The 230,686-nt window shown below is 66.1% G+C and carries 199 protein-coding genes, 3 tRNA genes, 1 other RNA gene, 1 pseudogene and 1 riboswitch (2 of these 205 only partly in view); of the genes and pseudogenes, 63 read left to right on the forward strand and 141 right to left on the reverse strand.

Translation table 11 applies throughout. The features are described 5' to 3' along the window. The 6 genes from infB to HUW10_RS06635 all read right to left on the reverse strand — a co-directional run. Positions 1 to 347, reverse strand: partial view of a translation initiation factor IF-2 gene (gene infB, locus HUW10_RS06610; protein ID WP_174502770.1) — the beginning only. The gene continues 2,341 nt to the left of window position 1, outside the view; 347 of the gene's 2,688 nt are visible here — the first part of the coding sequence; the start codon lies at positions 345 to 347; the stop codon falls past the left edge of the window. 55 nt (positions 348 to 402) lie between these two features. Beyond that, positions 403 to 1,164: a DUF448 domain-containing protein gene (locus tag HUW10_RS06615; protein ID WP_174502771.1), complete on the reverse strand. Its 762-nt coding sequence runs from the start codon at positions 1,162 to 1,164 to the stop codon at positions 403 to 405. Continuing rightward, positions 1,097 to 2,611 carry a transcription termination factor NusA gene (gene nusA, locus HUW10_RS06620; RefSeq protein ID WP_174502772.1) on the reverse strand — a complete coding sequence of 505 codons (1,515 nt, stop codon included), beginning with the start codon at positions 2,609 to 2,611 and terminating at the stop codon, positions 1,097 to 1,099. Before nusA ends, HUW10_RS06615 begins: the two co-directional genes overlap by 68 nt. Positions 2,612 to 2,641: 30 nt before the next feature. Next, positions 2,642 to 3,166 (reverse strand): ribosome maturation factor RimP, encoded by a 525-nt coding sequence (rimP, locus tag HUW10_RS06625; protein ID WP_174502773.1) that lies wholly within the window; start codon positions 3,164 to 3,166, stop codon positions 2,642 to 2,644. Between the two features lie 137 nt (positions 3,167 to 3,303). Further along, positions 3,304 to 3,930 (reverse strand): phospholipid-binding protein MlaC, encoded by a 627-nt coding sequence (locus HUW10_RS06630; protein WP_174502774.1) that lies wholly within the window; start codon positions 3,928 to 3,930, stop codon positions 3,304 to 3,306. Between the two features lie 37 nt (positions 3,931 to 3,967). Beyond that, entirely contained in the window at positions 3,968 to 4,777 is an 810-nt protein-coding gene (locus HUW10_RS06635; RefSeq protein WP_236656258.1) for a VacJ family lipoprotein, read from the reverse strand. A 199-nt stretch (positions 4,778 to 4,976) separates the two neighbouring features. Between HUW10_RS06635 and metF the strand changes: the two genes are divergently transcribed. From metF to HUW10_RS06650, 3 genes are read left to right on the forward strand one after another with little or no spacing between them, the layout of a single operon-like run. Next, the gene (gene metF, locus HUW10_RS06640; protein WP_174502775.1) at positions 4,977 to 5,909 is read left to right on the forward strand and encodes a methylenetetrahydrofolate reductase [NAD(P)H]; all 933 of its coding nucleotides are present in this window, start codon (positions 4,977 to 4,979) and stop codon (positions 5,907 to 5,909) included. Then, positions 5,906 to 8,092 carry an ATP-dependent helicase gene (locus tag HUW10_RS06645; protein ID WP_174502776.1) on the forward strand — a complete coding sequence of 729 codons (2,187 nt, stop codon included), beginning with the start codon at positions 5,906 to 5,908 and terminating at the stop codon, positions 8,090 to 8,092. The genes metF and HUW10_RS06645 overlap by 4 nt, the downstream gene beginning before the upstream one ends. Continuing rightward, complete coding sequence (locus HUW10_RS06650; protein ID WP_174502777.1) at positions 8,092 to 8,997, forward strand: 50S ribosomal protein L11 methyltransferase; 906 nt, start codon at positions 8,092 to 8,094, stop codon at positions 8,995 to 8,997. The genes HUW10_RS06645 and HUW10_RS06650 overlap by 1 nt, the downstream gene beginning before the upstream one ends. A gap of 120 nt (positions 8,998 to 9,117) precedes the next feature. Here HUW10_RS06650 and HUW10_RS06655 read toward each other — a convergent pair whose 3' ends face one another. Beyond that, entirely contained in the window at positions 9,118 to 9,387 is a 270-nt protein-coding gene (locus HUW10_RS06655) for a DUF1127 domain-containing protein (protein ID WP_174502778.1), read from the reverse strand. Between the two features lie 165 nt (positions 9,388 to 9,552). On the opposite strand from HUW10_RS06655, the gene HUW10_RS06660 reads away from it, so the two are divergent. Further along, on the forward strand, positions 9,553 to 11,310 hold the full coding sequence (locus tag HUW10_RS06660; RefSeq protein WP_174502779.1) for an aminopeptidase P family protein: 1,758 nt from the start codon (positions 9,553 to 9,555) through the stop codon (positions 11,308 to 11,310). A gap of 61 nt (positions 11,311 to 11,371) precedes the next feature. Here HUW10_RS06660 and ccmB read toward each other — a convergent pair whose 3' ends face one another. Both ccmB and ccmA read right to left on the reverse strand, forming a co-directional pair. Further along, positions 11,372 to 12,025, reverse strand: a complete 654-nt coding sequence (ccmB, locus tag HUW10_RS06665; RefSeq protein ID WP_174502780.1) for a heme exporter protein CcmB — start codon at positions 12,023 to 12,025, stop codon at positions 11,372 to 11,374. Then, positions 12,022 to 12,627, reverse strand: coding sequence for a heme ABC exporter ATP-binding protein CcmA (gene ccmA, locus HUW10_RS06670; RefSeq protein ID WP_174502781.1), 606 nt, complete (start codon positions 12,625 to 12,627; stop codon positions 12,022 to 12,024). The genes ccmB and ccmA overlap by 4 nt, the downstream gene beginning before the upstream one ends. Before the next feature lie 117 nt (positions 12,628 to 12,744). On the opposite strand from ccmA, the gene acnA reads away from it, so the two are divergent. Together acnA and HUW10_RS06680 are read left to right on the forward strand one after the other, a co-directional pair. Further along, entirely contained in the window at positions 12,745 to 15,432 is a 2,688-nt protein-coding gene (gene acnA, locus HUW10_RS06675) for an aconitate hydratase AcnA (RefSeq protein ID WP_174502782.1), read from the forward strand. A 103-nt stretch (positions 15,433 to 15,535) separates the two neighbouring features. Continuing rightward, the gene (locus HUW10_RS06680; RefSeq protein WP_174502783.1) at positions 15,536 to 16,237 is read left to right on the forward strand and encodes an SDR family oxidoreductase; all 702 of its coding nucleotides are present in this window, start codon (positions 15,536 to 15,538) and stop codon (positions 16,235 to 16,237) included. A gap of 100 nt (positions 16,238 to 16,337) precedes the next feature. Here the strand turns inward: HUW10_RS06680 and HUW10_RS06685 are convergent, their stop codons facing one another. The 6 genes from HUW10_RS06685 to HUW10_RS06710 form a co-directional block, all read right to left on the reverse strand. Beyond that, positions 16,338 to 17,312: an RluA family pseudouridine synthase gene (locus HUW10_RS06685; protein ID WP_174502784.1), complete on the reverse strand. Its 975-nt coding sequence runs from the start codon at positions 17,310 to 17,312 to the stop codon at positions 16,338 to 16,340. Next, the gene (locus tag HUW10_RS06690; protein ID WP_174502785.1) at positions 17,309 to 18,643 is read right to left on the reverse strand and encodes a replication-associated recombination protein A; all 1,335 of its coding nucleotides are present in this window, start codon (positions 18,641 to 18,643) and stop codon (positions 17,309 to 17,311) included. Before HUW10_RS06690 ends, HUW10_RS06685 begins: the two co-directional genes overlap by 4 nt. Positions 18,644 to 18,657: 14 nt before the next feature. Continuing rightward, complete coding sequence (locus HUW10_RS06695) at positions 18,658 to 19,482, reverse strand: DUF2272 domain-containing protein (protein WP_174502786.1); 825 nt, start codon at positions 19,480 to 19,482, stop codon at positions 18,658 to 18,660. Then, positions 19,479 to 20,582, reverse strand: a complete 1,104-nt coding sequence (mtnA, locus tag HUW10_RS06700; protein WP_174502787.1) for an S-methyl-5-thioribose-1-phosphate isomerase — start codon at positions 20,580 to 20,582, stop codon at positions 19,479 to 19,481. Before mtnA ends, HUW10_RS06695 begins: the two co-directional genes overlap by 4 nt. A gap of 216 nt (positions 20,583 to 20,798) precedes the next feature. Continuing rightward, entirely contained in the window at positions 20,799 to 21,287 is a 489-nt protein-coding gene (locus tag HUW10_RS06705) for a UPF0262 family protein (RefSeq protein WP_174502788.1), read from the reverse strand. Then, entirely contained in the window at positions 21,280 to 21,723 is a 444-nt protein-coding gene (locus HUW10_RS06710; RefSeq protein ID WP_236656259.1) for a DUF983 domain-containing protein, read from the reverse strand. Before HUW10_RS06710 ends, HUW10_RS06705 begins: the two co-directional genes overlap by 8 nt. A 47-nt stretch (positions 21,724 to 21,770) precedes the next feature. On the opposite strand from HUW10_RS06710, the gene HUW10_RS06715 reads away from it, so the two are divergent. Then, entirely contained in the window at positions 21,771 to 21,977 is a 207-nt protein-coding gene (locus HUW10_RS06715; protein ID WP_174502790.1) for a hypothetical protein, read from the forward strand. A gap of 221 nt (positions 21,978 to 22,198) precedes the next feature. Here HUW10_RS06715 and HUW10_RS06720 read toward each other — a convergent pair whose 3' ends face one another. The 9 genes from HUW10_RS06720 to HUW10_RS06760 form a co-directional block, all read right to left on the reverse strand. After that, a complete protein-coding gene (locus tag HUW10_RS06720; RefSeq protein ID WP_174502791.1) occupies positions 22,199 to 23,179 on the reverse strand; it encodes a hypothetical protein in 981 nt (326 codons plus the stop codon). A gap of 144 nt (positions 23,180 to 23,323) precedes the next feature. Further along, a complete protein-coding gene (locus HUW10_RS06725) occupies positions 23,324 to 24,151 on the reverse strand; it encodes a cell envelope integrity EipB family protein (protein ID WP_174502792.1) in 828 nt (275 codons plus the stop codon). Beyond that, on the reverse strand, positions 24,148 to 26,331 hold the full coding sequence (gene uvrB / locus HUW10_RS06730; RefSeq protein WP_236656260.1) for an excinuclease ABC subunit UvrB: 2,184 nt from the start codon (positions 26,329 to 26,331) through the stop codon (positions 24,148 to 24,150). The genes HUW10_RS06725 and uvrB overlap by 4 nt, the downstream gene beginning before the upstream one ends. A gap of 31 nt (positions 26,332 to 26,362) precedes the next feature. Further along, the gene (locus HUW10_RS06735; protein ID WP_174502793.1) at positions 26,363 to 26,833 is read right to left on the reverse strand and encodes a phasin family protein; all 471 of its coding nucleotides are present in this window, start codon (positions 26,831 to 26,833) and stop codon (positions 26,363 to 26,365) included. Positions 26,834 to 26,925: 92 nt separating this feature from the next. Further along, positions 26,926 to 27,573, reverse strand: a complete 648-nt coding sequence (locus tag HUW10_RS06740; protein WP_174502794.1) for a TetR family transcriptional regulator — start codon at positions 27,571 to 27,573, stop codon at positions 26,926 to 26,928. A 70-nt stretch (positions 27,574 to 27,643) separates the two neighbouring features. Beyond that, complete coding sequence (locus HUW10_RS06745) at positions 27,644 to 28,192, reverse strand: demethoxyubiquinone hydroxylase family protein (protein ID WP_174502795.1); 549 nt, start codon at positions 28,190 to 28,192, stop codon at positions 27,644 to 27,646. Then, complete coding sequence (locus HUW10_RS06750; protein ID WP_174502796.1) at positions 28,189 to 28,665, reverse strand: disulfide bond formation protein B; 477 nt, start codon at positions 28,663 to 28,665, stop codon at positions 28,189 to 28,191. The genes HUW10_RS06745 and HUW10_RS06750 overlap by 4 nt, the downstream gene beginning before the upstream one ends. 95 nt (positions 28,666 to 28,760) lie before the next feature. Further along, on the reverse strand, positions 28,761 to 29,234 hold the full coding sequence (locus HUW10_RS06755; RefSeq protein ID WP_174502797.1) for a peroxiredoxin: 474 nt from the start codon (positions 29,232 to 29,234) through the stop codon (positions 28,761 to 28,763). After that, entirely contained in the window at positions 29,231 to 32,140 is a 2,910-nt protein-coding gene (locus HUW10_RS06760) for a bifunctional [glutamine synthetase] adenylyltransferase/[glutamine synthetase]-adenylyl-L-tyrosine phosphorylase (RefSeq protein ID WP_174502798.1), read from the reverse strand. Before HUW10_RS06760 ends, HUW10_RS06755 begins: the two co-directional genes overlap by 4 nt. A gap of 17 nt (positions 32,141 to 32,157) precedes the next feature. Between HUW10_RS06760 and HUW10_RS06765 the strand changes: the two genes are divergently transcribed. From HUW10_RS06765 to HUW10_RS06780, 4 genes are all read left to right on the forward strand, one after another. Then, on the forward strand, positions 32,158 to 35,256 hold the full coding sequence (locus HUW10_RS06765; RefSeq protein WP_174502799.1) for an AsmA-like C-terminal region-containing protein: 3,099 nt from the start codon (positions 32,158 to 32,160) through the stop codon (positions 35,254 to 35,256). 104 nt (positions 35,257 to 35,360) lie between these two features. After that, the gene (locus tag HUW10_RS06770) at positions 35,361 to 36,110 is read left to right on the forward strand and encodes an electron transfer flavoprotein subunit beta/FixA family protein (protein WP_174502800.1); all 750 of its coding nucleotides are present in this window, start codon (positions 35,361 to 35,363) and stop codon (positions 36,108 to 36,110) included. 2 nt (positions 36,111 to 36,112) lie between these two features. After that, entirely contained in the window at positions 36,113 to 37,048 is a 936-nt protein-coding gene (locus HUW10_RS06775) for an FAD-binding protein (RefSeq protein ID WP_174502801.1), read from the forward strand. Between the two features lie 83 nt (positions 37,049 to 37,131). Then, on the forward strand, positions 37,132 to 38,007 hold the full coding sequence (locus HUW10_RS06780) for a 3-hydroxybutyryl-CoA dehydrogenase (protein WP_174502802.1): 876 nt from the start codon (positions 37,132 to 37,134) through the stop codon (positions 38,005 to 38,007). Between the two features lie 235 nt (positions 38,008 to 38,242). Here the strand turns inward: HUW10_RS06780 and HUW10_RS06785 are convergent, their stop codons facing one another. The 8 genes from HUW10_RS06785 to HUW10_RS06820 all read right to left on the reverse strand — a co-directional run bounded on the left by HUW10_RS06785 (position 38,243) and on the right by HUW10_RS06820 (position 47,358). Beyond that, complete coding sequence (locus HUW10_RS06785; RefSeq protein ID WP_236656261.1) at positions 38,243 to 39,133, reverse strand: DMT family transporter; 891 nt, start codon at positions 39,131 to 39,133, stop codon at positions 38,243 to 38,245. 45 nt (positions 39,134 to 39,178) lie between these two features. After that, positions 39,179 to 41,737, reverse strand: a complete 2,559-nt coding sequence (locus HUW10_RS06790) for a bifunctional acetyl coenzyme A synthetase (ADP forming), alpha domain/GNAT family N-acetyltransferase (protein WP_174502803.1) — start codon at positions 41,735 to 41,737, stop codon at positions 39,179 to 39,181. A 243-nt stretch (positions 41,738 to 41,980) separates the two neighbouring features. After that, positions 41,981 to 42,325, reverse strand: a complete 345-nt coding sequence (locus tag HUW10_RS06795; RefSeq protein ID WP_174502804.1) for a hypothetical protein — start codon at positions 42,323 to 42,325, stop codon at positions 41,981 to 41,983. Beyond that, complete coding sequence (locus HUW10_RS06800) at positions 42,307 to 42,804, reverse strand: hypothetical protein (protein WP_174502805.1); 498 nt, start codon at positions 42,802 to 42,804, stop codon at positions 42,307 to 42,309. Before HUW10_RS06800 ends, HUW10_RS06795 begins: the two co-directional genes overlap by 19 nt. A 5-nt stretch (positions 42,805 to 42,809) precedes the next feature. Further along, positions 42,810 to 44,702 (reverse strand): potassium transporter Kup, encoded by a 1,893-nt coding sequence (locus tag HUW10_RS06805; RefSeq protein ID WP_174502806.1) that lies wholly within the window; start codon positions 44,700 to 44,702, stop codon positions 42,810 to 42,812. After that, positions 44,699 to 45,490, reverse strand: a complete 792-nt coding sequence (locus HUW10_RS06810) for a (Fe-S)-binding protein (protein ID WP_174502807.1) — start codon at positions 45,488 to 45,490, stop codon at positions 44,699 to 44,701. Before HUW10_RS06810 ends, HUW10_RS06805 begins: the two co-directional genes overlap by 4 nt. After that, positions 45,487 to 46,686, reverse strand: coding sequence for a murein transglycosylase A (locus HUW10_RS06815; protein ID WP_174502808.1), 1,200 nt, complete (start codon positions 46,684 to 46,686; stop codon positions 45,487 to 45,489). Before HUW10_RS06815 ends, HUW10_RS06810 begins: the two co-directional genes overlap by 4 nt. Positions 46,687 to 46,689: 3 nt before the next feature. Next, on the reverse strand, positions 46,690 to 47,358 hold the full coding sequence (locus HUW10_RS06820) for a Tim44/TimA family putative adaptor protein (RefSeq protein WP_174502809.1): 669 nt from the start codon (positions 47,356 to 47,358) through the stop codon (positions 46,690 to 46,692). 131 nt (positions 47,359 to 47,489) lie between these two features. Between HUW10_RS06820 and HUW10_RS06825 the strand changes: the two genes are divergently transcribed. The 5 genes from HUW10_RS06825 (at position 47,490) to HUW10_RS06845 (ending at position 57,032) form a co-directional block, all read left to right on the forward strand. Next, complete coding sequence (locus HUW10_RS06825) at positions 47,490 to 48,044, forward strand: histidine phosphatase family protein (protein WP_174502810.1); 555 nt, start codon at positions 47,490 to 47,492, stop codon at positions 48,042 to 48,044. Between the two features lie 128 nt (positions 48,045 to 48,172). After that, positions 48,173 to 49,579: an efflux transporter outer membrane subunit gene (locus tag HUW10_RS06830; RefSeq protein ID WP_174502811.1), complete on the forward strand. Its 1,407-nt coding sequence runs from the start codon at positions 48,173 to 48,175 to the stop codon at positions 49,577 to 49,579. Between the two features lie 2 nt (positions 49,580 to 49,581). Further along, entirely contained in the window at positions 49,582 to 50,742 is a 1,161-nt protein-coding gene (locus HUW10_RS06835; protein WP_174502812.1) for an efflux RND transporter periplasmic adaptor subunit, read from the forward strand. Continuing rightward, complete coding sequence (locus HUW10_RS06840; protein WP_174502813.1) at positions 50,739 to 53,936, forward strand: efflux RND transporter permease subunit; 3,198 nt, start codon at positions 50,739 to 50,741, stop codon at positions 53,934 to 53,936. The genes HUW10_RS06835 and HUW10_RS06840 overlap by 4 nt, the downstream gene beginning before the upstream one ends. A 3-nt stretch (positions 53,937 to 53,939) precedes the next feature. Further along, the gene (locus HUW10_RS06845) at positions 53,940 to 57,032 is read left to right on the forward strand and encodes an efflux RND transporter permease subunit (protein ID WP_174502814.1); all 3,093 of its coding nucleotides are present in this window, start codon (positions 53,940 to 53,942) and stop codon (positions 57,030 to 57,032) included. 7 nt (positions 57,033 to 57,039) lie between these two features. Here HUW10_RS06845 and tsaD read toward each other — a convergent pair whose 3' ends face one another. Continuing rightward, a complete protein-coding gene (gene tsaD / locus HUW10_RS06850; protein ID WP_174502815.1) occupies positions 57,040 to 58,131 on the reverse strand; it encodes a tRNA (adenosine(37)-N6)-threonylcarbamoyltransferase complex transferase subunit TsaD in 1,092 nt (363 codons plus the stop codon). A 23-nt stretch (positions 58,132 to 58,154) separates the two neighbouring features. On the opposite strand from tsaD, the gene hemC reads away from it, so the two are divergent. From hemC to HUW10_RS06870, 4 genes are read left to right on the forward strand one after another with little or no spacing between them, the layout of a single operon-like run. Then, a complete protein-coding gene (gene hemC / locus HUW10_RS06855; protein WP_174502816.1) occupies positions 58,155 to 59,156 on the forward strand; it encodes a hydroxymethylbilane synthase in 1,002 nt (333 codons plus the stop codon). Then, on the forward strand, positions 59,149 to 59,862 hold the full coding sequence (locus tag HUW10_RS06860; RefSeq protein WP_174502817.1) for a uroporphyrinogen-III synthase: 714 nt from the start codon (positions 59,149 to 59,151) through the stop codon (positions 59,860 to 59,862). Before hemC ends, HUW10_RS06860 begins: the two co-directional genes overlap by 8 nt. Continuing rightward, positions 59,859 to 60,812, forward strand: a complete 954-nt coding sequence (locus HUW10_RS06865; protein WP_174502818.1) for a COG4223 family protein — start codon at positions 59,859 to 59,861, stop codon at positions 60,810 to 60,812. The genes HUW10_RS06860 and HUW10_RS06865 overlap by 4 nt, the downstream gene beginning before the upstream one ends. Beyond that, complete coding sequence (locus HUW10_RS06870; protein ID WP_174502819.1) at positions 60,812 to 61,996, forward strand: heme biosynthesis HemY N-terminal domain-containing protein; 1,185 nt, start codon at positions 60,812 to 60,814, stop codon at positions 61,994 to 61,996. The genes HUW10_RS06865 and HUW10_RS06870 overlap by 1 nt, the downstream gene beginning before the upstream one ends. Here the strand turns inward: HUW10_RS06870 and HUW10_RS06875 are convergent. The 3 genes from HUW10_RS06875 to HUW10_RS06885 all read right to left on the reverse strand — a co-directional run bounded on the left by HUW10_RS06875 (position 61,956) and on the right by HUW10_RS06885 (position 64,514). Then, complete coding sequence (locus tag HUW10_RS06875) at positions 61,956 to 63,116, reverse strand: acyltransferase (RefSeq protein ID WP_236656262.1); 1,161 nt, start codon at positions 63,114 to 63,116, stop codon at positions 61,956 to 61,958. The genes HUW10_RS06870 and HUW10_RS06875 overlap by 41 nt on opposite strands. An 80-nt stretch (positions 63,117 to 63,196) precedes the next feature. After that, positions 63,197 to 63,451, reverse strand: a complete 255-nt coding sequence (locus HUW10_RS06880) for a GlsB/YeaQ/YmgE family stress response membrane protein (RefSeq protein ID WP_174502821.1) — start codon at positions 63,449 to 63,451, stop codon at positions 63,197 to 63,199. A 70-nt stretch (positions 63,452 to 63,521) separates the two neighbouring features. Beyond that, positions 63,522 to 64,514: a lysylphosphatidylglycerol synthase domain-containing protein gene (locus tag HUW10_RS06885; protein ID WP_174502822.1), complete on the reverse strand. Its 993-nt coding sequence runs from the start codon at positions 64,512 to 64,514 to the stop codon at positions 63,522 to 63,524. A 225-nt stretch (positions 64,515 to 64,739) separates the two neighbouring features. Between HUW10_RS06885 and hpnA the strand changes: the two genes are divergently transcribed. The 6 genes from hpnA to HUW10_RS06915 all read left to right on the forward strand — a co-directional run bounded on the left by hpnA (position 64,740) and on the right by HUW10_RS06915 (position 71,801). Next, entirely contained in the window at positions 64,740 to 65,813 is a 1,074-nt protein-coding gene (gene hpnA / locus HUW10_RS06890; protein WP_371808620.1) for a hopanoid-associated sugar epimerase, read from the forward strand. Beyond that, positions 65,810 to 66,937 (forward strand): glycosyltransferase, encoded by a 1,128-nt coding sequence (locus HUW10_RS06895; RefSeq protein WP_174502824.1) that lies wholly within the window; start codon positions 65,810 to 65,812, stop codon positions 66,935 to 66,937. Before hpnA ends, HUW10_RS06895 begins: the two co-directional genes overlap by 4 nt. Next, on the forward strand, positions 66,934 to 67,770 hold the full coding sequence (gene hpnC, locus HUW10_RS06900; RefSeq protein WP_174502825.1) for a squalene synthase HpnC: 837 nt from the start codon (positions 66,934 to 66,936) through the stop codon (positions 67,768 to 67,770). Before HUW10_RS06895 ends, hpnC begins: the two co-directional genes overlap by 4 nt. Before the next feature lie 33 nt (positions 67,771 to 67,803). Beyond that, positions 67,804 to 68,670 (forward strand): presqualene diphosphate synthase HpnD, encoded by an 867-nt coding sequence (gene hpnD / locus HUW10_RS06905; protein WP_236656263.1) that lies wholly within the window; start codon positions 67,804 to 67,806, stop codon positions 68,668 to 68,670. Then, positions 68,667 to 69,899: a hydroxysqualene dehydroxylase HpnE gene (gene hpnE, locus HUW10_RS06910; RefSeq protein ID WP_174502827.1), complete on the forward strand. Its 1,233-nt coding sequence runs from the start codon at positions 68,667 to 68,669 to the stop codon at positions 69,897 to 69,899. Before hpnD ends, hpnE begins: the two co-directional genes overlap by 4 nt. Positions 69,900 to 70,268: 369 nt before the next feature. Further along, the gene (locus HUW10_RS06915; RefSeq protein WP_236656147.1) at positions 70,269 to 71,801 is read left to right on the forward strand and encodes a transposase; all 1,533 of its coding nucleotides are present in this window, start codon (positions 70,269 to 70,271) and stop codon (positions 71,799 to 71,801) included. Positions 71,802 to 71,946: 145 nt separating this feature from the next. Here the strand turns inward: HUW10_RS06915 and HUW10_RS06920 are convergent, their stop codons facing one another. Then, positions 71,947 to 73,143: an ROK family transcriptional regulator gene (locus tag HUW10_RS06920; protein WP_174502828.1), complete on the reverse strand. Its 1,197-nt coding sequence runs from the start codon at positions 73,141 to 73,143 to the stop codon at positions 71,947 to 71,949. A gap of 377 nt (positions 73,144 to 73,520) precedes the next feature. Here HUW10_RS06920 and HUW10_RS06925 point away from each other — a divergent pair, with 377 nt between their 5' ends. After that, a complete protein-coding gene (locus HUW10_RS06925) occupies positions 73,521 to 74,993 on the forward strand; it encodes a hypothetical protein (RefSeq protein ID WP_174502829.1) in 1,473 nt (490 codons plus the stop codon). Between the two features lie 232 nt (positions 74,994 to 75,225). On the opposite strand, the gene HUW10_RS06930 is transcribed toward HUW10_RS06925, so the two are convergent. From HUW10_RS06930 to HUW10_RS06960, 7 genes are all read right to left on the reverse strand, one after another. Then, on the reverse strand, positions 75,226 to 75,768 hold the full coding sequence (locus HUW10_RS06930) for a hypothetical protein (protein WP_174502830.1): 543 nt from the start codon (positions 75,766 to 75,768) through the stop codon (positions 75,226 to 75,228). 90 nt (positions 75,769 to 75,858) lie between these two features. Next, complete coding sequence (locus HUW10_RS06935) at positions 75,859 to 76,182, reverse strand: hypothetical protein (protein WP_174502831.1); 324 nt, start codon at positions 76,180 to 76,182, stop codon at positions 75,859 to 75,861. 74 nt (positions 76,183 to 76,256) lie between these two features. Next, entirely contained in the window at positions 76,257 to 76,997 is a 741-nt protein-coding gene (locus HUW10_RS06940) for a hypothetical protein (protein WP_174502832.1), read from the reverse strand. A 4-nt stretch (positions 76,998 to 77,001) separates the two neighbouring features. After that, on the reverse strand, positions 77,002 to 77,631 hold the full coding sequence (locus HUW10_RS06945) for a C39 family peptidase (protein ID WP_236656264.1): 630 nt from the start codon (positions 77,629 to 77,631) through the stop codon (positions 77,002 to 77,004). Positions 77,632 to 77,741: 110 nt separating this feature from the next. Further along, positions 77,742 to 78,062 (reverse strand): hypothetical protein, encoded by a 321-nt coding sequence (locus HUW10_RS06950; RefSeq protein WP_174502834.1) that lies wholly within the window; start codon positions 78,060 to 78,062, stop codon positions 77,742 to 77,744. A 66-nt stretch (positions 78,063 to 78,128) separates the two neighbouring features. Beyond that, entirely contained in the window at positions 78,129 to 79,145 is a 1,017-nt protein-coding gene (locus HUW10_RS06955; protein ID WP_174502835.1) for a hypothetical protein, read from the reverse strand. A 228-nt stretch (positions 79,146 to 79,373) separates the two neighbouring features. After that, a complete protein-coding gene (locus HUW10_RS06960; protein ID WP_236656265.1) occupies positions 79,374 to 80,474 on the reverse strand; it encodes a sigma-54-dependent Fis family transcriptional regulator in 1,101 nt (366 codons plus the stop codon). Between the two features lie 491 nt (positions 80,475 to 80,965). On the opposite strand from HUW10_RS06960, the gene HUW10_RS06965 reads away from it, so the two are divergent. Further along, positions 80,966 to 82,339 carry a hypothetical protein gene (locus HUW10_RS06965; RefSeq protein ID WP_201712589.1) on the forward strand — a complete coding sequence of 458 codons (1,374 nt, stop codon included), beginning with the start codon at positions 80,966 to 80,968 and terminating at the stop codon, positions 82,337 to 82,339. Between the two features lie 55 nt (positions 82,340 to 82,394). Here the strand turns inward: HUW10_RS06965 and HUW10_RS06970 are convergent, their stop codons facing one another. From HUW10_RS06970 to HUW10_RS06985, 4 genes are all read right to left on the reverse strand, one after another. After that, positions 82,395 to 83,204 (reverse strand): iron ABC transporter permease, encoded by an 810-nt coding sequence (locus HUW10_RS06970; protein ID WP_201712590.1) that lies wholly within the window; start codon positions 83,202 to 83,204, stop codon positions 82,395 to 82,397. Beyond that, on the reverse strand, positions 83,201 to 84,031 hold the full coding sequence (locus HUW10_RS06975) for a 2-aminoethylphosphonate ABC transporter permease subunit (RefSeq protein WP_174502836.1): 831 nt from the start codon (positions 84,029 to 84,031) through the stop codon (positions 83,201 to 83,203). Before HUW10_RS06975 ends, HUW10_RS06970 begins: the two co-directional genes overlap by 4 nt. A 22-nt stretch (positions 84,032 to 84,053) precedes the next feature. After that, positions 84,054 to 85,139, reverse strand: coding sequence for an ABC transporter ATP-binding protein (locus tag HUW10_RS06980; protein ID WP_201712591.1), 1,086 nt, complete (start codon positions 85,137 to 85,139; stop codon positions 84,054 to 84,056). Between the two features lie 63 nt (positions 85,140 to 85,202). Further along, positions 85,203 to 86,261, reverse strand: a complete 1,059-nt coding sequence (locus tag HUW10_RS06985; protein WP_174502837.1) for a 2-aminoethylphosphonate ABC transporter substrate-binding protein — start codon at positions 86,259 to 86,261, stop codon at positions 85,203 to 85,205. Positions 86,262 to 86,436: 175 nt separating this feature from the next. Between HUW10_RS06985 and HUW10_RS06990 the strand changes: the two genes are divergently transcribed. From HUW10_RS06990 to HUW10_RS07005, 4 genes are all read left to right on the forward strand, one after another. Continuing rightward, positions 86,437 to 87,648 (forward strand): glycosyltransferase family 1 protein, encoded by a 1,212-nt coding sequence (locus tag HUW10_RS06990; RefSeq protein ID WP_236656267.1) that lies wholly within the window; start codon positions 86,437 to 86,439, stop codon positions 87,646 to 87,648. Further along, positions 87,645 to 88,727, forward strand: a complete 1,083-nt coding sequence (locus HUW10_RS06995) for a hypothetical protein (RefSeq protein ID WP_201712593.1) — start codon at positions 87,645 to 87,647, stop codon at positions 88,725 to 88,727. Before HUW10_RS06990 ends, HUW10_RS06995 begins: the two co-directional genes overlap by 4 nt. A 373-nt stretch (positions 88,728 to 89,100) precedes the next feature. Further along, positions 89,101 to 90,099, forward strand: a complete 999-nt coding sequence (locus HUW10_RS07000) for a GNAT family N-acetyltransferase (RefSeq protein WP_174502838.1) — start codon at positions 89,101 to 89,103, stop codon at positions 90,097 to 90,099. Continuing rightward, positions 90,096 to 91,094: an NAD(P)-dependent oxidoreductase gene (locus HUW10_RS07005; protein ID WP_174502839.1), complete on the forward strand. Its 999-nt coding sequence runs from the start codon at positions 90,096 to 90,098 to the stop codon at positions 91,092 to 91,094. Before HUW10_RS07000 ends, HUW10_RS07005 begins: the two co-directional genes overlap by 4 nt. Here the strand turns inward: HUW10_RS07005 and HUW10_RS07010 are convergent. Continuing rightward, positions 91,040 to 91,351, reverse strand: coding sequence for a hypothetical protein (locus HUW10_RS07010; protein ID WP_174502136.1), 312 nt, complete (start codon positions 91,349 to 91,351; stop codon positions 91,040 to 91,042). The genes HUW10_RS07005 and HUW10_RS07010 overlap by 55 nt on opposite strands. On the opposite strand from HUW10_RS07010, the gene HUW10_RS07015 reads away from it, so the two are divergent. Beyond that, positions 91,244 to 92,386, forward strand: a complete 1,143-nt coding sequence (locus tag HUW10_RS07015; RefSeq protein WP_236656504.1) for a capsule biosynthesis protein — start codon at positions 91,244 to 91,246, stop codon at positions 92,384 to 92,386. The genes HUW10_RS07010 and HUW10_RS07015 overlap by 108 nt on opposite strands. A 155-nt stretch (positions 92,387 to 92,541) precedes the next feature. On the opposite strand, the gene HUW10_RS07020 is transcribed toward HUW10_RS07015, so the two are convergent. Then, the gene (locus HUW10_RS07020) at positions 92,542 to 93,861 is read right to left on the reverse strand and encodes a polysaccharide biosynthesis/export family protein (RefSeq protein WP_201712594.1); all 1,320 of its coding nucleotides are present in this window, start codon (positions 93,859 to 93,861) and stop codon (positions 92,542 to 92,544) included. A 443-nt stretch (positions 93,862 to 94,304) separates the two neighbouring features. Between HUW10_RS07020 and HUW10_RS07025 the strand changes: the two genes are divergently transcribed. The 6 genes from HUW10_RS07025 (at position 94,305) to HUW10_RS07050 (ending at position 108,786) form a co-directional block, all read left to right on the forward strand. Beyond that, the gene (locus HUW10_RS07025) at positions 94,305 to 101,747 is read left to right on the forward strand and encodes a type I polyketide synthase (protein WP_174502840.1); all 7,443 of its coding nucleotides are present in this window, start codon (positions 94,305 to 94,307) and stop codon (positions 101,745 to 101,747) included. After that, positions 101,744 to 103,057 carry an aminotransferase class I/II-fold pyridoxal phosphate-dependent enzyme gene (locus HUW10_RS07030; protein ID WP_174502841.1) on the forward strand — a complete coding sequence of 438 codons (1,314 nt, stop codon included), beginning with the start codon at positions 101,744 to 101,746 and terminating at the stop codon, positions 103,055 to 103,057. The genes HUW10_RS07025 and HUW10_RS07030 overlap by 4 nt, the downstream gene beginning before the upstream one ends. Before the next feature lie 146 nt (positions 103,058 to 103,203). Further along, positions 103,204 to 104,322 (forward strand): capsule biosynthesis protein, encoded by a 1,119-nt coding sequence (locus tag HUW10_RS07035; RefSeq protein WP_174502842.1) that lies wholly within the window; start codon positions 103,204 to 103,206, stop codon positions 104,320 to 104,322. Continuing rightward, on the forward strand, positions 104,312 to 105,103 hold the full coding sequence (locus tag HUW10_RS07040; protein ID WP_174502843.1) for an ABC transporter permease: 792 nt from the start codon (positions 104,312 to 104,314) through the stop codon (positions 105,101 to 105,103). Before HUW10_RS07035 ends, HUW10_RS07040 begins: the two co-directional genes overlap by 11 nt. An 8-nt stretch (positions 105,104 to 105,111) precedes the next feature. After that, positions 105,112 to 105,765, forward strand: a complete 654-nt coding sequence (locus tag HUW10_RS07045; RefSeq protein ID WP_174502844.1) for an ABC transporter ATP-binding protein — start codon at positions 105,112 to 105,114, stop codon at positions 105,763 to 105,765. Between the two features lie 174 nt (positions 105,766 to 105,939). Further along, positions 105,940 to 108,786, forward strand: coding sequence for a glycosyltransferase (locus tag HUW10_RS07050; protein WP_174502845.1), 2,847 nt, complete (start codon positions 105,940 to 105,942; stop codon positions 108,784 to 108,786). A 191-nt stretch (positions 108,787 to 108,977) separates the two neighbouring features. On the opposite strand, the gene HUW10_RS07055 is transcribed toward HUW10_RS07050, so the two are convergent. The 3 genes from HUW10_RS07055 to HUW10_RS07065 form a co-directional block, all read right to left on the reverse strand. Beyond that, positions 108,978 to 109,562 (reverse strand): tetratricopeptide repeat protein, encoded by a 585-nt coding sequence (locus tag HUW10_RS07055; RefSeq protein ID WP_174502846.1) that lies wholly within the window; start codon positions 109,560 to 109,562, stop codon positions 108,978 to 108,980. Between the two features lie 133 nt (positions 109,563 to 109,695). Continuing rightward, a complete protein-coding gene (locus HUW10_RS07060) occupies positions 109,696 to 111,024 on the reverse strand; it encodes a glycosyltransferase family 1 protein (RefSeq protein ID WP_236656269.1) in 1,329 nt (442 codons plus the stop codon). Positions 111,025 to 111,166: 142 nt separating this feature from the next. Further along, entirely contained in the window at positions 111,167 to 111,844 is a 678-nt protein-coding gene (locus HUW10_RS07065) for a TetR/AcrR family transcriptional regulator (RefSeq protein ID WP_174502847.1), read from the reverse strand. 193 nt (positions 111,845 to 112,037) lie between these two features. Here HUW10_RS07065 and HUW10_RS07070 point away from each other — a divergent pair, with 193 nt between their 5' ends. The 5 genes from HUW10_RS07070 (at position 112,038) to HUW10_RS07090 (ending at position 119,194) form a co-directional block, all read left to right on the forward strand. Next, entirely contained in the window at positions 112,038 to 113,561 is a 1,524-nt protein-coding gene (locus HUW10_RS07070; RefSeq protein ID WP_174502848.1) for an efflux transporter outer membrane subunit, read from the forward strand. Beyond that, on the forward strand, positions 113,558 to 114,742 hold the full coding sequence (locus HUW10_RS07075; RefSeq protein WP_174502849.1) for an efflux RND transporter periplasmic adaptor subunit: 1,185 nt from the start codon (positions 113,558 to 113,560) through the stop codon (positions 114,740 to 114,742). Before HUW10_RS07070 ends, HUW10_RS07075 begins: the two co-directional genes overlap by 4 nt. Positions 114,743 to 114,749: 7 nt before the next feature. Further along, positions 114,750 to 117,812, forward strand: a complete 3,063-nt coding sequence (locus HUW10_RS07080; protein WP_174502850.1) for an efflux RND transporter permease subunit — start codon at positions 114,750 to 114,752, stop codon at positions 117,810 to 117,812. Between the two features lie 25 nt (positions 117,813 to 117,837). After that, complete coding sequence (gene cueR / locus HUW10_RS07085; RefSeq protein ID WP_201712595.1) at positions 117,838 to 118,251, forward strand: Cu(I)-responsive transcriptional regulator; 414 nt, start codon at positions 117,838 to 117,840, stop codon at positions 118,249 to 118,251. 148 nt (positions 118,252 to 118,399) lie between these two features. Next, complete coding sequence (locus HUW10_RS07090) at positions 118,400 to 119,194, forward strand: YiiX/YebB-like N1pC/P60 family cysteine hydrolase (protein WP_174502851.1); 795 nt, start codon at positions 118,400 to 118,402, stop codon at positions 119,192 to 119,194. A gap of 142 nt (positions 119,195 to 119,336) precedes the next feature. Here the strand turns inward: HUW10_RS07090 and HUW10_RS07095 are convergent, their stop codons facing one another. Next, the gene (locus HUW10_RS07095; RefSeq protein WP_174502852.1) at positions 119,337 to 121,118 is read right to left on the reverse strand and encodes an IlvD/Edd family dehydratase; all 1,782 of its coding nucleotides are present in this window, start codon (positions 121,116 to 121,118) and stop codon (positions 119,337 to 119,339) included. A gap of 11 nt (positions 121,119 to 121,129) precedes the next feature. Then, positions 121,130 to 121,882: an SDR family oxidoreductase gene (locus HUW10_RS07100; RefSeq protein ID WP_174502853.1), complete on the reverse strand. Its 753-nt coding sequence runs from the start codon at positions 121,880 to 121,882 to the stop codon at positions 121,130 to 121,132. A gap of 127 nt (positions 121,883 to 122,009) precedes the next feature. On the opposite strand from HUW10_RS07100, the gene pncA reads away from it, so the two are divergent. Together pncA and HUW10_RS07110 are read left to right on the forward strand one after the other, a co-directional pair. Continuing rightward, positions 122,010 to 122,621 (forward strand): bifunctional nicotinamidase/pyrazinamidase, encoded by a 612-nt coding sequence (gene pncA, locus HUW10_RS07105; protein WP_174502854.1) that lies wholly within the window; start codon positions 122,010 to 122,012, stop codon positions 122,619 to 122,621. Positions 122,622 to 122,634: 13 nt separating this feature from the next. Beyond that, entirely contained in the window at positions 122,635 to 125,736 is a 3,102-nt protein-coding gene (locus HUW10_RS07110; protein WP_174502855.1) for an AsmA-like C-terminal region-containing protein, read from the forward strand. Between the two features lie 82 nt (positions 125,737 to 125,818). Here the strand turns inward: HUW10_RS07110 and HUW10_RS07115 are convergent. Beyond that, a tRNA-Tyr gene (locus HUW10_RS07115) sits at positions 125,819 to 125,904 on the reverse strand. 169 nt (positions 125,905 to 126,073) lie between these two features. Between HUW10_RS07115 and rlmB the strand changes: the two genes are divergently transcribed. Continuing rightward, positions 126,074 to 126,904, forward strand: coding sequence for a 23S rRNA (guanosine(2251)-2'-O)-methyltransferase RlmB (gene rlmB / locus HUW10_RS07120; RefSeq protein WP_174502856.1), 831 nt, complete (start codon positions 126,074 to 126,076; stop codon positions 126,902 to 126,904). Here rlmB and pqqE read toward each other — a convergent pair. From pqqE to HUW10_RS07160, 8 genes are all read right to left on the reverse strand, one after another. Beyond that, on the reverse strand, positions 126,886 to 128,001 hold the full coding sequence (pqqE, locus tag HUW10_RS07125; RefSeq protein ID WP_174502857.1) for a pyrroloquinoline quinone biosynthesis protein PqqE: 1,116 nt from the start codon (positions 127,999 to 128,001) through the stop codon (positions 126,886 to 126,888). The genes rlmB and pqqE overlap by 19 nt on opposite strands. Then, complete coding sequence (gene pqqD / locus HUW10_RS07130) at positions 127,998 to 128,273, reverse strand: pyrroloquinoline quinone biosynthesis peptide chaperone PqqD (RefSeq protein WP_174502858.1); 276 nt, start codon at positions 128,271 to 128,273, stop codon at positions 127,998 to 128,000. The genes pqqE and pqqD overlap by 4 nt, the downstream gene beginning before the upstream one ends. Next, positions 128,270 to 129,010 (reverse strand): pyrroloquinoline-quinone synthase PqqC, encoded by a 741-nt coding sequence (gene pqqC, locus HUW10_RS07135; RefSeq protein WP_174502859.1) that lies wholly within the window; start codon positions 129,008 to 129,010, stop codon positions 128,270 to 128,272. The genes pqqD and pqqC overlap by 4 nt, the downstream gene beginning before the upstream one ends. Beyond that, positions 129,007 to 129,930 (reverse strand): pyrroloquinoline quinone biosynthesis protein PqqB, encoded by a 924-nt coding sequence (gene pqqB / locus HUW10_RS07140; RefSeq protein WP_174502860.1) that lies wholly within the window; start codon positions 129,928 to 129,930, stop codon positions 129,007 to 129,009. Before pqqB ends, pqqC begins: the two co-directional genes overlap by 4 nt. Positions 129,931 to 129,988: 58 nt before the next feature. Continuing rightward, positions 129,989 to 130,066: a pyrroloquinoline quinone precursor peptide PqqA gene (gene pqqA, locus HUW10_RS18670; RefSeq protein WP_174504788.1), complete on the reverse strand. Its 78-nt coding sequence runs from the start codon at positions 130,064 to 130,066 to the stop codon at positions 129,989 to 129,991. 223 nt (positions 130,067 to 130,289) lie between these two features. Then, positions 130,290 to 131,084, reverse strand: a complete 795-nt coding sequence (locus tag HUW10_RS07150; RefSeq protein ID WP_174502861.1) for a xanthine dehydrogenase family protein subunit M — start codon at positions 131,082 to 131,084, stop codon at positions 130,290 to 130,292. Between the two features lie 12 nt (positions 131,085 to 131,096). After that, on the reverse strand, positions 131,097 to 133,502 hold the full coding sequence (locus HUW10_RS07155; protein ID WP_174502862.1) for a xanthine dehydrogenase family protein molybdopterin-binding subunit: 2,406 nt from the start codon (positions 133,500 to 133,502) through the stop codon (positions 131,097 to 131,099). A 66-nt stretch (positions 133,503 to 133,568) separates the two neighbouring features. Next, positions 133,569 to 134,066, reverse strand: a complete 498-nt coding sequence (locus HUW10_RS07160; protein ID WP_174502863.1) for a (2Fe-2S)-binding protein — start codon at positions 134,064 to 134,066, stop codon at positions 133,569 to 133,571. A 188-nt stretch (positions 134,067 to 134,254) separates the two neighbouring features. Here HUW10_RS07160 and HUW10_RS07165 point away from each other — a divergent pair, with 188 nt between their 5' ends. Genes HUW10_RS07165 through HUW10_RS07175 form a run of 3 tightly spaced genes read left to right on the forward strand, consistent with a single transcriptional unit; the run spans position 134,255 to position 137,216 of the window. Then, positions 134,255 to 134,695: a GtrA family protein gene (locus HUW10_RS07165; protein WP_174502864.1), complete on the forward strand. Its 441-nt coding sequence runs from the start codon at positions 134,255 to 134,257 to the stop codon at positions 134,693 to 134,695. A gap of 51 nt (positions 134,696 to 134,746) precedes the next feature. After that, the gene (locus tag HUW10_RS07170) at positions 134,747 to 136,231 is read left to right on the forward strand and encodes an exopolysaccharide biosynthesis polyprenyl glycosylphosphotransferase (RefSeq protein ID WP_174502865.1); all 1,485 of its coding nucleotides are present in this window, start codon (positions 134,747 to 134,749) and stop codon (positions 136,229 to 136,231) included. Then, entirely contained in the window at positions 136,221 to 137,216 is a 996-nt protein-coding gene (locus HUW10_RS07175; RefSeq protein WP_174502866.1) for a glycosyltransferase family 2 protein, read from the forward strand. The genes HUW10_RS07170 and HUW10_RS07175 overlap by 11 nt, the downstream gene beginning before the upstream one ends. Positions 137,217 to 137,220: 4 nt before the next feature. On the opposite strand, the gene HUW10_RS07180 is transcribed toward HUW10_RS07175, so the two are convergent. The 24 genes from HUW10_RS07180 to HUW10_RS07295 all read right to left on the reverse strand — a co-directional run bounded on the left by HUW10_RS07180 (position 137,221) and on the right by HUW10_RS07295 (position 168,244). After that, positions 137,221 to 139,314 (reverse strand): ComEC/Rec2 family competence protein, encoded by a 2,094-nt coding sequence (locus HUW10_RS07180; protein ID WP_236656271.1) that lies wholly within the window; start codon positions 139,312 to 139,314, stop codon positions 137,221 to 137,223. A 65-nt stretch (positions 139,315 to 139,379) separates the two neighbouring features. After that, positions 139,380 to 139,754, reverse strand: coding sequence for a hypothetical protein (locus tag HUW10_RS07185; protein ID WP_174502867.1), 375 nt, complete (start codon positions 139,752 to 139,754; stop codon positions 139,380 to 139,382). Between the two features lie 186 nt (positions 139,755 to 139,940). Further along, positions 139,941 to 141,509, reverse strand: coding sequence for a cell division protein FtsZ (gene ftsZ / locus HUW10_RS07190; protein WP_174502868.1), 1,569 nt, complete (start codon positions 141,507 to 141,509; stop codon positions 139,941 to 139,943). A gap of 64 nt (positions 141,510 to 141,573) precedes the next feature. After that, the gene (ftsA, locus tag HUW10_RS07195; RefSeq protein WP_174502869.1) at positions 141,574 to 142,881 is read right to left on the reverse strand and encodes a cell division protein FtsA; all 1,308 of its coding nucleotides are present in this window, start codon (positions 142,879 to 142,881) and stop codon (positions 141,574 to 141,576) included. 13 nt (positions 142,882 to 142,894) lie between these two features. After that, a complete protein-coding gene (locus HUW10_RS07200; RefSeq protein WP_174502870.1) occupies positions 142,895 to 143,773 on the reverse strand; it encodes a cell division protein FtsQ/DivIB in 879 nt (292 codons plus the stop codon). Beyond that, positions 143,761 to 144,666 (reverse strand): D-alanine--D-alanine ligase, encoded by a 906-nt coding sequence (locus HUW10_RS07205; RefSeq protein ID WP_174502871.1) that lies wholly within the window; start codon positions 144,664 to 144,666, stop codon positions 143,761 to 143,763. The genes HUW10_RS07200 and HUW10_RS07205 overlap by 13 nt, the downstream gene beginning before the upstream one ends. Next, positions 144,663 to 145,592 carry a UDP-N-acetylmuramate dehydrogenase gene (gene murB / locus HUW10_RS07210; RefSeq protein ID WP_174502872.1) on the reverse strand — a complete coding sequence of 310 codons (930 nt, stop codon included), beginning with the start codon at positions 145,590 to 145,592 and terminating at the stop codon, positions 144,663 to 144,665. Before murB ends, HUW10_RS07205 begins: the two co-directional genes overlap by 4 nt. After that, complete coding sequence (murC, locus tag HUW10_RS07215) at positions 145,589 to 147,064, reverse strand: UDP-N-acetylmuramate--L-alanine ligase (protein ID WP_174502873.1); 1,476 nt, start codon at positions 147,062 to 147,064, stop codon at positions 145,589 to 145,591. Before murC ends, murB begins: the two co-directional genes overlap by 4 nt. Then, the gene (gene murG / locus HUW10_RS07220) at positions 147,061 to 148,155 is read right to left on the reverse strand and encodes an undecaprenyldiphospho-muramoylpentapeptide beta-N-acetylglucosaminyltransferase (RefSeq protein ID WP_236656273.1); all 1,095 of its coding nucleotides are present in this window, start codon (positions 148,153 to 148,155) and stop codon (positions 147,061 to 147,063) included. Before murG ends, murC begins: the two co-directional genes overlap by 4 nt. An 8-nt stretch (positions 148,156 to 148,163) precedes the next feature. Next, a complete protein-coding gene (locus tag HUW10_RS07225) occupies positions 148,164 to 149,327 on the reverse strand; it encodes an FtsW/RodA/SpoVE family cell cycle protein (protein ID WP_174502875.1) in 1,164 nt (387 codons plus the stop codon). Next, entirely contained in the window at positions 149,327 to 150,712 is a 1,386-nt protein-coding gene (gene murD / locus HUW10_RS07230; RefSeq protein ID WP_174502876.1) for a UDP-N-acetylmuramoyl-L-alanine--D-glutamate ligase, read from the reverse strand. The genes HUW10_RS07225 and murD overlap by 1 nt, the downstream gene beginning before the upstream one ends. Further along, positions 150,709 to 151,797, reverse strand: coding sequence for a phospho-N-acetylmuramoyl-pentapeptide-transferase (gene mraY, locus HUW10_RS07235; protein WP_174502877.1), 1,089 nt, complete (start codon positions 151,795 to 151,797; stop codon positions 150,709 to 150,711). The genes murD and mraY overlap by 4 nt, the downstream gene beginning before the upstream one ends. Continuing rightward, the gene (gene murF, locus HUW10_RS07240; RefSeq protein ID WP_174502878.1) at positions 151,797 to 153,152 is read right to left on the reverse strand and encodes a UDP-N-acetylmuramoyl-tripeptide--D-alanyl-D-alanine ligase; all 1,356 of its coding nucleotides are present in this window, start codon (positions 153,150 to 153,152) and stop codon (positions 151,797 to 151,799) included. The genes mraY and murF overlap by 1 nt, the downstream gene beginning before the upstream one ends. Next, a complete protein-coding gene (locus HUW10_RS07245) occupies positions 153,149 to 154,594 on the reverse strand; it encodes a UDP-N-acetylmuramoyl-L-alanyl-D-glutamate--2,6-diaminopimelate ligase (protein ID WP_174502879.1) in 1,446 nt (481 codons plus the stop codon). The genes murF and HUW10_RS07245 overlap by 4 nt, the downstream gene beginning before the upstream one ends. Before the next feature lie 4 nt (positions 154,595 to 154,598). After that, positions 154,599 to 156,692, reverse strand: coding sequence for a penicillin-binding protein 2 (locus tag HUW10_RS07250; RefSeq protein ID WP_174502880.1), 2,094 nt, complete (start codon positions 156,690 to 156,692; stop codon positions 154,599 to 154,601). Further along, positions 156,689 to 157,573: a hypothetical protein gene (locus tag HUW10_RS07255; RefSeq protein ID WP_174502881.1), complete on the reverse strand. Its 885-nt coding sequence runs from the start codon at positions 157,571 to 157,573 to the stop codon at positions 156,689 to 156,691. The genes HUW10_RS07250 and HUW10_RS07255 overlap by 4 nt, the downstream gene beginning before the upstream one ends. Next, positions 157,570 to 158,511, reverse strand: coding sequence for a 16S rRNA (cytosine(1402)-N(4))-methyltransferase RsmH (rsmH, locus tag HUW10_RS07260; protein WP_174502882.1), 942 nt, complete (start codon positions 158,509 to 158,511; stop codon positions 157,570 to 157,572). The genes HUW10_RS07255 and rsmH overlap by 4 nt, the downstream gene beginning before the upstream one ends. Then, complete coding sequence (gene mraZ, locus HUW10_RS07265) at positions 158,508 to 158,966, reverse strand: division/cell wall cluster transcriptional repressor MraZ (protein ID WP_174502883.1); 459 nt, start codon at positions 158,964 to 158,966, stop codon at positions 158,508 to 158,510. The genes rsmH and mraZ overlap by 4 nt, the downstream gene beginning before the upstream one ends. 306 nt (positions 158,967 to 159,272) lie before the next feature. Further along, the gene (locus HUW10_RS07270; protein ID WP_174502884.1) at positions 159,273 to 161,015 is read right to left on the reverse strand and encodes a S49 family peptidase; all 1,743 of its coding nucleotides are present in this window, start codon (positions 161,013 to 161,015) and stop codon (positions 159,273 to 159,275) included. 83 nt (positions 161,016 to 161,098) lie between these two features. Then, a complete protein-coding gene (locus HUW10_RS07275) occupies positions 161,099 to 161,677 on the reverse strand; it encodes a lipocalin family protein (RefSeq protein ID WP_174502885.1) in 579 nt (192 codons plus the stop codon). A gap of 121 nt (positions 161,678 to 161,798) precedes the next feature. Then, complete coding sequence (gene gcvP, locus HUW10_RS07280; protein ID WP_174502886.1) at positions 161,799 to 164,681, reverse strand: aminomethyl-transferring glycine dehydrogenase; 2,883 nt, start codon at positions 164,679 to 164,681, stop codon at positions 161,799 to 161,801. 14 nt (positions 164,682 to 164,695) lie between these two features. Beyond that, complete coding sequence (gene gcvH / locus HUW10_RS07285) at positions 164,696 to 165,070, reverse strand: glycine cleavage system protein GcvH (protein WP_174502887.1); 375 nt, start codon at positions 165,068 to 165,070, stop codon at positions 164,696 to 164,698. A gap of 11 nt (positions 165,071 to 165,081) precedes the next feature. After that, a complete protein-coding gene (gcvT, locus tag HUW10_RS07290) occupies positions 165,082 to 166,182 on the reverse strand; it encodes a glycine cleavage system aminomethyltransferase GcvT (RefSeq protein ID WP_174502888.1) in 1,101 nt (366 codons plus the stop codon). A gap of 146 nt (positions 166,183 to 166,328) precedes the next feature. After that, positions 166,329 to 166,437, reverse strand: a riboswitch (glycine riboswitch). Positions 166,438 to 166,846: 409 nt separating this feature from the next. Further along, on the reverse strand, positions 166,847 to 168,244 hold the full coding sequence (locus tag HUW10_RS07295; protein ID WP_255540013.1) for an NAD(P)H-hydrate dehydratase: 1,398 nt from the start codon (positions 168,242 to 168,244) through the stop codon (positions 166,847 to 166,849). 154 nt (positions 168,245 to 168,398) lie between these two features. On the opposite strand from HUW10_RS07295, the gene HUW10_RS07300 reads away from it, so the two are divergent. Together HUW10_RS07300 and HUW10_RS07305 are read left to right on the forward strand one after the other, a co-directional pair. Further along, the gene (locus tag HUW10_RS07300; RefSeq protein WP_174502890.1) at positions 168,399 to 169,028 is read left to right on the forward strand and encodes a ParA family protein; all 630 of its coding nucleotides are present in this window, start codon (positions 168,399 to 168,401) and stop codon (positions 169,026 to 169,028) included. A gap of 11 nt (positions 169,029 to 169,039) precedes the next feature. Next, on the forward strand, positions 169,040 to 169,456 hold the full coding sequence (locus HUW10_RS07305) for a CopD family protein (protein ID WP_236656275.1): 417 nt from the start codon (positions 169,040 to 169,042) through the stop codon (positions 169,454 to 169,456). A gap of 474 nt (positions 169,457 to 169,930) precedes the next feature. On the opposite strand, the gene ssrA is transcribed toward HUW10_RS07305, so the two are convergent. Further along, positions 169,931 to 170,272, reverse strand: a transfer-messenger RNA (tmRNA) gene (ssrA, locus tag HUW10_RS07310). Positions 170,273 to 170,332: 60 nt separating this feature from the next. Between ssrA and thyX the strand changes: the two genes are divergently transcribed. From thyX to HUW10_RS07325, 3 genes are all read left to right on the forward strand, one after another. Further along, positions 170,333 to 171,265 carry an FAD-dependent thymidylate synthase gene (thyX, locus tag HUW10_RS07315; protein ID WP_174502891.1) on the forward strand — a complete coding sequence of 311 codons (933 nt, stop codon included), beginning with the start codon at positions 170,333 to 170,335 and terminating at the stop codon, positions 171,263 to 171,265. Positions 171,266 to 171,403: 138 nt separating this feature from the next. Then, positions 171,404 to 172,630 (forward strand): 5-aminolevulinate synthase, encoded by a 1,227-nt coding sequence (gene hemA, locus HUW10_RS07320; RefSeq protein WP_174502892.1) that lies wholly within the window; start codon positions 171,404 to 171,406, stop codon positions 172,628 to 172,630. 47 nt (positions 172,631 to 172,677) lie between these two features. Then, positions 172,678 to 172,752: transfer RNA gene (locus HUW10_RS07325), tRNA-Thr, on the forward strand. 1,205 nt (positions 172,753 to 173,957) lie between these two features. Here the strand turns inward: HUW10_RS07325 and HUW10_RS07330 are convergent. The 23 genes from HUW10_RS07330 to rocF form a co-directional block, all read right to left on the reverse strand. Next, the gene (locus tag HUW10_RS07330; protein ID WP_174502893.1) at positions 173,958 to 174,161 is read right to left on the reverse strand and encodes a hypothetical protein; all 204 of its coding nucleotides are present in this window, start codon (positions 174,159 to 174,161) and stop codon (positions 173,958 to 173,960) included. Beyond that, positions 174,158 to 174,589, reverse strand: a complete 432-nt coding sequence (locus tag HUW10_RS07335) for a hypothetical protein (protein WP_174502894.1) — start codon at positions 174,587 to 174,589, stop codon at positions 174,158 to 174,160. The genes HUW10_RS07330 and HUW10_RS07335 overlap by 4 nt, the downstream gene beginning before the upstream one ends. After that, entirely contained in the window at positions 174,586 to 177,150 is a 2,565-nt protein-coding gene (locus HUW10_RS07340) for a YfjI family protein (RefSeq protein ID WP_174502895.1), read from the reverse strand. The genes HUW10_RS07335 and HUW10_RS07340 overlap by 4 nt, the downstream gene beginning before the upstream one ends. Next, positions 177,150 to 177,326: a hypothetical protein gene (locus HUW10_RS07345; RefSeq protein ID WP_174502896.1), complete on the reverse strand. Its 177-nt coding sequence runs from the start codon at positions 177,324 to 177,326 to the stop codon at positions 177,150 to 177,152. The genes HUW10_RS07340 and HUW10_RS07345 overlap by 1 nt, the downstream gene beginning before the upstream one ends. Positions 177,327 to 177,464: 138 nt before the next feature. Next, entirely contained in the window at positions 177,465 to 177,722 is a 258-nt protein-coding gene (locus HUW10_RS18675; protein WP_366925313.1) for a helix-turn-helix domain-containing protein, read from the reverse strand. Between the two features lie 90 nt (positions 177,723 to 177,812). Beyond that, positions 177,813 to 179,027, reverse strand: a complete 1,215-nt coding sequence (locus HUW10_RS07355; RefSeq protein WP_174502898.1) for a site-specific integrase — start codon at positions 179,025 to 179,027, stop codon at positions 177,813 to 177,815. A gap of 267 nt (positions 179,028 to 179,294) precedes the next feature. After that, on the reverse strand, positions 179,295 to 179,726 hold the full coding sequence (locus tag HUW10_RS07360) for a CBS domain-containing protein (RefSeq protein ID WP_174502899.1): 432 nt from the start codon (positions 179,724 to 179,726) through the stop codon (positions 179,295 to 179,297). A 270-nt stretch (positions 179,727 to 179,996) separates the two neighbouring features. Then, positions 179,997 to 181,451, reverse strand: a complete 1,455-nt coding sequence (locus HUW10_RS07365) for an NADH-quinone oxidoreductase subunit N (protein WP_174502900.1) — start codon at positions 181,449 to 181,451, stop codon at positions 179,997 to 179,999. Next, complete coding sequence (gene nuoM / locus HUW10_RS07370; RefSeq protein ID WP_174502901.1) at positions 181,448 to 182,965, reverse strand: NADH-quinone oxidoreductase subunit M; 1,518 nt, start codon at positions 182,963 to 182,965, stop codon at positions 181,448 to 181,450. The genes HUW10_RS07365 and nuoM overlap by 4 nt, the downstream gene beginning before the upstream one ends. Then, positions 182,962 to 184,818, reverse strand: coding sequence for an NADH-quinone oxidoreductase subunit L (gene nuoL / locus HUW10_RS07375; protein ID WP_174502902.1), 1,857 nt, complete (start codon positions 184,816 to 184,818; stop codon positions 182,962 to 182,964). Before nuoL ends, nuoM begins: the two co-directional genes overlap by 4 nt. A gap of 4 nt (positions 184,819 to 184,822) precedes the next feature. After that, on the reverse strand, positions 184,823 to 185,131 hold the full coding sequence (gene nuoK / locus HUW10_RS07380) for an NADH-quinone oxidoreductase subunit NuoK (RefSeq protein WP_174502903.1): 309 nt from the start codon (positions 185,129 to 185,131) through the stop codon (positions 184,823 to 184,825). A 4-nt stretch (positions 185,132 to 185,135) separates the two neighbouring features. Beyond that, positions 185,136 to 185,636, reverse strand: a complete 501-nt coding sequence (nuoJ, locus tag HUW10_RS07385; protein ID WP_174502904.1) for an NADH-quinone oxidoreductase subunit J — start codon at positions 185,634 to 185,636, stop codon at positions 185,136 to 185,138. A gap of 31 nt (positions 185,637 to 185,667) precedes the next feature. Further along, complete coding sequence (gene nuoI, locus HUW10_RS07390; RefSeq protein ID WP_007423370.1) at positions 185,668 to 186,180, reverse strand: NADH-quinone oxidoreductase subunit NuoI; 513 nt, start codon at positions 186,178 to 186,180, stop codon at positions 185,668 to 185,670. A gap of 13 nt (positions 186,181 to 186,193) precedes the next feature. Further along, entirely contained in the window at positions 186,194 to 187,165 is a 972-nt protein-coding gene (gene nuoH / locus HUW10_RS07395; RefSeq protein WP_174502905.1) for an NADH-quinone oxidoreductase subunit NuoH, read from the reverse strand. Next, positions 187,162 to 189,870 carry an NADH-quinone oxidoreductase subunit NuoG gene (nuoG, locus tag HUW10_RS07400; protein ID WP_174502906.1) on the reverse strand — a complete coding sequence of 903 codons (2,709 nt, stop codon included), beginning with the start codon at positions 189,868 to 189,870 and terminating at the stop codon, positions 187,162 to 187,164. The genes nuoH and nuoG overlap by 4 nt, the downstream gene beginning before the upstream one ends. After that, entirely contained in the window at positions 189,867 to 191,171 is a 1,305-nt protein-coding gene (gene nuoF / locus HUW10_RS07405; protein WP_174504792.1) for an NADH-quinone oxidoreductase subunit NuoF, read from the reverse strand. The genes nuoG and nuoF overlap by 4 nt, the downstream gene beginning before the upstream one ends. Next, complete coding sequence (gene nuoE, locus HUW10_RS07410; protein WP_174502907.1) at positions 191,171 to 191,668, reverse strand: NADH-quinone oxidoreductase subunit NuoE; 498 nt, start codon at positions 191,666 to 191,668, stop codon at positions 191,171 to 191,173. Before nuoE ends, nuoF begins: the two co-directional genes overlap by 1 nt. Next, positions 191,655 to 193,433, reverse strand: coding sequence for an NADH-quinone oxidoreductase subunit C/D (gene nuoC / locus HUW10_RS07415; RefSeq protein WP_174502908.1), 1,779 nt, complete (start codon positions 193,431 to 193,433; stop codon positions 191,655 to 191,657). Before nuoC ends, nuoE begins: the two co-directional genes overlap by 14 nt. 10 nt (positions 193,434 to 193,443) lie before the next feature. Continuing rightward, positions 193,444 to 194,139 (reverse strand): NADH-quinone oxidoreductase subunit B, encoded by a 696-nt coding sequence (locus tag HUW10_RS07420; protein WP_201712597.1) that lies wholly within the window; start codon positions 194,137 to 194,139, stop codon positions 193,444 to 193,446. A 4-nt stretch (positions 194,140 to 194,143) separates the two neighbouring features. Further along, positions 194,144 to 194,542 carry an NADH-quinone oxidoreductase subunit A gene (locus HUW10_RS07425; RefSeq protein ID WP_174502909.1) on the reverse strand — a complete coding sequence of 133 codons (399 nt, stop codon included), beginning with the start codon at positions 194,540 to 194,542 and terminating at the stop codon, positions 194,144 to 194,146. 417 nt (positions 194,543 to 194,959) lie between these two features. Next, positions 194,960 to 195,502 carry a hypothetical protein gene (locus HUW10_RS07430; RefSeq protein ID WP_174502910.1) on the reverse strand — a complete coding sequence of 181 codons (543 nt, stop codon included), beginning with the start codon at positions 195,500 to 195,502 and terminating at the stop codon, positions 194,960 to 194,962. A gap of 299 nt (positions 195,503 to 195,801) precedes the next feature. Further along, positions 195,802 to 196,872, reverse strand: a complete 1,071-nt coding sequence (locus HUW10_RS07435) for an ornithine cyclodeaminase (protein ID WP_174502911.1) — start codon at positions 196,870 to 196,872, stop codon at positions 195,802 to 195,804. Then, positions 196,869 to 197,843: an arginase gene (rocF, locus tag HUW10_RS07440; protein WP_236656277.1), complete on the reverse strand. Its 975-nt coding sequence runs from the start codon at positions 197,841 to 197,843 to the stop codon at positions 196,869 to 196,871. Before rocF ends, HUW10_RS07435 begins: the two co-directional genes overlap by 4 nt. Before the next feature lie 112 nt (positions 197,844 to 197,955). Between rocF and HUW10_RS07445 the strand changes: the two genes are divergently transcribed. Beyond that, on the forward strand, positions 197,956 to 198,402 hold the full coding sequence (locus HUW10_RS07445) for an Lrp/AsnC family transcriptional regulator (protein ID WP_174502912.1): 447 nt from the start codon (positions 197,956 to 197,958) through the stop codon (positions 198,400 to 198,402). Positions 198,403 to 198,411: 9 nt separating this feature from the next. On the opposite strand, the pseudogene HUW10_RS07450 reads toward HUW10_RS07445, so the two are convergent. From HUW10_RS07450 to HUW10_RS07475, 6 genes and pseudogenes are all read right to left on the reverse strand, one after another. Further along, positions 198,412 to 199,166, reverse strand: a pseudogene (locus HUW10_RS07450) (IS5 family transposase). Positions 199,167 to 199,283: 117 nt separating this feature from the next. Then, the gene (locus HUW10_RS07455) at positions 199,284 to 200,348 is read right to left on the reverse strand and encodes an oxidoreductase (RefSeq protein WP_236656279.1); all 1,065 of its coding nucleotides are present in this window, start codon (positions 200,346 to 200,348) and stop codon (positions 199,284 to 199,286) included. 36 nt (positions 200,349 to 200,384) lie between these two features. Further along, complete coding sequence (locus HUW10_RS07460) at positions 200,385 to 200,978, reverse strand: nitrile hydratase subunit alpha (RefSeq protein ID WP_174502914.1); 594 nt, start codon at positions 200,976 to 200,978, stop codon at positions 200,385 to 200,387. Then, the gene (locus HUW10_RS18680; protein WP_174502915.1) at positions 200,975 to 201,259 is read right to left on the reverse strand and encodes an SH3-like domain-containing protein; all 285 of its coding nucleotides are present in this window, start codon (positions 201,257 to 201,259) and stop codon (positions 200,975 to 200,977) included. Before HUW10_RS18680 ends, HUW10_RS07460 begins: the two co-directional genes overlap by 4 nt. Then, positions 201,256 to 201,600, reverse strand: coding sequence for an SH3-like domain-containing protein (locus HUW10_RS18685; protein WP_174502916.1), 345 nt, complete (start codon positions 201,598 to 201,600; stop codon positions 201,256 to 201,258). The genes HUW10_RS18680 and HUW10_RS18685 overlap by 4 nt, the downstream gene beginning before the upstream one ends. Before the next feature lie 100 nt (positions 201,601 to 201,700). Beyond that, positions 201,701 to 201,776, reverse strand: a tRNA-Lys gene (locus HUW10_RS07475). A 185-nt stretch (positions 201,777 to 201,961) separates the two neighbouring features. Between HUW10_RS07475 and HUW10_RS07480 the strand changes: the two genes are divergently transcribed. From HUW10_RS07480 to lpxB, 4 genes are all read left to right on the forward strand, one after another. After that, positions 201,962 to 203,671, forward strand: coding sequence for a c-type cytochrome (locus tag HUW10_RS07480; RefSeq protein ID WP_236656280.1), 1,710 nt, complete (start codon positions 201,962 to 201,964; stop codon positions 203,669 to 203,671). 88 nt (positions 203,672 to 203,759) lie between these two features. Then, a complete protein-coding gene (locus HUW10_RS07485; RefSeq protein WP_174502918.1) occupies positions 203,760 to 204,281 on the forward strand; it encodes a GNAT family N-acetyltransferase in 522 nt (173 codons plus the stop codon). Continuing rightward, positions 204,278 to 205,153 carry a carbon-nitrogen hydrolase family protein gene (locus tag HUW10_RS07490; protein WP_174504795.1) on the forward strand — a complete coding sequence of 292 codons (876 nt, stop codon included), beginning with the start codon at positions 204,278 to 204,280 and terminating at the stop codon, positions 205,151 to 205,153. The genes HUW10_RS07485 and HUW10_RS07490 overlap by 4 nt, the downstream gene beginning before the upstream one ends. Then, positions 205,150 to 206,289: a lipid-A-disaccharide synthase gene (lpxB, locus tag HUW10_RS07495; protein ID WP_174502919.1), complete on the forward strand. Its 1,140-nt coding sequence runs from the start codon at positions 205,150 to 205,152 to the stop codon at positions 206,287 to 206,289. The genes HUW10_RS07490 and lpxB overlap by 4 nt, the downstream gene beginning before the upstream one ends. A 164-nt stretch (positions 206,290 to 206,453) precedes the next feature. Here lpxB and rpmG read toward each other — a convergent pair whose 3' ends face one another. From rpmG to HUW10_RS07535, 8 genes are all read right to left on the reverse strand, one after another. Next, a complete protein-coding gene (gene rpmG / locus HUW10_RS07500; protein ID WP_007424241.1) occupies positions 206,454 to 206,621 on the reverse strand; it encodes a 50S ribosomal protein L33 in 168 nt (55 codons plus the stop codon). Positions 206,622 to 206,666: 45 nt separating this feature from the next. Continuing rightward, complete coding sequence (locus HUW10_RS07505) at positions 206,667 to 208,163, reverse strand: S41 family peptidase (protein ID WP_236656281.1); 1,497 nt, start codon at positions 208,161 to 208,163, stop codon at positions 206,667 to 206,669. A gap of 104 nt (positions 208,164 to 208,267) precedes the next feature. Continuing rightward, positions 208,268 to 210,508 carry a ribonuclease R gene (rnr, locus tag HUW10_RS07510; protein ID WP_174502921.1) on the reverse strand — a complete coding sequence of 747 codons (2,241 nt, stop codon included), beginning with the start codon at positions 210,506 to 210,508 and terminating at the stop codon, positions 208,268 to 208,270. A 185-nt stretch (positions 210,509 to 210,693) separates the two neighbouring features. Next, complete coding sequence (locus tag HUW10_RS07515) at positions 210,694 to 211,545, reverse strand: YihY/virulence factor BrkB family protein (RefSeq protein ID WP_174502922.1); 852 nt, start codon at positions 211,543 to 211,545, stop codon at positions 210,694 to 210,696. Next, positions 211,545 to 212,384, reverse strand: a complete 840-nt coding sequence (locus tag HUW10_RS07520; RefSeq protein WP_174502923.1) for an alpha/beta fold hydrolase — start codon at positions 212,382 to 212,384, stop codon at positions 211,545 to 211,547. The genes HUW10_RS07515 and HUW10_RS07520 overlap by 1 nt, the downstream gene beginning before the upstream one ends. Positions 212,385 to 212,397: 13 nt before the next feature. After that, complete coding sequence (locus HUW10_RS07525) at positions 212,398 to 213,627, reverse strand: CaiB/BaiF CoA-transferase family protein (protein ID WP_174502924.1); 1,230 nt, start codon at positions 213,625 to 213,627, stop codon at positions 212,398 to 212,400. Between the two features lie 83 nt (positions 213,628 to 213,710). Further along, complete coding sequence (locus HUW10_RS07530; protein WP_174502925.1) at positions 213,711 to 213,902, reverse strand: hypothetical protein; 192 nt, start codon at positions 213,900 to 213,902, stop codon at positions 213,711 to 213,713. A 111-nt stretch (positions 213,903 to 214,013) separates the two neighbouring features. After that, positions 214,014 to 214,337 (reverse strand): TIGR02300 family protein, encoded by a 324-nt coding sequence (locus HUW10_RS07535; protein WP_174502926.1) that lies wholly within the window; start codon positions 214,335 to 214,337, stop codon positions 214,014 to 214,016. Positions 214,338 to 214,476: 139 nt separating this feature from the next. On the opposite strand from HUW10_RS07535, the gene aroA reads away from it, so the two are divergent. From aroA to parE, 3 genes are read left to right on the forward strand one after another with little or no spacing between them, the layout of a single operon-like run. Further along, positions 214,477 to 215,814, forward strand: a complete 1,338-nt coding sequence (gene aroA, locus HUW10_RS07540; protein WP_174502927.1) for a 3-phosphoshikimate 1-carboxyvinyltransferase — start codon at positions 214,477 to 214,479, stop codon at positions 215,812 to 215,814. Beyond that, positions 215,811 to 216,449 carry a (d)CMP kinase gene (gene cmk, locus HUW10_RS07545; protein ID WP_174502928.1) on the forward strand — a complete coding sequence of 213 codons (639 nt, stop codon included), beginning with the start codon at positions 215,811 to 215,813 and terminating at the stop codon, positions 216,447 to 216,449. The genes aroA and cmk overlap by 4 nt, the downstream gene beginning before the upstream one ends. 25 nt (positions 216,450 to 216,474) lie before the next feature. Continuing rightward, positions 216,475 to 218,436 (forward strand): DNA topoisomerase IV subunit B, encoded by a 1,962-nt coding sequence (gene parE, locus HUW10_RS07550; protein ID WP_174502929.1) that lies wholly within the window; start codon positions 216,475 to 216,477, stop codon positions 218,434 to 218,436. 143 nt (positions 218,437 to 218,579) lie between these two features. Here parE and HUW10_RS07555 read toward each other — a convergent pair whose 3' ends face one another. From HUW10_RS07555 to HUW10_RS07625, 15 genes are all read right to left on the reverse strand, one after another. Then, positions 218,580 to 219,137, reverse strand: a complete 558-nt coding sequence (locus HUW10_RS07555) for a carboxymuconolactone decarboxylase family protein (RefSeq protein ID WP_174502930.1) — start codon at positions 219,135 to 219,137, stop codon at positions 218,580 to 218,582. 5 nt (positions 219,138 to 219,142) lie between these two features. Further along, on the reverse strand, positions 219,143 to 220,684 hold the full coding sequence (purH, locus tag HUW10_RS07560; protein ID WP_174502931.1) for a bifunctional phosphoribosylaminoimidazolecarboxamide formyltransferase/IMP cyclohydrolase: 1,542 nt from the start codon (positions 220,682 to 220,684) through the stop codon (positions 219,143 to 219,145). A 15-nt stretch (positions 220,685 to 220,699) separates the two neighbouring features. Further along, positions 220,700 to 221,167 carry a CreA family protein gene (locus tag HUW10_RS07565; protein WP_174502932.1) on the reverse strand — a complete coding sequence of 156 codons (468 nt, stop codon included), beginning with the start codon at positions 221,165 to 221,167 and terminating at the stop codon, positions 220,700 to 220,702. 11 nt (positions 221,168 to 221,178) lie between these two features. After that, the gene (locus HUW10_RS07570; RefSeq protein ID WP_174502933.1) at positions 221,179 to 222,303 is read right to left on the reverse strand and encodes a glycosyltransferase family 4 protein; all 1,125 of its coding nucleotides are present in this window, start codon (positions 222,301 to 222,303) and stop codon (positions 221,179 to 221,181) included. Between the two features lie 8 nt (positions 222,304 to 222,311). Next, on the reverse strand, positions 222,312 to 223,310 hold the full coding sequence (galE, locus tag HUW10_RS07575; RefSeq protein WP_174502934.1) for a UDP-glucose 4-epimerase GalE: 999 nt from the start codon (positions 223,308 to 223,310) through the stop codon (positions 222,312 to 222,314). 4 nt (positions 223,311 to 223,314) lie between these two features. Further along, a complete protein-coding gene (locus tag HUW10_RS07580) occupies positions 223,315 to 224,889 on the reverse strand; it encodes a heparinase II/III family protein (RefSeq protein WP_174502935.1) in 1,575 nt (524 codons plus the stop codon). 13 nt (positions 224,890 to 224,902) lie between these two features. Continuing rightward, the gene (rpe, locus tag HUW10_RS07585) at positions 224,903 to 225,574 is read right to left on the reverse strand and encodes a ribulose-phosphate 3-epimerase (protein WP_174502936.1); all 672 of its coding nucleotides are present in this window, start codon (positions 225,572 to 225,574) and stop codon (positions 224,903 to 224,905) included. Between the two features lie 64 nt (positions 225,575 to 225,638). Beyond that, entirely contained in the window at positions 225,639 to 226,124 is a 486-nt protein-coding gene (locus HUW10_RS07590) for a helix-turn-helix domain-containing protein (RefSeq protein WP_174502937.1), read from the reverse strand. 300 nt (positions 226,125 to 226,424) lie between these two features. Further along, complete coding sequence (gene lnt, locus HUW10_RS07595) at positions 226,425 to 227,954, reverse strand: apolipoprotein N-acyltransferase (protein WP_174502938.1); 1,530 nt, start codon at positions 227,952 to 227,954, stop codon at positions 226,425 to 226,427. 12 nt (positions 227,955 to 227,966) lie between these two features. Then, entirely contained in the window at positions 227,967 to 228,665 is a 699-nt protein-coding gene (gene mtnC / locus HUW10_RS07600) for an acireductone synthase (RefSeq protein WP_174502939.1), read from the reverse strand. A 15-nt stretch (positions 228,666 to 228,680) separates the two neighbouring features. Beyond that, positions 228,681 to 229,223: an acireductone dioxygenase gene (locus HUW10_RS07605; RefSeq protein ID WP_174502940.1), complete on the reverse strand. Its 543-nt coding sequence runs from the start codon at positions 229,221 to 229,223 to the stop codon at positions 228,681 to 228,683. Beyond that, positions 229,220 to 229,852 (reverse strand): methylthioribulose 1-phosphate dehydratase, encoded by a 633-nt coding sequence (locus tag HUW10_RS07610; RefSeq protein ID WP_236656283.1) that lies wholly within the window; start codon positions 229,850 to 229,852, stop codon positions 229,220 to 229,222. Before HUW10_RS07610 ends, HUW10_RS07605 begins: the two co-directional genes overlap by 4 nt. A gap of 24 nt (positions 229,853 to 229,876) precedes the next feature. Next, positions 229,877 to 230,137, reverse strand: a complete 261-nt coding sequence (gene tatA / locus HUW10_RS18305) for a twin-arginine translocase TatA/TatE family subunit (protein ID WP_174502942.1) — start codon at positions 230,135 to 230,137, stop codon at positions 229,877 to 229,879. Positions 230,138 to 230,147: 10 nt separating this feature from the next. Further along, on the reverse strand, positions 230,148 to 230,375 hold the full coding sequence (locus HUW10_RS07620) for a twin-arginine translocase TatA/TatE family subunit (protein WP_174502943.1): 228 nt from the start codon (positions 230,373 to 230,375) through the stop codon (positions 230,148 to 230,150). Between the two features lie 255 nt (positions 230,376 to 230,630). Next, a protein-coding gene (locus HUW10_RS07625; RefSeq protein ID WP_174502944.1) for an acetate uptake transporter crosses the window boundary here: on the reverse strand, positions 230,631 to 230,686 show its final stretch. The gene runs 496 nt beyond the window's last position; the window shows 56 of its 552 coding nt (coding positions 497-552); the start codon falls outside the window, past its right edge — the gene reads right to left on this strand; it ends in the stop codon at positions 230,631 to 230,633.

Below are 230,686 nucleotides of genomic sequence, written 5' to 3' on the forward strand. Positions count from 1 at the left end.
GAGAGAATCGAGATTTTTTCCTGCTCGCGCCGCTCGGCCTCGGCCCGCGCGGCCTCGCGCTGCTGCTCGACCACGGCGCGCTGGCGCGCAGCCTGTTCCGCAGCGGTCAGTGCGCGCGGTGCCGCAGCACCGCCGCCCGAGCGCGGCTGGCCCGACGGGCGGCCCTGCTCGGCTGCGCCGGCAGCGCCCCGCTTCTTGCGCACCTCGACCTGGACGACCTTGGATCGTCCATGGCTGAAGCTCTGGCGCACGGAACCGGCATCGACCGTCCGCCCCAGCTCGCCCCGGTTTACCGGGCGCAGCGAGAGCCGCCCTTTGGTTTCGCCTTGATCCTGCTCGTCGCTCATTCAATCCGGTCCGTAATCAGTGTAGTGTCGTCGTCATCATCTTGTCGGCGGGCGGTCAGATCTGCCGTTCGCCCCGGTCGTCTTTCTCTCTGCCCGCTCCCTGCGGCGCTTGCAATCGCAAGGACGCAGGTTCGGTGTCGGTCACCCCCGCCAGGCGGACGGAGTCGGCCTCGATCTGGACGGCGAGCCGTCCTGGGCCGATGGCCACATGCACCGAGCGTTCCCGCCCGAACACCGCCCCGAGCCGCGCTGCGTTCAGCGGCCGCACAACCCTGGTTTCGCGGCGCTGGACAAGCCGTTCCTGCTCCGCGAGGCTGCCATCGGACGCCTCGACCAGCAGGGCGCACTGCCCGGAGGCAATTCTTTCCTTCGCCTTCTCGAAACCGCACACGGCCTGGCCGGCGCGGCGCGCCAGCCCGAGACGTTCGGCAATCCGCTGTTCGAGCGTGCTGGCCACGAGTTCCGCCAAGCCAGACGGTGCCACCAGACGCCGCCCCGCCGCGCGGGAGAATGCGTTGGTCTTCACCGCCCTCTCTATCACATCCCGACGCGCACTCAACCACAGCCCGCGACCGGGCAGGGTTGCAGCGGCGTCGAAAACCAGCGACTCCGGCGACACCGTCTCCGGCGCCGCGACGAATCGCAGCATTGTCTCCCGCTTCAGGCGCACGCGCGTCACGAGGCAGCGGCGCAGCGGCCCGTCCTCGGTCGCGTCGTCGTCCTCCGCAAGCCCGGCCAGTGTGTCGGGGTCAGCCAGCGTCCTGCTCTCCCTCGAACCAGTGGGCGCGCGCTGCCATGATGACCGCGTTCGCCGCATCCTCGTCCATCGCCTCGGCACCAACGATCTCGATCAGTTCGTCGGAGGCAAGATCGGCCAGATCGTCCAGCGTCTTCACCCCCTTCTCGCCGAGCGCCACCAGCATCTGTGCGGTCAGCCCCTCCATCCCGGCGAGGTCGTCGGCAACGCCGAGGGCACGGCGACGATCCTCGAGTTCGTTCGCCTTGCGCTCGAGTGCGGCCTCGGCACGGCGCTGCAATTCGGCAGCGATACCCTCGTCGAACCCTTCGATGGAGGCAAGCTCCTCGATCGGCGTCGCCGCAAGATCGTCCACCCCCTCGAAGCCCTCGGTCACCAGCAGGCCGGCGATCACGTCATCGACATCGAGCGCCTCGACGAACTGGCCGGACCGGCGGCGGAACTCTTCCTGCCGGCGCTCGCTTTCCTCAGCCTCGGTCAGGATATCGATGTCCCAGCGGGTGAGCTGGCTGGCGAGGCGGACATTCTGGCCGCGGCGGCCGATCGCGAGGCTCAGCTGGGTGTCGGGCACCACGACCTCGACCTTGCCGGCCTCCTCGTCGAGCACGACCTTGGACACTTCCGCCGGCGCGAGCGCATTGACCACGAACGTCGCCGGATTCGGGCTCCAGGGAATGATGTCGATCTTCTCGCCCTGCAGCTCGGCCACCACCGCCTGCACGCGCGAGCCGCGCATGCCGACGCAGGCGCCGACCGGATCGATCGAGGTATCGCGGCTGATCACCGCCATCTTCGCGCGCGAGCCGGGATCGCGCGAGACCGCCTTGATCTCGATAATCCCCTCGTAGATTTCCGGCACTTCCTGCGCGAACAGCTTGGCGAGGAAGCCGGGATGGGTGCGCGAGAGAAAGATCTGCGGCCCGCGCGGTTCCTCGCGCACATCATAGATGAAGGCGCGCACCCGGTCGCCATTGTGCAGGTTCTCGCGCGGGATCGTCTCGTCGCGCCGCAACAGTGCCTCCGAGCGGCCGAGATCGACCATGAGGTTACCGTATTCGGTGCGCTTGACCACGCCGGTGATGATCTCGCCGACACGATCCTTGTATTCCTCGAACTGCCGCTTGCGCTCGTATTCGCGCACGCGCTGGACGATCACCTGCTTCGCAGTCTGCGCCGCGATGCGGCCGAAATCGATCGGCGGCAGCGGATCAACCAGGAAGCCGCCCACCTCGATCTCGGGCTTGAACTTCCGCGCGATGTGGATCGGGATCTGGGTTTCCTCGTTCTCCACGGTCTCGACCGCCTCGGTCCAGCGCGAGAGGCGCACATCGCCGGTCTTGCGGTCGATCGTCGCCCTGATGTCCTTCTCGTGGCCATATTTGGCCCGGCCAGCCTTCTGGATGGCCTGTTCCATCGCCTCGAGCACTTCTTCGCGGTCGATCTGCTTTTCGCGGGCAACCGCGTCGGCGACGAGCAGAAGTTCGGGGCGGGCTATGGCGGTGTCCATGGTCATCTCGCTCTGTTCACGGATCGTGGGTCAGTTGGCAGGCGGCGGGGTTTCCGTCGCCTTGATGAGGTCTTCGGTCAGCACGAGCTTGGCGCGGCGGATATCGCCGTGCGGCAGTTCCACCGTCTCGCCGGAATCGAGCTTCACCCGCGCATGGGCGAGATCGGCGCCGAGCACCGTGCCGGTCAGCCGCTTGCGGCCGGCGGCGGTCGGCACGTCGAGATCGATGCGGGCGAGATGCCCGGCATAGCGGTTCCAGTCCTTCACCCGGGTCAGCGGCCGGTCGATCCCGGTGGAGCTGACCTCCAGCGTCCAGGCCGAACTGATCGGATCGTCGACATCGAGAACCGCCGAGACCAGATGGCTGATCCGCTCGCAATCATCGAGCGAGAGCGGGGTCTGGTCGGCGCGGTCCGCCATGATCTGCACGGTGGGCGTCTGCTTGCCCATGATCGAGACGCGCACGAGTTCGTAGCCGATCGACTCGAGCCCCGGAGCGATCAGCTCGGCGATCCGGCCCTCGAGGCCACTATGGTTGGGTCTGGTATCGTTCACGGGAAACTCTCGGCACATCCGGAAAACAAAAAAGGCGGCCGGTCAGGGCCACCTCCATAAACGCTGGAGATTTTGATTTATCCCAATATAGACCGATCGCCGCCCCCGGGCAAGGGCGGCGATCGCCCGGAGGCCGCTCAGCCCGCCGCGATGCGGCTGATCTGCTGCTTCATCGCGTCGAGCAACGCGCTGACCTGGCCGCCATGATCGTTGATCACGCTCGAATAATCCGACCGCTCGGTGATCCTGAGCGACGTGCCCTCGACCACGACATCGACGATGCGCGGCGCGCCGCCCACCGTATCGACCACCCATTGCACGTCCGCCGGCGACTCGCCCGGCCTTGTGACGGTGGTGGCGACCATCTGCCCTTCCGGCCCCGGCTTCGCCCCGTTCACCGCGAAGGTGACGCCCTTGTAGGCGCGGATCTGGTTGGTGATGTTGTAAGCCAGCGTCTGGTGGAACAGATGCAGATATTCCTGCTGCTGCGCCGGCGTTGCCACCCGCCAGTAGCGGCCGAGCACGAAGCGGCCGATCTGGTCCACCGCGACGATACGGTCCACCAGCGCGCGCAGCTTGTCCGACTTGGCCTGGGTCGAGCCCGGCCCGTTGACGATCGAGACGAGTTGGTCGCCGGACTGCTTGATGAAAGTCTGCGCCACAGCGGCGTTCGGCGCGGCAGCGAGGGCGGCGGCGGGCAGCGCGCCGAGAAACGGCAATACGGCGAATGCGCCGAGCAGAACCCGGCGAACGGAAGAAGCCATCAGGAAATCCTTTCTGCAGTGCGTCGTCTCGAATGCCCTACGGCGCGCCATAGGGGCGCGGTTTCATCGCCTCCCGCACTTTCGCCGGATACCAGGACGGCGGGGTCGCGATGTCGCGCTCGTCGATTGTCTTCAACTGTGCGGCACGATGTTGGCGATAAAGGCTCCGGAATGTGGCATAGGGATCGAGCGACGATTTCTTGATGTTGTCGATCGTGCCGATCAGGTTGGCCCGCGTGTTGACCACGCTCAGCCCGTCGGAGCCATAATTGAAGATGGTCAGGCCGGTGGAGGGCGGCGCGGCGGCGGTTGCCGAGAGAAACAGCCCGGCGGGCAGCACCGAGGCATCCCTCAGATCGGACGGGCCGGCGAAGGGCAGATAGAGATACGGCCCCTCCGGCACGCCGTAGCCGGCCAAAGTGAGGCCGAGATCGGTATAGACCCGCCGGTAGCCGAGCGCGCTCGCGGGGTCGAAGATGCCGCCGATCCCCACCGTCGAGTTGACGAGGAAGCGGACCAGCGTGGTGCCGGCGTCGCGCGGCTTGCCGGCGGCCATGAATTCGACGAGCTGCGCCGGCGCGTCCATGTTGTCCATGAAATCGCCGACATGCTGGCGGATCGCCGGGGTGGTGACGTGGCTGTAGCCCACCGCCACCGGCCGCAGCGCATAGGCATCCAGCACGTTGTCGAACCGGTAGAAGGCCTGGTTGGCCGGTTTCAGCGGATCGTTCTGCTGGCGATAGGCCTCGTAGGCCGCCTGGTTGCTCCGCGGCGGCGGTGTGGCGCAACCGGCGAGCAGAACCGGCACGGCCAGCAACGACAGCAACGATGTCTTGACGATACCCACGAGCCTCTCCTTGTCTCGGCGTCCGGAAAGGCGCCGCATCATTTCGTGGCGCCCATCCGGGGGATCTGCCCGACCGGCACGCGCGCACCATATTTTTGGTATGTAGCGTCGCGGCCGGGCGGATCAACAGCGCCCGTCGCCGCGGGCCAGCCTTGCCACCGGCGGCACTTGCTGCCACGAGACGACCGAGGAGTTTCCGATGAGTCACACCCCGCCCCGCGCCGTCCTGGAACGCTGGCTGTCAGGCCCGCGCATCGATCCGCTGCCCGCGCGCATGCCGCGCGCCCCGGCGCCGGCGATCTCGTTCGAGTTCTTCCCGCCCAAGACCGAGGCGCTGGAAACCCAGCTCTGGGCCTGCATCCGCCGGCTCGAATCGCTGGCGCCACGCTTCGTCTCGATCACCTACGGCGCCGGCGGCTCGACCCAGGAGCGCACCCACGCCACCGTCACCCGCCTGGTGCGGGAGACCACCCTTGTTCCGGCAGCGCACCTGACCTGCGTCGGCGCCTCGCGCGGCGAGGTCGATGATGTCGCCCGCCGCTACTGGGATGCCGGCGTGCGCCATATCGTCGCCTTGCGCGGCGACCCGCCGGGCGGCTCCGCCTATGCGCCGCATCCCGAGGGTTACGCCTATGCGGCCGACCTCGTCGCCGGGCTGCGCCGCGTCGCCGACTTCGAGATCTCGGTCGCCGCCTATCCCGAAACCCACACCCAGGCGGCAAGCCCGCAGGCCGATCTCGACAATCTCAAGCGCAAGCTCGATGCCGGGGCGACGCGGGCGATCAGCCAGGTCTTCTTCGAGACCGGCCATTTCCTCGACTTTCTCGACCGCGCGCTGGCCGCCGGCATCACCGCGCCAATCATCCCCGGCATCATGCCGGTCTCCAATTTCGGGCAGGCGAAGCGGATCAGCGAGATGGCCGGCACCCATGTCCCGGCCTGGATGGGCGAGATGTTCGACGGGCTCGACGACGACGCCGAAACCCGCAAGATGGTCGCCGCCAGCATCGCCGCCGAGCAGGTCCGCACGCTGCAGGCCAACGGCATCGACGAGTTCCATTTCTACACCCTCAACCGTGCCGACCTGACCTACGCGATCGCGCGCATCCTGGGCGTGAAGCCGGCCAGGTGAGCGACTATCTCGACAGGCTGAACACCGCCCAGCGCGAAGCCGTCGAGGCGGTGGACGGGCCGGTCCTGGTGCTCGCCGGTGCCGGCACCGGCAAGACCCGCGTGCTGACCACCCGCTTCGCCCATATCCTGCTCACACGCCGCGCCTTTCCGAACCAGGTGCTCGCCGTCACCTTCACCAACAAGGCGGCGCGGGAGATGCGCGAACGCGTCTCCGCCCTGCTCGGCGAGCCGGCGGAGGGGCTGTGGCTCGGCACATTCCACGCCCTCGCGGCACGGATGCTCCGCCGCCATGCCGAGCTCGTCGGCCGCACGTCGAGTTTCTCGATCCTCGATCCGGACGACCAGCTCCGCCTGCTCAAGCAGGTGATGGAAGCGCGGCGGATGGACGTGAAGCGCTTCACCCCGCAAGGGCTGATGGGCACGATCCAGCGCTGGAAGGATCGCGGCCTGCTGCCCGACCAGGTGCCGCGCGAGCTCGATATCGACTGGGGCGCGGAATCCGCGCGCGACCTCTACACCGCCTACCAGCAACGGCTGCAGGCGCTGAACGCGATGGATTTCGGCGACCTGCTGATGCTCGCGACCGACCTGCTCAAGCGCGAGCCCGAGATCCTCGCCCAGTATCACCGCCGCTTCCGCTACATCCTGGTCGACGAATACCAGGACACCAACCTCGTTCAGTATTACTGGCTGCGCCTGCTCGCCCAGGCCTCGAAGAACATCTGCTGCGTGGGTGACGACGATCAGAGCATCTATTCGTGGCGCGGCGCCGAAATCGAGAACATCCTGCGCTTCGAGCAGGATTTCCCCGGTGCGAAAATCGTCAGGCTGGAGGCGAATTACCGCTCGACGGCGCCGATCCTGCGCGCCGCCTCGGCGCTGATCGCGCATAATGAAGGCCGGCTCGGCAAGACCCTGCATGCCGGGCGGAACGATGCCGAGGGCGAGAAGGTCGAGGTTCTCGCCTTCTGGGATTCGGACGAGGAAAGCCGCGCCGTCGCCAGCCGGATCGAGGCGCTGCGCGCCGACGGCCACCGGCTTGCCGAATGCGCGGTGCTGGTCCGTGCCGGCTTCCAGACCCGCGGATTCGAGGAACGCTTCATCACCATCGGCATGCCCTATCGCATCGTCGGCGGCCTGCGCTTCTATGAGCGGGCGGAAATCCGCGACGCCATCGCCTATCTGCGGCTGCTCGCCCAGCCTGCGGACGACCTCGCCTTCGAGCGCATCGTCAACACGCCGAAACGCGGCCTGGGCGACACCGCGCTGCGCACCCTGCACGAGCGCGCCCGCGCCGATGGCGTTCCGCTCGCCGAGGCCGCAAGCCGCGTCGTCGCCGAAGGCGGGCTGCGCGGCAAGGCGCGGGACGGGCTGCGCGACCTGCTCGCCCAGTTCGCCGAATGGCGCGAGACCCTGCGGCTCGATGGCCATGTCGTCGCCCTGTCCACCCTGCTCGATGCCAGCGGCTACATCGCGATGTGGCAGGAGCAGAAAACCCCCGAAGCGGCCGGCCGGATCGAGAACCTGAAGGAGCTGGTCCGCGCCGTCGCCGAGTTCGAGACGCTCGGCGGCTTCCTCGAACACGTCGCCCTGGTGATGGACAACGACAATGAGCCGGACGACGACAAGGTCGTGCTGATGACGCTGCACGCGGCGAAGGGGCTGGAGTTCGACACCGTTTTCCTGCCCGGCTGGGAAGAGGGCGTGTTCCCCAACCAGCGCTCCCTCGACGAGGGCGGCGGCCGCGCTCTGGAGGAAGAACGCCGCCTCGCCTATGTCGGAATCACCAGGGCGAAGCAGCGCGCCATCATTTCCCACTGTGCCAACCGCCGGATCTACGCCAACTGGCAAAGCAGCGTGCCGTCCCGCTTCATCGAGGAACTGCCGGAGGATGCGATCCGCACCGGCGGCTCCGCGTCACTCGATCAGCGCAACGCGCCGCCCGTCTTCGCCACCGCGCGCCCGCTGGTCGCGGCACGGCGGGCGAGCGGCGAGCACGCGGATGCCTGGGCCGCCACCCCGCGCCCGCCCCGCCCCGACAGGATCACCGAAGGAACCCGCGTGTTTCACCAGAAATTCGGCTATGGCGTCGTGATCGACGCGGAAGACGACCGACTCGACATCCGTTTCGACAATGCCGGCGAAAAACGCGTGCTCGACCGTTTCGTGGAGCGGGCGTGATGGCACGGGGCGGCGTGGAAATGCTGGAGCGCGTCACCGTGACGGTGCCAGAGGCAGCACTCGAATCCTTCGAGGCGGCGCTTGAGGCGTGCTGCCGCAGCGTCGGCTTCTTTCTCGATGAGTCGAACGGCACCTGGATCGTCGAAGGGCTGCGCGAGCCGGGCGGCGCGGATGGCGACCTCGCCGCCGCCCTGCTGCTGGCCGAAGCGGCGAGCGGCGTCAGCCCCGCGGTCGAGCGGGCGCTGGTGCCGGCCGGCGGCTGGCTCGCACGCAGCTACGAGGGCTTCCCCGAGCAGCTGATCGGCGACCGCTTCGCCATTCGCGGCACCCATGTCACCACGCCGCATGCGGCTGGGCGCATCACCATCCTGCTCGATGCCGGCCTCGCCTTCGGCACCGGCGAACACGGCTCGACGCGCGGCTGCCTGCTGGCGCTGGAGCGCCTTGCGAAACGGCGCGCGCCCGGCCGCATCCTCGATCTCGGCACCGGCTCAGGCATTCTTGGTATCGCGGCAGCGAAAATCTGGGGAAAGCCGGTCCTCGCCACCGATATCGACCAGCGGGCGGTGCGGGTCGCGAGCGCCAACGCGGCGCTCAACGGCGTCTCGCCGCTGCTGCGGGTGATCGGCTCGGATGGCTGGTCAGCGCCGCAGCTCGCCCACCGCGCGCCGTACGATCTCGTCTTCGCCAACATCCTCGCCCGGCCGCTGGTCGCCATGGCGCACGAACTGGCGGCGCATCTCGCCCCCGGCGGCACTGCAATTCTCGCCGGCCTGCTCGGCCGCCAGGCGCGCTGGGTGATCTCGGCGCATCGCCGCCACGGCCTGGTTCTCAAGGGGCGGATCGACGATGGCGAATGGACCACGCTCATCCTCGGCAAGGGCCGCGGGGAATCTGGAGAATAGAACATGTGCCGATCAGATGGCTTGCTCTGATCGGATGATGCCCCAGAACCCCGAACAGCAAGAACCCGGGCCAAGGCTCGGCGCCTGCCCGGGTTCATGTAGCCATCACGAAGCGATGGGTCAGATCGGGCGCTTGAACGTCCCGTTCAGCACCGCGCGGATATCGGCGCGGCCGATGCCGAGATCGGTCAGTTCGCGATCGCTCAGGCTCTGCAGTTCGCGATAGGCCTCGCGCGCGGCGCGGCGCGCGGCGAACCAGGCGCCGATCCGGGCGAAGCCGTTGGCGGCAAGGCGGGCGCTGTCGACCAGTGCGGCGTCGATCGCGGCGGTATGGGCCGCCATCGTGTCGGCGGCCGGAAGGGAGCGCTTGTTCTGTGTCGTGGAAGACATGATACTTCACCGTTGTTTAAGGAGCCAAACCTCGATGCGGGCGGTCATTGTCGTGCCATCCGTCACCGTGTTTTCGCAGTGCAACATAAGCGCGGCGATTTGGTTTGGGGAGCGATACGTTGCTTTGTCAGCCATGCGTAAAATCGATGGGATATTTATTAAGATATGATGAAAACGCAGATCGGTTCCCTCCGAAACACGCTGCGCGCCGAGGGGCTCGACGGCTTCATACAACCCAGGAGCGACGAGTTCCTCGGTGAATACGTCCCCGCCTCGGCAGCAAGGCTGGCCTGGCTGACCGGCTTCACCGGCAGTGCCGGCCTCGCCATCCTGCTGGCCGACCGCGCCGCCGTCTTCTCCGATGGCCGCTACACGCTGCAACTCGCCGAGCAGACCGATCCCGCGATCTGGGAGCGGCATCACATCGTCGAAACCCCGCCCGTCGAATGGCTGCAGGCCGCCGCCCCCGGCGCGCGGATCGGCTACGATCCCTGGCTGATGACGGCGAATGCCGTCGCCGTCTATGCCGATGCCGGCTTGACCATGGTGCCGGTCACCAATCCGATCGACGCGCTCTGGGCCGACCGCCCGGCCCCGCCGGCCTCGCCGGCGCTCGCGCATCCGCCGGAACATGCCGGGGAATCGGCGGCGTCCAAGCGCGCCCGCATCGCCGAAACCATCGCGCGGGAGGGGGCGGACGCGGTCCTGCTGACCGATCCGCACGCCGTCGCCTGGCTGTTCAACCTGCGCGGCGCCGACCTGCCGCACACGCCGATCGTGCTCTGCTTCGCCCTGCTCCGGCGCGACGCTTCGGCGATCATCTTCATCGACCCGGCGCGGGTGCCGCCGACAACGCGCGCGCATCTCGGCGCCGCCGTCGAGATCATCCCCCGCGCGGCGATGGCGCAAAGCCTCGCCGCACTGCGCGGCCAGCGCGTCCGCCTCGACCCGGCGACGGCGCCCATCCGCTTCAGCCAGTTGCTCGGCGATGCCGGGGCGATCACCGTCTCCGGCGGCGATCCCTGCGTGCTGCCGCGCGCGATCAAGAACCCGGTCGAGCAGGAGGGCGCCCGCGTCGCCCACCGGCATGACGGCGTCGCACTCTGCCGCTTCCTCGCCTGGTTCGCCGCAGCGTCACCCGAGGGCGGCCAGACCGAGCGGAGTGCAGCGGCGCAGCTGCTTGCCTGCCGCAGCACCGCCCCGGGCTTTCACGGCGAGAGCTTCCCCGCCATCTCCGGCGCCGGCGAGCACGGCGCCATCATCCATTACAGCGTCACCCCCGCCTCGGACCGGCCGATCCGCCGCAACGAGATCTACCTGATCGACAGCGGCGGCCAGTATCCCGACGGCACGACGGACGTGACCCGCACGCTCTGGACCGGACCGGACGCGCCGCCGCAAAAGCTGCGCGACCACTTCACCCGCGTCCTCGCCGGCCATGTCGCCCTCGCCCGGGCGCGCTTTCCGCAGGGCACCACGGGCCCGCAGCTCGACGCCCTCGCCCGTGCGCCGCTCTGGGAGGCGGGGCTCGATTTCGACCACGGCACCGGCCACGGCGTCGGCTCCTATCTCTCGGTGCATGAGGGGCCTGTGAGCTTCCACCGGCTGGGAAAGCCCATCGCCCTCGCACCGGGCATGATCCTGTCCGACGAGCCCGGTTATTACGAACCCGGCGGCTACGGAATCCGGCTGGAAAACCTGCTGCTCGTTGTCCCCTCGCCGGTCGGGGCGGCAAAGCAATTCCTCGAATTCGAGCCGCTCACCCTCGCCCCGTTCGACCGCCGGCTGATCGATCCCGCCCTGCTCGCCCCCGACGCCCGCGCCTGGCTCGACACCTATCACGCCCGCGTGCTGGCCACGATCGGCCCCGCGCTCGACGCGGCGGCGCGCGCTTGGCTCGAAGCCGCCTGCGCGAAACTGTGATGCCGCGCCGGAGCACTTCATCCGATCAGATGATTCCATCCGGTCGGATGATGTTCCAGGCTCAGCCGACCGCGGCCCGCAGCGCCGCGCCGGCGGCCAGCGGGGCGATCGGCAGAAACAGCGCGAGCAGCCCGCCGAGCATGGCAAGCTCCGCGTAAGGCGACTGCGCCACCGCGCCCGCGGCGCCAAAGATCACCGCCGGGATCATCAGCGGCAGGGCGATCAGCGGCAGCAGCACCGTGCCGCCGCGCGCGCCGAGCGTGACCGCCGCACTCATCCCGCCCACCAGCGAGAGCAGCATCGTCCCCGGCAGCAGCGTCGCCAGCAACTGCGGCACCGCATCGCCGCCGAGCCGCAGCATGACCGCGACCGGCCCGGCGATGAGCAGCAGCGGCAGCCCGGTGGTCAGCCAGTGACCGATGATCTTGCCCATCGCCACGCCGCTCGCCGGCAGGCCGGACAGCATCAGCTGGTCGAGCGAGCCGTCCTCAAAATCGGCGGCGAACAGCCGGTTGAGCGGCAGCAGGGCGGCGAGCAGCGCGATCACCCAGACCACCCCCGGCGCGATGCCGGAGAGAACATTGGCCGAGGGCCCGATCGCGAAGGCGAACAGGCTGGCGGCGATGACAAAAAACAGCAGCGAGGCCACCGAGTCGCCGGCATGGCGAAGGGCGAGGATCAGTTCGCGGCGGATCAGCGCGAGAAAAGGTTTCATGCCGCCTGCCCCGCAAGGTCGAACGGCCGCGCGCCAGGCAGGTCGAGCGGCAGGTGCGTCGCCGCGATCACCATGCCGCCGCGGCCGAGATGCTTCGCGATATTGGCTTCGAGCCGCCGTACCGAGGCTGCGTCGAGCCCGGTGGTCGGCTCGTCGAGCAGCCAGAGCGGCGACGCCGAGAGGGCGAGACGCGACAGCGCCAGGCGCCGTCGCTGCCCCGAGGAGAGCAGCCGCGCCGGCAGGTCGGCAAACCGCTCCAGATCGACGCTGGCCAGCGCCTCCAGCACGAGCGCGCGCGGGCGCCTGCGGTCGAGGCCGAGATTTTCCGCCACACTCAGCCCCGGCTTGATCGCATCGGCATGGCCGACGAAGCACAGCCGTGTTGCGTGCAGCGGCGGATCGTCGAGAGCATCCGCCCCGTCCCAGAGCAGCTCGCCAGATGCCGGCGGGGTGAGCCCGGCCACCAGCCGGATCAGCGATGACTTCCCCGCCCCGTTCGGCCCGACCAGCACCAGCGCCTCGCCCTGGCCCACCCGGAACGATATGTCACGGAATATGAGACGTTCCCCGCGGATCGCAGCCAGGCCCCTCGCTTCCAGCATGGCTAGAGACCGGCGCTGGACATGGACGCGGGGCCCACGCCGTGATTAAAGCGGCGCGAAACCGGGTTTTGCTGCGGCGCAACGCACCGCAGTGGCGCGCGAAGAGGAGCGAACGCGATGAGCATGATCGGACGGGACAGTCTGCAAGTGGAAAAGACGCTGAGCGTCGATGGAAAGGACTACGCCTATTTCGCACTCAATGCCGCCGCTGAAAAGCTCGGCGACATTTCCCGCCTGCCGCGGACACTGAAAATCCTGCTGGAGAACGTCCTGCGCTTCGAGGACGGTTCGGCCTGCACGGTCGATGACGCGAAGGCGCTGGTCGAGTGGACCGCCCAGGCCCATTCCGACAAGGACGTGCCGTTCCGCCCGGCCCGCATCCTGATGCAGGACTTCACCGGCGTTCCGGCGGTGGTCGATCTCGCGGCGATGCGCGACGGCATCCTCCGCCTCGGCGGCAAGGCCGAGAAGGTGAACCCGCTGGTTCCGGTCGATCTCGTGATCGACCATTCGGTGATGGTCGACGTGTTCGGCCGCAAGGACGCTCTTGAAAAGAACGTCGACATCGAATTCGAGCGCAACGGCGAGCGATACGAATTCCTCCGCTGGGGCCAGGAGGCGTTCGACAATTTCCGCGTCGTCCCGCCCGGCACCGGCATCTGCCACCAGGTCAACCTCGAATATCTCGCCCAGACCGTCTGGACCTCGGCGTCCAACGGCAAGAGCTATGCCTATCCGGACACGCTGTTCGGCACCGACAGCCACACCACGATGGTCAACGGCCTCGGCGTGCTCGGCTGGGGTGTCGGCGGCATCGAGGCCGAGGCCGCCATGCTCGGCCAGCCGATCGCCATGCTGATCCCGGACGTGATCGGCTTCCGCCTCACCGGCAGCCTGCGCGAGGGCATCACCGCGACCGACCTGGTGCTGACCGTCACCCAGATGCTGCGCAAGAAGGGCGTCGTCGGCAAGTTCGTCGAATTTTTCGGCGAGGGTCTCGACCACCTGCCGCTGGCCGACCGCGCGACCATCGCCAACATGGCGCCGGAATACGGTGCGACCTGCGGCTTCTTCCCGGTCGATGGCATCACCCTCGACTACATGCGCCTCTCCGGCCGCGACGAGCACCGCATCAAGCTGGTCGAGGCCTATGCCAAGGCCCAGGGCCTGTGGCGCGAGGGTGCCGATCCGGTGTTCTCCGACACGCTGGAACTCGATCTCTCTACCGTCGAGCCCTCGCTCGCCGGGCCGAAGCGCCCGCAGGACCGGGTCGCGCTGTCGCAGGCCTCCACCGCCTTCGATGCCGAGCTGACCAAGGGCCTCGGCGTTCCTGCCGGCGATGTCGGCGCCACCGCCGAGGTGAAGGGGACGAATTTCTCGATCACCCATGGCGACGTGGTGATCGCCGCGATCACCTCCTGCACCAACACCTCCAACCCCTCGGTGCTGATCGCCGCCGGACTCGTCGCCCGCAAGGCCCGCGCCCTCGGCCTCACGCCGAAGCCCTGGGTCAAGACCTCCCTCGCGCCCGGCTCGCAGGTCGTCACCGAATATCTCAACCGCGCCGGCCTGCAGGACGATCTCGACGCGCTGGGCTTCGAGACGGTCGGGTATGGCTGCACCACCTGCATCGGCAATTCCGGCCCGCTTGATGACGCGATCGCCGATGCGATCGAGGACAACAAACTGGTCGCCGTCTCGGTGCTGTCCGGCAACCGCAATTTCGAGGGCCGCGTGCATCCGAACGTGCGGGCGAACTACCTCGCCTCGCCGCCGCTGGTCGTCGCCTATGCGCTGCTCGGCACCATGCGCAAGGACATCACCAAGGACCCGATCGGCAAGGACAAGAACGGCAACGACGTCTTCCTGAAGGACATCTGGCCGACCACCGCCGAGATCGCCGCGATGGTGCAGTCCTCGCTCACCCGCGAGATGTTCCTCGATCGCTATGGCGATGTGTTCAAGGGACCGAAGCAGTGGCAGGCGATCGCCGTCGAGGGCGAGTCGGACACCTATGGCTGGTCCGACAGCTCGACCTACGTCAAGAACCCGCCCTATTTCGAGGGCATGACGAAGGAGCCGGCGCCGGTGAAGGACATCGCGGGCGCGCGCATCCTCGCCCTGCTCGGCGACTCGATCACCACCGACCACATCTCCCCGGCAGGGTCCTTCCGCAAGACGACGCCGGCCGGCGAATACCTGCTCGAGCGCCAGATCCAGCAGAAGGACTTCAACTCCTACGGCTCGCGCCGCGGCAATCATGAAATCATGATGCGCGGCACCTTCGCCAATATCCGCATCCGCAACGAGATGCTGGACAATGTCGAGGGCGGCTACGCGAAGCACTTCCCCACGGGCGAGCAGCTGTCGATCTACGATGCGGCGATGCGCTACCGCAACGAAGGCGTGCCGCTGGTGGTCTTTGCCGGCCGCGAATACGGCACCGGCTCCTCGCGCGACTGGGCGGCGAAGGGCACCGTGCTGCTCGGCGTCAAGGCGGTCATCGCCGAGAGCTTCGAGCGTATCCATCGCTCGAACCTCGTCGGCATGGGCGTGCTGCCGCTGGTCTTCAAGGACGGCATGACCCGCAAGACGCTGGCGCTGAAGGGTGACGAGACGATCGACATCGTCGGCCTCGAAAACCTCTCGCCGCGCATGGATCTCGACATGGTGATCCGCCGCGCCAACGGCACGACCGACAAGGTCTCACTGCTCTGCCGCGTCGATACCCGCGACGAGGTGCTCTACTACCAGAACGGCGGCATCCTGCACTTCGTGCTGCGCAACATGGCGAAGGCCGCCTGAACACAGGCCGCGCCGCCCCTTGACGGGGACGGCGGCATGACGGCTTGAAGAGAGGCCGGCGCCGGATCCACGGCGCCGGCCTTTTGTCGTTCGGGGAGGAACAATGGCCAAGGAACGGGTGCTGGTCACGGGCGGGGCTGCGGGTATCGGCGCGGCGAGCGTCGCGCGCTGCCGCGAGGAGGGCTACGAGGTCGTGATGATCGACCGGATCGGCGATGGCATCGTCGCCGACCTGTCAGATCCGGCGGCGACCGAGGCCGCCCTGGCCGAGGCGCTGCGCGGCGGGCCGATCACCCGGCTGGTCAACAATGTCGGCACCGTCCGCCCCGCCCCGATCGAGGCGCAGACCGTGTCCGATCTCGACGCCGTGGTCTCGCTCAACCTGCGCTGCAGCCTGCAATGCGTGCAGGCGCTGCTGCCCGGCATGAAGGCTGCGGGATTCGGCCGCATCGTCAACATCGCCTCGCGCGCCGCCCTCGGCAAGGAAGACCGCACCGCCTATGCCGCGACCAAGGCCGGGCTGATCGGCATGGCGAAGGTCTGGGCGCTGGAACTCGGCCGCTTCGGCATCACCGCCAACGCCGTTGGCCCCGGCCCGATCCGCACCGAACTGTTCGACCGGGTAAACCCGCCGGACGATCCGCGCACCACGGCGATCATCGAGGGCATCCCGGTCCGCCGGGTCGGCACCCCGGCGGACGTGGCGCACGCAATCGCCTATCTGCTCGACCAGCGCAGCGGCTTCGTCACTGGCCAGGTGCTCTATGTCTGCGGCGGCATGACCGTCGGCGCCGCCGGAGCGTAGAGCATCATCCGATCAGATGGAGTCATCTGATCGGCTAAAGATGGTCTTTTTATCAACAAGATAGAGCACGATATCCGATCCTGATGGATCGGAAATTGCTCTAGCCCCGCCGCGCCGGGGCGGCGTGCGGAGCGGTGAAGCCGAGCGTCGCGAAGGTGGTTTTCATGTGCGCTGGCAGCTCCGCCTCGACGCTGAGCCGGCCGCCGCGCGGGTGCGGCAGGACCAGGCGGCGGGCGTGCAGATGCAGCTGGCGCGGAAACCCCTCGGCGAAGGCGAGGTGCTCGCCGTAAGGCGCATCGCCGAGGATCGGCGTGCCGATCGCGGCACAATGGGCGCGCAGCTGGTGGGTGCGGCCGGTGAGCGGATGCAGTTCGAGCCAGGAGAATTTCCGCCCGGCATGATCGAGGGTGCGGTAATCGGTGATCGCCTTCGCGGCATCCTCGTCGTCGCGGTCGGCGGGGCGGGTGCGCGCGCCCTGGGCGCCGCCGATGCGAGCGAGCGGCAAGTCGATCTGGCCTTCCATCGGGATCGGCAGGCCGACGACGATGGCCCAGTAGGTCTTTTCCATGTCGCGGCCGCGGAAGGCGGCGGCGAGGCGGTTGGCGGCGAAAGCGTTGCGGGCGAGGATGAGCACGCCGGAGGTGTCGCGGTCCAGCCGGTGGACGAGGCGGGGGCGTTCGGTGGCATCGAAGCGGAGCGCGTCGAGCATGCCGTCGAGATGTCTGGCGATGCCCTTGCCGCCCTGGGTGGCGAGGCCGGCGGGCTTGTCGATCACCAGCACGTCGGCGTCGCGGTGAAGGATGCGGGCGTTCAGCTCCTTGACGTCCCATTCATTGGCCGCGACCGTCTGGCGCGGCTTCGGCGCCGGGGTGTCGGGCACCGGCGGAATCCGCACTACCTGACCGGCGGCGAGATGGGTCGAGGCCTCGGCGCGCTTGCCATCCACCCTCACCTGCCCGGTGCGGCAGAATTTCTGGATCGCGCCCTGGGTAAGGCCGGGATGCAGGCTGCGGAGAAAGCGGTCGAGCCGCATGTCGGCCTGATCGGGCTCGACGGTGACGATGCGGACGCTCATTCGCGATCCTCCCTGAGTTTGGCCCAGTGCAGCAGGCGGCGCTTGATCTCCTGTTCCGCGCCGCGGCCGGCGGGGCGGTAGAAGGTTTCGCGGCTCATGCCGTCTGGGAAATAGGTCTGGCCAGAAAAGGCCTCTTCGCTGTCGTGGTCGTATTCGTAGCCGGCGCCGTAGCCGAGATTTTTCATGAGTTTCGTGGGGGCGTTGAGGATATGGGCGGGCGGCGTCAGGCTGCCGGTGGCCTGGGCGGCGCGGCGGGCGGCGCCGAAGGCGCGGTAGGCGGCGTTCGATTTCGGCGCCGTCGCGAGGTAGAGCACGAGCTGGGCGATGGCAAGATCGCCCTCCGGGCTGCCGAGCCGCTCATAGGCCTCCCAGGCGGCGATGGCATGGGTAAGCGCAGCGGGCTCGGCGAGGCCGATATCCTCGACGGCGAAGCGGGTGAGGCGGCGGGCGATGTAGCGCGGGTCCTCGCCGCCGGCGAGCATGCGGGCATACCAGTAGAGCGCGGCGTCGGGGTCGGAGCCACGCATCGATTTGTGCAGGGCGGAGATGAGATTGTAGTGCTCCTCGCGGTCGCGATCATAGAGGGCGGCGCGGCGGGCGATGATGGTGGCGAGGGCCGCTTCGTCGAGCGGTGCCGGCGGGTTCGCGGCGAAGATCTGCTCGGTCATGTTGAGGATGGCGCGGCCATCGCCATCCGCCATGGCGCGGAGGGCGGCGCGGGCGGCATCGGTGAGGGCGAGCTTGCGCGCCATCACGGCTTCGGCGCGGCGGAGCAGGTGTTCCAGCGCGTCGTCATCGAGGCGGCGGAGCACGAGGACCTGGCAGCGGGAGAGCAGCGCGCCGTTCAGCTCGAAGGACGGGTTTTCGGTGGTCGCGCCGACAAGAGTGATCGTTCCCTCCTCGACCACGGGCAGGAAACCGTCCTGCTGGGCGCGGTTGAAGCGGTGGATTTCATCGACGAAGAGCAGCGTACGCGCGCCGGTGCGGCGGCGGCGGGCGGCCTCCTCGAAGACGCGCTTGAGATCGGCGACGCCGGAGAACACGGCGGAGATCTGCACGAAGACGAGACCGGCGCGGTCGGCCAGCAGGCGGGCGATGGTGGTCTTGCCGACGCCGGGCGGGCCCCAGAGGATGAGCGAGGCGAGGCTGCCGCGTTCGAGCATCCGGGTGAGCGTGCCGTCCGGCCCGACAAGATGCGGCTGGCCGATCACATCGGCGAGTTCGCGCGGGCGCAGGCGTTCGGCCAGCGGCACGGCGCCGCGCGGGGCGGATGTCTGCGCGGGCGCGGCCTCGCCGAAGAGGTCGCCGTCGGGGGATGGGGAGCGGGCCATCGGGCCTCTATAGTTCAATCGCGCCGATAGAGCACGCGCAGCACGACGAACCAGTCATACCGCGGGTCGACGATCGTGCCATCGCGGTGCAGGAGAGTGCCGCGCGCGGTGAGCGGGACATGGGTGAGCGCGACCGTATCGTCGACATTGCCGCCGATGATGGAAAGTTCGGATGGCGTGGCGGCGGTGACGATGGCGCAGTGCGCCGGGAAATATCCATTGGTGGGCAGATCGGCATAGGTGATGCGGGCGGCGCTGCCGCGTCCGGCGCAGATGAGGTCGCCGGGCGCAGGCGCGTAGGTCGCGGGATTTTTGGCCCGGAGTTCGGAAGGTTTCGCGGCGTGAGGGGTGCCGTCATGGGCGGCACGCCAGGCGGCGTCGATATACCGGGCGTGGTCGGGCGCGTAGGGGAAATTCCGGCCGGCGCCGGCCATGCGCATGACATAGGATATGAAGGCGGCGGACCAGGCGTAGCGTCCGTTCACCGCGCGGGGAAAGACCCGACCCGCCGCATCGTGCTTGCCGGTCCAGCGATCTTCCTGATGGCCGGCGTTCATGCCGATCCACCAGTAAAGCCCGACTTCCTGCCAGCCGGCATCGTCGCGCTCCTGCAGCGCTGGCGGCGGCAACACCGGCTCCTCATCGGCGGGGCCGTCGATCACCGGGCTGCCCCAGTAGCGCCATTCCCCCTCGGCCACGCCAATGGCAGCGCTGCGGGAGAACGCGGCATAGGGCTTGCTGGCGAAGGGCGGCGCATGCGCATCCGGCCGCATCGCGCAGCCCGCAAGTGCTGCGAGCAGTGCGACGAGGCCGAGGGCGCGGCGCGCCGCCGTGTTCACGCCGCCGTCTGCAACGCCTGGTCGGGGAACATCGCAGCCAGCGCCGGCGCACTCGCCGCACAGATGCCGCGCTCGGTGATCAGGCCGGAGACGAGGCGCGCGGGGGTGACGTCGAAGGCGGGATTGGCGGCGGGACTGTCCTTCGGGACGATGCGGACGGTCATCATCGCACCATCGAGCGCGCGGCCGGTGATGGTGGTGACCTCGGCCGGCGCGCGTTCCTCGATCGGTATGTCGGAGAGCCCGTCCGCGATCGTCCAGTCGATCGTCGAGGAGGGCAACGCCACGTAGAACGGCACGCCATTGTCGCGCGCGGCGAGCGCCTTAAGATAAGTGCCGATCTTGTTGGCGACATCGCCGGCGCGGGTGACACGGTCGGTGCCAACGATGACCATGTCGACCTCGCCGCGCTGCATGAAATGGCCGCCGGCATTGTCGACGATCACGGTGTGCGGCACGCCGTGCTTGCCGAGTTCCCAGGCGGTGAGCGAGAAACCCTGGTTGCGCGGGCGGGTTTCATCGACGAGGACATGAACGTCGATGCCGGCATCATGCGCCATGTAGATCGGCGCGAGCGCCGTCCCCCAGTCGACCGTCGCGATCCAGCCGGCATTGCAATGGGTGAGGATGTTGACGCGGCGGCTTCCCTGCGCGCGGGCGCGGATGAGGCCGAGACCGTGCTCGCCGATGGCGCGGTTGGTCGCCACATCCTCGTCGCAGATCGCGGCGGCCTCGGCATAGGCGGCGTCGGCACGCTCGGCGGGCGGATGCGCAGCGAGGGCGCGCTGCATGCGCATGAGCGCCCAGCGGAGATTGATCGCGGTCGGCCGCGTTGCGGCGAGCATGGGAATGACCGTCGCCAGCGCTTCATCCGATGGATCGGCGCGCATGGCCAGCGCAACGCCATAGGCGGCGGTGGCGCCGATCAGCGGGGCGCCGCGCACGAGCATCGCGCTGATCGCATGCGCGACCTGCGCCGGCGCGGTCAGACGGGGAATCTCGATGGCCCAGGGCAGCCTGGTCTGGTCGATGATGCGGACCGACCAGCGGTCGGACTCGTCGACCCAGATCGAACGATAGGGCGTGCCGTCGATTTTCATCTCTCACCTCGAAACTGCGTAAGCCGATCTGGCGCGAGGCAGGGCGCCGCGTCAATCGCCGCGCGCGCATGGCGTGGTTCGGGACGATGATCCGGCGCGCTCACACTGATATTTTCGCGCGCTCACACTCGGGGCTTTCACGCGCTCACGCGCGTTGTTTCAGCGCACTTACGCTGATATCTTTTTGCGCGCTTACGCTGGTATCTTTTTGCGCGCTTACGCGCGACGATGCAGCGCGCAGATGAGGGTGAAGAGGCGGCGGGCGGTGTCGAAATCGAGCAGCACCTTGCCGTTGAGCCGGGCCATCACGAGTTCGGCGCCCTCGTTGTGCAGGCCGCGGCGGCCCATGTCGATGGCCTGGATCCGCGCCTCGCGGCCTTCGGCGACGGCGGCGGCATAGCTGTCGAGCAACATCTGGTAGTCGCGGATCATCGAGCGGAACGGACCCGGAGCGAGGACGAGGGTTTGCTGCGTTGCGTCGGATTCGTCGCGAATGTCGAAAACCAGCCGGCCATCCTGCACGGAGAGATGAAGGATGGTGGCGGCTTCGGGATGCGTGGCGAGGGCGAAACGGTTATCCGCCGCAAGATCGGCGATGGCCTGGTTGCGGTCGGCCTCCTGCATCGGCGAAAGCGCGCCGCCGATCTCTTCATCGAGCACAACGCGGCGCAGGCGGCCGCGGATGTCGGACGCGCCGTCAGCCATTGCCGGACGGCACCACCCTCGGCGCCGGGCGCAGCAGATTGACCTTGAGCATGATCGCGAGCGTGGCACCCTTGATCGGCCGCATCATCAGCAGGATCAGCGCGAGCGTCAGCGGCACGAAGATGAACAGCGAGGCAACCCAGCTCATGCCGCCATCATAGTCGGCCGTCACCATCAGCAGGATGACGATATGCAGCGCGATGACGAGGGTAAGATAGATCGGCGCATCGTCGCACGGCACGCGGCCAAGCGGAGCGGCACAGGAGGAACATTCGCGCCGCACCTTGAGATACCCATCGAAGGCGGAGACTTCGCCGCAAGCGGGGCAGCGCATCGACAGGCCACGACCGAGGGCGATGCGCCAGCCTGGCATGGCGACCTCGTGCTGTGCGCGCCCGCGCGGTGCGATCCAGGTGATATCGGTATCGTCGGCCACGCTCGGATTTCCCATGGCATTGTCTGGAATGATCTCCGGACGATGACATGATCGGCCCGAAGCGACGCGGACGCAAGCCTTTCAGCGCGGCGGCAGAGTGGGAATGCGCGGAGCGCAGGACGGATCTCATGCGGCGTTTGACAGTCAAGACGATGCGAAACCGCATCAGAGCCGCGAAAAAACGCAAAAAACAGGCGCCGCGCAAGGAAGTGCCGACGCTTTTTGTTGACACAGCATATTCATACGGCCGATAGCGGAAATTGCGTGCGCCGCGCGATTCGCGTCGCAGAACTGTCAAGAGCCGATCGGTCAAATCGAGTAACGCACGCGAAAGGGAAGGATGGACACTGGCCGCGATCACGCGAAGCCAGGCCTCGAAACGACGGGAAGACTGCCTGCACGACGATGACAACCGCGATGGCGTCACCTCGACTAACCGGACATCAACGGACCCGCTCCGCAAACTCCAGCGATGTTAGAACTTCAGAGGTGACGCGGCCCCGAGCGGGGCGATGGCGGCCTCGGTCATTGGCAACGGCAAGGCTGACCGCGTTACCCGCAACCCCGAGCGAAGGAACAACCTCGTGACCAAGCAAACCGAACCGCGCGCCAAGGCCCTCGCCATACGCGCCAGCACCAGGACCACTGCGAAAACCGCCTCGAAGACCAAGACAGCCACCGCAAAAGGCGCAACCACGAAACCGGCCGCCAAGGCAAAGCCGAAGGCAGCGCCTGCAAAGATCGCAACACCGAAGGCGATGGCCAAAAAGCCGGCGGTAACGGCGAAAGCCCCGAAGAGTGCCGCCACAAAGGCCGCGACGAAGACGATTTCGGCCGCGAAGCCGAGCGCGAAGACCACCGCCACCAAGGCCGGCGCCACCAAGGCCGGCGCCGCGAAGGGTGCGGCGACGAAGACCGCCAGCGCCAAGGCTCCCGTCATGAAATCCGCTGCGGCGAAGACCGCGGCGAAGGCGACGGGCAAGACCGCCGCAAAGACAGGCAGCAAGGCCCCGACCAAGAAGACGACGACCACAAAGGCGGCGACGAAGATCACTGCGAAGACATCGACGCAAGCCAAGGCCGGTGCGAAGACCGCCGTGAAGAGCAGCGCAAAGTCCGCGACGAAACCTGCGGCGAAGACAGCCGCAAAAGCTGCTGCCGGCAAGCCAGCCAGCACGAAAGCCGCCCCGGCAAAGGCCGCAGTTGCGAAGGCGACGGCGAAGGTGACGGCGAAGACGGCAACAAAGACTGTAGCAAAGCCTGCAGCGAAGACGGGCGCCAAGGCCGCGGCTCCGGCCAAGACGGTGAGCCGCACCGCGGCGACGACGCGGAAGACCGCAAATGGCAAGCCGACCAGCGCGGCTCGCGCCACACCGGACCGGCGCGCCGTGAAACCGGTTATCACACGGCCGTCGGCGAAAGCGGCGCGCAAGGCGGAGCCCGCTTCACCGTCCACCACCCCGGCGCCGGACACCGCCCCCGAGGGCGAGGACAGCGGCAGCTGATATACCGCTCATAAGGCGACGACTGATTACGCCCTGCCGTTACGTGTACCCGACCGGATGGAACCATCCGGTCGGGTAACGCGGACCTGCCGAAATCAGCCCTTGGCGCTCGCCCGGTCAGGCCGCCTGTGGGACGACGGGCAGGCATTCTTGAGGATGGCGAGCGAGGTCAGCTTGCCGGTCATCACGAAATTGCCGAAATCGAGCCGGACATCGCGCGAGACGCCGTTGGTGAAATAGCGCATCTGCGTGCGGAAATCCGGCTCGTCGTCCTTTTCGGTGCGGGGCCAGAAGCCGATATCCACCAGGGCCGAGGGCAGTTTCGCAAGGTCGGCGAAGCGGTCGTGCTGCGGCTGCCGGCGTTGGAGAATGGCGACGAATGTATGCTCCGCACCGCGGCTCGACGTGCCGTCGAACAGCGGCGGATCGATGCCCTGCTTGCCGGCCTCGGCGGCTTCGAGAATGGTGCGGGTATGCGCCATCGGGAACAGCGTGCCGGCAGGCAGTGTTTCGGTCCGCCCCTTCGGGACGATATAGGTCACCTTGCCATCTTTGGGGCCCATCACGGCGGTGCCCTGGTCCTCCACCTTCATCGAGGTGCCGTTGCCCTGGCGGAGCAGGAAGGTGAAGTGCCGGCCGTCCTTCGCCTCCCAGGTATCGTAGTCGCTGATGGTGCGGCTCAGCGTGCCGTCCTGGTTGCGGATCAGCAGGGTCATCTTCTGGCTGACCGTGTAGGCATCGCAGGTGTTGCGCACGTTGAATTCGAGGCGGCCGGTGGCGCCGGTGACGGAATGGCCGCGCACCTTGGACAGGGTCAGCGTGTAGCTGGCATTCTGCCCGACCAGATGGATCGGCGCGCCGGCTGACGCGACGGCGGGAAGCGCGAGCGCGGCGAGCAGGGCCGCAGCGAGGACGGGTTTCATGGGCCGCGCCTCCGGCGGCCACCGCGCCGCTTGTCGGGGTCATAGCCACCGCCGCCGGGGCCGAGCGGCTCGGGCGTGCGATTGCGTGGCCGGCGCTGCGATGCGCTCGGCGCGGGCGGCGGCGTCAGCCCGAGATCAAGCGCCTCGAGCCGCTTGATCTCGTCGCGCAGGCGCGCGGCTTCCTCGAATTCCAGATCGGCCGCGGCATTGCGCATCCGTTTCTCCAGTTCTGCCATGGTCGACTTCAGATCCTTGCCGACGAATTCGGTAGCACCGCTGTCGCGGATCGGTGCCACGGTCACGTAGTCCTGTTCATACACCGAATGCATGATCTCGCCGATCTGCTTTTTCACGCTTTGCGGCGTGACGCCGTGCGCCTCGTTCCAGGCGGTCTGCTTGGCGCGGCGGCGCTCGGTTTCGTCGATCGCGTATTTGAGGCTGCGGGTCATCGTGTCGGCATAGAGGATGACGCGGCCCTCGACATTGCGGGCGGCGCGGCCGATCGTCTGCACCAGCGAGGTGGCAGAGCGGAGGAAACCCTCCTTGTCGGCATCGAGAATGGCGACGAGCATGCATTCGGGAATGTCGAGCCCCTCGCGCAGCAGGTTGATGCCGACCAGAACGTCGTAGGCGCCGAGCCGCAGATCGCGGATGATCTCGATGCGTTCGAGCGTATCGACGTCCGAATGGAGGTAGCGAACGCGCACGCCGTTTTCGGTGAGGTATTCGGTGAGGTCCTCGGCCATGCGCTTGGTGAGCGTGGTGACCAGCACGCGGCCACCGGCCTGCGAGGTGGCGCGGCATTCGGCGAGAAGATCGTCCACCTGGTGCTCGACGGGGCGGACATCGATGACGGGATCGACAAGCCCGGTCGGGCGGATGACCTGCTCGGCGAAGACGCCGCCGGTCCGCTCCATCTCCCACGGGCCTGGGGTTGCGGAGACGAAGACGGTCTGCGGCCGGAAACTCTCCCACTCCTCGAATTTCAGGGGCCGGTTGTCGATGCAGGAGGGCAGGCGGAAGCCGAATTCGGAGAGGATCGACTTGCGCGCGAAGTCCCCCTTGAACATGCCGCCGATCTGCGGAACGGTGACGTGGCTCTCATCGACGATGAGCAGCGCGTTGTCGGGCAGGTATTCGAACAGGGTGGGCGGCGGATCGCCCGGATTGCGGCCGGAGAGATAGCGCGAGTAGTTCTCGATTCCCTTGCAGGAACCTGTGGTTTCCATCATCTCGATGTCGAAGGTGGTGCGCTGTTGCAGCCGCTCGGCCTCGAGCAGCTTGCCGGTCTCGGTGAAGTCGTGAAGGCGCTGCTGGAGTTCCACCTTGATCTTGCCGATCGCCTGGGTGAGCGTCGGGCGCGGGGTAACGTAGTGGCTGTTGGCGTAGATCGCGATGGCGGGCAGGTCAGCCACCTTCTCGCCGGTCAGCGGGTCGAATTCGGCGATGCTCTCGATCTCGTCGCCAAAGAGGGTGACGCGCCAGGCGCGGTCTTCGTACTGGCTCGGGAAAATATCGACCGTCTCGCCGCGCAGGCGGAAGGTGCCGCGCTGGAAGGCGGCGTCGTTGCGGCGGTATTGCAGTTCGACCAGCGCCTTGGCGAGGCGGTCGCGGTCGATCGAGCCGCCGACTTCGAGGCGGACGACCATCTGGCTGTAGGTCTCGACCGAGCCGATACCGTAGATGCAGGAAACGGAGGCGACGATGATGACATCGCCGCGCTCGAGCAGCGCCTGGGTGGCGGCGTGGCGCATCCGGTCGATCGCCTCGTTGATCTGCGCGTCCTTCTCTATGTAGGTATCGGTGCGCGGGACATAGGCTTCGGGCTGGTAGTAGTCGTAGTAGGAGACGAAGTATTCCACCGCGTTATCCGGGAAGAACGACTTCATCTCGGCATAGAGCTGGGCGGCGAGGGTCTTGTTGGGGGCGAGGATCAGCGCCGGGCGCTGCACCTGCTCGATCACCTTCGCCATCGTGAAGGTCTTGCCCGAGCCGGTGACGCCGAGCAGGACCTGGTCGCGCTCATCCTCCCGCACGCCGCGGACGAGTTCGGCAATCGCGCCCGGCTGGTCGCCGGCGGGCTCATAGTCGGAGACAACACGGAGCGGCTTTTGCATCGGCCGCGCCCCCTGGCGTTCGGGAATGAACGGGAGGCGGGGCGCGGCGATGGCGGTGGACATGCGGATGTGGACCGGGTTCAGCCGCGCGAGGTCAGGACTTCTTCGACTCGACGAGAGTCTTCATCTCGTCCATCGCCTCGGAGAAGCGCTTGTTCAGCGTTTCCACCGCATCGTGGCTGGAGCGCTGGATGAGATCGCCGAGATCGCGCATGTTGGCGACGGCCGTTTCATACGCGTTCTTGAGCAGTTCGGCCTGTTTCGCCGCGCGGTCCTGCGAGCCGGTGACGGAGGCGAACCCGCGCAGCTCCTCGGAGAGTTCCGTCATGGTTTTCTGCATGATCTCCATGTGTCGCCGGGCGACGGCCTGGGCACCTTCGAGGGCGACGCGGTTGGCTTCCGACAGCGCCTCGAGATTGCGGCGATAGGCGGCGAGCACGACCTCGACATCCGCCATGGCGGGAAGCTTCATCGCGCCGAATGCCTTGGTGAAGTCGAAATCCGGCAGGAAGGATGGCATCGCGCCGTGTTCGGCACCGTGCTTCGATTTGGGGGATTCGGCCATGAAACGACTCCTCTGCTGGATATGGGGCATCGATAGGGGCAGACCGCGCTGCCGCCGCAACTCTAGACCCGGCGCTGCGGAATCGCGAGGGCTTATGTGCCCTCCGCCGGGTCAGCCGAAAGGTCAGGCGCAGGGGTGAAGTGCGCATCCTCATCCGCCTCGGCGGCGAGCGGGCGGGTGCCGTTGAGCTGGAGGGCGGCCTGCTCGGCGCGGGTCAGGGCGGTATCGAGGGCGGCCATCGTGGTCGAGAGATCCTCGCTCTCGTCGCGCAGCCAGGCCCGCACCGTCCAGGCCCAGACCGCGAGCATCCCGCGCTTGCGCAGGGCGCCGCGCAGCCCGGCAGCGGAGACTCCGGCACCTTCCAGCATCCAGCCCATCGAGGCGAGATTGGCGCGGGCGAGCCAGCAGGCGAGCAGCGGATCGGTCGGGATGTGGCGCAGCAGGGCGATGACGCCCGCGCGATGCTGCTGGAGGAAATCGATGCGGCGCATGACGATGTCGAACAGCCGGTCGCGCACCGCGCCGTCCGCTGCCGCACCGTGCAGGGCGTGCATGTCGGCAAGCCGGCCGAAGCGGGCGAGGATCATCCCCGTGCAGGCGAAGCTGCGACGGGCGCGATCGAGATCGAGCCCGCCATGGCGGGCGGCGGCGGCGGCGGTCACAAGGCGCCAGCCCTGGCTCGCGCCAAGGTCGAAGGCGGCTGCGACCAGATCCTGTTCGAAACGTTCCGTGCTGCTCATGGATGCTGATGTAGGATGGTGGGGCGGCGCTGCCAACCGCCCTGCCCTGCCGGCAATGCCGTGCTGCGGATCAGATCCGCTCGCTGATCGCGATCGCGGCGCGGCAGCCGATGCGGATGGCGCCCGACAGCAGGCGGTAGAACGGCGCCTGCTCGGCCTCGTTGGCGAGGCCGATATCCCGGTGTTCCAGCTCCTCCTGGCGGAAGGTCTCGATCGTCGCGGAAAGCTCGGGCTCGGCATCGCCCAGGCGGTCGCGCTGGGCAGCGTAATGCGCGTCGATGGTTTCCTCGACGGCAACGGTGCAGGCCATCGCGGCGCGCGGGCCCATCGCCGCGGTGGCGGCGCCGAGGGCGAAGCCGGCGATGCGCCAGAGCGGCAGCAGCGCGGTCGGGCGCACCCGGCGCTCGCCAACCAGGCGGGAGAACGTGTCGAGATGGACCTGCTCCTGCGCCTTCATGTGGCGCAGCGTGTCGCCATGGCGGCCGCGGCCGAGCACGGCGAGCTGGCCGGCATATATCTGTTTGGCGCCGAATTCGCCGGCATGGTCGACCCGGATCATGCGGGCGATTTCGGCGGGCGGCGTGCGGTCGCCGGGGAGATAGTCGATGTCTTTGCTCATGCGTTGCTCCGTCTGTCACGGAAGATATGCGCACTTGCCGCGAGCGCCACCACCAGCGACCAGATCAGGTCCATCGTCGCGAAGGAGACCGGCAGGAAGGGGATGAGGAAGACGGGTGAGTCGCACGAGGCGGAGGGGCGAAGCGGCAGGTCGGCGCCGAAGGAGGGCGGCGGCGCGTTGCATTCCGGCAGCGGGCTCTTCCACCAGTGCTGCTCGGCGCCGACATGGACGAAGGCGATCGCCACGTTGACGAAGAGTGCGAGGGCGGCAAGGCCGATCAGCACCCGTGCCGGCAGGCGCGGCAGGATTGCCGCGAGAATGCCGAGGGCGGCGGCGATGCGCCAGGGCCAGCGCTCGATATAGCAGAGCGGGCACGGAATCATCCGCAGCACATCCTGGGCGAAATAGGCGGTGCCGAGGGCGGCGAAGGCGGCAAGGGCGAGAAACAGGCCATAACGCCGGTGCGATGTCATGATGCGGATATGCCGGAGGGGCTGGCGGCGCGCAATCCGGCGGGACGCAGGCCGGGCATCACGATCAGTGGCGCCGGTGGCCCCGCCGGGCTGGATCATGCCTTCTGAAGTGCGGCGGCGGCCTCCGTCACTGCCTTGGCGTGGCCGGGCACCTTGACGCCGTGCCACGCCTTCGCGATGCGGCCATCCGCCCCGACCAGGAAGGTCGAACGGTCGATCCCCATGTATTTGCGGCCATACATCGATTTCTCGACCCAGGCGCCGAAGGCCTCGACCACGGCGCCGGATTCATCCGAGGCAAGCGGAAAAGCGAGATTGTACTTGGCGGCGAATTTCTCCAGCGCCGGCATCTTGTCCTTGGAGACGCCGATGACGTCGATCCCGATGCCGCCGAGTGCCGGCAGCGCCTCCTGGAAGGCGCAGGCCTCCTTGGTGCAGCCGGGGGTGTCGGCCTTCGGATAGAAATACAGGATGAAGGGCCGGCCCTTGTAGCCGGCAAGCGAAACGGTGCGCCCGCCGGTCGCGGGCAGGGTGAAATCCGGCGCGTGGTCGCCTTCGGCAACGCTCATGCTGTGTCTCCTCGTGGATTGGTGATGCCGCGCGGATCGCCGAGATGGCGCACGAAGGACGTGCGGACGAAGGCGGCCTGCGCCTCCATCGTGGCGATGATCCCGTCGAAATCAAGCGCACCGGCGGCGGCGAGAATGGGGGCAAGGGCGGATTGCGGCGACTCCGGGCGGGGATCGGCGAGGCCGGTGATGCGGCGCATGGCCTGCACGGCGCGATACCAGCGATCGGCTGCCGCGAGCGCGCTGGCCTCTTCGGGGTCGAGCGCGCCACAGGCTTCGAGTTCAGCCAGCGCCTCGGCGGTGCGCTGGCGGAACCGCGCGGGCGCGCCGCGGAAATGGACGAGTTGCAACGCCTCGGCGATGAAGCCGAGTTCCATCATGCCACCTTCGCGGTGCTTGAGGTCGAACGGGCCGGCGGGCGGGGCGTCGCGCGCGAGGCGGGCGCGCATCGCCACCGTGTCGGCGCGGGTGGTCGCGGGCGGGATGTCGCGCGCGAGGGCGGCGCGGAACTCGGCATCGACCACCGGCGCGAAACCGCGGGTGGCGGCGAGCACGCGCGCGCGGGTCAGCGCGAGGCGTTCCCACGTCCAGGCTTCCTCGGCATGGTAGCGGCGGAAGGCGGCGCGGGAGACGGCGACCGGCCCCTTGTTGCCGGACGGGCGCAGCCGCATGTCAACCGCATAGATCGCCCCCTCGGCGCCGGGCGCGGTGATGGCGGCGACCAGCGCATGGGCGAGGCGCAGGAAATACTGGCTGGGCGGCAGCCGGGCAGCGGCGGCTTCGGGGGGATGGTCGTAGATCAGCATCAGGTCGAGATCGGAGCCGGGCTGCATCTCGCGCGCGCCGACCCGCCCGAGGGCGACGATGGCGAAGCGCCCGCCCCGCACCCGGCCGTGGCGGGCGGCGAAATCGGCCATCACCCGCGGCAGCAGCGCGACCAGCGCGGCATCGGCGAGGTCGGTGCGCCAGAGCGATGCCTGGTCGGCGCTGATCCGGCGCTCCAGCGTTGCGACCGCGAGGTGGAATTCCTCGCGCCGGACGAAGCGGCGCAGCGTGTCGAGCGCGGTTTCGAGATCGGCGGCGTCACGCAGCAGGCGGCGCAGTGCCGGGCCGGGGCGGGTAAAGCGGGCGACCGGGGCGAGCAGCGCATCGAGCGCGCCGGGATGGCTGGCGAGATGATCGGCGAGCGGCGGGGCGGCGCCGAGGACGGTCGCCAGCCGGTCGAGCAGTGCCGGGTTGTGCTGGAACAGCGAGAGCAGGCTGACGCCGGCACTCTGGCGTTCCAGCATCCGGTCGAACCGGCGGAAGGCGAGATCGGGGTCGGGCTGGCGGCCGAGGGCGCGCAGCAGCGCGGGCAGGATGGAATCGAGCAGTTCGCGGGCGCGGGCGGTACGCAGCGCCGGCAGCGTGCCGTTGCGCCAGAGACGAAGCCTGACCGCGAGATGTTGCGGATCGGCGAAGCCCAGCCCGCGCGCCTGCTCGGCGAAGGCGGCGGGGGCAGCGCCGGACTCGCCGGGATCGGGTGCTGCATCCTCGTTGCGGCCCGGATCGGCGTCGAAGAAATCGGCGAAGAGGGCGTTCACGGTCTCGCAGAGCGCATCGAGCCATGCGGCAAACCGCGCGGCGTCCGGCATGTTCATGAAGGTCGCGAAACGGGCGAGGCCGGCCTCGGTCTCGGGCAGGGTGTGGGTCTGGCGGTCATCGACCATCTGCAGCCGGTGCTCGACCTGGCGGAGCGCGCGATAGGCGGCGGCGAGGTCGCGCGCGGCGGCGCGCGGCAGGTGGCCGGCGGTGGCGAGCGCGCGCAGGGCCGGCAGCGTCGCCGGGATGCGCAGCGCCGGCTCGTGCCCGCCCCAGACCAGTTCCAGCGTCTGCACGATGAATTCGATCTCGCGGATGCCGCCGCGGCCGAGCTTGACGTCGCGCCCGGCGATGCGGCCCGGGGCGTCGCGCCGGCGCTGATCGATCCGCCGCTTCATCCCGTGGATTTCGGCGACAGCGGCAAAATCGAGATTGCGGCGCCAGATGAACGGGCGGATCTGCTCGAGGAAGGACGCGCCGAACGCGCGGTCGCCGGCGACCGGCCTTGCCTTGGAAAACGCGGCGCGCTCCCAGGTGCGGCCCTGGCTTTCATAGTAGCTGAGCGCGGCGGCGAGGCTGACCACCGGCGGGGTGGCGGCGGGGTCGGGGCGCAGGCGCAGATCGACGCGGAAGACCATGCCATCCGCATCGCGCTCGGTGAGCAGCGGAACGAGATCGCGCGCGAGACGCGCCATGGCGGATTGCGAATCGTCCCGGTAAACGGAAGATGAAGGATCGAACAGCAGCACGAGGTCGATATCGCTCGAATAGTTCAACTCGCGCGCGCCGAGCTTGCCCATGCCGAGCACGGCGAAGCGGCTTCCCCGTTCGGGATCGGCCGGATCGGGCAGGCTGATGGTGCCGCGCGCGTGCAGGTGACGCAGCAGATGGCGCAGGGCGAGGCCGATGCTGGCATCCGCGAGGTCGGACAGGGCGGCGGTGACCTGCTCGACGCTCCAGGCCCCGGACAGGTCGGCCAGCGCGATGGCCAGTGCGGCACGGCGCTTGGCCTGCCGCAGGGTGCGGCCGATCGCGGCGCGGGTGGCGAGCGGATCGGCATCGCGCAGCAGGGCCAGCGCCTCTTCCATCACCGGGCCGGCACCCTCGGCGAGCACGCGCGGCGGAATGTCGGGCTCGCGCAGGGCGAGATGGGCGAGATGCGGCGCATTGCCGCCGAGACAGTCGAGCAGGGCACGACCAGGTGCCGCATCGGCGAAGCGCCGCGCGGCGGGGCCGATGGCGACGAAATCCGCGACGAACGACGCGGCGGCGCGCGTATCGGCGGGGGGCGGAAATCCGGGAGCCGGCGCCAGGAATTCGTTCATGCGTTCCGGAGTGTTCGATGAGGCGGCGGCTGCGTCAAGCCGGGCGGGTCGCCGGGCATGTCGGCCATCACGGCGCGCGGCTGGCGGGGACGTTGGCGCTGGTCGCGCTGCTGCTGCTGGGGGTCGCGGCCTGGCGGCTGGGCCAGGGGCCGGTGGACCTGCCGCCGCTCGCCGCGCGGATCGGCGCGGCGGTGAATGCCGCCGAGCCGGGACTGACCGTCACGGTGGGGGGCGCCGGCCTGGCCTGGGAAGGATTCCGGCGCGGCGGCGCGCCGATCGACCTACGCCTTGCCGACATCGTCATCCGCAACCGCTCGGGGGCGGTCAAGGCGCGGATCTCGACGCTGCGGGTCCGGCTCGGCCTTGCGGCGCTGATCCGCGGCGCGATCGCGCCGATCAGCATCGCCGCCCACGAACCCGCCATCGTGTTCCGCCCCGCCTTGCAGAAGCCGGCCGGGCTGGCAGCGCCGCCGGTCGCGGTCGGGGCGCTGCTGACGCTGATTTCGCAATCGCCGCGGACGGGCCGTCTCGACCTCGCCGGGCTGCGGCGCATCCGCATCACCGGCGCGCATGTCGCCATCGAGGCGGCGGGCGCGCTGCCAGGCCTTGCGGCGAACGACGGCGCGCTGGTCTTCACCCGCCGCCCGGGCGGGCGGATGAGCGGCACCGCGCGGGCCGATTTCCGCAATGGCGGCACGACGATCCCGCTGGTGATGACGATCGTCGGCGAGGCCGGCAAGGGTTGGGTGACGGCGCTGCTCGGGCCGTTCGACCCGGCGCGGCTGATCCGGCGCGGCTCCCCGTTCGCAGCGGTCGATCTGCCGGTCATGGTCGCGGCCTCGTGGCCGGTCGGGCAGTTCCGGACGCCGGAACTCGATCTCGGCGTCAGCGCGGGACGCGGGAGCATCGCGGCGGGAACCGGGCAGCTGCCGCTCACCGGTCTGCAGGCCCACGCGGTGGCCACGCGGGATGCGGTCCGGCTGACGGATGCGCGGATCGGCCTTGCCGGGGCAAGCGGCGCGACCGGACCGGTGGCGCGACTGCATGGGCGGATCGCGCTGCGCGGCGCCCTGCCCACCACGCTCGATGCGGCGATCGACCGGGTCCAGGCCACGGACCTGCCCCGCGACTGGCCGCCCGGCCTGCTGGAGGATGCGCGGCGCTATGTCACCCGGCACATCACCGCCGGGGTGGCGCAGGACGGGCGGTTCCACGCCATGTTCGATCTCGCGACCGGCGCGCTCGCACCGGGGGCGGCAACCGGCAGCTTCACCGCGCGCAATGTGCGGCTCGACTGGTTCCACGGCGCGCCGCCGATGACGGGGCTGGCCGGGACGCTGCATTTCACCGCCGATGACGCGCTCGACATCGACGCGACGGCGGGCCAGCTCGGCGGCCTTGCGCTGCGCGGACACATGCGGATCACCACGCTCAGCCGGCACGACCAGACGGCGATCATCGACGCCCATGCGGCCGGCGGGCTCGCCGATGCGCTGGCCCTGCTGCACGGCCCGCCGCTCAGGCTGAAGACCGGCCGATTGCGGCTGGACCTGGCGAGCGGGCGGGTGGCGGCGCGGATCGAGGCGAAGGTGCCGCTGATCCGCCGGCTCGCCCTCTCGGACATCACGATCCGGGCAACGGCGGGGCTCACGGCGCTGCATCTGCCCCTGCCCTTCGCCGGGCTCGCGCTCGATGGCGGCAGCGCGGCACTGGAGGTCGATCCGCACCATCTGGCGCTGCATGGCAGCGGAAGCGTGGCGGCGACCGCGACGCGCTTCACCGCGTCCATGGCGCTGCCGGGCGGGCAGCTTACGCTGGTCGCGCAGGCCGACGCCACGCGGCATGCGCTGGCGCAACTCGGCCTGCCGGTTGCGGCCTGGCGGGCGGGGGCGGCGCCGCTCACCGTGACCTATCGCGACGGGGCAAGCGGCGGCGTGCTGGATATCGGCGCCGACCTGACCGGCACGACTCTTGCCGCACCCGGCTTCGGCTGGCGCAAGGCAGCGGGGCAGCCCGGCCGGGCGACGCTGCGGATCGGGCTCGGCGGCGGCGCATTCGCCGGGCTGGAATCGGCGCATGTTTCGGCACCCGGCCTGCGGTTCGACGGGGTGCGACAGGCCGGTCGCCTGGCCATCGAGGCGGCGCGGCTCGGCCCGTTGCAGGCCAGCGGCACGCTGACGCCGCCGGCAGCCCCCGGCCGCCCGTGGCGGGTTTCGCTGGCCGGCGGCACACTCGATCTGGCCGGGCTGATCGCCCGCGCCCGCGCGCAGCCGGGCACCGGTGCCGCGCCCCCTGCCCAAGCTCCGCGCCCGGCATCTCGCCCCGCATCGCCCGGCCCGGCCTGGCAGCTGCGCGCGCGATTCGCCCATCTGCGCCTGCATGCCGCACCGGCCCCGGTAGCGGGGGCGGCGGAGATTGCCGCGACGGGGAACGGCGCGCGACTCGCAGGGCTGGACGCGACGCTCGAACAGGCGCCCCAGCGACGCGCGCGGCTGAGCTATCACCGCAGCCCAGGGGGGGCGCGACTCCGGCTCGATGCGCCGGATGCCGGCGCGCTGCTCGCGGAGGCGGGCATCACGAGCGGGGTGAGGAACGGCACGCTGACATTCGATGCGACGCGGCAGGGCGGCATGATGAAAGGGCGCCTCGGCATCGGCGATTTCCGGCTGACCGAGGCGCCGGTGATCGCGAAAGTGCTGCAGGCGCTGACCATTTATGGCATGCCGGCGGCGACCTCCGGGCCGGGACTTGCCTTCACCCGGCTGGTCGCGCCGTTCACCATGGCCGGGCAGGTCGTGACGCTCGGCGGGGCGCGGGCGTGGTCGCCCTCGCTCGGGTTCACCGCCACGGGGCAAATCGATCTCGGGCGGAAGCACTACGACCTCTCCGGCACGATCGTGCCCGCCTATGCACTCAACACCCTGCCCGGTCGGATTCCGCTGATCGGCCGTCTGTTCAGCCCGGAGAAAGGCGGCGGGCTGTTCGCCGCGCGCTACACCGTGGCCGGGCCGTTCGGATCGCCGCGGGTGATGGTCAACCCGGTCTCGGCGCTGGCGCCAGGTTTCATCCGCGACCTGTTCGGCATCGGGCCGCCGGAACCGGGCCAAAAACCTTGACGCAAACGTCAGGAAGCATCCGCAAAGATTGACTTGCCGAACGACGCCCCATAGATCATCCAGCAAAGAACAGCGACGCGAAACGCCAAACCTGTGGAGTGACCATGAAGCTGCTGGTGCCTGTGAAGCGTGTGGTTGATTACAATGTGAAGGTCCGCGTGAAATCGGATGGCAGCGGGGTCGAACTCGCGGGCGTGAAGATGTCGATGAACCCGTTCGATGAAATCGCGGTCGAGGAAGCGGTGCGGCTCAAGGAAAAGGGCGTGGCAACCGAGATCGTCGCGGTGTCGATGGGCGTGAGCGCCTGCCAGGAAACGATCCGCACGGCGCTGGCGATGGGGGCGGACCGGGGCATCCTGGTCGAGACCGAGGCCGAGCTGCAACCGCTGGCGGTGGCGAAGATGCTCAAGGCGCTGGTCGCGCGCGAGCAGACCGATCTTGTGATCATGGGCAAGCAGGCGATCGACGACGACATGAACGCCACCGGCCAGATGCTCGCCGCCCTGCTCGGCTGGCCGCAGGGCACTTTCGCCAGCAAGGTCGCGATCGCCGACGGCACCGTGACGGTGACGCGCGAAGTGGATGGCGGGCTGGAGACGGTCGCGCTGAAGCTGCCGGCGGTGGTGACGGCGGATCTGCGGCTGAACGAGCCGCGCTACGCCTCGCTGCCGAACATCATGAAAGCGCGCAAGAAACCGATCGAGACGGTGAAGCCGGAAGATCTGGGCGTCGACCCGGCGCCGCGGCTGACCACGCTGAAAGTGGCCGAGCCGCCGCAGCGCAAGGCCGGGGTCAAGGTCGGCTCGGTGGCCGAGCTCGTCGAGAAACTGCGCAACGAAGCGAAGGTGATCTGATCATGGCAGAGGTTCTGGTTCTCATCGAGCACGACGGCGCACACGTGAAGCAGCCGGCGCGCAGCGCGGTTGCGGCGGCGGCGAAGCTCGGCACGGTGCATGCCCTGGTTGCCGGCGACGGCGTGGCTGGCGCAGCGAAGGAAGCCGCCGCGATCGCCGGGGTGGACAAGGTTCTGGTCGCCGACAGCAAGGCGCTGGCGCACGCCCTGGCCGAGCCGCTGGCCGACCTGATCGTGAAACTTGCCGGCAATTACACGCATGTTCTTGCCGCCTCGACCGCGACCGGCAAGAACGTGATGCCCCGCGCCGCAGCCCTGCTCGACGTGCAGCCGATCAGCGACATCGCCGGGGTAGTGGATGCCGACACCTTCGTCCGCCCGATCTATGCCGGCAACGCGATGGCGACGGTGAAATCCGCCGATGCGAAGAAGCTGATCACCGTGCGCGCGGCGAGCTTCGATCCGGCCCCGGCCGAAGGCGGGACGGCGACGATCGAGACGATCGAGGCCGGGGTGGATTCCGGTGGATCGAGCTTCGTCGGCGCCGAGCTTTCGAAGAGCGAGCGGCCGGAGCTGACGGCGGCACGGATCGTGATTTCCGGCGGCCGCGGCATGCAGAACGGCGAGAATTTCGGCAAGCTGCTCGACCCGGTCGCCGACCGGCTGGGGGCCGCGGTCGGCGCCTCGCGCGCGGCGGTCGATGCCGGGTTCGTGCCGAACGATTACCAGGTGGGGCAGACCGGCAAGATCGTGGCACCGGATCTCTACATGGCGGTCGGCATTTCCGGCGCGATCCAGCATCTCGCTGGGATGAAGGATTCCAAGGTGATCGTCGCGATCAACAAGGACGAGGACGCGCCGATCTTCCAGGTCGCCGATTACGGCCTGGTGGGCGACCTGTTCACCCTGCTGCCGGAGTTGCAGAAGGAACTCGGCTGAGCCCTGCGGGCTTGAGCGACATCAAGGCGCCGGGCGGCCGTAAAGGCTAGCCCGGCCTCTGTTTCGATCGGAAGGAAATGCAGATGGAGATCAGGACTCTCGGCGTGCTCGGCGCGGGCGCGATGGGCAACGGCATCGCGCATGTCGCCGCCCTGTCCGGGCTCGATGTCGTGCTCGTCGACACCGCGCAGGCGGTGCTGGAGAAGAGCATGGCGACCATGCGGAAGAACCTCGAGCGCCAGGTGCAGAAAGGCACGATCGACGCCGCGTCCGAGGCGGCAGCCCTCGCCCGCGTCTCGCCGATGACGACGCATGACGCCTTTGCGGCATGCGACATGGTGATCGAGGCGGTGCCGGAGCGCGAGGAGATCAAGCGCGCGGTCTATGCGCAGGTGATCCCGCATCTCGCACCGCACGCGATTCTCGCCTCCAACACCTCGTCGATCTCGATCACCAAGCTCGGCCGGGCCTCGGGGATGGCGGAGCGGTTCGTCGGCATGCATTTCTTCAACCCGGTGCCGATGATGAAGCTCGTCGAGGTGATACGCGGGCTGGAGACCTCGGATGCGACGGTTGCCGCGGTCGAGGACCTGGCGAAGCGGATGGGCAAGATCACCATCGCGGCACAGGACATGCCGGGCTTCATCGTCAACCGCATCCTGGTGCCGATGCTCAACGAGGCGGTGTTCGCGCTGCACGAGGGGATCGGCGACGTGGTGTCGATCGACAACGGCATGAAACTCGGCGCCGGGCACCCGATGGGACCGCTGACGCTGTGCGACCTCGTCGGGCTCGACGTGGCGCTGGAGGTGATGCGGGTGCTGCATGCGGGGCTGGGCGAGGACAAGTATCGCCCCTGCCCGCTGCTGGTGAACTATGTCGAGGCCGGCTGGCTCGGCCGCAAGACCGGGCGCGGCTTCTACGACTATTCGACCAACCCGCCGACGCCGACGCGTTAGAGCATCATCCGATCAGATGGAAACATCTGATCGGATAAAGATGCTCTAATAAACCAAAAGACAGAGCACGACATCCGATCCGGATGGATCGGAACGTGCTCTGAAGCATCATCCGATCAGATGGAAATATCTGATCGGATAAAGATGCTTTGACAACCAACAGGATAGAGCTGGATCGTCAACCGAAAACCCGGCGCCGCGTGGCGCCGGGTTGTTGCGTTTTGCGGAGCCCGATTCAGGATTTCCACTGGCTGAGCACGACGCTGGCGATGATCAGCACGCCGCCGAGAACCTGGGCGGAAGCGAAGATCTCGCCAAAGGCAGCACCCACAAGCCCGGCCCAGACCGGCTCCAGCGTGTAGATCAACGTGGCGCGGTTCGCGGGGATGCTGCGCTGCGCCCAGTTCTGCGCGACCAGGACGAAGGCGGTGGCGAGGCCCATGCCGGTCATCGCCGCGAAGGGAAAGGCGTGGGTCGTGATCATGATGCCGCCGCGCACCGCCTCGACGGCGAAGGAGATGACGCTGACGGTGGCAAGCTGCACAATGGCGATGCGGCGCGGATCGGCGGTGAGGGCGCTGTGGCCGATCAGCACGATTTCGAGTGCCGCCCCCAGCGCGCCGCCCAAGGTGAGCCACTGGCCGCGGTCGAAGGCGAACGACAGGCCGGTCATGCCCGAGACGAGGACGAGGCCGGCGAAGGCGAGCGCGAGGCCGGCGAGCGCGAACAGGCCGGGGCGGCGGCGGAAGATCAGGAATTCGAGCAGCGGGACCATCGGCACGTAGAGCGCGGTGAGAAAGGCGGATTCGCCGCTCGCCACGGTGCGCAACCCGTCCGCCTGCAAGCCATAGCCGAGGAAGAGGATCAGGCCGATAGTAACGCCGCTCGTGATCTCCCTCCGGGTGAAGCTCGCCGGGTGCGGGCGGGTCACCAGAACGACGGCGAGTGCGGCGACGCCGAAACGCCAGCCGACAAAGGCATAGGGGCCGATATAGGGCAGCGACAGGCGGGTAAGCAGGAACGTCCAGCCCCAGATCACGGTCACCGCAAGCAGCACGATGACCGGGGCGTTCGGACGCGACAGGAAGCTGGAGACCGGCGATGACGGGCGGGCGATATCGCTCATGATCTCTATCAACGCGATCGCCGCGCGCGCGGCAAGCCCGCCCGCTCAGGTGAGGCGCAGCCTTGCTTCCACGACATCCTCCTCGCCCGGAATATGGGCGATCGAGAAGCCGAGATGGCGGATGAAGGCGAGCATCGGGTGGTTGTCGGCCAGGACCTGGCCAACCATGTCGATCACCCCCTCGTCGCGCGCCCAGTCGATCAGGTCGCCCATCAGCACCGAGCCGAGACCGACACCCTTCGCGCCACTCTCGACGAGGATGGCGAATTCGCCCTCGGTGCCGTCGGTATCGGAGCGGACAAGGCGGGCGACGCCGACCGTCTCGGCGGTCGCGGTCTCGACCGCGATCAGGGCGAGTTCACGGCCGTAATCGACCTCGGTGAGACGCACCACCTGCTCGGGCGCGAGCTGGCGGACGGCAGAGAAGAAGCGGAAGCGGACATCCTCCGGCGCGAGGCGGGTGAACAGGCGCTGATGGGCGGCGGCGTCTTCCGGGCGGATCGGGCGGATCTGGAACACCCGCCCCTTCAGCGTCAGCGTATGGGCGAGATGGGCGGGATAGGGGGTGATCGGCAATTTCGCGCGCCGCTCGCCGGGCGCGTGCAGGGTGATCCGGACATTGGCCGCCACCACTCCCGCGCCGGTGGCGAAGAGCGGATCGATGTCGAGGCGCTCGATTTCCGGCCAGTCGACCACGAGCTGGCTGATGCGGACGAGGGTGCCGGCGACTGCGGCGCGGTCCGCCTCGTCGATGCCGCGGGCGGGACGGAGCAGCGCGTTGCCGCCGGCGCGGCGGATCAGCCCCTCGGCGAGCTTCAGGTTGAGCGGCGGGAGATCGAAAGCAAGGCGCGAGGCGTCGGTGGCATCGCCGCCGCCGGGGCCGAAGCCGATGGTGGGGCCGACAAAGGGCTGCTCGCCGACCAGGATGCGCAGTTCGCGCGCACGCGGCAGCTGGTGCTGGACGAGGAAGCGCGCGCCCTCGGGGAAATCGCCCCGGCGGCGCAGGCGGGCGGTGATCAGCGCGGCCGCGGCCGCGGCGGAGGCGGCGTCCGGCAGGTCGAGCGAGACGCTGCCCTCGGGGCGACGCTGCGCCAGATCGGGGTGGGAGACCTTTACCACCACCGGAAAGCCGAGCGACGAGGCCGCCGCCGCCACATCCTCGGCCGTGTCGACGATGCGGGTTTCGGCGGTTTCGATCCCATAGGCGCGCAGGATGGCGAAACACGCATCCTGCGGCAGGGCGGTGCGGCCGCCATTGCGGGCGAGGGACAAGGCGGCGTGGACGGCCGTGCGGTCGGGGGCGACATCGAGCACCGCGGAGGGCGGCAACTCGCGGGCGGCAGCGCGGATGGCGGCGTGGCGGAGCAGGTCGCCGAACCCTTCGACCGCGCGTTCCGGCGTGGCGAAAGCGGCCACCCCGGCCTCGGCCAGGCGGCGGCGCTGCGGGGCGGCGGTGGTCTCGCCGAGCACGGCAGCCAGCAGCGGCGCCCTGATGCTGCCGGAACAGGCGATCAGCCCGGCGATCGCGGCATCGTCCTCCGGGCCGGACGGGGCATGGATCACGAGCACGCCCCCCACCTCGGGCGCCGCGGCGAGCATGGCCGCGACATCGGCAAGGCGGGTGCCGGGCGTATCCGGCAGGGCGATCGGGCCAGAGGCAGGCGGCAGGTCGCCCAGCAGCAGGCCAAGAACCCGGCGGGTTTCGTCCGACAGCACGGCAAGCTCGATGCTGGCGGCGAGCGCCGTGTCGGCGGCAAGGCGGCAGGCGCCCTCGCTATTGCCGAGAATGGCGAGGCGCTCGCCCTGGGCGGGACGGGCGCGGGTAAGGGTTTCGGCGGCGGCGAGGAACTCGCCAAGGCTGGTGGTGAGCAGCACGCCGGCGCGGCGCAGCGCGGCCTCGAACCCGGCCAGCGCGATGCCGCTCGGATCATCGAGTCGCGCGCCGGGAACGATGGCGACGATCGGGCGCAGGCGTGCCGCCGCGCGGGCGGCCGAGAGGAACAGCCGCGGGTCGCGCAGCCCGGCGATTTCCATCAGGATCGGGCCGGTACCGGGGTCGCGCGCGAGATGATCCAGCACCCGGCCGAAGCCGATATCCGCATTGCCGCCGATGCCGACGACATGGGAAAAGCCGATGCCGTTGGGCGCCGCCCAGTCGATCACCGCGCGCGCCAGCGCCGGGGACTGGCCGAGCAGCGCGACGCGGCCGGGCGGGGGCGGCATGTGGCTGCGCAACGCGTTGAGCCGCGCGGCGGGCGCGGCGATGCCGAACGAGCGCGGGCCGATGACCCGTACCCTGGCAGCGAGCGCGATCTCGCGCAGCCCTTCGACCGCGGCATAGACCACCGCCGCGCCGCGGACGCGGCCGGCAAGGCCGGCGATGATTCCGGGAACCGCTTCCGGGGGATCGGCGATCAGGGCGAGATCGACACCGCCCTCATCCTCGCCGGGACGCACGATCCGGCCGGGAAAGCCGCCTGCCGCCAGCGCGTTGCCCAAAGCCTCGCCCAACGCCGTCCCTGCCCCCGAGAGCAGCACGGATTTCGGCGCGAACAGGGCGTCGGGATCGAAGCGGTTGACGATGGAATAGCCAAGCGGCTTCATCGCGTCTCCTTCGGCCGGCAGGGCACCCCACGCGCAATCGGCGCGTGGTTCGATGCCGGGCAGGACACTAGAGCATCACCGGATCAGATGGAACCATCTGACCGGATGATGCTCTGTTTATCAATGTAGTAGAGAACTCCATCCAATCCGGATGGATCGGAAAGTGCTCTAGACCGATCCGCCGTCCGATGAAACCGCCCGTGCGGGTAGCGCCGGGTCAGCCGATCGGGCGGCGCGGGGCACTCAGCTCGAAGGGCCGATGATTTTCGGCTCCGGCAGGGCGGCACCGCCGCCGACATAAGCCGGATTGGCGTTGCGCACGCAGCGGGCGATCATGTCACGGCGGGCGTGGACCTGGGCCAGGCGATCATAGGGCGCCGCGGCATCGGGCGTGCCCTGGAACGGGGTGGCGAACTGGTCGGTGCGGGAGAGATAGGCGTAGTTGTGTGTCCGGTCATAGGCATTTGCCTGCTGGGTGCAGGCGGCGATGTCGGCCCGCTCGGCCGGCGAGGCGGGCGGCGGCGCGCCGAAGGTGCAGGCGGCGAGCGGCAGGCTCAGCAGGGCGAGGGTCAGGATCGGGCGCGGCATGGCGGTTGTTCCTCGGATTGGCACGGCAGCAGTTGCGCGCGCAGGGCGTTCTCGTCGAGAGCCCCCGTATCGGTCAAGACGGTGCGGGCGGCCGCGCCGAGCAGCGCGCCGTCCAGCTCGGCGCTGCCCTGATCGAGCCGCACGAACCGCGCAGCCCATCCCCCCTGCGCGAGCAGGGCGACGAGGCCGAGCAGCCGCAGGCAGACGGAGATGCCATGCGCCGTCGAGAGATCGGCAATACGGTCGACCGAGGAGGCCCAGACCCTGGCGTCGCGGTCGCGCAGCACGACATCGGGGCCGCCGGCGAAGCGGAAGCCGCGGCGCGGCCCTTCGGCGCCGGCGCGAGCGGCGGAATGTGCTGCTTCCCATGCCTGTTCGAGATCGCGCTTCTGCACCCGCGGCAGCCGGGGCGGCGACAGCGGCACGAGATGCAGTTCGGTACCATCGGCAGCGACGGCGCGGGGAATGGCGGCGGCCATGCCCGTCAGATGGCGATCCGCACGCCGAGTTCCACGACGCGATCGGACGGGATCTTGAAGAATTCGGTGGCCGAGATCGCGTTGCGCAGCATGAACAGGAAGATCGCCCGGCGGATGAAGCCGAGCTTGGGCACGGTCGCGGCGACGATGGTCTCGCGGCCGAGGAAATAGCTGATCTGCATCGGGCTGAAGGGCAGGCCGCGCTCGCGCAGCAGGTCGAGCGCGCGGGGAATGTTGGGGCTTTCCATGAAGCCGAAGGAGAGCAGCACGCGATAGACCCCCTCGGAGAGTTCCTCGATCTTGGCGCGCCTCGCATCGCCCACGAAGGGCACGCCGGGGTTGCGCACGGTCACGAATACCACGGTCTCGTGCAGCACCTTGTTGTGCTTGAGGTTATGCAGCAGCGAGGAGGGTGTGTATTCGGGGTTGCCGGTCAGGAAGACCGCGACCCCGGGAACCCGGACGATGCGCGATTGCGGCAGCCGGCCAAGGAAGGAGGCGAGCGGCAGGCTGTCCTGCTGCCAGCGCTGGTACAGCAGGGCGCGGCCGCGGCGCCAGGTGGTCATGATGGTGATGAGGCTGAAGCCGATGGCGAGCGGCACCCAGCCACCATCGAACACTTTCAGCACGTTGGAGCTGAAGAAGGCGAAATCGACCAGGCCGATCGCGCCGAACACCAGCACGGTGCGGCGGAGCGGCCAGTTGAAATGCCGGCAGAAGACGAAGGCGGCGAGCGCGTTGTCGCACAGGAAAGTGCCGGTGACGGCGATGCCGTAGGCCGAGGCCAGCGCGGCGGATGAGCCGAAGCCGAGCACCAGCAGCACGACGATGACGAACAGGAAGCTGTTGACCGGCGGGACATAGATCTGCCCCTGCTCGGTCTCGTTGGTGTAGCGGATCGGCATGCGCGGCAGCAGGCCGAGCTGGATGCACTGGCGGGCGACCGAATAGGCCCCCGAGATCACGGCCTGGCTGGCGATCACGGTGGCCATCATCGCGAGGACGACCATCGGACCGCGCAGCGCATGGGGCACCATGACGAAGAACGGGTTGGTCACCGCATGCGGATCGCGGATGACGAGCGCACCCTGGCCGAAATAGTTGAGCAGCAGGCAGGGCAGGACGAAGAACAGCCAGGACACGCGGATCGGCTTCGCGCCGAAATGCCCCATGTCGGCGTAGAGGGCCTCCGCCCCCGTCACCGCGAGGACAACCGAGCCGAGTGCGATGAAGGCGAGGAAATCGTGCCTGACGATGAACTCGAAACCATAGATCGGGATCAGCGCCTGCAGCACGAAGGGATGCTGGATGATCTGGTGCAGGCCGAGCAGGCCGAGCACGCCGAACCACAGCGCCATGATCGGGCCGAAGGCGCTGCCGACTCGCGCCGTGCCGAAGCGCTGGACGACGAACAGCACCAGGATCACCGCGATGGCGACGGGCAGGACGAATTCCTTGAGCCCGGGCGAGACCACCTCCATGCCCTCGACGGCGGAAAGCACCGAGATGGCCGGGGTGATCGTGCCGTCGCCGAAGAAGAGGCCGGCACCGCAGATGCCGATGATGCCGACGATCCATTTCGTCCGGTCGGACTGGGTGACGCGCTGGGCGAGCGCCATCAGCGAGAGTGTGCCGCCCTCGCCCTCGTTGTCGGCGCGCATGATCAGCAGGACGTATTTGATGGTGACGGTGATGACCAGCGCCCAGAAGATCAGCGACAGCACGCCGAACACGTCGGGTTCGAGGGAATTTTTGGTCGAGAAATAGCTCAGGCTGGTCTGCACCGCGTAGAGCGGCGAGGTGCCGATATCGCCGTAGACGACGCCGAGCACGCCAATCAGGCCGGCGAGACGGAGCTTCTCGCCGGGCGTGCCGTGCGGAGCCGCGCTTTCGCTCAAGCGGCGCTCCCGTCCCGGCCACGACCGATCGGCGGCACCTCGCCGGTCATGCCGGCAAGCACCTCGGCGACGTGGCGCACGGCGACCGGCTTGCCCTCGCGCGTCAGGCGGCCGGCCATGTTCAGCAGGCAACCGAGATCGCCGGCAAGCAGCAGGTCCGCACCGGTGGACACGATATCGGCCGTCTTGTCCGACACCATGCGGGCCGAGATGTCGGGATGCTTGACGCAGAACGTGCCGCCGAAGCCGCAGCAGACCTCGGGCGTGTCCATCTCGACGAGTTCCAGCCCCCCGACGCGGGAGAGCAGCGCACGGGGCTGCTCCTTGACGCCGAGTTCGCGCAGCCCGGCGCAGGAATCGTGATAAGTGGCGCGCTGCGGCAGGGCGACATCGAGCCCGGCAAATCCCATCACGTCGACAAGGAAACTGGTCAGCTCGAAGGTTTTCGCGGCGATCTCGTCGGCCTTGAAGCGCAGGTCGGGGTCGGCCTCGAACAGGCCGGGCATGTGCTTGCGGAGCATGCCGGCACAGGAGCCGGAGGGGGCGACGACATAGTCGTAGCCGGCGAGCGCGGTGAGCAGGCCTTCGGCAAGGGCGCGGGCGGTTTCATGATCGCCCGAATTGTAGGCGGGCTGGCCGCAGCAGGTCTGCGCCCGCGGTACCTCGACCGTGCAGCCGGCCGCCTCGAGCAGGCGGATGGCAGCGAAGCCGACGCTCGGCCGGTAGAGATCGGCGAGACAGGTGACAAAGAGGGCGACGCGCGGGCGCGCCGCGGCGGCTTCACTCATGAGGACGCTCCCTTGGCGGATGACGATGTGGCGGCCTGCCGGGGCAGGAGGACGAAGATGCGGCCGGTTTCGGCCTCGGCGCTCGCCCGCGCCGCGGCCTTGCTGCCAAGGCCGAAGAAGATCTGCAGCGCCGAGGTGCCGTGCGCGCCGACATCGACATCCTGCGCCGTGGTCAGGCGGGCGAGCGTTTTGGTGGCGATGAAGACCGGTGCGCCGAGCGGGATCGTCTTCGCGTCGACCGCCGCCGAGCCTTCCGGTGCCAGCGGCACGTCGAGCGCGCCCGGCGTGCCGAGACCATCCGGCACGCCACGGATCCGCTTGAAGAACACGTAGTTCCTGTTGGCGTCCATCAACCCGCGCGCGGCTGTGGGATGGGCGAGCAGCCAGGCGCGGATCGAGGTGATCGAGACATCGTCAGGCTTTAGATACCCCTTCTCCACCATCAGCTTGCCGATCGGCGTGTAGACACGCCCATTGGTGCCATCGAACCCGAGATCGATCAGCGTGCCATCCGGCAGGCGCAGCCGGGCCGCGCCCTGGAGCTGGATCATGTAGGCATCGACCGGGTTCTTCACCCAGGCCACGACCTTGGCGAGGCGGCGGATCGCACCGCCCTCGATCTGGGCGCGGCTGTAATAGGGAACCATGGTGCCGTAGCGCAGCCGACCGACGATACGCCGCTTGCCCGTCGTGTCGCGGAAGGCGGAAAGATTGGCGTCCACCAGGTCGCGCGGGCGGGCATAGATCGGCACGACATAGCCGTCTTCGCGGATTTCCGAACCGGGGTAGACCGGCTCGTAATAGCCGGTGATGCGGGTGGTGCCGGAGGCGGCATAGGGCACGAGCCAGGTCTGGAAGAAGCTCTGCGCCGCTGCCGCGTCATCTGGCGGCACCGACGTCGCGGCGGCGCAGGCGTCACGCCAGTCGCCGGCCTTGCCGCCGAGCGTGTCCGCAAGGCCAGCACCGCCCAGCGCCTGGTCGACCGGCATCACCGAGATCACCTTGCAGGAGCGCTGGAACGCCGGCAGGCCGGCGACGGCTTCATTCACGCTCCAGCCCGGCAGCGCGCTGTAGGCAACGCGGGACAGGCCGGAAGCGGCGCTATCCTGCCCGCCGGGGCGCGGCAGGGCACAGCCGGCGAGCAGAAGGAGGGCGGCGAGGCACGCCGGAGCATGACGCGACAGGAGAGCGCGCATGGTTCAGCCGCTGCGCGCCGCGGCGAGCCGCCATGTCGGGTCGGCGGCGCCGAGCTGCTTCTCGAAGGTCCAGAGATCGATCATCTCGGTCATCGATTCGGTGCCGGCGATCACCTGGCCCTGGCCGTCGCGCGTGAAGTTCTGCTGGTCGGAGACGAAGCGCACGACGATGACCGCCTCGCCGCCGATGATGTCCGCCTCGTCGATCGTGGTCTCGATGACGCGGAGGATTTCGGTGTGCTGGGTTTCGCCGGCCGCGTTGCGCGCGGTGATCGCCTGCTCGAACGTGGCCAGCACGGCCGGCGTCAGCAGCGACCGCAGCACGGCGAGATTGCCGGCGGCGAAGGCAAGCACGACGCGGCGGAAGCTGCCCTCGGCCGTTTCGAGAAAGCGGACCGGATCGAAGCCCCGCTCGGCGGCGGCGATGCGGGCGAGCGCCTGGCCGACGACCGTATGCGAGGCCGGAACCGGACGCGCGGGGCGGGACGGCTCGGCAACGCCGTCGATCACCGGCGGGCCAACGGGGCGCGGCGCGCCGCCGCCGGCGTTGGGCTCGGGCATCGGCGGCCGCTCGAACCCGGTGCGGCGGCCCAGCACGCTGCGCAGGCGCAGCACGAGGAAGCCCGCGACCAGCGCGAGAAGGACGATATCGACGGGGAATCCGGTATGCATGACGACAACGACACCTGTTTATGCGGGCGAGGCCCCTCCCCTCGTGATAGGCCGAGCGCGCCGCGCCCGCAACCGCGGCGGGAGGGAGCGGCGGTTTGCCGAAGCCGCCGGCTCGGGGTATCGACACGCCCATGATCCTGCTTCGTCACGGCCAGAGCGAGTTCAATCTCCATTTCACGGCAACGCGGCAGGACCCGGGAATCGAGGATCCCGGCCTGACGGAGCAGGGGCATGCGCAGGCCGCCGCAGCCGCCGCCGCACTTGCGGCGCGGCCGCTGCGGCGGCTCATCGTCTCGCCCTACACGCGCACCTTGCAGACGGCGGCGCCGATGCTCGCGCAGCGCCGCCTCGATGTGGAGATCTCACCGGATATCCGCGAGCGGTTCCACTTCACCTGCGATATCGGCAGTCCGCCGGATCGCCTCGCCGCGCGGTTTCCGGAGCACGATTTCGCCCATCTGCCGCAGCAATGGTGGCCGGGGCGGACGGAATCCGAAGCCGCCGTGATCGAACGCGCCAACCGCTTCCGCAGCGCGATGGCGGCCCGGCCGGACTGGCGCGAGACCATCGTGGTCAGCCATTGGGCGTTCATCCTCGCACTGACCGGACAGTCACTGACCAACGGCACGTGGATCGAGTATGATCCCGCCTCGCCGCCGCCGTCGTCGCTGACCTGGCGTCCCTGACCGCGGACCGGCGCCGGAGATCTTGAAACGTGCGCTGGACATCCAGATTTCTGCTGCCGGACACACATGCATGCGCCCATGCGGGCGCGGAAAGGCGGCAGGCGCGTGACAGGACGACCGGAGGCTGCATGAGGCTCGCTAGCCTCGCCGCGGCCGCCCTGCTGCCGCTGGGTCTTGCCGGATGCGCCGTCGGCCCGGCCTTTCACCCGCCGAAAACCCCGGTTCCCGCCAGCTTCGCCGCTTCGGCTGAGGCGAAGCCGGCCTGGCCGAAACCGGGATGGTGGCGGCATTTCGGCTCGCCGGAGCTTGACCGGCTGGTGACGGCCGCAAAAGCGCATAACTTCTCGGTGATCGAGGCGATCGACCAGCTCGAGGCGGCGAACGCGCAGGCGCAGATCGCCGGCGCGCCGCTGCTGCCGGCGATCACGGCAAGCAGCAGCGGATCGTTCCAGCAGGCGCAGGCAAGCACCGCGCGCGGGCTGCGGACAGTGGATACGCGCAGCTTCACCGCCACGTTCCAGGCCTCCTACCAGCTCGATTTCTGGGGCAGAAACTACGATGCGCTGCGCGCGGCGCAGGCGAACGCGGCGGCAGCGGAATTCAATGCCGCGACGGTGGCGCTGACCGCCGAGGCCTCGGTCGCCACCGTCTATTTCCAGGTGCTGGCCGATCAGGACCAGCTCGGCATCGCCCAGCGCAATCTCAAGGCCGCCGAAGGCCTGCTCGCGCAGTTGCAGGCGGAATTGCAGGCCGGCATCGTCGATGCGCCGAGCGTGGCGCAGCAGGCAGCGCTGGTCGCCGCCGAGCGGGCGAACATTCCCAACCTCGTCTCGCAGCTGCGCCAGGAAGCGATCGGCCTCGGGATTCTCACCGGGCAGGCGCCCGAGTTCCTCCGCGTTCATGGCGGCTCGCTCGGCGCGCTGCGCGTCCCGGCGCTGGCGCCGGGGCTGCCGGCGGGGCTGCTGACGCGGCGGCCCGACATCGCGGCGGCGCAGGCCACGCTGATCGCCGCCAATGCCAATGTCCGCGGTGCCATCGCCGCGTTTTATCCGTCGATCACGCTGACCGGCTCGGGCGGCTGGCAGAGCAAGGCGCTGAACCTGCTCTTCGCCCCCGGCTCGACCCTGATTTCGGCGGCGACCTCGATCGCCCAGCCGATCTTCGAGGGCGGCGCACTGACCGGGCAGTTGCGGGTAAGCCGCGCGACCTACCGGGAAGACGTCGCGAAATACGAGCAGGCGGTGGTGCAGGCCTTCAGCGATGTCGAGACCGCGATGACCGCGCTGCGCTATGCGACCGAGCAGGAAGCGTTGCAGCGGGTTGCCGTGGCGCGTGCCCGCGCCGCGCTCGACGGGGCGAAGGCGCAGCTCAGGGCCGGCGTGGTCGATATCGGCACGGTGCTGAACGCCGAACAGACCCTGCTATCCGACGAGACGACGCTGGTGACGGGGCGGCTCACCCGGCTCGATGCCGCGGTCAATCTGTACAAGGCGATGGGCGGCGGCTGGACGGCCGGTGCCGGCAAGGATCACTGACAATGGCGAAACGGCGCGGACGGATCATTTTCGGGCTGGCGGCGCTCGCCCTTGCCGGCGCGGTGGCGTATCGGCTTGGGCACCGGGGGAAACCCCAGCACCGCTTTGCCGCGACCGCGATTCCGGTGAAGGTGGCGAAGGCGATGCGGGAGGACGTGCCCGTCTATCTCGATGCGCTCGGCACCGTCGTCGCCTATCACACGGTGACGGTGCAGCCGATGATCACCGGCCCGCTCACCCGCATCCTGTTCACCCAGGGCCAGTTCGTGAAGCGGGGCGATGTTCTCGCCGAGATCGACCCGGCGCCCTATCGCGCGGCCCTCGACCAGGCGGAGGCGAAGCTCGCGCAGGACAAGGCGAGCCTTGCCAATGCCGAGATGCAGGCGCGGCAATACGCCTCGCTGGTCAGGCAGAACTACACGTCGAAATTGCAGGCGGCGACGGCGCTGGCCACCGCCGCGGAAGATCGCGCGCTGGTCAAGCAGGACGAGGCCAGCATCGAGACCGACCGGATCAATCTCGGCTATACGCGGATCACCGCGCCGATTTCCGGCCGCACCGGCATATTGCAGGTGAACGCGGGCAATATCATCGGCCCGAATACGGCCGGCGGCATCGTGGTGATCAACACGCTGCAGCCGATTTCGGTGCAGTTCAGCCTGCCGCAGCAGGACCTGCCGCAGATCGTCGCCGCGATGAAGCGCGGCAAGGTCGACCTGCTCGCGACCGCAGAGGGCGACCCGCAGACCGCCACGCTGCTCGACCGCGGCACCCTCGCCGTGCTCGACAACACGGTGAACGCCAGCACCGGCACGCTGACGCTCAAGGGCACGTTCGCCAATCCCGATCTCACGCTCTGGCCCGGCGCTTACGTGAATGTCCGCACGCTGGTGCGGACGATCGCCGGTGCGGTGACGGTGCCGCCGGTCGCGGTGCAGCAGGGGCCCGCGGGCAGTTTCGTGTTTCTCGTGAAACAACCGGCCAAGCAAGGCGGCGCGCTCACCGTGGAGGAGCGGAAGGTGACGCTCGGCGAGCAGACGGCGAACACCGTTGTCATCACCGGCGGGCTTGCCGCCGGCGATGAGGTGGTGACCGAGGGCAATTCGCGCCTCAAGGGCGGCTCGGCGATCCATGTCGTCACGGGTTCCGCCGGCGCGCCGTGAACATCTCCGCCCCGTTCATCGCCCGGCCGGTCGCGACCTCGCTGCTCGCGATCGCATTGCTGCTGATCGGCGCGCTGGGCTATCGGGCGCTGCCGGTCTCCTCGCTGCCGCAGGTCGATTTTCCGACAATCCAGGTGGTGACCAAGCTGCCCGGCGCCTCGCCGGATACCGCCTCGAAACTGCTGACCGCACCGCTCGAACGGCAGTTCGGGCAGATTGCCGGGCTCGCGGCGATGAGCTCGATCTCGAGCCAGGGGACCAGCGCGATCACGCTGCGCTTCGACCTATCGATGCCGATGACGACGGCGGCCCAGGACGTGCAGGCCGCGATCAACGCCGCCTCCGGCACGCTGCCGCCGAACCTGCAATATCCGCCGACCTATTCGGAGGTGAATCCGGCGGATGCACCGATCCTGACGCTGGCGCTGACCTCGCGCACGCTGCCGCTCGATGCGATTGCCGATGCGGCGCAGACCCGCCTCGTGCCCAAGCTCTCGCAGGTGAAGGGGGTGGGCAAGGTGACGGTCGAGGGCGGGCTGACCAAGGCGATCCGCATCGACGTGAACCCTGCACGGCTCGCCGCCTATGGCGTGTCGCTCGAGGATGTGCGCAACGCCATCGCCAATGCCAACCAGTCCGGCGCCAAGGGGGCTCTGGACGGGCATAACCAGGCCTACACGATCGGCGCCAACGACCAGATCACCGTGCCGGCGCAGTATCGCGACCTGATCATCGCCTATCGCAAGGGCGCGCCGGTGAGGCTTTCGGCGGTGGGAACGGTGAGTGCGGGCCTCGAGAACGACCTGCAGAGCGCCAGCTATGACGGCACGCCGGCGGTGGTGCTCGATATCCAGCGCCAGCCGGGGGCGAACATCGTCAGCACGGTCGCGGATGTGCGCACGGCGCTGGCGGGGCTGCGCGCGGCGATGCCGCCGGGGATCGATGTGAAGGTCGTCGCCGACCGGACGGGGACGATCCGCGCCTCGGTGCGCGACGTGCAGATCACGCTGATCACCGCGGCGCTTCTCGTGGTGCTGGTGATCTTCCTGTTCCTGCCCAGTCCGCGCGCGGTGCTGGTGCCGGCGGTGGCGCTGCCGCTCTCGATCGTCGCGACCTTCGCGGTGATGAACGAGCTCGGTTTCCAGCTCGACAATCTCTCGCTGATGGCGCTCACCGTCGCCTCGGGCTTCGTGGTCGACGACGCGATCGTGATGATCGAGAACATCGTCCGCTTCATCGAAGAGGGCGAATCGCCGCTGCGGGCCGCCTATCTCGGCAGCGCGCAGATCGGCTTCACCATCGTCTCGCTCACCGTCTCGCTGGTCGCGGTGTTCATTCCGCTGCTGTTCATGCCCGGCGTGATCGGACGGCTGTTCTCGGAATTCGCGGTGACGCTGTCGATCGCGGTGGTGATTTCGGCGGTGGTGTCGCTCACGCTGACGCCGATGATGAGCGCGCGGCTCCTGCGCGGCGCCGAGGCCGCGCAGCCGGGGCGGATCGCGCGCGCGGCGGAGGCGGCGCTGGCGAGCGTGCGGGAGCGCTACCGCGCCGGCCTCGCCTGGAGCCTGCGGCACCAGCGGCTGATGCTCGCCACTTTCGCCGCGACGGTGGTAGCCACGGGGATCCTGTTCGCGATCATCCCCAAGGCGCTGCTGCCGCAGGAGGATACCGGCGCGATCGTCGCCGTGACGCAGGGCGCGCAGAGCATTTCGCTCGGCGCGATGAGCCGGTTGCAGGATCAGGCGATCCGCGCGATCCGCACCGACCCCGCGGTCGCCGGCGTCACCTCGCAGCTCGGCTCCGGCCTGACCAACCCGACGCCGAATACCGGCCGGCTCGGCATCACGCTCAAGCCGATCGGCCAGCGCGCAGGGATCGGCACGGTGATGGCGCGGTTGCAGGCGCGTCTCGCCGGGATTCCGGGGCTGCACGCCTACATGCAGCCGGTGCAGGACATCACCCTTTCCTCGCGCGTCTCGCCGACGCAATACCAATACACGCTCACCGATGCCGACCAGGCGGAGCTTGACGCCTGGGCGCCGAAGATCCGGGCCGCCCTCGCGGCACTGCCGCAGATCACCGACCTCGCCAGCGACCAGCAGAACCAGGGGCTGGAGACCTATATCGACGTCAACCGCACCGCCGCGGCGCGGCTCGGCATCTCGATGGCGACGATCGAGGCGACGCTCTACGACGCGTTCGGGCAGCGGCAGGTCAGCACGATCTATGCGCAGAATGCGCAGTATCGGGTGGTGCTCGGCGTCGATCCCGCCTATGCGCGCTCGCCGCAGGCGCTCGCCAGCCTCTACGTGCCGACCGGCAGTCTTTCGGCCAGCACCTCGGCAGCATCGCTCGGCCCCGGCGGGTCGGTGAGCGGCACCAGCACCACGAGCACGGGGGCTGCGGGCAGCGCCAGCACGAGTGTCGCAGGCGAGGTGCCGCTGCTGGAGGTGGCAAAGATCGACCAGCGCTACGGCCCGCTCGCGATCACCAGGGAAGACCAGTTCCCCTCGGTCACGCTCAGCTTCAACCTCGCGAAGGGCGCATCGCTCGGCGCCGCCGAGAGTGCGATTCGCGGGGCGGAGCGGACGCTCGGCGTGCCGGATACGGTGAGCGGCCAGTTTTCGGGGGCGGCGGCGGCGTTCGAAACCTCGCTCGCGCAGGAGCCGTGGCTGATTTTCGCCGCCCTCGTCGTCATCTACATCGTGCTCGGCGTGCTCTATGAAAGCACGATCCATCCGGTGACGATCCTGTCCACCCTGCCCTCGGCCGGGATCGGCGCGCTGCTCGCGCTGATGCTGTTCGGCGCGGATTTCACCCTGGTGGCGCTGGTCGGCATCGTGCTGCTGATGGGCATCGTGAAGAAGAACGGCATCATCATGGTCGATTTCGCGATCGAGGCCGAGCGCACGCGGGGGCTGAGCCCGGAAGCGGCGATCACCGAGGCGGCGATCCTGCGGTTCCGCCCGATCATGATGACGACGATGGCGGCCCTGCTCGGCGCCGTGCCGCTGGTGCTTGAGGGCGGCGCCGGCGCCGAGCTGCGCGCGCCGCTCGGCATCACCATCATCGGCGGCCTGCTGGTCAGCCAGCTGCTCACGCTGTTCACGACACCGGTGATCTATCTCGCGATGGACCGGCTGCGGCCGGCGCGGCGGGGAGAGCCGGCGGCGCAACCCGATCCGGCGGACTAGGCGGTGAACGTCTCGGCGATCTTCATCCGGCGGCCGATCGGCACCACGCTGCTCGCCCTCGGCATCCTGATCGCCGGGATCATGTCCTACCTGCGGCTGCCGGTGGCACCGGTGCCGAGCATTCCGATTCCGGCCATCGTCGTCTTCGCATCCGACCCGGGGGCGTCGCCGGCGGTGATGGCGAGCACCGTCGCCGCCCCGCTCGAACACGCGCTCGGCACGATTCCGGGACTGAACGACATCCGCTCGCAGAACTCGGTGGGGTCGACATCGGTTATCGTGCTGTTCAATCCGGGGCCGGATATCAGCGTCTATGCCCATGCGGTGCAGGCCGCGATCAACGCGGCTCTGCCCGACCTGCCCTCCTCGATGCCGCGGCGGCCCTATTACAAGGAATTCAACCCGGCCTCGCGCCCGGTGATGACGCTGGCGCTCACCTCGGAGACGATGAGCCTCGGGCAGATTTACAACGTTGCCGATACGGTGCTGGACCAGCGGCTGGCGCAGGTGCCGGGGGTGGCACAGGTCGGCATCTATGGCGGCGGGTCGCCGGCGGTGCGGATCCGGCTGCATCCGCAGGCGCTGGCCGCCGCCGGGCTGACCAGCGCCGATGTCTACAACGCGGTGCGCAGCGCCAATGCGACCGAGCCGCTCGGCGTGATCGAGGGGCCGCACCGGGCCTGGACGCTCGTGGCCAACGGGCAGATCTCGACCGCCGCGCAATATCGCGACATCGTGCTGAAATCGGCCTCCGGCGCGATTCTGCGCCTGTCCGACGTCGCCTCGGTGATCGACGGCGTCGCCAACACGCAGCTTTCGGCCACGGCCAATGGCAGGCCGGCGATCACCATCGAGATCACCAAGACCGCCGACGCCAATATCATCCGCACGGTGGAGGGGATCCGGAAATTACTGCCGGACATCCGCACCTGGCTACCGCCTTCGGTAAAGCTGTCGATCCTGAACGACCGCACGACGACGATCCGCGCCAGCGTCGCCGACATCCAGATCACGCTGCTGATCACCATCATGCTGGTGCTGGTGGTGGTAACGCTGTTCATGCGGCGGCTGACGCCGACGATCGCCGCCGGCATCACCGTGCCGCTCTCGCTCGCCGGAACCGTGGCGGCGATGTGGGCGCTCGGCTTCACGCTCGACAATTTTTCGCTGCTCGCACTGACCGTCTGCGTCGGCTTCGTGGTCGACGACGCGATCGTGATGATCGAGAACATCGTCACCCAGCACGAGCGCGGGCTCACCGGCATCGAGGCCGCGCTGCTGGGGGCGCGGCAGATCGGCTTCACCGTCGTCTCGATCACCGCCTCGCTCGTGGTCGTGTTCCTGCCGCTGACGCTGATGGGCGGCATCATCGGCGACCTGTTCTACGAATTCGCGATGACGCTCTCGATCGCGATCCTGATTTCGGGCGTCATCTCGCTGACGGTGACGCCGATGATCTGCGGGCGGTTCATGGGGCGGACGCCGAAGGCGGGGCGCGATTCAGGGCCGGCCCGCGCGATCGACCGGCTCTATCGCCGCAGTCTCGATGCGTATGCGCGCAGCCTCGACTGGGCGCTGGCGCATCGCTGGCTGATGCTCGCGAGCTTCGCCCTCACTGTCGCACTCACGGTGTTTCTCTATGTCAGGGTGCCGAAGGCGTTCATTCCCGAGCAGGATTCGGGGCTGATCATCGGCCATACGATCGCACCATCCGACGTGTCGTTCTCGCGGATGAAACGGCTGGAGGGGCGTGTCGTCACGATCATTCTCGCCAATCCGGCGGTCGAGGCGGTCAGCTCGCGCATCGGTGTGGCCAACGGATTTTCCACCGCCAACCGGGGCCACATGTTCATCCAGCTCAAGCCGCTGTCGCAGCGCGGCGCCTCGGCGCAGGTGGTGTTGCGGCAGTTGCAGGCACGGCTGGCGCGCATTCCCGGAATCTCCACCACGATGTTCGTGGGGCAGGACCTGTTTTTCGGCGGCCAGTCGAATGGCGGGGAATACAGTTTCTCGATCGTCGATCCCTCGCTCACCGGGCTTGCCGATGTCACCGCCGAGATCGAGCGGAAACTGCGCACGCTGAAGCAGATCGGCAATGTCTCGACCGACCAGGACAAGGCACAGACCGAGATCACCGTCGCGATCGACCGCAAGGCGGCGGCGCGGCTCGGCGTCTCGATCGCGGCGATCGACGGCGCCTTGCAGAACGCCTTCGCGCAACGCCAGATTTCACGGATCTACGAGGCGCAGAACCAGTATTCCGTGATCCTGAAAGTGCCCGAAGGGCTCGATCGCTCGCCCGTGGACCTGCAGCACGTCTATGTCGCCGGCACGAACGGGCCGGTGCCGCTCGCCGCCGTCGCGCATGACGTGCGGGGCACGGCACCGCTCTCCGTCACCCATCTCGACGGGCTGCCGGCCGGGACGATCAGCTTCAACGTCGCCAAGGGTGCATCGCTCGGCCAGGCGATCGCGGCGGTGAAGCAGGCGATCGCCGAACTGCCGCTGCCGGCCGCGGTGAAGATCAGCTTCGGCGGCAACGCGCGCTATTTCCTGCAATCGCTGAGCACCGAGCCGCTGCTCATTCTCGCCGCTTTGGTCGCGATCTATATCGTGCTCGGCGTGCTCTACGAGAGCCTGGTGCAGCCGCTGACAATCCTCTCGACGCTGCCCTCCGCCGGCGTCGGCGCGCTGCTGGCGCTGCTGCTCACCGGCACGCCGCTCTCGGTCATCGGCATCATCGGCATTTTCCTGCTGATGGGGATCGTCAAGAAGAACGGCATCCTGCTGGTGGATTTCGCGCTGAACGCCGAGCGTGAGCACGGCATGACGCCGGCCGAGGCGATCCGCGCCGCCTGCCTCGAGCGGTTCCGGCCGATCATGATGACGACGCTGGCCGCGGCCCTCGGCGCCCTGCCGCTGGCCTTCGCGGTCGGCACCGGCGAGCAGCTGCGCCGGCCGCTGGGCATCGCGGTGATCGGCGGGCTGATCGTCTGCCAGGCGCTGACGCTCTACACCACACCGGTGATCTATCTCGCGGTCACCGGGTTCGGCCGGCGCCGGGCGCGGCGGCTGGCGACCATGCCGGCGGAATGAGGGCCGGTCAGCCGGCGATCTGCATCTCCCGCGCCTGTTCGAGCGGCCAGCGCGGCCGGCAGCGCGCGCCGAGCGGATCGGCGCCGCCGCCGGCGCGCAGGCGCTCGATCGCCGCCCAGGCGACCATGACCGCATTGTCGGTGCAGAGGCGGAGCGGCGGCGCCGCGAGCGGCAGGCCGGCCTCGGCCGCGACGCTGCCCAGCGCGGCGCGCACTGCCTTGTTGGCGGCGACCCCGCCAGCGACGACGACCGCTGTCGCACCCGGCAGCATGGCGAGGGCATGGCGCAGCCGGTCGGCCAGGGCGGCGACCACCGCGGCCTGGAAGGCGCGGGCGAGATCGGCGGCGAAATCGTGCGGCAATTCGCCCTCCTTCTGGCGGGCGATGAGCTGGGCGACCGCGGTCTTCAGGCCGGAGAAGGAAAAATCGCAACCCGGCCGGCCCAGCATGGGGCGCGGCAGGCTGAACTGCCCGTCCCGCCCCTCGGCGGCGAGGCGTTCCAGCGCGGGGCCGCCGGGATAGGGCAGGCCGAGCAGTTTCGCCACCTTGTCGAACGCCTCGCCGGCGGCATCGTCCAGCGTGGTGCCGAGCCGGCGGTAGCGCCCCACCCCCTCGACCGCGATCAGCGCCGTGTGCCCGCCGGAGACGAGCAGCAGCAGATAGGGGAAATCCGGCCTGGTGCCGCCCGCATCCGGCAGGCGGGCGGTGAGCGCATGGGCCTCGAGATGATTGATCGCGAGGAAGGGCACGTTGGCCGCCAGGGCCATGCCGCGCGCGGTGTTGGCGCCGACGATGAGGCCGCCGATCAGGCCGGGCCCGGCGGTCGCGGCGATCGCGGCAAGGCCGGATGGCGCGGTGCCCGAAGCGGCCAGCGCGCGGCGGATCATGTCCGGCAGGAGGGCTAGATGCGCGCGCGCGGCGATTTCGGGAACCACGCCGCCAAACGGCGCGTGATCGGCGATCTGGCTGGCGACGAATTCGGCGCGGATCCGCCCCGCACCGTCTAGCACGGCGCAGGCGGTCTCGTCGCACGAGCTTTCGATCCCGAGAACGAGCGAGTCGGGGCCGAACCCGGCGAAACTTGCGGCTTTTCTTTCCATCCCGTTCCTTTTAAGCAGAGGAGATGGACCAGGAAAGCTCGTCGGGCGGCAAGGTCGCCCCCCATTCCGGCCGCCGCCTGCCCCTGCGGGTAGGCACGCGGGGATCGCCGCTCGCCGTTCGGCAGACCGACATGTTCCTCGCCGCGCTGCGCGAGATCTGCCCCGCGCTCGGATTCGCGCCGGATGCCTTCGCCCCCGAGATCATCAGCACGACCGGCGACCGGGTGACCGACCGTCCGCTCGCCGAGATCGGCGGCAAGGGATTGTTCGCCAAGGAAATCCACGAGGCGCTGCTGGACGGGCGAATCGATTTCGCAGTGCACAGCCTCAAGGACCTGGAAACCACCCTGCCCGATGGCATCATCCTCGCCTGCACGATGAAGCGCGAGGACGCCCGCGACGCGTTGATCCTCGCCGATGGATTAGGCGCGGCGAAGGTGGGCGACATCTGGGCGAGCCTGCCGAAGGGCGCGCGGGTCGGAACCTCGTCGGTACGGCGGCAGGCGCAGCTGCTGCATGCGCGGCCCGACCTGCAGATCGGCCTGCTGCGCGGCAATGTCCGCACCCGGCTCGACGCGGCGCGCAATGGCACGTTCGATGCAACGCTGCTTGCCCTCGCCGGGCTGCGGCGCCTCGGCTTCGAGGAAGAGGTGAGTGCGGCGGTCGACCCGGAGGCGATGGTGCCGGCGGCCTGCCAGGGAATCGTCGGGATCACGGTTCGCGCGGCGGATACGCGGCTCGCCGAACTGCTCGCCGCGATCGAGAACCACGAGGCGAAGGCGGTTTCCAAGGCGGAGCGGGCGCTGCTCGCCGCACTGGACGGCTCCTGCCGGACGCCGATCGGCGGATATGCGCGGCTGCTGCCGGATGGCAACCTGCATCTGACCGGACTCACCGCGCGACCGGATGGCAGTTTCCTGCTCAAGCGCAGCGAGACGGCGAACGCTGCCGACGCGGTGCGGCTGGGTGCGGAACTCGGCGCCTCGCTGCGGCGCGACAGCCCGTCCGACATCTTTCTTGACTGAGACCGGCGCAACTGGTCCGCTTACCGTATTGGTGACCCGCCCCGAACCCGGCGGCAGCGCCACCGCCGCCGCCCTGCGGGCGGCAGGTCATGTTCCGGTTCTCGCCCCCTGCCTCGAGATCGAGGCGCTGCCGGCGGCGCTGCCGCCGTTGGTGGACGCCATTGTGGTCGCGAGCGCGCAGGCGCTGCCCGGATTGCCGCCAGCCCTGCGCGCCGTGCCGCTATTCGCGGTGGGCGATGCCACCGCCGCGCGGGCGCGCGCCGCCGGGTTCATATCCGTTGCCAGCGCCGCGGGAACGGCGCAGGAACTGGCGGAGCTAGTGGGCGCGCAGCTCGACCCCGGCGCGCGGCTGTTGCTGGCCTGTGGCGCGGGGCACAGCCTGGGCCTCGCCGCCGATCTGCGCCGCCGCGGCTTCCGGGTGACTCGCCGTGTGGTTTACCGCTCGCGCCCGGCCCGAGAGCTCGACACGGCGGCGCGGGCAGCGCTCGAAGCCGGCGAGGTCGACCGGGTGATGGTATTTTCGCCCGCGAGCGCGCGCAGTTTCGCCGCCCTCGTCACCGAGGCCGGGCTCGACCGGGCGCTGGCCGGCGCGATTGGCGTGGCGATCAGCCCGGCGGCGGCAGCCCCGCTCTCCCGCCTTCCATTTCGCGAGATCCGCAGCGCGGTTTCACCCGATCAGGATCACATGTTACCCTTGTTGCCATGAGCGAGCACGACCCGAATCACACCCCGCCCGAGTTCTCCGCCACCGCCGATCCGGCGCCAGCCGCAGCGCCTGAGCCCCAGGCTGCCGAACCAGCGGCAGCACCGGATGCGGCGGCCTCGCCCCGGAACCAGCGCAAGGCCATCGGCCTTGCGGCGGTCGCGATCCTGCTGCTTGCGGGCGGCGAACTCTTCCTGCTTCGCGCCCAGCTCGGCGCGGCGGGGCAATCGGCCCGGATCGACCAGCTCTCGACGCGGATCGGCGCGCTGCGCGGCCGGGTCGCGACGCTTGAGCAGAAACTCGCAAGTGTTGCCGCAGCCGAGAACAAGCCGGCGCCCGCCACACCCGCACCGGCCCTGCCCGCCGATCTCGCGGCACGGATCGGCAAGATCGAGACGAGCATCGCGGCACTCTCGACCACCACCCTCGCCGATCATGCGGCGGTGACGCGGCTGCGCCAGCAGAGCGGCGACCTGCCGGCGCTGGTGACGAAGGCGAAGACCCTCGCGCTGCTCGCGCAGGCGAGCCTGAACCTGCAGAACGGCCTCCCGCTCGGCGAGATTCCCGGCGCGCCCGCGGCGCTTGCCATCTATGCCACGGCGAAGCCGCCGACCCTTGCCGGCCTGAAGGCGAGCTTCGCGACCTATGCCGGGGCAGCTTCCGACGCCGCTGGCGACGCGGCGCAGCAAGGCGGGTTCTGGCAACGGGCGACCGCGCGGGTGGAAAGCCTCGTGACATTGCGGCATGGCGATACGGTTCTGGTCGGCAGCCCGGCCGAGGGCGTTCTGGGCAAGGCGCGGACGGCGCTGGCGCGCGATGATCTCGGTACTGCGGTGAATGACCTCGCGAAGCTGCCGCCGAAAGCTGCGACGGCGATGAAGCCCTGGACGGACGAGGCCGCCGGCCTGCTCGCGGCACGAACGGCGCTGGCCGCGATGGCGGAGAAGGGCTGATGCTGCGCGCCTTCCGCTTCGGCCTCGTCGCGATCGTCCTGCTCGGCGTCGCTTGGTATCTCGCCAGCCTGCAGGGGCATGTCACGGTGGAGATCGGCAGCTATGCCGCCAGCGCGTCGACGCCGGTGGCGATCCTGCTGCTGGTGTTTCTGGTCGCGGTGGCGATCGTGGCGCTGGGCCTGCTACGCGGCGCGCTCGGCCTGCCCCGGCGGGTGGCGGCGAAGCGGAGCCGGGCGCGGCGTGACGCCGCCGACGCCGCCTCGCTACGCGCGCTCGCAGCCCTTGCCGCCGGCGATATCGGCGCGGCCTCCGGTCATGCGCGAACGGCGCGGCGCCACGCGCCCGATGCGCCGCTGCCGCTTTACGTGAGTGCTGAAACGGCACGGCAGAGCGGCGATGCGACGATGGCGGAGGCGCTGTTCGCCGATCTCGCCAGACATGGCGATGCCGGATTTCTCGGCTGGCGCGGCCTGCTGACCGCACGGCCGCTGCCGCAGGACGACGAGGATGGGCTCGCACTTGCCGCCGAGCGGGCGCGCAAGGCCGCCGCGTCCTATCCGAGTTCGGGCTGGCTGCGCGAACAGCGCGTGCGGATCGCGCTGGGACAGGGCCGGTTCGGCGAGGCGGCCCGGCTTGCGACCGATGCGCCGGCGCGCGCGGCGCTGGCCATCATGGCATCGCGCGAGCAAGGCGGCGAGCCGCTCGCGATCGACTGGGCGCGGGAGGCGGTGCGCGCGGCGCCGGAACTCCCGGAAGCTTATCTTGCTTTGTATCAGGCGCGGGCGAAGGCCGGGCAGACGTGGCGGGCCAAGCGGGTCTTGAAGCGCGGATGGCGCCTTGCCCCGCATCCCGATCTTGGCGAGGCGTGGCTCGCGGAGATAAGCGCGCCGCTGGAGCGAGCCGCTGCCGCGGCACGGCTGGCGGCGGTCAATCCGGGACATCCCGAGAGCGAGGCCCTGCTGGCGCGCACCGCCCGCGCAGCGAGGCTGACCGGCGAAGCCGAGCGGCACGAACGGCAGAGCGGCGGCAAGGGTGCCTGGATCTGCAAATCCTGCGAGACCGAGCACGAGGCCTGGCAGCCGACATGCCGCAAATGCGCCGCCATCGGCTCGCTCGGCTGGGTGCGGCACGGCACCGCGGCGCCTACGCCTCCCCTGCTGCCGGCACCGCAACCGGCGGGGTGACCCGTCGCCGCCGGGCCGGCGGGGAGCGCTCGATTCCGTAATGCAGTATTGCGGCGAGGAGAAGCGAGCCGATAAGCGTCGCTCCGCCCCAGAGCAGGCCGAACAGGGTGGGATGACCCGCAAGCCGGGGGCCGAGCAGGAGCGCCAGCGCCCGGCCGAGGGGTTCGTTGACCAGATAAAGCGGGTAGGAGACCAGCCCGAGCCACAGGATCGGGCGGGCACCGAGGGCGCGTGCCAGCGGCCGGAGCGGCCGCGAGGCAGGAAAGCGCTGCGCCGCGATCGCCGCCGCCCAGCCGAGCGGCGGCAGGGCTTTCGCCACCCTGCCCCAGCCCGCACCATGCGTGGCGCCGAGCGCCATGGCGACGATCAGGAGGGCTGCGAAAAAACGCCCGGCCCCCTCCCCTGCGCGCCCGCCCTGCCAGAATCGCGCGGCGGCGATGCCGAGGGCGAAATAGACGGCTTCGTTCGGCAGAAACGCCCGGCTGAAACGCCAGGGCAGCGGCACGCAGGAAGCGTAGAGTCTGGCGAGCACCGCCAGCGCAACGAAGCTGAGGGCGAGGCGCACGAGCGCGCGATCGCTGCCGTCGAACCCGCAGGCGAAGATGGCGATCGCAGCGTAGAACTGCCATTCGGTGGAGAGGCTCCAGGCCGGGCCGAGCAGGGCATAGGGCGCATCGGGCAGCGCCGCATGCGGAAGCGCGCCATGCACAAAGGCAAGATGGGCCAGCACTTCGAGACCGGGATGCGGTGGCGGACCCGCGGGCCAGATCGCCCGCGCTGGAGCATGCGGCGCGATCCAGTTCATGGCGCCGTAGGGCGAGCCGGCCGCGAGCATCAGCACCGCGGCGCCGGCCAGCACGACGAGATAGACCGGCAGCAGCCGCCGCGCCCGCGCCGCGAGGAATCGCCGCCGATCTCCGCCGAACCGCGCGAGGGATTGCACAATCACCAGCCCCGACAGGGCAAAGAACAGCTCAACCGCGGCAAGACCGTGACTGGCTAACGCTTGGGCGAGGCGCATGGCAAGCGGCGGCAATGGCAAGAACGGGATCATGTGACCCGCTGTGACATAGATCGCGAGCACGCCGCGCAGACCGTCGAGCCGGACGAGCCTGCCCATTGGCCGGTCTGAGATATGTTCGTTCCGCGCCAGCATGGCGCGGAGGATATAACAACTTCAGATTGTATTGAACAGGAAAATCACAGCCGGCGGCGGCCCAGCAGCGCGTGATAGGCGACCAGCACGATCACCGCGCCGACCACGGAGACGAACAGGCTGTAGAGAAATCCGCCGCCCGGCGCGAAACCGAGGGTGATGAAGATCTGCCCACCGACCAGCGCGCCGACGATGCCGAGCACCATGTCGAGAACCGGGCCCTTGCCGGCGTTGTCGACGATATGGCTCGCGATCCAGCCGGCGATCAGGCCGAGAATGATGAAGCCGATCAGATGCATGGGCGGGTATCCTCCTGGTGGATGCGGTTCAGGACATGGGACGGCGCGCCGTGGCGGACAAGCCCGCCGGTCAGCGCAGTTCGCCGGAGACCGGTTGCAGCCGGCGTGCTTCGATCCCCTGCCAGGCGAGCAGGACGGGCACCGCGATGACGAGGTCGCGCGCGCGCCGCAGCAGCGAGACCGAGAGCGCGATGTCCGGCGGAATGCCGAACACGGCGCCGAGCAGCGTGTAGGCCGCTTCCTGCACGCCGAGGCGGCCGGGGATGAAGAAACCGGTCGAGAGGATCGCGTGCAGCAGCGCCTCGATCACGAGGGCATCGCGGAGGGAGATGTTCTGGCCGAGGGCGCGGAAGGCGACGAAGGAGGCGATGCCAGTGCCGAACCAGCAAAGCAGGTGCATCGACGAGGCGGCGACCAGGCGGCGGCGGCGGGCATAGATTGCATCCAGCGCCGCTTGCAGCCGACCGATCCCGATGGAAGCGGCATCGGCGGACTGGCCGGCAATCCGCATCGCGAGGCCGCGGAACAGGCGGCTCATGCCCTTCTGCATCAGCAGGAAGATCGCGCCGGCGGCGAACGCGACGCCGAGCCCGATGCTCATCGGCCATACGAGGTCGCTGTGCGGCACCAGCGCGATCAGCAGGACCACGCCGATGGCGACGAACACCAGCTCGGCGAGGAATTCCAGCGTCACGTCCGCCAGGGTCGAGGCCGCCGCGTCGGCGAAGGCAACGCCGCCGAGGGCGATCGCCCGGCCGCCGATCACGAAGCCGCCGACATGCGAGAAGGGCAGGAATTCGCCGGCCGAGTCCCGCACCATCCGGCCCCAGTAGAGCAGGAGAAAGCTGCCGCCGTGGCGGCGGCGAAGCAACAGACGCCAGGCCACGGCCAGCCCGGCGATGATCACCATCTGCACCCCGAGATAGGCGGCGAAGCCCGAGAGGCTGACCCGTTCGAGCGCGTGGGCCACATCGCCCCAACCGAACCAGGCGATGGTGCCAGTGAACAGCAGCAGCCCGACCAGGCCAAAGACCGTGGGCCAGATGCCAAGGCGGCGGATCACGCGCGCGGGCTCCGCATGGAAGGCTGGGCAGATGGTGATCGCAGCACTGGTTTCTCGCACTCCCGGCGGGATAAAAATCGGCAGGTGGCGGCGGCTCGTGGACCGCCCAATCGCGCCCCCTTAGCAGATTGTTGCGGTTTGGGGTATCGTCTGTCGTTGCGAGCGGCACTTTGCTTCGGCGCGGCCGATCAAGTATGGCCTTGGTAGGCTTTCTTGATGGCAGGCATGAGCAACGATTCTTCCTTCCCTTCCGCAGCTTCTGCCCGCCCCGCCGACGACCGGCCGGTTCTGGTGACCGGCGCGACCGGCTTCGTCGGCGCGGCCGTGGCGCGGGCGCTGGCGCGACAGGGGACCCGGCTGCGGCTGCTGCATCGCGCGTCCAGCGACATGAGCAACCTCGCGGAGGTGCCAGGCGAACGAGTGGTCGGCGATCTCACCGATCCAGCGTCGCTCGCCCGGGCGGTCGAGGGCTGCGCGCACGTGTTTCACGTGGCCGCGGACTATCGTCTCTACGTACCCGATCCGGCGGCGATGCGGGCGGTGAACATCGACGGTACCATTGCCCTGTTCCGCGCGGCGCAAGCTGCCGGGGCGGGTCGCATGGTCTATACCAGCAGCGTCGCCGCACTTGGCCTGACCAAGGATGGCAGCCCGGCCGACGAGGCGACGCCGCATGCGGCGGAGGATCATGTCGGCCCCTACAAACGCTCGAAATACGAGGCCGAGCTGGCGGTGAAGCGTCTCGTCGGCGAAGGGCTGGATATCGTCATCGTCAACCCGGCCGCCCCGGTCGGGCCGGGCGACATCAAGCCGACCCCGACCGGCCGCATGGTGCTGGACGCGGCGCGGGGCCACATGCCGGCCTATGTCGAGACCGGGATGAACATCGTGCATGTGGATGACGTGGCCGAGGGCCATCTGCTCGCGCTGGCGCATGGGCGGCGCGGCGAGAGCTATATCCTCGGCGGCGAGAACCTGATGCTCTCCGAGATCGGGCGGATGATCACCCGGTTGGCCGGCAAGCCGCCGCCACGGGTGAAGCTGCCGATCGGCCCGCTGATGCCGGTCGCCGCCCTCATGGAGGCCTGGGCGCGGATCTCGGGCCACGAGCCGCTGATGACACGTGACATGCTGACCATGGCCCGCAAGCGGATGTTCTATTCTTCGGACAAGGCACAGCGGGAGCTTGGCTATCGCGCCCGCCCGGCAGAAGCGGCAATGCGCGATGCGCTGGCCGATTTCTGCCGGCGCGGTAAGCTGCCGAGCCTCGCCTTCGACCCCGCGGGAGCGGCTTCATGACCTTCGTTGCGGTGCTGGCGCTGCTGGCGTGGATCTATCTCTATCTGCTGCATGGGCAGTTCTGGCAGAGCGGGCCGGAACTCGCCCCAGCGCTTCCGGCGGCAACGGTGCCGGTGGACATCGTCGTGCCAGCGCGCGACGAGGCGGAGACCATCGCGCCGGTGGTGCGCTCGCTGCTCGCACAGGAGTATGACGGGAAATTCCGGGTGATCCTGGTGGATGACGGCAGCACCGATGGCACCGGCGACATCGCCGCGCGGGCGGCCGAGGGCGATCAGCGTTTCGTGCTGCTGCGCGGCGGCGACAAGCCGGCCGGCTGGTCGGGCAAGCTCTGGGCACTGGAGCAGGGCGTGGCGCAAGGCACGGCGCCGGTATTGCTGTTCACCGACGCCGATATCGTTCACGATCCGCGGCACCTCGCGACGTTGGTGGCCCGGCTGGCAAGGCCGGAGCGCGGCGCGCGGCTCGACTTGGTCTCCGAGATGGTGCGGCTGAACTGCGAGAGCGCGGCCGAGCGCGCGCTGGTTCCCGCCTTCGTGTATTTCTTCCAGATGCTCTACCCGTTCGCACGGGTGAACGACCCGCTCGATGGCACCGCCGCGGCGGCCGGCGGCACGGTGCTGATCCGGCGCGATGCGCTGGAGCGGGCCGGCGGCCTCACGCAGATGCGCGGCGCGCTGATCGACGACGTGACACTGGCGAGCCGGATCAAGCGCGGCGGTGCCGTGTTCCTCGGGCATTCCGGCCTCGCCCGCTCGATCCGCCCCTATCGGCGGCTTGCCGATATCCGGGCGATGATCTCGCGCACCGCCTTCACCCAGTTGCGCTATTCTGCGCTGCTGCTCGCCTTGACGCTGGTGGGGCTCGCGATCGTGTGGCTCGTACCGCCGATCGCGCTTTTCTCCGGTGACGAAGACGCTGCGCTGTGCGGGCTGATCGCCTCCCTGCTCGCGGTGCTGAGCTACCAGCCGACGCTGCGGCGCTACGGCCGCGGCTGGTACTGGGCGCTGGCGCTGCCGCTGATCGCGCTGGTCTATATGGAGGCGACGTTCGCTTCTGCCCTGCGATACTGGCGGGGCACCGGCGCGGCCTGGAAGAACCGCGATTACGGTGCCGGCGGATGAGTGAAGCCGCGAGCATCGAGCAGGCGTCGGGCAAGGACCGGGGCGATGAGAATTTTCCGGTCGGCTCCTGGCTGATCCGCGCCGGGCTGCGCCGGCATGTGCATGCCTATTACGCCTTCGCCCGCAATGCCGACGACATCGCCGATCATCCCGATCTGGCGCCGGCGGAAAAGATCGCCCGGCTCGACGCGATGGAGGCGGTGCTGGATGGCGACGATCCGGCGCGTTCCCCCTCGGCCGCGCGGCTGCGCGAGAGCCTGGCGGCGACAAAGGTCGATTCCGTCCATGCCCGCGAATTGCTGGTCGCGTTCCGGCAGGATGCAACCAAGACGCGCTATGCGAGCTGGGACGAGCTGATGCAGTATTGCCGATACTCGGCGGCACCTGTCGGCCGCTACGTGCTCGACCTGCACGGCGAGGGAAGGCAGAGCTGGCCCGCCTCCGATGCGCTGTGCGCCAGCCTGCAGGTGCTCAACCACCTTCAGGATTGCGCGAAGGATTTCAACGCTCTCGACCGTTCATACATCCCGGGCGACTGGTTGCAGGCGGTCGGGCTCGGGCCGGATGCCGTCACCGCCGCGGCGACACCGCCGGCGCTGCGCTCGGTGTTCGACGCGATGCTGCAAAGGACGGCGGAGCTGAACGCGAAGGCGGCGCATCTGCCGGGCTTCGTGATGGCGCGCGGGCTGCGGATCGAGACCGCGATCATCGTCGGCCTCGCCCGCCGGCTGCATCGCCGGCTATCGAATGAAGACCCGCTGGCCGGGCGGGTGAAGCTGCTCCGGCGCGATGCCGCGGGCGCCGTGCTCGCCGGGCTGGCCAGGCTTGTATGATATTGCTTGTGTGATGTTGCTTCTGTGATGTTGATGACGCCCGATCCCACTCTTTTCGCCGAGGATGCCGCGACCGTTGCCGCCGCCACGCGCGCCGCCGGCACCTCGTTCTATCGTGGCATGAGCGTGCTGCCGGCGCCGCGCCGCACCGCGATGTATGCGATCTACACCTTCTGCCGGGTGGTGGACGACATCGCCGACGAGGAGGCGCCGCTCGCAGCCAAGCGCGACGGGCTGGATGCCTGGCGCCGGCGGATCGACGCGCTGCCCGAGGGCGGCGATGACGCGGTCACCCGCCTGCTGCGCGATGCCTCGCTGCGCTACGCGCTGCGGCGGGAGGATTTCCACGCGATCATCGACGGGATGGAGATGGATGCCGGCGCGCCGATCATCGCACCCGACATGGCCATGCTCGATCTTTATTGCGACCGCGTGGCTTCGGCGGTGGGGCGGCTGTCGATCCGGGTGTTCGGCGAGGTTTCGGCCCAGGGCGACAGGGTCGCGCATCATCTCGGCCGGGCCCTGCAACTGACCAACATCCTGCGCGATGTCGGCGAGGATGCCGCGCGGGGGCGGATCTATCTGCCGCGCGAGGCGCTGGAGGCCGCGGGGGCGGCCGCCGATCCGGCAACGCTGCTGGCCGATCCGGGACTGAAGCGGGCGATGGCCGAGATCGCCGGGCTGGCGGAGCAGCATTTCGCCGAGGCCGAGGCCGCGATGCGCGGCTGCGATCGCCGCGCGGTGCTGCCGGCGCGCATGATGGCGGACGCCTATCGGCCGCTGCTCGGCGTGATGCGCGAGTCGGGCTTCGCCCATCCTGAGCGTCGGCCGAGCCTGCCCGCCTGGCGCAAGCTGCGCCTTGCCGCCGAGCTTATCATCCGGACCGACCGGCGACGATGAGCCGCGTCCATGTGATCGGCGCCGGCATGGCAGGACTGTCCGCCGCGACCGCCCTTGCCGCGCAGGGACGGCAGGTCGTGCTCTACGAGGCGGCGAAATGGGCGGGGGGGCGCTGCCGCTCCTATGACGACGCCGCCCTCGGCTGCCGGATCGACAACGGCAATCACCTGCTGTTGTCGGGCAACCGCAACACCATGGCCTATCTGCGCCGGATCGGCGCGGAGAACACGTTGACCGGGCCGGACCGGCCGCTGTTTCCGTTCATCGATCTCGCCTCGGGCCAGGCCTGGACGCTACGGCTGAACCACGGAAAGCTGCCCTGGTGGGTGCTGCGCCGGGACTGGCGGGTGCCGGGGACGAATCCGCTTGACTATCTCGCACTCCGCCGGCTGGAGCGTGCCGGACAAGATGATCTCGTCGTCGGAATGCTGGGCGGACTCGGCATGCTGTATGACCGGCTGCTCGAACCGCTGGCGATCGCCGCCCTCAATACCAAACCGGACATCGCCTCCGCAGCACCGCTGGCGGCCGTGGTGCGGGAGAGCCTCGCGCGCGGCGGTGCGGCGACCATGCCGCGCATGCCGGAGGTCGGGCTTTCGGAGAGCTTCGTCGATCCCGCCCTCGCCTATCTGCGCGCACGCGGTGCCGAATTGCGGTTCGGCGCGCGCATTGCCGGGCTGACGATGGCGAATGGGCGGGTGAGCGGCCTCGCCGGCCCGAATGTCGATGAGATCATCGGCGCGGAGGATGCGGTCATACTGGCGACGCCGCCCTGGGTCGCGGCCGAACTGCTGCCCGGGCTCGCGGTGCCGCAGATGCACGAGGCGATCGTCAACCTGCATTTCCGCGCTGGAATCGCTCCGGGGCCGGCCGGGTTCTACGGGCTGGTCGGCGGCACCGCTGAATGGGTGTTCGAGAAATCGGAGGTCGTGTCGGTCACGATCAGCGCGGCCAATGACCGGCTCGGGCAGGACACGGACGAACTCGCCGCCGAGGTCTGGGCCGATCTCCGGCGTGGTTTCGGGCTGCCGCGGACGATGCCGCCCTATCGGGTGGTAAAGGAAAAACGCGCGACCTTTGCCGCAACGCCGGCGCAGCTTGCCCGGCGGCCCGGCACACGCACCGCACTCGCTAACCTGAAACTCGCCGGCGACTATACCGCGACAGGCTTGCCCTCGACCATCGAAGGGGCGATCCGGTCGGGCGAGTCGGCCGCGCAAGAGAGCTGACCGCACCTTTCGGGTTTGTGGAAACCCGAAAGGTGCTGGCGGGCGCGTGCTTCGCGTTGCAATGCAGCAACATTCCGTTTCAAGCGAAAAATCAGGGATTTAGACTTATTCGATGCGTTTTATCAACGAACTCCTGGCGCACCGGGAGCTTTGCAAATCTGCAACACTGGTCGCGGGTTAGTTCGCCGCCCCGGTAATCCGGCTATTTTTGCTTGACCGTCGGTGACTTAACCGGAATGCTTGTAACCGGGGCAAAAGTCCGGGCGGGGAATGATTTTTTGCTTGCGCGGTCACGGTTGGGACTGATTCAAACTTTGGGTGACCGAGCCGTCCGACTTTGATGATCTGCCTGCGAGTGAGCTGAAGCATATGGTGCTTCAGCTTCTGGCGGAGAACGCGGAGCAGGCGCGTCAGATTGCGGCGTTGCGTGAGGAGGTCGCGCGTCTGAAGGGGCTTAAAGGCCCTCCCGACATCAAGCCGCCGAGCCGGCCGAGCGGGATGGAGCGCGCGACGTCGCCGACGCGGGCGCCGGGCGGCAAAGGTCGGGGCAAATTCACGCCCCGGATTGGCATCGAGGAGCGGGTCATCGCGGCGGATGCACCGGCGGGCTCGCGGTTCAAGGGATATGAGAGTTTTCTGGTTCAGGATCTGGTTCTGCGGGCGCGAGCGATCCGCTACCGGCGGGAGCGGTGGGTGACGCCGGCGGGCCGGACGATCGTTGCGCCGCTGCCGTCGGGGGTGGTGGGGCATTTCGGCGCGGAACTGCGACGCTTCGTGCTGATGCTGCATCACCAGGGGCAGGTGACGGTGGAGCGGCTGACGGCGCAGTTGCGGGCCTTTGGGGTGGCGATCTCCAAGCGGCAGGTGCTGCGGCTGCTGATCGAGGGACAGGAGGGTTTCCTTGCGGAGAGCCGCGACGTCCTGCGGGCGGGACTTGCGACAGCGGCTTGGGTGACGGTGGACGACACCGGCGCGCGGCATGCCGGGCGGAACGGGTTCTGCACCCATGTCGGCAATGACGATTTCGCCTGGTTCGGCACGAGGGAGAGCAAGAGCCGGCTGAACTTCCTCGACCTGCTGCGGGCCGGGCACACCGACTATGTCGTCAACGACGCGGCACTCGCCTACATGCGCGGGCGCGCGCTCGCTGGCCCGGTGATCCGCACTCTTGCCGACGCCGCGGCGAAAGAGTTCGCCGATCATGCGGCCTGGCAGGCGCATCTGGAGCGGCTTGGCATCAGCGTGCTCAAGGTCCATCCCGACCCGGTCCGGATCGCCACCGAAGGTGCGCTCTGGGGTGCCGTCCGGGACCACGGGTTCCTGAATGACACCGTCATCGTCAGCGACGACGCCGGACAGTTCGTGGTCGGCAGGCACGCGCTGTGCTGGGTCCACGCCGAACGATTGGTGCACAGGCTCGACACTTTCACCGAGCGACATCGGGCCGCGCAGGCGCATGTCCGCAATCTGATCTGGTGGTTTTACGCCGATCTCAAGGCCTACCGTGCCGATCCCACGCGACGACGCCGAAGCGAGTTGCGCGTCCGCTTCGATCGCATCTTCCGAAGACGCACCGGTTTTGCCACTCTCGACCGCCTGCTTGCACGCCTGCACGCCAACAAGGCGGAGTTGCTGACCGTGCTCGACCGCCCGGAGATCCCGCTCCACACCAACGGCTCCGAGCGCGACATCCGCCTGCACGTGACCAGGCGCAAGATCAGCGGCGGCACCCAGGCCGTCCTCGGCCGCGACTGCCGCGACGCTTTCCTCGGCCTCATGCGCACCACAACCAGGCTCGGCTTCTCGTTCTGGGACTATCTCGGCGATCGCCTCCACGTCCCCGATCAGGCCGCCGTCCCCTATCTCCCGGATCTGCTCAGGGCCCGCGCCCACCAGGCTTGAACAAAATCGCCCGGGATTCTGCCCCGGTTACGAATGCTTGACAGTAATTTGTAAGAGTCACGGCGCACAAGAATGGCGCCGGTATCGGGAGGCAACGGGAAACGGCATGCGCGCGTGCGGCATGACTGATTATCCGGGCGATCGTTCACGACGCGATCATGGGTCGCGCGCGATCGAGGCGAACCGGCGGATCATCGAGAAACTGCTGCAGCGCCAGCGCGATGCCGCCCATCGACGCCGCGGTGGCGCTCATTTCGGACACGACGATCTCGACATCGCGGTAGATCGCGGCGAGTGCGTTGGCTTCCAGGGTTTCCATCGCCGCGGGCAGCAGGAATGGCGCGAGCTGCGCGAGGCTGCCCCCGAGCACGATCCGGCGCGGGCTGATGATATTGATCAGGTTCGCAAGGCCAAGGCCGAGATGACGGCCGGCTTCGGCCATGACCGACCGCGCCACCGCATCGCCGGCCTCGCAGGCCTGGCGCGCCGCCGCGACATCGGCCGCGCGATGGCCGCGGGCGGCAAGATCGCCCAGGATCGCGCGTTCGGACACATAGGCCTCGAAGCAGCCACGCCCGCCGCAGCCGCACGGACGCCCGCCGGGAACGATTTTCATGTGGCCGATTTCACCGGCGAGCCCGTGCGGGCCGCGATAGAGCTCGCCCATCAGGTAGAGGCCGCCGCCGATGCCGGATCGGCCCATCACATAGATGAAATCGGCAATGTCGCGGCTGGCACCGAACAGATGCTCGGCAAGGGCCGCGGCCTTGACGTCGTTTTCGACGCGGACGGGGACTTTGATCCGTGCCGTGAGCGTGCCGGCCAGATCGAGGTCGCGCCAGCCGATATTCGGGGCGAACACGACACGGCCGCCGGTGGTAACCAGCGCCGGTACCGCAACGCCGACGGCGAGCAGCGTGCTGCGCGGCGCCCGCAGCGAGCGCAGGGCGGCGGTTATGCCGCCCCGCACGGCGGTGATCGCATCCTCGGGAGAGGTGCTGCCGGGCACGACGAGATCGCTGCAGGCAGCGCCGTCGATCGTCGAGATCAGGATGCGGATGGCATCGGGCTCGACGCCGATGCCGGCGAGATAGCCGGCACGGGGATCGAGGCTGAGCGCCGTGGTCGGCCGACCGGCGCGCCCGGTCGGCGCCTCGGTGTCGCGACGGACGATGCCGCCGGATTCGAGATTGCTGATGATGATGGAGATGGTCGCGGGATCGATACCCGAAATCTGCGAGAGCTTCTGCTGCGAGATGCCCGGATTCTGCCGGATCATGTGGAACAGCCGCGCCGAGTTGATGCGCCGGACCAGTGCCGAATTCACGCGCGCCCGGGTCATTCCCCCTCCCCTGGCGGCCGGATCATCGTGCCCCGCCGGGCTCGAAACCGACACCATGAATCTTTCTTGACATTGAAAACGCTCCTCTCTACTGGTTTCTTAAAGAGTAAAAATAATTCGTGCAAGCGACAGTCAGAGCGCACCGCACGGAGAACAGACAGGGACGGAACGATGCCGGTTGCGGCAATTGAACGACAGCCTCGGGTTTGCGGAGACCTGCGCGCGGCACAGCATCAGCGCGTATTCCACGCGGCATGGCCTGGCGCGGCCATCGCCACCGTCCACCCGCCGCAGATGGCGAAGCGGCGGGCCGGATCCGTGCGCACGGCGCGGATTTCGCCAGCAAAAAAATCTTTCAACATGGAGGTCCAACCATAATGCGAAACATCGGCAACCAGGCGGGCAATGCCCCGGCCCGGTCTGCGACGCGGAAGCTGCGCCACGCCGCATGCGCCGCGGGCGTGATCAGCCTTTTCGGTCTCGCACCGCTGGCGCACGCGCAAAGCCTCGGCGACGCGCTGCGGCAGACCACGTTCCAGGGCATGGTCGGCGCGATCCACTTCGACTATGGCAATAACGGTCATTCGAGCAAGAGCACGCACTCCTTCGCGATCGGCGGGCATCTGATCGCCCATACCGGCTCGTTCGACGGGTTCAGCGTCGGCCTCGGCGGGTACACCGCGCAGTCGCTCGGCCTGTACAGCAAGAACAACGCCAGCGACCGGGTGCATTATGACGGTGAACTCACCGGCTCGCATTACGGCATCCAGTCGTTTCGCCAGGCCTATCTGCAGTATCAGACGCCGAAAGTGGAAATCCGCTTCGGCCGCCAGCTGATCCAGACGCCCTATGCGAACCAGGATTACTACACGTTCAACCCGCGCGCCTTCATGGGCGTTGCCGGTGTCGTGAACGTGCTTGGCGATGGTTCCAACAAGGTCGATGCCGGGGCGCTGAGCCTCGATGGCGATCCGGCGGCGTTCAGCGTCTTCATGACGCGGATGTTCACCTATGAAAGCCGCTATTCCAGCTCCTTTGTCGCCAACAACCGCTATTCCGGCACCAAGCCGACCAACGGCTTCATCGCGATCGGCGCGCGGTATCATGGCGATGTGGGCTCGACCCAGCTGACGGCGCAGGCGTGGTATTACGACTTCTACCAGTACGCGCAGCTCGTCTATGGGCAGCTCGACCTTGTCCAGCCGCTTGCCAACGGCCAGGCCATTTTCGGCTCGGTGCAGGCGCTGACCGAAGGCAACTCGGCTGGCAATGCTTCGAGGATCATGGCGTTCACCAGCAACAGCTCGAACTCGATCAATGCCCATCTGTACGGCGCCAAGCTCGGCTATTCGTTCGGCGACGGCAGCATCGCGCTGATCGGCAACTATGCGCCGACCGAATACAACTCGTTCCATCATGGCGGCGTGCTCCACCCGTATAACGACAATACCGGCACGAGCTTCACCGACACGATGCAGAACGGCGTTCCGAATCTCGGGCCGGGCTATGCGTATGGTGTGACGACCAACTACGACTTCCTCAACAAGAAGCTGAAGGTTGGTGTTACGTATGTGCGCTACCTCGTCCGCTACGGCTATGGCGGCGATGCACAAAACTATACGAGCTATGCCGGCCCCTACAGCTTCCCGAATGCCAACTACATCCCGAACCAGCAACTCTGGGCGCTGGACGCGAATGCGTCGTACGATCTGTCCTCGATCCTCAAGGGGCTCTCGGTGGCGGAAGATACCGACGTGACCGTCGCGGAAAACCGGGCGGGCTATACGGGAACCGCGCATTACAACAACCCCTACTTCAGCAGCCGTTTCTACCTCGAATATAATTTCTGAGGTTTCCGGCGAACATGACGCGCCCGGGCCAACCGCCCGGGCGCTTTTTTTGCGCTGGATACGGTTCACGACAGAGCATGTATCGATCCCATCGGATCGGATGCCATGCTCTGTGGTATTGATCACTGCAGCAACTCTACCCGATCAGACGGAGTCATCTGATCGGATAGAGTTGCTCTTTTTATCGATATGATCGAGCACGACATCCGATCCAGAAGGATCGGAAAGTGCTCTAGAGATGCTGGCCGCGCTCCACCAGAAACTGCGCCGGCAGGACGTGCGCGTCGACAAATCGCAGTGTCATCAGACGGCCGTTCCAGTAGGGTGAAAAGCACAACGGCTGCTGCTTGCCTTTCAGGCTCCAGCACGCATCCTTTGAATTGACCGACTGGACGCCCGCCTCATCGACGACACGACCATCAGCGCCGACCAGCCGCATGGTGAGTTGGCCACTTGGCGCGACATAGATCGAGGTTCGCCCGCCATCCGCGAGCGGCCGATAGAGTGTGTTGCCCAGGGTCAGATGCAGGAAGCCGACTTTCGTCAGAGGCTGCCCGTAATTCGAATAGCCGTTCCCAAGGCCGGGACCGGATGCTGGTGCTACCGCGCTTGCGGATGTTGCGGCATGCGAGGGCGCAGGCTGCCCGCCGGTTTGCAGGCCATGGCCCGACATGCAGCCGCCCAGCGCCAGAGCAGGGATAAGCCATACGACATGGCGCAAGCCCGGCAGGCGCGGGAGACAGGAAGTGCTGAGACCACGTTCCGCTTGAAACATCTTCACTCTCATTCCGGTATCAGATCCGGCAGGTTATCGTTGAGCAGCGAACGCATTCGCTCGCACTCCCGTCGCCTCCGGCGCCGGAATTCAGTGGACAATATTCAGGCTGACATTGCCAGAAGATGCGGGATTCGGTGCGGATATCCGACCGGGCCCCACTTCGTCCCAAAGGAGGACGGCGTTGCCACCCTTCGATTGCGGCGAGAGCGACGGAGCGACCGACGGAATACCTTGCGCCGTGGCCGAGGACATCTGCTGAACCGAGAGCGGTGACAGCGGCAGGCCGATCTTCTGGATGGTGACGAGCTCGACATGATCGGCGGGCCGCCCTATCCGATCGATCCCCTGCGCCCGCGCAAGCCCGGGGGCAAGCGCGCCGAGGGCGACCGCCAGGCCGAGCAGGAGGCGCAAGAAAAGCGAATTGCCCGGTGCTCGGCAGAGTGGACTCACGTCTCTATGCATTTTTTGCATCATCGAATTCCATCTCACCGTGGCAACAGGGACTGTATCACATGGTTGGACTGGGCAGCGTTCACGAGTTGGGTCTGCATCCCGCTGATGTCGATGTTGAGCGTGCGGGTTTGCTGGATGATCTGGCCATTCACCGGGTTCTGGATCAGCGTCGACATTCCAGCGGAGCCGACCGTATTGGCAATCGTCGTATAAAGCTGCTGACCCGATACCCCACCGCCGTTGCCGCCCGCCTGCGGAACGAGGCTGGTGAAGGTCGTGCCCGTCGGCGTCGAACTCTGCGTATTGATCACGCCGGACGGGTTGGCCTTATTCCTGACATCGCTGAACGAGGAAACCGGCAGCGGGGTCTGGGACGTGGCGGAGAAACTCTGCCCGTTCAGGGCGCTGCTGACGGTGTCGGGCGCAACCTGGCGGAAGGCCGGCGAAATCTGCTGGGTCAGGTGATTGATGTCGCCTGAAAGGGTCTGCACAGCTTGGCCGTTGACCAGCGTCTGGATCGAAAAGCCGAAATCGATCCCGATGCCGCGATCATTGGGCAGCGAAAACCCGCCGCGCATGCCGGCAAGCGCCGTATCCGGCACAATGGCCATGCCGCGCGAGGGAAAAGCGGCGGCGCTGGTGGAAGCGGCAATACCCGGCGAGACCCCGCCGTGCGGACTGTCCGCGGCCGATGCCCGGCCGGGAGCGAGAGGCAGGAGACTGGCGGTACCCAGAAGCATGATCAGCATCGAGCGTGACATGACGCGCACCATTTCCCTAGAATGTATTTTGCAGCTGCCAGCCATTGGCCGGCAGTCCGAGATCGCGAAGCTGGAAGTGAGCCAGGGAGACCGGCGGCTGCGGCACAGCCTGCCAGACCGTCGGATTATTAAAGGCGAGCCTCGCCTGCGACAGATCGGAGGTGATGGCAAAGAAAATGCCACTCCACTGTTTCGCGAAGGTGGCGACCGGTTCTGCCCGCAGGCCAAGGCTGGGATCGGAGATCAGTACTTCGCCGTTGCTCACCCCGCGGACGAGAACGAAATGATGGTAGCCGTGATAGTCGATCAGAACGATCGCCGGCACCCGAATCTGGCTCAATTTCGCAAGGCTTGCCTTGAACCCGTTCGATGGAATGTGATGCCTTGCGAGATAGTTTTTCATGTCGAGCAGGGAAAAGCCGAGCCGGCGGATCTTCGCCTGGTCGCCATGCCGATACATGCTTTTGAAAACCGATTCCTCGGTGACCGGCACGTCATAGACATAAGTCAGCAATGTCGCGAGCGCCGCAGAGCCGCAGGAAAAATCGTATTTCTGATGCACCGTGCTGGTGAATTTCATGTCCTGCCAGCTGCGCACTTGCATATGTGTGCCGCTGATCGCGGTGTTGGGCAGGGCAAACTGCAAGGCATCAGCCCTGGCCTGCACGGATGCAAGGCAGGACGCCGCAATCAACGCCACGGTTCCGGCAAACCTGACAAACGTCCCTGACATCGCCGATCGCCCCCGACTGCAGCTCAGTGATTGAGCGTGATGTTCACGACCGTCGAGGTCTGGAACAGCGCGTTGTTGCCGGTATTCTGGATGACCGTGGTCAGCCCCTGATTGCCGGAAACCGAATTCGTGTTGGAAATCGTGCCGGTGGTGCCGGACGCGGTGTTACCGAAGGACGTTGCCGAAAGCTGGCTCGCCGGAATGTCCCGACCATGCGAGGCCGCCAGCGCCGAGGTGGACACCGGGGTGCCGAACAGATTGCCGCCGCCAGCTGCATATCCGGCAACCGGAAGTGCGAACACCGCCATCGAGATGATGCAAAATGCTTTGATTGTTTTTGCCATGGACGCCGCTCCTGAGGAAAATGCGTGCACACCCGCAGGGTGTGCACGCCAGGCTGACAGGCGGTATTAGCGAACCGCAGCCACCGAAACGGAGTTCTGGATCAGGCTGTTGGCGCCGGCATTCTGCGAGGCCTGGAGCACGCCCTGCGCACCGTTGAAGGAGCTGTCCATGTTCACCTTCGCCGAACCGTTCGCGAGGTTCGCGGTGTTGCAATAGACGCCGCCACCCTGCACCGCGACGGCAACCGCACCGGCCAGCGTGTTGCTGCTCGCGGCGGTCAGCTTCACCGTGCCGACAGCGGTCGAGTTCTGCATCAGGCTGTTCGCGCCGGAGTTCTGGTTGACGTTGATCACGCCATTGGCGTTGTTGAACGAACCATTATCGATCGTCGACGACGCGTTGCTGCTGTGTTCACGGGCATAATTGCCCGCAACGTAGCCGATGTTGCCCGAAGCGGCGAGCGAGCCGGCCAGCGTGCCTTCGGTGCCGTTGATCGGGCTAACCGCCGCAACAGCCGCGGAGTTCTGCAGCAGGCTGTTGTTGCCGGCATTCTGGTTCAGCTGGCCGACGCCATTGAAGCCCTGGTACGAGTTGCTGACCGTGGCGGACTGGGTCACCGTGCCGTCGTCATTGTCCCAGCCGCTGCGCGGGCCAACCTCGTCCTCGTTGCCCATCACGCCACCGTTATTGCCGGCGAGCGCAACCGCAAGGCCGCCACCAATCGTGTGGCTCCGGTTCGACGGGTTGTGAACATAAGCAAGGGCCAAGGTGTTCTGCAGCTGGCTGTTGGCACCCGCGTTCTGAGCCTGGTTCGAGACACCCTTGGTGCCCGAGTTGTAGGAATTGCTCAGATTGGCCGAGCTGGTCTGGCGGTGCATGTTGGCTTCGTTGCCGGCAACGTTGCCGGAATTGCCGGCGGCGGCCAGGGCAACATACGCATCGATGGTCATCGACTTGGTGGAATGACCACCATTCTTGCCGTTATGACCCGAGCCGCCATCGTCACCATTGCGGGCGAAAGCAATAACCGGGGTCGCTGCAATGATGGAAAGGGCCGCGCCCATCAGAAGAATTTTACGCATGACAATAATCTCCACTTCCCTAAGGGTTGGCCACGCCATTTTCTTTGACGAAGCCCTTGTTACATTCATTACAAACTGATTTTTCATTCAGCCTGTATTTTTTATCTAGCAACCATCGTGCCAAGTTTATTTGCTTTTTTATTTTATTTGTTTTCAATGATTTTTAGATTTTTTAAAGTATATTTAAACGTGAATACAATTATCTTGGCTGGAATGTTACGTATTGAGTTACGTCTTTGGTGTCGGGTCGGCGTAACAGTCATGATCGTACTGGCGGCATTCGTTACGAATGTCCTGGATTGTCTGATCGAGCTTGAACCTCTCGATCAGGCGGTAGATCGTCATTCTGGAAATGCCGAGATTCTCTGCAGCTTCGGTCAGGTTGCCGCCGCAGCGGCGGATCATGTCGACCAGCTCGCTGCGCCGCTCGGTATTTGAACGGCGTCGATCCGCACGAGGCCGCCGCACCGTGTCATTTGCCGGGCTCGGCGGCTGGATGGGCGCGGGTGCCGCGACCAGATCCGGAACGAAGCCGTCCTCCAGATCACCGACATCGATCACGTCATCGTCGCAGACCACAACCGCCCGCTGGATCGCAGCCATCAATTCGCGAATGTTGCCGGGCCAGCCGTAGGACAGGAGGCGACGCTGCGCCGCCTCGGTGAAATTCATCTCGTCCCGCCCCATTTCCGCGGCAAACTTGCGCAGGAAAAATAGCGCGAGCGTGAGGATGTCATGCCCACGCTCACGCAGCGGCGGGCTGTGGATCGTCAGCACCTTGAGGCGGAAGAAAAGATCGCTTCGGAACGTGCCCGCTTCGATCAGGCTGGCGAAATCCACATTGGTCGCCGAGACGATTCGTACATCAACCGGGATCTGATCGACCCCGCCGACCAGCTGGATCGTCTTTTCCTGAAGAACGCGCAGGAGATATCCCTGCATGTCCGCCGGCAGATGACCAACCTCGTCGAGAAACAGCGTGCCGCCCTGCGCCGCCTCGATAATGCCTTTCTTGCGGCTCACCGCGCCGGTGAACGCACCCTTTTCATAGCCGAACAGTTCCGACGCGATCAGCGTCGGCGGGATCGCGGCGCAGTTGATCACACGAAACGGACCGTGTGCCCGCGGTGAGCGATCGTGGATCGCGTGCGCGATCAGCTCCTTGCCGGTCCCTGTCTCGCCGGTGATCAGAACCGGCGCATCGCTCGACGCATATTTGCGGATCAGGTTGAATATCGTGCGAATTTGCGGGCTGTCGCCGACGATGCACCGCTCGGAGCCAGACTGGAGCACCGCGGCGATCTTGGCCTCGTCGATTTCTCTCTGCACATCGCTGCGCCCGCTCGTGCTGGAGGGAAAGGACCCACGATAGGCAGCGGCCGGAGATCTCTCAGAGTATCCCGTGCGTATCATTAAAAAGATTCTCCGGTCCCAAAATTTATGTTTAATCCTGTCCTCGTCTTAATAATTACGCGTCACTGATGACGCAACACATTTTATACGTGTGTGACAAATTAAGAGATAACTTTGAGTAGAATTCGGACGTATTTTCATATTTTTTTAGGAATATAACTTTCCCGAAACATCCGGAAAATAACACAATCGAAAGTTGTGTTACGTTGTCGTGACGCCGCAATGGTGTCGAATTTCACCATACGCGGCGCCAGGAAACACCAGCCTTCCCGCTGAAAATTAACTTAAATCAATATGTTGTTTAATTATCGAGATGGCATCAAAATTGCTTAGGGAAATTTTAGAACAGAAATCTCAATTTTTATCCGTATCTGCCGAGTGCAGATCAAGACAGGGCGAGGCAAACAATGAAACAAAAAACAAGAATTCTATTTGGGATATCGTCGGCCTTGATTTTCAGCGTGGCTGCGCACGCCGGGAATCAGTCGATCGAGAATTATATAAGTCTTGCCGCATCTCAGAATAATGCGCGCTTGATCCATAATTTCTCGAATGATGGTGGCGTCAATATCGCCGGACAGTGGCATTTCATCGCCTCTGCTGTGTCGAGCCGATCGTTCAACGAGAGCGCGGGGATTGGAACCAGCAGCCAGAATGCGGGCGCGAACAGCGTGCTGCAGAATTCGGTCTCGCTCGCGTATATTGCGTCCTGCGGGATCTGCGTCGGGCCGACGATCGGCGGGCATGGGGTGGTGATCGGCGCGGCCAGCAACATGGCGATTGCAGCCGGCAATCACGATTACCCCGGATATGGACAGGCAAACCCGGCATCCTCCGGCGGGCAGCCGGGAAATAATGGCGGTTCAGGGACCGGTACTGGTTCCAGTGGCGGAACCGGATCGGGGACCGGCACGGGAACCGGCGGCGGAACCGGGTCAGGGACCGGCACGGGCTCCAGTGGCGGGACCGGATCGGGGACCGGCACGGGAACCGGCACGGGTTCCAGCGGCGGGACCGGGTCGGGGACCGGCACGGGTTCCAGCGGCGGAACCGGGTCGGGGACCGGCACGGGAACCGGCGGCGGAACCGGGTCGGGGACCGGCACGGGTTCCAGCGGCGGAACCGGGTCGGGGACCGGCACGGGAACCGGCGGCGGAACCGGATCGGGGACCGGAACGGGTTCGAATACTCAAAGCGGAGGGACGCCGGCCAGTTACGGCCTGACCGCACAGGGCAGCGATCCCTTTGCCACCGTCAGCCAGTCGTTCAACAACGATGTCGGTATCTTCTCCATCAACCAGAACGGTGGTGCGAACAGCACGGTCCAGACAGCAACGACCGTGGCGGCGCTTCAAACCAAGGGATCGATCGGCGCCGCGACGGCCGCGGCAAGCGCACGGAATTCGGCGCATGCCCGGCGAAATACGTCCTACAGCATCGACACACCCACAACCTCGACAGTGCAGAACAGCATGGATCACTCCACCGGCGTGTTGAGCATTGCACAAAACACCGGATCGAATTCGATCGTGCAGAACGCAACGTCGGTCAGCTCCATCGACATGCAGAAGGCCAACACCCAGATGCTTGCCATGACCGCGGCGGCATCGTTCAACCAGGCATCGGTGAGCGGCAATTACGCGTCTTCGATTGACCAGACGAACGGGGTGTCGATGGACCAGTCCTTTAACGGGACTAGCGGCGTTCTGATGGCTGCACAGAATGCCGGTGCAAACTCCATCATTCAGAACAGCGTCTCCGTAGCGTCGATCCGCCCGTAAAGACGGCGCGGCAAGGGCTTTCCGGATCCGGCAGGATCCGGAAAGCAATCATGCGTCATGGCTGGAACTCACCGTGCCATGACGTACGACGATTGAGCAGCGTCAGAACGAAAAACGCGCAGGCCAACAGAGCGGCACCCAGAGCGGCGCCCGCGTAGATATCCCCGCGATCGGTCAGGGCGAAGACCTCGACCGGCGCTGTCACCCATTGCGGTGGATAGAGCATGATCGATGCGCCGAGTTCGCCCATCGAAAGGGCGAAGCCGAGCGAAAGTGCAGCAAGGATCTGCGGCAGAAGCAGCGGCAGCGTGATCGTGAGCAGAACCCGGGGCGGCGATGCGCCAAGCGAACCGGCAATCTCTTCGAGGCTGTGCGGCAGTCGATCGAGGCCCGCGCTGATCGTCGCATAGGCATAGGCCATGACCAGGACGACATGGGCAAGGATGACCAGGAGCACGGTTCCGTTGAGCAGGAACGGCTTGCGGCTGAAGGCGATCAGCATGGCAAGACCGATGGTCGAGGACGGCAGCGCGACCGGCAGGAAATAGAGCATGTCGAGCCCGCGGCGGAGGGAGGGTGGGCAGCCACGCACGACCAACGCCCCACCGCCTCCGAACAGAAGGGCAATGAACGAGGCGGCCACTCCCGTTGCGACACTGTGCAGCAGTGCCGCCCCCTGATCTCCCGCCGCCAGGGCGCGCGCGTGATGGAGCGTGAGACTGGACGGCAGCACCCCGTTCCATTGCCGGGTAAAGGCGGCCAGTAGCAGCAGGAGCAATGGCAGGCCGAAGATCAGGAAGAACAGCGTGGCCGTGGTAACAAGCGCGATTCGTCTTGTCGTCGGTTTGAATACCAGCATGCTCATGCGGCCAGCCAGGCACCGAGCCGGGTAAGAGCAAGACGGTAGAGCGCGAAGACGGCAAGCGAAATCACACTGTCGCAAACCGCGATCACGCTCGCACCCGCATAGTTGAATTGCTGCACCGCCTTGCCATAGATCAGCAACGGCAGGGTGATGACATTCTTGGCGCCCATCACCAGCATGATGCCGAATTCATTCAATGTCAGCAGCAGGCAAAGCCCGCCGCCGGCCAGCAGGGCGGGCAGCAGCGCGGGGATGACAACGCGACGGATCACGCCCGCCGGGGTTTCCCCGAGACTGCTCGCCATTTCGAGCAAGGCGGGATCGAGCGACTGGAACCCGGCAAGCACAGGGCGCAAGACAAAGGGCGTATAGAATGTCACCTCAGCCAGGACCACACCCCAGAACCCGTAGAGAAAACTCGCCGCCCGGTGCGGGTTGCCCAGCAGCGGCTCCAGCAGCGCGGTGATCAAGCCGGCGTTTCCGTAGAGAAACGTCAGCGCGAGCGCGATGAGAAAGGACGGGAACGAGAGATAGGCATCGACCACCCGGCCGACAGACGCGGCACCGTGGAACGGCGCGAGATTGAGGAGCAACGCCAGAACGAATCCGAGCAGAAGACACAGGACCGTCGAGGTCAGGGCGATCTGCAACGTGTGGCCAAGGGCGCCGGCAAAGACCGGGGAGGCGATGATCCGCGTTGCCGGCGCGAGGCTCCATCCTTGCGGCCCCCGGAAGGCGGCGATGATCATCAGCCCGAGCGGATAGAGCAACGTGATGGACAACACGCCGAGAACCGGCGCCAATCGCGCAACATGAAGCCACCTCACGCCGGACATCGCCTCCTCCGGTTCATGTATCGGCGACCAGGCAGGCCCGGTCGGGGGCGAAACCGACCGTGACATCGGCGCCGATTGCCGGCGCCTCCCGCCCGGCCGGCAGATCGATCCTGAGAAGATGCGCGCCCGCCACGGCCTGCACGCGCTGGACCGCGCCCATCCACTGCACGCCGACGATCCGCGCCGCGATGCGGTTCGAACCGGTTGCGTCGATATCGAGCGCATGCGGCCGCACACAGAGCAGAGGGCGCGCGATCGCATGTCCCGACGCGCCCATGACCGTCAGGCGTTGCCCCTCGAAACTAACCTCGGCGCTGTCATGCAGGGCGGTTTCGATCCTGATCGGCAGGAGATTCGCCTGTCCGAAAAATTCGGCGGCGTAGCGATGCTCTGGCGTTTCGTAGAGGCCGCGCAGCGTGCCGGATGCGGCAATGCGCCCGTCGCGCATCAGCGCGATCTGGTGGCCAAGCGCGATGGCCTCGCTCTGATCGTGCGTGACATAGACGATGGCCAGTTCCGGCAATCGGGCGTGGAGGCTGCGAAGTTCTTCCAGAAGCCCGGCCCGCAGCGGGGCATCGAGGGCGGAGAGCGGTTCGTCGAGCAGCAGGACCGGCGGGCGGATCGCCAGCGCGCGGGCAATTGCGACACGCTGCTGCTGGCCGCCCGAAAGTTCGCGTGGATAACGGCCGATAAAGGCGGACATGCCGACAAGACCGAGACAGTCGGCGACACGCTCGGCGATCTCCCGCTTCGGCAGGCGGCGGGCACTGAGGCCGAAACCGACATTCGCGGCGACCGTCAGATGGGGAAACAGCGCGTAGTTCTGCACGACCATGCCCAGCCCCCTCGCGTGCGGCGGCAGCGCGGTGACGTCCCGCCCGGCCAGCAGGATCCGCCCGGATGCCAGGGGAACGAACCCCGCGATCGCGCGCAGGATGGTCGATTTGCCCGAGCCCGAGGGGCCGAGCAGCACCCGGATTTCACCCGGCGCGACGGATAGCGAGACGCGATCGAGCGCGACCGCCCCGCGATACCGCACTGTGACGGTATCGAGGGCGATGGCGTCTGTCAGCGTGTTGGCGGCGTCAGCGTCGCGCACCGTCGGGTGCCATTCGATGGATCACGTGCGCGGCGGACGCCAAATGACAGATCGCCATCGGCCTCAGCTGCCGGTGACGCGATGCCAGCTTGTGATATTCGCGTCGAGCCCGCCCAGCACCCTGGTCCAGTCCGGCGACCAGACATCGACACCGTGCATGATGCCGGCAAGCGCTTCCGCCGTCTTGCCGCGCGCCGGAACATCGGTCCGCACCGGGAAGCCGCGGGCGATGTCATAGACGGAATCCTGCGCCTCGCGGCCCAGCAGGAAATCGATCAGCCTGCCAGCGGCTGCGGCATGCGGCGCATTCTTCACCAGCGCGATGTCGTAGGGGATCGGCATGGTGATGCGGCGGCCGTCATGCGCCGGGAAGAAAATGCCGAGATGGGGGTATTGCCGCATCTGGGCGAAATTCATCTGCACATCGCCATTCGCCACGAGGATCTCGCCCTTGTCGACGAGCCCGGCAAGGCGCCCGGTGGAAGCCGATGGTCCAAGGTTGTTGGCCTGGAGCTTGTGCAGATAGGCAAACCCCTGATCCGCGCCGCCCATCGCCTCGATGATCTCAAGCATCACCGCGGTACCGTCGCCGGCCTGGCCAGGGGTTGAATACTGGAGGCGATTTTTCAGGCCCGGCGCGAGCAGCGCGGCGTAGCTTGCCGGCGGCGCCTTGAGTTCGGCCGTGTTGTAGATCCAGCATGCATAGTTGTTGACCAGCGGGAACCAGAGATCGCGTGCGCTGCGGGTGGAAGCCGGAATGACAGGGAGAGACGAGGGCTTCATCGGCGCCAGCACGCCGAGAGATGCCGCCTTCTGCATGAAGGGCGGCAGGGTCACCAGCACATCGGCCTGCGGATTGGACCGTTCGGCGAGCACACGGTTGACCACCACGCCCGAGCCAGCCTCGACATACCGGACCGCGATGCCGGTCTTTTGCGTGAAGGCGGCGAAGACGGTGTCGAACCAGTTGGGTTTGCCGTCCTTGAGGCCATCGGCGGAATAGACGGTGACGACACCGCTGGCGCGGGCGGGGCGCGTGGCCGCCACGGTCGCCAGAGCGGCCGAGCCGGCCAGCGCGGTGCGGCGCGAAACGCCGGTTCGGGTCAGGGTCGGGATCGGCATCGGATACTCCGGGTTGCGATTTCACCGGGCGTAGGAGGCATCAACCGGGCAGCCCCGATCAAGCGCATCCGTGTTATCGTTTCGTGATACCCGAATGCGGCCGGCTATCGGCAGCGCAGACGGAGATACGGGCGGATTGGCGTTTGCCGCGTCGGGCATGGTAGAGGCGCGATCGATGGGACAGGCTGAAATCATGCGGCGCGGGGCGTCAGATAGCGGACAGGCCGAGTTGTTGTTCGATGTCACCCGGCTTGCCGGCCGGCTGATCGACGGCAAGCGGCCGACAGGGATAGACCGGGTCAGCCTCGCCTACTTGCGACAATTCGGGACCGGTGCGGCAGCTCTGGTCCGCCATCGGGGGCGCTGGGTGCAGATCCGCGGCCAGGCGGCGCAGCGCCTGTTCGACGCCCTGTGCGGTGAGACCGAGACGGCGGCGCGATTGGTGCGCACCCTCGTCGCAACGCATTTTGTCGCCCCGCGCCGGATCAGATCGGGATCGATTCTGTTCAACACCGGCCATAGCGGACTGGACGAGCCAAGCTATGGCGCCATGGTCAGGCGCCTGGGGCTACGGCCAATCTACTTCCTCCACGACCTGATCCCGATCACCCACCCCGAATATTGCCGGGCCGGCGAAACTGCCCGCCATGAAATCCGGCTTTCCACCATGCTCGCGACCGGGGCTGGACTGGTGGTCAACTCGGAGATGACAGCGCGCGATCTGACCCGCCATGCCGAGGAACGGGGCATGGAGTTGCCACCGCTCGTTGTCGCGCCGCTTGGAACCGAACCCCTGCCCCTGCCCGCGGCAAGGATGCGGGAGGAGGCTCCCTATTTCGTGATGCTGGGGACCATCGAGCCACGCAAGAATCATCTCGCCATGCTGCATCTGTGGCGCCGGATGCTGGAGACGAACCGCGCCGAAACGGTTCCCTCGCTCATCATCATCGGCCAGCGCGGCTGGGAGTGCGAGCAGGTGATCGACCTGCTGGAGCGCTGCGTTGTGCTGCGCGGCAAGGTCCGGGAGCTGAACGGGTGCGATGACGACACGCTGGCCGCGTGGCTCGCCGGGGCGCGGGCATTGCTGTTTCCCTCTTTCGTCGAGGGATTCGGCATGCCGCTGGCCGAAGCCCTCGCCCTTGGGGTTCCGGCGATCGCGAGCGACCTGCCGGTGTTCCGCGAGGTGGCCGGCGATATTCCGGACTATCTCGACCCGCTGGACGGTCCGGCCTGGCAACGCCGCATCCTCGATTACGCCATGCCCGGGAGCGTGGCGCGGGACGCGCAGATGACGCGGCTACGCCATTATGCAGCTCCCGGCTGGGCCGAGCATTTCCGGATCGTCGGCGATTTTCTTGCCCAACTCGATCGCGGACTTGCGGCATGAACGAGCCGCCCGGCCCCTTGCCCACGCCCATGCCCACGCCCTTGGCCATGCCCCTGGCCGATTGGCCGGAGATTGTTACCGTCCATGGCTTTCCACGATGGAAATGGCGGTATGTGCGTCGCTGCCTGCCGGGCCGGCAGCTGAGATTCGTTGGCGCCTGTGCCAGGGCGCCCGATTCAGGCGGCGTGCTGCTCTGGGGCATGACGCCGGCGCCGGCGGGGATGCGGGCGGATCTGCCGGTCGCACGCCTGGAGGATGGGTTCCTGCGGTCGGTCGGGCTTGGTGCCGAACTGACGAGGCCGCTCTCCTGGGTGATCGACCGGCACGGCCTTTATTACGATTCGTCCCGGCCATCCGGTCTCGAACTATTGCTCGAGACCTGCCCCATGTCCGAGGCGCTGCGGGCGCGGGCCGCAGCGCTGCGACACACGGTGCTTCGGGCAGGGCTGACGAAATACAATCTCGCCGGACCGCAATGGCGACGGCCCCCGGGCGGGCGGGACGTGGTTCTGGTGCCCGGGCAGGTGGAAAGCGACGCGTCCCTCGCGTTCGGCGCGCCGGGCTTGAGGTCGAATATCGGGCTCTTGCAAGCCGTGCGTGCCGCGAAGCCGGAGGCGTATCTCGTCTACAAGCCTCACCCCGACGTCGTCGCCCGCCTGCGCCGCGCCGGCGCCGAGGAGGCCCGCGCCGCCGATATCGCCGACGAGGTGATTACCGACGCCCCGATGCACAGCGTGCTGGATTCGGTGGACGAGGTTCATGTGATGACCTCCCTCGCCGGCTTCGAGGCATTGCTGCGCGGCCGGCGGGTGGTTTGCCATGGCCAGCCCTTCTATGCCGGCTGGGGGCTGACGGAAGACAGGCTGCCGATCGCGCGCCGGACGCGCCGGCTCAGCCTCGATGAACTCGTGGCCGGCGCTCTGATCCTCTATCCCGTCTATATCGGTGCCACGTCGCCGATCGCGCCGGAAGACGCACTGGCCGAACTTGCCTCCTGGAAGGCGCGCGATGCCGGGACAGCTCGGCCGTTTCAGGAGATCTATCGCATCTTGCTGCGTCTCTTCATCGGGGTGCGATAGAGCGCTTTCCGAACCTTTCGGATCGGATGTGGTGCTCTATCGTATTGGTAAGCCGAGTATCTTTATCCGATCATATGACTCCATCTGGTCGGATGATGCCAAGCCACCGCCGACGAGACAGATCTGAATCGCCGGGCGGAGCGTTCACCTCTTTATTGCGGCCGGCAAACGTGACAAAGAATTACGAGGCGGTAGTACTCATGATGGAGCGGGCGTGGCGAACCGGCGGTTAAGGGCAGAAATCTACCAACGGATCGCAGATGTTCCTGGTCAAATCTGGGATGAGCTCATTGCCGGCTCACATGAAACGTTAAGCCGCGATTTCTGGAACGTACTCGAAGCTTCAAATCTTAACGATTTTGTATATCGGTATGTGCTGTTCTTCGACGAGCAGGGGCGCGCCGCAGGGCTGAGCAGTTTTTATAACGTCACCACCGATATCGCGATCTTCGCAACCGGGGTGCTGCGCAGGCTGCTGGACGGAATACGCCGGATATTTCCGAATTTCCTGAAGCTGCGCATGCTCGAATGCGGCACGCCCATCACCATCACCAGCCCGCCTTTCGTGCGCCGCGCCGACATCGACGATGCGGACATCGTCGCCGCCCTACACGAGGTGCTGATGCGGGTGGCGCGGCAGGAAGGGCAGCTGTTCATCGTCGTCCGTGATTTCGAGCCGGAAAGCTTTGCCCTGGAAACCGATTTCCGCCGGCACGGCTATCACTGGATCGGCAGCCTGCCCAATACCTATATCGAAAATACATGGAATAGCCCGGACGCCTATCTCGGCGCGATGCGGAGCTATTTCCGCAGCAAGCTGAAAAAGCACCTGCGCCGGAACGTCGAGGCCGGCGTGACCCATCTTCTGGTCGAGGATTTCGACGAGCTTGCCACCACGCTGCATCAACAATGGATGGTGGTTCACGAAAACGCGAAGGAATTCCAGCGCGAGGTGCTGACGCCGGCTTTCTATCGCCAGTTTGCGCGCATCATGGGCTCCCGCTCGAAGGTATTGCTGTTCTATCGGCATGGCGAGCTGACCGGCCACGCCCTGCTGATGGTGGATGGCGACATGCTGCGCTGGCTCTATGTCGGCCGCGACATTGCCGCAAACGACAATCTTTATCTGTATATCGCGCAGAAAGTGGTCGAGACGGCGATCGATCTCGGCGTCCGGCGACTCGAAATGGGGCTGACCACCTACCCGATCAAGCAGGATCTCGGCGCGGAGGTCATACCGATCCGGGTTGCGGTGCGGGCGCGCTGGGGACTCATCAACCCGTTCGTCGGGCTTGGCTACAATCTGCTGAACGAAGTGCCCGCGCCCGCGCCCAGGGAGATTTTCAAGACCGCCACGGGCGCGGCGGCATGAGCATCGCCGAACCCGTTCTGGTCACCGGCGCTACCGGGTTCATCGGCGGTCATCTGGCCGCACGGCTTCGCAGCATGGGCGCGCGGCCCCGGTTGCTTGTGCGCGATCCATCCGGATTGCGGAGCGATCTTCGCGATTCGGCGGACATCATCACCGGCGACATGGCCGCCTCGGGCCGGCTCAGGCAGGCCGTGCGCGGTGCCGGGACGATCTTTCATTGCGCCGCCAACGTGAACACCTGGGATCGCTGGCCGGCCTATGCGGCGGCGAATATCGCCGGCATCAGCAACCTGCTCGACGCCATTGCCGCCGAACGGGCAACTCCGGCGCGGCTTGTGCATCTGTCATCGGTGGATGTGTATGGATTTCCCAGCGAGGCCGCGACGGAGGGGGCCCCTGCAACCGGCGGCGCCTTCCTGTATGGCCGCAGCAAAGCCGCCGGTGAGGCGGTGCTGCGCGAAAAGGCGGCGAGGCTCGGCGTGCCGACAGTGATCCTGCGGCCGACCAATGTGATCGGGCCGGGAAGCCAGTTCATCCGCCGGATCGGTGACGAACTCCGGCGCGGGCTGATGCTGACCATCGATGGCGGCAGGGCGGATTGCGGTTTTCTTTACATCCAGAACCTGATCGACTGCGTGATCTGGGCGGCGATGGCGCCCGCGACGATCGGCAGGTGCTTCAATGTCCGCGATCCGGCATCGATCGGCTGGGACCGGTTCGTGCGGGATCTCCGCGCGGGGATCGAGGGGCGCGGGATCGTCATCAACCTGCCGTTTCACCTGGCCGATGCCGCTGCCATGCTCGCCGAACTGCCATGGCGCGCCCGCCTGCTCGGTGGCGAACCCCTCCTCCACCGCCTGCTGGTGCGGATTTTCGGCCGCACCTGCGGGCACGATATTTCAGCGCTGCGAGACGCCGGCGCCCCTCTAGGAGGGGTCGGCTACGAAGAGGCGATGCGGCACTCGATCGGCTGGTACAGGGAGATAGCGGCATGACGGAGACAGGCCGCCACGTCGTTTTCCTCCAGGGCATGCCCTGCGCCTTTTTTAAGGATGTTGCCACCCGTCTGCGCGAAGCGGGGCTGCGCACGACGCGGATCAATCTCTGCACCGGCGATGCGCTGTTCTGGCGCGGTCCCGATGCGGTGAATTACCGGGGAACATACAAGAACTGGCCAGACTTCATCGCCGGCTTTTTCGAGCGCGAGAGGGTTACCGATCTCGTCCTGCTCGGCGAACAGCGATATTATCATCGCGAGGCCGTCGAGGCGGCGAAAGCGCGCAGCATTACCGTGACGGTCACCGATTTCGGCTATCTCCGGCCGGACTGGATCACCTTCGAACGCGACGGCATGAGCGGCGGGTCTCACTTTCCACGCGACCCGGCTGCAATCCGGCGCCTGGCGAAAGGCCTGCCGGAGCCGGACTGGACGGCGCAGTATGCCGATGGCGGCGTCCGCATGGCCTGCGGCGATCTTCTGCATAATTTCGCCAACGTGCTGCTGGGGTGGCTCTACCCGTTCTACCGGCGGAGCGACCGGCGGCCGCATACGCTTCTTTATACCGCTTCCTGCGCGGTTCGGCTCTACGCCAACAGGCGGTTGCGCGAGGCGGCGGAACTGTTCGTGAAAGACATCTCGACCTCGGGGGCGCGGTATTATGTTTTTCCGCTGCAACTGAATTTCGATTTCCAGATCATCGCCTATTCGGATTTCGACGGCGTCGGGGATGCAATCCGCATGGTGCTGGCATCCTTCGCCCGGCACGCGCCGGAAGACGCCCAGCTGGTTCTCAAGGAACACCCATGGGATCCGGCCCTGGTGCAATGGCAGACATTGATGAGCGAGATCGCCGCCACGCTCGGCATCTCCGGGCGCGTTCACTACCTCCGAGGTGGCAATCTCGATGATCTGATCCGCGGTGCCAGCGGGGTCGTGACCGTTAACAGCACGTCAGGCATTCGCGCGCTGCAGCTTGGCCGCCCTCTCAAGGTGCTGGGGCAGGCCGTTTTCGATATTCCCGGGATCAGTTTCCAGGGCACGCTCGATGCGTTCTGGTCGGATGGCACCATCCCGGATGCCGAATTGGTGCGTGATTTTCTGCTCGCATTGTCTCACACGGTGCAAATTCGCGGAACATTTTTTGGAAAGGCCGGCTTGACCGCAGCCGTCAACAGCGCCGCCTGGCGATTGGTGAATAATCGCGTTGGTGAACTCGAAATCGAGGGCCGTAAACTGACGCCACATGAACACCCGGCGCTCATGGTGCCGCAGCACGACGCGATTTAGAACATCATCCCGTCAGATGGCGTCATCTGAACGGACAAGGATGCTGTATTTATCAATGCTCTAGGCCAGGACCTGGGCGTTAATTCCTCTATCCACGGCTCCACCGCGCAAATGCTGCGAGGCCGCAGAACGGTCGGGCCGGATGCAAGCGGCGGCTACTTGATGATGCCTGCGCTCTGCAGGGTCTGGAACGGATAGACGATCGAGCTGACCACGTTGAGGACCTTCTGCAGATCGGCCACCGGCGCATTGCTCACATAAATCAGGTCGTCGTTATGCACGGGGAAGGTTTCGGCTGCGAAGAATGTCGCCGGATCGCGCAGATCGAACTGGAAAATCACCGGCACCTTGCCACGAACCAGCGTCTTCGGCGGCATCGGCCATTTGAGTGCGTCGGGCCTGGCAAAACGGAACAGGAACACCCCTGCCGGATTGGACCGGTTGTCGTTAAGGCCGCCAGACCTTGCAATCGCCTGGGCGAGCGAGATTCCACTCGCCTCGAAACTGACTTCGGCATTCCGGCCGGCGGCGCCGAGAATGGTGAAGCTGAGCGGCTGGTACAACGCGGTGACCACGTCGCCACCACGCAGCGGCACGTTTTCCGAAGGATCCTTGAGGATGGTCTCGAGCGGCAACACCGCAACCTTGCCGTCCCGCGAAAGCTGGATGGAGGTCTTGCTGACCGGCCTCGACACTCCTCCCGCCATCGCAAGCGCCCGCAACAGACGCACGCCGCCGGGGGTTACCGGCACTTCCATGCTGCGCCGCACGTCGCCAACAACGGTAATGTCTTGCGTGTTGTTGCTGGCGAGACGCACGATCACCTGCGGCTCATTCGCCTTGCCTGCCAGCCGTCCGGCGATCCGGGACTCGATCTGCGCAACGGTCAGCCCGGCGACATGGATCGTCCCTGCGAAGGGCACCCGGATATCGCCCGCATTGTCCACTGTCTGCGGCGGCAGCGATACGGTACCGGTTCCGCCGCCCGTGAGCCCCATCGCCGTCGCGGTCTGCGAGGTGAACAGCACGGCCGGCGGCGCTTCCCAGATGTAGATCGCCAGGACATCCCCGGCCGCAACCTCGTGATCGGCATGCACGGGGCCGGAAAACGATGCCGAGAACCGCGCCTGTCTTGCCTCCTGCCGCAGGTCGGCAGCGATCCCGTAATTCACCCTGACCAGTTCGATGCCGTGCAACGACGCGGCCGTCGGCGCCGATTCGATCGCCCCCGTGCGAGGCCCCGCGCTTGGCAGGTATCGCGAGCAACCGGCAAGCCCCAGGCTTGCCCCAATGCCGACCGCCAGGGAAAGGACGCGAAGCGATGAACCGATCATATGCCGATCATTTCCGAGCAAAGGACCGGCTGGACACGGTGATACCATCTGTTCGGCTTCGGCAAGACGACATGATCCCTTCCAACCACCATGACTGGTGCAGACGCGCCCCGGTTCTAACCGAACCTCGTTCGCGCGCAAGGGCGGCCGTCGCGAAAAGGGAAATGTGCCAGGCAAAACAACATGCGGTCGTCCCTCGCAGTTCACGGGCGATTTCAGATCGAGGCATGCTGGTCAGATATCGGTGTCTCCGACATTCCTGTTGAAATCGAGTGCCACCGGATTGAAACACGGGGACCCGGCTATTGTGCCGCCAGGCGCCGGTATGGCGGCGGCGGCCTGAGAGGGGAAGGAGGAGGGCCCTGCGTCGCCACAATGCTGACCCGCACCACAAACATGATCGTGAGATACCGTTGCCGTTTGTTTTCGGTTGTCCCATTGCTGTCTTGGCCTGATGCCAGGATATAGGCTATAGACGTAGATGTTTTCCCGTCTAAAACAAAGAAAATCGTCTCACTATAAGAGAAGTCGCGTTTTTTAAACACTTTCACGGGCGTATCACAATTGAGTTCAAGACTTCGAGAATGCGGGCCGTAGTTTCCGAGACCTCGCCGATTGCGATCGTCGGTATGTCGCTGCGCTTGCCCGGTGGAATTTGCAGCGCCGACGATCTGTGGCGCGCGCTCTGCGACGGTCGCGATCTTGTGACCGAAATCGGGGACGATCGTTGGCCGGTCGGGCTGTTGACGCACCCGAGGCGCAACGAACCGGGCCGCAGCATCACCTTCAATGCCGGGGTGATCGAGCGCATCGGCGCGTTCGATGCGCAATTTTTCGGCATTTCGCCGCGCGAAGCGGAATTGATGGACCCGCAGCAGCGGCTCCTGCTCGAACTCGCCTGGGAGGCGTTAGAGGATGCCGGCATTCCGCCCTCGCGCATGGCGGGGACCGACTGCGCGGTGTATCTCGGGATATCCGGGCTGGACCATGGCGTTCGACTGGTTGACGACCTCGCGACACTGACAGCGCACACCATGACCGGCAACACGATGAGCGTTGCCGCAAACCGCATCTCCTACGTGATGGACCTGCGCGGGCCGAGCGTTGCGGTCGATACCGCGTGTTCGTCATCGCTGGTCGCGCTGCATCATGCATGCCTTGCCCTGAGGACCGGCGAGGCCGGGACGGCGCTCGTCGGCGGTGTCAATCTTCTCCTCCATCCCTACCCTTTCATCGGTTTCACCAAAGCCTCGATGCTTTCGGCCAGCGGCCGCTGCCGTTCGTTTGCCGAGGGCGGGGATGGCTATGTCCGTGCCGAGGGCGGCGGCATGTTCGTGCTCAAGCCGTTGGCCGCGGCAGAGCGGGATGGAGACCGGATTCTCGGCGTCATCCGCGCAACCGGCGTCAATACCGATGGCGCACGCAAGACCGGCCTGACCATTCCGAGCGGAGAGGCCCAGCAGGAACTGATGAGTCGGGTGCTCGCCGAGAGCGGTCTGGCGGCTTCGGACATCGATTATCTCGAAGCCCACGGCACCGGCACGAAGGTCGGCGACCCGATCGAGGCGGCCGCAATCGGCAGGGTCTACGGGCAGAAGCGAAACGGCGCCCTGCCCATCGGCTCGGTCAAGAGCAATCTGGGCCATATGGAGGCAGCGGCCGGCGTTGCCGGCCTCGCCAAGGCGCTGCTTGTGGCAAGGCATGGCGCCGTTCCGCCCACCCTGCATGCGGAGACGCTGAACCGGGCGATCGATTTCGAGGGACTCGGGATCGACGTGGTCCGCCGGCGACAGGCGCTCCCTTCGGTCGGCTCAAGGCGGGTCGCGGTCAATTCCTTCGGCTTCGGCGGCGTGAATGGCCATGCGATCATCGAAGTGGGCGAGGACGCGCGCGTCGAGGCCACGATGCCGACAGAAGGGCAGGCCCAGCCGCTGGTCCTCTCGGCACAGGATCCAGCCGCGTTGCGGGCGCTGGCCGGACACTATGCCGAATGCCTGAAGGCGGCGCCGGATCGCGGCAGCATTGCCCATGCCGCCTGGACTCGGCGCGACTGGCTCCGCGAACGGCTGGCCATCGTCGATGTCGAGGACGAGGACCAGCGCGCCGCCCTGCTGGCCTTCTCATCCGGCGAGGACTCTCCCGGCGTGGTCCGCGCCACCGCGCTCGCCCGTCCGGCCAGGACGGCCTTCATCTATTCCGGCAACGGCGCGCAATGGACCGGGATGGGCCGCCGGCTGCTGCGCGACTGGCCGGCATTCGCCCGCGATGTTGCCGACATCGCTTCATTGGTAAGGCAGATGGGCGGACCTGACATACTGGCAGCCCTCGCCGCGGATGAGACCTCGTTGTTCGAGGATACCGCGATTGCCCAGCCTGCGCTGTTTGCCGTGCAAGTCGCGGCGACGAACCGGCTGCGCGATCTTGGCATCGCCGCCGAAGCCGCCATGGGGCACAGCGTTGGCGAGATCGCCGCGGCATGGGCTGCCGGCGCGCTGGGGATCGAGGCGGCCTGCCGCGTGATCGTCGCCCGCAGCCAGGCGCAGGCGCTGACCCGCGGCACCGGCAGGATGGCAGCCGCGGCGCTCGGTATCGCGGCGATGCGCGCCCGGCTTGCCGAACTCGGTCTTGCCGAGGAGATCGAGATCGCCGCCGAGAACAGCCCCGGCAACGTCACGGTCACCGGCAGCGTCGAATCCCTCGAAATCCTTGCCGGGGCGATGGGTGACACATTCTACCGGCTGCTCGATCTCGATTACGGGTTCCACAGCAGCCGGATGGATCCGATTCGGGACAGATTGCTGACCGATCTGGAGACGCTGAAACCGGGCGCGGCAGAGGCGGGATTCTATTCCAGCGTCACCGGTACCAAGCTCGACGCAGCGGAGCTTGGTGCGGAATACTGGTGGCGCAACGTGCGCGAACCCGTGCGCTTCGGCCCCGCCATGGCAGCACTTTGCGCCGACGGTTTTCGTATCTTCATCGAAATTGGCCCGCAGGCGATCCTGCAACGCTACATCGCGGAGTCGCTCGACGCCGCCGGCACCGAGGGAACCGCCATCGCCATAGCGCCTCGTCGGGACGACACGGCGCAAGCCCTGCGGATCGCGGCATTGCGGGCGACGCTGTCCGGCGCAACGACGAACCTGGCGGCCTATTTCCCGACGACGCCGGCCCCGCACGTCCCCCTGCCCGCCTATCCCTGGCAGCGCGAGGATTTCCGCATTTCCGCGACGACTGAGCGATTCGGCCTGTTCGACCGTATCGCCATCCACCCCCTGCTCGGCTACCGGCTACGCGATCTGCCGGCGGGCTGGGAAGTCCAGCTCGATCCGGCGACACTGCCGATGCTGGCGGATCATCGGGTGGGCGATGCGGTGGTGCTGCCCGGCGCGGCCTATCTCGAAATGGCGCTGGCCGCCGCCCGGGAATGGTATGGTGCGGGCGGGCAGATCGTCGAGGAACTCGACATCCTGGCGCCCGTCGCTTTCGATGGCGAACATGGACGCACATTGAGGCTGACCTTTTCGCCCGCGGATCTGCGTTTCCGGATCGAGGGACGGCAACGCCTTGCCGATACACCGTGGACCCTGCACGCCCAGGGACGACTTCTCGGCGCACCCACATCTCCCGCCGTGCCCGCCATTGAAGCGCCTGGACAGGGGAGTGCGACGATCGAGGGGGCTGCGCATTACGCACATGCCCGGTCGATCGGCCTTCAATATGGTCCAGCCTTCCGCGGCATCTTGGATATCGCCGTGGAGGGGCAGGTTCTGCGCGCCCGCCTCGCCTGGGCCGAGGACGCAACGGCGCAGGATGGCTTTATCCTGCATCCAGCCATCGTCGATCAATGCTTTCAGTCGGTGCTTGGCTGGCTTGCCGGCGACGAGCGCGGCGCGGCGCGGGATATGGCATTCCTGCCCGTCGGTCTTGGCCGGGTTACCGTGCAGCCCGGCGGCGGGCCGGCCGTCGAAATCCGCGCGCTTCTCCTGCGGGCCGGCCAGCGTTCCGCCGCGGCCGACTTCGAGCTGTTCGACGCCGCCGGCATTCTCGTTGCCCGCATCGAATCCGCCCGGTTCCGCGCCGCTCCGCTCGGTAACGGCGCATCGCTTCCCGGATTCTGGATCGGTAGGCCGCATCTCGCCCCCCTGCCCGGCGACACGTTTCCCCTGCCGGCGCTGCGGCCGATCGCCGAGACGCTGCTGGCCGCCGCACAAGGAGCCGAAAATCCGGAGGCAGAGCGATATTTCGCCGAGACGGCAGCACTTTTCGAAATGCTCCCGGTTGCCTTTCTGCGCGATGCGATCGCGGCCGGCGGGCCGGGCTGCATTGACGCCTGGCGTCAGGGGCAGCCGTTCCAGCGCTGGCTTTCGCATCTGGCCGAGGATGAGGGCCTGGCGGGTGAAGATAGCACCGCCGACGACATCCCCCCCACCATGTCGATCTGGGCGTCTGTCCTGGCCGACTGCCCGGTTCTGGCACCCGAGCTTCTGCGGATCGGCCGGATCGGGCAGATGCTTGCTGCCGACCCGATGATCGATCCCGCCCAGATCGCAGCAGAGATCGGACCGCCACCGGACGAGAGCCGCAGCCCGGTTCGTGCCATCGCCAACCGCAGGATTGTGGAGACGGTGGAGCGCCTGATGGCCGGTTGGCCGGAAGGACGGCCGGTGCGGATTCTTGATATCGGTTCGGCAGAGGAGACGATGCTGATCCGCTTGCGCCCGGTGCTTCCGGCGCATGACCTGAAATACGTGATCGCGCGGGCCGATGACGATCTGCGGGCACGGCTCGAACATGATCATGGCGGCGAGGACGTCCGCGTCATTGCGCTTGACGCGCTCGATTTCAGCCTGCTGCGAGATGCCGAGACGACGGCCGGCTTCGACATTGTTGTGGTTCATCATGCGCTGCATGAAGCCCCCCGCCCGGCGCATGCCCTGCGCGAACTGCGCGGGTGCCTTGCCCTCGACGGCGTGTTGATCCTGGCAGGCCGGTCTCCCGACCGTGTCAGCGATTTCTCGCACGGGATCGAGGATCGCTGGTGGCACGACGCCTCCGGCGAGATACAGGGCAGCCTCGTGCCGCCGCAGGACTGGCTTGGCACGCTGGATGACATGGGCTGGACCGAGCTTTGCCTGCTGCCCGATACGGCGGGGGCTCCTCTCGGCCTTGGCAGTTTCGTCATCCTGGCACGTCCGTCGCCACGCGGCGAAGCGCCGTCAGCTTCCCGCGATGATGCCTGCTGGATCATTCCAGACCCGGTTGCTCCGGCCTGGATACCCCTCGCCGACGCGCTTGCCGAGGCGCTGGGCGCGGCCGGGCAGGCCGTGGACAGGGACCCGCTGTTGCCACCCGGCGATCACTACGTGCTGTTCCCAGCCGAACCGGACAAGCTCCCCGACGCCGCATCGCTCGCGCAGGCGTGCGACCGGTTGCGAGAGCAGCTGCTTTCCATCGCGCGTCATGCGCCCGAGGCGCGGGTCTGGATCGTGACCAGCGGCGGCGCGCTGCACGGTGAAACCGGTCTGAACCCGCCAACGGCCGGCGGTGCCGCGATCTGGGCATTGTGCCGGACAGCTGCCAACGAGTTGCATCCCCTGCGCATCTCGCTGATCGACCTGCCGGATGCGGATGCCGGGCTGGCACCGCGCCTGTTGCGCGAGGTGCTGGAGAACCGGGATGAGCCCGAGATCGTGCTGACGCCCGGCTCCCGCCTCGCACTTCGGATGGAGCCGGTCGATCCTGCGAGCCTCGGTATTCCGCTGGCCGGCGACCATGGCTGGCGGCTGGATTTCAGCCTGCCCGGGCAGCTCCGCAACCTGCAATGGCGCCCCTCTGCCAGGCGGGAGCTGCGGCCTGGCGAAGTCGAGATCGAGGCGCGGGCGGCGGGACTGAATTTCCGCGACGTGTTGTACGCGATGGGCCTGCTCGGCGACGAAGCCCTGGAGAATGGGTTCGCCGGCGCAACCCTCGGGCTCGAAGTGGCCGGGCGGATCAGCCGGTGTGGACGGGACGTCGTCGACCTCGCGCCGGGGGATGACGTGCTCGCCTTCGCGGGCGGCAGCTTCGCCAGCCATGTGATCGTTCCTGCCCGCGCCGTGGCGCGCAAGCCCGCACGATGGACCCATGCCGAAGCGGCGACGGTGCCGACGGTGTTCTTCACGGTCTGGTATGCGCTCGCGCATCTGGCGCGTCTCGGCCGGGGCGAGCGGATCCTGATCCATGGCGCGGCGGGTGGGGTCGGGCTGGCGGCAATCCAGATTGCGCGCCATCTCGGCGCCGAGATTTTCGCGAGTGCCGGAAGTGCTGCGAAACGGGCTTTCGTGGAGTTGCTCGGGGCGGATCACGTCATCGATTCGCGCGATCCACATTTCGATCAGGCCATTCTCGACCTGACCAGTGGCGAAGGTGTGGATGTCGTCCTCAACTCGCTGGCGGGCGAGGCCATCCAGCGCAACCTGCGCGCGCTGCGGCCCTTCGGCCGGTTCATCGAACTCGGCAAGCGTGATTTTTACGAGAATACCGCGATCGGGCTGAGGCCGTTCCGTAACAATATCAGCTATTTCGGCGTCGATGCCGACCAGCTGATGAAGGTTCGGCCCGAATTGTCCACGCAGATTTTCCGCGACGTCATGCAGCTTTTCGCCGACGGGACACTGAGCCCGCTGCCGCACCGGATTTTCGCCGCGGACGAGATCGTCGAGGCGTTCCGGCACATGCAGCAGGCAAGGCAGATCGGCAAGATCGTGATCGATCTGGCGACGCCGCCGCGCGACATAAGCCCGGCCGCGCCACCGCCCCGCATGGCCCTCGATCCCGATGCGACCTATCTCGTCACCGGCGGACTGTCCGGTTTCGGCCATGCCTGCGCACTGTGGCTGGCCGAGCGCGGCGCCCGTCATATCGTGCTGCTCAGCCGCCAGGGCCCTGCTGCGCGCGACGCCGAGGAGAGGCTTGCCGCCCTGCGCGCGCGCGGCGCACATTCCATCGCGCTGGCGGCCGATGTGACCGATCGGGAGTCGCTTGCCGCCGCTTTGCGCTCGATAGCCGCGACCATGCCGCCGCTCCGCGGGATCGTTCATGCCGCGATGGTGCTCGACGATGCGTTGCTCGGCAATCTCGACGCCAGCCGGTTCGCCAGCGTTCTTGCGCCGAAACTCGACGGCGCGCGGCACCTGCACGAACTGACGCGGTCGATGCCGATCGACCTGTTCGTGCTGTTCTCGTCGGCGACCACGCTGCTGGGCAACCCCGGTCAGGCGAATTACGTCGCGGCGAACGGCGCGATCGAGGCGCTCGCTCTGCAACGCCGGCGCGAGGGTTTGGCCGCCTGCGCGGTAGCATGGGGGCCGATCGGCGATGTCGGCGTGCTGACCGACAATGCACTGGCGCGTGAGGCGCTGGAAACGCGGCTGGGCGTCGCCCCTCTCGCCGCCGCCAGCGCGCTCGCGCGGCTAGACCTGATCCTTGGCAGCCACCGGACCGGACTCGCGGTCATGGATATCGACGGCGCAGCGCTTCACCGCGCCCTGCCCGCGGCCCAGAGCCGCTTTTTCGACGAACTCCGTCGCCGTTTTGGCAAGGGAGACGCCACCGCGGACGGCGATGATTTCCGCACCCGGCTCCGCGCCCTGCCGCGGGCGGAAGCGCGGATCGAACTGGTGACGGCACTGGCCGCGGAAATCGCCGCGATTCTTCGACTGCCGCCAGACCGGATCGCCCCCACCCAGTCCGTGCTGGAACTCGGGATGGACTCGCTCATGGCGGTGGAGCTATCGCTCGCACTGGAAAAGCGCTTCGGGGTCAGCGTTCCCCCCATGCTGATCAACGAGAATCCCAGCATCGACCGCATTGCCGAACGGGTGCTTGACGGTATTGTCGGCAGCGCCGAGACCGCGGACGCGGTGACCGAACTGGTTCGGGTCATGGCAGCGAGCCATGCCGAGACCGACCAGGATATCAAGATCGACGTGCTCGCCGCACGAGTGCGCGAAGCCGCGGGCGGCGGGAAGGGATTGGCACCATGAGCGACCGCGTCCCCCTTGGCGAGGCCGCCCGCGCCCGATTGCTCGACCGGTTTCGCGGGCAGAAACGCAATGCAGGTCCCTCCGCGCCGCGCATGGACGCGGGAACCCGCGTCCCGGAGGCGTTCCGCCGCTTCGAAAGGATGCCGGCCTATGAACGGCTGCTGGTTTCGCAGACCGCGGCAAGGGAATTCGGCATCGAGAATCCGTATTTCCGCATGCACGATGCCGCCGCAGGCGCGACGACGCAAATCGGCGGGCGAGACTATATCAATTTCTCGAGCTACGATTATCTCGGGCTGAACCGCGATCCTCGGATTACCGCAGCCGCCGAGGCGGCACTCGTCCGCTACGGAACGACGGCTTCGGCAAGCCGGCTTGTGGCGGGCGAACGACCGGTTCACCGCGATCTCGAAGCAGCACTCGCCGCATTTTACGATGCCGAGGATTGCTGCGTCTTCGTCAGCGGCCACGCCACCAATGTGAGCACGATCGGCAGCCTGTTCGGGCCGAAGGATCTGATCCTCCACGATGCTCTCGCGTATAATAGCGTGATCGAGGGCGTGAAGCTTTCAGGCGCGCACCGCCGCAGCTTCCCGCACAATGACTGGGCCGCACTCGACGACGCGCTGCGCGCGGTGCGCGGAGAATTCGAGCGTGTGCTGATCGTCATCGAAGGCCATTACAGCATGGATGGCGACACGCCCGATCTGCCCCGGTTCATCGATATCAAGGAACGGCATGGCGCCTTCCTGATGGTGGACGAGGCCCATTCGCTCGGCGTGCTCGGGCCACGCGGCAAGGGCATCGCCGAAGCCTGCGGCGTTCCGTCGGGCAGTGTGGACATATGGATGGGAACGCTGTCGAAAACCCTGGTTGGCTGCGGCGGCTATGTCGCCGGCAGCCGGGTGCTGATCGAGCTGCTCAAATATACCGCGCCGGGCTTTGTCTACAGTGTCGGCCTGTCGCCGCCACTGGCCGCCGCCTCGCTTGAGGCACTCCGCATTCTCGAGACCGAGCCCGAACGGGTTTCCCGGTTGCGGGCGAATGCCCTTCTGTTTCTCGAAAGCGCGAAGGCGAAAGGCGTTCGCACCGGACACTCGGAGGGACATGCGATCATCTCCGCCATCACCAGATCGTCGCTGAAGGCGACCAGGCTCTCGAACGCGCTGTTTGCCGAGGGGGTGAATGCTCAGCCGATCATCCATCCCGCGGTGGAGGAAAAATCCGCACGCGTGCGGTTCTTCATCAGCGCCGCGCACACTGTCGAACAGATCGAGACAACCGTGAATTTGCTTGAGCGGCGCGGATAACCATGGCCTCGCGACGCTTGAGGTTGCAGCGCCCCTTCGCTATCACCGGTGGAGTGACCATGTCGACACACTCAGACACTGCTCCGCTGGAGCGCCGTGAAACAGGCGCGCACGACACTTCCACACGAAAACTGCCAGGCCAGACAATGGAATTTTTTCGCGGGATCAGCCGCAGGATCAATCGTCTTTTCCTGATCACGGTGATCCTGCCCACGCTGATCGCCTCGGCCTATTACGGTCTCATTGCGAGCAACGTCTACATCTCGGAATCCCGCTTCATCATCTACAATCCGCAGATGACACCGGGTGCCACGTCCGGCATCAGCTCGCTCCTTGCCGGTGCCGGCCTCTCGGGCAACAGCTACGGCGTTTATGCCGTGCAGGATTACCTGCTGTCGCGGAACGCGCTGGCGTCTCTGCAGACATCGCTCGATGTGAAGGCGATGTACAGCTCGCCGCAAATTGACTGGTTCAACCGCTTCGGCGGTCCGCTCTATCTCCGCAAGACATTCGAGAACCTCTACCTCTATTACAAGACGATGGTCTCGGATGGTGTGGATGCCACGTCGAACATCAGCACGATCAAGGTGCAGGCATACACACCGGGCGACGCCGAGCGTATGAATGCACAGCTCCTCAAGCTGGCGCAGCACCTGGTCGACCAGATCAATGCGCGGGCGGATGAGAATTCCGTGCGGTTCTACCAGGCCGAGGTGAACAAGAACGAGGCCAAGGTCGAGGATTCGGCCGTGGCAATGGCGACCTACCGGAACCTTCACGGCGTGTTCAACCCCGCGCCCCAGTCCGCCTTGCAGCTGCAGCTCGTTTCAAAACTGCAAGACCAGCTGATCCAGGAAGAAAGCCGGCTGGCGCAGATGCTGCTGCACACCAGCGATAACCCGCAGATTCCGGCACTCCGCAAGGCGATTGAATCGACGCGCGCGGAAATCGCGAGGCAGACAGCCAAGGTTGCCGGAGCGAGCAACTCACTGGCATCGAAATCGGTGGCCTATGAAAAACTCGCCCTGAGCATGAATTTCGCGGAAAAGGAACTCGCCGCTTCCATCGCCGAACTCGAGCAGGCCCGGATCCGCGCGCAGAAGCAGCAGCTCTTCATCGAAACCGTCGTCACACCGAACCTGCCGGACGAGGCGCTCGAACCCAAAAGGATGCGCGGCATTCTCGCGGTGTTCGTATTGGGTCTGTTTCTCTGGGGCATCTTCAGCGTGATCATCGCCGGGGTGAAAGAACATCATGACCGCTGAAACCGATCTTACCTTCGGTCAGCAACTGCGCATCCAGGGACGTGTGATCTGGGCACTGACGATGCGCGAGGTGATTACCCGATTCGGTCGCGAGGGGATCGGCGCGTTCTGGTTGCTGGCCGAACCGGCGATGTTCGTAATTGGCGTCACGTTGATTTTTTCGTTCACGGAAAGTTTTGGAACATACTCCGTGGCCGAATATATGGCTGTCAGCTATCCAACGTTACTGCTCTGGCGGAACGGAACTGGTCGGGTCATGAAATCCCTCGATGTCAATCGAGCTCTTTTGCATCATCAGCCAATACGACCAATTGATATAATTTATTCACGTATACTTCTCGAGTTTGCCGGCGCATCTGGATCATTTATCGTTCTTTTTGTTATTTTTATTCAACTTGGAATTTGCCAATGGCCGGCAAATTTATTGGCAATGACTCTTGGGTATTTTTTAGTGGTCGCCTTCTCTTTTGCGTTTGTGATGATTATGGCAGCTCTAGCCGAGCTAAGCGAAACAATAGAACGAATATCGCATATAATAACATACCTTATGCTTCCATTTACTGGCGTATTTATTCCTTTGTTTCTTGTTCCCCAACAATTTAGAGGCCTTTTATTGTATTTTCCTCTAATTGATGCCGTTGAATATTTTCATTTTGGCTATTACGGGAACAGGCTGCCAACGTTTTTTCACATCGGATACACAATTTTTTCAATCACAGGGATGATTTTGGTTTCATACGCTTTAGTCAATATTTCTGTACGAAAAGTTCAGCTAAGTTGACTGCCGTCATGCTTGAACTGGTCGATGTGTGCAAGCGCTATCCGATCAATCATGGTCGTGGTGAACGTGTGATCCTCGACCATGTCAATCTGCGGGTGGAGCGGGGCGAGAAATGGGGCATCCTGGGCCGGAATGGCGCTGGCAAGTCGACCATGATCCGAATCATCAGCGGGTCCGACCGGCCGCATAGCGGACGCGTCATCAAGGATATGTCGGTGTCATGGCCGCTTGCCTTCGGCGACGCGTTTCAGGGCAGCCTGACGGGGCGGGACAATGCGCGTTTGATCTCGCGTGTATACGGCGTCGATTTCCAGAATACACTGAACGAGGTTGAGTGCTTCGCCGAGCTCGGCTCCTATCTCAATGAGCCGGTCAAGACATATTCCTCGGGTATGCGGGCAAGGCTTGCCTTTGCCATTTCGATGGCGATTGAATTCGACTGCTTCCTGATCGACGAAGGTATGTCCGTCGGAGATCATCGCTTTGCGCGGAAATGCGATGTCGAACTCTTTGAGAAGCGTGCAGACCGGGCAATGATCATTGTGGCACACCAGACAGATCTGATACGGGAACATTGCGATCGCGCGGCGGTTCTTGAGGGTGGAAAACTGCAAATTTTCAACTCTGTAGACGACGCGATCGAAGCATATCGATCTCTGTGATGGAACATTGCCATGCAAATCACTTTGTGGTTTACCATCGCCAAAACGCGAATATTTTTGGATCGTAAAAATATCTATATTTTAGAAATTTAAATGAGTAATGTTTAAAATTCAAAGTTGATATTTTGTCTTATTTCATGTTTTCCACTCTATCGTTCCTAAGAGGTAATGAGTATGCGTATCGTCGTAGATTTACAGAGCAACCAATCCGGAAGCAGGCTTGGCGGGATTGGACGATATTCTCTGGATCTTCTGCGATCGATGATCTCTGTATCACCAGAGCACGATTATATCATCGCGTTGAACAGCCTTCATGCCTATGGCGAAAACGAGGTTCGTTCCGCACTGCGTAATCTGCTTCCGCCCTCGAATATCGTGACATTTCCCGTCCCCCCTGGTGTTGCCTGGGCCAACGGGGTTCCTGCTTTGACGCAAAGCGCGGAGATCCTTAGGGAAAGTTTTATCCAATCCCTTTCACCAGATGTCGTTCACGTAACGAGCGTTATTGAAGGGTTATACGAGGATATCGTCACGTCGATCGGGCGCATTGAAGGTGGTCCGCCCGTCGCAGCGACGTTCTATGACCTGATCCCGATGGTCGAACGGAAGCAATATTTATCGAGCCCGAAAGCGCGGGCATTCTATTTTGAAAAGATCAGACAACTCTCCCGGGCAGATGCACTGCTTGCGATTTCCCAGTTCGTCGCGGACGAGGGGAAGCGACTCCTTACCGGCTTCAATGGTATCATTACCAACATCCGCGGTGGGATTGATCCAAAATTCAAGAAACTGCCACTGACGACGAGGGCCATCCAGTTGCGCCGCCGCTTCGGACTGTCCAAGCGGTTTATCCTCTACACGGCAAGTTATGATCAGCGGAAAAACCAGAGCGGTCTCATCAAGGCATTTGCCAAGATCCCAGCAATGAAACGCCGCGATTTCCAGCTCGCCTTCGTCGGCAACGGATCGGAGACGATTTACGAGCAGCTTTGGCAGGTCGCCGCCGAACACAAACTCGACAAAAGCGATGTCGCATTCCTGGGGCGCGTCACCGACGATGAACTCCTGGACCTCTACAATTTATGCGACCTGTTTGCCTTCCCCAGCAAACTCGAAGGTCTCGGCATGCCGGTCCTCGAAGCCATGGCCTGCGGCGCCCCGGTGGTTGCATCCAACACATCCAGCCTCCCGGAAGTGGTCGGCTGGGATGACGCCTTGTTTGATCCCGATGATGCGGGAGATATCGCAAAATGCATCGAACGAGGCTTGTTCGATAGCGATTTCCGCAGAGCATCAGCAAACAATGCCATTAAACAAATTAATCTATTTAGCTGGGCAAGTACGGCAAAATCTGCACTTGCAACAATTGAAAATATCGCAAGACGAAATAAAACTTTTTTGCCGAAATTGTCCATAGATGAAACATTAAAAAAACATGTAAATACTGAAGATCTTATCGAAAAAGATTTTTCTAATGTTATAAATTCAAGCGCCCTCATTCAAGACTACACTGAATTAGCTTGGAATAAGCGGCGCTTACGTGTTGGGTGGGTAACTAGGTGGGCGATACGCTGTGGGGTTGCTACATACTCGTCATATCTTGTAAATCATATGGATAGCAAACCTACGATTTTTTCTTCATATAAAACTCTAAGTCAGAATTCAGATGGCTATAATGTAATTCCATGTTGGGATGAAGGAAAATTTGATTATCTTATCGAGTTAGAGGCGGCTATTATAGAGCAGAAAATCGACGTTATTCACTTTCAATTTAATTACAGTTTTTTTGATTTTGAATCACTTAATAAACTTGTTTATTCACTACAAAGCAAGAACATATCCGTCTTTTTTACACTGCATTCAACAATAGATCAGTCTGACGATCCGTCTCATAAATTGAGTAAACTATATCCTGCGTTGAGATTAGCAAATCGTATATTTGTTCACGGTATCGGGGATATTCATAGATTAAGCGAAATTGGTATATATGGAAATGTTACGTTAATACCTCATGGAATTCCTGAGCTAAATATAGAAGCTACTGATATAGAGCTTTCCAGAAAGAAGAATTTTGTTCTCTCAACGTATGGCTTTGTATTGCCTGGTAAAGGACTAAAAGAAATTGTTGAAGCTGTTTATATAGTTCGCAGCGAAGGACAAGATCTTACGCTTAATTTAATAAATGCTCAGTACGAAGATCCTGAGGGCGTATCTCTTTCGCTAATTTCCGAAATTAATGAATTAATTAAAAAATTTGATATAGATGATATAATTACACTGAACACTGATTTTTTGTCAGATAATGAAAGTTTGCGTCTATTATCTGAGTCGGATGTTGTCATATATCCGTATACCAGAACTGGCGAATCCGGCAGCGGTGCCGTCCGAATGGGATTTCTCTCGGGTGCTATTGTTGCGACCACACCTCTACCAATATTTGACGATGTACGGGGTACCACTTACCAGCTGCCCGGCACATCCCCTCGCGATATCGCAAATGGCATTCTTGATCTTATCGAAAAAATTAATTCGGACGATATCAGCTTAAAAGACATAAGAGGTGCTGCAAAACGAATGATAAAGTCGACAAATTATAATGTTGTTAGCAATTTTATCAATCAGAAAATAAATTTTTATTCATATCTTAATTATTTTGAAGAAGTTTTTTCGTTAGACCGAAATTCCGTTCGGCTTTCAAATGCCAAATGGCTGGATGGTTCTCTGGTTGCTGATAAAAACGGACTGGCGATGTTTGGTCCTTATGAAGATTTAGACCCTGGGATATACCGAATTATAGTCAAGGGTTCATTTGAAACCGGAGAAGGAGAAGCTTCTCTTTCTATCGTCTCCGAGTTCAATCATCTTGCTAAATTTGAACTTATTCCATTAAGCAAAGATACATTAGTTGATGTATTATTTATTCTCAATCAACCCGCAAAGTCTACAGAATTTGTAATTGAAAAGGGCGGGAAAGGTAAACTTATAATACAAGATTACATCGCGATGCGCCGGTGTACGTAGAGTGAACGAAAGTCTAAAAGGTGTTCCTTTTAAATAATAGATTAATAGAACTTTGAATCTATTGATTCGATATCTGTACAGCATTATCCGATCAAATGGCTCCATCTGATTGGATAATGCTCTAATTATCTTACATTCAATTTCTTAAAAAATAACTATTGGAAATTCTTAAGTGTGTACACTCTATGAACTTAGATTTTATTTAGTTTGATTTTCATTTTCTCTATAGATTTTGAAAATTCTGAAGTTGACGCGTGAAAATTGCCATTATTCGAGTTCTGAAACGTTACGGAACGCGGAGGTTGGAAGCCAGAAGCCTCCGGCATTTTTTTGCTGGCTTCTGCGGGCTGCGGCTTTACTGGTCCGCTATTGGCGAGCGTCGTGATTTTCAACTCGTCGCCGCTATTGGAAATCATCCTTATTTCATCGGCGGCAGCGGCGAAGTTTTTATCAAGATCCAACGCCATCTGGTAGAATTCCAGGGCGTCTCTCTGGTTCCCCATCAATTTTGCAAGATGTCCAAGCTGGAGATGCAGATCAGCGTCCGAGGGATTTAACCGCAACGCGGCGTCATATGCAGCTCTCGCTTCCTTGTATCTGCCGAGTTCCTTAAGACAGTGGCCTGACTGGACCCAAATAGCGAAGTCTTCGGGGTTTTTTGCTAGGTGAATCTTGTATGATTCAAACGCCCCTGCGTAGTCCTCGATATCGCGAAGGCGGTCGCCCTCGGCACGATATCTTCTGTTGCGGCGGTCTGACCTCTGCCATGATATCATACAATGACTATCCGTTTTTCGCTTTGATCTATAATTTTTCACTAAATTGGATAACGAGCTTTACGCTTTATCGCAAGCCGGCATGCAACTGTCTCGCCAGTTCCTCGCCCGGAAATCCAGATTTCTTGCCGTATCAGATCAGTTTCTGGTAGATTGTGACCAACTGCTTTGCATGCGCCTCGGGGGAAAACAGCGCCCCCTGGCGCAGGCCGCGCTTCGCGAGGTCATCCCGCAGCGCCTCGTCGCCATCCAGCATGGCGATGACGCGGGAGATTGCCCTGGTTTCATAGGGGTTGACCATCACACAGGCATCGCCGGCGACTTCCGGCAGCGAGGCGGCGTTCGAGGTGATCACTGGCGTGCCGAGCTGCATCGCCTCCAGCACCGGCAGGCCGAACCCTTCGTAAAGCGAGGGGAACAGCGCCGCACGCGCGCCGCTGATCAGCGTCATCAGCAGGGCGAAGGGCACGTAGTTGAGGCGAATGATGTTGTTCCGGCGGCCCGTTCCGGTCTGCAAATCTTCCAGGAGCTTGAGTTCATGCTCCGATTTCCAGGCCTGCGCGCCGACAATCACCAGCGGCGTGGGCACGCCGCTTGAAAGATATCCCTCGATCATCCGGCCGATATTCTTCTTGGGCTCGATGGAACCCCAGAACAGGTAGTATTTCCGATATTCGAGGCCGAATATGCCCTCCAGCTCGCGGGCAATGGCGTCAGCCGGCCGGTTGAGATAGATTTCGGGTACGTAAACAGACTGGTACGTGTTCGTCACCCGCGAGGGCGACACGCCAAACAGCCGGACGATATCCGCCTTCGATGATTCGGAGACGGTGACGATATGATCCGCCTGGTCGCAAATCGCCGAGACAAGCCTGAAATAGCGGCGCTTGTTGTCCAGCGTCGTGTGCGGCAGGCGCAGCGGCACGAGATCGTGCAGGGTATAGACGTTGGGCATCCCCGGCGCGCGCAGCGGCAAGGGATAGGTCCAGTGCATCAGGTCGGGCGGCGCCTCGAACCGGACCCGGCGCAGCGGCGCGGAACGGCTGAAATTCGCATGCGACACGCGGAACAGATCCGGACTGTTATGAATGGCATCGAAATAGGGCAGACGGGATGCAAAGGAGTCCGCGATCACGAGGCCGCTCATCGGCACCTGGGTGGCGGAAAAGCCGATCCGCGCACGGCCCCAGTTTAGCACGTCTTTCCAGGCCTGGCCGAGCGGGGAGATGCGCGGCTGATAGGTGTCGAAGAACGACACCTCCTTCATCGCCGGACTCATCTTGGCGGACGGCTTGTTACCGTACAGGACGCCAACCCGATAGCCGAGATCGCGAATGCAGTAGCTGAGATTGCGCGCATAGGTCGCAACACCGGTGCCGCGTTCGAGGTCGAGATTGCGGCCGTCGATCATGATTGTCTTGGCAGCGGGGGCCGCACGGTCGGCTGGGGGTGTCGCACTCACGCTTGTCTGGTTCCTCGCGATGTCGGGGCGGGCTGGATCACGAAAGGCGGATCACACACCATCGATACATTGAAGCGCCTGTTAGCACCATGCCGGGCCGGCGCCGCGCTCCCAGACCGCCCCGCGAGGGGCATTCAGCCGCTCACCCCTGCGCGAGGGTTTCGCGAACCGGCGCGGCGCCTTCGCCAACCGCGCGGGCGCCGTTGAGAAACAGGGTCACCGCGCGGGCGATGCGGGCGTCGATCTCCGCGCGGGTGCGGGTCTTGCCGATGCCGAGCAGCATTTCGATGTGGATGTTGCCGATCGCCATGCCGTAGAGCATGTGCGCGGTCTCCTCGGGGTCATCGATGGCAAGATCGCCGCGGGCGTTGCAGGCGGCGAAATAGTCGCGCAGCGCATCGCGGCAGGGTTTTGCGCCCTCGCGGTCGAGCAGGCGGGAGAGGGTTCGCCCGTGCATGTATTCGGCCATGATCAGGCGCGCGAGGGCGATGATCGACGGGCTCATGACGTGGTGCGCCCAGAGCCGGATCATGTCGTTCAGCACGTCCGCCACCGGACGACCCGCGGTTTCGATCCCGGAGACGTCGAGCGGGCGGCGGCGGCGTTCGAGAAGGGCGGTGAACAGGTCCTCCTTCGATTCGACGAGCTGGTAGAGCGTGCGCTTCGACATGCCGGCCTCGGCCGCAATGTCGTCCATGGTCGTGGCGTGATATCCTTTCCGCAGGAATATCCGCTCGGCGGTTTCAATCAGCGCATCCCGCCTCTGTCGCGCCGCATCGGCGGTATCGCGCCGGCGGCAGACCCTGGTGACAATGTTCATCGGTCGGTTCCTCGCTGCTTCCTCAATTCGCAAGAAAGCCAGCTAATTTCAATATGAAAAACTTCCGCACCGCGCATCTTGACGCAACGGCGGGAAACTCGATAGTTTCCACACGTCGATCGAGGAGGCTTTTGCGCGCTTGCTCGCGACCGAACCGGACCAGACAGGCAGCGCGCGACAGGTGTCATATATCATGAAGTCCACTGTTATTCCGATGCGTCGCCGTGCCGGGCTGGCAACGGCCCTGCTTGGCACCACGTTGCTCGCGGGCTGCGCGGTCGGGCCCGATTACCACCAGCCCGCCGCACCGAAGCTGCAAGGCTATACGACCACCCCCCTGCCCGACCGGACGGTTTCGTCCAGCGGCAAGGGTGGAGCGGCACAGGATCTGGTGGTCGGGCAAAAGATCGCCGGCGCGTGGTGGGAGCTGTTTCACTCGCCGCAGCTCGACGGGCTGATCCGCAGCGCCCTGGCCAACAATCCGAGCCTTAAATCCGCGCAGGACACCCTACTCGCCGCGCGGGACAGCACGCGGGCAGCAGAAGGCGGCTTCTTTCCTTCGGTTTCCGGCAGCTTCCAGGCGGAGCGGCTGCGCAGCGCGCTGGGCACAACGGGGGTCGGATCCACCGGCGCCAGCGCGACCTACACGCTGCGCAACGCCTCGGTGGCGGTTTCCTACGCGCCGGATGTGTTCGGCGCCACGCGCCGGCAGGTGGAAGGCCTGCGCGCCCAGGCCGAGCAGCAGCGTTTCGCGCTTGAGGCCAGCTATCTTTCGCTGACCGCGAACATCGTGACCGCCTCGGTGACCGAAGCGTCGCTGACGGCGCAGATCGCCGCGACGGAGAAGATAATCGACTCCGAGAAGCGGCTGCTCGATATTCTGAATCGGCAAGTGGCGCTCGGCGGCATTCCCGAGACGAACGCCCTCACCCAGCGGACGCAACTGGCCCAGACCGAGGCAACGCTGCCGCCCCTGCGCAAGCAGCTGGCCCAGAGCCGCGACCAGCTCGCGGCCTATGACGGCGTTGCGCCGAGCCGCTTCCACATGGCCGATTTCACCCTGGCCGACTTGACACTGCCGGATCGCCTCCCGGTGAGCCTGCCCTCGGCGCTGGTGAAGCAGCGGCCGGATATCCGGCAGGCGGCCGCAGTGCTGCACCAGGACACAGCGCTCGTCGGCGTCGCCACCGCGAACATGCTGCCGCAAATCACCCTGTCCGCCGGGCTTGGCCACGAGGCGCTGAACGGCCAGGCCCTGTTCGCGCCGCAGACGCTGATCTGGAATCTCGCCGCCGGACTCACCCAACCGCTCTTCGAGGGTGGGACGCTGTTCTACAAGCGCCGCGCCGCGGTCGCGACCATGAAGGCCGCAGCCGAGACCTATGAAAACACCGTGGTGCTCGCCTTCCAGAACGTGGCGGACACGCTGGAAGCGTTGCATTACGACGCCATTGCCCTCGCCGCCGACACCGCCGCCGAGCGGGACGCGAAGCGCAGCCTCGACCTCGTCGAAGGCCAGTTCCGCCTGGGCGGCGTGCCCTATACCACGGTGCTGACCGCGGAGCAGACCTACGAAACCGCGGTGATCAACCGCATCAAGGCCACCGCCCAGCGCTATGCCGACACGGCGGCACTGTTCCAGTCGCTCGGCGGCGGCTGGTGGCACCGGCATGACGTGAAGAAGCAAGTCGAAACCTGCTGTGGAGTATTGCCATGACGGCGCCAACCCCCGGAACCGCCAGCGAAACCCCCGCGCGCAAGGCGAAGAAACCCTCGGTCGTGCTGCGCATGATCGTGATGCTCGTGCTCGTGGCCCTGGTGCTCGGCGCCATTTTCGGCTTCGGCGCGTTCCGCGACGTGATGATCGCGAAATTCATCGCCAAGCTGAAGAACCCGCCGCAGACCGTGGCAACGATGGTGGCGAAACACACGCCGTTCCAGGACGCCGAAAACGCCACCGGCAGCCTCGTGGCGCTGCAGGGTGCGGCACTTTCGGCGCAAGTTGCCGGCATCGTCGACACGATCGATTTCCGCTCCGGCCAGAACGTGAAGAAGGGGCAGCTGCTGCTGACGCTTCGCCCCAACAACGACGCCGAGGTGCTTGCCCAGCTCGAGGCGACGGCGAAGCTCGACGACATCACCTACCGGCGCGATCTGGCGCAATATCAGGCGCGCGCGGTCAGCGCGCAGACGGTGGACACCGACCGTGCGAATCTCGCCAGCGCGCAGGCGCAGGTGCGAAGCCAGAAAGTGCTGATGCAGGAAAAGAAGATCTATGCGCCCTTCTCCGGGCGAATCGGCATTCGCGCCGTGAATGTCGGCGAATTCCTCGCCGCCGGCACGGCGATCGGAACGCTGGAGCAGCTTGACCCGATCGCGGTGGATTTCTACCTGCCGCAATCCGCGCTGCGGACAATCCATCCCGGCATGAAGGTCGGGGTCACGGTTGACGGGTTCCCCGGCATCAATTTCGCCGGCAAGGTGACGGCGCTCGACTCCGCCGTCGGCACCGCGACGCGGATGATCCAGATCCGCGCGATGCTGATCAACCCGCACGACGAATTGCGGCCGGGCATGTTCGCCCGGGTCAGCATCGATATCGGCACGCCGAAGGACCAGGTCACTCTGCCCAAGACCGCGATCGCCTATAACCCCTACGGCGACACGGTGTTTCTCGTGAAACATGACAAGCAGAGCAAGACCGGCAAATCCGCCGAGCAGGTCTTTGTCACGCTCGGGCAGACCAGGGGCGATCAGGTCGCTGTGCTCAAGGGCGTCAAGCCGGGCGAGGAGGTCGTGGTAGCGGGACAGGTGAAGCTAAAGAACGGCACGCCGGTGGCGATCAACAACAAGATCCTGCCGCAGAACCTGCCGAACCCTTCGGTGCCGAACGAATAAGCGCGCCATGAAAAATTTCACGACACTCTTCATCCGGCGGCCAGTGCTGTCGATCGTGGTCAGCGCCGCGATCCTCGTGCTCGGGCTGCGTGCGCTCGGCGGTCTTCCGGTTCTCGAATACCCGAAGACCGAGAACGCGACGATCACCATCACCACCAGCTATCCGGGCGCCGACCCGAACACGATCGCCGGTTTCGTGACGACGCCGATCGAGCATGCGATCGCGCAGGTCAACGGCATCGACTACATGACATCGCAGAGCCAGACCTCGACCAGCACGATCAAGGTCTATCTCGTCCTCAACTACAACCCGGACAAGGCGCTGACCGAGATCCAGGCGCAGATCCAGTCCGTGCTCAACCAGCTGCCCTCTGGCACGCAGCAGCCGCAGCTCAAGCTGCAGGTCGGCCAGCAGCTCGACGCGATGTATATCGGCTTCAAGAGCAAGGTGCTCTCGCCGAACCAGGTGACCGACTATCTCACCCGCGTCGTCCAGCCGCAGCTGCAATCGGTGCCCGGTGTGCAGACCGCGGAAATTCTCGGCGCGCAGAACTTCGCGATGCGGATCTGGCTCGAACCCGCGAAGCTTGCCGCCTACGGGCTGACCGCCACCACCGTCTACAACGCCCTTGCCGGCAACGACTTCATCAGCGCGCTCGGCAGCACCAAGGGCGCGATGACGCAGGACACGCTGACCGCATCGACCTCGCTGCACAGCGCCGCCGCGTTTCGCCGCCTGATCGTCAAGCAGTCGGGGAGCGCGATCGTGCGGCTCGGCGATGTCGCGCGGGTGCAGCTCGGCTCGGACAGCTACGAATCCGAAGTCGCCTTCGACGGCAAGCCAGGTGTCTATATCGGCATCCAGGTCGCCCCCTCCGCCAACCTGCTGTCGGTGATCCGCGGCGTCGAGACGCGCTTTCCGGAAATCGCAAAGCAGTTGCCGGCGGGGCTGGACGGCGCGATCGTCTACAACTCGGCAGCCTTCGTGAACGCGTCGATCCACGAAGTGGTCGCCGCACTCATCGAGGCCCTGCTGATCGTGGTGCTGGTGGTGTTCGCCTTTCTCGGCACCCCGCGCTCGGTGTTCATCCCCGTGATCGCGATCCCGCTCTCGCTGATCGGCACCTTCGCGGCGATGCTGATGCTCGGCTTCTCGATCAACCTGCTCACCCTGCTCGCCCTCGTCCTTGCGATCGGGCTGGTGGTGGACGACGCGATCATCGTCGTCGAGAACGTCAACCGCCATCTCGACAATGGCGAAACGAGGCTGCACGCGGCGATCAACGCGGCGGCCGAACTGGGCAGCCCGATCATCGCGATGACGGTCGTCCTCGCCGCGGTTTACGTGCCGATCGGGTTTCAGTCCGGCCTGACCGGCGCGCTGTTCACCGAATTCGCCTTCACCCTCGTCTCGGCGGTGACGGTATCGGCGATCATCGCGCTCACCCTCTCGCCCATGCTCTCCTCACGGCTGCTGCACCACATCCCGCGCGACGGCACCGACTGGGAGGCAAGGCTGGTCCATTTCATCGACCGCCTCTTCAACGCCGTGCACCGGCGCTACATGCGGATGCTGCGCGGCAGCCTGCGGACCCTGCCGGTCACGCTCACCTTCGGCGCCATCGTTCTCGCCAGCATCTACTTCCTGGCGGCGGGGGCGAAGAGCGAGCTTGCCCCGCAGGAAGACCAGGGGGTGGTGATCCTGTCCTCCACCTCGGCGCCGAATGCCACGCTGCAGCAGAAGCTGCTCTGGGACCAGGAGCTGAACCGGCTGATGATGTCCCACAAATCGGTCGGGCATACGTTCCAGTTCGAGACGCCGACCTTCGCGATCTCCGGCATGGTGCTGAAGCCCTGGACGGAGCGGACGACGAACTCGACCGTGCTGCAGAACGAAATCCAGAAACAGGCGGCGGAGAGCGTCGCCGGGCAGCAGATCGTCGCGTTCCAGCCGCCGCCGCTGCCTGGCTCGCAAGGCCTGCCGGTGCAGTTCGTCATCAAGACCACCGATCCGTTCGGCACGCTCAACGGGGTGGCGCAAAAAGTGCTGGGTGCCGCGCTGAAAACCGGCAAGTTCATCTTCCTGCAGAGCGACCTGAAGATCGACCAGCCGCAGGCGACGGTCGTCATCAACCGCGCCAAGGCGGCAACCCTCGGGCTCGACATGAGCCAGGTCGGCGCGGCGATGGCGCAGGCGCTCGGCGGGCTCTACGTCAATTATTTCAGCCTCGATGACCGCTCCTACAAGGTCATTCCGCAGGTGGGGCAGAAGAGCCGGCTGAACGTGTCGCAACTGCTTGACTATCCGGTGGCCAACATCAACGGCGTGCCGATCCCGCTCGGCGCGATCGCGACCATCCGCAACGATGTCATTCCCGAATCGGTCAACCACTTCCAGCAGCTCAACGCGGCAACCATCCAGGGCGTTGCGGCACCCGGCGTTTCCACCGGCGAGGCGGTGAAGGTGCTGCAGCAGATCGCAGCAAAAGACCTGCCGAGCGGCTACGATGTCGATTACGGCGGGCCGATGCGCCAGTTCATCCAGCAGCAGGGCGGGTTTCTGGCCACGTTCGGCTTCGCGGTCATCGTGATCTTCCTCGCCCTTGCCGCGCTGTTCAATTCGTTCACCGACCCGCTGATCATTCTCGTGTCGGTGCCAATGGCGATCGTCGGCGCGCTGATCTTCATCTATCTCGGCTTCGGGCTCAGCCTGAACATCTATACCGAGGTCGGGCTGGTGACGCTGATGGGTCTGATCAGCAAGCACGGCATCCTCATCGTCGAGGTCGCGAACGAGGCGCAGCTCGCCGGCATGACCAAGCGCGAGGCGATCGAGCACGCGGTCGGCATCCGGCTGCGGCCGATCCTGATGACGACCGCCGCGATGGTGCTGGGCGTCCTGCCGCTGATCATCGCCAGCGGTGCTGGTGCCGCGGCACGGTTCAACATGGGCATGGTGATCGCCGCGGGCCTGTCGATCGGCACGCTGTTCACGCTGTTTGTCCTGCCAGCGGTGTATATGGTGGTCGGTCAGAAGCATGTCACCGAAAACGAGGTCAGCCCGGGCTGACCGGGCGCGACGGGAGACAGGTTTCATGACCGGCAGGGAGATGACCATCGGCGAGGCCGCGGCGCTGAGCGGCGTTTCGGCCAAGATGATCCGCCATTACGAACGGATCGGCCTGATCGGCCCGCCCCTGCGCGGCGAGACCAACAATTATCGGTTCTATGACGAAGCGCTGGTGAACGAGCTTGGCTTCATTCACCGGGCCCGCGATCTCGGTTTCGCCATCGCCGATATCAGGGCCCTGCTCTCGCTCTGGCGCGATCGCAACCGCCCCTCGCGCGAGGTGCGCGCCATCGCGGTGGCGCACATCACCGCACTCGAAGCCAAGGTCGCCGCATTGCAGGCGATGAGCGCACAATTGCGCCACCTGGTGAACAGTTGCGAGGGGAGCGACCGACCGGATTGCCCGATCCTCGACGAATTGGCGAGCCCTGGATACTGACACCGGATACTGAATACTGACAAAAGCCGGCGCGACCTTTGCCTCCCCTCCTGACCTCGGCTTATGATCCTCACGGCAAAGCCGGCACGATACGGCCCAAGGGGGAACGACGCTTGATCCGACACGGCGCAGCAGGGTTTGACGGCGGATGAACCGCATCGCCGGCTGGATCGGCGGGCGGCTCGCGCGGTTTCTCTCCGCCCCCGCCCATCAGCACACCATCGCCCCGGCGACCGACATTGCGCTGCTCGCTTCCTGTCTCGAACCCGGAGATGTCGTCCTGGTCGAAGGACACAGCCGGTTCAGCATCGCGATCAAATATCTGACCCAGTCCACCTGGTCGCATGTAGCACTTTATGTCGGGTTGCGCCGCCGCACCGCGGCGGACCCGCCGGAGCCCTGCTTCGTCGAAGCCGATGTGGTGGAAGGCGTGCGGATGGTCGGGCTCGAAGCCTTCAGGGATTACCATCTGAGGATCTGCCGCCCTGTCGGCCTGTCGGAAAACGAGCGGCAACGGGTGATGGATTTCGCGCTTTCGCGCCTCGGCGCGCAATACGACCTGCGGAACGTGTTCGATCTGCTGCGCTACACGATCCCCACACCGCCGGTGCCGGTGCATCTGCGCCGCCGGCTGATCGCCTTCGGCGCCGGCGACCCGACACGGGCGATCTGCTCGACGCTGGTGGCGCAGGCATTCCACGCGGTTCTCTACCCGATCCTGCCGATGACCGGGCCGCATGGCTCGCACGCGCATGATTGCGACATGTGCGTGGCCGAAATCCTGCGCGTGCGGGATCACCAGCTGTTCGTGCCGCGGGATTTCGATGTCTCACCGTATTTCGAGGTGGTGAAACCCTCGCTGGCCGGCGGGCCAGCCGCGCTCGAAGCCGCGCGGCAGGCGCTGCGGGGGACGGACGGCGCCGGTCGGCACCTCTGGCGTTAGAGCACTTTCCGATCTCTTTGGATCGGATGTAGTGCTCTATCATGTTGATAATTAAAGCACTTCCCGATCCCTTTGGATCGGATGTCGTGCTCAATGCCCCCGAAGCCGCCCGGAACCGAACCCGGGCAGCTTCGGGACACGGTCAGTGATTGTCCCGCGGCACGCCGAAGCGTTCGGCGACGCGCTGGTATTGCGGCGCATTCTCCAGCACCGCGCCGGTTTCGAGCTGGCCGGTGAAGCGGCGATGGATGTCCTGCCACGGCGTCTGGTTGACCAGATCGGGCAGGGTGAGCGCTGCCCGCCGCGCGGCAAGCTCGGCCTCGTCGATCAGGATATTGGCGCTGCGATCCTTGAGATCGACACGGATGACATCGCCGGTCCTGAGCAGCGCGAGCCCGCCGCCGACCGCCGATTCCGGCGAGGCGTTCAGGATCGACGGGCTGCCCGACGTGCCGGACTGCCGACCATCGCCGATACAGGGCAGCTGGTTCACGCCCTGGCGCACCAGCGCATCCGGCGGCAGCATGTTCACCACTTCGGCCGAGCCGGGATAGCCGATCGGCCCGCTGTTGCGGATCACCAGGATGCAGTTTTCATCGATATTCAACGCGGGATCGTTGATCCGGTGGTGATAGTCCTCCGGTCCCTCGAAGACGATCGCACGGCCCTCGAACGCATTCTCATCGCCGGGGCGGCGCATGTAGCGGGCGCGGAATTCCTCGGAAATCACCGAGGTCTTCATGATCGCGCTGGAAAACAAATTGCCGCTCAGCACGGCGAAGCCCGCATGCTCGGCGAGCGGATCGTCGAAGCCGCGGATCACGTCGGCATCGCTGCTGCGCTTGCCTTCATTTTCCTCGCCTATGCTGCGGCCGCTGACGGTCAGCGCGTCGGCGTGGAACTTGCCCTGGCGGATCAGCTCGCCGATCACCGCCGGCAGCCCGCCCGCGCGATGGTAGGATTCACCGAGATACTTGCCGGCCGGCATCATGTTGACCAGCAGCGGGATCTCGTAGCCGATCCGGTCCCAATCCCTGATGTCGAGCTCGACGCCGATATGCCGCGCGATGGCGATGACGTGCGGCGGGCAGTTGGTCGAGGCGCCGATCGCCGAGGCGCAGACGATGGCGTTCTCGAATGCCTTGCGCGTCATGATCTGGGACGGCCGCAGATCCTCATGCACCATCGCGACGATGCGCTTGCCGGTTTCATAGGCGATCTGCGCGCGCTCGCGATAGGGGCCGGGAATGGCGGCGCAGCCGGGCAGCGACATGCCGAGCGCCTCGGCCATCGCGTTCATCGAAGATGCGGTGCCCATCGTGTTGCAATGGCCGACACTCGGCGCGGAACCGGCCACCATGTCGATGAACTTGTCATAGTCGAGCTGGCCGGCGGCCAGCCGCCGCCGGGCTTCCCACACGACGGTGCCGGAGCCGACCAGTTCGCCCTCGAAATGCCCGTCCAGCATCGGCCCGCCGGAGAGGACGATGGCGGGCAGGTCGACCGTCGCCGCCCCCATCAGCATGGCCGGCGTGGTCTTGTCGCAGCCGGTGGTGAGCACCACGCCATCGAGCGGATAGCCGTACAGCACCTCGACAAGCCCGAGATAGGCCAGATTGCGATCGAGCGCGGCGGTCGGCCGCTTGCCGGTTTCCTGGATCGGATGCACCGGAAACTCGATCGGCACGCCCCCGGCGGCACGGATCCCGTCCGCGACGCGCTTGGCGAGTTCGAGATGATGCCGGTTGCACGGCGAAAGGTCGCTGCCGGTCTGCGCGATGCCGATGATCGGCTTGCCGGATTGCAGTTCCTCGCGCGTCAGCCCGTAATTGAGATAGCGCTCGAGATAGAGCGCCGTCATGCCCGGATTGCCGGGATTGTCGAACCACTCGGTGGAACGGAGACGTTTCGGGGTGCTGCTCATCGCGGTTTCCTTCAGTTCGACCAGCCGCCGTCGATCACATGGGCGACGCCTGTGGTGAATCGGGATTCGTCGGACGCCAGATACAGGGCAAGAGAGGCGATCTCCTCCGGCGTGCCGAGCCGTCCCATTGGCTGGCGGGCGACGAATTCGGCCTCGATGGCCGCCTCATCGACACCGCGGGACGCGGCGAGGGCGGCGATGCGCCCGCGCAGCGAGGGGCTTTCCACGGTGCCGGGGCAGATGGCATTGCACCGCACGCCCCGCGTCACGTAATCCGCCGCGACCGATTTGGTCAGCCCCACCACGGCCGCCTTCGAGGCGCCATAGGCGAAGCGGTTGGGCACCCCCTTGATGGACCCGGCAGCGGACGCGACATTGACGATCGACCCGCCGCCGCCCGCCAGCATTGCCGGCAGGAACGCGCGGATCATGTGGAACATCGCCGTCACGTTCAGATCGAAGGAAAACGCCCAGTCGGTGTCAGGACAGTCGAGCACCGAGCCGTGCGCGACATAGCCGGCGGCGTTCACCAGGATGTCCACCCGGCCGAGGGAAGCGGCCAGCGCGCGGATCGCGGCATCGTCCTGCACGTCGAGCCGCGCGATCTCGGCGCCGGCGAGCCCGGCGAGAAGGGAAGGCTCGCGATCGGTCGCGATCACGCGCGCGCCCTCGCGGACCAGCACCTCGGCAATGGCGCGGCCGATGCCCTGCCCCGCGGCGGTCACCAGCGCGGTCTTTCCCGCAACCCGCCCGAAATGTGCCATCTTGTCGTTGCCTCCCTGCGTTGCTGCCTGCCTTGCCGACAGCAGTTTGATTATTACCGATAACGGACATCGCGGGCAACTGTCACGCCCCCTATCTCGACAGCCAGATGCCGGCTATTCTCCGCCAATGGATCACCGCACGGCCCTTGTCGTCATCGATGTCCAGGTGGATTTCTGCGCCGGCGGCGCGCTGGCCGTGCCGGATGGCGATGCGGTGGTGTCGGTGATCAATGCCCTCGCGCGGCATTACCAGACCGTGGTGATCACCCAGGACTGGCATCCGGCCAATCATGTCTCCTTCGCCAGCCAGCATCCGGGGCAGACCCCGTTCGGCACGATCCCCCTCGCCTACGGGCCGCAGGTGCTCTGGCCGGACCATTGCGTGATGGACACGCCCGGCGCGGCACTGCACCGCGACCTGCACATCCCGCATGCCGCGATGATCCAGCGCAAGGGGTCGAACCGACTCATCGATTCCTACTCCGCCTTCCTCGAAGCCGACCGCACGACGCGGACCGGGCTCGACGGGTGGCTTGCCGCGCGCGGCATCGAGCGGGTCGATCTCTGCGGTCTGGCGACCGATTACTGCGTTGCCTGGTCGGCACAGGATGCGCGGCAATTCGGGCTGGAAGCGCGGGTGATCGAGCCGGCCTGCCGGGGGATCGACCTTGATGGATCGCTGGCGGCGTCATGGCAGGCGATGGCGGCCGCCGGCGTGGCGCGGGTCGCTTCGGTCTGATACCAGCGGAGACATGGACGAAGACGGCGATTACCGGCGCAAGAGGCAGCAGACCACGCGCCGGCGGGGCATTCTGGCTGCCGCCGCGATCGGCCTGATCGCGCTGCTCGGCCTCGCCGCGGTCTTCGGCCCGATCCTGGTCTCGGGGAATTACCATCGCGGCGCGATCGAACGCCTGGCCAGCCGGGTCGTCGGCAGGCCGGTGTTCATCGAGGGTGGGATCACGCTCTCGCTGCTGCCCGATCCGCAACTGGTGGCTGAGGATGTCATCATCGGCGGCCCGCACGGCGCGCAGGCAACCGCGGCGGTCCTCAAGCTCGAACTTGCTCCGGGGCCGCTGCTGTTCGGCCGGCTTCGCGCCCACCGGCTGATCCTGCGTCGGCCGGACATCGACCTGCCATGGCCGCTGCCGGGCGGCGCCGGTGCGATCGCGCCGCCGCCATGGCTCGGCTCGCTGCACGCGACCATCGATGACGGCACGTTCCATGTCGGGCCGCTGCGGCTCGACCACGCCAACCTGTCGATCTTCACCGGCGGCCCGCGCGCGGTGATCGCCGCCGGCGGGACGATGCGGATCGGCGGCTTCGACGCCGCCATGACGCTCGATATCGATGATACCGGCAGCGCCGGGCCCGCACCGGTGACCGCGACGCTCAAGCTGCACAGCGCAGGCCATGCCGAGCTGAAATTCCACGGCACGCTCGGCCATGACAGTTTCCTCTCTGGCGCGATGGCGGCGACAGCCGACAAGACCGCGATCGCCAGCCTGCTGCCGGCCCTCAAGGAAAGCGCCGCACCGTTCGACATGACGGCAAGCCTTGCCGCGACCGGGCAGCAGGTCCGGCTCGACGACGTCGCCATGCAGTCGGGAGGGATGCAGGCGGGAGGGGACGCCGTGTTGTCCCTCGCGCCGGCACCGTTGCTGCGGGTGACCGCGCAGGCGACGGGGCTCGACCTCGATCTGGCCGCAATCCTGGTCTCCGGCATGCGGCGCCAGCTCCCGGTCGCCGCCGCGCTCGACGTCTCCGGCACGCTGTCAGGACTGCCGGTCAACGGCGCGCACGGAACGGTACTGGCCGATGATGCCTCGCTGCGGGCGGAGCAGGTTTCCGTCCCCCTGCCGGGGCAAGCGATTCTCGGATTTTCCGGTCCGATATCGCCAGCCTTGAGCGGGCATTTCACCATCGAGGCACAGGATCCCGCAGCCACGCTCGCAATCTTGCGGCATCAGCTGCCCTATCTGCCCGCATGGCCGAAAGGTGCGGGCCGCCTCGATGCCGCCGGCATGGCGAGCGTTACACACGGCGGCACCCTGGCGCTCGACGATATCGCCGGGCACGTGGCGATGGGAACAGCCAGAACCGGCTTCACCGGCGCCTTGCACCTCACCCCCGCACCCGCCGGGCAACCGACACGCATCGCCGCCCGGATCGGTCTCGACCGGCTTACCCTCGACCAGCCGATGATCAAGGATCTGCTCGCGGCGCTGTCCGATCCGGCGCCACGCTATGCCGGACCGCTGCAGATCGCCGTGGGGGCGCTGGAAAAACCGGCCGGGCAACCCAACGCGCCTTCGCAGGTGATTGCGACCGATCTCAGGATCGACGCCAGCCTGCGCGACAAGGCGGCAGGTGGCGGGCTGCATATCCGCCTCGCGACCATGCACATGGGAGGCGGGCTGCTGATCGGCCGCTTCCTGCGCAAGGCGGATGGCGCTATCGTCAGGAGCCGTCTGTTCCTGGTCGGGCCGAATGCAAGCCATGAGGCGACGGCGCTGGCGGCGGCGTTCGGCGTGCCGGCGGCATGGGACGATCAGCCGGCATTCCGGCACGATTTCTCGCTCACCATGGCGGCGGATGGCCCCGCCACGGCGCTGGCGACGCATGTCAGGCTACGCGTCGGCCTGGTACGCGCGTCGGCGCACCCCACGATCGATCTTGCCGCCGGCAGTGCCGCCGGGTCGCTCACGTTTCGTGCCCCGAACGCCGCACGGCTGATCCTCAGCCTCGGCGGCGCCGGCCTGCTCGGCGAACGCCAGGGGCTGGGCTGGCCGGGGCCCGGCTCGGCCAGTCTCAGGGCGGCGGGATATGTCACGCCAGGCGGGTTCGGCTTTTCCGATTTTGTCGCCTCGCTGGGTGCGCTCACCGTCTCCGGGCGGGTCGATGTCGATACAGCGCATGGGCCGAAGCGGATCTTCGGCCGGATAACCGCCGACACGCTGCCGGTTCCCGACACAGTCAGCCTGATGGGGCTGGCGCAAGCCGCCCTCGGCGGCAATGTGCGGATCGACATGCCGCGTCTGACCGCCGCAAGGGTCGAGCGTTACGGCGAGACGGTCGCCCGGCAGGCGGATTTCGGGATCACGCTCGATCAGGGGAAGCTGGCGCCGCATCTGGCGATCGATATCGGCAGCGCCGGATTCGCCGGCGGCAAACTCTCTGGCCGGGCCGTTCTCACCGGCGCCTCAGGCAGCACGCCGGCCACGCTCAGCCTGCGGGCGCGGCTTGCGGGCGGGAATTCGGAAGCGATTGCAGCCCTCGCGGCGCCGCAGGGGCTCGACCTGCCGCTTGCCGGCGGAACCCTCGATATCGCGGCCGATCTGATGGCGCAGGGGGATGGCCGCGCCGCCTGGTTGCGCACGCTCAGTGGGAGCGTGACGGCAAGCAGCCACGATATTACGGTGAGCGGACTGAACCTCGCGTCTGCCGGCCAGACCCTGGCCGCGGCGACGCGCGCGCCACACCCGATCGGGCTGATCGCGGCATCTCGCATGCTGCGGACGGCGCTGAGTTCGGGGACGTCGGCCTTCACGCTTCTCAACCTGACCGCGACAGTCGGCAACCGCACGATCCGGCTCGACCATGCTGCCCTCAGCGGGCCATTGGGCGAGATGACCGCGCGCGGCCATCTCGATCTTGCCCAGGATCAGGTCGACCTCGCAATTGCCGTGCATCCGGCAATTCCCGATGCGAGGGCCGTCCCAGCTCTGACCGTCACTGTCAGCGGCCTCGCCTCCCGCCCCAGGCGGCGCATCGACGTCGCCAACGGCATCGGCTGGATCCGCCATTCGCTGACCGCGGCAAGGCGCGGCGCTGCCGCACCGACAGCGCGGTGAAGAATGTCAGCCGCAGAACGAGCAGACGAAACAGCCTCGCCGGATAACTTGCCGGTGCGAAAAACGATCGATCGTGTTGGGATGGTGGAGAGGGTTGGATTCGAACCAACGTAGGCGTGCGCCAGCGGATTTACAGTCCGCCCCCTTTAGCCACTCGGGCACCTCTCCGCCGCCCGTAATCTTCGATCAGGCCTGTGTTGTCAACAGCGCACCGCGCACGCTGGAGCCGGTTTCGATCCAGCCGGATCGGATGTCATGCGCTGTCTTGTTGTTCGTCTAAGCGTCTTTATCGGATCAGATGTTTCCATCTGATCGGATGATGCTCTAGAGAGCCGCCATGGACAGACGCGACAATCAGCCACACCCGCGCGGCGGGCGGACGCACAAGCACAATCGCACATCCCCACCCCAAGGGCGCGGCCATGGTGACGTGGGGCGCGAACGGCGCCCGCAGGCGGCCGGCGGCGGCTTCTGGCTCTACGGGCTGCACCCCGTCGAGGCAGCCTTGGCGAATCCCGCGCGCCGGCTGCGGCGGCTGCTGGTGACGGAAGAGGGCGAGGCGACGCTCGCCGCACGGCTGCCGCAACCCTGGGCCATCCAGCCCGAACGGGTTGAGCGCGACCGGCTGGAGCACATGCTGGGCCGCGGGATCGTCCATCAGGGAATCGCCTTGCAGACCGACCCGCTGGTCGCCCCCACCCTGGCCGATGCCCTGAAACGTCCCGGACCCGTGCTCGTGCTCGACCAGATCACCGATCCGCGCAATGTCGGCGCCATCCTGCGCTCGGCACAGGCATTCGGCGCGGCAATGGTCATCGCGCAGGAGCGCAACGCACCGGAGGAAGGCGGCGCGCTCGCCAAGGCGGCATCCGGCGCGCTGGAGCGGATGCCGTTGCTGCGGACCGTGAATATCGCGCGGGCGCTGATCGCGCTCAAAGCCGCGGGGCTCTGGGTGATGGGGCTGGATGCCGCCGGGACATCATTCCTGTCCCGCGACGCGCTGGGCGGCAGGCGCGCGGCACTTGTCCTCGGCGCCGAGGGCGAAGGCTTGCGTCGCCTTACCCGCGAAACCTGCGACGAGCTGGTTTCGCTGCCGATGCCGGGCGGGATGGAAAGCCTGAACGTGTCGGCCGCTGCCGCCGTAGCGCTCTACGAGATCATCCGGTAGACGAAAGCCTCGCTTCCGGCCGCACTTTCCTCGACCGCGAGGTTCAGCATCCTGTCGTGATGCGGCGACAGGCTGCAGGCTGGATCGGTTGCCCCCGCATCGCCGGCAATGGCCAGCGCCTGACAGCGGCACCCGCCCCAGTCGATCTCGGCGCGCTCGCATCCCTTGCAGGGGGCAGGCATCCAGTCAGTGCCGCGATAGGCGTTGAAGGCTTCCGAATTCAGCCAGATTTCGGCAAGCGACTTGTCCTTCACCGAATCAAAGCGCAGGTGGCCGATCGTCTCCGCGGCGTGGCAGGGCAGGACCTTGCCGGAGGGGGTGACATTGAAGAAGCGCCTGGCCCAGCCGCTCATGCAGGATTTGGGGCGCGACGCGTAATAATCGGGGACGACGTAATCGATGTTCAGGACGCCTTCGAGCCGCTTGCGCGCTTCGTCGACGATGCGGGTCGCCTCGTCGAGCTGGCCGCGCGTCGGGATCAGTGCGGCGCGGTTCTTGAGCGCCCAGCCGTAATATTGCACATGCGCCACCTCGATTCGCTGGGCGCCGGCCTCGACCGCGAGATCCAGCATGGCGGGCAGCTGATGCAGGTTCTGGCGGTGCATCACCGCGTTGACCGTGAGCGCGAGGCCGGCATCGCGCACGAGCCTGGCCGCGGCGAGTTTCTTGACATGCGCGTTGCGAAGCCCGGCGACGTGATCGGCAATACCGCTCTCGGCACCCTGAAAGCTGATCTGGACATGATCGAGCCCGGCCTCGGCCAGCATGTGCATCTTCTGCTGGTCGAGCAAAACAGCGGAGGTGATCAGGTTGGTGTAGAGCCCTTCGCGATGCGCGTGCTGGACGAGCTGTGCCAGATCGTCACGCGCCATCGGCTCGCCGCCGGAAAAATGCCCTTGCAACGCGCCGAGCGCCGCGGCCTCGGTGATCACGCGCATCCATGTCGCCGTATCCATCTCGTCGCGCGCGCGATCCATGGCGAGCGGATTGGAGCAGTACGGGCATTTCAGCGGACAGCGATGGGTAAGCTCCATCATGATCGCCATCGGCGGCGCAACGGCCGCACGCGTGACCGAAGCGGGTGCGAGATCGTTCATGCCGCGATCATCCCCTTTTTCGCCAGATCGTTGAGCATCTCGATGCAATCGGCCAGCACCGCGTCGCGCGGCGCTTCGTAGCGCGCCGCCAGCAGGTCGGCGATGCCGCCGACGCTGGCCGTTCCGTCAACTGCCTCAAGGATCGCGACGGCGATCTCATCCGGCATGATGACCAGTTCGGGCGCGAGCAGGACATGGCAATTCCGCGCCGCATCGAACCGGAAGCGGACATGCCGCGGCAGGCGGGGCACGCTGGACTCGGTGAGGGTCACGACCACACGCCTTCATGGCCGAACGCGCCGGGCGGGATCAGCCCTGGGCTGACATAGGCATGGTGCAGGGCGTCGAGCTGCGCCCAGAGCACGTTGCATTTGAAGGTGAGCGCCGCGATCGCCTGCTGCTGCTGTTCGGGCGTGCGGGCATGGCGCTTGACATAGTCCAGCGCGAAATCCGCATCGCGCGGCGCCTGATCGAGGCGCGCGTTGAAATAGGCCAGGGTTTCCCTGGTGATGAAATCGTAGTTCGCGAGCATGCCCGAGACGCGTTCGGAAATGATCGTCGGCGAGAACATTTCCGTAAGCGAAGAGGCCACCGCCTCCAGCAAGGAGCGGTCGCGCACGAAATCGACATAGGCGCGCACGGCGAAGCGGGTCGCCGGCAAGGCGCGGCGCTCGCTCACCACCATGTCGCGATCAAGACCGAGCCCCTCGGCCAGCGCCAGCCAGCGGACTATGCCGCCTTCGCCCGGCGCATTGCCGTCATGATCGACAAGCCGCTGACGCCAGGCCCTGCGCAAGTCGGCATCGTCGGTGCGGGCCATCAGCGTCGCATCCTTGATCGGGATCGCCGCCTGATAACAGTAGCGGTTGAGTGCCCAGGCCTGCACCTGGCGCTTGTCCAGCTTGCCACCATGCAGGAGTTGATGAAATGGATGGCGGTTGTGGTATCGCGCGGCACCGACGGCGCGCAACGCCGATTCCAGGTCGTCGGGGCTCAGCAGCACGGTCATAGCACGATCTCCATTCCGTCATGCGCCACGGTCCAGCCGGCGCGCTCGGCTTCGGCCCGTTCGGGCGAATCGTCGAGGATCATCGGATTGCTGTTGTTGACATGCACGAACACCTTCCGCGCGACGTCGAGCCCGGCAAAGGCCGCGATCGATCCGTCCGGCCCGCTGACGCTGACATGCCCCATCCGCGCGCCGGTCTTGGGCAGGAGCCCCGCCTCGATCATCTCGTTGTCGTGCCAGAGCGTGCCATCGAACAGCACGAGGCCGGCGCCGCGCACCCGCGCCGCAACATCCGCCGAAACGCGGGCGCAGCCGGGGATGTAGAAGAACGACTTGCCCTCATCATCGGCGATGCGCAGGCCGATCGTGTCGCCCTCGGACGAGCCGAAATCCGTCCGGCTCGCATCCTCGGCATAGAGTGCGACCTTGCCCGGCACCACGAAGGCCTCGACCGTCATGCCCAGATCCCGCCCGGCACCGTCCGCAAGCCGCGTCGGCACGCCGACCGGCAGTTCCCTGCGGGGGACAAGGTTCGCATCGAGCACGCGAAAGATCTTGCTGTCCTCGATCAGGTCAAGAATCCGCCGCCCGGCATAGAGGCCGAAGCGGTGGCCTTCGCGCAGGTTGAGCAGGCCGGCGGTGAAATCGACATCGCCGCCGGTGAGAACGGCCGCGACGATCGGGCTGTCGCGCAGGCCGGAGCGCGGCTGGAGCGCAGGCGTTGCCAGGATCTGTTCGCGCAGGTCGGGCGATGCGTTGAAGATCACGTAATCGGAATTGTTGACGCTTACAGCAAGGGCCGCCTGGGTACGCGGCCGTGCCGCCGGATCACCATGTCGGGCGCGCGCGCAATTCGCGCAGGCGCAGTTCCACTGCGGGAACCCGCCTCCGGCAGCGGCACCGAGAACAATCAGTTTCATCGATTTGAGAGTTCACCGGAACCGGCGCAAAGCATCGGTTCCGGTGCCTTGGTTCAGATTAGCCGAGATCAGCGCAGGCGTAGCAGTTGATTTCGGTGCCAACAGCGATTTCGACGAGCTTCGGCTTGGTCCACATGGATTTGTCTCCTGGATCGTTGAGGTACGAATGCGTTTTCCGCTTTTGTCTCCGCGAGATGCGGAGTGACGCGACAATACGACATGTCGATAACGACGCAAGTGGGTAATCCGCGATCCCACCCGGTTGTGACAAAACGGGACAGCACTCCGGCTACAATCCCCGCATGAGAAAAGGGCGGCCCAGGGCCGCCCTTTCCCGATCAGCCTGCAGTGCAGAACGATCAGCCGCAGGAAGCGACCGCCCGGCGGGCCATCACGCCGACGAGGTGCGCGCGATAGGCCGCACTCGCATGGATGTCGCTGTTCATGTCCTCCTCGGGCGTCTTCACGTCGCGAATCGCATCGGGTGCGAAATTCGCCGAGAGCGCCTGTTCCATCGCCGCATGACGGAACACGCCGTTATTGCCGGCGCCGGTTACCGCGAGGCGGGCGCCCCCGGCGGTCTTGGCGACGAACACGCCTACCATGGCGTAGCGCGATGCCGGATTCGGGAACTTCTCGTAGGCGGCCTTTTCCGGGATCGGAAAGGAGACCTCGACGATCAGTTCATCCGGCTCCAGCGCCGTCGTGAACATGCCCTGGAAATAGTCATCCGCCGCAATTTCGCGCCTGGTCGTGCGGATCGTGGCGCCGAGGGCGAGTGCGGCGGAGGGATAGCACGCGGAAGGATCGTTATTGGCCAGAGAGCCGCCGATCGTGCCGCGGTATCGAACCTGGCGGTCGCCGATATGGCTGGCCAGATGCGCCAGCGCCGGGATCGCGTCGGCAACGACCTTCGAGGTGGCAACCTCGCGATGCGTGGTCATCGCCTTGATGACGAGCGCGTTGCCTTCGCGGCGGATGCCGGAGAGGCCGAGCCCGCCGAGATCGACCAGCGTGCTCGGCTTGGCAAGCCGCTGCTTGAGCACGGGGATGAAGGTCATGCCACCGGCAAGCGCCTTGGCCTCGGGATCGCTCCCCAGCGCCTTGACCGCATCGTCGATTGCGGCCGGTTTCTGATAATTGAAATCGTACATTGCGTCTCTCCGTTACTCGGCAGCCATCCGCGGCGACGCCGCGTTGATGATCGACCAGATCTTCAGCGGTGTCGCCGGCATGTCGATATGGGTGACCCCATAATCGCGCAGCGCATCGACGACGGCATTGATCACCGCGGGCGGGCTGCCGATCGCGCCGACCTCGCCAACCCCCTTGGCTCCAAGCGGGTTGTGGGTGCACATCGTCGATTCGGTCCCGACATGGATGTTCACCAGGTTGTCCGCGCGCGGCATCGTGTAGTCCATCAGCGATCCGGACAGGAGCTGGCCGGTCTCGTCGTAGATCGCGTGTTCGAGCAGCGCCTGGCCGATACCTTGGGCCACACCGCCGTGAACCTGGCCATGCACGATCATCGGGTTGATGACCCGGCCGATATCGTCGACCGCGGTGAAGTTCAGCATGCTGACGACACCGGTATCGGGATCGACCTCGACCTCGCAGATATGGCACCCGCCGGGGAAGGTGAAGTTCTTCGGATCGTAGAATGCCGTCTCGTCGAGGCCGGGCTCGAGTTCGTCGTGCGGGTAGTTGTGCGGCACATAGGCCGTCAGCGCGATCTCGCCGAATGCCTTCGACTTGTCGGTGCCCGCGACGGTGAACTTGCCGTCCTTGAACTCGATGTCGTCGACCGAGGCTTCCATCAGGTGGGCGGCGATCTTCTTGCCCTTGGAGATGATCTTGTCGACCGCCTTGACGATCGCCGAGCCGCCGACGGCGAGCGAACGGCTGCCGTAGGTGCCCATGCCGAACGGGATCTTGCTGGTGTCACCATGCACGATCTCGACTTGCTCGAACGGCACGCCGAGCTGGTCGGCGACGAGCTGGGCGAAGGTCGTCTCATGGCCCTGGCCGTGGCTGTGCGTGCCGGTATAGAGCGTCACCGAGCCGGTCGGATGCACCTTGACGTTGGCGACCTCGTAGAGCCCTGCCCTCGCGCCGAGCGCGCCGGCCACCGCCGACGGCGCGATGCCGCAGGCTTCGAGATAGGTCGACATGCCGATGCCGCGCAGCTTGCCGCGCTTCGCCGACTCCGCGCGCCGCGCCTCGAATCCGTTCCAGTCGGCCAGCTCCATGCAGCGCGCGAGCGTCGCCTCATGGTTGCCGCTATCGTATTGCAGCGCCACCGGCGTCTGATACGGATAGGCGTCGGCGGGGATGAAATTGCGCCGGCGGATGGCGACACGATCCATCCCCATCGTCTTCGCCGCGACATCGACGAGGCGTTCGAGCAGGAAGGTGGTCTCCGGACGGCCGGCGCCACGATAGGCGTCGACCGGGACGGTGTTGGTGAAGAGCGCCTTCACTTCCGAATAGATCGCGGGCGTCGTGTAGACGCCGGCGAGCAGCGTCGCCGAGAGATAGGTCGGCACCGACGGCGCGAAGGTCGAGAGATAGGCGCCGAGATTGGCCATCGTCTTGACCCGCAGCCCGAGGAATGCGCCGTCCTCGGCCAGCGCCAGCTCGGCATGGCTGATATGGTCGCGGCCATGAGCGTCGGTGATGAAGGATTCGCTGCGCTCGCAGGTCCATTTCACCGGCCGGTTCACCTGCGCGGCCGCCCAGGTCACCGCCGCTTCCTCGATATAGTGGAAGATCTTGGCGCCGAACCCGCCGCCGACGTCGGGTGCGACGACGCGCAGCTTGTGCTCGGGGATCTGCAGCACGAACGCGCCCATCAGCAGCCGGATCACATGCGGGTTCTGGCTGGTGGTGTAGAGCGTGTGTTCACCGGTCGACCGGTCGAAATCGCCGATCGCCGCACGCGGCTCGATCGGGTTCGGCACCAGCCGGTTGTTCACTAGGTCGATCGTCGCGACCTTGTGGGCCTTGGCGAAGGCGGCATCCACGGCGTCCTTGTCGCCGATATGCCAGTCGAAGCAGACATTGCCCTTGGCCTCGTCATGCACGAGGGCAGCACCCTCGGCCGTCGCCGCGATCATGTTGGAGACCGCCGGCAGCGGGTCGATGTTGACCACCAGCGCCTCGGCGGCGTCCTTCGCCTGGTCGACAGTCTCGGCAATCACCATCGCGATCGCATCGCCGACATACCGGACCTTGCCCTGGGCCAGCACCGGATGCGGCGGCTCGACCATCGGCGAGCCGTCCTTGCTGTGGATCTGCCAGCCGCACGGCACGCCGCCGATGCCGGCCTTGGCGATGTCGTCACCGGTGAAAATGGCGACAACACCCGGCATCGCCCGCGCGGCGGCGGTGTCGATCGACCGGATGACGCCATGGGCCACGTCCGAGCGGCGGAACACGGCATAGGTCTGGTCGGGGCGGTTGATATCGTCGGTGTAGTGACCGCGGCCTGACAGGAACCGGCGGTCTTCCACGCGCTTCGGCGAGTCGCCAATGCCGCCCTTCACGATGTGCGGCAAGGTCGTATCGTTCATGGATGATCTCCCGAAATTTTTCTTGCACCCGGACATACGGGTGCTTCACCTTTTGCAGCCCGAACCTTATTCGGCGGCCTGCGGCAGCTCGCGCCCATGCATGAGCGGCCAAGCGGCGGCGATCGCCTTGACGATGTTGTGGTAGCCCGTGCAGCGGCAGATATTGCCTTCGAGTTCCTCGCGGATCTGCTGCTCGGTCAGGCCTTCCGGATGGCTCTCGACCAGATCGATCGCGCTCATCACCATGCCCGGGGTGCAGAAGCCGCATTGCAGGCCGTGATGTTCGCGGAACATTTCCTGCATCGGATGCAGCGTGCCGTCGGCTGCCGCCAGCCCCTCGATCGTGGTGATCTCGCTGCCATTCGCCTGCACCGCGAGCATCGTGCACGACTTCACCGACTTGCCATCGATCTTGACCACACAGGCGCCGCACTGGCTGGTGTCGCACCCGACATGTGTGCCGGTCAGGTGAAGGTTTTCGCGCAGCATCTCGACGAGCAGCGTGCGGGCTTCCACCTCGGCGGTCGCCGGCTTGCCGTTCACCGTGAGTTTAACCTGGGGCATTGATTCCTCCGTTCATGATGGCGCGGGACCCTCCGCCCGGATGATCCGCTTCCTTATACCATGATGATGGGGCTCTCCGGCGTTGGTCAAGAGAACCGGACAGCTTTCTTACCGCAAGGTGCGAATTTGACAGAATTTGTCACAGGCCAGGTTGCGCACTGCCGGAAGCCTGTTAACTCTCCGGCCGCATGCCGGCCCTGCCCTCACCCATCATGCTGATCACCAGCCGCCTCCCGGCGCGTCATCGCGATGCGGCGGGCGAATTGCTGCGGTTCGGCACGGTTGGCGTCTTTGGCCTGCTCGTGGATATCGCCGCGGTCTATGCGCTCATCCCCAGCCTCGGGCTCTACGGCGCGGGCATGGCGGCCTACGTCTTTGCGGCAAGCTGCAACTGGATGTTGCACCGGATCTGGACCTTTCGCGCACGCACCCAACGCCCCGCCCACACGCAATGGTTGCGCTTCCTGCTCGTCAACATGATCGGCTTCTCGATCAACCGCGGCGCCTATTCCCTGCTCATCGCCAGCTTCGTGTTGCCGCGGCACTACCCCGTGCTGGCCGTGTGCGCAGGTTCCGTTTCCGGCTTTCTGGTTAATTTTCTGCTTTCCCGGCGTCTGGTTTTCGGTTAATTCAATACAATCTTCAGTTGTATCCCCGAAAGCCGAGGTCGTTCCGGACCGATGTCGCAGACCGCTTTCAACTCCATCGCCAAACCTGTCCGCAACGGAGCGGCAGCAAGACAGCCGCAGGCGCCCGGCCGGCACATCCATATCGGTATGCATGCCGGCCTCTTCCTGCTGCTGGTTACCGACATCGCCGCCGCCTGCCTCGGCCCGCAACTCGGCTCCCGGTTCCTGCTTTCCGCCCCCACCATGGCGCGTGGCCTGCCAAGTCAGCTCGTCTATGCTGCGCTGACCGTCATCACGCTGGCGGGCTCGGGGCTTTACGAGCCGGGGCCGGTCCGCGCCCCGCTCGATCACGCAACCTCGATCATGCGCGCGCTTGTGGCGGCGGAAACGCTCTCATTGCTGCGGATCGCGGTGCTGCGGCCGTCGCCGACAGCACCGCCGCTCGGTACATCGTTCGGCTGGGCAATTGCCGCCTTCACCCTGACCGCGACCCTTCTGTTCGCAGGCCGGATTGCCGTGGCCCGGATCTGGCAGCGTCATGGGATCGGCGTTGCCCAGGGGGCCGCGGCCCTCGTGACCACCGCGCCGTGCGACCGCGCGGTCTGCGACCAGCTCGATCGCCTCGCCGATCATCGCCTTGGATATATTTTCTGCCTGGGGCTGGCGACCTCGTCGGGTCTGCGCGCGATTGCCGATGTCGCGACGCTGGAGGGGCTGATCCGGTCCGACCAGATCGGCGATCTCATCGTCGTCATCCGCCGCGGCGACAGCGTGCAGACGCGCGGCCGGCTGGACGCGCTGCTCGCCCGCCTCGCGGACCAGCCGGTCAGGATACGTCTCGCCTTCGACGCCGCTGCCGAAATCGGCGCCGGCGACCTCGCTGCGGGCCTCGGGCTTCGCCTCGTCACGGCGCTCGACCGGCCGATCCGCCCCCTGGCTGCATCAGCGAAACGAGGGATGGACATCATTGGCGCCGCCCTCCTGAGCGTTCTGCTGTCCCCGCTCCTCGCCGCCATCGCCATTTCACTGTGCCTGTCCGGCCCGGTTCTGTTCCGGCAGCGCCGGATCGGGCTGGATGGCGTCCCATTCACCGTTTTCAAGTTCCGCACGATGCACCCGCAGGACGCCACGGGTCGCAACATCCCCGTCGTCCAGGCGCGCGCGGGCGACCGGCGGATCACGCGGCTCGGCCGCGTTCTCCGCCGCCTCTCGCTCGATGAACTGCCGCAGCTCGTCAACGTGCTGCGCGGCGACATGTCGCTGGTCGGTCCCCGGCCCCACGCGCCGCATACAAGCGGCGGGGACTTCACCTTCGAACAGGCGATCGCGTTCTACGGCGTGCGCCACCGGGTAAAGCCGGGGCTGACCGGCCTTGCACAGGTGCGGGGCCTGCGCGGCCCGGCGGAGCGGCGCGACCTCGTGACCGCGCGCGTCGCCGCCGATCTCGATTACATCGAGCGATGGTCGGTCTGGCTCGATATCGCGATCCTGTTGCGGACGGTTCCCGCCGTGCTCATTGGGCGCAATGCCGTCTGAGCCGCACCTGCTGGCGGGAACGCCGCCGCCCGGCCGCGCCTATGATGCGGATATCGTCATTCTCAGCCATCAGCGGCCGCGCGAAACCATCGCCGCCCTCCGCTCGGCCGCGTCCCAGACCGGCATGGACAGCCATGTCATCATCCTGGACCAGGCCTCGGATGCAGCCATGCGCGCGGCCCTGACAGCCGCGGCGCAGGACTATGAAAATGTTGCGGTTTATGGCGTCGCGCGGAATTTAGGCGTGCCGGGGGGCCGCAATCTCGCCGCAACGCTCGGGCGCGGCAGGACGATCATCAGTCTCGACAATGATGCCGTCTTCGCTGACCGCGACACGGCGGCGCACGCCGCGCGGCGGATCGCCGGCGCAGATCGCCTCGGGGCGATCGGGTTTCGGATACTCGCGGCCGATGGCGCCTGTCTCGACCGGACGAGCTGGGGATATCCCGCGCGCCTCGTGCGGCAGGCGGAGCGGCGTTTCACCGCCACCACCTTCGTCGGCTGCGGCCATGCCCTGTCGCGCGCCTGTTTCGAGCAGCTCGGGGGGTATGACGCGACGCTGTTCTTCGCCTGGGAGGAATATGAATTCGCGCGCCGCGCCATCGCTGCCGGCTGGAAGATCGAGCATCACGGCGACCTCGCGGTCGTCCACGCCGTGTCGCCCGAAGCGCGCATGGGCTGGAGCGCGGGGCGGTGGCGCCATTTCGTCCGCAACCGCCTGCTGATCGCGCATGACTGGGATGGCCCGGCGGGCTTCTGGCTGCGCGCCGGCGTGTATCTGGCGCGCGGCGCCATGACGTCGCGCCTTGGCCAGACGCTCGGGGCCATTGCCGAGGCGCGTGTCCTGTCGCGCACCAGGCCCCGGCAGGGCAACACCGCCGCCGCGCGGCGCTACGTTTTCCTGCATGAGACCTGCAATCGGCTGCCGTGCACCGCCCGCTTCAGAGCACGATATACGATCAAGAAACCCCATCCGATCGGATAATGCCCTATCGGCGCCGGTGCCAGCGCGGCGGCCAATCCGGCACCCAGGGCCGCGCGCCCTGCACGTCCCGATCCGTCGCGAACCGCAAGCGGGCCCCGCTGAAGCGCAGGGCGATCGCGCCATCCCGCCACACGCTGAAACGGTCGAGCACGACGCGCCCACGGCCACGACAGGCGCCGCGCAGGGGCCGCGGCGAGACGACCACGCGCGCCTCGCCGCAGCCGCCCTTCGCCGCGGCAGGACCGTCGAGATACAGCACCCGCCCGCGATCGAACCGGCATCGACCGTCGGGGCAGAGATCGGTTGCCCTCGCCACGCGGACGCGATCATGGGCGAAAACCGGGCGCCACTGCGCCAGCGTGTAGTTGTCGGCTCGTCGGGTCACGAGAATCCGCACCACCGCGCCATCCCGCACCGCGACGAGAGACGCTGTCGGCGAGACGAGCACATCCGGCGCGCGGCCTGTCATCATGCCCGCAAGGCCGATCGCGACCAGCGGCGCCCCGGCGAAGCGCGTCCGGTCCCGCAGCAGGCCCAGCAGCGCCATGCCGAAGCCCAGCAGCGCAACCGGCCAGCCCGGACTTGGCCCGATCGCGATGAGGGCGTGCGGCAACTCGCCGACAAACCGGGCAACGGCCAGAATCGCGGCGATCCCCCACCCCATCGGCGCCAGCGCCAGCGCCTCGAGATGCAGCGGCATCAGCAGCAGCGCCACCATCCCCGCGGGCAGCACGATCAGCGCGGTCAGCGGCACAGCGACCAGATTGGCGAGGATGTAGTAGGGCTGCACCTGCTGGAACTGGTAGGCGGCGAAAGGCATCGAGGCGCCGCCTGCGAGCAGCGAGGTGAAGGCCAGCGCCGCCACATGCCTCCCGAGGCGCTGGTGCCATCCATCGCCTCCGATCGTGAGCCGGCGGCCGAACGCCTCGTAGCCGGCAATCAACGCCAGCACGGCCGAGAAGCTCATCTGGAAGCTCGGACCCGGAACCGATTGCGGCTCGATCAGCATCAGCGCGAAAGCCGCCAGCGCCAGGCCACGGAGCGACAGCGCCCGGCGCCCCGCGACGATGCCGAGCAGGACAAGGCCCGCCATTGCGAGGCTTCGCTCGATCGGAACGTGAAACCCGGTCAGCGCCGCGTAGACCAGACCGCCGGCGAAGGCGACGAGCGAGGCGACCACCTTGGCCGGGACCCGCAGGAGCAACGGCTCGGACAGTCCAGCCGCGAATCGCGCCACCGCGAACAAAGCGCCCATCACGATCCCGATATGCAGGCCGGCGACGGCAAGGATGTGCGCAAGCCCGGCGGTGATGAAATCCTGCCGCTCACGGGCGGGGATCGCCGACTCGAACCCGGTCAGCAAGGTCGCCGCCACCGGCCCGGTCGTTGGCGGCATGGCGGTCAGGACACGGGCGGCGATCGTCTCCCGCAGCCGCCTCAGCGCGCCGGCCCAGCCCGGCCGCCCCGGACGGATGATCGCGATCTTGCTCACGGCAAATCCGACCGCCCCGATGCCCGAGAAGAACTGGTCCCGCGCGAACGACCACCCGCCGGGATAGGCCGGGCGCGAGGGGGCGAACAGAAAGGCGCGCACACGGACAAGGTCTCCGGCGGCAAGGCGAAGATCGTCGCCCTTGCGCAGCTTGACCCGCACCGCGCGGGCCAGGGCGGGTCCGCCATCGAGCCGCGGCGAAGCGAGTGCCACCCGGCGGCCGGTCGGGAGAATATCGATCGAGCTGACCCGCCCGGCGACGGTAACGACACCATGCGGCACGAGGATCGGCGGCGGCATCGCGATCGCCTGCCACTGTGCCCGCCCGAAGCCGATCGTCGCGAAGAGGAACAGCGCGGCGATACGTCGGAGGACCGGACGCTGCCAACAAAGGGCAAGGCCACCGCCGGCCAGCATGATCGCCACAGGCGCGATCCAGACCGGCGGTTCACTGCCAAGGTCGAAATAGAGAAGCACGCCAGCCAGCATCGCCACGGGCAGGAACAGCACGATGCGCCCCGCATAGGAGGCCGCCCGATAGCCACCGTCCGGCGTTGTGACCGCCGACGAGGGTGTCGTTCTGTCGATGGTCAGTCCGGCGTCCAAAGGATAATTCTCAACTGAAAGTTGAATTATCCTATTTCATCCAGGATCGTTGCGAAAGCGCAAAATCAGGCAAGTGCCGCAATGGCGAGGACAAGCGAGATGCCTGCGATGGCCAGCATGGCGTGGATCGCCAGCAGCAGGCCCGGAATGCGCCGCCCGCGCGAGGCGATGACGATGACGGAGAGGCCAAGGCAAAGCGCAAGCCCGAGCAGGAGTTCTGCGCCGGCACCAAACCCGCCAAGGCCCATGCGCTGCGCGAGCGGGTGGCGATCCAGCGTGACGACAAGAGCCGCAAGGCCGAGACTGCCGACGACGCCATGCAGCATCGCTTTCGCGCCCGCATCGCTGGCCGGGCGCTCGCCCCTGTCCCGCGTGGCGTCGAACGCCAACCACGCACCGATCGCGGCAGCCAGCAGCAGCAATCCGAGAGCATCCGTCATGCGCGGAAGGATGGCGCCGCGACAGCGCACGCGGCAAGTGCACAACACGGTGAGCGGAAGGATTTGGATGACAGCGCGCGCAGCCGGTTGGGGAACGCGAAGCGATGCCGGTCACGCGGCGTATCATCCGATCGGATGAACCGGCTGATCGGTTTCACCCGATCAGCCGGCCGGATAGCGATGGCGTCAGGATTGCTGACGACGGAGGAATGCCGGGATATCGATGCCGATTTCCTCGTTGTGGCTGAGCCGCACGGCCGCACGCGGCTCATGCTGTTGATGCGGGACATGGTGGGACGCGCCGTCCGGTGCCGCGCCATGCGACAGGTCGCGCGGGGCATGCTGCGGCGACGGATAGGATGCCTCCTCCCGGGCCGGCCAGGCCGGCATCGCCGCCCGCGGCGGCTCGGCCGCCGGCTGAACGGGCTGGGGCGCTGCCGCGTTGCGGAAACCATTGGTCATCCGGCTGAACAGGCTCTGCTTGCGGGGCGGCTCGGCGGCGCGGGGCGCCTCGCGGTAGGCCGCCGGTGCCGAAATCGGTGCCCGTACCGGCGCTTCCTGCTGGAATTGCTGACGCGGAGCCGCCGGGGCAGCTTCAGGCTGGGGATGCAGCGCCTGCGGCTGGACCGAAGGCTGAGGTTGAGGCTGATGCTGGAACCCGGAATTCTGCGCGGCGTGGTTCACCGGTGCCTGCACCTGCGCCGCGATGGTCGCATTCGCCTCCACCATCACGCTGTCGCCCGACACCGCGGCAAGGCGCGGCCGCTCGGCTTGCGATGGCGCCGGCGTGTCGATCCCGGTCGCGACAACCGAAATCCGGACCCGGCTGCCGAGGCTCTCGTCGAGCGCCATGCCGACCATGATGTTCGCATCCTCGTCGACTTCCTCGGCAATGCGGTTCGCCGCCTGGTCGAGTTCATGCAGCGAGAAGTCGGAACTGCCGGTGATGTTGATCAGCAGCCCGCGCGCGCCCTTCATGTTGGTGTCTTCGAGCAGCGGGTTGGAGATCGCCGCCTCCGCGGCACGGATTGCGCGATCCTCGCCCTCGGCTTCGCCGGTGCCCATCATCGCCTTGCCCATCACCGACATCACCGAGCGGATGTCGGCATAGTCGAGGTTGACGAGGCCCGGGACCACCATGAGGTCGGTAACGCCGCGCACGCCCATGTAGAGCACGTGGTCGGCCATCTCGAAGGCCTCCTTCCAACCCGTGCGCTCGTTGGCCACCTTGAAGAGGTTCTGGTTCGGAATCACGATCAGCGTATCGACGAATTGCTGCAGCTCGTTGATCCCGTCTTCAGCGGAGCGCAGGCGGCGGCGGCCCTCGAAGGCGAAGGGCTTGGTCACCACGCCGACCGTCAGGATGCCGCGCTCGCGCGCCATCCGCGCGATGACCGGTGCGGCACCCGTGCCGGTGCCGCCGCCCATGCCCGCGGTGATGAACACCATGTGCGCGCCGTCGAGATGCCGGGCGAGGTCTTCCGACGCTTCCTCGGCCGAGGCCTTGCCGATTTCCGGCCGTCCGCCCGCGCCGTTGCCCTGGGTGATATGCGGCCCGAGCTGGATGCGGCGTTCGGCGCGCGAAAGCATCAGCTGCTGCGCGTCGGTATTGGCGACGACGAATTCCACGCCCGGCAGGTTGAGGGCGATCATGTTGTTGACCGCATTGGTGCCGCCGCCGCCGACGCCGATCACCGTGATACGCGGTGTGAAATCTGTCTGTGTCGTGGTCTGTCGGATCAGGTTCAGGGTCATGTCTGCGTCTCCTGGCAGGCGGGCGTGAAACGAGGGAGGGCGGCGATGCGATGGGGGTGTGTCATCACATCCGCCGCACGAGAAAATTCATGAACCGGGCCAACCGGCCTTGCGGCGCAGCGACGTTGAAATCGATGTCGTGCATCGTCTGGCCCTCGCCGGTGGCGAAGGCGAGCAGCCCGATCATGGTGGCGAAATTCGGCACGGTGGCCGCGTCGGGCAGGCCGATGACGCCGAGCGGCTTGCCGATGCGCACCTGGCGATCGAGGATCTGTGCCGCGAGTTCGCGGGCGCCGACGAGTTGCGATGCGCCACCGGTCAGCACCACGCGCGCGCCGGCCGCACGACCGAGGCCGGAGGTCTCGATCCGGTCGCGCACCAGCTCGAAAATCTCCTCGAGCCGCGGGCGGATGATGGACACCAGCGCACTGCGCGGCACCTTGGCGATCTGGTGTTCGGCCTCTCCGACCAGCGGCACGGGCAGCAGTTCGCGCGCATCGTCCGGGCTTTCCTGGCAGGTGCCGTAGAGCGTCTTCAGCCGCTCGGCATGCGCCACTTGGGTCGACAGCAGACGGGCGACATCGTTGGTGACGTGATTGCCGCCGACCGGCAGCTGCGCCGTGTGCAGCATCTGCCCCTCGGCGAAAATCGCGATCGTCGTCGTGCCGCCGCCCATGTCGATCACGGTGGCGCCGAGTTCGCGCTCGTCCTCGACCAGCGTCGCGAGGCCGGAGGCGAACGGCGCCGAGACCATTGAGGCAATCTCGAGTTCGCAGCGTTCGAGACAGGCGGTGACGCTCTTGATCGCCGTGGTGGCGGCATCGACCACATGAAGCTGTGCGGTCAGCGTGTCGCAATAAAGGCCACGCGGATCGGCAACGCCGCCGGTCTCGTCGGTGGAGAAATTCAGCGGCAGGGCATGGATCGTGCCGCGCCCCTCGGATGCCGCGCGGGCCCGCGCCTCGCGCACCACGCGGCGGATGTCGTCCTCGGTCACGGCGCGGCCGTCGATCGGCCATTGCACGTTGAACAGCCGGCTCTCCGGCTGCCCGCATGACAGGTTCACCGTGACCGATTTCAGCCGCATGTCGGCCTGGTCCTCGGCCGCGCCGACAGCGGCGCGGATGGCTTTCTCCGCCTCTTCGAGATCGACGATTCCGCCGGACTTGACCCCCCGCCCGCGCTGCCAGCCAAAGCCGAGCGCGCGCAGCCGGCCATCGCTCTCAGCGCGGCCGATGAGGCAGGAAATCTTGGTCGAGCCGATGTCGAGCACGCCGAACGGGCCGGAGCGCGCGGGCTGGCGTCGCGCATCCTGCTGGCGAGGGTCGGCCCGTGTCGCGGTGATCGTCGCGCGGCGGGACAGATCGTTCATGTCCGTGCCTCCCTCATGATTTGTGCTTACCGGCTGCGGCCGATGGCGTTGCCGCCTCGGTCGCGAAGCCTTTGGGATAGGGGCGCACCACCAGCCGATCGGCCAGCCGCAGGTCGATCCGGCGCACCGGCCGCTCCAGCAGGCGAATCTTCCGCTCTGCCTGCATCAGCGCGGAGAGCGCACGCGCGGGATGGGAATCCGGCAGTTCCACGATCGTCTTGTCCCGCAGGATGAGGTTCCAGCGCAGCCGGTCGATCCGTTCGGCGGCAACCACCCTGGAGTCGATCGCGGGGAATCGCGCGAGCAGGTCGAGCAGATCCTGCGCATGTTTCGGCGCGCCGATGCCGACCAGCAGCCGCAAGCTCGGGTCATGTGCGCGGGCCGCGCCGGCATCGCGATCCTCCAGCACGGCCCCACCGGGGCCGACCAGGGCGAATCGTCCGTCCGGCCGCTGCCAGATCGCAAGAGCGCGGCGTTCGGTCACCTCGACCCGCAACGTGTCCGGCAGCACACGCTCGACCACCGCGGTGCGCACGAGACCGAGCGCGCCGACCCGTGCCGCCACCACAGCCGGCGAGACCGCGAAGATCGGCTGGCCCCGTTCGACAGCGATGACCCGCTCGACCACGGCGCGCGAGCCTGGCGCCACGCCCTGCAATTCGATATGGGCGACGCGGAAACCGGCGTCAGCCGCAAGGCCCGCCGCCGCTGCGCGCACCGGCCGGAACACGGCGGCCACGCCGCGCAAGCCAAGCGGCACCGCGATCAGCAGGATGGCGACCACGCCAAGCACCGCCGTCGGCCGTCCGGCCCGCCGCAAGCGGCGCAGCAGCAGCGTGCGCGGGCTCGGCCGGTCCTGCACAGTGGTCTTGCGCGCCTTCACACGCGGCATGTGGCGTTCTCCACCATCCAGGCGCACAGGGCGGGGAAGTCGATTCCGCAATGGGCCGCCTGCTCGGGCAGCAGCGAGGTCGGCGTCATGCCGGGCTGGGTGTTCACCTCCAGCAGCACGAGCCGATCCGTTTCGTCATCGTAGCGGAAATCCGAACGCGTCGCCCCGCGGCAGCCGAGCGCGCGATGCGCCGCGACCGCGACATCCTTCGCCCTTGCGCTCACCACAGGCGGAATCTGCGCCGGAATTTCGTGGCGCGAGGCGCCGGCGGCATATTTCGCCGTGTAATCGTAGAACCCCTCGGCGCGGATTTCGGTGACGGCCAGGGCGCGGTCATCGAGCACGGAAACGGTGAGTTCGCGTCCGGGAACATATTCCTCGGTCATCGCCACCGTGCCGTGGCGCCAGTCGCGCACGATGTCGGCACGGCGGTTATCGCCATCGCGCAGGATGAACACGCCGACCGAGGAGCCCTCGTTCACCGGCTTGACGACATAGGGGCGCGGCAGCGGATCGGCCGCGGCGAGCACATCGAGCGGCACGATGCGGTGCTGCGCCAGCGGCAGGCCGGCAGCGGCGAAAACCGCCTTCGCCGCCCCCTTGTCCATCGCCATCGACGACGCCCGGACGCCGGAATGGGTGTAAGGGATGCCCATGTAGTCGAGCACGCCCTGGATTGTCCCGTCCTCGCCGAACCGGCCGTGCAGCGCGTTGAACACCGCATCCGGCGCCGGCGTCAGTGCTGCGATCACCGCGCCGAGATCGGCGCCAACCTCGATCTCGAACACGTCATATCCAGCCTGGCGCAGCGCCGCCGCAACCTGCCGGCCGGAGGCGAGGCTGACCTCGCGCTCTTCCGAAATGCCGCCGAGCAGGACCGCGACGCGCTTCATGCCGCCCCCCGCCCGGGCAGGCCGATCCTGCGGATTTCCCAGATCAGTTCGACGCCGGTGCGCTCGCGCACGCGCCGGCGCACCATCTCGCCCAGGCCCTCGATGTCGGCGGCGCTCGCCTCGCCGAGATTGATGAGGAAATTGCAGTGCTTTTCCGAAACCTGCGCGCCGCCCTGCGTAAGCCCGCGGCAGCCCGCCTCGTCGATCAGCCGCCAGGCCTTGTCGCCCTCGGGGTTGCGGAAGGTCGAGCCGCCGGTCCGTGCCCGCACCGGCTGCGTCGCCTCGCGGCTCGCGCGGATCTCAGCCATCCGCGCGGCAATCGCCGTCGCCTCGCCCTGCCGCGCGTGCAGCCGTGCCCGCACGACGATTCCGCCCTCCGGCAACCGCGCGTGACGATAGGTCAGCGCGAGATCGCCAGCGGCATAGCGCGCGACCGTCCCGTCCCTCCCGATGATCTCGGCCCAGTCCAGAACATCGCGGATCTCGGTGCCATAGGCGCCAGCATTCATCGCCACGGCGCCGCCCAGCGAGCCCGGAATGCCGGAGAGGAATTCGAGTCCGGCCAGCCCCGCCGCCGCGGCGTGTTCGGCGATCGTCGCATCCAGCGCCGCCGCACCCGCCACGATGCCGTCGGGCTGGACCTCGATGTCGGCAAATCCGCGCACGAGCCGCACGACCACACCCGCGATTCCACCATCGCGCACGATCAGGTTGGAGGCGGCGCCGATCGGCAGCACCGGCACTTCCGGCGCGAGCGCGGCGAGAAAACAGCTCAGATCATCGATATCGGCGGGGCGGAACATCACCTCTGCCGGGCCGCCGACGCGGAACCACGTCACTGGGCCGAGAGGCACATCGAACCCGATGCGCCCGCGCACTTCCGGCAGCCCGGCCCGCCAGTCGGCCATGACAGGCGCGGCCATCATCGCATCCCCCCGGGCATCCCCCCGGGCGTCCCCATGGGCATCCCCCCGGCACCGCGGCGGGTGGTCTCGATCAGCGACTGCAACTGGTTGGGCAGCGCCTGCGCCCAATTGGTGATCGACCCGGCGCCGAGGCACACGACGAAATCGCCGGCGCGGGCCATCGCGTTGATCATCTCGGCTAGATGATCGGGGCTGCCGAGCGAGACGACCGATTTGTGGCCGCGCGCCCGCAGACCCTCGACCAGCGCATCCCGATCAATGCCCGGAATCGGCTCCTCGCCCGCCGGGTAGACATCGGCGACGATCACCTTGCCCGCATCGTTCATGCAGGTGCAGAAATCCTCGAACAACGTGGCAAGGCGCGAATAGCGGTGCGGCTGCACCACGGCGATCACATCCCGCGCCCCGGCCTGGCGCGCCGCCCGCAGCACCGCCGCGATCTCGACCGGGTGATGGCCGTAATCGTCGATCACGGTGATGCCGGCGACCTCGCCGGTCTTGGTGAAACGCCGCTTCACGCCACGGAAACTTGCCAGGGCCGCGCGCAGGTCCACCTCCGGCACATCCATCTCGATGCCGATCGCGATCGCGGCCAGCGCGTTCTGGACGTTGTGGTTGCCAAGCATCGGCAGGCGGATCGGCGCCAGCACGCGCTCACGCCCGGCCACGCGCTCGGAGAGGCGAACCTCGAAGGTCGCGCCATTCCGGTCGGACATGATCCGCTCGGCCCGCACATCCGCCTGTGGCGACAGGCCGTAGGTGATCAGCCGGTGATCCGACAGGTCCGGGATCATCCGCTGCACGCCGGGATGATCGATGCACAGCACGGCGAACCCGTAGAACGGGATGTTCGAGACGAACTGGCGATATCCCGCCTCCATCGCCTCCGCAGAGCCCCAATGGTCGAGATGCTCGGGATCCATGTTGGTGACGACGGCGATCACCGCCGGCAGACGAAGGAAGCTGCCATCGCTCTCATCGGCCTCGACCACCATCCAGTCGCCGCCGCCAAGCCGCGCATTGGTGCCGTAGGCGTTGATGATCCCGCCATTGATCACGGTCGGGTCGAGCCCCGCCCCTTCGAGCACGGCCGCGACCAGGCTCGTCGTCGTCGTCTTGCCATGGGTACCGCCGATCGCGACCGCCCAGCGCAGCCGCATCAGCTCGCCCAGCATCTCGGCGCGGCGCACCACCGGGATCATCCGCTTGCGCGCCGCCTGCACCTCGGGATTGTCCCGCGGCACCGCGGTCGACACCACGACGACCTGCGCGCTGCCGAGATTGGCGGCGTCATGCCCGATCGCGACCGGAATGCCCGCGGCGCGCAGGCGCGCGACATTGGCGTTTTCGGAAAGATCGGATCCCTGCACCGAATAGCCGAGATTGTGCAGCACCTCGGCGATGCCGGACATGCCGATCCCGGCAATGCCGACGAAATGGATCGTCCCGATCGACAGCGGCATGGCCCTCATCGTACGCGCTCCGCAATTGCCGAAAGAACGAGATCGGCCAGGCGCATCGCCGCCCCCTCGATCCGCGCGCCGGCCGACGCCTCGGCCATCGCCGCGAGACGTGCCGGATCATCGAGCAGGGTGCCGAGCGCCCGGGCCAGCAATTCGGGTGTCGTCGTCGCCTGGTCGAGCCGCAATGCACCGCCGCGCCGGGCCAGGACATCGGCATTGTGCCGCTGGTCGGTATTGATCGCGAGCGGAATGAAGATCGCCGGCCGCCCGATCGTTGCCACCTCGGCGACGGTGGATCCGCCGGACCGCGCGATCAGCAGATGCGCCCCCGCCATCCGCGGCGCCACATCGCTGAAAAAGGGCGCCAGCTCGTGCTTGATCCCCGCGGCATCGAGCGCGCCACGCGCGTCACCGATCGCCTCGGCCGGACACTGCATGGTCAGCATGATCCGCTGGCGCAACGCCTCGGGCAGCAGGGCGAGCGCGGCCGGCACAAGGGTGGCGAACACACGCGCGCCGAGCGAGCCGCCCAGCACCAGCAGCCGGATCGTCTCCGCGGGCGGCGCATAGGGCGATGCGGCGAGCGCCGAGATGGCGGCGCGCACCGGATTGCCGGTGATCGTCGTGCGCGCCGTTGCGGGCAGCCCCGCGGTGCCCTCGAAACTCAGCGCGATGTGATCGGCGAACCGGGCGAGAAAGCGATTGGCGCCGCCGAGAACCGCGTTCTGATCATGCAGCACGATGGCAGGGCGTCGCCGCAGCGTGGCCGCCGCGAGGATCGGGGGCACCGAGGGATAGCCGCCGAAGCCGACCACGGCGGCGGCGTCGAGCTGCGCGAGAAGGCGGCGTGCCGTGCCCGTGCCGCGCGCAAGCTGCGCCATACCGGACAGCCGGCGCCCGAGGCTTCGCCCGGCCAGTCCAGCGCCGGCCAGAACATGGCGCTCGCAGCCGTCGAAGACGGGCGACCTCAGCGCTGCAGACCGCGCATCCGTCATCAGCACGATCCGCTGGCCGCGCCGCATGAGTTCATCCGCCACCGATTCGGCCGGAACCATGTGGCCGCCAGTACCGCCGGCGGCGATCACGATCGGATGCAGCATCGCGCCCCTCATACCGCCCGATCCTGCAGCCCAAGGCCGAACAGCCCGTCCGCCGCGCGCTCGGCATGCGAGCGGCGGCGCGTCAGCGCCAGCAGGAAGCCCATCTGCAAGCCCGTCGCCAGCACCGCAGAGCCGCCATAGGACAGGAACGGCAGCGTCATTCCCTTGGTCGGGATCATCGACAGCGATGACGCCATGTTGATGAACGCCTGCAGGCCGAAACTGGTCAGCAGACCGGTCGCCGCGAGGGCTGCGAACGGATCGGTCTCGCGCAGCACCCGCACGAGGCCGCGAAGCACGATCACGGCATAGAGCGCGATGATGCCGAGGCAGAGGAACATGCCGAACTCTTCCCCGGCCACCGCGAACACGAAATCGGCGCGCGCATCCGGCAGGTAATGCTTCACCTGCCCCTCGCCGGGACCACGCCCCCAGAGGCCGCCATTGGCGAAGGCCGAAAGCGCGGTGATCGCCTGGTAGGCCTTGTCCTTCGTCGGATGCAGGAACAGCATCACCCGCTTGTGGACATGCGCGATCAGTTCGAAGGCGGCGATCCCGCCGATCCCGAAACCGGCGATCCCGAGACCGACAAAGGCGGGATTCAGCCCATCGAGGAAAAGCTGGACGAAGAAGGTCGCCAGCACGAGTGCCGTGGTCCCGACATCCGGCTGGCGCAACAGGATCAGCACGACGATGGCGTTCAGGCCGATCGCCGCGAACATGCCCGGAAATCCCGGGGTGCGGCGCCGTTCGGCGAGCAGCCAGGCCGAGGCGATGATGAGCGCCGGCTTCAGGAACTCCGACGGCTGGATGGTGAAGCCCGGCAGCGCGATCCAGCGCCGGCCACCATCGACGACGACGCCATGGACCAGGGTGAAGCCGGTGAGCACCAGAAACACCACCCCGATCGCCAGCGCCGCGAGCTTCACGTGACGCAGGTCGAGCATCGAGACGCCGACCATCAGCAGGCCGGAGGCGAGCAGATAGAGGATCTGACGAACCATCACGATCGTGTTGGGATCGTCGAGCGAAAGGCTGGTCGCCGGGGTCGCCGCGAAGGCGAGCACATAGCCCACGCCGACCAGCAGCAGCAGGGCCGTGAGCATGACGCGGTCGACACTCCACCACCACCGCCCGACGATCGAATCATCCGCGCGCGAAAGGACCGGCATTACATCGCCTCCTTCGCGCCAAGGCGCATGGCCAGTTCGGCAAAGCGTCGGCCCCGCGCCGCGTAGTCGGTGAACTGGTCGAAACTCGCCGCGGCCGGCGAGAGCAGCACCGTGCCGGTCCCAAGCCGCTGCGCCGCCGCGAAGGCGGCCGGAACCGCACGTTCGAGTGTATCGGCGTGTTCGAACGATACGCCCGCGGTGCCGAGCGTCGCCGCGAAGATGGCCGCGTCGCGACCGATCAGCACCGCGTGGGCAATACGGGAAAACCACGGAGACAACGATTCGATGCCGCCCTCCTTGCCGATTCCGCCGGCAATCCAGACCAGGCGATCATGGCAGTCGAGCGCCCTGGCGGCCGACTCGGCGTTGGTCGCCTTGCTGTCATCGATGAAGGCGACGCCTGCAACCGTGGCGACGAGACGCTGGCGATGCGGCAGGCCGGGGAAGGTCCGCATCGCCGCGCCGATGGTCTCGCGCGGCACGCCGAGGGCCAGCGCGAGGGCCGCCGCCGCCGCCGCGTTCTGCACATTATGCGTGCCGGGCAGCGCCTTTGCCGCGGAGAGATCGGCAATCACGCCGGCATGATCGACCAGCATCCGACCGCGCGCGAAAATATCCGCAGGCTGAGTGCCGGAAATCCGCACGACTCGCGCCGCGCCCCCCTCGAATCGGTCGGCCATCGCCGCCGTCGGCGCATCGTCGATTCCGAACACGGCGACATCCCCCGCTGCCTGCCCGGCGAAAAGCCGAGACTTTGCAGCTTCATATCCAGCCATATTGCCATGGCGGTCGAGGTGATCAGGGGTCAGATTCAGCATTGCTCCAGCACAGAAGCGCATGTTTTCGATTCGCTCCAACATGTAGCTGGACATTTCGAGCACATAGACGCCGTCATCGCCGAGCGGCCCGAGGGCGAGCGCGGCCGGCCCCAGATTGCCCCCTGCGGCAACCTCGAACCCCGAAGCGGCGAGGATATGCGCAAGCAGCGCCGTGGTGGTGGACTTGCCGTTGGTGCCGGTGATGCCGACGAATCGCGCGGCACTTCCCGAGCAGCGAACGGCCCGGAACAGCAATTCGGCATCGGTCAGGATCGGCACGCCGCGCGCAATGGCTGCCGCCGCCTCGGGATGCGGCGCCGGCAGGGCGTGCGGAATGCCGGGCGACAGCACGAGCCCGTCAAGATGCGACGCCTCACTCGGCCGGCCGAGCGGGATGCCCTCGGCGGCGGCAGCGTCTCGCCGCGCCTCGTGATCGTCCCACGCGATGATTTCGGCCCCCATATCCCGGAGTGCGCGCGCCGCCGGAAGGCCATTGACCCCGAGCCCCATCACCGCAAAGCGCCGGCCGGCGAACACCGGCTTCCACGTTTTCACCGCTGCACTCATCGGATTTTCAGGGTCGCAAGGCCCATCAGCGCGAGGATCATCGCGACGATCCAGAACCGGATCACAACGGTCGGCTCGGCCCAGCCCTTCTTTTCGAAATGATGATGCAGCGGCGCCATCAGGAACACGCGCCGCCCGGTTCTTTTATACCAGAATACCTGCACGATCACCGAAACGGTCTCGACGACGAAGAGCCCGCCGGTGATCGCCAGCACGATCTCGTTCTTGGTTGCCACCGCCACCGAGCCGAGGGCGCCGCCGAGCGCGAGCGAGCCGGTATCGCCCATGAATACGGCGGCGGGCGGCGCGTTGAACCAGAGAAAGCCCATGCCCGCGCCGATCAGCGCCGAGCAGAACACGGCGAGTTCACCCGTTCCGGGTACGAAATTGATTTCGAGGTAATGCGCAAAGATCCGGTTGCCGACCAGATAGGCGATCAGTGCGAACACGCCGGCGGCGATGATCGTCGGCACGATGGCGAGACCATCGAGCCCATCCGTCAGGTTAACCGCGTTCGACGCGCCCATCATCACGAACATCGCAACCAGCGGGAACAGCGGGCCGAAGGGAATCATCAGATTCTTGAACATCGGCACGGCGAGCGAATCGGCGATCGAGCCGGGCATCAGCCGGGTGATCCACACCGCAGCACCGAGCCCGAGCGCGGCCTGGACCACGAGCTTGATCCGCCCTGGCACACCCTTGGTGTTGCGCTTGGTGAGCTTGAGGAAGTCATCGGCAAAGCCGAGCGCGCCATAGCCGATGGTGATCATCAGCACCGCCCAGACATAGCCGTTGCGCGGATCGGCCCAGAGCAGCGTGGAGACGGTCAGCGCGATCAGGATCAGGAAGCCGCCCATGGTGGGCGTGCCCTTCTTCTCGATCAGATGACGTTCCGGCCCGTCGGCGCGGATCGGCTGCCCCTGCTTCTGAAGCGATTTGAGCCAGCGGATCAGCCCTGGCCCCAGCAGGAAACTCACGACCAGCGCGGTCAGGCACGCGCCGCCGGCGCGGAACGTGATGTAGCGGAACAGGTTCAGGACGTGAAACGCCGAGACATGCGGCAGAAGCAACGCGTAAAGCATCAGGATTTGTCCTCGAGTGCCGCAACCACATCACGCATCCGCGACCCGTAGCTCCCCTTCACCAGAACGACATCGCCCTCGGCGAGGGCCGAGCGCACCGCCGGCGCGAGGGCAGCGGCATCCGCCGCCCAGGCGCCCCGCTGGCGCTCCGGCAGGGCATCGAACATCACGCGCATGTGCGGCCCGCAGGCGAACACGAGATCGGCGACGCCGGCCACCGGCGCGGCAAGATCGCGATGCTCGGCATCGGCAAAGTCCCCGAGTTCGAGCATGTCGCCGAGCACGGCGATGCGCCGGCCGGGCAGAAGGGCGAGAACCTCGAGCGCCGCGCGCACCGAGTGGCCCGAGGCGTTGTAACTTTCGTCGAGCAGCGTGGCACCGGCACCGTTGACCGTGATCCGGCGTCGCGCACCGCGACCGGCCATGGGCGCAAAACCGTCGAGTGCCGCCGCCGCCTGCGCCGGGTCGAGCCCGAGCGCCGCAGCGGCCGCCAGCGCCGCCACCGCGTTCATCGCCATGTGTGTCCCCGGCGCGGCAAGGCGACAACGGACTGGCCGGCGCAGGATGTTTGCCGTCAGCGCCACGCCGTCGGCATCGTTCACGGCCTCGGTCAGCCTTGCCTCCGCGAGGTCGTCCGTACCGAAGCTGACCACGCTCACGCCATCCCCCGCCCGGCGCGCAAGGCGCGAGAGGAACGGCCCGCGCGGCAGCACCGCCGCCCCGCCCGGCATCACGCCACGCAGGAGCTCGGCCTTTTCATCGGCAATCGCCTCGATGGAGCCCATCAGCCCCAGATGCGCCGAGCCGATCGCGGTGATGACACCGACATGTGGCCGCGCGATGGCAGAGAGCGGCGCGATCTCGCCCGGATGGTTCATGCCGATTTCCACCACCGCGAAATCGGCTTCGGCCGGCAGACGCGCCAGGGTCAGTGGCACGCCGATATGGTTGTTGAACGACGCCTCCGCCGCATGGGTGGAGCCGAACGCGGCAAGGATCCGGCGCAGCATCTCCTTGGTGGTGGACTTGCCGACCGACCCGGTAACCGCAACCACCCGCGCCCGGCTGCGTGACCGGCCAACCGCGCCGAGCGCGGTGAGCGCGGCCTGCACATCCTCGACAAGCAGTGCCGGCCCGGTACCGACATCCCGCGAGACGAGCACGCATGATGCGCCCCTCGCCTCGGCATCCGGCACGAAATCATGCCCGTCGCGGACATCCGCCAGGGCGACGAACAACGCGCCCGGCGCGATCGTCCGGCTGTCGATCGAGACGCCGGTGGCATCGGCCTCGCCGCGCAGCCACGTGCCGTTGGTCGCTGCGGCGAGGTCGCGCGCGGTCCACAAAGCGCTCATGCCGCGAGATCCCGGATCACCGCGGCATCGTCGAAAGGCAGCACCACATCGCCGACGATCTGCCCGCTCTCGTGGCCCTTGCCGGCAACAGCGAGCACGTCTCCCGTCCGCAATTCGCCGAGCCCCGCGGCGATCGCGGCGCGCCGGTCGCCGATCTCGCGCGCATCGGGGCACGCGGCCAGAATTTCCGCGCGGATCGAGGCGGGGGCCTCGCTCCGCGGATTGTCGTCGGTGATGATGGCAATATCGGCGAGCCGGGCGGCCACTTCGCCCATCAGCCGCCGCTTGCCGCGATCGCGATCGCCGCCGGCACCGAACACCAGCACGAGCCGCCCCGCCGCGTGCGGGCGCAGCGCGACGAGCAGCCGCTCCAGCGCATCCGGCGTATGGGCATAATCGACATAGGCGGCTGCGCCATTCGCCAGCACTGCGGCGCGCTCCAGCCGCCCGCGCACTGGCTTGAGGCCCGGCAGCAGGCCGAGTGGATCGGACACGCCGGCGGCACGCGCCAATGCTGCGGCAAGCAGGGCGTTATCCGCCTGGAACCGGCCCGGAAGCGGCAATTCGATCTCGCGCAGCACGCCGCCTTGCGCCACCGACAGCACCTGGCCGGACGGCGTCGCGGCGATGCCGCGCAGATCGAACAGATCCCCGCCCGCACCCACCGTCGCGAAATCGAGCCGCCGCGCCTGCGCGATCTCGCGCAGGGCCGCAAGCGTTGCGGGTTCGAGATCCGCCATCGCTACCGCCGGCGCGCCGGGGGGCAGCAGATCCTTGAACAGCAACAGCTTGGCCTCGCGATACGACGCCATGTCGCCATGATAATCGAGATGGTCGCGGGTCAGGTTGCTGAACCCGCCGGCGGCAAGGCGCAGCCCGTGCAGGCGGAACTGGTCGAGCCCGTGCGAGGAGGCTTCGAGCGCTACGGTGCCGATTCCGGCCGCCTGCAGCGCGGCAAGGGTTCCGGCCAGCGTGACCGGATCGGGCGTCGTCAGGCTCGCCCCCGGCGCGAAGCCCGGGGCGATCAGCCCGAGCGTGCCGAGCGAGGCGGCTTTCCTGCCACTGGCGGCGATCATCTGGCGGGTGAAATCGACCGTCGAGGTTTTCCCGTTGGTCCCCGTCACGCCGAGAATGGTCTCCGGCAACGGCCCGGCGAGCGTCGCCGCGATCTCGGCGAGGCGGCGCCGCGGTTCGGCATCCTCGATCAGCGGGCGCGGCGGCACGCCCGGCGGCCAGCGCGTGCCCGTCGGGGCCAGCACCGCGGCGGCACCGCGGGCCACGGCCTCGGCGATGAAGTCGCGCCCATCGGATCGCGCGCCCGGCAGGGCCGCGAAGATCATGCCCTCGCGGACGGCACGGCTGTCGGCGGTGATTCCGGAAAACGCCGCCTCCGACGGCAAGGTCCAGCACGGCGCGGTGCCGTAACGTGAAAGACCGTCCATCAGTTCAGCCCCCCGCACGTGTCACCGGCAGGGCGATATTCATGATCCTGTTCCCGGGCGTGCGGGCGCCGGGCGCGGGCGCCGCCGGGGGCAGGCTCACCGTCTGCGCCGCCGGTGCCGCCAGGGGTTGCCACATCTCGGTCCGCGCGAGGGCCCGGTCATGCGCTGCGACATCGGTGTTCGCCGGCGGGGTCTGGTGCGCGAGGGAATAGGCGTATTTGCTTGCACCCGGCGGGAACAGATGCCCCGGCCCCAGCGCGAGCCGACCCGGCGGTGCCATGGGATCGAGCGGAATGGACAGGGAAGCCTGCGCCTCGGCAAGCGCCTGGCCTGACAGCGGCATGATGCCGAGCATCGGCCCGATCCGCGAAATGATCTGGGCGACGGCGGGCGCGGCGACATAACCGCCGGTGGTGAACCCATGGCAGAACGGCAGCATCTGCTTCGTCGCATGCGGCTGCAGCACGACAACGTAGACCACATAGCGAGGGTCGTTCATCGGGAACGCCGCCATGAACGAGGCGTTGTTGAGATGGCGCAGATAGCGCCCGTTCGGGCCGACGACCTGCGCCGTGCCGGTCTTGCCGCCGACGAGATAGCCCGGCACCCTTGCATAGATGCCGGTGCCATCAGGTGCTGTGACGACGTTGCGCATCATCTTGCGCATGATGAGCGAGGTCCGCGGGGTCATCACCCGCACACCTGCCGGCGGGGTTCGCTGATCGAGCAGCGTCGGCGGATACCAGACCCCGCCATTGACGACCGGCACGACCGCCGAAATCAGTTGCAGCGGCGACATCGCGATGCCGTTGCCGAAGCTCACCGTCATGGTCGTCAGCAGCTTCCATCTCGACTTCGGGTGATACATCGGCGGGGTGGCTTCCGGCAGATGGATCGGCGGGCGACGGAAGAAGCCGAGCTTGCGCAGCCAGGCGCGCTGGATTTCCGGCCCAAGGATGGTCGCGATCCGCGAGGCGCCGATATTGGACGACACGGCGAGGATATGCGGCACCGCCATCCAGATATGCGCTGGCTCGAAATCGGTCACGGTAAACCGGCCGACATGCAGCGGATGGGTCGTGTTGAACCGATCCCAGGGCTCGATCATCCCGGAATTGATCGCCATCGCCAGCGTCTGCAGCTTGAACACGCTGCCCGGCTCGTAATCGCCGGAAACGCAGCGGTTAAACCGTGCATCGGCGGGCGCCGTGCCGAGATCGTCGGCCTTGTAGTCCGGCACGCTGGCCATCGCCAGAACCCGGCCGGTCCGCACCGACATCACGATGCCGCAGGCGCCCTTGGCATCGTAATCCGACATCGCTTCCCAGATCGCCTGACGCACGATCCCCTCGGCGCCAAGATCGATCGACAGGCGAAGCGGCTTGCCCGGGTCAGCGGTCAAACGCTTGTTGAACCAGTCCTCGATGCCCGCAATCCCGCGCTGGTCCGGCGTCACGCCGCCCAGGATGTGCGCCGCGAGATTTCCCTGCGGATAGTGCCGGCGCTCGGTGTTCTCGAAATATACGCCCGGAATCCCGAGCCGGTTGACCGCCAGTTCCTGCGAAGCCGTCAGCTTGCGGTCGAGATACACGAAATCATGCGCGCGGTCGGCAAGCCGTGCTTCGAGGAATCCCGGATCGAGCCCCGGAATCACGGCAGCGATCTCGCGCGCCGCGACGCCCGGGTCCTGGACCTGCTTGGGGTTGGCATAGAGGGCCGCGGCCGGCAGCGAAACGGCAAGGATATCGCCGTTGCGATCGGTGATCTCGGCGCGCGCGGGCGGCGGCAGGGCGATGGTGGTCGATGGCGTCTGCGCCGCGATCGCCGCCTTGTCCGGCGGCACCGGATGGACGACCGTGACAAAGACGACCCGCGCGGCGAGGAGCAGATAGATCAGGACGAACCCGCCGAACCCGGCCGCAAGCCGCCGGTGCAGCGTGCCGATCGCGGCGCGGCGCACGAGATCGGGAGACGTGACGCGCACATGCTCCATGCGCGGAATCGCGCCGCGCTCGGGCGCGCCGGCGCGGCGGGCGGCATCGCGGCTGCTTCCGGGAACGCGGGGCGAGAGGCTGTCGCGGGGCGGCGGCGAGGTCATGGCACGCCTCCGTCTGCCGGGCGCGGCGGTGGCAGGCTCGCAGCATAAGCACCGAAGACCGACGCCGCATGGGTCACCGGGGCAGCGGTGCGTACGGATCGCGCCGGAGACCGCGACGGCGTGGCCGGCAAGGGATCGCTCGCCCTGATCGGCCTGATCGCCGCCGCCACTGAATGGCCAGCCGGGCGGGGCGCGAGCACCGAGGCTCCGAGCATCTGAGGCCGGCGCGCTTGCGCGATGACAGATGACGGGGTGGCGTTGTGCTGCCGGGGGGCCGGTCGATGTGCGGCAACGACAACGGTGTGATGCGCCGGCGCATGGACCGCAGCGGCGGGCCGTGCGACCGGGTGTGGCGCGGCAATATGCGGCTTTGCCATCGCCAGCACGGTACGGGTCGGTGCGGACGCGCGCTTCGCAACAGGCGGCACCCGCGCCGGCGGCGGCGGCGGAATCGTGGCGAGGGCAACGTTTACCGGCGCCGCCACGGAGGCAACGGGTGCGGACGGAGACATGGTCTGGTTCTGGAACTGGGGCCCGCCGGTAACATCGCCGGGCAAAGGCGGCGGCAGCGGCAGATGCGGCGCCTCGGCGCCCGGCGGCGGCAGGGCATCGGCCAGTTGTTGCCACGACACCAGCTGGTCCGGCTTCATCGGCTTGAGTTGCGGCATGAACATCGCGCTAAGCCGCGTCAGCCGGTTCGGATCGGTCTCGAGGGCCCATTCGGCGCGCAGCACGCGGATGCGCTGTTCGGAACTGCGGATCTGCGCGGTGACGCCGCCGATCTGGTGATCGAGCGTGCCGGCGCGATGTTTCACGACGAACAACCAGGCACCGGAGCCCAGCATCAGCAGCCCGGTCACGAGGGTGACGGGGCGGATCATGCCGCAAGCCTTTCGATGCCGCGCAGCCGCGCCGACCGGGCGCGCGGGTTGGCGGCAGCCTCTGCCTTACCCGGCGTGACCACGCCACGGGTCAGGGCGCTGAACCGTGGCGCTGAAGCTGGCCGCGCGAGGCCGGAGGGATCGTGCCGGGAGGGCGCGGCGACATGGCCGGTCGCCGCATTCATGAAGCGCTTGACGATGCGATCCTCCAGCGAATGGAACGAGACTGCGACGAGCCGCCCGCCGGGCGCCAGCAACGACGAGGCCGCCTCAAGCCCGCGCTCGATCTCGGCGAGTTCCTGGTTCACCTCGATCCTGAGCGCCTGGAAGCTGCGCGTCGCCGGATCGATCCCGGAGCGGTCGGGCCGGACCACCGTGCGGATCACCGCGGCGAGATCGGCCGTGGTCTCGAAGGGCTGCAAGGCGCGGCGCCGGACGATGGCGGCGGCGATCCGTCGCGAGGCGCGCTCCTCGCCGAAGTGAAAGAGGATGTCGGCCAGTTCGACCTCGGCACAGTTGTTGACGATATCGGCCGCGGTTGGCCCGGCGGCGCCCATGCGCATGTCGAGCGGCCCATCGGCGCGGAAGGAAAAGCCGCGCGCCGGATCGTCGATCTGGTAGGACGACACCCCGAAATCGAACACCGCGCCGTCGAGCGCCAGCACCCCGCGGTCGCGCAGCAGATCGAGCAGGTCGCCGAACCGGCCCTCGACCAGATGCAGCCGATCGGGATAGCGGGCGGCGAGCGCCGCACCGCGCGCGATCGCAGCCGGATCGCGGTCGATCGCCCAGACCGTGCAGGACGCCGCCTCCAGCATGGACGCGCTGTAGCCGCCGCCGCCGAACGTTGCGTCGAGATAGACCCCGCCGTCACGCGGCGCCAGCATCGAAACCGCCTCCTCGCGCAGCACGGGCACATGGGAAAACCCGCCGCTCATGATGGCGCACCCGCCGGCAGGGTGAGCCCGCCGATCCGCGCGCGCTCCCGCGCCTCGGCCCGGCGGCGATCGGCCGCTTCCGGCTCCCAGATCTGGAATGTCCGACCGAGCCCCATGAACACCACGCTATCGCGTAGCCCCGCATGCTCCACGAGCGGCTCCGGCAGCAGAACCCGCCCCTCCTTGTCGGCTTCGAGCGGCCAGGCATCGGCGTAAAGCGCGGCCGCCATGTCATCATGCGTATCGCTGAACAGATCGAGACCCTGCAAACGCGTCGCCAGCGCCTCGAACACCGGCGTCGGCCAGGCCTCGATGCAGCGATGCTTGTGAGATGGCCGCAGGATTAAGCCGCTCGAATCGCCATCCCGACGCAGGGCGGCACGAAACGATGCCGGGACCGATACCCGGCCCTTGGCGTCCAGCCTATTCGTGTGCGTGCCGAGAAACTGGCTCATCGGCGCTGTCGCGGCCCTTTCGTCTCGCCGTTGCTATGCCTCGCTGCAAACATTCCGACATCAGGACGGTACGTCAGCCGGATTCGCTATGGGTTGTCATGGGATATCATGGGCAGTTATGGGCGTCAAAGGGATTTCTCCCCGCGCTCGTAAAATTTCCACTTAAAAAGCGCAACAAATCGGAATCGACGGTGAAGCGACGGGCTTCGCCACCGATGATTTCGGCGCGTTTATGTTTTGTTCTTGATTTACTCCGACGGCCCCTGGTTTGATTAACTCGCCGTTAATAAACGTCGGATCGCAGCCCTACCGGAGTTCGACCGGTATCATCGACAGGCGATGCAGCCGCGTGAGCACGAGAAGCCCGCGCAGCGGCTCGGGCAGTTCGGCAACGCGAAGCGGGCTGGCCCGCCGCGCGAGAGAGGTGATGAGAACCCCGAGGCCGGGTTGCGTATTGCCGGACACGATGTCGAGCCGTGCGCTCGCCGGCAGATGCAGCGCGGCGCGGACGGTCATGAAGGCTTCGTGATATCCACCCAGCCGGTCGACCAGGCCACGACTGCGGGCCTGTGCGCCGGTCCACACCCGCCCCTGCCCCACCGCGTTGACCTGCGCCGGACTCATCCGCCGGCCGGCTGCGACCCAGCCGACGAATTTCTGGTAGTCGAGATCGAGTTGGCCTTGCAGGCTCGCCAGCTGTGCCGGTGTCCAGGGCGTTGCCGCGCTGTCGAACAGCGCGTTCGCGCCGCGCGAGGCCGCGCTGACGCTGACGCCCAGTCGCGCAAGGAGCCCGCCGAAGCTGAACTTGCCGCCGAGCACGCCGATCGAGCCCGTCAACGTTGCCGGATCGGCCACCAGCACCGCGCCATGGCTCGAAATCCAGTAGCCACCCGACGCATCGAACGCGCCCATCGAGACGATCAGCGGCTTGTGAACGCTGGCAGCGTGCGCGACCTCGGCGCCGACCATGGCCGAGCCGGTTACCGTTCCGCCGGGGGTGTCGAGCCGCAGCACGATCGCGCGGATCGACGGATCAGCCACCGCGACCGCGATTTCATGCGCGAGACGGGCCGGATCGATCCCGCTGCTCCGCCCCGGCGCGTCCGGCGCGTTGATGTCGCCATGCGCGACGATCAGCGCCACTTTGGGCGCGCCGGCCGGCGCCGATCGCATCGCGGCGATGTACTGCGCAAACCGCACATGCAGGCCGTGGACATGGGCAACCTGGGCCGAGAGCGGCAGGACCGTTTCGACCAGCCCGTCCTGCTTCGCCTGTCCGGCGCTGAACGGCGCCTGGTCGAGCAGGGTCTTCACCTGGTCGGGGGTTCGCTTCAGCCGTGCCGCGATCGGCGCCAGCGCGGAATCGTAGAGTGAGCCGGCAAGGCTGTTCATCATTTCGGTTGCCGCGGCCGAGGGGCCAGATCGGGTGAACAGTTCCGGATAGGTCTTGTATTTGCCGATATGGGCGAACTGCGCCTCGACTCCCGCCATCTTGAGCAGATCCGCCGCGAACGGGCTCTCCAGGGCGAGGCCCGTGACCCCGAAATCGCCGGCATCGGACAGCTCGATGCGGTTTGCCGCCGTGGCGACGACATAGGCGCCAAGCCCTCCCGCACCGTCGAAGGACATTGCCCGGGCGACCACCTGCCGGTGGGAAACCGCCCGGAAGCGGGAGAGCGCGTCATGCAACTCCTCGGCCGTGGTCAGGCCGCAGCATCCGCCGCCGAGCAGAATGTCGATGCCGCGGACCCGCGGATCGGTGGCGGCACGGTCGATCGCGGCGATGGTCTGTTCGAGTGTCGGGTGTTCGCCCGTTGCCCGCGCGAGCAACGCCGGCGGGGCGGCGACATCCGGCGGCGCATCCTCAAGATCGAGGGTCAGCACGAAATGCGCCGGCAGCGTGACCGGCTGGCGCGCCAGACGATGAAGCCCCCAGGCCCCGGCACCTGCCAGCACGATCGTCACCAGCCCGACCACGAACACCACCGCGCGCACCGCGCGCCACAGCAGCCTGACCAGGCGGCGCAGCGGCGCGGCGGACTCAGTCATGGGCGGCGCTCGACCTCATGCATCCTGATATGCCGACACCCTGGGTCAGCGGCAAGGCCCCAAAAACGCTAGGTCCGCGCCGTTCAGACGCGCTCGAAACCGGGCTGGCCGATCTGATCGGGAAACTGCGCGACCCTGCGGAACTGTCGCGCGTCGTACCCCTGGCGATAGAAGCGGTCGAGCATGGCGCGGTAGGTCGCCTCGTCCATCCGCTTCTCGCGGGCGAAGATCCAGCCCAGCGAGCGGTTCGGAAATCCGCCGAGAAACACCGAATAATCGGGCTCGACATGCATGATCACATACGGCACGCCGACCATTCCGTTCAGCAGGGTCACGCGCCAGACCGCATTGTCCGTCCCTGCCTCCACCTCGTCGACCGAGGTGAACTGGAAGCGCTTCGCGGCAAAGCTTTTCGGGTAGCCGTTGTACTGGTCGTCGATCGCCCCGTCGGGTCGGCGCGTATAGACCGCATAGGCACCGACATATCCGGCCTCGGCGAAATACGGGATATGGCCGATGATGTACCAGCGCCCCATGAACCGATCGAGATCGACGCGCGCATGGCGCAGCTTCGGCTGGGGATAGGGGCTGGTATCGAAGGTGCAGCCGGCGAGCAGCGCCGGGGCGGCCGCCAGCAGCGAACGGCGGGCGAGTGTGGTCATGCGGGTCCTCCATGCAAAGCCGTGCCGGGATTACGCTCCCTGCACGGCTCTGGATGTGGGCCCGATCCGGATTTGCGAAACCTGGACTTGCGAAACCTGGAATTGCGAAATCGGGCCCCGCTCAGTCCGCCGCCTCGGCATAGGCCGACAGCGGGGCGCAGGAGCAGACGAGGTTGCGGTCGCCATACACATTGTCCACCCGCTTGACCGGCGGCCAGTATTTGGCCGCGCGCAGGTAGGGCAGCGGAAAGGCGGCACGGTCGCGGCCATAGCTGTGGGTCCATGTCGCCGCCATCACCTCCGCCGCGGTATGCGGCGCGTTCTTCAGCGGGTTGTCCGCCCGGTCGAGCGTGCCGGCCGCGACATCGGCGATCTCGCCGCGGATCGCGATCATCGCGTCGCAGAACCGGTCGAGTTCCGCCTTGGTCTCGCTTTCGGTCGGCTCGATCATCAGCGTGCCCGGCACCGGCCAGGACATGGTGGGCGCGTGGAACCCGTAATCCTGCAGCCGCTTGGCAATATCCTCGACCAGGATGCCGGCCTCGGCCTGGAAGTGCCGGCAATCGATGATGCATTCATGCGCGACCATGCCGTTCGCGTCGGTGTAGAGGATCGGATAATGCGGCGCGAGCCGGTGGGCGATGTAGTTGGCGTTGAGGATCGCCACCGCCGTTGCCTCGCGCAGACCGTCCGGCCCCATCATGCGGATATAGGCATAGGGGATCGGCAGGATCGAGGCCGAGCCGAAGGGAGCCGCGCTCACCGGACCATAGCCGGTCGAGGGTCCGGCATCCGGGCGCAGCGGATGGTTCGGCAGATGCGGCGCGAGATGTGCTGCCACGGCGATCGGCCCGACGCCGGGCCCGCCGCCGCCATGCGGAATGCAGAACGTCTTGTGCAGGTTGAGATGGCAGACATCGGCGCCGATCGCCGCCGGCGAGGTCAGCCCTACCTGCGCGTTCATGTTCGCCCCATCCATATAGACCTGGCCGCCGGCCGCGTGCACGCGGGCGCAGATGTCCCGCACGCTGGCCTCGAACACGCCATGGGTCGAGGGGTAGGTGATCATCAGCGCCGCGAGCGTCCCCGCATGGGCGGCGATCTTTGCCTCCAGGTCGGCGAGGTCGATATTCCCCGCCCGGTCGCAGCCGACCACCACCACGCGGTAGCCGGCCATCGTCGCCGAGGCCGGGTTGGTGCCGTGCGCCGAGGAGGGGATCAGGCAGATGTCGCGATGTCCCTCGCCGCGCGCGGCATGGAAGGCACGGATGGACAGCAGCCCGGCATATTCCCCCTGCGCGCCGGAATTCGGCTGCAGCGAGACCGCGGCGAATCCGGTAATCCGGGCGAGATCCTCCGACAGACGGGCGATCAGCGCCCGGTAGCCCCGGGTCTGCTCCATCGGCGCGAAGGGGTGGATATCGGCGAAGCCACGCCAGGTGATCGGGATCATCTCCGCCGTCGCGTTCAGCTTCATCGTGCAGGAGCCGAGCGGGATCATGCTGCGGTTGAGCGCGACATCCTTGTCCTCGAGCTGCTTGAGATAGCGCAGCATCGCGTGCTCGGAGCGGTGCGCGTGGAAGACCGGCTCGCTCATGAAGATGCTCTGCCGTGCGAGGCCGGCGAGCGGCGAGGATGAGGCGCGCGCGGCACCGCCGATCACCCCGGCGAGGGTGGCGATCTCCGCCGCCGTCACGGTTTCGTCGAGCGCGATGGCGACGCAGCCCTCATCGACGCGCCGCAGGTTGAACCCCGCATCCAGCGCCCGCTGCATCAGCGCGGCGGCACCAGCACCCGCCTCGATCGCGATCGTGTCGAAGAACGCGTCGTGGCGGAGCGAAAGCCCGGCCGCCCGCGCCGCGCCGGCGAGCAGCCTGGCCGCGAGATGCACCCGCCGGGCGATCCGCGCCAGCCCTTCCGGTCCGTGCCATACGCCGTAGAATCCGGCGATCACCGCCAGCAGCACCTGCGCGGTGCAGATATTCGAGGTCGCCTTCTCGCGCCTGATATGCTGCTCGCGCGTCTGCAGTGCGAGGCGCAGGGCGGCTTCCCCCGCCGCATCGACCGAAACGCCGACCAGCCGGCCCGCCATGTGCCGCTTCAGCGAATCGCGCGTCGCGAAATAGGCCGCGTGTGGCCCGCCAAAGCCCATCGGAACGCCGAAACGCTGCGCCGAGCCGACGACGATATCCGCCCCCATCTCGCCCGGCGGCCGCAGCAGGGTGAGCGCCAGCGGGTCGGCCGCGACGATGGCGAGCGCCCCGGCGCGATGCGCCGCGGCGATCTCGTCCGACAGGTCGCGCACAGCGCCCGTCGTGCCCGGGTATTGCAGCACCACGGCGAAGGGTTTGGCCCGCTCGATCGCCGCTTCATCCCCCGGTGCGACATCTGCCAGTGTCCAGCCGAGCGGGGCCGCACGGGTCGCGATCACCGCCCGGCTCTGCGGATGCAGGTCGGCGGCGACGGCGATCACCGTCGATCCGCCCTTGTGGACCGCATGCGCGAGCGAGACGCCCTCCGCCGCCGCCGTGCCCTCGTCCAGCAGCGAGGCATTGGCGAGGTCGAGCCCGGCGAGTTCCGCCATCATCGTCTGGAAATTCAGCAGCGCTTCCAGCCGTCCCTGGGCGATCTCGGCCTGGTACGGCGTGTAGGCGGTGTACCAGCCAGGGTTTTCCAGCACGTTCCGCAGGATGACCGGCGGCGTGACGGTGCCGTGATAGCCGAGCCCGATCAGGCTGCGCTTCACTTCGTTATCCGCAGCATAACGGCGAAGGTCGTCGAGGATCTCGCCCTCGGTCAGCGCTGCCGGCAAGTCGAGCGGTGCTGCGCTGCGGATCGTCTCCGGCACGGTGCGGGCGATCAGCGCGTCGAGATCGGCCGCCCCCAGCGCGCGCAGCATCGCCGCGCGTTCAGCTGGTCCGGGGCCGATATGACGCAGGGCAAACCGCTCCTCGGCGAGCAGGGCGGCGAAATCGTCGATGGTCTGGGGCGCGGTATCCGGCATGGCGGCAGCTCCGGTCAGAGCGTTGCGAGGAAGGCCTGGTAATCGTCGGCGGTCAGCAGGGCGGCGAAGGCGGCGCGGTCATCCAGGGTCATGCGGAAGAACCAGGCGCCGGATTCGGCCTGCGCGTTGACCATGCCGGGCTCGTCGGCCAGCGCGCCATTCGCCTCGGTCACCGTGCCTGAGAGCGGCGCATAGACATCCGACGCGGCCTTGACGCTTTCCACCACCGCGCAGGCCTCGCCGGCATCCACATGCCGGCCCGCCTCGGGCAGTTCGACGAACACGACATCGCCGAGCGCCGACTGCGCGTGATCGGTGATCCCCACGGTCGCGACGTCGCCGTCGAGCCGCACCCATTCATGGTCCTTGGAAAATCGGGTCTCGGTCATCTGGTCCTCTTTCAGCGATGATAACGATGCGGAACGAAAGGCAGCGGCGCCACGATCATCCCAATATCGCGGCCGCGCAGCCCGGCAGTGAGGGTCGAACCATCCGCGGCGCAGTCGGCGCGGACATAGCCGAGTGCGATCGGCCCGTTGACGCTCGGACCGAACGTGCCGGAGGTGACGCGCCCGGCCGGCTGCCCGGCGGCATCGCGGAGTTCGGCGCCGGCGCGCACCGGCGCCCGGCCCTCGGCGCGCAGCCCGACAAGGCGTTCGCCCGGGCCGGCATCGTGCACCGCGCGCACGGCGTCGCCGCCAAGGAAATCCCAGCCCATCTTGCGCGTCTTGCCGATCGCGAAGCCGAGCCCTGCGGAAATCGGGTCACGCGTTTCGTCGATGTCATTGCCATACAGCGGCAGCCCGGCTTCGAGCCGCAGCGAATCCCGCGCGCCGAGGCCGGCCGGCTTCACCCGCGGATCGGCCAGAAGGGCGCGCGCCAGCGTCTCGGCCTCTGCCGCAGGAAGGCCGATCTCGAACCCGTCCTCGCCAGTATAGCCCGAACGGGTGATGGTGACCGCGATGCCGGAGACGGATGTCTCGCGCGCATCCATGAAGCGCATCGCCGCGGCCTCCGGCGCAAGGGCGGCGAGGACGGCGCCAGCCTCCGGCCCTTGCAGGGCGATCAGCGCGCGGTCGAAATGCGGGGTCAGCGATACGGTTGCGGGGAGGTGAGCGCGAATGTGAGCAACGTCAACGATCTTGCGCCCGGCATTGAGAACGAGCAGCAGACGGTCGCCCAGATTGGCGACCATGAGATCGTCGACGATTCCGCCCTGCGCGTTCATCAGCAGCGTGTAGCGCTGGCGGCCTGGCTTGAGCCCCCTGATGTCGCCGGTGACCACGCGCTCCAGCGCGGCCGCCGCATCGGGGCCTTCGAGCACCGCCTGGCCCATGTGCGAGACATCGAACAGCGATGCCTGCGCCCGGCAATGCAGGTGTTCGGCGATGATGCCGTCGTACTGCACCGGCATGTCATAGCCAGCGAAATCGACCATTCGCGCGCCCAGACTGCGATGCAATGCATCGAGCGGCACGGTTTGCAACGCTTGATCAGCCACGATGAGATCTCCCGCGACACCAGCGGACGGGTGCAGAACCGTCCAGTCTGACCCCCCTCTGTCGCGGAACCTGAGAGATTCGGCGCGGGAACAACCGTGCCTTACGCCTTCGGTGCGGCGCATCGCGCCGGCTTTCCAGAGATCCTTGCTCCGTTGCGGTCCTTTTGCCTGAGCGTTTCCGGGGGCCGGTTGCGCCTTCGGCGGCGGCGGATACCGGCTTTCACCAGCAACGCCGCTCTCTCCCGCAGGGAGGAATGAATGCGCTTGTGTAAACTCAGTTCGGCAAGGAGCGCAAGCGCTGGTTTGCGTCTTGTTTGCGGCTCGCCGGTCTTTACGGAGAAATCAGATACGAAAGTGGTATGAAAAAACCAGCGTCGTCAGACAGTCCAGCGTCGTCAGACCGTGATGTCGAGACGCGAGCCTCGCATCGATCCCGCCGGTGCGGCAGGCTGGCGGGACGCCGTGGAGGCTTCGCTCGCAGCCGGTGATGCAGGCGTCACGCGGAGCGGCGGAATTTCCAGCGAGGACGGGCCGATCGGCGCCGCAAACGCTGACAAGGAGGCTACACTGATCATACAAAGTGCAATAACCAACATGAGTTAAGAATAGGTTAACCGTACGTTTGGCGCCACCGATCTTAAGCTGCATTTCCGCCGGATTTTGTTTAATTTTTGAAATTTTTTATCTTATCTGCAACTGTCGGTAGGCGTTCCGCGAGGTCCTCCGCAATGAGGCCCGATCCCGCCGCCGAGGCCGCTTCACCGTGCAGCCAGACGGCGGCGCAGCAGGATTCGAACGGTGCCATGCCCTGTGTCAGCAATCCGGCGATGATGCCGGCAAGGGTGTCTCCCGATCCGGCCGTCGCCAGCCAGGGCGGCGCATTGTCGTTGATCGCGGCGCGTCCGTCCGGCGCCGCAATCACCGTGTCAGGCCCTTTCAGGACGACCACTGCGCCGATCCGCGATGCGGCGATCCGGGCGCGGGTGAGGCGGTCATCGCCGAGATCGGGAAACAGGCGGGCGAACTCGCCTTCATGCGGGGTTATCGCGGCAACCCCAAGCAGATTTTCCGCCGCGCCGGCTGCGGATGTCAGCGCGTCGGCATCGGCCACGACGGTCCGCCCCGCATCGAGAAGGGAGCGCAAGGCGGCACCCGCAGCCTCCACACCGAGGCCCGGGCCGCAAAGCCAGACCTGCCGCCGCTGATCCGCGAGCAGATTGTCGAGCGGAGCCGGGCTGACGATCACGCCGGGCGGCGCCCCGGACAGTCCCGCGCCGTTCAGCGTCACCAACCCCGCGCCCACGCGGCGAGAGGCGGCAGCGGCCAGGAGCGCCGCCCCGGCCATCGGTCCTGCAAGGATCGTCAGGTGGCCTCGTCGATATTTGTGAGCCGTCGGTGCGGGTTGCGGGAGCTGCCAGAGCGAAGGCGTGTTGCGCCAGGTTTTCGTCTCGACGCACGCGAATGCCGCCGCGGGCATGCCGATCGCGACGCAGAGCGTCTCGCCGCAGAGTTCCCGCCCTGGATAGAGCAGATGGCCGGGCTTGCGCGCCTCGAATGTCACCGTGAGCTGGGCCTGGGCGGGCCTCCCGCGCGCAAGGCCGGTCGCACCATCGACGCCGCTGGGAGTATCGATGGCAACGATGCGGCGCGCCGCAGCAAGAAGCTCGGCAATGGCAGGATCGATATCCCTCGTCAGCCCGGCGCCGAACACGGCATCGATGACGATGTCGGCGGCAACGACCCGCCCGCGATCGGGCGACACGACAGGACCGCGCCAGAGCGCCGCCATGGCCGCCGCATCGCTGCCCGGCCGTGGCGGAGCGACAGGTGCGACGTCCACAGGCCACCCCCGAAGCGCCAGATGGCGCGCGGCGACATATCCATCGCCGCCATTATTTCCCGGCCCGGCCAGAACCAGCACCCGGCCCGGGCGGAAGCGCCGCCTGACAACGCGCGCCACCGCCGCCCCGGCATTTTCCATGAGCGCGATGCCACTCATGCCGCACGACGGGGCAGCGGCGTCGATGCGCGCCATCTCCAAAGGGGAATACAACGGGTCCATGACCCCTATGTGAGACAGAATGCACGGTCTTTGCTAGAGCATCATCCAATCAGATGGAATCATCTGATCGGACAAGGATATTCAGTTTATCAATATGATAGAGCGCCAGATCCGAAAGGATCGGAGAGCGCTCTCGGGAAGGCAGGAGGCTTTGATGGCGCGGGTGATCGCGGTGGCGCAACAAAAGGGTGGTGCGGGCAAGACGATGCTTGCGGCCCAGCTCGGCGTTGCCCTCGGCATGGGCGGACGGGTTGGCCTGCTTGACATTGACCCGCAGGGAACGCTCGGCGCCTGGGGCCGGCTGCGGGCAGCCAACCCGAAGGCGAGTGCTGATCTCACGGTCGAGTCGGTTTCCGGGTGGCGGCTGGGAAACGTGCTCGAGACCTTGCGCGGCAGTTGCGATCTCGTGTTGATCGACACGCCGCCGGTTCTCGATTCCAACGCGCGGCGTGCCATCCGCGGTGCGGACCTCGTGCTGATCCCGCTAAACCCCACGCCGCCCGATCTTTGGGCGGCCGAGGGCACACTGACCCTGGCAACCGAAGAACGGCGGCCGGTCGCGTTGATGTTCAACCGGGCGCCTTCAGCATCGAAACTGCGACGGCGTCTCGAGGTGGAAATCGCCGCGAGGCGGTTGCAACTGCTCGATACGGCGCTCGGAAACCGGGCCGCTTATGCAAATAGTTTCGCAGACGGTCTCGGCATTGCCGAAACCGGCCCTGCAACGCTCGCAGGCCAGGAGGTGATGGCCGTCGCGGAACGATTGCGCACGCTGCTGGCGTGAGCGATCCGGCCTTGACGGTAATTTCCGGGCTGGCGGCGATGCATCTCGGCGGGTTTGCCGCATGGAACGGGCTGCTGCTTGCCCTTCTTGTGGCGGGATGCCGCGATGCCGTCCTCTGCCGGCGGCAATTTTCCGTAATGATACCCGCCATGGTGTTGACCCTCACATCCGGCTGGGGACTCGCATTTGCCGAACTCGGACCGCCCCGTAACTGGAGCTGGACGGTCAACGCGATGCAGTCTCTCGGAATCGTGATGGCGGTCGTAACGCTCGTTCTTCGCTTCGGATTGCTGCCATTGCTCGAGGAAGCGATCACGGCGAACGATGCGGAAGCGACGACGACGGGCTGGAGCCGGATCAACCGGCTGATCGCCGCCAATCTGATCCTCGCCAGCATCATCCTGGTGATTTCCGTAACAGGACAGTGAAAATTCAACGATTTGACGAGCCGTTGAGCGCTTAGAGCATCATCCGATCAGATGGAATCATCTGATCGGATAAAGATGCTCGGTTTATCAATATGATAGAGCACTACATCCGATCCAAAAGGATCGGAAAGTGCTCTAGATATCGGCCATGTCCGGCAGCGGCGGTCCGCGCGATGGCAATGGCGCACGCCTCAAGCGCTTCGCAAGCTTCGCCGGCGTCTCGCACAATGTAACACATTTTTTCTTTCAATGGCCCCTATGCGAGACGAAAGGGTCTTGCCCGCGTCATGATTCTCGGTCATCTAATGACTGTGGCGTTACGAAATTTTCGGAAACCGCAAACGAACTTGTGTCGTGAGCAGTAACGATGAGTCGGGCGCCAGCCGCCAAGTTTAGGGAGCCTCTTTAGATAGCATCGAAATGATGCCGGCCGGTCAAAGACCGGCCTTTTTTTTGCCTATCTCGATATGGCAAGGTGGGGGGCTTCTGTTGCCCGGCGCCCCCCGTGCCGCGCTTATCGCTTATGCAGCGATAGCGAGCGCCTCGAAGTTATCGTTGGCACTTGTGATACGGCCCGATGACGGCGGAACCATGCCGAGCGAAAGATGGGTCTTTACCACGCGTGTCGAGCCTGTTTCGCCCCCATGAAACCGCCGGCAGTTCGATTTGCAAAATACGAACCAGCCCGGCGGGAAAATGGTGGAGGCGCCGGGTACTGCCCCCGGGTCCACTACGATTATTCCACGCATCGTTTATCGCCATAGTCGGTTGCCCGACGAGACTTATATAGGCGAAGTGTGCCGGCTGTGAAAGATGCCATTCTTGCCGATGGCGCCGGACGGGCATAGGACGATCGCTCAACCAGGGACTGCCGCCATGTCGCTCAGCGATTCCGACCGTATCGAGATCGAGGCCGCGCGCGCCGAAACCGCGGCGACCCGTCGCGCCACCGTGCCTGCCCTAGAGGCCATGCTTTTCAACGCGATTCCGGTGCTCGATCACGGCTTCGTCCGCGTTGTCGACTATATGGGCGACGATGCCGCTGTGGTTCAGGCGGCCCGGGTCTCTTATGGCCGTGGCACCCGCAAGGTCAGCGAGGACGAGGGGCTGATCCGCTACCTCATGCGCCACCGGCATTCCACACCCTTCGAAATGTGCGAGATCAAGCTGCATGTGAAGCTGCCGATCTTCATCGCACGCCAGTGGATCCGCCATCGGACGGCGAATGTGAATGAGTACTCTGCCCGCTATTCGGTGATGGACCGCGAATTCTACATCCCAGCCCCTGCGCAACTCGCAGCCCAGTCAGCCAACAACCGCCAGGGGCGGGGCGATCTGCTCGAGGGCGACGAGGCCGCCGAGGTATTGGCCATGCTACGCGCCGATGCCGAGCGGAATTATACTCATTACGAGCACATGTTGAACGAAGGCGGCGCCGACACGTCCCGCCGCGGCCTGGCGCGCGAGCTGGCACGGATGAACCTGACGCTCAACACCTATACCCAGTGGTATTGGAAAACCGACCTTCACAACCTGTTCCACTTCCTGTCCCTGCGTGCCGATCCTCACGCCCAGTATGAAATCCGGGCGTATGCCGAGGCCATGCTCGGCATCGTCCGCGCCTGGGTGCCGGCCAGTTGCCGGGCTTTCGAGGAGTACCGCATGGGGGCCGCAACCTTTTCGGCGACGATGCTCGCCACGCTGCGCAGGATGCTGGCCGGCGAACAGGTCGATCAGGCTCAATCCGGCCTGTCGAAACGTGAATGGGAAGAGATGATGGCCGGTCTCGCCCCACCTGGGCCACGCTGACCGGCAGCAATCGTTTTTTGACGAAATATTTCGCTTGCTGGCACTTATATCCTTGACGAGACGCGCAACTTTCCGCGCAATGATATGTAATCCGGGTGCGGACAAGGTACCGGCCCGAGGGACTGCGAGGAGCACAGTATGAATCGCGACCACCCGTTCATCGCCCAATGCGACAAGGCCCTGGCCGATATCCGCGCCGCAGGGCGCTATCGTCGCTTCGTGGCGCTGGAGAAGCTGGCTGACCGCTTTCCGTATTACAAGGTGACAATGGAAGGCCGCACCCAGGATATCCTGGTCTGGTCCTCGAATGACTATCTGGCCATGGGCACCGATCCCGAGGTGATCGAGGCCTCGATCGAGGCTGCGCGCACGATGGGCGCCGGTGCCGGCGGGACGCGCAACATCGCCGGTTCCTCGCCGATCCACGTCGCACTGGAGGCGGAGCTTGCCTCGTTGCATGGCAAGGATTCCGCCTTGCTCTTCACCTCGGGCTACGTCTCGAACCAGGCGACGCTGACCGCGATCCTGAACTCGATGCCAGGCTGGCATGTGTTTTCCGATGCGCAGAACCACAATTCGATGATCGTCGGCATCAAGGGTGGCAAGGAGGCGACGGTGCATGTCTTCGCCCATAACGACCTCGCCGATCTCGAAGCCAAGCTGGCGGCAGCACCAGCCGATGCGCCGAAGATGGTTGCCTTCGAAAGCGTCTATTCGATGGACGGTGACATCGCCCCGATCGGCGCGATCTGCGACCTTGCTGACAAATACAACGCCATCACCTATCTCGATGAGGTTCACGCCGTCGGCATGTATGGCCCGCACGGCGCCGGCGTCTCCGAGCGGGACGGCGTTGCCCATCGCCTCACCATCATTGAGGGCACGCTGGCCAAGGCCTATGGCTGCCATGGCGGCTACATCGCAGGCGATGCGAGCGTGATCGATTACATCCGCTCGGTCGCGGCCGGCTTCATCTTCACCACCGCCCTGCCCCCGCCCACCGTTGCCGCGGCACTCGCCTCGATTCGTCGGCTGAAGGTCGACCAGGCTCGCCGCGATACGTTGTTCGAGCGGGCAAACCTGCTGAAATCGAAATTCGATCAGGCCGGACTGCCACGGCTGCCGACGGAAAGTCACATTGTGCCGCTTATGATCGGCAACGCAGCACGGGCGACCGAAGTCTCGATGCGACTGATCCGCGAATTCGGCATGTATGCGACACCGATCAACTATCCGACGGTACCTGCCGGAACGGAGAGGCTGCGATTTACCCCTGGTCCCAAACACACCGAGGCGATGATGGACAAACTGGTGCAGGCACTGCGCCATATCCTGTCGGGAGAGCAGGGAACGGCAGCGGCCTGATTCGATCTTGCAGGGTGAGCCAAGCCTCGTTATAGGCTCCGGGATATGCCGACATAGCTCAGCGGTAGAGCAACTGATTCGTAATCAGTAGGTCCCCAGTTCAATCCTGGGTGTCGGCACCATTTTAAATCAATGACTTACCGCCCATTTTCGGGTGTCATTGATCCCCCTTCCCTGAAAATATGCCTCGCGGATGCTTCGCAAACCACCGGACAGGATGACGCGGAGTGACGTAATCACGGTTGCGTGATCGTCTCCGCCGCTCTCGATTCGTCCGCCTCGCCGGGCGGGGATTAGGGGATTAGGCAAGCAATACGCATACACGCACGCGCGTAGGGGTGGCGGCATGTTGCGGCGGTGACTGGCTCACTTGTGGACTGTCGCACGTGGTGCAGCACCGGAAGCCTCGCCCCGCTACCTACGAACGCCACCATGCCCAGCAGGCGAGGCATAATCCCGTTTCCATAGGATCGTGAGACGTCACCGGCACTGAACAGCTACGGCACCTTATCCCCTCGGGGATATGTCCAGTCTCAAAGTATGAGGTTTCGTCAGGTGACGCGCCGCCTTGTGTGGCGTCGATAATCTCGAATGATATTTCCAAAATACGCCTCAAATTCAGAAAAAATATCAGGTAGGCCGATCTAATACGCTCTTTTAGATTTGGCGCATGATATGGTTAATTTCCCATTTAAGGAATATTTATCTCCGCAGGGTGCGCGGCCTCGGCGGCGGATCAGGCGGCGAGGTCTCACCTCCGGCCCAGCAACTTTGGGTCCTTCCCCAGCCATGCGACCGGCGGGGATTTCGCCCGCCCTGTCTCCGGCTGGGTGCAGGTCCGCAAAACCTGTCCGCAGTCCGCACCGGGCGCGGTCCTGTTTTCTGCCTGTAGAAACAGCGGCAGGGGGCGTGGCACTTCAACGCACTTTGCGATGATCCAGCCGGGGGACGGCATCCCGGATCGGCTGGGACTTTTCCCGTCGCCCCCCGCGCGCGTTCAGTTGCAACGGTTTGTTGTGCGAGGTGTCACGCCTTCGGTTGGTTGGACACGCGCGCGGCGGTTACCCGTTGCTCGCCGGTTCCGCTTCCCCCAGCCGATCAGGCTCATAGCCTCGCACACGGATTGCAGGATTTCCGCGCCTTTCCCGCCATTGTCGATGCTTCCACCCGGCACCCGACAGAATCGCCCCTATTTCGGCGGGCGTGACATTCCAGGCGGGGAACGCGGCACGGCAGGCGGCGTGCAGGGCTGGTGTCGCAACCCGCCCCTCGCCGGATGCAGCAGCCAGAGCGCGGGCCAGTAGCAGCACAAGCCCGGCAGCGTCCTTCATGGTCCGGTCTCCAATGTGAACGCCAGCAGCGGGGCCATGTCGCGGGCGGCGGCCTCGATAACGGCTGGATGATCGGCTCTTGGCGTCTCGCCCAGCCGGGCCAGCAGTTCGGACCATTGCCGATCCAGCACCCGGATTGCGGCATCGTGCGACCGGCGGGCGGAGATGATCCGGGCGCGGAGTTCGGCCTTCGTCGTCATGTCCGCACCTCCCGCACCTGCCCAGCGCCAAGCGGCGGATGGCACGCCATGCAGCGCCAGCCCTTCGGCCTCTCCGCCTCGCACCACCAGGACGCACCCCGGCAGCACCGGCAGCGCGCGCTGGGCGTCGGCTGGATCGTCGGATCAGCCCATGAGACCGGCAAGTGATGCGGCACCGCCGCCGCCGTGTCTCCCGATCCCTCCGCGATTACGGCGGCGCGTTCCTCGCCCTGATAAGCCGCCTCGTTATCGGCCTCGGCCAGCAGTTCGGCGGCGAGGGCATCCCGCCGGGCGCGGGCCTCGGCCATCAGTGCGGACGGCACCCGGCTAGCGTGCTGCACAACAGGGCGTTGCCCCCTCAGCACCACCTCCGCCCCGGCGGCGCGAAGCCGGGGCAGTAGCGGTGAGGTGGAAAGGGCGGCGCTCACAGTTCCACCTCATCCGAAAAAATTTCGCTCCACCCCCCATTCGGGTCACTGCCAAAACTGACAAAAGCCCCGCTAGGGTCACTTTTGGCGGTTTTGTCAGTTCCCGGTTTGGGAGCCTCATAAAAATTTTTCCGATAGATCGCGCTGGGGCGGCCTCCGGTCGTCTCGGTCTTCACCACGACATGATGAAAGTCTGCCAGCACCTCTAGCGCCCGTTCCGTCGCTACCCGGTCAAGCCCGGCCCAGCCCCGCCGGTAAACGTCGCGGGCGGTGAAGGTCTCCGGCAACTCGGGGAGCCGCCCCGCCAGCAGCAGCGCCGCGACCATGCCGGGGTCGAGGATTTGAGCGTATAGGCGGCGGGCGTGGCTCTCCAGGTATTCAGTCCAGCGGATCGCGCGGGAGACATGCCTTGCACCCACCGCCGGAGCGTCGGGCGTGTCGATCAGGTGGAAGATCAGGGCCAGCGACGGCACCAGAGAGCGATATTTCGTCAGATGCGCTTCAAGCGCCGGGGGCATGTCTTCGGCATAAAAGCGCCGCTCGAATACCTCCCGCCAAGCGTTGAAAGCGTCCTGCCCTGCATCGTCAAAACGGATCGTCGGAATCTCGGTCGAGGTCGGGTCTCCAATCTGATCCAGCCGCTCGAATACCGTATAGGCGCGGGTCTTCGCGGTCGTATCGGGCCACTCGTCAACGTTGCGCCAATCGTCGCCACGATCCGGCCAGACCAGCAGTTGCATACGCTGCAACAAGCCATCGTCCCCAGCCCCGCCCGCATTGGCTTGTGCGATGTATGAACGCAGTGGTCCCGGCTGGATTCCGCCCATCAGGGAGACGCAAGCGGCGTCGATTTCTATGGTTCCGCGCCCGATCCGGTCATAGGTGTAAGCCCCGTTCCCGTTCCAGGCTTCAAGATAAAATGCCCGGTCGTTCTCATGACCGTCCTTGTCCATCGAACGCAGCAGCCCGATCAGTTCATCCCGGAACAACAGCATCCCGCGCGGCGTCTCGATCAGCAGTTCGCCTAGCTTTTCAACGGTCGGGTCTTGCGTGACGTAACGGCGGCGGACAGGCGGCTTAATATCCTCGTCGTCCGCCCCCATCGCCGCGCGGGCGGCCTTTTCCGGGTCGTCGCCCGCCTTCATAGCTTCCCTGATGCTTCGCCCAGCGCTCTTTGTTCGCTCTTTCGCTACCAGCTTCGCTATCGATCCGTTCAACTCGTATTCGGCAACCTCCCGCTCGTATTTCTTCCGGGCCTCGATTTCCAATCGAGACAGAATTTTCCGGGCTTCGGCAATCGCCGGGGTCTTCATGAGCGAAGGGCGACCGACAACAGCCCCCCAGAGATTCGGCACCACAAGCCAGTCATCCCGCCGTTTTGGGTATATCCCCATCTGGCGACCGATCACGGCGCTTGCGGTGACGATGGCAGCGACGGCGGGGAAGTCAGGCGGGCATTGCATCCGGTTTGCAATGTCCAGCACCCAAGCCCGGAAGGCATCGGGCAGGAGGTCGCCGGCAAAGGATGCGACCGGCGGCAAGGAATCCGGCAACGGGATCGGGGCTATCGAGGTTTCGGGCCACCCCTCGGCATCGCGCGCGCTCTCGGTCTGCCCTTCGCTTACGGTTGCCTTGTCGTATATCCGCCGGAGTTCCCTACCCCCTGCTTCATTGCCCTTTTCGGCGGTCCATTCGGCTGTTGCGGGATGCTCGCGGAGAGCGGCGGCCATATCCTCATATGACCAGCCCACCGCCTTCAATGCCGCGCCCAGCATCATCGCGGCCTCGCTCCGGCTTCCGCACTTGTCGAGACGGTCGAGCGCGCGGCTCAGGCGCGGCGTCGAGGCGGCGGCGCGGTCGAGACGGTCGAGGATATCCCCGGCGGCGGGTGCGGCTTGTGCGGGCTTCCCATGCGGTGCGGCGGCCATCTTCCGGCCCTTAAATGCCGGGCCAACTTCGCGGATCAGCCGGAGTAAGTCATCGGTCGGGATCAGTTCGATTGCCTTCGGCGTTCCGGCAAGGTGATCGTCCGTTACCGCAAAGTAGCGGTTCCCCAGGTGCAACTCGATAGCGGGCGGATGGTCGCCACCACCGCGTTGCCACAGTTTGCCGTAGTCGGTTCCCATAGCCTCGCGGAGTTTGGGCAGGTCATCGGCGTGATAGCGGAAATACAGCTTCGCGCCGGTCTGGCTGGGGCTTACTTCGGCATAGGTCGGGATCATGTCGATAACGTCCCCGGCCCATGTTTCCATGTGTCCGGTTTCGGGATCGCGGCAGGTATCTAGGTCGATACCGCCCAGCCGGTAGCCATCGCCCAGATCGGACAACTCGATTCCGATACCACCTGCCCCATCCTGCACGATACGGCGCGCGGCGGCCTCGGCCTTGTCTCGGGTTGCCCAGGTTGAGGGATCGTTTGCCTTGGCGGGGTAGCCCGTTGCGGGGTTCAACGGCTCTTTCGTCGGTTTACTGTTCCGGTCGATTATGTGCCACGCCACCCAAAGCGGGCGGGATGCGAGGGCATCGAGGTCAGGCGCGGCGGGGATCGTGATTCCGTCCATCAGCGCGACTCCCGCCGGTCCAGCCGGGCGAAGCCGAAAACCAGTGCGGTTTGTCGGTCGTCGTAACGCTGGATCGCGGAGACGATGCAGCGGCGCGGGGGTTTCGGGCGGACAGTCAGCACCCGGCGGCGGGGGGCCTCGGGGTAGCGGCGGATCAAATGCTCGGGGTAGAGCAAGGGCGTAGCCTTTCTATCGGGGCCACGCTGGGGGTTGACTGGAAAGGGTTAGAGTCTCAGAGGTAGCTTGCTAAGTTTACTGAGGGTTTTTTTGTTCTCTAGCCCTGTCCCGCCCGCCCCTTTGCGTGGCGGGTTTTTTTATGCAGCCAGTGCGGCGATTGATCGGGTTTTGATCCTTACGGACGTTCCGATCTTGACCGCTTCCAGTCTCCCGGCAGCAATCCAGCGGCAACAAGTTGGGCGGCTTATTCGTAATGTCGCGCACGCCTCAGCAATCGTTGCCAGTGCAGGGGGTGATGTTAAGTCAATCGGTCGGGGTGGACTTGAGATTTTCGGCAAGGTCGCTCCTTTCATCTGTTGCGATTCGGTGAACCGCTGTGACTTTCCTATGCCCATCGGGCGCCATCGGCAAGAATGGCATCTTTCACAGCCGTAGGGATTTTCGCTTGCTTGATTGGTAGCGTGTAAATCTCCGCCCGTTAGCACTCATGCCCACCCCCGAATCGGCACCACCTCCGCTGCGCCATTCTCGATACCGTCGAGGGCATCGGCCAAGAGTTGCAGGGCCTCGGCAACTTGGGGGCGGTAACGGGATTTGTTGTAGGTGCTGGCAAGCGCTGAATGAATCGCAACATGGTTCAGCGCCGCTTCAACGATGTCGGGCATGATGCCCATCTCGCCCAGCAGCGTTGCTCCCGTTCGGCGTAGGTCGTGGCGATGCCATCCGGCAGTATTGCTCGCCCGCTGGATCGCGACGGTTGCCTTGTGCCAGTTCGAAAGCCTCCCGCCCGTCCCGGTCGGAAACAGGTAATCAACAGGGCCGGCATCATCCGGTTTGATTGCGGCAAGCAGTTCGCGCGCTTGCCGGGAAAGGGGGATCAGGTGCGGTATTTTGTTTTTGGGCTGGATAATGATCCAGGTCCCCGCCTCTAGGTCCACGTCCCGCCATCTCGCATCAACGGCCTCGTCGCGCCGGGCCAGCGTCAGCAGGATGAACCGCATACAGGCGGCGTAAGGGGTCGAGCCCGCTTTCAGCAGCGGCAGCAGCCGGGCCAGTTCATCGCGGGATAGAACACGGTCCCGCCGCCCAGGTGACGCGGGCGGCCTCAAGGCGGCCATCTCCGCCGGCACATAAGCGCGGCCCGGCGCGCTCGCCCATTTCAGGGCCGGGCGAATGTAGCGCACCGCCGCACCGGCAGACTGCCGCGCCGGCCAGCCATCGGCGGCAAGTTGCAGATCAACCAGCGTGATCTTGGGTAACGGAACGTCGATCAGTTTCCCGAACACGCTCTTGATGCGGCCTATCTGCTCCGGCCAGCTTCGCAGGTGTTCCCCGTGCAGCTTGGCATAGAGGTCCAGCAGCGCGCCCAGCGTTCCGATACCGTCCCGCCCTTCCTTGGCTATCTGCCGCCGCCGCCGGGCGTCCGCTATGGGGTCGGCTCCGCCCTTCACTTCGGCCCGGACGATAGCGCCACGGGCGCGGGCGTCGGCAATGCCCATCTGGGGGTATTCCCCCACCGGAAACCGCCTCAGGCTCCCCCAGCCATCGCGGCATGCCATGACCCAAGCGCGCCGGCCTCGGGGCGTGATGCGGAGACGGAGACCGGCGGTAGCTGAGTCGATCAGTTCGATCATCTTGCCGGTTTCGTTCACCCGGCGGATCGCGGAATTGATCGCAGTCTCGGTCAATCGGACGGTCATGCCTTGTGCCTCGCTTTGTGCCTCTCCCGTGCTTCATGGAATCCCGGATAGCATGAAGCAGGTTGAAACAACCTGAAACAGCCCTAAGGCATAGTTCAGGCATTATGCAAGGCTTTTCGGAACACTATCAGGGTGGGATAAGGCGGCTTGATACAGGGTGAGGCGGTCAAACTACCTTATTCGTAATCAGTAGGTCCCCAGTTCAATCCTGGGTGTCGGCACCATCTTTGTAACGCTGCCTCGAAGCCTCCATCGCGATGGCGCCTCTCACGAGACGATATAGGCCCTCAGGGAGTCGACCTCGAATTCGGCCTCCTCGATCCGAGCCTTGACGAGATCGCCGATGCTGACCAGCCCCGCGAGTGTATCGTCCTCGAACACGGGGAGATGACGGCACCGATTGGTGGTCATGGCCAGCATGGCGTCCAGAATGGTGACATCGGGCGTGCATGATGCGACCAGTCGTGTCATCAGATCCGCCACGGTGCGGTTTTTGATGTCGCCATCAAGGTCACCTACGGCTCTCATGATGTCCCGTTCGGACAGCATGCCGATAAGTCGGCCGGCATCGTCGACCACCGGCGCCGCACCAATCCGCTTCGCTGCAAGAAACCTCGCGGCCTGGGGTATCGACTGACGCCCCTTGAGGACGACAGCCCCCCAGCCCTTCTGATCGAGAATTTGTCGAATTGTTGTCATCGCTTGTTCTCCGCAGTGGCGATACGGCTCTTGTCACGAACGCCGGAAAGAGAACGAGACCAGCGCGCGCAAGACGACCATTGCTCAAAGCTCCCCTTGGACATCCGATCAAAATGACCAGTCGGCGAAGTCTGGGAGCCGTTCCAGTATCCCGGTCTCAAAACTATGATCCCTCCGCTCGCGCAGGACCAGTACTTAAATGATCTGCGCGCGGAGCCAGCCATGCAAAACGCAACTGCATCTTAAAGCATCATCCGATCGGATGATGCGCTATCCGAGCATTACCTTTATCAGGGAAATAACGGGCGCAGGATAAGTTCCCAGAACCACGAGTACCACAGTGATGATACCGATCAGAGCGCTGCCCGATATCGGCACCCTCAGGCGACGAGCAGGGTCATCCTCCTGCAAGGGCGGCAAGCCCATCGCGATCAACACGCGCAGATAATAAAACAATCCGATCACGCTGCCGAGAACAAGTGCAGCGACCAGCCAGAACATCGCGGAGCCAACACCGGCAACGACAAGATAAAATTTCGCGATGAAACCCATTGTCGGCGGCATGCCGGCAAGAGAGAGCAGCATGAATGCGAAGCTCGCGGCGAGGAACGGGCGGGTGCGGAACAGGCCGCGGTAATCCTCGATCCGGTCGGCATCGCGCTCCGCACCCGGCGCGCTGAGCAGCGCGATGATGCCGAAGGCACCTAGGCTGGTGACCGCATAGGCCGCGAGGTAATAGGCCGCGGCATCCACGCCGAGTGCCGGCGCGGCAAGGAAGGCGACGAGCAGATAGCCCAGATGGGCGATGGAGGAATAGGCGAGCAGTCGTTTCACGTTGGTCTGCAGCAAGGCGAGCAGGTTGCCCGCGAGCATGGAGAGGATCGCGACCGCGGCGATGCCGGCGCGCAGCGAGGCATCCGCATGGCCGCCGGCGAGGGCGAAAAAGCGCAGGATCACGGCGAAGACGGCAATTTTCGAGACCACGGCGATGAAAGCGGTGACCGGCGCGGGCGCCCCCTCATACACATCGGGCGTCCACATGTGGAACGGGACCAGCGAGAGCTTGAAGGCAACGCCGGCGAGAATGAGCGCGATGCCGACGAGACGGTAGAGATCGGCCGGGCCGGCTTGATGGGCGAGCGCACCGATGCGGTCGAAGGACATCGAGCCGAAAGCGGCATAGATCAGCGCCATGCCGAACAGCAGGAAGGCGGAGGCGGCGCCGCTGAGGATGAGATATTTGGTGCCGGCCTCGGCTCCGGCGCCGCGCGGGCCGGCATAAGCGATCAGCCCGAGCAGCGAGATGCCCAGCGTTTCAATGCCAAGGAAGAACGATGCGAAATGCACGCTCGCCGGCAGGATGGCGGCGCCCAGCGTCGCGGTGAGCAGGAGGAGATAATATTCCTCGCGCGGCCCCTCGCCCACCCGGTCGAGGTAGATCCAGGAAAGCACGGCGACGACCAGGGCGGAGACCAGCACCAGGCCGGCGTAGAACAGGGCGGCGCCGTCGATGATGAAAAGCTTCGTCACGGCGACGGGGGATGCGGGGGCTGCGAGCGGCAGGGCGATGCAGCAGAGCAGCAGGCCGGCGATGGTCGAAAGGGCGACGAGGTGGTGATCGCGGCGGATGGCGATCAGCAGCATGACCAGGATCGTCACCGCGCCGAGCAGGGTGAAGGGCGCGAAGGCGGCGAAGGCCGGGGCGGTCATGGCCGGGGCGGTCATGGCGCGCGCTCCGCGACGTGTTGGGGCAGTGAAGCCGAGACCGCGGCGCTGTGCTGCACGGCCGACAGGCCCGGCGCCACCTCGTCAAAGACGGGCTGCGGATAGAGGCCGAGCCCGACGATGGCGACCACCAGCACCGCCATGACGGCGAGATGCGGCGGCGAGAGATCGGCGATCGTGTGATGGTGTGTCGGTTCCTGTACCGCGCCGTGGAAGGCGCGCTGGACCAGCAGCAGCGAATAGGCGGCGGCGGCGACCAGCCCGAAAGTGGCGATGACGGTGAAGACCACGCTGGCCCGGAAACTGCCGAGCAGGATCAGGAATTCACCGATGAAATTGCCGAGGCCGGGCAGGCCCAGCGAGGCGACGGCGAAGAACATGCCGCAGGCGGACAGGCGCGGCACCTGCCCCCAGAGCCCGCCCATGCGCCGCATGTCGCGGGTGTGGATGCGTTCCTGCAGGGCGCCGACCAGGACGAAGAGCGCGCCGGTGCTGATGCCGTGCGCCACCATCTGCGCCACCACGCCCTGCAGGGCGAGCGTGCTCCAGGCAAAAACGCCGAGCAAGACGAAGCCCATGTGGCTGATGCTGCTATAGGCGACCAGGCGCTTGAGGTCGTTCTGGCCGTAGGCGAGCAGCGCGCCGTAGAGGATGCCGGCGACCGCGAGCACCATCGCCACCGGGGCGAAGGCGTGCGCCGCCGCGGGAAACAGCGGCACCACGAAGCGGATCAGGCCGTAGGCGCCGGTCTTCAGCAGGATGCCGGCGAGCAGCACGGACCCCGCGGTCGGGGCTTCGGTGTGGGCGTCCGGCAGCCAGGTGTGGAACGGCACCGCCGGCAGCTTCACGGCGAAGGCGATGAAGAAGCCGAGCATCAGCAGGAAGCCGGTGGTCGGGCTCATTTTCGTGCCGAGCAGGGCAAAATAGTTGAAGGTGAGATCGCCGGTCGCGTGCTGGTGGCTGAAGACGAGCACGAGGATCGACACCAGCATGAGCAGGCCGCTGCCCTGGGTGAAGAGAAAAAACTTGATCGCCGCGTAGGAGCGGTTCTCGTGGCCCCATAGCGCGATCATGAAATACATCGGCACCAGCATCAGTTCCCAGAAGAAGAAGAACAGGAACAGGTCGAGCGCGAGGAAGACGCCGATGACGCCGGTGGTGGTCCAGAGCAGGTTGGCGTGGAACAGGCCGGAACGATCGGTGATCTCGGTCCAGGAAATCACGACGCAGATGAGGCTGAGCACGATCGTCAGCAGGATCAGGACCAGGCTCAGCCCGTCGAGATCGAGTTCGAAGGAGATACCGAGCTGCGGAATCCATGGGGCGTCTAGCTGCGCGATCCACGCGCCATGGCCCGGAGCGGCGGCGGCGCCGATCAGGGGGAGTGCCATGAGAAGTTCGAGCGTGAGCACCGCGATCGAAACCCAGCGCGGGGCGTCCGGGTTGCGGCCGCCGGCGATCCAGGCCAGCCCGCCGCCGATCGCCGGGAAGATGAGGAGCCAGAACAGGATCATCGCAGCACCGCGATCGCGATCAGGCCGACCGAGCCGATGGCGAGGCTCGCGGCATAGAGGCGGACCCGACCGGTCTGGGTACGGCGGATCGCCCGGTGGAGCGCCTGCGTGGCCCAGGCAATGCCGTCGTAGAAACTGTCGATGAAATCGTCGCGGTCGACGCGGGCGGCCCAGATCACCGGGCGGACCAGCAGTCGGTCATAGAGCAGGTCGAACCCGGCGGCGCCATGCCAGAAGCGCCAGAGCGGCGTTTCGGCCGGCGGGCGCGACGGCCGCCAGTAGAGCACGGCGGCCAGTGCGATGCCGAGGATGGACGCGGCGCTGGCGAGCAGCAGCGGGGTGATGTCGGTCACCTCCCTAGTCGGGGGCAGCACCGGGGCGAGGAGCCTGGAGAGCAGCGTGACGTGGCCGAAGGCCGACGGCAGTTCGATGAAGCCGCCGACCAGCGACAGCACCGAGAGCACCAACAGCGGCACGATGACGCGCCAGCCGTAGGAGCCACTGACATGGGTATGCTCCTCGCCGAAAAACGCGATGAAGACGGCGCGGAAAATGTAGATTCCGGTGACGAAGGCGCCGATCACGCCGGCGAGCCAGAGCACGCGGCCGCCATTGCCATCGGCCCAGGCGCCCGAGAGGATCGCTTCCTTGCTGTAGAACCCCGAGGTGATCAGCGGCAGGGCGGCAAGGGCGGCGCTGCCGATCAGAAAGCTCCAGAAGGCGGCGGGCAGGCGCCGGGCCAGGCCGCCCATCCGGTAGATGTCCTGCTCGTGATGCAGGCGCATGGTGACGGCGCCGGCCGAGAGGAACAGCAGCGCCTTGAAGAAAGCGTGCGTCATGAAGTGGAACATCGCCGCGCGCCAGGCGCCGACACCGAGGGCAAGGAACATGTAGCCGATCTGGCTCATCGTCGAATAGGCAAGGATGCGCTTGATGTCGTTCTGCGCGAGGGCGCTGAAGCCGGCGAGCAGCAGGGTCGCCGCGCCGACGATGCCGACGGTGATTTCCGCCGCCGGCGCGAGCAGGAACAGCACATGGGTGCGGGCGATGAGGTAGACGCCGGCGGTGACCATTGTCGCGGCGTGGATGAGCGCGCTGACCGGGGTGGGGCCGGCCATCGCGTCGGGCAGCCAGGTCTGCAGCGGCAATTGCGCGGACTTGCCGACGGCGCCGCCGAGCAGGAGGAAGGCGATCAGCGTCGCGGCCGGCGAGCCGACATGCCAGGTGTGGGCGGCATCCCGCATCGCCCCGGCGATGTTCAGCGTGCCGAGGCGGCTGGCAATCAGCAGCAGGCCGATCAGGAAGGCGGTGTCGCCGACGCGGGTGACGATGAAGGCCTTGCGTGCGGCGAGGCCGTTGGCGGGGTCGCGCCACCAGAAGCCGATCAGCAGGTAGGAGCAGAGCCCGACCCCTTCCCAGCCGGCATAGAGGGCGAGGAAATTGTCGGCCATCACCAGCAGCAGCATGGCGGCGACGAAGAGGTTGAGATAGGCGAAGAAGCGGCCGTAGCCGTCCTCGCCTTCCATGAATTCGGTCGAGAAGAGATGGATGAGGAAGCCGACGCCGCTGGTGATGAGCATCATCAGCAGCGAGAGCGGATCGACCCGCAGGGCGAGGCCGAAGGAGAAATGGCCGACCGCGAACCAGCGCCACAGGGCCTGCTGGTAGGCGGCGCCGGCCGGCGGGTCGAGCAGGAAGGCGCCGGCGATGGCAAAGACGATGATGGCGGCGAGGCCGACCGAGAGCACGCCGATCAGCGCCTCGGCGCGGTGCGACAGGCGCCCGGTGCCGAGCATCAGCACGATCGAGCCGAGAAGCGGCAGGGTGGGGACGAGCCAGAGGACATGCTGCATCTGCCTACCCTCTCAGACCGTCGCCGGCATCGGCATCGAGCGTGGGAATCCGCCGGTGCATCAGCAGGATGAGTGCCAGGCCGACCGAGACTTCCGCCGCGGCGAGCGTGAGCACGAGGATGAACATGATCTGCCCGTCCGGCGAGGCCCAGCGGGCGCCGGCGACGATGAAGGCGACGCCGGCCGCGTTGAGCATCACCTCGAGCGACATCAGCATGAACAGCAGGTTGCGGCGGACCAGCACGCCGACGAGGCCCAGCGCGAAGAGGATCGCGGCGAGCAGCAGACCCTGGTCGAGCGGAACCGTTGCCATCGCGCTAGTCCGTTCCCATGACGGAGCGGCCGAGATGGAATGCCGCGACCAGGCCGGCGAGCAGGAGGAACGAGGCAAGCTCGACCGCGAGCATGTAGGGGCCGACCAGGGCGACGCCAACCGCATGGGCGCTGATCACCGCAGAGGCGGGGTGCGGCAGGCCGCCGGAGATGGCGACCGCACCGAGTTCGATGGCCAGCAGCAGGGCCAGGATGGACGGGCCGAACCAGGTGGCGGGGTGCAGCCAGCTGCTTTCGAGCCGGGCCGCTTCCTCGCCGATATTCAGCATCATGATCACGAAGACGAACAGGACCATGATGGCGCCGGCATAGATGATGACTTCCAGAGCCGCGGCGAAGGGCGCGCCGAGCACGAAGAACACGAGGGCGACGGCGAGCAGCGAGACCGTGAGATAGAGCAGCCCGTGCACGGCGGAGGGGCGGGTGATCATCATCGCCGTCGCGACGATCGCGATGATCGCGGAGATGACGAAGGTGGCGTTCATGATCCGTTATGCCTCCCCTTCCCGTCCGCGTTCATGGCAGCAGGCTGCGCGTGTCGATCGGCTTGCGCTCGCGCGCGGCCTCGCCCTTGTCCTTGCCCGGGATCGCGAGGCCGGAGACGCGGTAGAAATTGTAGTCGGGATACTTGCCGGTGCCGCTGATCAGCAGGTGTTCCTTCTCGTAGACGAGGTTCTGCCGGTCGTATTCGCTCATCTCGAAATCGGGGGTGAGCTGGATCGCATAGGTCGGGCAGGCTTCCTCGCAGAAGCCGCAGAAGATGCAGCGGGAGAAATTGATGCGAAAGAATTCGGGATACCAGCGGCCCTCGGCTTCGGTCTTCTGCAGGCTGATGCAGTCGACCGGGCAGGCGACCGCGCAGAGATAGCAGGAGACGCAGCGTTCCTCGCCATCCGGGTCGCGGGTGAGCACGATCCGGCCGCGATAGCGCGGAGCGAGATAGGGCATCTCGTCGGGATAGGATACCGTCACGTTGCGCTGGAACAGGTGCAGGAACGTGTACCAGAGCGTGACCAGCGAACTCAGCATGATCCCCTCCCCTTCATATGGCCGGCCCGGCGAGCATCAGCGCGCCGGTGATGAGGATGTTCAGCAAGGTGAGCGGCAGCAGGATTTTCCAGCCAAACGCCATGAACTGGTCGTAGCGCGGGCGCGGCAAGGCGGCGCGCAGCAGGATGAAGAAGGCGACGAAAAACCCGGTCTTGATCGCGAACCAGAGAAAGGGCGGCAGCAGCGGGCCGTACCAGCCGCCAAGGAACAGCACCGTCGTCATCGCCGAGACGACGATGATACCGATATATTCGCCGACGAAGAACATGCCGAACTTCATGCCGGAATACTCGGTATGGAACCCGGCGCCGAGTTCGTTCTCGCCTTCGGGCAGGTCGAATGGGAGGCGATGGGTTTCCGCGATACCGCCGAGAAAGAAAACGACGAAGCCGATGAATTGCGGCACCACGTACCAGAGATGAAGCTGGCTGTGGACGATATCGGTGAGGTTGAAGGAGCCGGCGAGCATCACCACGCCCACCAGCGACAGCCCCATGAAGACCTCGTAGCTCACCATCTGGGCTGCGGCGCGCATGCCGCCGAGGAGCGAGAACTTGTTGTTCGACGACCAGCCGGCAAGCACCACCGAGTACACGCCAAGCCCGCTCATGGCGAGGAAGAACAGCAGGCCGACATTGAGGTTGCCGATGATGCCGATCATCGGGGTCGCCGGGACGACGGCGATGGCGAGCATCACCGTGACCATCGAGATCGCCGGGGCGAGGACGAAGATGACCGGGTCGGCGAAGGGGGGGATCCAGTCCTGCTTGAACAGCAGCTTGATTCCATCGGCGACGACCTGGAGCACCCCGAAGGGGCCGGCGCGATTGGGGCCGTAACGGTCCTGCCAGAAGCCGAGCAGGCGCCGCTCGATCCAGGTCAGCAGGCCGGCGGCCGCCATCAGAACCGCGAGGCCGATCACAACGTTCAGCAGGCCGATGACGATCTCGTTGCCGTGGGTCATGACACGGGCGGCTCCGCCGGGCGCAGCCGCAGCAAGTCAGGGATGGCGTGCGCCTTGTGCGCGAGGCCGGCGAGCCCGGCGATGCCGCGCGGCAAGGCGGGGTCGATCTCGACCGCCAATTCTACCCGCGCATCGCCGATCTCGCAGGCCAGGGCCTGGCCGGCGGCGACGCCGAGGGAGGCGGCGTCCTCGGCGTTGAGGACGAGGGCGGGCGGTGTCGCGCGTTCGCGGATGGGCGGGGCGCGGCCGGCCTGTTCATCGTCATTGAAGACGCGAGGCAGCAGGATCGCGCGCCAATCGTCCGGCCGCGGAGAGAACGCGGCGGGGATCGATGCGTCGTAGGGCCGCGCGGCGTCCGGCCGGGCTTCGAGCAGGCGCACGCCGGGATCGCCGCCCTTGAGCGGGCCGTCGATTTCCGCCTGGAAGCGGTTGAGCGACTGCACCGAGTTCCAGCCCGGCGCCCAGAAGACCGGGCGCAGGGCCGGCGGGATGGTGCCGTGATGGCCTTCCATCGTCGCGCTGAACGGCGAGTCCGCCGGGACGGGCGGCTTCTTCTCGTGCACGTTGCGCCCGGCATCGATTGCGGTGCGGCCGGAATAACGGCGGGTTTCACTGGCGATGCGGGAGCCGACGACCCGGAAATCCGCCGGCGGCGCGACAGCCGGCAGGGTGGCGAAGTGCGGCAACGAGGCGGCCAGCGCGGCGGCGATGGCGTCGGTGGTGGTCAGGCTCTCGCAGGAGGCGAGCCCCGCGGCGCGGGCGGCGGCAACAAGCCAGCGCCAGGATTCGACGACAGCGTCCTCCGCGATGATCGGCGGGTAGAAACGCTGCGCCCGCCCCTCGGCATTGACCAGGGTGCCTTCGGCCTCGGCGAAACTCGCTGCAGGCAGGACGAGATCGGCCTGGCGCGTGGTGGGGCTTTCGGAATGGTCGAGCACCACGAGGCGCGAGGCGGCAAGCGTGGCCTCGATCACCGCCGCGGGCGCGCGGCGATGGAGGTCGTTTTCGAGCACGATGACAAGGGGCGCCCGCCGCGCCAGCGCGGTTTCGACACTGGCCTCCCCTGCCGTCATCAGGGCGAGGCCGAGGCTGTTGCATTCGGGCACGTTCAGCAGCAGCGCCGGCGTCTTGCCGCGGGCACGCAAGGCGATGGCGATGTTGGCGGCGGCACGGACGATGCTCTCCTCGCCGCTCTCGACGCCGGAGACGACGAGCGGGTTCGGCGCGGCAAGCAGCGCGTCGGCGATCTCGCGCGCGGCGGCGGCGAGGTCTGCGGACAGATCGGGAACGTCCGGCGCTGCGTTGTCGATGCGGGCGGCCACCGCGAAGCCGAGGCGGGCGATGTCGTCCGGTGCGGCGCGGAGGGCGCGCTGCGCGATGTCGTCCAGCCGTGTCGAGGCGGGGGTGGCGATGAAGACGGGGCTTCGCGTGTCGCCGGCGTGATTGCGCACGCCGGTATCCTGCCAGGCGGGGATTTTCGCCGCCGCCGCGCGCGCGATGCCGGCCCCGCGCGCGGCCTGCCGGATCGAGAGCGCCGCGCGCGGGGCGGCGTTGGGCAGGTCCGAGCCGAGCACCAACACCGCATCCGCCGTTTCCATTTCGCGCAGCGAGGGGACATGGACGGCGCCGGAGCCAAGAATGTCGGCGACAAGGCGCAGCAGGCGCGCCTCGCCCGCACTGACGCCAGGATAGAAATTCTGTTCACCGACGAGCTGGCGCAGGACGTAGTTCGATTCCAGCGAGGCGCGCGGCGAGCCGATTCCGATCACGGCTTCGCCGGCGCGCAGCAGGGCGGCGAGACGGGCGAGCGCATCGTCACGATCGATCGCAGCCTGGCTGCCATCGTCGCAGCACCGGAGCGGGGCGCGCAGACGATCCGCCTCGTTGACGAAACCGTAGCCGAACCGGCCGCGGTCGCAGAGGAAATAGGTGTTGACCGCGCCGTTGTAGCGATTGACGATGCGGCGGAGACGGTCGGCGCGGGCATTGGCGATGGTGTTACAGCCAAGCCCGCAATGGGCGCAGACCGAGGGTGCGCCGCGCAGATCCCATTTGCGGACGTAATGCGCGGAAAACGTCTTGTCGGTGAAAACGCCGGTCGGGCAGATCTCGATGAGATTGCCGCTGAACTCGTTTTCCAGCGTGCCATCGGCGTGGCGGCCGAAATAGACGTGATCGTGGGCGGCGAAGACATCGAAATCGCGGCCGCCGGCATAGTCGCGATAGAAGCGCGAACAGCGGTAACAGGCGATGCAGCGGTTCATCTCGTGCTTGATGAACGGCCCGAGATCCTGGTTCAGGTGGGTGCGCTTGGTGAAGCGGTAGCGACGGTAGGTGTGGCCGGTCATCACCGTCATGTCCTGGAGGTGGCATTCGCCGCCCTCTTCGCAGACCGGACAATCATGCGGGTGATTGACCATCAGCCATTCGATCACGCTGGCGCGGAAGGCGGCGACCTCGGGATCGGCGATCGAGAAGCGCGCGCCCTCGGGCACCGGGGTCATGCAGGCCATGACCATGCGGCCGGTCTCGTCGTCCGGCCCGTCATATTGCTTGACGGCGCATTGCCGGCAGGCGCCGACCGAGCCGAGCGCCGGATGCCAGCAGAAATACGGCAGATCGAGCCCGGCGCCGAGGCAGGCCTGGAGCAGGTTTTCGTCGGGCTTCGCGGTCAGGGTCTTGCCGTCCACCTCGAAGGTCGTCATGTCCAGCCCTCCGCCGTGTCGTGCCAGGGGCAATGCCGCTCGCTGACATGACGTTCGAATTCCTCCCGGAAGAACTTCAGGCCGCTTCGGAGCGGCGCCATCGCACCGGGGGCGAGATCGCAGAAGGTGCGGCCGGGGCCGAGGAAGTCGACGTGATGGGCGAGCAGCTCGATGTCATCCGGCTCGCCCTCGCCGGCTTCCAGCGCGGTGAGGATGCGCTCGACCCAGGGCAGGCCGTCGCGGCAGGGGGTGCACCAGCCGCAGGATTCCTGGGCGAAGAAATGCTCGATGTTGCGCAGCAGGCCGACCGGGCAGCGCTTCTGGTCCAGCACCAGGATATTGGCGGTACCGAGCCAGCTGCCGATCTTGCCGACGGAGTCGAAATCCATCGGGACGTCGAAATTCTCGCGCATGATGAACGCGGTCGACGCGCCGCCGGGCAGCACCGCGCGCGCCTCGTAGCCCTCGCGCATGCCGCCGGCATGTTCCTCGATGATTTCGTTGAGCGGCGTGCCCACCGGCAGTTCCCACAGACCGGGGCGGTTGACCCGGCCGCTGACGCCGTAGAGCTTGGTGCCGCCTTCGGTCGCGCTGCGACTCAGGCCGAGAAACCAGTCGGCGCCGCGCTCGATGATGGACGGCACACAGCACAGCGTTTCGACGTTGTTGACGACGGTGGGCTTGCCCCACAGGCCGCTGGTCGTCGAGCGCGGCGGGCGGGTGCGCGGCACGGCGCGCTTGCCCTCCAGTGCCGAGAACAACGCGCTGGCCTCGCCGCAGATATAGCGCCCGCCGCTGCCATGGACGTGGATGGTGAGCGAGAAACCAGAGCCCAGGATGTCGGTGCCGAGATAGCCGCGTGCCTCGGCCTCGGCCACGGCGCGGGAGAGCCGTTCCATCGCCAGCACGTATTCGCCACGGACGAAGATGTAGGCGGTTTCGGCCTGGACCGCGAAGGCGCCGATGATGATCCCCTCGATCATCAGATGCGGCGCGGCTTCGAGCAGGAGACGGTCCTTGAAGCTGCCGGGTTCCATCTCGTCGGCGTTGATGACGAGGTAACGGTGGCGCGGGGCGTCCGCTCCGCGGGGCGCGCCTTCCCATTTGCGGCCGGCGGGGAAGCCGGCGCCGCCGCGGCCGCGCACTTTCGCGCGCTTGACCTCCTCGACGACGCTTTCCGGCGACATGCCGAAGGCCTTGCGCATCGCCGCGTAGCCACCGGCGCGCTCGTAGCCGGCGATATCGAGCGGCTGGCGGCCCGGCTGGATGCATGAAGTGAGGGGTCTGTCCGCCATCGGCATCACCTGTATTGCTCCAGGATCGTTTCGATCCGCTCGGGGGTGAGGTTGCCGTGCAGGTCGTCGCCGATCATCATCGCCGGGGCGCGGTCGCAGCAGCCGAGGCAGACGATCGGCAGCAGGGTGAACCGGCCATCCGTCGTGGTTTCCCCCGGCTCGATGCCGAGGCGCTGGCGCAGCAGGTTGCTCGCCGCAGTTGCGCCCATGACCCAGCAGGCCACGCTGTCGCACAGCAGGATGACGTGGCGGCCCACCGGGCGGCGGAAGATCAGGTTGTAGAAGGTGGCGACGCCGTCGAGCTCGGCGGGAGTCATGCCGAGCAGGGCGGCCACTTCGGCGAGGTGATCGTCGGAGACATGGCCGTGGCGCTTCTGCACTGCCTTCAGCGCATCGATGCCGGCGGCGCGCGGGGTTTCGGATTCGCGCAGAAACGTCGCGATCGTCTCCCGCAGGGCGGGATCGAGCGGTGCGGACGCCGGGTTGTGTTCAGCGGTCGACATCGGCCATCACGAAATCGATGCTGCCGATGATCGCGATCAGATCGGCGACATAGGCGCCGCGGCTGATCAGCGGGATCATCTGCAAATGGGGAAAGGACGGGGTGCGGATGCGGGTGCGGTAGGAGACGGTGTCGCCGTCGGCGACCAGGTAATAGCCGTTGATGCCCTTGGTCGCCTCGATGCTGACCATCGCCTCCCCGGGCGGCAGCACGGGGCCCCAGCTGACATTGAGGAAATGGGTGATCAGGGTTTCGATGTCCTGCATCGTCCGCTCCTTGAGCGGCGGCGTGGTCAGCCGGTGGTCGGACTTGTAGGGGCCGGGCGGCATGTTTTCGAGGCACTGGCGGATGATGCGCAGGCTCTGGCGGATTTCCTCGATATGGACCACCACGCGGTCGTAGCAGTCGCCGTTGTGGCAGATCGGGATGTCGAACTCGAGCTGGTCATATCCGGAATAGGGGCGCTGGCGTCGATAGTCCCAGCCAAGGCCGCAGGCCCGCAGGCCGGGGCCGGTCACCCCCCAGTCCAGCGCTTCCTCCAGCGTGTAGGCGCCGACGCCGATCGTGCGGGCCTTGAAGAGGCGGTTGCGCATGACGAGCTTGTCGTATTCATCGAGCCGCTTCGACTGGTAGCCGAGATAGTCGCGGATCATCCGGTCCCAGCCCTGCGGCAGGTCCGCCGCGACGCCGCCGATGCGGAACCAGGCGGGATGCATGCGGAAGCCGCAGATCGCCTCGATGATCTGGAACACCCGCTCGCGGTCGGAGAACATGTAGAAGACCGGCGAAAGTTGGCCGACATCCTGCGACATGGTGCCGTAGAACACGAGATGGCTGGCGATGCGGAACAGCTCGGCGAGCATGATGCGGATCATCTGCGCGCGGGACGGCACCTCGATCCCGGCGAGGCGCTCGACCGCCATCACATAGGGGAAGTTGTTCATCACGCCGCCGAGATAGTCGATGCGGTCGGTATAGGGGATGTAGGTGTGCCAGGACTGGCGCTCGGCCATCTTCTCGGCGCCGCGGTGATGAAAGCCGATCTCGGGCACCGCATCGACGATTGCCTCGCCCTCGAGCTGGAGGATGATGCGAAAAACGCCGTGGACGCTGGGGTGGTTGGGGCCGAGATTGAGGAACATGAAGTCGGAGTTCTCGCTGTGCCGCTTCATGCCCCAGGCCTCGGGGTTGAAGCGCAGCGCCTCCTGTTCGGCGCGCTCCTTCTCCTCGGTGAGGATGTAGGGGCCCATCTCGGTGGCGCGGGCGATGTAGTCCTTGCGCAGCGGATGACCGGTCCAGGTCGGCGGCGTGAGGATGCGGAACAGGGTCGGGTGGCCGGCGAAGCCGATGCCGAACATGTCCCAGACCTCGCGTTCGTACCAATTGGCGTTAGGCCAGATATCCGCGATGCTTTGCACCTCGAGCGCGCCCTCGGCGAGCGGGACCTTGATGCGGACATCATCGTTCCGCTCGAAGGAGACGAGGTGATAGACGAGGGTGAAATCGGATGCTGGCAATCCATCGCGATGGACGCGCTGGCGTTCGTCGATCGCGGTGAGGTCGTAGAGCATCTGGAACCGCTGTACGGCGCCATCGCGCAGGTGCCGGATCACGGCATGCAGGATGTCGCGATCGATCCAGATCGTCGGGATCCGGTCGGCGGTCTGCTGCAGGGTGAAGGAAATCGGTCCGAGCGTCCGGACCAGGTCGGACACGATGCCCTGTTCGGCCTCTGTGGCGGGGATGCTGTTGAATTCCGTCAGCATCCCGCCCTCCCTACACGCTGTCCGGCGTGGGGAGGCTGCCGGCGGCTTGCCTCTCCTGGTGTTTGAGATCGCGGAAGCTGGGCCGCTCGATCTTCTCGGCGCCGTTGGGCCCGACCATCCAGCTGAGCGGCCGGCGCTCGGAACCGATCGAATTCTGCAGCAGCGTCAGCCCTTCGAGCAGCGCATCCGGCCGCGGCGGGCAGCCGGGAACGTAGACATCGACGGGCAGGAAGCTGTCGGCGCCCTGGACGACGGCGTAGATGTCGTACATCCCGCCCGAGTTGGCGCAGGCGCCCATCGAGATGACCCAGCGCGGCTCCAGCATCTGGTCGTAGAGATACTTGATGACGGGCGCCATCTTCACGAAGACGGTACCGGATATGACGATCAGGTCGGCCTCGCGCGGGGTGGCGCGCAGCACTTCCGAGCCGAAGCGGGCGATGTCGAACTTGCTGGTGAAGGCGGTTGCCATTTCGACATAGCAGCAGGAAAGGCCGAAATTGAACGGCCAGATCGAATATTTGCGGCCCCAGGCCACCATGTCTTCCAGCCGGCCGAGGGCTACGTTGCGGCGCACGGCATCGGTGAAGGTGCCACTACCGGGGGATGGGGCGGGCGCGTGGCCGGCGGCGCCGAGGCCGCGGAGCAGCGGCGCCGTCGTGGACGCCTGTTGTCCCGTTCCGCCTTTGCCGAAGGTGAACCGCATGGCGTCAGCGCCCCCGCGCCCTGGCAAGTGGCCGTGGCCTCGGCCCCCATTCCAGCGCCCCGGCGCGCCACAGATAGACGAGGGCGGCAAGCAGGGCGAGAATGAAGACCGTGATCACGACATAGCCGGTCCATCCCGCGGCATGGACCGCCGTTGCCCACGCGTAGAGATAGGCGGCCTCGAGATCGAAGATCACGAAGAACATCGCGATGAGGTAGAATTGCACGGGAAGCCGGAAGCGGGCGTAGCCGACGGTGACGATGCCGGATTCGAACGGTTCGCTGGTGGCCCGCTTCATGTGCCGCTGGCCGAGGAAATGAGACACACCGATCATACCCGCGACCAGAGCGACCACGAAACAGGTGTAAACCAGCATTACCCAATAATGGGTGGCATACCCCATAGTCGACGTCCTTCACTCCAGCAGCGCGGATACCGCGAACATCGGAACCAACCGCAAAACGACAGGACTATTAGTTTGTTAACTGACACTATCAACTTGCCGTCTGTCAAGAAGACTTTCAGCAAGGAGAATATTCAAATTTCCAATGGCATAAAAATCAACACGTTATCGGCAACCCGTCGTCCAGGCGCGCGCCGACAGGCTGATAGCGCGCCTTCCGAAAAGGGAGATCTGCCCCATGATGGGACGGAGACACATGATCGCTCCCGGCGCGCAGGTTCAGCTGGCGCCAGAGCCGAGTCGCCGTCAGAGTACGCTCCGATCCATCCGGATCGGATGTCGTGCTCTGTCTTATTGATAATTAGAGCATCTTTATCCGATCAGATGATTCCATCTGATCGGATGATGCTCTAGGTTTCAGTCATCACGCGAATGGACAACAATGCCGAGGCCGATCTTGATTCCCGAACCATTGGCCTGACACTGCCTCTGGGCGTAGTCATCCTGGGCGAGCGTGACGGCCTTGCCATTCACGCGAATGAATGGACCTTCGATTGGCTGGACCTGAAACATGCCGACTGATTTATTGTTTATCCACATGTTTTTTATTATATTTGAACTGAAAGACATATCCAAAATAAATCTACATGTTTTTTTAGATAAATGTCTTATTTTTATTTTATATTTATTGATATTACTCTGGTCAAAATATATGGAAAAGTTTTTCCCTTTTTGATTTTCACTATTTACCATATGTATAAGCTGGCCGGGCTCAAGATTTCTATAATCCTTGATCTGTTTGAAATAATACGCGCTTTTTTGATTATAATAGTCGTTATTTGAGAAAAAATATATGTGATTTTCGTAGGCATATTTTGCGGCAAGCACGATGATTGCTGCAGACAAACAGCCAGCCAGAACGCCAAGTATCAGCCACTCAGAACGTTTCAAAAACTCCATGACCAAGCCTGCTTTTCATTGATTTTCCGTTCATGGCTCAGTCGCTTATCGTTTAATTGTAAATATATGATTAATGTCTTTATAAAGTATTTTTGCTTATCCCATAAATAGAAATATATATTCCAAAAAAAGCCCCAGACGAAGCTGGGGCATTAGTTTGGAACAGGGAATTCAACGTCTGGGAGAAACGTCTGATTTGTTGGATACACCACAACCATTCTTGCCGGATATGATCTGGATCAAGACGCTTCGAAATTCGTGCCAGGTTACACTCCGCTCCGCGAGGATCGTACATCGCTCTATGATCGGGGCGCCTCTTGTATTGCCGTCTCCCTTGAAGCCCTGAGCAGCATGCCGAACAGATCCCGCGGTTCGTCGGGGTCCGCCAACATGTCGAGTTCGTCGTAAAGCCCTGTTCCAGCCAGAAGTGAGCGGACAAAACGCAGTGCCGAAAAATCCTCGGTCGCGAAGCCGACCGAGTCGAATACGGTGATCTGTCTCGCATCCCGCCGGCCCTCAGCCGCGCCGCCAATCACCTCCCAGAGTTCAGTGACCGGATGATCGGCCGGAAGCTGCTGGATTTCACCCTCGATACGTGTTTGCGGCGTGTATTCGACGAATATGTCCGAACGCAGCAGTATATCGCGATGGAGTTCGGTCTTGCCCGGACAGTCACCACCCACTGCATTGATATGAACACCTGACCCGACCATGTTGTCAGTCAGAATCGTGGCATATTGCTTGTCTGCGGTGACCGTTGTGATGATGTCCGCCCCGGCCACCGCATCTTCCGCCGAGGTGCAAGGTGTGACGTCAATATCAAGGCCGGACAGATTGCGCATGCATTTGCGCGTCGCCTCGGCATCGATATCGAACAGCCGAAGATGGCGGATCCCGAGCAGGCGTCGGAACGCAACAGCCTGGAATTCCGATTGCGCACCGTTTCCGATAATCGCCATGCAGCTTGCGCCCCGCGGCGCGAGATGCCGCGCGGCAACCGCCGAGGTTGCCGCGGTCCGCAGCGCGGTGAGCAGCGTCATCTCGGACAGCAGAACGGGATAGCCGGTCCCCACATCGGCAAGGACACCAAAGGCTGTGACCGTCTGCCTGCCTTCGCGCGTGTTCTTCGGATGACCGTTGACGTATTTGAACCCATAGGTCCGGCCATCGCTGGTGGGCATCAGCTCAATCACCCCTTCGGGACTATGCGATGCGACACGGGGCGTCTTGTCGAAGCTTGGCCAACGACGAAAATCATCTTCGACATACGTGGCCAACCCGACGATAAACTCTTCGATGCCGGTGCGCAGCACCAGCTTCATCATGTTATCGACATTGACGAACGGAACGATGTTCAGTTTCGGAATCATTGTGCATAGCTCCTTGTCGGGTAATCGAGCACACGCCTGCCGAGAAGGCTGGCCAGCAGATCGACCATCAGCACCGCTGTTCGTCCGCGTTCGTCGAGAAACGGGTTGAGTTCGACGAGATCGACACTGCCGACAAGGCCACTGTCATGCAGCATCTCCATGACGAGATGCGCTTCGCGGAGGGTCGCCCCGCCCGGCACGGTTGTCCCGACGCCAGGCGCAATCCCCGGGTCGAGGAAGTCGACATCGAGGCTCACATGCAGATGGCCACCGGCCGCCGCCACCCGGCCCAGAAACGCACGAAGCAGCGGCGCGATCCCGTGCTCGTCGATCGCGCGCATGTCGTGAACGGTCATGCCGGTCCGTTCGATCACGCGCCGTTCAGCAGGATCGACGCTGCGAATGCCGAGCATGCAGATATTCGCAGCGTCGATGAATGCCGCCTGCGGCGGGAAAAACCCGTCAAACCCCGGCAATCCGGTCGCATAGGCCATCGGTACGCCATGCAGGTTGCCGCTTTTGGTTGTCTCCAGCGTGTGGAGGTCCGGATGGGCATCAAGCCACAACACGAAAAACGGCTTTTGCCATTCCCTCACCCGGCGACACAGCCCCGTGAGCGATCCCGCCGCCAGGCTATGATCGCCACCGAGACAGACCGGAAAAACCTCAGTCGAATCGAATGCGGCATAGGTCGCGTCGGCCAGGGCCGACGTCCACCCCGCGACCTCGGGCAACCCCTTGATCGCGCTGTTGCCATGCAATGCCGGCCGGACCAGCGCAGGGGCGATATTCCCCAAATCTTCCACGGCATGGCCGAGTTCGGCGATCGCCCTGGCAATCCCGGCCGCCCGGAATGCGCTTGGCCCCATGTCGCATCCAGGCCGTCCCGCCCCGTCCTGAACAGGGGCTCCGATCAGCCGACATTGCTTGTGCTGCACCATCACTCCCCCCGGGATGCCGTTGCTTTCCATGAGGGCGAGCGAACCACGGAACCATGGCTGAGTTGAGCAGGATTATTGATAAAAATGATCGTCAATTTTGCCATTTTGCCTGATGCCTTTGATCAGAATATAGATAGCGTGCATGACACAGGCTGGTTCCCTCGACGAAAGACTGATCACCCTGCTGCGCCACGATGGCAGACGAAGCATCTCCGACCTTGCGCTCGCGCTGGGGATTTCGCGCGCCACGGTCCGCGCCCGGATCGAACGGCTTGAGAAAAGCGGCGTGATTATCGGCTACACGGTGGTGCTACGCGCCGATACGGTCGCGGCGCCAGTGCGAGGGATCATGCTGATCGAAGTCGAGGGCCGCGCTGCGGACCAGGTCGTTCGCGCCCTCAGCGGCTTTCCCGAGGTCATCGAGGTTCACACGACGAACGGCAAATGGGACCTGATCGTTGAACTCGCAGCCCCAAGCCTGGCCGATCTCGACGCCATTCTCAGGCGCATCAGGCTGATTCCCGGCATAACCGGCAGCGAAACCAACCTGCTCCTCGCGACACCGCGCAGCGCGCGCGCCCGGCTTTAGGTTCTGGACTCAACTGATCCATGATGTGACGGCGAGGACGAGGCAAATACCAGCGAGGAAATTTCGTGCGGTTTTGTCATATCGTGTGGCGATGGCGCGCCAGTCCTTGAGCCTACAGAAGGCGCGTTCGATGAGATTGCGCTTTCTGTAGGCGACGGGGTCGAAGTGCGGAATGGCGCGGCGGTTGGGCATGGGCGAGATCACCGGCCTGGTGCCTTGGCGGGTGAGGAAGGCGCGAAGATCATCAGCGTCGTAGGCTTTGTCGGCGATCAGCTCTTCTGGTGGCGGTATTGTGGGCAGAAGCGCCCTCGCGCCGCTGATGTCGGAGGCCTGTCCTGGCGTCAGGAGGAGTGCGGCGATGCGTCCCTGCTCATCTGCGACGGCGTGGATCTTGGTCGTCCGTCCACCCCTCGACCGGCCGATGGCCTGGCTTTGCGCCCCCCTTTACCGCCCGCGGCCGCGCGATGTGCCCGAACCGAGGTGCTGTCCACCATGGCGATGCGCGGCGGATCCGCGCAGGCGACAAGCGCCGCGAAGATCTCCTGCCAGAGGCCACGCTGGCTCCAGCGGTTGAACCGGTTGAACACAGTGGTTCGTGGCCCATAGGCCTCAGGAAGCGCTCGCCATCGCAAGCCCTCGCGAAAGCGATGCAGGATGCCGCTCAGCACCCGGCGGTCATCAACCCGAGGCTTGCCGCCAAGCTTCGGCAGCAATGGTTCGATCGCAGCCCATTGCGTGTTGTTCAGCCAGAAAAGTTCCGCCATGTTCCAAGTCCTCCAAACAGACTTGAATCAGACGCCCCGTAGTCATGGCAATAGGTACAGAACCTAGAGCACTACATCCGATCCTTTCGGATCGGAAATTCCTCTGGCCTGGGGCGATCAGGCCGCCTTTTCCGGCCCGACGATGTCTGGAACAACCGCTTCTCCACTTTGCGATGAGCGTGCGGCGGCCTCGATCACGGCCATGACCGCGAGCGCATCGCGCGGTGGAACCGGACCGCCGCCACCGCCACGCAATGCGTCACGCAGTTCAGCGTAAAACCTGCGATGATCGCCCGCCGGAACGGGGACTTCGCGCGTCACCCCGGCCTGGTCGAAGTGCAGCATATCGTCCGGGTCTTTGCCCCATCCGTCCGACCCCGGCCGCATGCCAGCGCGCAGTTGGTCTTCCTGGATGTCGGCGAGGCGTTTGACCAGCGTTCCCCTATCCCCATGCACGACGAAACGGTGCCCACCACCGGCGGCCAGCATTCCTGCATGCAAAATCGCACGCCGCTTGCCATAATCGAGAACCACATGCACCCAGTCCTCGACCACAGCACCATTGCGTTGAGCCGCAAAATTGGCCTGCACATTTTGCGGCATCCCGAAAAGGCAAAGCACCTGATCGACAAGATGAGGCCCCAGATCGAGCCACAATCCGGCCCCCGGGCCAGCCTGTTCCCGCCAGCGGGACCGCACGTCCGGACGAAACCGGTCGATATGGGATTCGAAATGAAAGATTTCGCCGATCAGCCCGTCTTCGACAGCCTTGCGAATCCCCAGAAAATCGCTGTCCCAGCGCCGATTTTGGAAAACGGAGACGATCCGGTCCGCGCGTCGTGCGGCGGCGATGACAGATCTCGCATCCGCGAGGTCAAGCGTGAAGGGCTTGTCGACAACGACATGTTTCCCGCGTGCCAGCGCGGCTTCGGCGAGAGGACGATGCGTCTCGTTCGGTGACGCGAGAACAACCAGATCGATGTCGTCACGATTGAACAGGGCGACCGGGTCGGCCTCCACGGGCAGGCCGGGCAGATCGGCACGAACCTTCGCCGGCTCGCGCGAGGCGATCGCCGTCAGCCGGTAGCCATCTGTTGCCGATATCAGCGGCGCATGAAATGCGCGCCCGGCATACCCATAGCCGACCAGGCCAACGCGAATTTTGTCATCTTCAAACATCATGTACCTGGCGGAATATGCTTGGCGGGCGGCTGGATCTCATTTGATCTTCGGCACCGTGACACCGATCATGTCACCGGCCGTGACGATCGACGCCAGTCTTTCCTCGTCCCAGCCCTCGGTTCCGGCAGGTCGCTGCGGCAGAACCATCCAGCGATAATCAGCGGTGGAGTCGACAACGCGAAGCTTCACATTGTCGGGAACGCTGGTTCCCCATTCGGCCAGCAACCCGCGGGGATCGCGCACGGCGCGGGCACGATAGGATGCCGATTTGAACCAGAAAGGCGGATAGCCCAGCACTGCCCGCGGGTAGCAACTGCACAGGGTGCAGACCACAAGGTGATGTACCGACCCGCTATTTTCGACGACGCCGAGCGGCGGTGCCCCCCGCATGACGACCCCCAGCTCTTCCACGGCGCGGGTTCCGTCATCAAGGAGGCGTTGGCGGAACGCCCGATCAACCCAGGCGCGTGCGACGATGCGCCCGCCCTGGGCCGGACTCGCCGCTTCGGTAATCGCGATCCGGTCGGCGATCTCGGCCGACGAGACAATGGATTTCTCCGCCAGGATATCGCGGATGGCGACGAGAAGATGTTCGGCGGGAGCGGAAAGCAGGTCGTCCGGTGCGCTCATGGTCTGGCCAGCCAGGTTTCATAGATTTCGATCAGGATCTCATCGTCTCCTCGCCCCTCAGGCCATATTGCCTGAAGCGGGAAGGCGACATGATAGAGCTCGAGCTCAGGCGCAGGTCGGGCAAAGGCCAGATCTTCGGGATTGGGGAACCGCCCGAGATAGGCACGGATTTCACCCTGCATGCCGCGAACGTAATGCGGTGTGCGGATGTGAACGGCTCCCCCTGTCTCGGGCCAATCATCCCGTACGAGAACATTGTCTCCGGGCGCGAAGGCGGTCATGCCGCCGCCAGGGCGCGGCGCAATTCGGCCTCGGTAATCACTCCACGGCACAGCAGATTATCGGCTATCGAGCGTATCCAGCGCTGATAATAGCCCAGAGCGTGATAATCCTGTTCCGGAATGGCCTCTATCCCGCGGCGCAATTCGTCGACACTCATCAACCCCTTCAGGCTGAGCAACTGCCGCAGCGCATCGACCTCACGATCAAAATCGGTCAGCGTGTGGGGCTCGGTGTCGACCCCGGAGCACATGAAGGCCGAAACGCCACCCAGATCGTGGTGTGACCGGGGCCGATTTTCCGGCAATTTTTCGCTCGTGGATGTTTCGCTGCCATCTGCCATGCAAGCAATCTAGCGTATGCCGGCGACAGCACAACACTCAACCATTTCAGCAACCGGGTTTCCGTGCTGAATGACAAAGAACACAGTATTTTCAGTGAGATGGTGGGCGCACAAGGACTCGAACCTTGGACCCGCTGATTAAGAGTCAGCTGCTCTACCAACTGAGCTATGCGCCCATCACACATGATCGCCCGCGTCGCAGCGCGTCGACAAAGGCCCTCTAGCAAGATCGGCACGGTCTGTGAAGAGGCCGATCCGACACTTGATCAATCTGCAGATATGGCGAATTAGAAACATGACTGGCCATGCAGGCTCCCGCAATGCACAGAACAGGTAGAATTCGATGCCGCACTCAAGGAAAATGAGCTTCCGACGCGCCCCGCTCTGGACCGCAGCAACGATGATCGCCGTGCTGGCTGGCGTGCTCGGTGTCGAAGCTGCCTTTGGCCAGGGGTCGGGCGCCTATGTTCCCGCACCGACCGCGGCGGCACCCGGGGCGTTTCCTGCCCTGCCCAAACCGAATACCAGCGGGATGAGCCAGACGCAGATCGCCGAGGTGCAACGCGGCGAATACCTCACGGCCGCGGCCGACTGCATGCCTTGCCACACAGCCCCCGGCGCGAAGCCGTTCTCGGGCGGCCTGTCTTTCGTGACACCCTTCGGCACGATCTATTCGCCGAATATCACCCCTGCGAAAGCAACGGGGATCGGCAAGTGGACGCAAGGGCAGTTTTACGACGCTCTCCATTACGGCATCTCGCCCGGCAGCTCGCTCGGCGTGTTTCCGAAATATCTCTACCCGGCGATGCCCTATACGTCCTACGCCAAGCTGACGAAGCCGGACGTGACGGCCATCAAGGCGTATCTCGATGCGATACCGGCCGTCGATGTGCCACACGTGCCAAACCGGCTGGGCTTTCCGTTCAATATAAGGGCGATGCTGCTCGGCTGGCGGATCATGTTCTTCAGCACCGCGCCAATCCACGACAAGAAGGACTGGTCGCCCGCAGTGCGCAAGGGCGCCTATCTCGCCGAAGCTCTCGGCCACTGCAGCGAATGCCATTCGCCGCGCAACCTGCTCTTCGCCATCAAGTCCGGCGACACGCTCGCCGGCGCGCAGATTCTTGGCGAACCCTGGTATGCGCCGAACATATCATCCTCGAAAACCTATGGTGTCGGCGGCTGGAGCCGGAGCGATCTGGTCGACTATCTGCATGACGGCGGCAACATGAACCGCGGCTCGGCGTTCGGGCCGATGCAGTCGGTGGTCAATTACAGCCTGAGCCAGATGCCGCGGCAGGATATCGACGACCTCGCCGCCTATCTCCAGACGGCAACACCGCCGCGCGAGAACCCGGTGAAGCCGGTAGCGCTTGCCAAGGGTGAACTCGCGCAGGGCAAGATGCTCTACGATCAGAATTGCGCCGCCTGCCACCAGGCGGATGGCAAGGGTGTGAAGGACGTTTTCCCCAACCTCGCCGGCAACGATGCGGTGACCAACGGGCCGTCCGACAACGTGATCGGCGTCGTCCTCGGCGGGATGATCCCGTGGCATGTCAATGGCCCGGCCATGCCCGCGTTTGGCTCGATGCTGGATGACTCGCAGATCGCGGCCATCGCGAACTACGTCCGCACCGCCTGGGGCAATAAGGGCGTGACCGATGCCAATGCCGCAAAGGTGCTGGCGATCCGCGAATCAGCACCGCCCCATGACATCGCACTGGCGGATGCGGACTATCTCGATCTCCCGCCGATTGCCTCCGCCGCTGCGCGCAAGATGAACTGTCCGCTGCTGACCCCGGATCTCGTGTCTCCCGGCCACGGGGTGATGGACATGATGCAGGGCGCAACGCCGGCCACCCTCGGCAACCGCACCCGTCTGCTGATTGCGGCGATCCGCAAGGCCTATCCAGGCATCAGCGCGCAGCGCATGTCCGCATTCCTGATGGCGGCGTATTGCCCGGTCGTGGCGCAGGAACGCGGTCTGTCGCTCTCGCAGAAGAAAGCCGCGCTGACGCGTTTCCTTGCCGATGCGGCGAAACTCGACACAGCCGCGAAGACGGGGAGCTGAGGCCATTCGGCCTCCGCTTCTGACCGAAACGCTTCGAGGTGCGGCGATCCTGCCGCATCTCGAATCACTCGCCCGCCTGCGGATCGAGGTGTTCCGCGCCTGGCCCTATCTCTATGACGGCGACGAGGCATATGAGCGCGACTATGTCGCGACCTACGCCGCAAGCGAACGCGCCGCGATCGTGATTGCAAGGGAGGGCGAGACCATCATCGGTGCCTCCACCTGCCTGCCTCTCACCGACGAGGACGAGGCCATGCAGGCACCATTCCGCGCCTTCGGGTTCGACCCGGCTGCGGTCTTCTATTTCGGCGAATCGGTGCTGCTGCCAGCCTATCGCGGCCGGGGCATCGGCGTCGGCTTTTTTCGTGAGCGCGAGGCGCATGCACGCTCGGTTTCGGACGCGACATATGCCGCCTTCTGCGCCGTGATCCGCGACGAGACCGATCAGCGCCGCCCGGCAGACGCAACCACGCTCGACGCGTTCTGGCGCAAGCGCGGGTATGCCCCTGTGCCCGATCTCGCATGCCGGATGCGCTGGCGGGAGATCGGCGGTGTCGGAGAGGTGGAAAACCGGCTCCAGGTGTGGATGAAGCCACTGGGCAGCGCCTGACGATGCGGATCGCCCTCTCGCCCTTCCCGATCCGCCGCCCCGAGGGCCTCGATGATTTTTTCTCGACCGTGGATCGACTGATCGAGGATGCGAAATTCGGCGGCGCCGATCTTCTCGTCCTGCCGGAATATGCCTCGATGGCGCTCGCCGGCGCCTTTGTCGCTGCACCGGATATTACGGCCGAGCTCGATGCCGTCGTCAGCCGTGCCGATGCGCTGGTGGCGGGTTTCCGCACCCTCGCCCGCGCGCGCAGCCTGCTGGTCCTGCCCGGGTCGGTCCCCATGCGCGGCGTCGACGGGAAGATCCGCAACAGGGCGCCACTGATCGATGGAGACGGTCGCATCGCCTTTCAGGACAAGCGGGTAATGACGCGCTTCGAGTCCGAGCGCTGGGGGATCGTGCCAGGCGAGTCCACCGCCGTATTCGAGACCGATTTCGGCCGGCTCGGCATCGCCATCTGTTACGATTCCGAGTTCCCCCTGCTGACGCGTGCGCAAGTGCTCGCCGGAGCGGACACGATCCTGATCCCGGCCTGCACCGACACACTGCACGGTTTCAACCGGGTGCGGCTGTCGGCCCGGGCGCGGGCACTGGAAAACCAGTGCTTTACCGCCGTGGCGCCAACCACAGGGATGGCCCCGTGGTCGGCCGCTGTAGATGAAAATCGCGGTTATACCTGTGTTTTCGGACCGGTTGATCGAGGTTTCCCGGAGGACGGGCTGCTGGCCCGCGGCGCGCTGGATTCGCCGGACCTGCTGTTCACAACGCTCGATCCAGCCCGCCTCGCGGCAACGCGCGCCGACCCGGCGGTCAGAAACCGGACCGACTGGCCCGAAGATCCGGCGCCAGCCCCGGTGGTCCGGCTGACATGACCCTGGTTTACATCGTTGCCGGCGAAGCGAGCGGTGACGTGCTGGGCGCCCGCCTGATCGCTGCAATGCGTGCGCGGGCCGGCGGCATCGAGGTCGCTGGCATTGGCGGCGCGCGGATGGCCGAGCAGGGCGTCGCGTCGTTGTTCCCGATGCAGGACCTGGCGCTGATGGGCCTGGCGGAAGTGCTGCCCAAGATCGTCCGGCTGCGCCACCGACTCGAACAGACCGTGGCGGACATTGCCGCGAAACGACCTGATATCGTCGTCACCATCGACAGTCCGGACTTCACGCTTCGCCTGCTGCGACGCATAGCACCACTCGGCATGCGGCGCGTTCATTACGTCGCTCCCCAGGTCTGGGCCTGGCGGCAGGGGCGGGTCAGGCATTTTCCCGGTCTGTGGGACAGGCTGCTCTGTCTTCTCCCCTTCGAGCCGGATTTTTTCGCGCCGCATGGGTTGAACCCGGTCTTTGTTGGCCATCCGGTCCTCGAATCGGGCGCTGATGCCGGTAACGCAGCGCGGTTTCGTGCCCGTTTCGACCTTGCCGAGACCACGCGGCCGCTGATCCTCATGCCCGGCAGCCGCCGCACCGAAACCTCCCGGCTGATGCCGATCTTCGGCGCAACAGTCGAACGCCTGCGCTCAAGATTTCCCGATCTCATGCCGGTGCTGGCCGCAGCCCCGGCACTGGCCGGCGAACTGCGGGCCGAGGCCGCCACCTGGACGCACCCGCCGCTCATCGTCACCGATGTGGCCGAACGATATGACGCCTTTGCCGCTTCTGCCGCCGCCCTGACCAAATCCGGCACCTCGACGCTGGAACTCGCCCTTGCCGGCGTGCCCATGGCCGTGACCTATCGAGTCAACCCGATCAGTGCCTTTGTGGCCCGAAGGCTGGTCAAGGTGAAGCACGCGGCGATGATCAACCTGCTGGCCGGCGAGGAACTGGTTCCGGAGCTGTTGCAGCAATCATGCACGCCTGAGAGACTGGCGACCGAGATTGCATCGCTGCTTGGCGATACTTCACTGGCAGATGCGCAGCGTGCGGGATTTGCCGCCGCTCTCGCGACGCTTGCGATTCCAGGCGCGTCCACCCCCAGCAATGCAGCGGCAGAGAGAGTGCTGGAGCTGCTCTGACAGGCGTTCCGGAGGAATGCGTCCTTGTCCGATCCATCCGGATCGGGACTGCCTTACGCCGCCTTACGCATCCATGGAGCGAACACAAGTAAAGGCCCGGACAAGGCCGGGCCTTTCATACAATCAGGTAAACCGCGTATGCGGCACGATAGTGCCGCAACCAGCTACTTGATCTTCGCTTCCTTGAACGTCACGTGCTTGCGAGCAACCGGATCATATTTCCGGAACTCGAGCTTGCCCGTCTGCGCCTTGGCGTTCTTCTTGGTCACATAGAAGAAGCCGGTGTCGGCGGTGGAAACGAGTTTGATCTGAACAGTGTTCGTCTTGGCCATGCGTGTTCTCCGATCGGGTCGATATGATCGACCTTGCCGGCCCGGTCAACCCCCGGCGCGAACATCATCGAGCAGCGGCCGGATCAGCGCGGCACGATAGGCTGCCGGATCGTCGATCAGCGCCCTGGCCGCCCGCTCATAGCCACTCGCCCCGATCGCCGCCGGGCAGGATTCGCGCAGGGCCAGCACCTCGGCAAGAGGCATCGGCGCCCGTGAGGCACGGGTTTCGGCAAGCGGTTTGCGCAGCAGGTCATCACCGCGCTTCAGGGCCGCGATCTGGTTCGCAAGGACATCGGTGCCGAGGCTGGTGCAGACCTGCGGAAACACGCCCAGGCTCTGCAAAGGCCAGCCGCGAGGCGCAATCATCCGGCTCCAGGTCACGAACAATTCTCCTCCGCCCGGCAATTCGGTGACACTCTGCACCAGGCCCTTGCCGAGCGTTGCACTACCGAGCACGACGCCACGGTCATTGTCCGCGACCGCGGCAGAGAATACCTCGGCGGCGCTGGCGGTGCTGCCATCGACCAGCACCACAACGGGCAAGCCCCGCGCGATATCCGCACCCTCGGCCTGCCAGACCTTGTTGGCGGCGGGATCTCGGCCAACCGTACGAATGATGGTCCCCCGCGACAGCAGGGTGTCGAGACTGAGGACCGACTGACGTAGCACGCCACCACGATTGCCGCGCAGATCGATGACGATTCCCTTGGGCGCCGGCTGTGCCTGCGCGAGATGCGCGAGCGTGGCGGCGAATTGCTGCGCGGTGCCGTGATCGAACCCTGCCACGCGGATATAGCCAATCCCGTCATCGATCTGGCCGCTGACACTCTGGGTCGGCACGAGGGCGCGGTTCAGCGTGATGGTCTGCGGCAGGCTGTTTCCCGGCCGGATCGTCAGATCGACACTGCTGCCGATGGGACCGGCGATGTCCATTTGCAACTGACCGACGGGCTGACCGACTGTCTCCTGACCATTAATTGCGAGGAGTTGCATGCCGGGGGCGATGCCGGCCCGGTCAGCCGGGCTTGAAGGCGTGACCCCGGTGATCACGACAAGACCGTTCTGGCGCGCCAGGCTCATGCCGATCCCGCCACGGCCCAGCCTCAGCGCCCGTTCGGCGGCCGCATCGCGGGGGGCGACATAGCGGGAATAAGGATCGAAATGGTTGAACAACTCGTCGAAGAAGCTGCGGATCATGCCGCCGGTGCCAGCCCGCTTGATGACAGGCGACGCCTTGTAGGCCTGCGATGCGACCGCAGCACAGGCCATGCCCCATTTTGCCGCATCCCCGGCAGGTGGCGCGACGGTCGCGTAGATGACGCGGTTCGGACCGAACAGAACGAGCTTGCCGGACTTCTCCTGCACCGCGATGTCCGGATCGAGCGCGGTAATGCCCGAAAGCCCCCACACCGCCATGCGCGGTATGCCGAGCGGTTCGAGCGTTCGCGGCGCCATGAAAGCCAGCGCAGCGCCCCAGACCGCCGCGACACGGGCGGTATCAAACCCCCGCTGGTCCGCCTGCGCCCCAGGCAGCGGCGTCACGACGCATATCATCGCGACGATGAGCCTGATCAGCGGCGCAAATCTCGATCGACGGACATGACACGCCCCGAAACGTCGGGGGCGTGAGTGCGCCGGCAGTCTGCTCATCGGCGTCCGCGTTTCTGCCTGGACGGCGCGCGGCCGGGCTTCCTGCCTCCGCCCTTGCGCGCCGGCAGGCGGCGTCCTGGTCCCTTCCCCTCACCCGGCGCGCTGCCGCCTTCGATCAGGGTGAACAGCAGCCCGCCGGTCACCGGCTTGGCTTCGCGCAGCCGCACAAGCACCGTATCGGCGAGACGGAACACCACGCGCGAGCGGGTGCCTGACAGCGTGCCGTCAGTCTCGTCGAAATGCCAGAAATCGTCGGGCAACAGCGCCATCGGCACGAAACCGGAAGCTCCGGTCGCATCGAGGGTGACGAACAGGCCAAACCGCGTCACCCCGCTGATCCGCGCGCCAAAATCCTCGCCGATCCGGTCGGCCAGGTAAGCGGCAAGATAGCGATCCGCCGATTGCCGCTCGGCATCGGTGGCGCGGCGCTCGGTCGAGGTGATGGCGGCCGCAATCGTCTCGAAGCCCTCGGCATGCTCGGAGCGCAACCCGTCGGTGCCGAGCTTCAGCCCGGCGATCAGCGCGCGATGGACCAGAAGATCGGCATAACGGCGGATCGGCGATGTGAAATGCGCGTAGCTGTTCAGCGCGAGGCCGAAATGGCCGATATTCTCGGGCGCATATTCCGCCTGGCTCTGGCTGCGCAGCACGGCCTCGTTCACCAGAGGGGCGGCATCGGTGCCGGAGACGAGGCGAAGCACGTGGTCGAGGTCACGTGGGCGAAGCTGGTCGCCAGGTTTGAGCGAAATCTCGAATGTCGCCAGCAGGTTGCGGAGCGAATCCAGCTTTTCCGGCGAAGGTGGGGCGTGTACGCGATACATGCAGGGCTGGCGCAGCCGTTCCAGTTCCTCTGCCGCCGCGACATTGGCGAGGATCATGAACTCCTCGATCAGCCGGTGGCTGTCGAGCCGTGGGCGCGGCGCCACATCCGTCACCCGGCCGGCCTCGTCGAGCGTGATCTTGCGCTCCGGCAGGTCGAGGTCGAGTGTTCCACGTGCCTGTCGCGCGCCCAGCAGCGTGCGATAGGCGGCGTAGAGATGGCCGAGCGTCCCGTCCGGCAGATCGGCTTCCCGGCCGGACTCGAAGGCGCCCTGCACCTCCTCGTAGGTCAGACGGGCGAAACTGCGCATCAGGCCGCGGCCGAATTTGTGGCTCAGCTTGCGGCCTTCTGAATCCACGATCATCTCGACGAACAGGCACCCCCGGTCCTCGCCCGGCCGCAGGCTGCACCAGCCATTGGAAAGCGCCTCGGGCAGCATCGGCACCACGCGGTCGGGAAAATAGACCGAGTTGCCGCGCTTCAGCGCCTCGCGGTCGAGCGCAGAGCCGGGGCGCACGTAATGCGCGACATCGGCGATGGCGACGACGATGCGATGTCCCGGCCCGGCCGGTTCGGCGAAGACGGCATCATCGAAATCGCGCGCATCGGCCCCGTCGATCGTCACCAGCGGCACTTCGCGCAGATCGGTCCGCTGTCCGGGGCGAACGCCGCGGGCGCGCTTGGCCTCGTCGATGGCGGTTTCCGGGAAATCGGCCGGAATCCCCAGCGCCGCAATGGCGATCAGGCTGATCGAGCGGGCATCGCCCATCCGGCCGAGATGCTCGGCGATACGCGCAGGCTTCGGCCCGTAGCCGAAGGCCGGCAACGGCATGGCGCGAACCACATCGCCACTTTCAGCCCCCGCAGTCTCGCCCGGCGGAACCTTCCACTCAGCGCGGCTCTTGCGGTCGACCGGCTCGATCCAGCCACCCTCCGCCTCGGCCCGGAACACGCCGATGATGCTGGCCGGCTCCTCATCGAGTCGCCGTATCGTGCGACCTTCGTAACGATCATCGTCGATTCGCCGCAGTCGCGCGAGTATGCGGGCACCCGGCGCGAGCGCGGCATGGCCGCGTTTCTCCGGCATCATGAAAATGATCGGCGGCTTGCCGGGCTGGTCCCAGCCAACCGGCCGGGCGAGCGGATCGCCGTCGCGATCGGTGCCGGTGATCTCGACGACGCAGCGTTCCGGCAGTGCCTCGGCCGCACGCACCTGTCGCCCGCCAGCACGCACCAGCACGCCATCGCGCTCGAGAGTCCGCAACATCGCGCGCAGCGCCGGTTTCTGGTCAGGGCCGAGGCCGAACGCGCGCGCAATATCTCCCTTGCGCAGGCGCGTTCCCGCTTCGGCGATGAACTCGCGCAGCACGGATTCGGTCGGCAGTTCGGCAAAACGCCGTGGCGGCTTGCGACTCATGCGGCACCGCGGCGGCGCGTCACGACGATCCTATCGACCGAACCCCAGAATACAATCTGGAATCGGTGCACGGCAGCGCCTCACGCATCATTCGTTTTCACAAGTCTAAAACGCATAATCCCAATGTAGCGCGGCGACAACGCCGGTTCAGGCTTTCATCCCCGGACGTGTGGCAAGTTTTCCAACTATGGCCTGTATGCAACAGCGGCCCTGTCGAGCATCGCGTTGAAGAGGGCGCCGAACAGCACGGCGTAGGCGCTCAGATAGAACCACATCATCAGGCCGATGATCGTGGCGAGCGGCCCATAGGTCTGGCTGTAGGCGGCAAAACGGCCGACATAGACGGCAAACCCGTATGACACGAGAAGCCAGGCCAGGATCGCCACCAGGGCACCCGGGGCTATCGGATGCCCCGCGCCACGCCCGAAGGCCGGCCCGTAGCGGTAGACCAGTCCGAGCGCGATGCCCATGAACCCGATCAGCAGGCCAAACCCGGGCAGCACCGTCAGCATCGCCGGCGCATTCGAAAGGCCCAGAAAGGCGAGCGCAAGCGGCATGCCGACCAGCACGGCGATGGCGATGATCGCCCCGATCATGGCGATCAATGTCATTCCGAGGGTCACCGCCTGGAATTTGAAAAAGCCGCGCGTCTCCTGCCGCTTGTGGATCATGTTCAGCGCGTAGATCAGGGATTTGGTGCCCGATGACGAGGAATAGAGCGTGAACCCGAGGGAAATCATCAGGCCGATGCCCAGCGTCGTCTTGCCGCCGGACACAAGTTGCTGGATCCGCCCGCCGATCAGGTCAAAGGCCGCCGGCGGCATCAGATGCTTCAGATAGAGCAGCTGCGGTTCAACCGATATCGGGTCGAACGCGAGGCCATAGAGCGAAATCAGCGCCGTGATCGCCGGAAACAGCGACAGCGTGGCATAGAAGGCGCAACCGGCGGCGACGAGGGACATTTCGCCACTCATCAGCTCGATGATGGCGGCGCGCAGACCCTGGCTCCAGAGCCCGAGGCGCCGCCGCCAGGACATCAGGCGCCGTCCAGGAACCGCCGGATCACCGCGATGGTAGGCGAATCCATCAGCGCCGGGGCGTGGCCGCAGGCCGGGACGGTATGCGTCGCGGCACCATCCTCTTCCATGCGCGCGAGCGTTGCCTCGGTCAGCAGATCGCTCGTCGCTCCGCGGAGCGCGAGCACAGGAACCCGAACCGCTTGCCAGATACCACCAAGATCAGCGTCCATGGGCACCGAGGCGCGGATCGGTTCGGCGATCGCGGGATCGTAATGGAGAGCGACCCCCCCACCCTCGACCGGCCGCGCCGAATGACGTGCGAGGTCAGCCCATTGCGGATCGGTCAGCGGGCCAAACGGCGCGTGCACAACGCGCAGATGGGCTTCGAGCGCCGAGATGTCGGGAAAAATTGCGGGTGCTTCGCTCATGTAATCGCGGATCCGGCCCAACGCCGCGGCCGGGATATGCGGGCCGATATCGTTGAGCACGAGGCGAGTGATCGGCGTACGCGCCGCCGCCGCGACCATCATGCCGCAAATCCCGCCAAGCGAGGTGCCAACCCAGGCAACCGGCTTGTTCAGCCAGGCGAGCAGATGCGCCAGTGCAATGACATAGGAGGGCGGCTGGTAGAGCGCCCCGTTACGCAGCCATTCCGAACGTCCGCGTCCCGGCAGGTCGGGGCAGATGACATGGTAGCGATCGGCGAGGCTTTCGGCGAGACTGTCGAAATCGCGCCCGTTGCGGGTCAGGCCGTGCACGCAAAGCACGGCCGGCGCGGCCGGGTTGCCGAATTCCACGAAGGCGAGCCGATGGAAATCGTTGCCAAGCAGATAGGGAACAAAACCCTGCCGCGCCACGACCGGCTTCCCTTTAGATGATGCCGTCCCGGCGCAGCGCGGCGCGGGCGGCTTCGTCGAGTCCAAGCATGTCGGTCAGCACCTCATCCGTATGTTCCCCCAAATTGGGTGGGGCGAGACGATAGTCCACCGGCGTTTCCGACAGACGGACCGGATTGGCGACCAGTTTCACCGATACGCCATCGTTTCTGGTCATGTCGATCAGATTGCCACGCGCGATCACGTGCGGATCGGCGAAGACCTGCTCCAGCGTATTGATCGGGCCGCAGCCGATTTTCAGCTCTTCGAGCCGTTCCAGCCACCAGGCCGAAGGGTGCTGCAGCAGCACTGCGGCGAGGGTTGCGGTCACGAAGGCGCGATTGGCGACGCGGGCGGCATTCGTCATGAATCGCTCGTCGGCCAGCAGGTGTTCCAGCCCGAACGCGTTGCAGAAGCGCGCGAAGGTCGGGTCATTGCCGATCGAGAGAACGATATGGCCGTCTTCCGTGGCGAAAACCTGATAGGGCACGATGTTTGGATGCTCGTTGCCAAGCCGCGGCGGATTCTTGCCGGTGGCGAGATAATTCATGCCCTGGTTGGCAAGCCAGGCAACATGCGTGTCCAGCATGCCGATATCGATATGCTGGCCTTGCCCGGTCATTTCCCGATGGCGCAGCGCGGCGAGCACGCCGATCGCGCCGTATAGCCCGGCGAACAGGTCCGCCACCGGCACACCCACCTTCATCGGCTGGCCATCCGGCACGCCGGTAAGCGACATGATGCCGCCCATCGCCTGGATCAGGCTGTCATAGCCGGGCCGGGAGGCGTAGGGTCCGGTCTGGCCGAAGCCGGTGATCGAGCAGTAGATCAGGCCGGGATTGCCACCCTTGAGATCTTCATAGCCAAGGCCGTAGCGCGGCAGCGTTCCAACCTTGAAGTTCTCGACCAGGATATCGCTTTTCGCGATCAGCGCACGCGCGAGCTGCTGTCCCTCTGGCTTGGCGATATCGAGCGTCACCGACCGCTTGTTGCGATTGGCACCGGCGAAATAAGCGCTCTGCTCGGTTCCCGGCAGGGCGGGCGGCGCGAAACCGCGTGTGTCGTCGCCGCTGCCGGGCTTCTCGATCTTGATCACCTCGGCGCCGAGATCGGCCAGCATCTGCACGCAGGTGGGACCGGCGAGCACACGGGTCAGATCGAAAACGGTCAAACCCGCGAGCGGCCCCGAAGGTGTTTTGGTGGAGGCGGCTTTGTGTTCAGACATTCAAGGACTCCCGTCAATGCCCCGGCAATAGCGAGACTGCCGTGGCAGGTCAAAACGGGAGGTCCGGGAATATCCGTGGCGGGTCAGTGAGCGATCGGCCCGCCTGTCGGCGGGACGCAGCTGCGCAGCGCCAGACGAACAAGCCGATTGGCAACAGTCGTCAGACCCGCCCGCTCCGCATCCTGGGCAAGCGAGATAAGTCGATCGACGAGAATGAGCGGGCTGACGATCGGATCGTGCTGGTCGGCGGTTTTCGCCGAGGCGAACTGGGTCATCGCGAATGTCCTTCTCAGGATGTCCAACGGAAACAGCCGTTTTTGGCTGCCTCCGAAAATGACCCGCCCCGGATTACAATCCGGTAAACAAATTCGACCAGGAAAGAAAAATTATCTTTCGTTCTCGTCGCTGTCACGCTCGACCTCGATATCGGCATCGATCGCGTCGTCGTCCTCGAGATCGTCGGCATCCGTCAGAATGTCGTCATCGCCCGCATCCTCGACGTCATCCGTATCGACATCGTCCTCCGCGGCCTGCGCCTTGGCGGGCTTCTTGACATCATCGGGGATGGGAACGCTGCGTTTCAGCTTGGGCTGCTCGACCGGCTGCTCGGTGCCGCATTTCGGGCAGACGGCCGGAGCCTTGCCGAGGTCGAAAAACCGCGCGCCGCAGGACACGCAGGTGTGTTTGTCGCCAAGTTCAGGCTTCGCCATGAGAGCCTCGCATTGCAGGGTAAACGGTGGAACTCCGTCAGGGCGGGCGCCATGCCACCCATCGCCCCGCTTGTCAAACCCTGAGAGCTGTCGACAATGATGGCTGGCAAATTCGCTCACTCGTGGTAAGCGCCGCGCCATGGAACACGCTGCCCCGCTGCCCCAGACATCTCGCCGTCCCGCTTCACCGCTTGCTGGAACGATCACCGTTCCGGGCGACAAGTCGATTTCCCACCGCGCGCTGATGTTCGCGGGTCTGGCTGTCGGCGAAACCAGGATTTCCGGCCTGCTGGAAGGCGAGGACGTGCTGCGCACCGCCGCCGCCATGCGCGCGCTGGGTGCGACGATGGAGCGGACCGGCCCGGGCGAGTGGCGCGCCTCCGGCCCGGGCATCGGCGGGCTGCAAAGCCCGGATGACGTGCTCGACATGGGCAATTCAGGCACCGCCGCGCGGCTGCTGTGCGGCATTCTCGCGAGCCACGACATTTTCGCGGTCATGACGGGCGATGCCTCGCTGCGCCGCCGGCCGATGCGCCGGGTGATCGACCCGCTGGCCGCGACCGGTGCGGTCTTCGCCGCGCGCGAGGGCGGACGCCTGCCGCTTTCGGTCCGCGGCGCCGCCGAGGCGATGCCGCTTTCCTATCGCCTGCCGGTCGCCTCCGCCCAGGTGAAGTCGGCGCTGCTGCTCGCCGGGCTGAATGCCCGCGGAATCACCGAGATCGAGGAGCCGGAGCCGACCCGCGACCATTCCGAGAACATGCTCCGCCATTTCGGCGCCGAGGTGGACGTTGCGGCGCACGGCACCGGCAAGCTGATCCGCCTGCGGGGGCAGCCGGAGCTGCGCGGCGCGGATGTCGTCGTGCCCGGTGATCCATCATCGGCCGCCTTCCCGATCGTCGCCGCGCTGATCGTGCCGGGCTCGCGCGTCACGATCCAGGGGGTCGGGCTGAACCCGCTGCGGACGGGCCTGTTTCTCACCTTGCGCGAGATGGGAGCGGCGATCGCGATCGTGAATGCCCGCGAGGCCGGCGGCGAGCCGGTGGGCGATCTCATCGTCACGGCGTCTGACCTGCGCGCCGTCGATGTGCCGGCGGACCGCGCGCCATCGATGATCGACGAATACCCGATCCTTGCCATCGCCTGCGCGATGGCGCGCGGCACCTCGCGGCTGCGCGGCCTCGCGGAACTGCGGGTGAAGGAAAGCGACCGCCTCGCCGCGACGCTCGCCATGATCACTGCCAACGGCGTGAAGGCGTGGGTGGAGGATGACGACCTCATCATCGAGGGGGGTGGCGCGCGCGGCGGCGCCACGGTGGCGACGCATATGGACCACCGCCTGGCGATGAGCGCGCTGGTCATGGGCCTTGCCACCGCAACACCGGTGACGATCGACGATGCACGCTTCATCGATACGAGCTTCCCCGACTTCCTGCCGCTGATGCGCGGGATCGGCGCGGCGATCGAGGCGGCGGCATGACGCGACCGATCGTCATCGCGATCGACGGGCCGGCCGCATCAGGCAAGGGCACGCTCGCCCGCCGCCTCGCCGCCGCCTTCAACCTGCCCTATCTCGACACCGGGCTGCTCTACCGCGCGGTGGCGCGGCGCGTGCTCGACCGAGGGGGCGATCCGGCCGATCCCGCGGCCAGCGCGGAACAGGCCCGCTCGCTCAGCCGGCTCGATCTCGAACGCGGCGACCTGCGCACCCCGGAGGTTGACCGTGCGGCCAGCGCAGTTGCCTCGATCAGACCGGTGCGCGCCGCCCTGCTCGACTTCCAGCGCCGTTTCGCCGCTTCCTCCGGCGCGGTACTGGACGGGCGGGACATCGGCACGATCGTGTTTCCTGAGGCCGACGTGAAACTCTTCGTCACCGCATCGCTGGATGTGCGGGCGAAACGCCGGCATCTTGAGCGGCTTGCCAATGGAATCGATCCCGGCTTCGACTCGGTACGCGCCGAGCTTGCCGCGCGCGATGAGGCCGACCGCACCCGCGCCGCCGCCCCGCTGGTGCAGGCAGACGACGCCCTGCTGCTCGATACCAGCGAGATGGATGCCAATCATGCCTTTACCGCGGCGGCCGATCTGGTGAACAAGGTACTTGCGCGGGGTTGACCCCGCCCGGACCAGAGGAGACAGCGTGACCGATCTGTTCGAGCAGGGCGCCGGCCAGGCGAGCTATTCCGCCAAGGACATCGAGGTTCTCGAAGGGCTGGAGCCGGTTCGCCGCCGCCCCGGCATGTATATCGGCGGCACCGACGACACGGCGATGCACCACCTCGCCGCCGAACTGCTTGACAATGCGATGGACGAGGCCGTCGCCGGCCACGCCTCGATCATCGAGATGACGCTGGCACCCGGAAACCTGCTTACGGTGCGCGACAACGGGCGCGGCATTCCGGTCGATCCGCATCCGAAGTTCCGTGACAAGTCAGCACTCGAGGTGATTCTCACCACGCTGCATTCGGGCGGCAAGTTCGCCGGCAAGGCCTATGCCACGTCGGGCGGCCTGCACGGCGTCGGCTCCTCGGTGGTGAACGCGCTGGCCGAGAGGCTCGAAGTCGAGGTTGCCCGCGAGAAAACGCTGTGGAAACAGGATTATGCCCGCGGCAAGCCGCTGACCAAGCTGGTCAATGCCGGGGCGACGCCGAACCGGCGCGGCACGCTGATCCGCTTCATCCCCGACCCCGAGATTTTCGGCGACAAGACATTCAGCCCGGTGCGGCTCTACCGGATGTGCCGCTCGAAGGCCTATCTGTTCCGCGGCGTGCGGATCCGCTGGTCCTGCGATGAATCGCTGATCGCTGCCGGCGGCGATGTGCCGGCGCAGGCGGAACTGCATTTTCCCGGCGGCCTCGCCGATTCGCTGGCGGAGGAACTGGGCACCGCGCCGAAGCTGGTCGCCCCCGTCTGGGCCGGGCAGGCCGACCTGCCGGACGATGCCGGACGGATCGAGTGGGCGTGTGCCTGGCTTGAGACCGCAGATGCCACGCTCTCGACCTATTGCAACACGATCCCGACGACGCTCGGCGGCACGCATGAGGCGGGATTTCGCGCCGCCCTGCTCAAGGGGCTGCGCGGCTTCGGCGAGCAGCGCGGCAACAAGCGCGCCGCGGTGATTACCGCCGAGGATGCGACCGGCGCGCTCTCCGCCAAGCTCTCGCTGTTCATCCGCGAGCCGCAATTCCAGGGCCAGACCAAGGAAAAGCTGACCTCGCCGGAGGCGCAGAAACTGACCGAGGCGGCGCTGCGCGACCGGTTCGAGCATTTCCTCACCGGCGATCCGGCGAATGCCGACAATCTTCTTGCCTTCGTGATCGAGCGGGCGGAGGAACGCATCCGCCGCCGCGAGCAGAAGGACACGCCCCGCAAATCGGCGACGCGGCGCCTCCGCCTGCCCGGCAAGCTGACAGATTGCTCGCGCGAAAGCCGCGAGGACACCGAACTGTTCCTCGTCGAGGGCGATTCGGCAGGCGGCTCGGCCAAGCAGGCGCGCAACCGCGAGACCCAGGCCGTGCTGCCGCTGCGCGGCAAGATCCTCAACGTCGCCTCCGCTTCCACCGAGAAGCTGCGGCAGAACCAGGAACTGAAGGACCTGATCGAGGCGCTGGGCTGCGGCGTCGGCGAACGGTTCCAGATCGACGCGCTGCGCTACGGCCGGATCATCATCATGACCGACGCCGATGTCGACGGCGCCCATATCGCCTCGCTGCTCATGACCTTCTTCTACCGCGAGCTGCCGGAGCTGATCCGCGGTGGCCATATCTATCTCGCCCAGCCGCCGCTTTACCGCCTCACCCAGGGCGGCAAGTCGGTCTATGCGATGGACGATAGCGAGCGCGACCGGCTGGTGAAGACGGCGTTCAAGGCGAACGCCAAGGTCGAGATCAGCCGGTTCAAGGGACTTGGCGAGATGCCACCGGCGATTCTCAAGGAAACCACGATGGACCCGAAGCGCCGCGTGCTGCTGCGCGTTCTCGCCCCGCCCGAGGCGCGGGCTGAAACGGCGGAAATCGTCGAGAGCCTGATGGGGCGCAAGCCCGAGCTGCGCTTCCGCTTCATCCAGGACCATGCATCGAGCGTGCAGGAAGTCGACGTCTAAGTTAGAGCATCGTCCGATCAGATGGGATCATCTGAGCGGATAAAGATGCTCTAATTATCAACAAGATAGAGCACGACATCCGATCAGGATGGATCGGAACATGCTCTAATCCGCCACGCTCTTGACGAGCATGGCGGTTGTCATCAGGCGAAGGGCTCTGACTCGCCGTCCGGCACGGGCACCCGAAAAGCCTTGATGGTCATGGAAATCAGCCCGTAATAGCCGAGTATCCCGACCAGATCGACGAGTGCCCGGTCGCCCAGCTGGCGGCGGGCAAAGACGTAAGTCTCATCGGACACTTCATGCGCGGTGAGGAGTTCGCTGGCAAAATCATGCACCGCTCTTGCGTCCGGCTCGGCGAAAACGGGCGTTTCGCCCGCCTTGATCGCGGCGATGACGGTCTCCGGCACACCGGCTTTCGCGGCGATCGGCGCGTGGATGTACCATTCGAAACCGGCACGCCAATAGGCGCCCATCACCAGGATCGCGAGTTCCGAAAGGCGCGGGGGCAGCGACGAGCCAAAGCGGCAGAAGGCGCCGAGGGCCTGCGCGTTGTTGGCGAGTTCGGCGCTGTGCAGCCAGACTGCGAGCGGCCCCTCGACACGGCCGCGCGGGCCGGACGCGATGGCATCGTGAGCGGCGCGTTGGGCTTCGCTCATCCGGGAGAGGTCGGGAAGACCAAGGCGGGGTGTGTGGGTCATGTCGATCAATGCCTGAAATGGCGCATGCCGGTGAAAACCATGGCAATCCCGGCGGCATCTGCCGCCGCGATCACCTCATTGTCGCGGATCGAGCCGCCGGGCTGGATGACCGCCGTCGCGCCGGCCTCGATCGCGGCCACAAGACCGTCGGCGAAGGGGAAGAACGCGTCGGATGCGACGACCGAGCCCGGGATCTTCTCCCCACCCTTCTGGGCGGCGATGCGCGAGGAGTCGACGCGGCTCATCTGCCCCGCGCCGATGCCGGTGGTCGCCCCCGCTTTCGCGTAGATGATTGCATTCGACTTCACATGCTTGGCCACACGGAAGGCGAAGAGCAGATCGGCGAACTCGGCGTTGGTCGGGGCGCGCTGGGTAACGACTTTCAGGTCGTCGCGGCCAATCCGCCCTGCATCGCGGGTCTGGGCGAGGAAGCCGCCGGCGACGCTGCGCCAGGCAAGACCCGGCTCCGCCGCATCGGGCAGGCCGCCGGTAAGCAACAGGCGGAGATTCTTCTTGCGGGCCAGCAGTTCCACCGCGTCGGGTGCGGCGTCGGGCGCGATGATCACCTCGGAGAAGATGCTGGCCATCTTCTCGGCGGCAGCCGCGTCGAGCGGGCGGTTGACGGCGATGATGCCGCCGAAGGCAGAGACCGGATCGCATTCCAGCGCGCGGTCCCAGGCCTCGGCGAGATCGGCACCGAGGGCGACGCCGCACGGATTGGCGTGCTTGACGATCACCACCGCCGGCCGGTCGAACTCGGCGACGCATTCGAAGGCGGCGTCGGTATCATTGATGTTGTTGTAGGAGAGTTCCTTGCCCTGCAACTGCCGCGCGGTAGCAACACCGGGACGGTTGCCGGTGCGGTAGAACGCGGCGGATTGGTGCGGGTTCTCGCCGTAGCGCAGCATCTGCTGCCGCGCGCCGGCCAGGGCAAGACTGGCCGGGAACATCTCTCCAGTCTGCTGCGCGAACCATGCGGAAATCGCGGCGTCGTAGGCGGCGGTTCGGGCATAGGCAGCGGCGGCGAGGCGGCGGCGCTGCTCCAGCGTCGTCCCGCCCTCGGCCAGCGCCGCGACAAGATCGTCATACTGCGCCGGGCTGGTGAGAACCGCCACCGAATCATGGTTCTTCGCGGCAGCGCGGATCAGCGCGGGGCCGCCGATATCGATGTTCTCGACGCAGGTTTCAAAATCCGCCCCCTTCGCGACCGTTTCCTCGAACGGGTAGAGATTCACCGCGAGCAGGTCGATCGGCGGGATGTCGTGCTGCTGCATCTGTGCGAGATGCTCGGGCAGGTCACGCCGGCCGAGCAGCCCGCCATGGATCTTCGGCACCAGCGTCTTCACCCGACCATCGAGCATTTCGGGAACGCCCGTGTAATCCGCGACCTCGACAACGGCGATCCCGGCCTCGCGCAGCGCGCGGGCGGAGCCGCCGGTCGAGAGGATTTCAACGCCTTGGGCCGCCAGCGCGCCGCCGAGTTCGACCAGCCCCGTCTTGTCGGACACCGAGATGAGGGCCCTTCGGATGTTCACTCTGTCGCTCATCGCAAACCTCGTCTGTCAGTGGCCGGAAAGGGGAACGGCGGAGACGGCGTTGGCCGGCGAGCCGTGGATGATTTTCGTGCTGATCAGCACGTAGGCGATCGCCTTGTGATCGGGATCGACCAGGCGGAAGAGATCGAAATGCTTCACCAGGAAGGACGCCGAAATCGCGGCGATCTGCTGCTTCGCCGGCAGGCCGGCCGGCAGTGTGACCGGCCCGGTGGCAACACAGGACAGGCCGAATTGCGATGGATCGGTCGCGACACCGAGGCTGCCCTTGACCCCGCCGGTCTTCGCGAAACTCGCATAGCAGGCGATGCCGGGGATTTTCGGGTCGTCGAACCGCTCGATCACCACCTTGTCGTTCGCGCCGAGCAGGCGGAAATTGGTCGAGACCGCGCCGATCCGGGTTTCCGCCTGCGCCGTTGCCGCCGCGAACGTCCAGACCCCGGCCATGATGCCGAGAAATGCGAGCCGCCTGATCATGCCATCCCCTGTCAAACGTCGTGTCGGATGGCGCGTTCATAGACCGCGAGCGTCGCCGCGCAAACCACCTCGTCGGCGAACAGGGTTTCCGCCCGCGCACGCCCGGCCGCGCCCATGCGGGCGCGCAGCACGGGATCGGCGACGAGGCGCTCCAGCGCGTCGGCCAAGGCCGCCGGATCGCGTGGCGGAACCAGCAGGCCGCTTTCGCCATCGGCCACCGCCTCGCGGCAGCCGACGACGTCCGTTGCCACGCAAGGCAGGCCTGACGCCATGGCTTCCAGCAGGAATTTGGGCAGCCCCTCGCGATAGGAGGGCAGGCACGCAACATGACAGGAGGCCAGAAGGCTGGCCATGTCGGTGATCGGCCCCAGCCAGGTTGCCTCAGTGGCGCGTTGCAGTTCGGACGCGTCAAGACTTGCCGGATTCTGCGGATCAGGGCCGCCGGCCAGAAGGCATTCGGCAGCAACACCACGCAGACGCAGAAGTCGAGCGGCCTCGATGAATTCCCTGATCCCCTTGTCTGCCAGCATGCGCGCGCCGAGCACGATGCGCACCTTGCCGGCGGGTGGAGCATGGGGCCGATATGAGGCGAGGTCGACGCCCGCCCCCCTGATCAGATAGGCCCTCTCGGACGGGAGCGCGCCAGAGGCCGTCATGGCCGTCAGATCATCATGATTTTCGAACACGGCCAGCGCGCCGCGAGCCCCCATCGCCAGCCGCAACCCGAGACTGACCGCAGGACGCAGCAGGCGCGCCTTCAGGCGTGCCGACGTGAAGACAAAACCCTGGCCAACGGGCGCGTTGATGACCGCTGGAACGCGTGCGAGAGCGGCGGCAAGACTGCCCAGCAGGATGGGTTTCAGCGCAACATGGTGGACGACATCGGGTGAGAGTGCCCGGTAATGGCGGGCGATCGATCGGAGCAGACGGAATTCCGCCAGCGGGTTGAGGCGGGCACGGCGAAAGTCGACATGAATGACCTCGAACCCCTCCGCGCGCAACAATGCGGCGGCATCGCCCGTACGGGTCAGGACCGTGACCTTCCACCCCGCCAGCCGCGCAGCCTCGGCGCGAGCGCGGAAATGCGAGCGGAAAAACCAGTCTTCCCCGATCAGGAAGACGATGTGGCGATCCAACGGCGGACTCAGCGCCCGCTCTGCCAGTGCCAGGCATCACGGCACATGTCCTGCACGCCGCGGGTGGCGCGCCAGCCAAGCAGGCTGGCGGCGAGGCCGGGATCGGCATAGCAGGCGGCAACATCGCCGGGCCGTCGGGGTCCGACTTGATAAGGAACGTCAATCCCCGTCGCCGCCTTGAAGGCGTGGATGAGGTCGAGAACGGAATAACCGGTTCCCGTGCCGAGATTGACGGCGAAACCGCCATCATGCGCGAGGATGCGCTCCACGGCAGCGGCATGCGCCTCGGCGAGGTCCATCACATGGATGAAATCGCGCACACCGGTGCCGTCATGCGTCGGGTAATCGTCGCCAAACACGGTCAGGTGCGAACGCTGTCCCGCCGCAACCTGGCAGAGATAGGGCATCAGATTGGCAGGAACCCCACGCGGATCCTCGCCGATCAGACCGGAAGGATGGGCACCGACCGGGTTGAAATAGCGCAGGATGGCGGACGCAGCGAGCGTACCCGTGCGCGACAGGTCCTCGATCATCCCCTCCATGACCATTTTTGTCCGGCCATAGACGTTGGTGACACGGAGGGAGGCGGTTTCGGGTATCGGGCAGACATCCGGCTCCCCGTAGACGGTGGCGGATGAAGAAAACACCAGCCGGCGCACGCCCGCATCGCGCATCGCCGTCAGCAGGCGGATCGTGCCCAGAATGTTGACGTCGAAATAGAGCAGCGGATTGCTTTCGCTCTCGCCGACCGCCTTCTTCGCCGCGAAATGAACCACGGCATCAACCGGAAAAGCGGCAAATGCCGCACGCATCGCCTCGGGATCGCGAATATCGGCTTCGATAACAGGAACGGTGACGCCGGTGATCCGGTGCAGACGGTCTGGCACGTCCCTCGCGGCGTTGGAAAAATCGTCGAGCAACACGACGTCGTAGCCGCGCTCGAGAAGCGCCACGGCGGTATGCGAGCCGATAAAGCCGGCGCCGCCGGTGAGCATGATTCGTGACATCCGGTCAACCCATCCTGGTCAATGCCCATTTCACCTGCTGCGGACCATCGGGCGTTCCGGTCAGCACGATCTGTTCCGCGCGACGCGGCTCTGGTCCACCGAAATAGATGCTCTCCTCGATGCTCATCGTCGCGCCGCCCGCGCGCAACCGCCAGCCCTGGCCCGAAGCCAGGCGGAGCAACGCCCCTTCCCCATCCTGCTGGATGCTCGCGGTCACGTTCGGATGCAGATGAAACCGGAGTGTGAACGGCTGCGGCTGGTCGGCCTCGATACTGTCCTCGCCACGCAGATCATCGCCGCTCTCGGCAAGATAAAGGCGGCGGCGATGCACGACGCCCAGCACCTTCTGCCAGCCGTCGTGGCTGGCTTCGATCCAGTGTGCCCCGTTCGCTTCCTGGCGTTGCACCTCGACGTGGGCGGGACGTCGCCCAAGCCCCTGATCGATCAGCTCCGACGAGGACACATCGGCGACGACAACGGTGGAATGGGCGGCTGTGTTGCGCAAGGCGTCGCGCCAGCCGCTCGATGCGGCCGGTGCGGCGCCGCAATTCACGATCAAACGATCACGCCCGACGGAGAATTCGAATGACAATGTACCGGCATGCGCAAAACGGTCGGTGCCTGGGCCGGGAGGCTGGCCGGCATCGACGATCACCAGCGACCGGCCAGCAGCGAGCCGGTGAAACCCTGCCCCCGCGAGGGCCAAGGCGCTTCGGCCGGTGCGACCTGCCTGGCTCAGCACAAGGTCGATCAGATTCGGCCAGTCCTCGCTCGTGCCGTTGAACAGCGCGAGGCCGCCGTCGCCATGGCGCAAGGCCCGCAACCCGATGGCAAGCCGCTCGATGGCGCCGGGCAACTGCGGCGGCACCTCCGCCCGGGCGAGCTGCAGCAAGGCGCGGATTTCGGCAAGATCCTGCAAAACCGAGAAGTGAACGGAAGGGCTCCGCTCGACATGCGACCCATCGGGAAGGATCTGGCGTTCGAGTTCGGGGACGAGGAAGCGAAGAGCCCGCTGCATGAAGCCACCATGCTCCGGCAGCGCCACCGCCGCAGCGATCAGCCCCTTGATGGCGGTGAAGGCTCTCGCATCCCGCGCTTCCGCCGGCAGGTTTGCCGACAGCATTCTGGCCTCCGCTACGAGACGGGACATCAGCATCTGGCGAAAATCGTCGTCAGCCGAGGCGGCAAAGAAGTCGTAATGGCCCAGCCAGGCGGCGATCCGCGCGCCGGCAACCTCCGGCGCCTCAGCCAGCGGCGGCAAGGTTTCGCAGCGGATCCAGTCGGCGATCAACGCCCGCGCGCGGGTGCGCGCCGCGTCGGTTCCCAATGCCCGCAGATCGCGCAGCCAGGAAAATCCCTGGATATGGGCGATAAACACCGGGGAGCCGTCATTCTCGTGGAAAAGTCCGGGGCGGAGGGGGCGCACGACATTCTGGTATTCGATCTCGCCCTTGATGATCCGCGCACCACGCGCCGGTTCGCCAGGCCAGGGATCGCGGAGCGCGACCGAGGGCGCATCAGGCACATGGCCTCCGCGCAAAGTCGCGAGCCGGGCAACCCACTGTCTCGCGCCGCGCATCATTCCCTCCGCTTCAATCACTTGCCCCCAAGGCTGCGATTGCGGCCGCATAGTCCGGCTTGCCGAAGATCGCACTGCCGGCGATCAGCACGTCCGCGCCTGCGTTCAGGGCGCGAGGGGCGGAGGCGGGATCTATGCCGCCATCGGTCTCGATACGGATGTCGCGTCCGGACTCCGTGATCATGCGGCGGAGTTCGGCAATCTTGGACAATTGGCTGTCGAGGAAGGACTGGCCGCCAAAACCTGGATTGACGGTCATGACATTGATGATGTCCACGAGATCCAGCACATGCCGCACCGACTCGGCCGGCGTTGCCGGGTTGATGGCAACCCCAGCCTTGAGACCGAGATCGCGGATCGTTTGCAGGGAACGGTGCAGATGCGGCCCGGCCTCGACATGAACGCTCACATGATCGGCGCCGGCTTTCGCAAAATCGGCGAGATAGGGATCTGCCGGCGCGATCATCAGGTGAACATCGAACGCCAGCCGGGTATGCGGGCGCAACGCCTTCAGCACCAGCGCGCCAAAACTGATATTCGGCACGAAATGGCCGTCCATCACGTCGAGATGCAGCCAGTGAGCGCCGGCACGCTCGACGGCGGCGACTTCCTCGCGGAGCCGTCCGAAATCAGCGGCGAGCAGACTCGGGGCGATAATCGGCGAAGGACGGGACGTTGCACTCATGGATTGCAATGTAGCCAGGAGACTCGCTTAACCACAAGCATACGCGTCACCGCCGCGCGCAAGTTTATTCTGTCGGGAAGGAATCGGACGGTGCAAGCGACTTGATCAGGTCAAACATGCGCTTGCGCACCGTAGGTTCGGTGATCCGGTAGTAGGCGCGAACCAGTTCCAGTGTCTCGCGCTTGGTCATCTGGTCATCGAGCCCGACGCCGAACGGTTCCTGAGCCTCGGACAGGCCGTTGTTGCGGCCGCGCGGGCCGGACATCGGCATCTCGTTCATCCCCTCCGGCATATCGTCGAAGAAGAAGCTGATCGGCACATCGAGAACGCGGGAGATGTCGAACAGGCGGGACGCGCCGACCCGGTTCACCCCACGCTCGTATTTCTGGACCTGCTGGAACGTCAGCCCGAGCGCATCGCCCAGCTTTTCCTGTGACATGCCGAGCAGCGTCCGCCGAAGCCGGATCCGGGACCCGACATGCACATCGATCGGGCTGGGCCGGCCATCCCGGTCACTGCGATCGTTGGTGTCACCACCGTTTGAACTCATTTCCTATTCCTCAGCGGCACCAACCGGCCCCGCAAACGGTCGCGATCTGCGCCGCCGGGGATATGAAGATGACGCCTGTCTGTTTTGCATCGGCAGCTCCGATAGCGCACCGCAAGAAAAACATCATGCCTTCACAAGCTTCAAAACCGGTTAAGATACAAAAATTAAGAAAATATCTAGATGGCTGAACCTCGCTACCAGAGGTCGGCACCACTATCCGTCAACCACTATCTACAATAGTGGTCACGCCTCAAATACACAAGCTTGAATTATTTTTAAGACAGTGAGACCAGACGCATCTCATGTCACGGTGATCGATACGATCAGGCAAACCAGACCTAAAACCAACGCGTAAAAGCCAAGGGTTCCCGCCAGAGTGACGCCGAAACGGCTGAACGGTGTCGGCGTGAGCGCAACCGGGAGTTTATGAACCAGAACGCCTGCCCGATCGAGCCCCAACGTCGCCTCGACTCGGCCATGCGGTCCGATCACCGCGGAAATTCCGGAATTGGTGTCGACCACGAGCGGCAATCCCTCTTCCACCGCGCGCAACCGCGTGGTGGCGAAATCCTGATACGGGCCGGTCGTATCGCCGAACCAGGCATTGTCGCTGATATTCAGCAGCCAGGCGGGACGGTCGCGGGGATCGACGACCATGCCCGAGAATATCGACTCGTAGCAGATCATTGGCCCTACCGGCGGAAGGCCTGGAACATGCAGCGTGCGCGGACCGGGACCAGGCGTGAACCCGCCACCGGGCGTCACCTTCAGCGGCAACCAGCCCGGCGTGTATTCACCGAACGGAACAAGCTTCCACTTGTCGTACCATGCGACGGAAGGGCCATTCCCTTTCACCGCGACCAGCGAGTTGCGCATGCTCCCGTCGGCAGCAAGACGGAACGAACCGGCGAGTATTGGCGTATCGCCAGCGATTGCGGCAATCGCCGAACGGGCGGCGGCATCGGTCTGAAGCAAGGCGGGACTCGCCGTTTCCGGCCAGATGACGATGTCGTTGCCCTTGCCGGCCTTGGCGAGGGCCTCGCCCGTCAGGGCCAGATCGCGCTGCCAGCGCGCCTGGAGTGCTGATTGCGTGAAACTGCCCGGCACCGCGAAATCTGGCTGAAGCATCGCGACCGTATATGGGCTGGACGGTGCGGGGCCTGCAGCGGTGCGCGCGAATCCGTAGCCCGCCCAGAGCGCGAGCAGAACGGCGCTGCCGATCCAGCCCCGCCGGCCGACATAGGGAAGCCCCGCGGCAATGGCTGTCAGCAGGGTGAGCAGAAAAATGCCGCCAATCGCCGCCGGCTGGATCATCGCGAGGCCGAGATGGCCGGGAAACGCCCAATCGGCACCCCAGTAATTCCAGGGAAAACCGGTGACGAGAAACTCCTGGGCCAGGTTCGACAGTACCAGCGCGCCCGCGAACAGCAGCACGGCGGACAATCGCCCCGCCCGGTTGACGGGTCGTATGGCAAAGACGGCGAGTGCTGGCAGGATCATGTACAGCGCCGTCGCGACGGCGATTGCCGGGGCGGCAATCGGAATCGCCCACCAGAAATCCGATGCCATGATCAGCATCGGTTCGGTGACCCAGAACAATCCCAGCAGGTTGAAGCCAAATCCGAAACACCAGCCGAGCCACGCGGCGCAGCGCCATCCGCCCGACCGTGAGAGGCGCGCCAGCAGCGCCGGCACCACAAACCATAGCACCGGCAGGAGGTAGAAAGGGGGCAGCGCGACGGCCGCAAGCAAACCCAGCGCAAAACACTGCCAGGCATCGCCGCGCAGCCGTGCCGGCATGCGGGCGGCAAGTCGGTCGATGGAGGTCATGTCCGATGGTTCCTAGACGAGATCGGTACAGCCGAGGGTTGCCATGACCACGGCGAGATCGGGTGCCGTCGGGTGATCGGGGGACGCAACCGTTTCATCCTGGGGACGAACAATCTGCAACGTCTTCAGCCCCGCGGCAGAGGCGGCGGCGAGTTCGGCCGCGATATCGGACAGAAACAGGGCCTGCGCCGGCGCGAGGGACAGCGCCCGGGCGATCGCCGCATAGCTGGCGACTTCACGCTTGCCGCCCATGCGGGTATCAAAAAACCGCTCGAACAGCCCCGTCAGATCGCCGTCCGCGGTATGGCTGAGCAAGAGACGCTGGGCCTCCTCCGACCCGGAGGAGTAGACGGCAAGCCGCCCACCGCCCGCGTGCCATGCGCGCAATGCCGGCGCCACGTCCGGGTAGAGTTGGCCCGTCAAGTCGCCGGCAGCGAAACCTTCAGCCCAGATCCGTCCCTGGATCAGCTTGAGCGGCCCGATCTTGGCATCGCGCTCCATCAAGGCGAGCAGCGTTGCTACCGGCGGCGCTCCAGGGGCGATCGCGTCGAGTTCAGCGAGAGCCGTGGCGATATCCGGCTCCGCCGCATGAGCAGCGACGAAACTGGCTAGTCGGTCGCGCGCATAGGGAAACAGCACGTTGTGGACGAAGCTGATAGGCGCGATCGTGCCCTCGATGTCGAGAAGCAGGAGTTCGGGTCTGATGGTCACGAACGATCGACCGGCTCAGGCTGCGACCGGGAAGCGCGCGCTGATCTCGTCGCCGGTAAAATGCGCCACCCAGCCGGACGTGTCGGTGAAGATGCGCAATGCAATGAAATCCGGTGCAGACCCGGCATCGAACCAATGCCGGGTGTTCGCCGGCACCGATATCAGGTCGCCCTCCGCGCAATGAGCATCGTAGACTCGGCCATCGACATGCATGACGAAATGGCCTGAGCCACGCACGAAAAACCGGACCTCATCCTCGGTATGGATGTGCTCGCTGAGGAACTTGTCGCGCAGAACCGCGGCCTGTGGATGGTCCGGCGTCATCTTGATGACATCTGCGGACCCCGCTCCGGTCTCCCCCATAAGGCGATCCAGATAGGGGCGGTAGGCTTGCAGGATTTCCTCCGGCGAAGCCTCCGGCGCCAGCACGACAGGACTTGCCCAGCGTTCGAACCGCACCCCGATCGCCTTGAGTTCGGACGCGATCTCCACCGCATCCGAAGTGGCGACCAGAGGCGTGTCTCCGGCGGTTTCGTTGAAGATCTTCAGTGTGCTCATCTGATCCGTCTCCGTTCACATTCACAGGACAGCAGGAATTCAAGCGCTTCCAGACGCCAGAAGCTGCGCTCGACGTCTTCGCCCCAGGCATAAACGCCATGACCGCGAAGGACATATCCGATCGGCGCAGCCTGAAGCGCAGGGGCAATCGTTGCGGCCAGCCGCCGCATGTCCTGGTCATTCTCGAATACCGGGAGCAAAGCCTTCGTCTGGTGCGTTGCGATTCCCGGAAACGCCTTGAGGATCTCGTAACCCTCGAACTGGATTGCAGGGGCCGAATCGGTCAGGGACAGCGCCGTCGCTGCCACCGAATGGCCGTGCAGCACTGCGCCGACGCCAGGAAACTGCTCGTAAATCTGGCAATGGAGCAAGGTTTCCGCACTGGGGCGGTCTCCGGCGCGGAGGGGGGCTCCGTCCATCCCGACCTCGATAATATCGTCGCTCGCGAGCCGTCCCTTGTGAACGCCACTGCGGGTAATGGCGATCCGCCCGGCGCCGAGACGCGCGGAGAGATTGCCCGACGAGGCGGGAACCCATCCTTTCCGGTCCATGCGGGCACCGATGGCGACGAGTTCGCCGGCGCGCGACGCCAGCTCAGCCCCGGTATCCGCTTGAATGGCGGCTGGCATTGCGCTCATTCAGCTCGATCCGGCTCAGTGACGGGCGTTGTTTGCGGTATCGGCGACGCGGGCGTCGTCGGGGCTCGCCCCCGGGGCCGGAATTTGTTCCGGCGCGGCAGTGCCGGCCTTTTCAGCCGTTGCCGGCTTCGCCGCATCGGCATCGTTCATGTTCTGCTTGAACGACTTGATGCCCTTGCCAAGCTCGCCCATCAGATTGCCGACGCGCGACCCGCCGAACAGCAATGCGATCACGGCGATGACGATGAGCCAGTGAACAGGCGAATCGAATCCCATCGGTTCGGCCTCAGACCTTGCTCTGCTCGGCCTTTTTCTCGGCGCTGGCTTCCGGCCCCTTGGCATGCTGCTCGAGCATGGAGGCATCCTTTGACGGCTGGTCGTCGGCGATATTGTTCTTGAACGCCTTCATGCCCTTGCCGAGTTCACCCATGAGGTTGCCCACCCGGCCGGTTCCGAACAGGAGCAACACCACCGCGAGAACGATGAGCCAATGCCAGATGCTCAAACCACCCATAATCTGTATCCTTCCTCACTATAGCGATCCCCGCCTCTGGGGGGCTGGCCCGATCTGGCCGGCCCGACGAATGGCGGATGACAGATCGGTGGAGATGACTCGCCCGGAGCTATCGGTATCCGTCCATAATATGAATACTCCAAACGCCCAGCCTCGCCAATGGCCGGCTGGTCACCGATTCGTGGCCCTCCCGCAAAAACGAAAACGGAGCCGGCGACTGCCGGCTCCGTCACCCAGGCGGGATGTTATCGTCGGTCAGGCCTTCGCGCCGATCGGCAGGATTTCCTTGCCATGAGCGCCGTTGATCACGC

Source organism: Acidiphilium sp. C61 (assembly GCF_905116885.1).
Taxonomy (GTDB): Bacteria; Pseudomonadota; Alphaproteobacteria; order Acetobacterales; family Acetobacteraceae; genus Acidiphilium.

Bases quoted from the DNA above. Each gene is read 5' to 3' on its own strand.
- HUW10_RS06615 (WP_174502771.1), bottom strand. From the start codon at position 1,164: ATGCGGCGAACGCGGTCATCATGGCAGCGCGCGCCCACTGGTTCGAGG.
- nusA (WP_174502772.1), bottom strand. From the start codon at position 2,611: ATGGACACCGCCATAGCCCGCCCCGAACTTCTGCTCGTCGCCGACGCG.
- HUW10_RS06630 (WP_174502774.1), bottom strand. From the start codon at position 3,930: ATGGCTTCTTCCGTTCGCCGGGTTCTGCTCGGCGCATTCGCCGTATTG.
- metF (WP_174502775.1), top strand. From the start codon at position 4,977: ATGAGTCACACCCCGCCCCGCGCCGTCCTGGAACGCTGGCTGTCAGGC.
- HUW10_RS06650 (WP_174502777.1), top strand. From the start codon at position 8,092: ATGGCACGGGGCGGCGTGGAAATGCTGGAGCGCGTCACCGTGACGGTG.
- HUW10_RS06655 (WP_174502778.1), bottom strand. From the start codon at position 9,387: ATGTCTTCCACGACACAGAACAAGCGCTCCCTTCCGGCCGCCGACACG.
- HUW10_RS06660 (WP_174502779.1), top strand. From the start codon at position 9,553: ATGATGAAAACGCAGATCGGTTCCCTCCGAAACACGCTGCGCGCCGAG.
- ccmB (WP_174502780.1), bottom strand. From the start codon at position 12,025: ATGAAACCTTTTCTCGCGCTGATCCGCCGCGAACTGATCCTCGCCCTT.
- ccmA (WP_174502781.1), bottom strand. From the start codon at position 12,627: ATGCTGGAAGCGAGGGGCCTGGCTGCGATCCGCGGGGAACGTCTCATA.
- acnA (WP_174502782.1), top strand. From the start codon at position 12,745: ATGAGCATGATCGGACGGGACAGTCTGCAAGTGGAAAAGACGCTGAGC.
- HUW10_RS06680 (WP_174502783.1), top strand. From the start codon at position 15,536: ATGGCCAAGGAACGGGTGCTGGTCACGGGCGGGGCTGCGGGTATCGGC.
- HUW10_RS06685 (WP_174502784.1), bottom strand. From the start codon at position 17,312: ATGAGCGTCCGCATCGTCACCGTCGAGCCCGATCAGGCCGACATGCGG.
- HUW10_RS06690 (WP_174502785.1), bottom strand. From the start codon at position 18,643: ATGGCCCGCTCCCCATCCCCCGACGGCGACCTCTTCGGCGAGGCCGCG.
- mtnA (WP_174502787.1), bottom strand. From the start codon at position 20,582: ATGAAAATCGACGGCACGCCCTATCGTTCGATCTGGGTCGACGAGTCC.
- HUW10_RS06705 (WP_174502788.1), bottom strand. From the start codon at position 21,287: ATGGCTGACGGCGCGTCCGACATCCGCGGCCGCCTGCGCCGCGTTGTG.
- HUW10_RS06715 (WP_174502790.1), top strand. From the start codon at position 21,771: ATGATCGGCCCGAAGCGACGCGGACGCAAGCCTTTCAGCGCGGCGGCA.
- HUW10_RS06725 (WP_174502792.1), bottom strand. From the start codon at position 24,151: ATGAAACCCGTCCTCGCTGCGGCCCTGCTCGCCGCGCTCGCGCTTCCC.
- uvrB (WP_236656260.1), bottom strand. From the start codon at position 26,331: ATGTCCACCGCCATCGCCGCGCCCCGCCTCCCGTTCATTCCCGAACGC.
- HUW10_RS06735 (WP_174502793.1), bottom strand. From the start codon at position 26,833: ATGGCCGAATCCCCCAAATCGAAGCACGGTGCCGAACACGGCGCGATG.
- HUW10_RS06740 (WP_174502794.1), bottom strand. From the start codon at position 27,573: ATGAGCAGCACGGAACGTTTCGAACAGGATCTGGTCGCAGCCGCCTTC.
- HUW10_RS06745 (WP_174502795.1), bottom strand. From the start codon at position 28,192: ATGAGCAAAGACATCGACTATCTCCCCGGCGACCGCACGCCGCCCGCC.
- HUW10_RS06750 (WP_174502796.1), bottom strand. From the start codon at position 28,665: ATGACATCGCACCGGCGTTATGGCCTGTTTCTCGCCCTTGCCGCCTTC.
- HUW10_RS06755 (WP_174502797.1), bottom strand. From the start codon at position 29,234: ATGAGCGTTGCCGAAGGCGACCACGCGCCGGATTTCACCCTGCCCGCG.
- HUW10_RS06760 (WP_174502798.1), bottom strand. From the start codon at position 32,140: ATGAACGAATTCCTGGCGCCGGCTCCCGGATTTCCGCCCCCCGCCGAT.
- HUW10_RS06765 (WP_174502799.1), top strand. From the start codon at position 32,158: ATGAGGCGGCGGCTGCGTCAAGCCGGGCGGGTCGCCGGGCATGTCGGC.
- HUW10_RS06770 (WP_174502800.1), top strand. From the start codon at position 35,361: ATGAAGCTGCTGGTGCCTGTGAAGCGTGTGGTTGATTACAATGTGAAG.
- HUW10_RS06775 (WP_174502801.1), top strand. From the start codon at position 36,113: ATGGCAGAGGTTCTGGTTCTCATCGAGCACGACGGCGCACACGTGAAG.
- HUW10_RS06780 (WP_174502802.1), top strand. From the start codon at position 37,132: ATGGAGATCAGGACTCTCGGCGTGCTCGGCGCGGGCGCGATGGGCAAC.
- HUW10_RS06785 (WP_236656261.1), bottom strand. From the start codon at position 39,133: ATGAGCGATATCGCCCGCCCGTCATCGCCGGTCTCCAGCTTCCTGTCG.
- HUW10_RS06790 (WP_174502803.1), bottom strand. From the start codon at position 41,737: ATGAAGCCGCTTGGCTATTCCATCGTCAACCGCTTCGATCCCGACGCC.
- HUW10_RS06795 (WP_174502804.1), bottom strand. From the start codon at position 42,325: ATGCCGCGCCCGATCCTGACCCTCGCCCTGCTGAGCCTGCCGCTCGCC.
- HUW10_RS06800 (WP_174502805.1), bottom strand. From the start codon at position 42,804: ATGGCCGCCGCCATTCCCCGCGCCGTCGCTGCCGATGGTACCGAACTG.
- HUW10_RS06810 (WP_174502807.1), bottom strand. From the start codon at position 45,490: ATGAGTGAAGCCGCCGCGGCGCGCCCGCGCGTCGCCCTCTTTGTCACC.
- HUW10_RS06815 (WP_174502808.1), bottom strand. From the start codon at position 46,686: ATGCGCGCTCTCCTGTCGCGTCATGCTCCGGCGTGCCTCGCCGCCCTC.
- HUW10_RS06820 (WP_174502809.1), bottom strand. From the start codon at position 47,358: ATGCATACCGGATTCCCCGTCGATATCGTCCTTCTCGCGCTGGTCGCG.
- HUW10_RS06825 (WP_174502810.1), top strand. From the start codon at position 47,490: ATGATCCTGCTTCGTCACGGCCAGAGCGAGTTCAATCTCCATTTCACG.
- HUW10_RS06830 (WP_174502811.1), top strand. From the start codon at position 48,173: ATGAGGCTCGCTAGCCTCGCCGCGGCCGCCCTGCTGCCGCTGGGTCTT.
- HUW10_RS06835 (WP_174502812.1), top strand. From the start codon at position 49,582: ATGGCGAAACGGCGCGGACGGATCATTTTCGGGCTGGCGGCGCTCGCC.
- tsaD (WP_174502815.1), bottom strand. From the start codon at position 58,131: ATGGAAAGAAAAGCCGCAAGTTTCGCCGGGTTCGGCCCCGACTCGCTC.
- hemC (WP_174502816.1), top strand. From the start codon at position 58,155: ATGGACCAGGAAAGCTCGTCGGGCGGCAAGGTCGCCCCCCATTCCGGC.
- HUW10_RS06865 (WP_174502818.1), top strand. From the start codon at position 59,859: ATGAGCGAGCACGACCCGAATCACACCCCGCCCGAGTTCTCCGCCACC.
- HUW10_RS06870 (WP_174502819.1), top strand. From the start codon at position 60,812: ATGCTGCGCGCCTTCCGCTTCGGCCTCGTCGCGATCGTCCTGCTCGGC.
- HUW10_RS06875 (WP_236656262.1), bottom strand. From the start codon at position 63,116: ATGGGCAGGCTCGTCCGGCTCGACGGTCTGCGCGGCGTGCTCGCGATC.
- HUW10_RS06880 (WP_174502821.1), bottom strand. From the start codon at position 63,451: ATGCATCTGATCGGCTTCATCATTCTCGGCCTGATCGCCGGCTGGATC.
- hpnA (WP_371808620.1), top strand. From the start codon at position 64,740: ATGAGCAACGATTCTTCCTTCCCTTCCGCAGCTTCTGCCCGCCCCGCC.
- HUW10_RS06895 (WP_174502824.1), top strand. From the start codon at position 65,810: ATGACCTTCGTTGCGGTGCTGGCGCTGCTGGCGTGGATCTATCTCTAT.
- hpnC (WP_174502825.1), top strand. From the start codon at position 66,934: ATGAGTGAAGCCGCGAGCATCGAGCAGGCGTCGGGCAAGGACCGGGGC.
- hpnD (WP_236656263.1), top strand. From the start codon at position 67,804: ATGACGCCCGATCCCACTCTTTTCGCCGAGGATGCCGCGACCGTTGCC.
- hpnE (WP_174502827.1), top strand. From the start codon at position 68,667: ATGAGCCGCGTCCATGTGATCGGCGCCGGCATGGCAGGACTGTCCGCC.
- HUW10_RS06915 (WP_236656147.1), top strand. From the start codon at position 70,269: ATGGTGCTTCAGCTTCTGGCGGAGAACGCGGAGCAGGCGCGTCAGATT.
- HUW10_RS06920 (WP_174502828.1), bottom strand. From the start codon at position 73,143: ATGACCCGGGCGCGCGTGAATTCGGCACTGGTCCGGCGCATCAACTCG.
- HUW10_RS06925 (WP_174502829.1), top strand. From the start codon at position 73,521: ATGCGAAACATCGGCAACCAGGCGGGCAATGCCCCGGCCCGGTCTGCG.
- HUW10_RS06930 (WP_174502830.1), bottom strand. From the start codon at position 75,768: ATGTTTCAAGCGGAACGTGGTCTCAGCACTTCCTGTCTCCCGCGCCTG.
- HUW10_RS06940 (WP_174502832.1), bottom strand. From the start codon at position 76,997: ATGGTGCGCGTCATGTCACGCTCGATGCTGATCATGCTTCTGGGTACC.
- HUW10_RS06950 (WP_174502834.1), bottom strand. From the start codon at position 78,062: ATGGCAAAAACAATCAAAGCATTTTGCATCATCTCGATGGCGGTGTTC.
- HUW10_RS06955 (WP_174502835.1), bottom strand. From the start codon at position 79,145: ATGCGTAAAATTCTTCTGATGGGCGCGGCCCTTTCCATCATTGCAGCG.
- HUW10_RS06965 (WP_201712589.1), top strand. From the start codon at position 80,966: ATGAAACAAAAAACAAGAATTCTATTTGGGATATCGTCGGCCTTGATT.
- HUW10_RS06970 (WP_201712590.1), bottom strand. From the start codon at position 83,204: ATGAGCATGCTGGTATTCAAACCGACGACAAGACGAATCGCGCTTGTT.
- HUW10_RS06985 (WP_174502837.1), bottom strand. From the start codon at position 86,261: ATGCCGATCCCGACCCTGACCCGAACCGGCGTTTCGCGCCGCACCGCG.
- HUW10_RS06990 (WP_236656267.1), top strand. From the start codon at position 86,437: ATGGGACAGGCTGAAATCATGCGGCGCGGGGCGTCAGATAGCGGACAG.
- HUW10_RS06995 (WP_201712593.1), top strand. From the start codon at position 87,645: ATGAACGAGCCGCCCGGCCCCTTGCCCACGCCCATGCCCACGCCCTTG.
- HUW10_RS07005 (WP_174502839.1), top strand. From the start codon at position 90,096: ATGAGCATCGCCGAACCCGTTCTGGTCACCGGCGCTACCGGGTTCATC.
- HUW10_RS07010 (WP_174502136.1), bottom strand. From the start codon at position 91,351: ATGATAATATCGCTGTTCGCCGAGCAGGACGAGATCGGTAACCCTCTC.
- HUW10_RS07025 (WP_174502840.1), top strand. From the start codon at position 94,305: ATGCGGGCCGTAGTTTCCGAGACCTCGCCGATTGCGATCGTCGGTATG.
- HUW10_RS07030 (WP_174502841.1), top strand. From the start codon at position 101,744: ATGAGCGACCGCGTCCCCCTTGGCGAGGCCGCCCGCGCCCGATTGCTC.
- HUW10_RS07035 (WP_174502842.1), top strand. From the start codon at position 103,204: ATGGAATTTTTTCGCGGGATCAGCCGCAGGATCAATCGTCTTTTCCTG.
- HUW10_RS07040 (WP_174502843.1), top strand. From the start codon at position 104,312: ATGACCGCTGAAACCGATCTTACCTTCGGTCAGCAACTGCGCATCCAG.
- HUW10_RS07045 (WP_174502844.1), top strand. From the start codon at position 105,112: ATGCTTGAACTGGTCGATGTGTGCAAGCGCTATCCGATCAATCATGGT.
- HUW10_RS07050 (WP_174502845.1), top strand. From the start codon at position 105,940: ATGCGTATCGTCGTAGATTTACAGAGCAACCAATCCGGAAGCAGGCTT.
- HUW10_RS07055 (WP_174502846.1), bottom strand. From the start codon at position 109,562: ATGATATCATGGCAGAGGTCAGACCGCCGCAACAGAAGATATCGTGCC.
- HUW10_RS07065 (WP_174502847.1), bottom strand. From the start codon at position 111,844: ATGAACATTGTCACCAGGGTCTGCCGCCGGCGCGATACCGCCGATGCG.
- HUW10_RS07070 (WP_174502848.1), top strand. From the start codon at position 112,038: ATGAAGTCCACTGTTATTCCGATGCGTCGCCGTGCCGGGCTGGCAACG.
- HUW10_RS07075 (WP_174502849.1), top strand. From the start codon at position 113,558: ATGACGGCGCCAACCCCCGGAACCGCCAGCGAAACCCCCGCGCGCAAG.
- HUW10_RS07080 (WP_174502850.1), top strand. From the start codon at position 114,750: ATGAAAAATTTCACGACACTCTTCATCCGGCGGCCAGTGCTGTCGATC.
- cueR (WP_201712595.1), top strand. From the start codon at position 117,838: ATGACCGGCAGGGAGATGACCATCGGCGAGGCCGCGGCGCTGAGCGGC.
- HUW10_RS07090 (WP_174502851.1), top strand. From the start codon at position 118,400: ATGAACCGCATCGCCGGCTGGATCGGCGGGCGGCTCGCGCGGTTTCTC.
- HUW10_RS07095 (WP_174502852.1), bottom strand. From the start codon at position 121,118: ATGAGCAGCACCCCGAAACGTCTCCGTTCCACCGAGTGGTTCGACAAT.
- HUW10_RS07100 (WP_174502853.1), bottom strand. From the start codon at position 121,882: ATGGCACATTTCGGGCGGGTTGCGGGAAAGACCGCGCTGGTGACCGCC.
- pncA (WP_174502854.1), top strand. From the start codon at position 122,010: ATGGATCACCGCACGGCCCTTGTCGTCATCGATGTCCAGGTGGATTTC.
- HUW10_RS07110 (WP_174502855.1), top strand. From the start codon at position 122,635: ATGGACGAAGACGGCGATTACCGGCGCAAGAGGCAGCAGACCACGCGC.
- rlmB (WP_174502856.1), top strand. From the start codon at position 126,074: ATGGACAGACGCGACAATCAGCCACACCCGCGCGGCGGGCGGACGCAC.
- pqqE (WP_174502857.1), bottom strand. From the start codon at position 128,001: ATGAACGATCTCGCACCCGCTTCGGTCACGCGTGCGGCCGTTGCGCCG.
- pqqC (WP_174502859.1), bottom strand. From the start codon at position 129,010: ATGACCGTGCTGCTGAGCCCCGACGACCTGGAATCGGCGTTGCGCGCC.
- pqqB (WP_174502860.1), bottom strand. From the start codon at position 129,930: ATGAAACTGATTGTTCTCGGTGCCGCTGCCGGAGGCGGGTTCCCGCAG.
- pqqA (WP_174504788.1), bottom strand. From the start codon at position 130,066: ATGTGGACCAAGCCGAAGCTCGTCGAAATCGCTGTTGGCACCGAAATC.
- HUW10_RS07150 (WP_174502861.1), bottom strand. From the start codon at position 131,084: ATGTACGATTTCAATTATCAGAAACCGGCCGCAATCGACGATGCGGTC.
- HUW10_RS07155 (WP_174502862.1), bottom strand. From the start codon at position 133,502: ATGAACGATACGACCTTGCCGCACATCGTGAAGGGCGGCATTGGCGAC.
- HUW10_RS07160 (WP_174502863.1), bottom strand. From the start codon at position 134,066: ATGCCCCAGGTTAAACTCACGGTGAACGGCAAGCCGGCGACCGCCGAG.
- HUW10_RS07165 (WP_174502864.1), top strand. From the start codon at position 134,255: ATGCCGGCCCTGCCCTCACCCATCATGCTGATCACCAGCCGCCTCCCG.
- HUW10_RS07170 (WP_174502865.1), top strand. From the start codon at position 134,747: ATGTCGCAGACCGCTTTCAACTCCATCGCCAAACCTGTCCGCAACGGA.
- HUW10_RS07175 (WP_174502866.1), top strand. From the start codon at position 136,221: ATGCCGTCTGAGCCGCACCTGCTGGCGGGAACGCCGCCGCCCGGCCGC.
- HUW10_RS07185 (WP_174502867.1), bottom strand. From the start codon at position 139,754: ATGACGGATGCTCTCGGATTGCTGCTGCTGGCTGCCGCGATCGGTGCG.
- ftsZ (WP_174502868.1), bottom strand. From the start codon at position 141,509: ATGACCCTGAACCTGATCCGACAGACCACGACACAGACAGATTTCACA.
- ftsA (WP_174502869.1), bottom strand. From the start codon at position 142,881: ATGAACGATCTGTCCCGCCGCGCGACGATCACCGCGACACGGGCCGAC.
- HUW10_RS07200 (WP_174502870.1), bottom strand. From the start codon at position 143,773: ATGCCGCGTGTGAAGGCGCGCAAGACCACTGTGCAGGACCGGCCGAGC.
- HUW10_RS07205 (WP_174502871.1), bottom strand. From the start codon at position 144,666: ATGAAGCGCGTCGCGGTCCTGCTCGGCGGCATTTCGGAAGAGCGCGAG.
- murB (WP_174502872.1), bottom strand. From the start codon at position 145,592: ATGATGGCCGCGCCTGTCATGGCCGACTGGCGGGCCGGGCTGCCGGAA.
- murC (WP_174502873.1), bottom strand. From the start codon at position 147,064: ATGAGGGCCATGCCGCTGTCGATCGGGACGATCCATTTCGTCGGCATT.
- murG (WP_236656273.1), bottom strand. From the start codon at position 148,155: ATGCTGCATCCGATCGTGATCGCCGCCGGCGGTACTGGCGGCCACATG.
- HUW10_RS07225 (WP_174502875.1), bottom strand. From the start codon at position 149,327: ATGCCGGTCCTTTCGCGCGCGGATGATTCGATCGTCGGGCGGTGGTGG.
- murD (WP_174502876.1), bottom strand. From the start codon at position 150,712: ATGAGTGCAGCGGTGAAAACGTGGAAGCCGGTGTTCGCCGGCCGGCGC.
- mraY (WP_174502877.1), bottom strand. From the start codon at position 151,797: ATGCTTTACGCGTTGCTTCTGCCGCATGTCTCGGCGTTTCACGTCCTG.
- murF (WP_174502878.1), bottom strand. From the start codon at position 153,152: ATGAGCGCTTTGTGGACCGCGCGCGACCTCGCCGCAGCGACCAACGGC.
- HUW10_RS07245 (WP_174502879.1), bottom strand. From the start codon at position 154,594: ATGGACGGTCTTTCACGTTACGGCACCGCGCCGTGCTGGACCTTGCCG.
- HUW10_RS07250 (WP_174502880.1), bottom strand. From the start codon at position 156,692: ATGACCTCGCCGCCGCCCCGCGACAGCCTCTCGCCCCGCGTTCCCGGA.
- HUW10_RS07255 (WP_174502881.1), bottom strand. From the start codon at position 157,573: ATGATCCGCCCCGTCACCCTCGTGACCGGGCTGCTGATGCTGGGCTCC.
- rsmH (WP_174502882.1), bottom strand. From the start codon at position 158,511: ATGAGCGGCGGGTTTTCCCATGTGCCCGTGCTGCGCGAGGAGGCGGTT.
- mraZ (WP_174502883.1), bottom strand. From the start codon at position 158,966: ATGAGCCAGTTTCTCGGCACGCACACGAATAGGCTGGACGCCAAGGGC.
- HUW10_RS07270 (WP_174502884.1), bottom strand. From the start codon at position 161,015: ATGACTGAGTCCGCCGCGCCGCTGCGCCGCCTGGTCAGGCTGCTGTGG.
- HUW10_RS07275 (WP_174502885.1), bottom strand. From the start codon at position 161,677: ATGACCACACTCGCCCGCCGTTCGCTGCTGGCGGCCGCCCCGGCGCTG.
- gcvP (WP_174502886.1), bottom strand. From the start codon at position 164,681: ATGCCGGATACCGCGCCCCAGACCATCGACGATTTCGCCGCCCTGCTC.
- gcvH (WP_174502887.1), bottom strand. From the start codon at position 165,070: ATGACCGAGACCCGATTTTCCAAGGACCATGAATGGGTGCGGCTCGAC.
- HUW10_RS07295 (WP_255540013.1), bottom strand. From the start codon at position 168,244: ATGGACCCGTTGTATTCCCCTTTGGAGATGGCGCGCATCGACGCCGCT.
- HUW10_RS07300 (WP_174502890.1), top strand. From the start codon at position 168,399: ATGGCGCGGGTGATCGCGGTGGCGCAACAAAAGGGTGGTGCGGGCAAG.
- thyX (WP_174502891.1), top strand. From the start codon at position 170,333: ATGTCGCTCAGCGATTCCGACCGTATCGAGATCGAGGCCGCGCGCGCC.
- hemA (WP_174502892.1), top strand. From the start codon at position 171,404: ATGAATCGCGACCACCCGTTCATCGCCCAATGCGACAAGGCCCTGGCC.
- HUW10_RS07330 (WP_174502893.1), bottom strand. From the start codon at position 174,161: ATGACGACGAAGGCCGAACTCCGCGCCCGGATCATCTCCGCCCGCCGG.
- HUW10_RS07340 (WP_174502895.1), bottom strand. From the start codon at position 177,150: ATGGACGGAATCACGATCCCCGCCGCGCCTGACCTCGATGCCCTCGCA.
- HUW10_RS18675 (WP_366925313.1), bottom strand. From the start codon at position 177,722: ATGGGCATAGGAAAGTCACAGCGGTTCACCGAATCGCAACAGATGAAA.
- HUW10_RS07355 (WP_174502898.1), bottom strand. From the start codon at position 179,027: ATGACCGTCCGATTGACCGAGACTGCGATCAATTCCGCGATCCGCCGG.
- HUW10_RS07360 (WP_174502899.1), bottom strand. From the start codon at position 179,726: ATGACAACAATTCGACAAATTCTCGATCAGAAGGGCTGGGGGGCTGTC.
- HUW10_RS07365 (WP_174502900.1), bottom strand. From the start codon at position 181,451: ATGACCGCCCCGGCCATGACCGCCCCGGCCTTCGCCGCCTTCGCGCCC.
- nuoM (WP_174502901.1), bottom strand. From the start codon at position 182,965: ATGATCCTGTTCTGGCTCCTCATCTTCCCGGCGATCGGCGGCGGGCTG.
- nuoL (WP_174502902.1), bottom strand. From the start codon at position 184,818: ATGCAGCATGTCCTCTGGCTCGTCCCCACCCTGCCGCTTCTCGGCTCG.
- nuoK (WP_174502903.1), bottom strand. From the start codon at position 185,131: ATGGCAACGGTTCCGCTCGACCAGGGTCTGCTGCTCGCCGCGATCCTC.
- nuoJ (WP_174502904.1), bottom strand. From the start codon at position 185,636: ATGAACGCCACCTTCGTCATCTCCGCGATCATCGCGATCGTCGCGACG.
- nuoI (WP_007423370.1), bottom strand. From the start codon at position 186,180: ATGCTGAGTTCGCTGGTCACGCTCTGGTACACGTTCCTGCACCTGTTC.
- nuoH (WP_174502905.1), bottom strand. From the start codon at position 187,165: ATGACCCACGGCAACGAGATCGTCATCGGCCTGCTGAACGTTGTGATC.
- nuoG (WP_174502906.1), bottom strand. From the start codon at position 189,870: ATGACGACCTTCGAGGTGGACGGCAAGACCCTGACCGCGAAGCCCGAC.
- nuoF (WP_174504792.1), bottom strand. From the start codon at position 191,171: ATGCCGATGGCGGACAGACCCCTCACTTCATGCATCCAGCCGGGCCGC.
- nuoE (WP_174502907.1), bottom strand. From the start codon at position 191,668: ATGTCGACCGCTGAACACAACCCGGCGTCCGCACCGCTCGATCCCGCC.
- nuoC (WP_174502908.1), bottom strand. From the start codon at position 193,433: ATGCTGACGGAATTCAACAGCATCCCCGCCACAGAGGCCGAACAGGGC.
- HUW10_RS07420 (WP_201712597.1), bottom strand. From the start codon at position 194,139: ATGCGGTTCACCTTCGGCAAAGGCGGAACGGGACAACAGGCGTCCACG.
- HUW10_RS07425 (WP_174502909.1), bottom strand. From the start codon at position 194,542: ATGGGGTATGCCACCCATTATTGGGTAATGCTGGTTTACACCTGTTTC.
- HUW10_RS07430 (WP_174502910.1), bottom strand. From the start codon at position 195,502: ATGGAGTTTTTGAAACGTTCTGAGTGGCTGATACTTGGCGTTCTGGCT.
- HUW10_RS07435 (WP_174502911.1), bottom strand. From the start codon at position 196,872: ATGATTCCGAAACTGAACATCGTTCCGTTCGTCAATGTCGATAACATG.
- rocF (WP_236656277.1), bottom strand. From the start codon at position 197,843: ATGGAAAGCAACGGCATCCCGGGGGGAGTGATGGTGCAGCACAAGCAA.
- HUW10_RS07445 (WP_174502912.1), top strand. From the start codon at position 197,956: ATGACACAGGCTGGTTCCCTCGACGAAAGACTGATCACCCTGCTGCGC.
- HUW10_RS07455 (WP_236656279.1), bottom strand. From the start codon at position 200,348: ATGATGTTTGAAGATGACAAAATTCGCGTTGGCCTGGTCGGCTATGGG.
- HUW10_RS07460 (WP_174502914.1), bottom strand. From the start codon at position 200,978: ATGAGCGCACCGGACGACCTGCTTTCCGCTCCCGCCGAACATCTTCTC.
- HUW10_RS18680 (WP_174502915.1), bottom strand. From the start codon at position 201,259: ATGACCGCCTTCGCGCCCGGAGACAATGTTCTCGTACGGGATGATTGG.
- HUW10_RS18685 (WP_174502916.1), bottom strand. From the start codon at position 201,600: ATGGCAGATGGCAGCGAAACATCCACGAGCGAAAAATTGCCGGAAAAT.
- HUW10_RS07480 (WP_236656280.1), top strand. From the start codon at position 201,962: ATGAGCTTCCGACGCGCCCCGCTCTGGACCGCAGCAACGATGATCGCC.
- lpxB (WP_174502919.1), top strand. From the start codon at position 205,150: ATGACCCTGGTTTACATCGTTGCCGGCGAAGCGAGCGGTGACGTGCTG.
- rpmG (WP_007424241.1), bottom strand. From the start codon at position 206,621: ATGGCCAAGACGAACACTGTTCAGATCAAACTCGTTTCCACCGCCGAC.
- rnr (WP_174502921.1), bottom strand. From the start codon at position 210,508: ATGAGTCGCAAGCCGCCACGGCGTTTTGCCGAACTGCCGACCGAATCC.
- HUW10_RS07515 (WP_174502922.1), bottom strand. From the start codon at position 211,545: ATGTCCTGGCGGCGGCGCCTCGGGCTCTGGAGCCAGGGTCTGCGCGCC.
- HUW10_RS07525 (WP_174502924.1), bottom strand. From the start codon at position 213,627: ATGTCTGAACACAAAGCCGCCTCCACCAAAACACCTTCGGGGCCGCTC.
- HUW10_RS07530 (WP_174502925.1), bottom strand. From the start codon at position 213,902: ATGACCCAGTTCGCCTCGGCGAAAACCGCCGACCAGCACGATCCGATC.
- HUW10_RS07535 (WP_174502926.1), bottom strand. From the start codon at position 214,337: ATGGCGAAGCCTGAACTTGGCGACAAACACACCTGCGTGTCCTGCGGC.
- aroA (WP_174502927.1), top strand. From the start codon at position 214,477: ATGGAACACGCTGCCCCGCTGCCCCAGACATCTCGCCGTCCCGCTTCA.
- cmk (WP_174502928.1), top strand. From the start codon at position 215,811: ATGACGCGACCGATCGTCATCGCGATCGACGGGCCGGCCGCATCAGGC.
- HUW10_RS07555 (WP_174502930.1), bottom strand. From the start codon at position 219,137: ATGACCCACACACCCCGCCTTGGTCTTCCCGACCTCTCCCGGATGAGC.
- purH (WP_174502931.1), bottom strand. From the start codon at position 220,684: ATGAGCGACAGAGTGAACATCCGAAGGGCCCTCATCTCGGTGTCCGAC.
- HUW10_RS07565 (WP_174502932.1), bottom strand. From the start codon at position 221,167: ATGATCAGGCGGCTCGCATTTCTCGGCATCATGGCCGGGGTCTGGACG.
- galE (WP_174502934.1), bottom strand. From the start codon at position 223,310: ATGTCACGAATCATGCTCACCGGCGGCGCCGGCTTTATCGGCTCGCAT.
- HUW10_RS07580 (WP_174502935.1), bottom strand. From the start codon at position 224,889: ATGCGCGGCGCGAGACAGTGGGTTGCCCGGCTCGCGACTTTGCGCGGA.
- rpe (WP_174502936.1), bottom strand. From the start codon at position 225,574: ATGAGTGCAACGTCCCGTCCTTCGCCGATTATCGCCCCGAGTCTGCTC.
- HUW10_RS07590 (WP_174502937.1), bottom strand. From the start codon at position 226,124: ATGAGTTCAAACGGTGGTGACACCAACGATCGCAGTGACCGGGATGGC.
- lnt (WP_174502938.1), bottom strand. From the start codon at position 227,954: ATGACCTCCATCGACCGACTTGCCGCCCGCATGCCGGCACGGCTGCGC.
- HUW10_RS07605 (WP_174502940.1), bottom strand. From the start codon at position 229,223: ATGAGCACACTGAAGATCTTCAACGAAACCGCCGGAGACACGCCTCTG.
- HUW10_RS07610 (WP_236656283.1), bottom strand. From the start codon at position 229,852: ATGCCAGCCGCCATTCAAGCGGATACCGGGGCTGAGCTGGCGTCGCGC.
- tatA (WP_174502942.1), bottom strand. From the start codon at position 230,137: ATGGGATTCGATTCGCCTGTTCACTGGCTCATCGTCATCGCCGTGATC.
- HUW10_RS07620 (WP_174502943.1), bottom strand. From the start codon at position 230,375: ATGGGTGGTTTGAGCATCTGGCATTGGCTCATCGTTCTCGCGGTGGTG.